The sequence below is a fragment of the Pseudomonas sp. XWY-1 genome (assembly GCF_002953115.1).
Taxonomy (GTDB): domain Bacteria; phylum Pseudomonadota; class Gammaproteobacteria; order Pseudomonadales; family Pseudomonadaceae; genus Aquipseudomonas; species Aquipseudomonas alloputida.
The window spans coordinates 227,792-458,477 of record NZ_CP026332.1 but is presented as its reverse complement, the minus strand read 5'-3'; the positions used below and the strand labels follow the sequence as shown (position 1 = coordinate 458,477).

The 230,686-nt window shown below is 61.3% G+C and carries 199 protein-coding genes, 3 tRNA genes and 3 pseudogenes (2 of these 205 cut by a window edge); 111 read left to right on the top strand and 94 right to left on the bottom strand.

Going from position 1 to position 230,686, the window contains the following annotated elements; all coding sequences use genetic code 11:
- Positions 1-2,245: the 5' portion of a PAS domain S-box protein gene (locus tag PRJ_RS02045; RefSeq protein ID WP_104960678.1), read on the bottom strand. It extends 143 nt beyond the left edge of the window; only the first 2,245 of its 2,388 coding nucleotides appear in the window; it begins with the start codon at positions 2,243-2,245; the stop codon falls past the left edge of the window.
- Positions 2,246-2,340: 95 nt separating this feature from the next.
- Between PRJ_RS02045 and PRJ_RS02040 the strand changes: the two genes are divergently transcribed.
- Positions 2,341-3,339, top strand: a complete 999-nt coding sequence (locus PRJ_RS02040; RefSeq protein WP_010951747.1) for an alpha/beta hydrolase family protein — start codon at positions 2,341-2,343, stop codon at positions 3,337-3,339.
- Positions 3,340-3,366: 27 nt separating this feature from the next.
- Here PRJ_RS02040 and PRJ_RS02035 read toward each other — a convergent pair whose 3' ends face one another.
- The 3 genes from PRJ_RS02035 to PRJ_RS02025 are packed head-to-tail and all read right to left on the bottom strand — an operon-like array spanning position 3,367 to position 5,823.
- The gene (locus tag PRJ_RS02035; protein ID WP_104960677.1) at positions 3,367-4,134 is read right to left on the bottom strand and encodes a TerB family tellurite resistance protein; all 768 of its coding nucleotides are present in this window, start codon (positions 4,132-4,134) and stop codon (positions 3,367-3,369) included.
- A 1-nt stretch (position 4,135) separates the two neighbouring features.
- Complete coding sequence (gene murU / locus PRJ_RS02030; protein ID WP_104960676.1) at positions 4,136-4,807, bottom strand: N-acetylmuramate alpha-1-phosphate uridylyltransferase MurU; 672 nt, start codon at positions 4,805-4,807, stop codon at positions 4,136-4,138.
- Positions 4,804-5,823 carry an aminoglycoside phosphotransferase family protein gene (locus PRJ_RS02025; RefSeq protein ID WP_014755129.1) on the bottom strand — a complete coding sequence of 340 codons (1,020 nt, stop codon included), beginning with the start codon at positions 5,821-5,823 and terminating at the stop codon, positions 4,804-4,806. Before PRJ_RS02025 ends, murU begins: the two co-directional genes overlap by 4 nt.
- A gap of 130 nt (positions 5,824-5,953) precedes the next feature.
- Between PRJ_RS02025 and PRJ_RS02020 the strand changes: the two genes are divergently transcribed.
- The 11 genes from PRJ_RS02020 to PRJ_RS01970 all read left to right on the top strand — a co-directional run bounded on the left by PRJ_RS02020 (position 5,954) and on the right by PRJ_RS01970 (position 19,997).
- Positions 5,954-8,761 carry an LPS-assembly protein LptD gene (locus PRJ_RS02020; protein WP_104960675.1) on the top strand — a complete coding sequence of 936 codons (2,808 nt, stop codon included), beginning with the start codon at positions 5,954-5,956 and terminating at the stop codon, positions 8,759-8,761.
- On the top strand, positions 8,742-10,061 hold the full coding sequence (gene surA, locus PRJ_RS02015) for a peptidylprolyl isomerase SurA (protein ID WP_011953306.1): 1,320 nt from the start codon (positions 8,742-8,744) through the stop codon (positions 10,059-10,061). The genes PRJ_RS02020 and surA overlap by 20 nt, the downstream gene beginning before the upstream one ends.
- Positions 10,058-11,047, top strand: coding sequence for a 4-hydroxythreonine-4-phosphate dehydrogenase PdxA (gene pdxA / locus PRJ_RS02010; protein ID WP_003255557.1), 990 nt, complete (start codon positions 10,058-10,060; stop codon positions 11,045-11,047). The genes surA and pdxA overlap by 4 nt, the downstream gene beginning before the upstream one ends.
- A complete protein-coding gene (rsmA, locus tag PRJ_RS02005; RefSeq protein WP_003255558.1) occupies positions 11,044-11,847 on the top strand; it encodes a 16S rRNA (adenine(1518)-N(6)/adenine(1519)-N(6))-dimethyltransferase RsmA in 804 nt (267 codons plus the stop codon). Before pdxA ends, rsmA begins: the two co-directional genes overlap by 4 nt.
- Before the next feature lie 197 nt (positions 11,848-12,044).
- Positions 12,045-12,425 (top strand): Co2+/Mg2+ efflux protein ApaG, encoded by a 381-nt coding sequence (apaG, locus tag PRJ_RS02000; RefSeq protein ID WP_003255559.1) that lies wholly within the window; start codon positions 12,045-12,047, stop codon positions 12,423-12,425.
- Entirely contained in the window at positions 12,425-13,291 is an 867-nt protein-coding gene (locus PRJ_RS01995; protein ID WP_004576191.1) for a symmetrical bis(5'-nucleosyl)-tetraphosphatase, read from the top strand. Before apaG ends, PRJ_RS01995 begins: the two co-directional genes overlap by 1 nt.
- A 14-nt stretch (positions 13,292-13,305) precedes the next feature.
- The gene (gene glpE, locus PRJ_RS01990) at positions 13,306-13,638 is read left to right on the top strand and encodes a thiosulfate sulfurtransferase GlpE (protein WP_010951742.1); all 333 of its coding nucleotides are present in this window, start codon (positions 13,306-13,308) and stop codon (positions 13,636-13,638) included.
- 282 nt (positions 13,639-13,920) lie between these two features.
- Positions 13,921-15,843, top strand: a complete 1,923-nt coding sequence (locus PRJ_RS01985; RefSeq protein WP_104960674.1) for a PrkA family serine protein kinase — start codon at positions 13,921-13,923, stop codon at positions 15,841-15,843.
- 155 nt (positions 15,844-15,998) lie between these two features.
- Positions 15,999-17,270, top strand: a complete 1,272-nt coding sequence (locus PRJ_RS01980; protein ID WP_003255564.1) for a YeaH/YhbH family protein — start codon at positions 15,999-16,001, stop codon at positions 17,268-17,270.
- The gene (locus PRJ_RS01975; RefSeq protein ID WP_010951740.1) at positions 17,267-18,835 is read left to right on the top strand and encodes a SpoVR family protein; all 1,569 of its coding nucleotides are present in this window, start codon (positions 17,267-17,269) and stop codon (positions 18,833-18,835) included. Before PRJ_RS01980 ends, PRJ_RS01975 begins: the two co-directional genes overlap by 4 nt.
- A 55-nt stretch (positions 18,836-18,890) precedes the next feature.
- A complete protein-coding gene (locus PRJ_RS01970; protein ID WP_104960673.1) occupies positions 18,891-19,997 on the top strand; it encodes a multifunctional CCA addition/repair protein in 1,107 nt (368 codons plus the stop codon).
- Positions 19,998-20,245: 248 nt separating this feature from the next.
- Here the strand turns inward: PRJ_RS01970 and folK are convergent, their stop codons facing one another.
- Both folK and folB read right to left on the bottom strand, forming a co-directional pair.
- Entirely contained in the window at positions 20,246-20,755 is a 510-nt protein-coding gene (gene folK / locus PRJ_RS01965; RefSeq protein WP_003255569.1) for a 2-amino-4-hydroxy-6-hydroxymethyldihydropteridine diphosphokinase, read from the bottom strand.
- Complete coding sequence (gene folB / locus PRJ_RS01960; protein ID WP_004576188.1) at positions 20,746-21,102, bottom strand: dihydroneopterin aldolase; 357 nt, start codon at positions 21,100-21,102, stop codon at positions 20,746-20,748. Before folB ends, folK begins: the two co-directional genes overlap by 10 nt.
- Before the next feature lie 74 nt (positions 21,103-21,176).
- Between folB and plsY the strand changes: the two genes are divergently transcribed.
- Positions 21,177-21,746, top strand: a complete 570-nt coding sequence (plsY, locus tag PRJ_RS01955; protein WP_010951737.1) for a glycerol-3-phosphate 1-O-acyltransferase PlsY — start codon at positions 21,177-21,179, stop codon at positions 21,744-21,746.
- Positions 21,747-21,763: 17 nt separating this feature from the next.
- On the opposite strand, the gene tsaD is transcribed toward plsY, so the two are convergent.
- Positions 21,764-22,789, bottom strand: coding sequence for a tRNA (adenosine(37)-N6)-threonylcarbamoyltransferase complex transferase subunit TsaD (gene tsaD, locus PRJ_RS01950; RefSeq protein WP_010951736.1), 1,026 nt, complete (start codon positions 22,787-22,789; stop codon positions 21,764-21,766).
- Positions 22,790-22,993: 204 nt separating this feature from the next.
- On the opposite strand from tsaD, the gene rpsU reads away from it, so the two are divergent.
- The 12 genes from rpsU (at position 22,994) to PRJ_RS29760 (ending at position 37,463) form a co-directional block, all read left to right on the top strand.
- Positions 22,994-23,209, top strand: coding sequence for a 30S ribosomal protein S21 (gene rpsU / locus PRJ_RS01945; protein WP_003255575.1), 216 nt, complete (start codon positions 22,994-22,996; stop codon positions 23,207-23,209).
- Between the two features lie 304 nt (positions 23,210-23,513).
- Complete coding sequence (gene dnaG / locus PRJ_RS01940; RefSeq protein ID WP_104960672.1) at positions 23,514-25,496, top strand: DNA primase; 1,983 nt, start codon at positions 23,514-23,516, stop codon at positions 25,494-25,496.
- Between the two features lie 67 nt (positions 25,497-25,563).
- Positions 25,564-27,414, top strand: coding sequence for an RNA polymerase sigma factor RpoD (rpoD, locus tag PRJ_RS01935; protein WP_003255578.1), 1,851 nt, complete (start codon positions 25,564-25,566; stop codon positions 27,412-27,414).
- Between the two features lie 127 nt (positions 27,415-27,541).
- On the top strand, positions 27,542-31,285 hold the full coding sequence (locus PRJ_RS01930) for a bifunctional diguanylate cyclase/phosphodiesterase (RefSeq protein WP_104960671.1): 3,744 nt from the start codon (positions 27,542-27,544) through the stop codon (positions 31,283-31,285).
- A 16-nt stretch (positions 31,286-31,301) separates the two neighbouring features.
- Positions 31,302-31,378, top strand: a tRNA-Ile gene (locus tag PRJ_RS01925).
- 126 nt (positions 31,379-31,504) lie between these two features.
- The gene (locus PRJ_RS01920; RefSeq protein ID WP_104960670.1) at positions 31,505-32,596 is read left to right on the top strand and encodes a site-specific integrase; all 1,092 of its coding nucleotides are present in this window, start codon (positions 31,505-31,507) and stop codon (positions 32,594-32,596) included.
- A gap of 207 nt (positions 32,597-32,803) precedes the next feature.
- Positions 32,804-33,022, top strand: a complete 219-nt coding sequence (locus PRJ_RS01915; RefSeq protein WP_028633554.1) for a hypothetical protein — start codon at positions 32,804-32,806, stop codon at positions 33,020-33,022.
- 916 nt (positions 33,023-33,938) lie between these two features.
- Entirely contained in the window at positions 33,939-34,181 is a 243-nt protein-coding gene (locus PRJ_RS29765; protein WP_133214206.1) for a TraK family protein, read from the top strand.
- A 303-nt stretch (positions 34,182-34,484) separates the two neighbouring features.
- A complete protein-coding gene (gene traJ, locus PRJ_RS01905; protein ID WP_104960669.1) occupies positions 34,485-34,859 on the top strand; it encodes a conjugal transfer transcriptional regulator TraJ in 375 nt (124 codons plus the stop codon).
- 37 nt (positions 34,860-34,896) lie between these two features.
- Entirely contained in the window at positions 34,897-35,652 is a 756-nt protein-coding gene (trbJ, locus tag PRJ_RS01900) for a P-type conjugative transfer protein TrbJ (RefSeq protein ID WP_104960668.1), read from the top strand.
- 202 nt (positions 35,653-35,854) lie between these two features.
- On the top strand, positions 35,855-37,234 hold the full coding sequence (gene trbL, locus PRJ_RS01895; protein ID WP_104960667.1) for a P-type conjugative transfer protein TrbL: 1,380 nt from the start codon (positions 35,855-35,857) through the stop codon (positions 37,232-37,234).
- A gap of 49 nt (positions 37,235-37,283) precedes the next feature.
- The gene (locus tag PRJ_RS29760) at positions 37,284-37,463 is read left to right on the top strand and encodes a hypothetical protein (RefSeq protein WP_158682542.1); all 180 of its coding nucleotides are present in this window, start codon (positions 37,284-37,286) and stop codon (positions 37,461-37,463) included.
- 133 nt (positions 37,464-37,596) lie between these two features.
- Here PRJ_RS29760 and PRJ_RS29755 read toward each other — a convergent pair whose 3' ends face one another.
- Positions 37,597-38,244 carry a hypothetical protein gene (locus tag PRJ_RS29755; protein ID WP_158682541.1) on the bottom strand — a complete coding sequence of 216 codons (648 nt, stop codon included), beginning with the start codon at positions 38,242-38,244 and terminating at the stop codon, positions 37,597-37,599.
- Between the two features lie 2 nt (positions 38,245-38,246).
- Positions 38,247-40,304 (bottom strand): DEAD/DEAH box helicase, encoded by a 2,058-nt coding sequence (locus PRJ_RS01885; protein WP_104960665.1) that lies wholly within the window; start codon positions 40,302-40,304, stop codon positions 38,247-38,249.
- Between the two features lie 520 nt (positions 40,305-40,824).
- On the opposite strand from PRJ_RS01885, the gene PRJ_RS01880 reads away from it, so the two are divergent.
- The gene (locus tag PRJ_RS01880) at positions 40,825-41,433 is read left to right on the top strand and encodes a sce7726 family protein (RefSeq protein WP_104960664.1); all 609 of its coding nucleotides are present in this window, start codon (positions 40,825-40,827) and stop codon (positions 41,431-41,433) included.
- Here PRJ_RS01880 and PRJ_RS01875 read toward each other — a convergent pair.
- The 3 genes from PRJ_RS01875 to PRJ_RS01865 are packed head-to-tail and all read right to left on the bottom strand — an operon-like array spanning position 41,422 to position 43,653.
- Positions 41,422-42,492, bottom strand: coding sequence for a beta family protein (locus tag PRJ_RS01875; protein ID WP_104960663.1), 1,071 nt, complete (start codon positions 42,490-42,492; stop codon positions 41,422-41,424). The genes PRJ_RS01880 and PRJ_RS01875 overlap by 12 nt on opposite strands.
- A complete protein-coding gene (locus tag PRJ_RS01870) occupies positions 42,479-43,045 on the bottom strand; it encodes an ImmA/IrrE family metallo-endopeptidase (RefSeq protein ID WP_104960662.1) in 567 nt (188 codons plus the stop codon). The genes PRJ_RS01875 and PRJ_RS01870 overlap by 14 nt, the downstream gene beginning before the upstream one ends.
- Positions 43,046-43,053: 8 nt before the next feature.
- Positions 43,054-43,653: a hypothetical protein gene (locus tag PRJ_RS01865; protein ID WP_104960661.1), complete on the bottom strand. Its 600-nt coding sequence runs from the start codon at positions 43,651-43,653 to the stop codon at positions 43,054-43,056.
- A gap of 448 nt (positions 43,654-44,101) precedes the next feature.
- On the opposite strand from PRJ_RS01865, the pseudogene PRJ_RS30255 reads away from it, so the two are divergent.
- Positions 44,102-44,221: pseudogene (locus PRJ_RS30255) on the top strand (site-specific integrase); the annotation flags it as partial.
- Between the two features lie 393 nt (positions 44,222-44,614).
- On the opposite strand, the gene PRJ_RS01860 reads toward PRJ_RS30255, so the two are convergent.
- Entirely contained in the window at positions 44,615-45,169 is a 555-nt protein-coding gene (locus PRJ_RS01860; protein WP_104960660.1) for a serine acetyltransferase, read from the bottom strand.
- A 186-nt stretch (positions 45,170-45,355) separates the two neighbouring features.
- Between PRJ_RS01860 and PRJ_RS01855 the strand changes: the two genes are divergently transcribed.
- From PRJ_RS01855 to PRJ_RS01805, 10 genes are all read left to right on the top strand, one after another.
- The gene (locus PRJ_RS01855) at positions 45,356-45,817 is read left to right on the top strand and encodes an Lrp/AsnC family transcriptional regulator (protein WP_003255583.1); all 462 of its coding nucleotides are present in this window, start codon (positions 45,356-45,358) and stop codon (positions 45,815-45,817) included.
- A 339-nt stretch (positions 45,818-46,156) separates the two neighbouring features.
- Positions 46,157-47,839, top strand: a complete 1,683-nt coding sequence (locus PRJ_RS01850; RefSeq protein ID WP_104960659.1) for an NAD(P)/FAD-dependent oxidoreductase — start codon at positions 46,157-46,159, stop codon at positions 47,837-47,839.
- 14 nt (positions 47,840-47,853) lie between these two features.
- Entirely contained in the window at positions 47,854-48,648 is a 795-nt protein-coding gene (locus PRJ_RS01845) for a carbon-nitrogen hydrolase family protein (protein WP_104960658.1), read from the top strand.
- A 140-nt stretch (positions 48,649-48,788) separates the two neighbouring features.
- A complete protein-coding gene (gene pqqF, locus PRJ_RS01840) occupies positions 48,789-51,089 on the top strand; it encodes a pyrroloquinoline quinone biosynthesis protein PqqF (protein ID WP_104960657.1) in 2,301 nt (766 codons plus the stop codon).
- Positions 51,090-51,248: 159 nt separating this feature from the next.
- Positions 51,249-51,320 (top strand): pyrroloquinoline quinone precursor peptide PqqA, encoded by a 72-nt coding sequence (pqqA, locus tag PRJ_RS01835; RefSeq protein WP_003243383.1) that lies wholly within the window; start codon positions 51,249-51,251, stop codon positions 51,318-51,320.
- Positions 51,321-51,398: 78 nt separating this feature from the next.
- Positions 51,399-52,310: a pyrroloquinoline quinone biosynthesis protein PqqB gene (gene pqqB, locus PRJ_RS01830; protein WP_010951729.1), complete on the top strand. Its 912-nt coding sequence runs from the start codon at positions 51,399-51,401 to the stop codon at positions 52,308-52,310.
- A gap of 161 nt (positions 52,311-52,471) precedes the next feature.
- Positions 52,472-53,227, top strand: a complete 756-nt coding sequence (pqqC, locus tag PRJ_RS01820; RefSeq protein ID WP_003255592.1) for a pyrroloquinoline-quinone synthase PqqC — start codon at positions 52,472-52,474, stop codon at positions 53,225-53,227.
- Positions 53,224-53,499 carry a pyrroloquinoline quinone biosynthesis peptide chaperone PqqD gene (gene pqqD / locus PRJ_RS01815; protein WP_010951728.1) on the top strand — a complete coding sequence of 92 codons (276 nt, stop codon included), beginning with the start codon at positions 53,224-53,226 and terminating at the stop codon, positions 53,497-53,499. Before pqqC ends, pqqD begins: the two co-directional genes overlap by 4 nt.
- On the top strand, positions 53,471-54,631 hold the full coding sequence (gene pqqE, locus PRJ_RS01810; RefSeq protein ID WP_014860209.1) for a pyrroloquinoline quinone biosynthesis protein PqqE: 1,161 nt from the start codon (positions 53,471-53,473) through the stop codon (positions 54,629-54,631). The genes pqqD and pqqE overlap by 29 nt, the downstream gene beginning before the upstream one ends.
- On the top strand, positions 54,597-56,420 hold the full coding sequence (locus PRJ_RS01805) for a S9 family peptidase (RefSeq protein WP_104960656.1): 1,824 nt from the start codon (positions 54,597-54,599) through the stop codon (positions 56,418-56,420). The genes pqqE and PRJ_RS01805 overlap by 35 nt, the downstream gene beginning before the upstream one ends.
- A gap of 63 nt (positions 56,421-56,483) precedes the next feature.
- Here PRJ_RS01805 and PRJ_RS01800 read toward each other — a convergent pair whose 3' ends face one another.
- Together PRJ_RS01800 and PRJ_RS01795 are read right to left on the bottom strand one after the other, a co-directional pair.
- Positions 56,484-56,642: a YqaE/Pmp3 family membrane protein gene (locus tag PRJ_RS01800; protein WP_003177654.1), complete on the bottom strand. Its 159-nt coding sequence runs from the start codon at positions 56,640-56,642 to the stop codon at positions 56,484-56,486.
- A gap of 148 nt (positions 56,643-56,790) precedes the next feature.
- On the bottom strand, positions 56,791-58,071 hold the full coding sequence (locus PRJ_RS01795) for an aspartate aminotransferase family protein (RefSeq protein WP_104960655.1): 1,281 nt from the start codon (positions 58,069-58,071) through the stop codon (positions 56,791-56,793).
- A gap of 210 nt (positions 58,072-58,281) precedes the next feature.
- On the opposite strand from PRJ_RS01795, the gene PRJ_RS01790 reads away from it, so the two are divergent.
- Entirely contained in the window at positions 58,282-59,205 is a 924-nt protein-coding gene (locus PRJ_RS01790) for a LysR family transcriptional regulator (protein ID WP_010951723.1), read from the top strand.
- 369 nt (positions 59,206-59,574) lie between these two features.
- On the opposite strand, the gene PRJ_RS01785 is transcribed toward PRJ_RS01790, so the two are convergent.
- The 9 genes from PRJ_RS01785 to bioB form a co-directional block, all read right to left on the bottom strand.
- Entirely contained in the window at positions 59,575-61,353 is a 1,779-nt protein-coding gene (locus PRJ_RS01785) for an acyl-CoA dehydrogenase C-terminal domain-containing protein (RefSeq protein ID WP_104960654.1), read from the bottom strand.
- Between the two features lie 124 nt (positions 61,354-61,477).
- On the bottom strand, positions 61,478-62,761 hold the full coding sequence (locus PRJ_RS01780) for a diguanylate cyclase (RefSeq protein ID WP_064491642.1): 1,284 nt from the start codon (positions 62,759-62,761) through the stop codon (positions 61,478-61,480).
- A 1,126-nt stretch (positions 62,762-63,887) separates the two neighbouring features.
- Positions 63,888-65,693 carry a phenylacyl-CoA dehydrogenase gene (locus PRJ_RS01775; protein WP_010951720.1) on the bottom strand — a complete coding sequence of 602 codons (1,806 nt, stop codon included), beginning with the start codon at positions 65,691-65,693 and terminating at the stop codon, positions 63,888-63,890.
- Positions 65,694-65,981: 288 nt separating this feature from the next.
- Positions 65,982-66,278, bottom strand: a complete 297-nt coding sequence (locus PRJ_RS01770; protein ID WP_104960653.1) for a pyrroloquinoline quinone biosynthesis protein PqqE — start codon at positions 66,276-66,278, stop codon at positions 65,982-65,984.
- Positions 66,279-66,490: 212 nt separating this feature from the next.
- Positions 66,491-67,171, bottom strand: a complete 681-nt coding sequence (gene bioD / locus PRJ_RS01765) for a dethiobiotin synthase (protein WP_003255605.1) — start codon at positions 67,169-67,171, stop codon at positions 66,491-66,493.
- Positions 67,172-67,181: 10 nt separating this feature from the next.
- On the bottom strand, positions 67,182-68,000 hold the full coding sequence (gene bioC, locus PRJ_RS01760) for a malonyl-ACP O-methyltransferase BioC (RefSeq protein WP_104960652.1): 819 nt from the start codon (positions 67,998-68,000) through the stop codon (positions 67,182-67,184).
- Complete coding sequence (locus tag PRJ_RS01755) at positions 67,993-68,724, bottom strand: alpha/beta fold hydrolase (protein ID WP_003255608.1); 732 nt, start codon at positions 68,722-68,724, stop codon at positions 67,993-67,995. Before PRJ_RS01755 ends, bioC begins: the two co-directional genes overlap by 8 nt.
- The gene (gene bioF, locus PRJ_RS01750; protein WP_004577120.1) at positions 68,717-69,889 is read right to left on the bottom strand and encodes an 8-amino-7-oxononanoate synthase; all 1,173 of its coding nucleotides are present in this window, start codon (positions 69,887-69,889) and stop codon (positions 68,717-68,719) included. Before bioF ends, PRJ_RS01755 begins: the two co-directional genes overlap by 8 nt.
- A 1-nt stretch (position 69,890) precedes the next feature.
- Positions 69,891-70,949: a biotin synthase BioB gene (gene bioB, locus PRJ_RS01745; protein WP_010951714.1), complete on the bottom strand. Its 1,059-nt coding sequence runs from the start codon at positions 70,947-70,949 to the stop codon at positions 69,891-69,893.
- Between the two features lie 89 nt (positions 70,950-71,038).
- On the opposite strand from bioB, the gene PRJ_RS01740 reads away from it, so the two are divergent.
- The 4 genes from PRJ_RS01740 (at position 71,039) to rarD (ending at position 74,669) form a co-directional block, all read left to right on the top strand.
- Entirely contained in the window at positions 71,039-71,770 is a 732-nt protein-coding gene (locus PRJ_RS01740; protein ID WP_104960651.1) for a ComF family protein, read from the top strand.
- A gap of 49 nt (positions 71,771-71,819) precedes the next feature.
- A complete protein-coding gene (locus tag PRJ_RS01735) occupies positions 71,820-72,584 on the top strand; it encodes a TOBE domain-containing protein (RefSeq protein ID WP_104960650.1) in 765 nt (254 codons plus the stop codon).
- Positions 72,585-72,742: 158 nt separating this feature from the next.
- Positions 72,743-73,717, top strand: coding sequence for a serine/threonine protein kinase (locus PRJ_RS01730; RefSeq protein WP_104960649.1), 975 nt, complete (start codon positions 72,743-72,745; stop codon positions 73,715-73,717).
- Between the two features lie 64 nt (positions 73,718-73,781).
- The gene (gene rarD, locus PRJ_RS01725; protein WP_010951710.1) at positions 73,782-74,669 is read left to right on the top strand and encodes an EamA family transporter RarD; all 888 of its coding nucleotides are present in this window, start codon (positions 73,782-73,784) and stop codon (positions 74,667-74,669) included.
- A gap of 328 nt (positions 74,670-74,997) precedes the next feature.
- Here rarD and PRJ_RS01720 read toward each other — a convergent pair whose 3' ends face one another.
- Positions 74,998-75,516, bottom strand: coding sequence for a glycine cleavage system protein R (locus PRJ_RS01720; RefSeq protein WP_010951709.1), 519 nt, complete (start codon positions 75,514-75,516; stop codon positions 74,998-75,000).
- 449 nt (positions 75,517-75,965) lie between these two features.
- Between PRJ_RS01720 and PRJ_RS01715 the strand changes: the two genes are divergently transcribed.
- Positions 75,966-78,143, top strand: coding sequence for a malate synthase G (locus PRJ_RS01715; RefSeq protein ID WP_104960648.1), 2,178 nt, complete (start codon positions 75,966-75,968; stop codon positions 78,141-78,143).
- Between the two features lie 44 nt (positions 78,144-78,187).
- Here PRJ_RS01715 and PRJ_RS01710 read toward each other — a convergent pair whose 3' ends face one another.
- The gene (locus tag PRJ_RS01710) at positions 78,188-78,733 is read right to left on the bottom strand and encodes a response regulator (RefSeq protein ID WP_033726058.1); all 546 of its coding nucleotides are present in this window, start codon (positions 78,731-78,733) and stop codon (positions 78,188-78,190) included.
- Between the two features lie 116 nt (positions 78,734-78,849).
- Between PRJ_RS01710 and PRJ_RS01705 the strand changes: the two genes are divergently transcribed.
- The 8 genes from PRJ_RS01705 to PRJ_RS01665 all read left to right on the top strand — a co-directional run bounded on the left by PRJ_RS01705 (position 78,850) and on the right by PRJ_RS01665 (position 90,269).
- Positions 78,850-80,787 (top strand): putative nucleotidyltransferase substrate binding domain-containing protein, encoded by a 1,938-nt coding sequence (locus tag PRJ_RS01705; protein WP_104960647.1) that lies wholly within the window; start codon positions 78,850-78,852, stop codon positions 80,785-80,787.
- Positions 80,784-81,494 (top strand): PolC-type DNA polymerase III, encoded by a 711-nt coding sequence (locus tag PRJ_RS01700; RefSeq protein ID WP_104960646.1) that lies wholly within the window; start codon positions 80,784-80,786, stop codon positions 81,492-81,494. The genes PRJ_RS01705 and PRJ_RS01700 overlap by 4 nt, the downstream gene beginning before the upstream one ends.
- A 147-nt stretch (positions 81,495-81,641) precedes the next feature.
- On the top strand, positions 81,642-82,160 hold the full coding sequence (locus PRJ_RS01695; RefSeq protein WP_010951704.1) for an RNA polymerase sigma factor: 519 nt from the start codon (positions 81,642-81,644) through the stop codon (positions 82,158-82,160).
- Positions 82,157-83,113, top strand: a complete 957-nt coding sequence (locus PRJ_RS01690) for a FecR domain-containing protein (RefSeq protein ID WP_104960645.1) — start codon at positions 82,157-82,159, stop codon at positions 83,111-83,113. Before PRJ_RS01695 ends, PRJ_RS01690 begins: the two co-directional genes overlap by 4 nt.
- Before the next feature lie 518 nt (positions 83,114-83,631).
- The gene (locus PRJ_RS01680) at positions 83,632-86,064 is read left to right on the top strand and encodes a TonB-dependent siderophore receptor (protein ID WP_104960644.1); all 2,433 of its coding nucleotides are present in this window, start codon (positions 83,632-83,634) and stop codon (positions 86,062-86,064) included.
- A 56-nt stretch (positions 86,065-86,120) separates the two neighbouring features.
- Complete coding sequence (locus PRJ_RS01675; RefSeq protein ID WP_104960643.1) at positions 86,121-87,233, top strand: PepSY domain-containing protein; 1,113 nt, start codon at positions 86,121-86,123, stop codon at positions 87,231-87,233.
- Entirely contained in the window at positions 87,230-87,415 is a 186-nt protein-coding gene (locus tag PRJ_RS01670) for a hypothetical protein (protein WP_104960642.1), read from the top strand. Before PRJ_RS01675 ends, PRJ_RS01670 begins: the two co-directional genes overlap by 4 nt.
- A gap of 67 nt (positions 87,416-87,482) precedes the next feature.
- On the top strand, positions 87,483-90,269 hold the full coding sequence (locus tag PRJ_RS01665) for a dermonecrotic toxin domain-containing protein (RefSeq protein ID WP_104960641.1): 2,787 nt from the start codon (positions 87,483-87,485) through the stop codon (positions 90,267-90,269).
- An 18-nt stretch (positions 90,270-90,287) separates the two neighbouring features.
- Here PRJ_RS01665 and PRJ_RS01660 read toward each other — a convergent pair whose 3' ends face one another.
- The 8 genes from PRJ_RS01660 to glnE form a co-directional block, all read right to left on the bottom strand.
- Complete coding sequence (locus tag PRJ_RS01660; protein WP_104960640.1) at positions 90,288-91,730, bottom strand: lipopolysaccharide kinase InaA family protein; 1,443 nt, start codon at positions 91,728-91,730, stop codon at positions 90,288-90,290.
- Positions 91,730-92,482: a lipopolysaccharide kinase InaA family protein gene (locus PRJ_RS01655; protein WP_104960639.1), complete on the bottom strand. Its 753-nt coding sequence runs from the start codon at positions 92,480-92,482 to the stop codon at positions 91,730-91,732. Before PRJ_RS01655 ends, PRJ_RS01660 begins: the two co-directional genes overlap by 1 nt.
- Entirely contained in the window at positions 92,479-93,213 is a 735-nt protein-coding gene (locus PRJ_RS01650) for a lipopolysaccharide kinase InaA family protein (protein WP_014589406.1), read from the bottom strand. The genes PRJ_RS01655 and PRJ_RS01650 overlap by 4 nt, the downstream gene beginning before the upstream one ends.
- Positions 93,213-94,019: a lipopolysaccharide core heptose(I) kinase RfaP gene (rfaP, locus tag PRJ_RS01645; RefSeq protein ID WP_010951697.1), complete on the bottom strand. Its 807-nt coding sequence runs from the start codon at positions 94,017-94,019 to the stop codon at positions 93,213-93,215. Before rfaP ends, PRJ_RS01650 begins: the two co-directional genes overlap by 1 nt.
- Positions 94,016-95,140, bottom strand: coding sequence for a glycosyltransferase family 4 protein (locus PRJ_RS01640; RefSeq protein ID WP_003255647.1), 1,125 nt, complete (start codon positions 95,138-95,140; stop codon positions 94,016-94,018). The genes rfaP and PRJ_RS01640 overlap by 4 nt, the downstream gene beginning before the upstream one ends.
- Positions 95,140-96,198 carry a lipopolysaccharide heptosyltransferase I gene (waaC, locus tag PRJ_RS01635; RefSeq protein ID WP_020193129.1) on the bottom strand — a complete coding sequence of 353 codons (1,059 nt, stop codon included), beginning with the start codon at positions 96,196-96,198 and terminating at the stop codon, positions 95,140-95,142. The genes PRJ_RS01640 and waaC overlap by 1 nt, the downstream gene beginning before the upstream one ends.
- Positions 96,199-97,248 carry a lipopolysaccharide heptosyltransferase II gene (waaF, locus tag PRJ_RS01630; protein ID WP_104960638.1) on the bottom strand — a complete coding sequence of 350 codons (1,050 nt, stop codon included), beginning with the start codon at positions 97,246-97,248 and terminating at the stop codon, positions 96,199-96,201.
- A gap of 202 nt (positions 97,249-97,450) precedes the next feature.
- Positions 97,451-100,384, bottom strand: coding sequence for a bifunctional [glutamate--ammonia ligase]-adenylyl-L-tyrosine phosphorylase/[glutamate--ammonia-ligase] adenylyltransferase (glnE, locus tag PRJ_RS01625; protein WP_010951694.1), 2,934 nt, complete (start codon positions 100,382-100,384; stop codon positions 97,451-97,453).
- A 383-nt stretch (positions 100,385-100,767) separates the two neighbouring features.
- On the opposite strand from glnE, the gene aceE reads away from it, so the two are divergent.
- The 5 genes from aceE to PRJ_RS01600 all read left to right on the top strand — a co-directional run bounded on the left by aceE (position 100,768) and on the right by PRJ_RS01600 (position 109,530).
- Positions 100,768-103,413 carry a pyruvate dehydrogenase (acetyl-transferring), homodimeric type gene (aceE, locus tag PRJ_RS01620; RefSeq protein ID WP_003255651.1) on the top strand — a complete coding sequence of 882 codons (2,646 nt, stop codon included), beginning with the start codon at positions 100,768-100,770 and terminating at the stop codon, positions 103,411-103,413.
- Positions 103,414-103,426: 13 nt separating this feature from the next.
- A complete protein-coding gene (aceF, locus tag PRJ_RS01615; protein WP_104960637.1) occupies positions 103,427-105,070 on the top strand; it encodes a dihydrolipoyllysine-residue acetyltransferase in 1,644 nt (547 codons plus the stop codon).
- A 306-nt stretch (positions 105,071-105,376) separates the two neighbouring features.
- The gene (locus tag PRJ_RS01610) at positions 105,377-108,067 is read left to right on the top strand and encodes a bifunctional diguanylate cyclase/phosphodiesterase (RefSeq protein WP_104960636.1); all 2,691 of its coding nucleotides are present in this window, start codon (positions 105,377-105,379) and stop codon (positions 108,065-108,067) included.
- A 167-nt stretch (positions 108,068-108,234) separates the two neighbouring features.
- The gene (gene msrA / locus PRJ_RS01605; RefSeq protein WP_010951691.1) at positions 108,235-108,903 is read left to right on the top strand and encodes a peptide-methionine (S)-S-oxide reductase MsrA; all 669 of its coding nucleotides are present in this window, start codon (positions 108,235-108,237) and stop codon (positions 108,901-108,903) included.
- A 3-nt stretch (positions 108,904-108,906) separates the two neighbouring features.
- Positions 108,907-109,530 carry a glutathione S-transferase gene (locus PRJ_RS01600; RefSeq protein ID WP_104960635.1) on the top strand — a complete coding sequence of 208 codons (624 nt, stop codon included), beginning with the start codon at positions 108,907-108,909 and terminating at the stop codon, positions 109,528-109,530.
- Positions 109,531-109,697: 167 nt separating this feature from the next.
- Here the strand turns inward: PRJ_RS01600 and creD are convergent, their stop codons facing one another.
- The 4 genes from creD to PRJ_RS01580 form a co-directional block, all read right to left on the bottom strand.
- Positions 109,698-111,026, bottom strand: coding sequence for a cell envelope integrity protein CreD (gene creD, locus PRJ_RS01595; protein WP_104960634.1), 1,329 nt, complete (start codon positions 111,024-111,026; stop codon positions 109,698-109,700).
- A 106-nt stretch (positions 111,027-111,132) separates the two neighbouring features.
- On the bottom strand, positions 111,133-112,569 hold the full coding sequence (creC, locus tag PRJ_RS01590) for a two-component system sensor histidine kinase CreC (RefSeq protein WP_020192503.1): 1,437 nt from the start codon (positions 112,567-112,569) through the stop codon (positions 111,133-111,135).
- Complete coding sequence (gene creB, locus PRJ_RS01585) at positions 112,569-113,249, bottom strand: two-component system response regulator CreB (protein ID WP_104960633.1); 681 nt, start codon at positions 113,247-113,249, stop codon at positions 112,569-112,571. Before creB ends, creC begins: the two co-directional genes overlap by 1 nt.
- 132 nt (positions 113,250-113,381) lie before the next feature.
- Positions 113,382-113,882, bottom strand: a complete 501-nt coding sequence (locus tag PRJ_RS01580) for an ATP-dependent zinc protease (protein WP_104960632.1) — start codon at positions 113,880-113,882, stop codon at positions 113,382-113,384.
- A 182-nt stretch (positions 113,883-114,064) separates the two neighbouring features.
- On the opposite strand from PRJ_RS01580, the gene PRJ_RS01575 reads away from it, so the two are divergent.
- Both PRJ_RS01575 and PRJ_RS01570 read left to right on the top strand, forming a co-directional pair.
- Positions 114,065-114,952: an acyltransferase gene (locus PRJ_RS01575; RefSeq protein ID WP_076402456.1), complete on the top strand. Its 888-nt coding sequence runs from the start codon at positions 114,065-114,067 to the stop codon at positions 114,950-114,952.
- A gap of 239 nt (positions 114,953-115,191) precedes the next feature.
- A complete protein-coding gene (locus PRJ_RS01570) occupies positions 115,192-116,541 on the top strand; it encodes an APC family permease (protein ID WP_104960631.1) in 1,350 nt (449 codons plus the stop codon).
- 96 nt (positions 116,542-116,637) lie between these two features.
- Here the strand turns inward: PRJ_RS01570 and PRJ_RS01565 are convergent, their stop codons facing one another.
- On the bottom strand, positions 116,638-117,213 hold the full coding sequence (locus tag PRJ_RS01565; protein ID WP_064490905.1) for a DUF2780 domain-containing protein: 576 nt from the start codon (positions 117,211-117,213) through the stop codon (positions 116,638-116,640).
- A 175-nt stretch (positions 117,214-117,388) separates the two neighbouring features.
- Between PRJ_RS01565 and PRJ_RS01560 the strand changes: the two genes are divergently transcribed.
- Entirely contained in the window at positions 117,389-118,348 is a 960-nt protein-coding gene (locus PRJ_RS01560; protein ID WP_223843568.1) for an RHS repeat-associated core domain-containing protein, read from the top strand.
- Positions 118,349-118,508: 160 nt separating this feature from the next.
- Here the strand turns inward: PRJ_RS01560 and fdhA are convergent, their stop codons facing one another.
- The 7 genes from fdhA to PRJ_RS01525 all read right to left on the bottom strand — a co-directional run bounded on the left by fdhA (position 118,509) and on the right by PRJ_RS01525 (position 127,563).
- A complete protein-coding gene (gene fdhA / locus PRJ_RS01555) occupies positions 118,509-119,708 on the bottom strand; it encodes a formaldehyde dehydrogenase, glutathione-independent (protein ID WP_011953256.1) in 1,200 nt (399 codons plus the stop codon).
- A 302-nt stretch (positions 119,709-120,010) separates the two neighbouring features.
- Positions 120,011-120,868: a formyltetrahydrofolate deformylase gene (purU, locus tag PRJ_RS01550; RefSeq protein ID WP_016714526.1), complete on the bottom strand. Its 858-nt coding sequence runs from the start codon at positions 120,866-120,868 to the stop codon at positions 120,011-120,013.
- An 11-nt stretch (positions 120,869-120,879) separates the two neighbouring features.
- Positions 120,880-121,512, bottom strand: coding sequence for a sarcosine oxidase subunit gamma (locus PRJ_RS01545; protein ID WP_003255677.1), 633 nt, complete (start codon positions 121,510-121,512; stop codon positions 120,880-120,882).
- A gap of 170 nt (positions 121,513-121,682) precedes the next feature.
- On the bottom strand, positions 121,683-124,697 hold the full coding sequence (locus PRJ_RS01540; protein ID WP_104960630.1) for a sarcosine oxidase subunit alpha: 3,015 nt from the start codon (positions 124,695-124,697) through the stop codon (positions 121,683-121,685).
- Positions 124,694-125,029, bottom strand: a complete 336-nt coding sequence (locus PRJ_RS01535) for a sarcosine oxidase subunit delta (protein ID WP_010951682.1) — start codon at positions 125,027-125,029, stop codon at positions 124,694-124,696. Before PRJ_RS01535 ends, PRJ_RS01540 begins: the two co-directional genes overlap by 4 nt.
- A gap of 14 nt (positions 125,030-125,043) precedes the next feature.
- Complete coding sequence (locus tag PRJ_RS01530; RefSeq protein WP_003255680.1) at positions 125,044-126,294, bottom strand: sarcosine oxidase subunit beta family protein; 1,251 nt, start codon at positions 126,292-126,294, stop codon at positions 125,044-125,046.
- Between the two features lie 15 nt (positions 126,295-126,309).
- Positions 126,310-127,563, bottom strand: a complete 1,254-nt coding sequence (locus PRJ_RS01525; protein WP_003255681.1) for a serine hydroxymethyltransferase — start codon at positions 127,561-127,563, stop codon at positions 126,310-126,312.
- 324 nt (positions 127,564-127,887) lie between these two features.
- On the opposite strand from PRJ_RS01525, the gene PRJ_RS01520 reads away from it, so the two are divergent.
- On the top strand, positions 127,888-128,928 hold the full coding sequence (locus tag PRJ_RS01520) for a low specificity L-threonine aldolase (RefSeq protein WP_104960629.1): 1,041 nt from the start codon (positions 127,888-127,890) through the stop codon (positions 128,926-128,928).
- Between the two features lie 34 nt (positions 128,929-128,962).
- On the opposite strand, the gene PRJ_RS30585 is transcribed toward PRJ_RS01520, so the two are convergent.
- From PRJ_RS30585 to PRJ_RS01500, 4 genes and pseudogenes are all read right to left on the bottom strand, one after another.
- Positions 128,963-129,667 carry a methyl-accepting chemotaxis protein gene (locus tag PRJ_RS30585; RefSeq protein WP_370688745.1) on the bottom strand — a complete coding sequence of 235 codons (705 nt, stop codon included), beginning with the start codon at positions 129,665-129,667 and terminating at the stop codon, positions 128,963-128,965.
- Positions 129,668-129,826: 159 nt separating this feature from the next.
- A pseudogene (gene mcpH / locus PRJ_RS30580) lies at positions 129,827-130,855 on the bottom strand (methyl-accepting chemotaxis protein McpH); the annotation flags it as partial.
- Between the two features lie 398 nt (positions 130,856-131,253).
- On the bottom strand, positions 131,254-131,556 hold the full coding sequence (locus PRJ_RS01505; RefSeq protein ID WP_003255684.1) for a cell division protein ZapA: 303 nt from the start codon (positions 131,554-131,556) through the stop codon (positions 131,254-131,256).
- Positions 131,553-131,783, bottom strand: coding sequence for a hypothetical protein (locus PRJ_RS01500; protein WP_003255686.1), 231 nt, complete (start codon positions 131,781-131,783; stop codon positions 131,553-131,555). Before PRJ_RS01500 ends, PRJ_RS01505 begins: the two co-directional genes overlap by 4 nt.
- Positions 131,784-132,049: 266 nt before the next feature.
- Here PRJ_RS01500 and PRJ_RS01495 point away from each other — a divergent pair, with 266 nt between their 5' ends.
- On the top strand, positions 132,050-133,675 hold the full coding sequence (locus tag PRJ_RS01495) for a methyl-accepting chemotaxis protein (RefSeq protein WP_003255688.1): 1,626 nt from the start codon (positions 132,050-132,052) through the stop codon (positions 133,673-133,675).
- A gap of 108 nt (positions 133,676-133,783) precedes the next feature.
- Here PRJ_RS01495 and gbcB read toward each other — a convergent pair whose 3' ends face one another.
- Entirely contained in the window at positions 133,784-134,884 is a 1,101-nt protein-coding gene (gbcB, locus tag PRJ_RS01490; RefSeq protein ID WP_014589387.1) for a glycine-betaine demethylase subunit GbcB, read from the bottom strand.
- A gap of 295 nt (positions 134,885-135,179) precedes the next feature.
- Here gbcB and gbcA point away from each other — a divergent pair, with 295 nt between their 5' ends.
- Complete coding sequence (gene gbcA / locus PRJ_RS01480) at positions 135,180-136,472, top strand: glycine-betaine demethylase subunit GbcA (protein ID WP_014589386.1); 1,293 nt, start codon at positions 135,180-135,182, stop codon at positions 136,470-136,472.
- A 43-nt stretch (positions 136,473-136,515) separates the two neighbouring features.
- Here the strand turns inward: gbcA and PRJ_RS01475 are convergent, their stop codons facing one another.
- From PRJ_RS01475 to PRJ_RS01445, 7 genes are all read right to left on the bottom strand, one after another.
- Positions 136,516-137,370 (bottom strand): RHS repeat-associated core domain-containing protein, encoded by an 855-nt coding sequence (locus tag PRJ_RS01475; protein WP_256597965.1) that lies wholly within the window; start codon positions 137,368-137,370, stop codon positions 136,516-136,518.
- 643 nt (positions 137,371-138,013) lie between these two features.
- On the bottom strand, positions 138,014-138,784 hold the full coding sequence (locus PRJ_RS01470) for an electron transfer flavoprotein subunit beta (protein WP_003255694.1): 771 nt from the start codon (positions 138,782-138,784) through the stop codon (positions 138,014-138,016).
- Between the two features lie 10 nt (positions 138,785-138,794).
- Positions 138,795-140,027 carry an electron transfer flavoprotein subunit alpha/FixB family protein gene (locus tag PRJ_RS01465; protein ID WP_104960626.1) on the bottom strand — a complete coding sequence of 411 codons (1,233 nt, stop codon included), beginning with the start codon at positions 140,025-140,027 and terminating at the stop codon, positions 138,795-138,797.
- The gene (gene dgcB, locus PRJ_RS01460) at positions 140,027-141,979 is read right to left on the bottom strand and encodes a dimethylglycine demethylation protein DgcB (RefSeq protein ID WP_104960625.1); all 1,953 of its coding nucleotides are present in this window, start codon (positions 141,977-141,979) and stop codon (positions 140,027-140,029) included. The genes PRJ_RS01465 and dgcB overlap by 1 nt, the downstream gene beginning before the upstream one ends.
- 178 nt (positions 141,980-142,157) lie before the next feature.
- Positions 142,158-144,218, bottom strand: a complete 2,061-nt coding sequence (gene dgcA / locus PRJ_RS01455) for a dimethylglycine demethylation protein DgcA (protein ID WP_003255697.1) — start codon at positions 144,216-144,218, stop codon at positions 142,158-142,160.
- 15 nt (positions 144,219-144,233) lie between these two features.
- Positions 144,234-144,764 carry a DUF5943 domain-containing protein gene (locus PRJ_RS01450; protein WP_003255698.1) on the bottom strand — a complete coding sequence of 177 codons (531 nt, stop codon included), beginning with the start codon at positions 144,762-144,764 and terminating at the stop codon, positions 144,234-144,236.
- A gap of 75 nt (positions 144,765-144,839) precedes the next feature.
- Positions 144,840-145,817, bottom strand: a complete 978-nt coding sequence (locus PRJ_RS01445) for a dipeptidase (RefSeq protein ID WP_003255700.1) — start codon at positions 145,815-145,817, stop codon at positions 144,840-144,842.
- A gap of 285 nt (positions 145,818-146,102) precedes the next feature.
- Between PRJ_RS01445 and PRJ_RS01440 the strand changes: the two genes are divergently transcribed.
- The 3 genes from PRJ_RS01440 to PRJ_RS01430 all read left to right on the top strand — a co-directional run bounded on the left by PRJ_RS01440 (position 146,103) and on the right by PRJ_RS01430 (position 148,041).
- The gene (locus tag PRJ_RS01440; protein ID WP_104960624.1) at positions 146,103-146,519 is read left to right on the top strand and encodes a lysozyme inhibitor LprI family protein; all 417 of its coding nucleotides are present in this window, start codon (positions 146,103-146,105) and stop codon (positions 146,517-146,519) included.
- Between the two features lie 138 nt (positions 146,520-146,657).
- On the top strand, positions 146,658-147,350 hold the full coding sequence (locus PRJ_RS01435; protein WP_020193117.1) for a hypothetical protein: 693 nt from the start codon (positions 146,658-146,660) through the stop codon (positions 147,348-147,350).
- Between the two features lie 73 nt (positions 147,351-147,423).
- Positions 147,424-148,041 carry a hypothetical protein gene (locus PRJ_RS01430; RefSeq protein WP_104960623.1) on the top strand — a complete coding sequence of 206 codons (618 nt, stop codon included), beginning with the start codon at positions 147,424-147,426 and terminating at the stop codon, positions 148,039-148,041.
- A gap of 3 nt (positions 148,042-148,044) precedes the next feature.
- Here the strand turns inward: PRJ_RS01430 and PRJ_RS01425 are convergent, their stop codons facing one another.
- The gene (locus PRJ_RS01425) at positions 148,045-148,992 is read right to left on the bottom strand and encodes a GlxA family transcriptional regulator (protein ID WP_011953245.1); all 948 of its coding nucleotides are present in this window, start codon (positions 148,990-148,992) and stop codon (positions 148,045-148,047) included.
- A 144-nt stretch (positions 148,993-149,136) separates the two neighbouring features.
- Between PRJ_RS01425 and choX the strand changes: the two genes are divergently transcribed.
- From choX to PRJ_RS01405, 4 genes are all read left to right on the top strand, one after another.
- Positions 149,137-150,081 carry a choline ABC transporter substrate-binding protein gene (gene choX, locus PRJ_RS01420; protein WP_014589378.1) on the top strand — a complete coding sequence of 315 codons (945 nt, stop codon included), beginning with the start codon at positions 149,137-149,139 and terminating at the stop codon, positions 150,079-150,081.
- A 123-nt stretch (positions 150,082-150,204) separates the two neighbouring features.
- Positions 150,205-151,089, top strand: a complete 885-nt coding sequence (locus tag PRJ_RS01415) for a 3-keto-5-aminohexanoate cleavage protein (protein ID WP_064490896.1) — start codon at positions 150,205-150,207, stop codon at positions 151,087-151,089.
- A 162-nt stretch (positions 151,090-151,251) separates the two neighbouring features.
- Entirely contained in the window at positions 151,252-152,217 is a 966-nt protein-coding gene (locus tag PRJ_RS01410) for an L-carnitine dehydrogenase (RefSeq protein ID WP_020193114.1), read from the top strand.
- A 10-nt stretch (positions 152,218-152,227) separates the two neighbouring features.
- Positions 152,228-152,698, top strand: a complete 471-nt coding sequence (locus PRJ_RS01405; protein ID WP_104960622.1) for a thioesterase family protein — start codon at positions 152,228-152,230, stop codon at positions 152,696-152,698.
- A gap of 99 nt (positions 152,699-152,797) precedes the next feature.
- Here the strand turns inward: PRJ_RS01405 and PRJ_RS01400 are convergent, their stop codons facing one another.
- Positions 152,798-154,378, bottom strand: coding sequence for a zinc-dependent metalloprotease family protein (locus PRJ_RS01400; RefSeq protein ID WP_104960621.1), 1,581 nt, complete (start codon positions 154,376-154,378; stop codon positions 152,798-152,800).
- Between the two features lie 338 nt (positions 154,379-154,716).
- On the opposite strand from PRJ_RS01400, the gene PRJ_RS01395 reads away from it, so the two are divergent.
- Positions 154,717-154,974 carry a hypothetical protein gene (locus PRJ_RS01395; RefSeq protein WP_003255717.1) on the top strand — a complete coding sequence of 86 codons (258 nt, stop codon included), beginning with the start codon at positions 154,717-154,719 and terminating at the stop codon, positions 154,972-154,974.
- Positions 154,975-155,092: 118 nt separating this feature from the next.
- On the opposite strand, the gene PRJ_RS01390 is transcribed toward PRJ_RS01395, so the two are convergent.
- Complete coding sequence (locus tag PRJ_RS01390) at positions 155,093-156,199, bottom strand: GlxA family transcriptional regulator (protein WP_104960620.1); 1,107 nt, start codon at positions 156,197-156,199, stop codon at positions 155,093-155,095.
- A 502-nt stretch (positions 156,200-156,701) separates the two neighbouring features.
- A complete protein-coding gene (locus PRJ_RS01385) occupies positions 156,702-158,078 on the bottom strand; it encodes an L-serine ammonia-lyase (protein ID WP_010951662.1) in 1,377 nt (458 codons plus the stop codon).
- Between the two features lie 452 nt (positions 158,079-158,530).
- Between PRJ_RS01385 and PRJ_RS01380 the strand changes: the two genes are divergently transcribed.
- The 3 genes from PRJ_RS01380 to choV all read left to right on the top strand — a co-directional run bounded on the left by PRJ_RS01380 (position 158,531) and on the right by choV (position 161,583).
- A complete protein-coding gene (locus PRJ_RS01380; RefSeq protein ID WP_104960619.1) occupies positions 158,531-159,478 on the top strand; it encodes a choline ABC transporter substrate-binding protein in 948 nt (315 codons plus the stop codon).
- An 81-nt stretch (positions 159,479-159,559) separates the two neighbouring features.
- Positions 159,560-160,408 carry a choline ABC transporter permease subunit gene (choW, locus tag PRJ_RS01375; protein ID WP_172830946.1) on the top strand — a complete coding sequence of 283 codons (849 nt, stop codon included), beginning with the start codon at positions 159,560-159,562 and terminating at the stop codon, positions 160,406-160,408.
- Positions 160,405-161,583 (top strand): choline ABC transporter ATP-binding protein, encoded by a 1,179-nt coding sequence (choV, locus tag PRJ_RS01370; protein WP_010951660.1) that lies wholly within the window; start codon positions 160,405-160,407, stop codon positions 161,581-161,583. Before choW ends, choV begins: the two co-directional genes overlap by 4 nt.
- Positions 161,584-161,756: 173 nt before the next feature.
- Here the strand turns inward: choV and hisF are convergent, their stop codons facing one another.
- From hisF to PRJ_RS01340, 6 genes are all read right to left on the bottom strand, one after another.
- On the bottom strand, positions 161,757-162,527 hold the full coding sequence (hisF, locus tag PRJ_RS01365) for an imidazole glycerol phosphate synthase subunit HisF (protein ID WP_003255729.1): 771 nt from the start codon (positions 162,525-162,527) through the stop codon (positions 161,757-161,759).
- Positions 162,528-162,537: 10 nt separating this feature from the next.
- Positions 162,538-163,275 (bottom strand): 1-(5-phosphoribosyl)-5-[(5-phosphoribosylamino)methylideneamino]imidazole-4-carboxamide isomerase, encoded by a 738-nt coding sequence (gene hisA / locus PRJ_RS01360; protein ID WP_104960618.1) that lies wholly within the window; start codon positions 163,273-163,275, stop codon positions 162,538-162,540.
- 27 nt (positions 163,276-163,302) lie between these two features.
- A complete protein-coding gene (locus tag PRJ_RS01355; protein WP_003255734.1) occupies positions 163,303-163,563 on the bottom strand; it encodes a DUF2164 domain-containing protein in 261 nt (86 codons plus the stop codon).
- On the bottom strand, positions 163,564-164,202 hold the full coding sequence (gene hisH / locus PRJ_RS01350) for an imidazole glycerol phosphate synthase subunit HisH (protein ID WP_014589369.1): 639 nt from the start codon (positions 164,200-164,202) through the stop codon (positions 163,564-163,566). It lies immediately after the preceding gene.
- On the bottom strand, positions 164,203-164,796 hold the full coding sequence (gene hisB, locus PRJ_RS01345) for an imidazoleglycerol-phosphate dehydratase HisB (RefSeq protein WP_003255736.1): 594 nt from the start codon (positions 164,794-164,796) through the stop codon (positions 164,203-164,205).
- A 188-nt stretch (positions 164,797-164,984) separates the two neighbouring features.
- On the bottom strand, positions 164,985-166,646 hold the full coding sequence (locus PRJ_RS01340) for an OFA family MFS transporter (RefSeq protein WP_064490891.1): 1,662 nt from the start codon (positions 166,644-166,646) through the stop codon (positions 164,985-164,987).
- A 268-nt stretch (positions 166,647-166,914) separates the two neighbouring features.
- Between PRJ_RS01340 and PRJ_RS01335 the strand changes: the two genes are divergently transcribed.
- From PRJ_RS01335 to PRJ_RS01320, 4 genes are all read left to right on the top strand, one after another.
- Positions 166,915-169,161: an AsmA family protein gene (locus PRJ_RS01335; protein WP_104960617.1), complete on the top strand. Its 2,247-nt coding sequence runs from the start codon at positions 166,915-166,917 to the stop codon at positions 169,159-169,161.
- A complete protein-coding gene (gene mutY, locus PRJ_RS01330; protein ID WP_010951654.1) occupies positions 169,158-170,225 on the top strand; it encodes an A/G-specific adenine glycosylase in 1,068 nt (355 codons plus the stop codon). Before PRJ_RS01335 ends, mutY begins: the two co-directional genes overlap by 4 nt.
- The gene (locus PRJ_RS01325; protein WP_003255742.1) at positions 170,222-170,494 is read left to right on the top strand and encodes an oxidative damage protection protein; all 273 of its coding nucleotides are present in this window, start codon (positions 170,222-170,224) and stop codon (positions 170,492-170,494) included. The genes mutY and PRJ_RS01325 overlap by 4 nt, the downstream gene beginning before the upstream one ends.
- Before the next feature lie 90 nt (positions 170,495-170,584).
- Positions 170,585-170,660 (top strand) — tRNA-Phe (locus PRJ_RS01320).
- Positions 170,661-170,847: 187 nt separating this feature from the next.
- On the opposite strand, the gene PRJ_RS01315 is transcribed toward PRJ_RS01320, so the two are convergent.
- Complete coding sequence (locus tag PRJ_RS01315) at positions 170,848-171,075, bottom strand: hypothetical protein (RefSeq protein ID WP_019439077.1); 228 nt, start codon at positions 171,073-171,075, stop codon at positions 170,848-170,850.
- 239 nt (positions 171,076-171,314) lie between these two features.
- Here PRJ_RS01315 and PRJ_RS01310 point away from each other — a divergent pair, with 239 nt between their 5' ends.
- A complete protein-coding gene (locus PRJ_RS01310) occupies positions 171,315-171,758 on the top strand; it encodes a hypothetical protein (protein WP_104960616.1) in 444 nt (147 codons plus the stop codon).
- A 238-nt stretch (positions 171,759-171,996) separates the two neighbouring features.
- Here the strand turns inward: PRJ_RS01310 and gabP are convergent, their stop codons facing one another.
- Positions 171,997-173,382: a GABA permease gene (gabP, locus tag PRJ_RS01305; RefSeq protein WP_020190016.1), complete on the bottom strand. Its 1,386-nt coding sequence runs from the start codon at positions 173,380-173,382 to the stop codon at positions 171,997-171,999.
- A gap of 630 nt (positions 173,383-174,012) precedes the next feature.
- Between gabP and PRJ_RS01295 the strand changes: the two genes are divergently transcribed.
- The 5 genes from PRJ_RS01295 to PRJ_RS01275 all read left to right on the top strand — a co-directional run bounded on the left by PRJ_RS01295 (position 174,013) and on the right by PRJ_RS01275 (position 178,303).
- Complete coding sequence (locus PRJ_RS01295) at positions 174,013-174,786, top strand: ABC transporter ATP-binding protein (protein ID WP_003255746.1); 774 nt, start codon at positions 174,013-174,015, stop codon at positions 174,784-174,786.
- Positions 174,787-174,797: 11 nt separating this feature from the next.
- Positions 174,798-175,550 carry an ABC transporter substrate-binding protein gene (locus PRJ_RS01290; RefSeq protein ID WP_104960615.1) on the top strand — a complete coding sequence of 251 codons (753 nt, stop codon included), beginning with the start codon at positions 174,798-174,800 and terminating at the stop codon, positions 175,548-175,550.
- Positions 175,551-175,604: 54 nt separating this feature from the next.
- Complete coding sequence (locus PRJ_RS01285) at positions 175,605-176,297, top strand: ABC transporter permease (RefSeq protein WP_003255749.1); 693 nt, start codon at positions 175,605-175,607, stop codon at positions 176,295-176,297.
- Positions 176,297-176,986, top strand: coding sequence for an ABC transporter permease (locus PRJ_RS01280; RefSeq protein ID WP_014589362.1), 690 nt, complete (start codon positions 176,297-176,299; stop codon positions 176,984-176,986). The genes PRJ_RS01285 and PRJ_RS01280 overlap by 1 nt, the downstream gene beginning before the upstream one ends.
- 111 nt (positions 176,987-177,097) lie before the next feature.
- A complete protein-coding gene (locus tag PRJ_RS01275; RefSeq protein ID WP_104960614.1) occupies positions 177,098-178,303 on the top strand; it encodes a methyltransferase in 1,206 nt (401 codons plus the stop codon).
- A 355-nt stretch (positions 178,304-178,658) separates the two neighbouring features.
- On the opposite strand, the gene PRJ_RS01270 is transcribed toward PRJ_RS01275, so the two are convergent.
- On the bottom strand, positions 178,659-178,949 hold the full coding sequence (locus PRJ_RS01270) for a DUF3077 domain-containing protein (protein WP_003255753.1): 291 nt from the start codon (positions 178,947-178,949) through the stop codon (positions 178,659-178,661).
- Between the two features lie 525 nt (positions 178,950-179,474).
- On the opposite strand from PRJ_RS01270, the gene PRJ_RS01265 reads away from it, so the two are divergent.
- The 5 genes from PRJ_RS01265 to istB all read left to right on the top strand — a co-directional run bounded on the left by PRJ_RS01265 (position 179,475) and on the right by istB (position 183,062).
- Positions 179,475-179,723 (top strand): hypothetical protein, encoded by a 249-nt coding sequence (locus PRJ_RS01265; RefSeq protein ID WP_011953231.1) that lies wholly within the window; start codon positions 179,475-179,477, stop codon positions 179,721-179,723.
- Positions 179,724-179,821: 98 nt separating this feature from the next.
- Positions 179,822-179,897: transfer RNA gene (locus PRJ_RS01260), tRNA-Thr, on the top strand.
- A 287-nt stretch (positions 179,898-180,184) separates the two neighbouring features.
- Complete coding sequence (locus tag PRJ_RS01255) at positions 180,185-180,508, top strand: helix-turn-helix domain-containing protein (RefSeq protein WP_104960613.1); 324 nt, start codon at positions 180,185-180,187, stop codon at positions 180,506-180,508.
- Positions 180,509-180,771: 263 nt separating this feature from the next.
- The gene (gene istA / locus PRJ_RS01250; protein WP_034000381.1) at positions 180,772-182,286 is read left to right on the top strand and encodes an IS21 family transposase; all 1,515 of its coding nucleotides are present in this window, start codon (positions 180,772-180,774) and stop codon (positions 182,284-182,286) included.
- Between the two features lie 20 nt (positions 182,287-182,306).
- Positions 182,307-183,062, top strand: coding sequence for an IS21-like element ISPre4 family helper ATPase IstB (gene istB, locus PRJ_RS01245; protein WP_034000379.1), 756 nt, complete (start codon positions 182,307-182,309; stop codon positions 183,060-183,062).
- 52 nt (positions 183,063-183,114) lie between these two features.
- Here istB and PRJ_RS01240 read toward each other — a convergent pair whose 3' ends face one another.
- The gene (locus PRJ_RS01240; RefSeq protein ID WP_256597903.1) at positions 183,115-183,486 is read right to left on the bottom strand and encodes a type II toxin-antitoxin system RelE/ParE family toxin; all 372 of its coding nucleotides are present in this window, start codon (positions 183,484-183,486) and stop codon (positions 183,115-183,117) included.
- A gap of 205 nt (positions 183,487-183,691) precedes the next feature.
- On the opposite strand from PRJ_RS01240, the pseudogene PRJ_RS30165 reads away from it, so the two are divergent.
- A pseudogene (locus PRJ_RS30165) lies at positions 183,692-183,878 on the top strand (integrase); the annotation flags it as partial.
- A 4-nt stretch (positions 183,879-183,882) separates the two neighbouring features.
- On the opposite strand, the gene PRJ_RS01235 reads toward PRJ_RS30165, so the two are convergent.
- Both PRJ_RS01235 and PRJ_RS01230 read right to left on the bottom strand, forming a co-directional pair.
- Complete coding sequence (locus PRJ_RS01235; protein WP_004575922.1) at positions 183,883-184,356, bottom strand: type II toxin-antitoxin system HigA family antitoxin; 474 nt, start codon at positions 184,354-184,356, stop codon at positions 183,883-183,885.
- A 41-nt stretch (positions 184,357-184,397) separates the two neighbouring features.
- Positions 184,398-184,874: a type II toxin-antitoxin system HigB family toxin gene (locus PRJ_RS01230; RefSeq protein WP_256597902.1), complete on the bottom strand. Its 477-nt coding sequence runs from the start codon at positions 184,872-184,874 to the stop codon at positions 184,398-184,400.
- A gap of 58 nt (positions 184,875-184,932) precedes the next feature.
- On the opposite strand from PRJ_RS01230, the gene PRJ_RS01225 reads away from it, so the two are divergent.
- Positions 184,933-185,139 carry a DUF3079 domain-containing protein gene (locus tag PRJ_RS01225; protein ID WP_104962845.1) on the top strand — a complete coding sequence of 69 codons (207 nt, stop codon included), beginning with the start codon at positions 184,933-184,935 and terminating at the stop codon, positions 185,137-185,139.
- Positions 185,140-185,303: 164 nt separating this feature from the next.
- Here the strand turns inward: PRJ_RS01225 and PRJ_RS01220 are convergent, their stop codons facing one another.
- Positions 185,304-187,601 carry a TonB-dependent siderophore receptor gene (locus PRJ_RS01220; protein WP_104960611.1) on the bottom strand — a complete coding sequence of 766 codons (2,298 nt, stop codon included), beginning with the start codon at positions 187,599-187,601 and terminating at the stop codon, positions 185,304-185,306.
- A 140-nt stretch (positions 187,602-187,741) separates the two neighbouring features.
- Here PRJ_RS01220 and PRJ_RS01215 point away from each other — a divergent pair, with 140 nt between their 5' ends.
- The 3 genes from PRJ_RS01215 to PRJ_RS01205 all read left to right on the top strand — a co-directional run bounded on the left by PRJ_RS01215 (position 187,742) and on the right by PRJ_RS01205 (position 191,650).
- Positions 187,742-188,461 (top strand): response regulator, encoded by a 720-nt coding sequence (locus PRJ_RS01215; protein ID WP_060545248.1) that lies wholly within the window; start codon positions 187,742-187,744, stop codon positions 188,459-188,461.
- A 1-nt stretch (position 188,462) separates the two neighbouring features.
- Entirely contained in the window at positions 188,463-189,830 is a 1,368-nt protein-coding gene (locus tag PRJ_RS01210) for an ATP-binding protein (protein ID WP_104960610.1), read from the top strand.
- Between the two features lie 149 nt (positions 189,831-189,979).
- Positions 189,980-191,650 (top strand): FMN-binding glutamate synthase family protein, encoded by a 1,671-nt coding sequence (locus PRJ_RS01205; RefSeq protein WP_104960609.1) that lies wholly within the window; start codon positions 189,980-189,982, stop codon positions 191,648-191,650.
- Positions 191,651-191,801: 151 nt separating this feature from the next.
- Here PRJ_RS01205 and PRJ_RS01200 read toward each other — a convergent pair whose 3' ends face one another.
- On the bottom strand, positions 191,802-193,121 hold the full coding sequence (locus PRJ_RS01200) for an OprD family porin (RefSeq protein WP_003255784.1): 1,320 nt from the start codon (positions 193,119-193,121) through the stop codon (positions 191,802-191,804).
- A 474-nt stretch (positions 193,122-193,595) separates the two neighbouring features.
- On the opposite strand from PRJ_RS01200, the gene PRJ_RS01195 reads away from it, so the two are divergent.
- Positions 193,596-195,665, top strand: coding sequence for a TonB-dependent siderophore receptor (locus PRJ_RS01195; protein ID WP_104960608.1), 2,070 nt, complete (start codon positions 193,596-193,598; stop codon positions 195,663-195,665).
- Between the two features lie 67 nt (positions 195,666-195,732).
- Here PRJ_RS01195 and PRJ_RS30245 read toward each other — a convergent pair whose 3' ends face one another.
- Both PRJ_RS30245 and aguA read right to left on the bottom strand, forming a co-directional pair.
- A complete protein-coding gene (locus PRJ_RS30245; protein ID WP_011953221.1) occupies positions 195,733-195,930 on the bottom strand; it encodes a hypothetical protein in 198 nt (65 codons plus the stop codon).
- Between the two features lie 192 nt (positions 195,931-196,122).
- Complete coding sequence (aguA, locus tag PRJ_RS01185; protein WP_010951636.1) at positions 196,123-197,229, bottom strand: agmatine deiminase; 1,107 nt, start codon at positions 197,227-197,229, stop codon at positions 196,123-196,125.
- A gap of 277 nt (positions 197,230-197,506) precedes the next feature.
- Between aguA and rfbC the strand changes: the two genes are divergently transcribed.
- From rfbC to PRJ_RS01165, 4 genes are read left to right on the top strand one after another with little or no spacing between them, the layout of a single operon-like run.
- Positions 197,507-198,052, top strand: a complete 546-nt coding sequence (gene rfbC / locus PRJ_RS01180; RefSeq protein ID WP_104960607.1) for a dTDP-4-dehydrorhamnose 3,5-epimerase — start codon at positions 197,507-197,509, stop codon at positions 198,050-198,052.
- 42 nt (positions 198,053-198,094) lie between these two features.
- A complete protein-coding gene (locus PRJ_RS01175) occupies positions 198,095-199,909 on the top strand; it encodes an ATP-binding protein (RefSeq protein ID WP_010951634.1) in 1,815 nt (604 codons plus the stop codon).
- Positions 199,906-201,312, top strand: coding sequence for a sigma-54 dependent transcriptional regulator (locus PRJ_RS01170; RefSeq protein ID WP_010951633.1), 1,407 nt, complete (start codon positions 199,906-199,908; stop codon positions 201,310-201,312). The genes PRJ_RS01175 and PRJ_RS01170 overlap by 4 nt, the downstream gene beginning before the upstream one ends.
- Complete coding sequence (locus tag PRJ_RS01165) at positions 201,312-201,767, top strand: YiiD C-terminal domain-containing protein (RefSeq protein ID WP_104960606.1); 456 nt, start codon at positions 201,312-201,314, stop codon at positions 201,765-201,767. The genes PRJ_RS01170 and PRJ_RS01165 overlap by 1 nt, the downstream gene beginning before the upstream one ends.
- Positions 201,768-201,927: 160 nt before the next feature.
- Here the strand turns inward: PRJ_RS01165 and cysQ are convergent, their stop codons facing one another.
- Together cysQ and nudE are read right to left on the bottom strand one after the other, a co-directional pair.
- The gene (gene cysQ / locus PRJ_RS01160) at positions 201,928-202,746 is read right to left on the bottom strand and encodes a 3'(2'),5'-bisphosphate nucleotidase CysQ (RefSeq protein ID WP_104960605.1); all 819 of its coding nucleotides are present in this window, start codon (positions 202,744-202,746) and stop codon (positions 201,928-201,930) included.
- The gene (nudE, locus tag PRJ_RS01155) at positions 202,743-203,309 is read right to left on the bottom strand and encodes an ADP compounds hydrolase NudE (protein ID WP_104960604.1); all 567 of its coding nucleotides are present in this window, start codon (positions 203,307-203,309) and stop codon (positions 202,743-202,745) included. Before nudE ends, cysQ begins: the two co-directional genes overlap by 4 nt.
- A gap of 64 nt (positions 203,310-203,373) precedes the next feature.
- Between nudE and yrfG the strand changes: the two genes are divergently transcribed.
- The gene (gene yrfG / locus PRJ_RS01150; protein ID WP_021782608.1) at positions 203,374-204,036 is read left to right on the top strand and encodes a GMP/IMP nucleotidase; all 663 of its coding nucleotides are present in this window, start codon (positions 203,374-203,376) and stop codon (positions 204,034-204,036) included.
- Between the two features lie 96 nt (positions 204,037-204,132).
- Here yrfG and lysM read toward each other — a convergent pair whose 3' ends face one another.
- Entirely contained in the window at positions 204,133-204,573 is a 441-nt protein-coding gene (gene lysM / locus PRJ_RS01145) for a peptidoglycan-binding protein LysM (RefSeq protein ID WP_010951629.1), read from the bottom strand.
- A gap of 175 nt (positions 204,574-204,748) precedes the next feature.
- On the opposite strand from lysM, the gene fdhD reads away from it, so the two are divergent.
- The 4 genes from fdhD (at position 204,749) to PRJ_RS01125 (ending at position 209,971) form a co-directional block, all read left to right on the top strand.
- The gene (gene fdhD, locus PRJ_RS01140) at positions 204,749-205,579 is read left to right on the top strand and encodes a formate dehydrogenase accessory sulfurtransferase FdhD (RefSeq protein ID WP_010951628.1); all 831 of its coding nucleotides are present in this window, start codon (positions 204,749-204,751) and stop codon (positions 205,577-205,579) included.
- A 5-nt stretch (positions 205,580-205,584) separates the two neighbouring features.
- Positions 205,585-207,930 carry an FdhF/YdeP family oxidoreductase gene (locus PRJ_RS01135; RefSeq protein WP_104960603.1) on the top strand — a complete coding sequence of 782 codons (2,346 nt, stop codon included), beginning with the start codon at positions 205,585-205,587 and terminating at the stop codon, positions 207,928-207,930.
- A gap of 197 nt (positions 207,931-208,127) precedes the next feature.
- The gene (locus tag PRJ_RS01130; RefSeq protein WP_104960602.1) at positions 208,128-208,610 is read left to right on the top strand and encodes a glycine zipper domain-containing protein; all 483 of its coding nucleotides are present in this window, start codon (positions 208,128-208,130) and stop codon (positions 208,608-208,610) included.
- 155 nt (positions 208,611-208,765) lie between these two features.
- The gene (locus PRJ_RS01125) at positions 208,766-209,971 is read left to right on the top strand and encodes an ISL3 family transposase (protein WP_104960601.1); all 1,206 of its coding nucleotides are present in this window, start codon (positions 208,766-208,768) and stop codon (positions 209,969-209,971) included.
- Positions 209,972-209,981: 10 nt separating this feature from the next.
- Here the strand turns inward: PRJ_RS01125 and PRJ_RS01120 are convergent, their stop codons facing one another.
- Positions 209,982-210,422, bottom strand: a complete 441-nt coding sequence (locus tag PRJ_RS01120) for a thioesterase family protein (protein ID WP_003255804.1) — start codon at positions 210,420-210,422, stop codon at positions 209,982-209,984.
- Positions 210,423-211,023: 601 nt separating this feature from the next.
- On the opposite strand from PRJ_RS01120, the gene PRJ_RS01110 reads away from it, so the two are divergent.
- Positions 211,024-212,334 (top strand): IS4 family transposase, encoded by a 1,311-nt coding sequence (locus PRJ_RS01110; protein WP_104960600.1) that lies wholly within the window; start codon positions 211,024-211,026, stop codon positions 212,332-212,334.
- 71 nt (positions 212,335-212,405) lie between these two features.
- On the opposite strand, the gene PRJ_RS01105 is transcribed toward PRJ_RS01110, so the two are convergent.
- Positions 212,406-213,947, bottom strand: a complete 1,542-nt coding sequence (locus PRJ_RS01105) for a phosphoenolpyruvate carboxykinase (RefSeq protein WP_003255806.1) — start codon at positions 213,945-213,947, stop codon at positions 212,406-212,408.
- Between the two features lie 179 nt (positions 213,948-214,126).
- Positions 214,127-215,026, bottom strand: coding sequence for an Hsp33 family molecular chaperone HslO (gene hslO, locus PRJ_RS01095; RefSeq protein WP_104960599.1), 900 nt, complete (start codon positions 215,024-215,026; stop codon positions 214,127-214,129).
- 120 nt (positions 215,027-215,146) lie between these two features.
- On the opposite strand from hslO, the gene PRJ_RS01090 reads away from it, so the two are divergent.
- The gene (locus tag PRJ_RS01090; protein WP_104886822.1) at positions 215,147-215,941 is read left to right on the top strand and encodes a phosphatase PAP2 family protein; all 795 of its coding nucleotides are present in this window, start codon (positions 215,147-215,149) and stop codon (positions 215,939-215,941) included.
- A 27-nt stretch (positions 215,942-215,968) separates the two neighbouring features.
- On the opposite strand, the gene PRJ_RS01085 is transcribed toward PRJ_RS01090, so the two are convergent.
- A complete protein-coding gene (locus tag PRJ_RS01085; protein WP_104960598.1) occupies positions 215,969-216,370 on the bottom strand; it encodes an RNA-binding S4 domain-containing protein in 402 nt (133 codons plus the stop codon).
- 109 nt (positions 216,371-216,479) lie between these two features.
- Here PRJ_RS01085 and PRJ_RS01080 point away from each other — a divergent pair, with 109 nt between their 5' ends.
- Together PRJ_RS01080 and rimK are read left to right on the top strand one after the other, a co-directional pair.
- Positions 216,480-216,962, top strand: a complete 483-nt coding sequence (locus PRJ_RS01080) for an ATP-dependent zinc protease (RefSeq protein WP_004576370.1) — start codon at positions 216,480-216,482, stop codon at positions 216,960-216,962.
- On the top strand, positions 216,959-217,864 hold the full coding sequence (gene rimK, locus PRJ_RS01075; protein WP_003255817.1) for a 30S ribosomal protein S6--L-glutamate ligase: 906 nt from the start codon (positions 216,959-216,961) through the stop codon (positions 217,862-217,864). Before PRJ_RS01080 ends, rimK begins: the two co-directional genes overlap by 4 nt.
- Before the next feature lie 97 nt (positions 217,865-217,961).
- Here rimK and PRJ_RS01070 read toward each other — a convergent pair whose 3' ends face one another.
- Positions 217,962-219,275: an ATP-binding protein gene (locus tag PRJ_RS01070; RefSeq protein WP_104960597.1), complete on the bottom strand. Its 1,314-nt coding sequence runs from the start codon at positions 219,273-219,275 to the stop codon at positions 217,962-217,964.
- Between the two features lie 13 nt (positions 219,276-219,288).
- A complete protein-coding gene (ompR, locus tag PRJ_RS01065) occupies positions 219,289-220,029 on the bottom strand; it encodes a two-component system response regulator OmpR (RefSeq protein ID WP_003255821.1) in 741 nt (246 codons plus the stop codon).
- 217 nt (positions 220,030-220,246) lie between these two features.
- Between ompR and PRJ_RS01060 the strand changes: the two genes are divergently transcribed.
- The 4 genes from PRJ_RS01060 to PRJ_RS01045 all read left to right on the top strand — a co-directional run bounded on the left by PRJ_RS01060 (position 220,247) and on the right by PRJ_RS01045 (position 225,317).
- The gene (locus PRJ_RS01060) at positions 220,247-222,571 is read left to right on the top strand and encodes a Tex family protein (protein ID WP_020191053.1); all 2,325 of its coding nucleotides are present in this window, start codon (positions 220,247-220,249) and stop codon (positions 222,569-222,571) included.
- Positions 222,571-222,954 (top strand): PaaI family thioesterase, encoded by a 384-nt coding sequence (locus PRJ_RS01055; RefSeq protein ID WP_003255824.1) that lies wholly within the window; start codon positions 222,571-222,573, stop codon positions 222,952-222,954. Before PRJ_RS01060 ends, PRJ_RS01055 begins: the two co-directional genes overlap by 1 nt.
- Before the next feature lie 138 nt (positions 222,955-223,092).
- Entirely contained in the window at positions 223,093-224,685 is a 1,593-nt protein-coding gene (gene gshA, locus PRJ_RS01050; protein ID WP_104960596.1) for a glutamate--cysteine ligase, read from the top strand.
- Complete coding sequence (locus tag PRJ_RS01045; RefSeq protein ID WP_104960595.1) at positions 224,685-225,317, top strand: TetR/AcrR family transcriptional regulator; 633 nt, start codon at positions 224,685-224,687, stop codon at positions 225,315-225,317. Before gshA ends, PRJ_RS01045 begins: the two co-directional genes overlap by 1 nt.
- 142 nt (positions 225,318-225,459) lie before the next feature.
- Here PRJ_RS01045 and PRJ_RS01040 read toward each other — a convergent pair whose 3' ends face one another.
- The 7 genes from PRJ_RS01040 to PRJ_RS01010 all read right to left on the bottom strand — a co-directional run.
- Complete coding sequence (locus PRJ_RS01040) at positions 225,460-225,675, bottom strand: molybdopterin-binding protein (protein WP_003255829.1); 216 nt, start codon at positions 225,673-225,675, stop codon at positions 225,460-225,462.
- A 27-nt stretch (positions 225,676-225,702) separates the two neighbouring features.
- Positions 225,703-226,515 carry an aliphatic sulfonates ABC transporter ATP-binding protein gene (gene ssuB / locus PRJ_RS01035; protein ID WP_003255830.1) on the bottom strand — a complete coding sequence of 271 codons (813 nt, stop codon included), beginning with the start codon at positions 226,513-226,515 and terminating at the stop codon, positions 225,703-225,705.
- Positions 226,512-227,309 (bottom strand): aliphatic sulfonate ABC transporter permease SsuC, encoded by a 798-nt coding sequence (gene ssuC, locus PRJ_RS01030; protein ID WP_003255831.1) that lies wholly within the window; start codon positions 227,307-227,309, stop codon positions 226,512-226,514. Before ssuC ends, ssuB begins: the two co-directional genes overlap by 4 nt.
- Before the next feature lie 10 nt (positions 227,310-227,319).
- The gene (gene ssuD, locus PRJ_RS01025) at positions 227,320-228,468 is read right to left on the bottom strand and encodes an FMNH2-dependent alkanesulfonate monooxygenase (protein WP_104960594.1); all 1,149 of its coding nucleotides are present in this window, start codon (positions 228,466-228,468) and stop codon (positions 227,320-227,322) included.
- Between the two features lie 59 nt (positions 228,469-228,527).
- The gene (locus PRJ_RS01020; RefSeq protein WP_104960593.1) at positions 228,528-229,493 is read right to left on the bottom strand and encodes a sulfonate ABC transporter substrate-binding protein; all 966 of its coding nucleotides are present in this window, start codon (positions 229,491-229,493) and stop codon (positions 228,528-228,530) included.
- 85 nt (positions 229,494-229,578) lie between these two features.
- Positions 229,579-230,172 carry an NADPH-dependent FMN reductase gene (gene ssuE / locus PRJ_RS01015; protein ID WP_003255835.1) on the bottom strand — a complete coding sequence of 198 codons (594 nt, stop codon included), beginning with the start codon at positions 230,170-230,172 and terminating at the stop codon, positions 229,579-229,581.
- Positions 230,173-230,391: 219 nt separating this feature from the next.
- Positions 230,392-230,686, bottom strand: the 3' portion of a protein-coding gene (locus PRJ_RS01010; protein WP_003255836.1) for a peroxiredoxin. Its footprint extends 344 nt past the window's final position; 295 of the gene's 639 nt are visible here — the last part of the coding sequence; its start codon lies beyond the right edge, outside the window — the gene reads right to left on this strand; its stop codon occupies positions 230,392-230,394.

Genomic DNA, 230,686 nt, shown 5'->3' with positions numbered 1-230,686 from the left:
CTTGGCCATCATCACTGACCGTCATGCGCAACTGTTCGCCCTCACGTACCAGCTCAATCTCTACGCTGTGCGCCTGGGCGTGACGCATCACATTGGTCAGCGCCTCCTGGAGGATACGAAACAGCCCGGTGGCCTTGGCATCACTCAATGCTGGCAGATTATCGGGTACTTGCACCAGACAGGGGATTTGCGTGCGTGCCTCGAAACGCCGCGCCTGCCATTCGATGGCCGAGGCGATGCCGGCATCGAGGATCGGCGGACGCAAGGCAGTGGCGACATCGCGCACCAACTGGAACAACTGGGCGATCAGGCGCTTCATGCTCGCCAGGCGATCATTCAGGCCAGGGTCCAGCTCGGCATAGGCCAGCTCGCACATCGACACTTCCAGCTTGAGCACGGTCAGCATCTGCCCCAGTTCATCATGCACTTCCCGGGCGATACGGGCTTTTTCCTCTTCACGCACGCTCTCCAGGTGGGCCGAGAGTTCGCGCAACTGCTCCTGGGACTTCGCCAGCGCCAGCTCGGCCCGCTTGCCCTGTGTGATGTCCCAGACTACACCGTCCCACACCACCTGGCCGTTGCCCAGATGCCGGGCGCTGGCCTTGATATCGGCCCAGCGCTGTTCGCCCTGCCGGGTGAGGATGCGCCCCTGCCAGGACCAGTCCTGGTCGCTGGCCAGGGCCAGGTCCTGCACCCGGTGATAATCAGCACGGTCCTCGGGGTGCACCAGGTTGCGCAGGCCCATCTGCGGGTGCTGGATCTCGCTGGGTGCATAACCCACCAAAGCCTCGCTACCTTCACTGATATAGGGGAACTCCAGATCGCCCTCGGCCGGGTCACGTTCCAGGCGAAACACCAACCCTGGTACGTTGCCAGCAATGCCCTTGAGCCGCGCCTCGCTTTCGCGAAGGGCCGCCAGGGCACGGTGGCGCTCGGTGACATCGGCGAGGTAGACCACCAGATATTCGGAATCACGAAAGCGCAGAAAGCTCAGCGACAGCTCCACGGGTAGCAAGCTTTGATCAGCCCGCCGGCATTGCGTCTCAAACTGACCGACACCCCCCGCCCCTGTCCGCGCCCCCTTCCACAGCTCTAGCCAACGGTCCATGTTCAGGCTTGGCTCGAAGTCGCTTAGCGGCCGCTCCAGCAACGCCCCTTCGCTGTAGCCCAACATGCGCTCGGCGGCATGGTTGGCGTAACGCACATGGCTGTCCCAGTTGACCCAGAGAATACCCACGGTGCTCTGATCGATGGCGAACTGGCTCAGGCGCAACGCCTCTTCGCGCACCTGGCGTTCAACAAGGCTCTCCCGCGCGGCCAACAGGCTGCGCTCCAGCTGGCGCTGCTGACGGCGTTGCCACACCAGCGTGGCCAAGGCACACAACAGCAACAGACCGAACAGCAAGGCCATGTTCTGCCAGAAGCCCGGCGACTCGCTCAGGCGCGGGTACTTCGGCTGCAACCAGCGCTGATGCAGTTGTTCCAGCTCCTTGGCCGGCACTGCCTGCAAGCCACGTTCAAGTACATCGGCCAGCAGCGGCCAGTCGCGCCGCGAACCGATACGCAACAGTTGCGGCAGGCCGATATCGCCGACCACCGCCAGCTCACCGAACTCGCTCTCGCGCGACAGGCGGCTGAGCTGCGCTTCATCCAGCACGGCGAAACTGGCCTGGCCGCCTACCACCAGTTGCAAGGCCTCACGATCGTCGGGCACCCCCTGCAGGTTGAGGTTGCCGTAGTTGCCGCGCAGGTAATCCGCCAGCGGGCTGGGCATGCGCACCGCCACGCGTTGCTCGGCTTCAAGCTTTTCCAGCTCCACGGCCATGGCCCCGGTGCGCGGCCCCACCACCAGCTGTGGCACGCGCATGTACGGGTCGCTGAATAGCCACAGGCGCAGGCTGGCCGGCGTCTGGGTAAGGCCAGGGGCGAAGTCGATTTCGCCGCTTTGCAGGGCATGTTCCAAACTGGCCTGGTCACTGAAGTTACGCCAGGTGAGGTCCAGCCGCAGCGCCTGCGCCAGGCTGTTCACCAGCTCCACATTGGCCCCGTACAGTTGCTGCAGACGCCGGTCGAACTGGGCGTAGGGCGCCTGCAACACCAGGCCGACACGCAGGCTGCGGTGGGTGTCCAGCCACTGCTGCTGGTCAGGCTCCAGCACCACAGAGGGTGGCGCCTCGGGCTTGGCCCAGGCAATCAAGGGCAGCCACAAGCAGCCGATAACCAACAGGCGACGCACTCGCTTCATCTATACGCTCGACTTGGCAAAGACGGCCATGCAGCATGGCCGTCACGGGCAAATACTATTAGGCTGCCGGTTTCATTCTGGCCTTGGGTTGACTCATGTCCACACTTTATCGCACGACGCTGGCAATGTGCTGCCTGGCCTCGGTCCTTCCACTCGGCGCCCTGGCCGCCGATGCCGAAAAACCACCTGCAAATGCCATGGCACCGGCTGCCGAGGCCCCACGCCCACCCTTGCTGGAACGCAGCCAGGAGGATGCACTGGCGCTGGAACGGCTGCTGCCCAAGGCTGAGCAGCAGACCCTGCAGGCCGGTGCCGACAGCTTCCTGGCCCTGTGGAAGCCGGCCAACGACAACGATCCGCAAGGGGCGGTGATCATTGTCCCCGGCGCAGGCGAAACGGCCGACTGGCCAAATGCAGTCGGCCCACTGCGGCAAAAATTCCCTGATATCGGCTGGCACAGCCTGAGCGTCAGCCTGCCCGACCTGCTCGCAGACAGCCCGCAAGCGCGGGTCGAAGCCACACCACCGGCAGCGCCTGCGCCAGACAAAGGCGAAAGCGCACCGGCCAAGGACGTTCCGGCCGATGCCAACGCCAACGTGGCCCAAGCCACCGCAGCCGATGCCGACACAGCAGAAAGCACCGATGCCGAACAAGCCAGCGAGCAGGCCGACCCGGCAGATGCCGAACGCATCTTCGCCCGCCTGGATGCCGCCGTGGCGTTCGCCCAACAACACAATGCCCGCAGCATCGTACTGATCGGCCATGGTAGCGGTGCATATTGGGCGGCGCGCTACCTGAGCGAGAAGCAGCCACCACAGGTACAAAAACTGGTGATGGTCGCTGCGCAGACCCCTGCACGGGTGGAGCAGGACCTGGAAAGCCTGGCCCCAACCTTGAAGGTACCCACGGCCGATATCTACTACGCCACCCGCAGCGCTGACCGCAACGCAGCCCAGCAACGGCTGCAGGCCAGCAAGCGGCAGAAGGATAGCCAGTACCGACAATTGTCATTGATTGCCATGCCAGCAAACAAAGCGGCGGAACAAGAACAATTGTTCCGCCGGGTGCGGGGGTGGATGAGCCCTCAGGGCTGAGTCAGGCTTGATCCTTGTGGCGGGGCGTCAAAGGCCGCGCCGCTTGCGGATCATGGCATAGGCCTGGTGCAACTCACGGGTACGCGCGGTTGCTTCACGCACCTGCGCCTCGCTGGCACCGGTACCTGCCAGCTTGTCCGGGTGATGCCGGCTGACAAGCCGACGATACGCCTGCTTGACCTTATCGGTGTCGGTGTCTGCGTCCACCGCCAGCAAGCGCAACGCTGCCGCGTAGGTCATGGGCACGCTTTCTGTACCCGTGGCCTTGCGCGGCTCGTACTCCAGGGACATGGCCTGCACCTGGCGTCGACTCATGCCCAGCTTCTGCCCCCAGTCCAGCAGCAACTCACGCTCCTTGTTGCCCATCTTGCCGTCAGCCCAGACCATGCGCCAGCAGGCCCGCAAGGTACCTTCCGCCGCGTGGGGCTGCTGACTGATGCGCCGCAGGTGCCCGCCAAGCCGGTCTTTGCCCGCCTTTCCACGGTTGAACGCATTGATGGCGCGCAACCGGGCTGCCTCGGCCAGGTCCAGGCGCACCATCTCCTGACGCGCCTGCTGGATATGCTGCTCGGCTACCCGGCCATCGCACTTGGCCAGGCGCCCGAGCATCACGAACAACAACTCGTCGTCGCGTAATGCGGGGCGCCCACCCAGGCGTTCGCGCATGTCTTCCCAGCCTTGCAAGCGCAGCCGGCGGTCGATGGCCTGCCCAAGCAACGCACCGAGCAAGGCACCCGGTATGCTCGCAACGGCAAAGCCGGCACCCACGCCTATCACCGTGCCTGGCCACCACATGTCAGGCGCGCTCGCCAATCAGAGACTCAGCCTCGGCCAGGCGTTCAAGCGTGCCAACATCCACCCAGTGCCCACGGTAGTGTTCGCCAGATACCTTGCCGGCCGCCATCGCCTGGCGCAGCAACGGTGCCAGCTTGAAGGCACCCGCCTGGCAACCTTCGAACAGCGCCGGGTGCAGCACGGAAATGCCGCTGAAGGTCAGCGTGCCGGGCGCGTCATCGCCGTCAACGACCTGCTCGCCCACCAGGCGGAAGTCACCACGGCCGTGATGGCCAGGGTTGTCGACCAGTACCAGGTGAGCCAGACCTTGCAGGGGAGCCTGCAATCGCGCGAAGTCGTAGTCGGTCCACACATCGCCATTCACCAGCAGGAACGGCGCATCACCCAACAAAGGCAGGGCCTTGAAGATGCCGCCGCCGGTTTCCAGCGGTTCACCTTCAGGTGAATAGCGAATGCTCAGACCGAAGCGGCTACCGTCGGCCAGATGGTCTTCGATCTGCTGGCCAAGCCAGGCATGGTTGATCACCACTTCGGTCACGCCCGCTGCCGCCAGGGCGCGCAAGTGGTACTCGATCAGCGGCTGGCCGGCGACCGGGACCAACGGTTTTGGGGTGTGCAGGGTCAGCGGGCGCATGCGCTCGCCCTTCCCCGCAGCCAGGATCATGGCCTTCATGCACGCGCTCCGGCCTGCAACTCGGCAATCAGCTCACCCAGCTCCGCCAATTCGGGCCGGCGACCGATCACTTCATTTATATAGGCGAAGAAACGCGGCACGTCGCCCAGGTAACGCGGCTTGCCGTCGCGGTGGCAGATACGGGCGAAGATGCCGATCACCTTCAGGTGCCGCTGCACGCCCATCAGGTCACTGGCGCGGTGGAAGGCTTCGAACTCGGCGTGCACCGGGATGCCAGCCGCCTGCGCCTGCTGCCAGTAGTCGCTCAGCCAACCTTCGACCCGCGCCTGCGGCCAGCTGACAAAGGCGTCCTTGAACAGGCAGGTTATGTCGTAGGTGACCGGGCCGTATACCGCATCCTGAAAGTCCAGCACACCAGGGTTGGGGGTGCTCTGCATCAGGTTGCGCGGCATGTAGTCACGGTGTACCAGCACCTTGGGCTGCGCCAGGGCGCTGTCGATCAGCAACTGGCTGACGCGCTGCCAGGTGGCCTTCTGTGCATCGGTGAAGGTCAGGCCCAGCTCACGCCCCACGTACCATTCGGGGAACAGTTCCACTTCCCGGCGCAGCAGGGCGTCGTCGTAGCTGGGCAGCGGCGCGTCCATTGGCAAACGCTGGAACTTCAGAAGGGCATCGATGGCGTCGGCGAACAGGCCATCGGCGTTGTCGGCATTGATGATGTCAAGGTATGTCTGAGTGCCCAGATCCCCAAGCAGCAAAAAGCCGCGTTCCAGGTCCTGGGCGTGGATCAGCGGCACATGTACGTCAGCGCTGGCCAGCAGGTGGTCGATGGCGACGAACGGTCGGCAGTTCTCCTGCGGGGGGGGCGCATCCATGATCACGAAACTGTGGCCAGCGCCCTGCCAACGGAAATAGCGGCGGAAGCTGGCGTCGCTGCTGGCAGCGGTCAGGCTGCCTGCAGGCACCTCGCCCCAGGCGTTGTCACGGAAAAGATCATTGAGCTGCTCATCGAGCCAGACCGTCAGTTGTTGCAGGCGTACATCGTGTTCAGGCATTGCAAGGGTCTCCGACGGCCCTAGCCGTCAAGCGGGTCATGCTTTATTATCCAGCATCTTTTTCAGACCATCGAGAGGCGTGCGGCCCCACACGCGGGCAGATGGCACGCAGGAAGCCCGGACTAATAAGATGGCATTGAAATCCCCCGCGTTTCGTAGAAAGTTTCCGTTGCTGGTAACCGGCGGTCTGCTGGCCCTGCAACCTCTGGCCACCTCATACGTAGTGGCAGCCGAACAGTTCGACTGCCAAGTGTCCGCCGCCGGTGGTTGGGACTGCAAGCCCAAAACCCCAGTCAACAACTTGCCGCCGCGCCCGGTGCACGAAGGTGCAGCCGTCAGCTCCGGCACCGAAGCGGCGGGCGAAGCCGAAACTGCGGACCGGCCCATGCTGGTCACCGAGGCCAAGGGCCGTGGCCTGAAGTCGCGCAGCGAAGACTACAGCCACCTGGACTGGGTTCCGCGTGAAAAGCTCACCGCCGCACAGCTGGCTGAAACCGGCCCGTACTGCGGTGGCGCGTATATCGAGCCGACCCGCCCGGGCATGGCCGACACCACGCCGAAGGACGAGTCGCCGACCTACATCAATGCCAAGGTATCCAAGTACCAGCAGGAGCAGCAGATCGCTACCCTCGCCGGTGACGTGGTGATGCGCCAGGGCAGCATGCAGGCCGAAGCCGACGAGGCCAACCTCTACCAGGCCGAAAACCGTGGCGAGCTCAAGGGCAACGTCAAGATCCGTGACAACGGTTCGCTGGTGGTCGGTGACGAGGCCCAGATCCAGCTCGACACTGGCGAAGCCCAGGTCGACAACGCCGAATACGTGATGCACAAGTCGCACATCCGCGGCAGTGCCCTGTACGCCAAGCGTGGCGAAAACGCCATCATCCGCCTCAAGGACGGTACGTACACCACCTGCGAACCGGGCAGCAACGCCTGGCAGCTGAAAGGCAACAACATCACCCTGAACCCGGCCACCGGTTTCGGTACTGCGACCAACGTTACACTTCGGGTCAAGGATTTCCCGGTGTTCTATACACCGTACATCTACTTCCCGATTGACGACCGTCGCCAGTCCGGTTTCCTGCCGCCGTCGTTCAGCACCAGCAGCGACACCGGCTTCATGCTGGTCACGCCGTACTACTTCAACCTGGCGCCCAACTACGACGCCACGTTGTACCCGCGTTACATGGCCAAGCGCGGCCTGCTGATGGAAGGCGAGTTCCGCTACCTGACACCTTCCAGCGAAGGCCAGTTCGGCGGCGCCTACCTGAACGACAAGAACGACGACCGCAAAGATCAGACGGATTACAAAGATCAGCGCTGGATGGTCAACTGGCAGCACAAGGGTGGCCTGGACGAACGCCTGATGACCGAGGTGGACTACACCGACATCAGCGACCCGTTCTACTTCCAGGACCTGGAATCCGACCAGATTGGCGTGGAAAGCCGCGACCTGCTGAACCAGCAGGGTGCGTTGACCTACCGAGGCGACAGCTACACCGCGCGGTTGAATGTGCATGCCTACGAGATGGCGACCATCTCGCAGATCACGCCGTATGATCGCCTGCCGCAGCTGACCCTGAACGGTACACTGCCGTTCCAGCCTGGCGGTTTGAACCTTGGGTACGAGACTGAAGCTGTTCGCTTTGATCGTGACCTGAAGGACGATTTCGTTCTGGACGAAGATGGCAATCCAGACGCCAGCGCCGGCGTACCCGGTCGTCGTCTTGACGAAAACATCTTCGGTGTAGCGCGTGCCAACGGTACCCGCCTGAACGTCGCCCCGTCCATCAGCCTGCCGATGGAGGCCAGCTACGGCTACATCACGCCGAAGCTGAAGTACATGTATACCCATTACGACCTTGACCTGGATAGCAAGGGCAAGAGCGACATTGCTGCCGCGAACGCAGACACACTGGACGTGTTCGGCGACTACAAAAGCAACCTGAACCGCGATATCCCGATTTTCAGCGTCGACAGCGGCCTGTATTTCGACCGCAACACCTCGTTGTTCGGCACCAACTACCGCCAGACCCTCGAACCGCGCATGTTCTACCTCTATGTCCCGTACAAGGACCAGATGGACATCCCGCTGTTCGACACGGGTGAAACCCTGTTCAGCTACGACTCGCTGTTCCGTGACAACCGTTTCAGTGGTACCGACCGCATCGGCGACGAGAACAAGTTGTCGCTGGGCGTGACCACCCGCTGGATCGAGGAGAACGGCTTCGAGCGCCAGAACTTCAGCATCGGCCAGGCCTACTACTTCAAGGACCGCAAGGTCCAGCTGCCAGGCATCGACTACCGCACCCGCAAGGACGCGCAGTCCGATGTATCGCCATACGCCCTGATGTACAACTACTACTTCAACCGCGACTGGCGCTTTAATTCGGACTTCAACTGGGACCCGGACAGCCGCAGCACCCGCTCGGGCAGCGCGATGTTCCACTACCAGCCTGAAGACAACCCGAACAAGATCGTCAACCTCGGTTATCGCTACCGTAACGACACCATTGCCTACGACTCGACCACGGGTACCTGGAAAGTGGGCGGCGGTGACTATGGCACCCCGGGCGATCCGAACTACATCAAGGATTACTACAAGATCCAGCAGCACGACTTCTCGGTCATCTGGCCGATCGTGCCGCAGTGGAACGTAATCGCTCGCTGGCAGCATGACTACAACCGCAACCGTACCCTGGAAGCCATGGGTGGTTTCGAATACGACAACTGCTGCTGGAAGCTGCGCCTGATCAACCGTTACTGGATCGACTACGACGATTTCAGCCAGGCCCTTCCACAGAACGAAAAAGGCGACCACGGTGTCTTCCTTCAGATCGTCCTGAAAGGCCTCGGCGGCGTAGTTGGCAACAAGGTCGAGTCTTTCCTCGACCAAGGCATTCAAGGTTACCGTGAACGTGAAGACCAAGCTTATTGATCGTCTGCGCCCAGTGTTGCTGGGCGTCGCTTTGCTGAGTGGCGCGGTGCATGCCGCGGTGCAACCTCTTGATCGCGTGGTGGCTATCGTCGACAACGACGTGGTCATGCAAAGCCAGCTGGACCAGCGTGTCCATGAGGTCCAGCAAACCATCGCCAAGCGCGGCGGCGGCGTGCCGCCGACCAGCGCCCTGGAACAGCAGGTCCTGGAACGCCTGATCGTCGAGAACCTGCAGCTGCAGATCGGCGAGCGCTCTGGCATACGCATCACCGACGAAGAGCTGAACCAGGCCATTGGCACCATTGCCCAGCGCAATGGCATGTCGCTGGACCAGTTCCGCGCGGCGCTGGCCCGTGACGGCCTGTCGTTCGACGACGCTCGCGAGCAGGTCAAGCGCGAGATGATCATCAGCCGCGTGCGCCAACGCCGCGTTGCCGAACGCATTCAGGTGTCCGAGCAGGAAGTGAAGAACTTCCTGGCCTCGGACCTGGGCAAGATGCAGATGTCGGAAGAGTACCGCCTGGCCAACATCCTCATCCCGACCCCGGAAGCCGCCAACTCGGACGATATCCAGAAGGCTGCGCGCAAGGTCGGTGACGTGTACCAGCAACTGCGCCAGGGTGCTGACTTCGGCCAGATGGCGATTGCCAACTCGGCCAGCGAAAACGCCCTGGAAGGCGGCGAGATGGGCTGGCGTAAAGCCGGTCAGCTGCCACCCGACTTCGCCAAGATGCTCAGCAGCATGCCGGTGGGCGAAATTACCCAGCCTATTCGCATCCCCAACGGCTTCATCATCCTCAAGCTCGAGGAGAAGCGTGGTGGCAGCGAGAACGTGCTGCGCGACGAAGTGCATGTACGCCACATCCTGATCAAGCCAAGCGAGATCCGCAGCGAGGCTGCCACCCAGCAACTGGCCGAGCGCCTGTACGATCGGATCAAGAACGGCGAAGACTTCGGCGAACTGGCCAAGAGCTTCTCGGAAGACCCGGGTTCGGCACTCAACGGCGGCGACCTCAACTGGGTCGATCCGAACAGCCTGGTACCGGAGTTCCGTGAACAGATGGCCAATGCCCAGCAAGGCGTAGTGACCAAACCGTTCAAGACCCAGTACGGCTGGCACGTTCTGGAAGTGCTGGGCCGCCGCGCCACCGACAGCACCGAGCAAGCTCGCGAACAGCAGGCCCTGAGCGTACTGCGCAACCGCAAGTATGACGAAGAACTGCAAACCTGGCTGCGCCAGATCCGCGACGAAGCCTACGTTGAAATCAAGCTGCCTGGCGCTGACCAGGCCGCCCAGTGAAGCCCCTGCGCTTCGCCGTCACCCCCGGCGAGCCGGCCGGCATAGGTCCCGACCTGTGCCTGCTGCTCGCCGCAGACGCCCAGCCTCACCCCCTGATCGCCATCACCAGCCGTGACCTGCTCGCCGAGCGGGCCACGCAGCTGGGGCTGGCCGTCAGCCTGCTGCCGGTAGCCCCGGGCCAATGGCCTGACCTCCCGGCACCCGCAGGTAGCCTGTACGTCTGGGATACCCCTTTGGCGGCCCCGGTGGTGCCAGGCCAGCTCGACAAGGCCAACGCAGCGTTCGTGCTGGAAACCCTGACCCGCGCCGGGCAAGGCTGCCTGGACGGGCACTTCGCCGGGATGATCACGGCCCCGGTGCACAAGGGTGTGATCAACGAAAGCGGTATCGCCTTTTCCGGGCACACCGAATTCCTTGCCGAACTGACCCGCACCGCACAAGTGGTAATGATGCTGGCCACCCGCGGCCTGCGCGTGGCCCTGGTGACCACGCACCTGCCACTGCGTGATGTTGCCGACGCTATCACTGCAGAGCGCGTCGAACGTGTAACCCGTATCCTGCATGCCGACATGCGCGACAAGTTTGGCATTGCCAACCCGCGTATCCTCGTGTGCGGCCTCAACCCGCATGCGGGCGAGGGCGGCCACCTGGGCCGCGAAGAAATCGACATCATCGAGCCGACCCTGGCCCGCCTGCGCACCGAAGGCATGGACCTGCGCGGACCGCTGCCGGCCGATACCCTGTTTACCCCCAAATATCTGGAGCACTGCGATGCGGTGCTGGCGATGTACCACGACCAGGGCCTTCCCGTACTCAAGTACAAAGGCTTCGGCGCTGCAGTGAACGTGACCCTGGGCCTGCCGATCATCCGCACGTCGGTTGACCACGGCACCGCCCTGGACCTGGCCGGCACTGGCAAAGTCGACACCGGCAGCCTGCGCGTCGCACTGGAAACCGCCTACCAGATGGCCGAGAACCGACCATGAACGAGCAATACCAACACCGGGCGCGCAAGCGCTTCGGCCAGAACTTCCTGCACGACGCCGGTATCATCGACCGCATCCTGCGTGCCATCAACGCCAAGGCCGGCGAACACCTGCTGGAAATCGGCCCGGGCCAGGGCGCCCTGACCGAAGGCCTGCTGGGCAGTGGCGCACAGCTGGACGTGGTGGAGCTGGACAAAGATCTGGTGCCGATCCTGCAGCACAAGTTCGCCGATCGCAGCAACTTCCGCCTGCACCAGGGCGACGCCCTGAAGTTCGACTTCAACCAGTTGGGCGTGCCGCCGCGCAGCCTCAAGGTGGTTGGCAACCTGCCCTACAACATCTCCACCCCGCTGATCTTCCACCTGCTCAGCCACGCCGGGCTGATCCGCGACATGCATTTCATGCTGCAAAAGGAAGTGGTCGAGCGCATGGCCGCCGGCCCTGGCGGCGGTGACTGGGGGCGCTTGTCGATCATGGTGCAGTACCACTGCCGCGTGGAGCACCTGTTCAATGTCGGCCCTGGTGCCTTCAACCCACCCCCGAAAGTGGATTCGGCGATCGTCCGCCTGGTGCCGCACGAAGTGCTGCCGTTCCCGGCCAAGGACCACCTGCTGCTGGAGCGTGTCGTTCGCGAAGCGTTCAACCAGCGCCGCAAGACCCTGCGCAACACCATGAAAGGCCTGCTGGACAGCGCCGCCATCGAGGCTGCTGGCGTTGATGGCAGCCTGCGCCCTGAACAGCTTGACCTGGCAGCCTTCGTGCGCCTGGCTGACCAACTGGCTGATCAGCAACAAGCCTGATTTAGCCCGTACCGGCCTCTTCGCGGGCCACAAGGGATCGCACAACCCTCAAATCCTGTGCGACCCCTTGTAGGAGCGGGTTTACCCGCGAAGAGGCCGGCACAGACAACACACCCCCCAAGCCCGATCACCGCTGGCCCTCCCCCCTCCCAATGGCCTAGACTGCATTATTGCGTCAGTTCGCCCAAGGCCCTTGCATGTCCGACCCCCGCTATCAAATCGACGTCAGCGTCGTGACCCGCTACCTGAAAGAACAATCCGACCCCGAAAACAGTCGCTTCGCTTTCGCCTACACCATTACCGTGCAGAACAACGGCTCGCTCAGTGCCAAGTTGCTGTCGCGCCACTGGCTGATCACCAACGGTGACGGCGAGGTAGAGGAAGTACGCGGTGCCGGCGTGGTCGGCCAGCAACCCAACATCGACCCTGGCCAGAGCCACACTTACAGCAGTGGTGCCGTCATCAGCACCCGCGTTGGCACCATGCAGGGCAGCTACCAGATGTTCGCCGAGGACGGTAAGCGCTTCGACGCCGAGATTGCCCCCTTCCGGCTGGCAGTGCCCGGAGCGCTGCACTGATGGCCACCTACGCCGTCGGAGACCTGCAGGGCTGCCTGCAGCCGCTCAAATGCCTGCTCGATCGCGTCAGTTTCAACCCCGCCGTCGACCGCCTGTGGCTGGTCGGCGACCTGGTCAACCGCGGCCCCGAGTCACTGGAAACCCTGCGCTTCCTGTACTCGATCCGTCATTCACTGGTCTGCGTGCTGGGCAACCATGACCTGCACCTGCTGGCCGCCTGGCACAACGTCGAGCGCCTCAAGAAAAGCGACACACTGCGCGAGATCATCGAAGCGCCGGACGCCGACCAGCTGTTCGACTGGCTGCGCCAGCAAAAGCTGCTGCATTACGACGAGCCTCGCGGTATCGCCCTGGTTCACGCCGGCATACCGCCACAATGGACCCTTGGCAAAGCCTTGGAACTCGCCGCCGAGGTCGAGGAAGTGCTGCGTGACGACACCCGCCTGCAGCTGTACCTCGACGGCATGTATGGCAACGAGCCGAACAAGTGGAGCAAGAACCTCGCCGGCGTCGAACGCCTGCGGGTCATCACCAACTACTTCACCCGCATGCGCTTCTGCACGGCCGATGGCAAACTCGACCTCAAGAGCAAGGAAGGCCTGGGTAGCGCGCCCAAAGGCTACAAAGCCTGGTACGCGCACAAGGACCGCCGCTCACGCCACGTGAAGATCATCTTTGGCCATTGGGCCGCTCTGCAGGGTGAGGTCACCGAACCCGACGTCATCGCCCTGGACACTGGCTGCGTATGGGGTGGCGCCATGACCCTGTACAACGTCGACAGCGGCGAATACCACCGCTGCGACTGCGCCGACGACGGCACCCTGCGCCAGCCGGCACAACCCACTACACTCAACGACCACACCTGAAGGAAGTAGTACCCATGAGCGAATTCAAGCGCATCCCTCCTGAGCAGGCCTTGGAGCTTCGCAAGAAAGAAGGTGCGGTCGTCGTCGACATTCGCGACCCGCAGGCCTTCGCCGCCGGCCACATCACCGGCGCCCGGCACCTGGATAACCACTCGGTCGCTGATTTCATCCGCAACGCCGACCTCGACGCGCCAACCCTGGTGGTCTGCTATCACGGCAATTCCAGCCAAAGTGCTGCCGCCTACCTGGTAGGCCAGGGTTTCTCCGACGTGTACAGCGTGGACGGCGGCTTCGAACTGTGGCGCGCGACCTACCCGGCCGAGACCGCCCAGGGCAACGCTGAATAATTTTTTATTTTCCCCTGCAGCCCGTGCGCCGCGCGGGCTTGCGGCTTATCTGACGAACGGTCGTTCGTAACTTCTGCCTTTCTCGCCCCTTTACCTTGCAGATAACCAACTACGCTTAAGCTCAGGCCATCCAAAAAGGGGAGAGCCGGTACACCGGCGTGCGGGTCATCGGTAGCGTTACAGGGTGTTCTGGGGGGTATACAGCAATCGGCCAACCCGGTTGCATGCCAGCATCAGCTGACTGATCCGGCGTCGTCTCCACGTATCGAGCGAGGTGACGTCATGAGTATTTTTAGCCACTTCCAACAACGTTTCGAGTCTACGCGCCAGGAAGAACTCTCGCTGCAGGAGTACCTCGAGCTGTGCAAAGAGGATCGCAGTGCCTACGCATCGGCGGCCGAACGGCTGTTGCTGGCCATCGGTGAGCCAGAGCTGATCGACACCTCTACCAACTCCAGGCTGTCGCGCATCTTCTCCAACAAGGTTATCCGCCGCTATCCGGCCTTTGCCGACTTCCATGGCATGGAAGAGTGCATCGACCAGATCGTGTCGTACTTCCGCCACGCCGCCCAAGGCCTGGAAGAGAAGAAACAGATCCTCTATCTGCTGGGCCCGGTAGGCGGCGGCAAGTCCTCGCTGGCGGAAAAACTCAAGCAACTGATGGAAAAGGTGCCCTTCTACGCGATCAAGGGCTCGCCGGTATTCGAGTCACCTCTGGGCTTGTTCAATGCCACCGAAGATGGGGCCATCCTCGAGGAAGAGTTCGGCATCCCACGGCGCTACCTCAACACCATCATGTCGCCTTGGGCCACCAAGCGCCTGCAGGAGTTTGGCGGTGACATCTCCAAGTTCAAGGTGGTGAAGCTGTACCCGTCGATTCTTAACCAGATCGCCATTGCCAAGACCGAACCCGGCGATGAAAACAACCAGGACATCTCGGCCCTGGTCGGCAAGGTCGATATCCGCAAACTTGAGGAATACCCACAGAACGACGCCGACGCCTATAGCTACTCGGGCGCGCTGTGCCGGGCCAACCAGGGCCTGATGGAATTCGTCGAAATGTTCAAGGCGCCGATCAAGGTCCTGCACCCCTTGCTCACCGCCACCCAGGAAGGCAACTACAACAGTACCGAAGGCCTTGGAGCGATCCCCTATACCGGTATTCTGCTGGCGCACTCCAACGAATCGGAGTGGCACACCTTCCGTAACAACAAGAACAACGAAGCGTTCATCGACAGGATCTATATCGTCAAGGTGCCGTACTGCCTGCGGGTCAGCGATGAAATCAAGATCTACGACAAACTGCTGATCAACAGCTCGCTATCCAAGGCCCACTGTGCGCCAGATACGCTCAAGATGCTGGCTCAGTTCACTGTGCTTTCGCGCCTGAAAGAGCCCGAGAACTCCAATATCTATTCCAAGATGCGCGTTTACGACGGGGAAAACCTCAAGGACACCGATCCAAAGGCCAAGTCGATCCAGGAATACAGGGACTCTGCGGGAGTCGACGAAGGCATGAACGGCCTGTCGACTCGCTTCGCCTTCAAGATCCTGTCCAAGGTGTTCAACTTCGACCCACACGAAATTGCCGCCAACCCGGTGCACCTGCTGTATGTCCTCGAACAGCAGATCGAACAGGAGCAATTCCCGGCTGAAGTGCGTGAACGCTATCTGCGCTACCTGAAGGAATACCTGGCTCCGCGCTACATCGAGTTTATCGGCAAGGAAATCCAGACCGCCTACCTGGAGTCCTACAGCGAATACGGCCAGAACATCTTCGACCGCTACGTGCTGTATGCAGACTTCTGGATCCAGGATCAGGAATACCGCGACCCGGAAACCGGCGAAATTCTCAACCGCATTGCGCTCAACGAGGAACTGGAGAAGATCGAGAAACCGGCTGGCATCAGCAACCCGAAAGACTTCCGCAACGAGATCGTCAACTTCGTACTGCGCGCACGCGCCAACAACAATGGCAAGAATCCAAGCTGGCTGAGTTATGAAAAGCTGCGGGTCGTGATCGAGAAGAAAATGTTCTCCAACACCGAAGACCTGCTGCCGGTCATCAGCTTCAACGCCAAGGCCAGCAAAGAGGACCAGAAGAAACACAACGACTTCGTCACCCGGATGGTGGAGCGTGGCTATACCGACAAACAGGTGCGCCTGCTGTCGGAATGGTACCTGCGGGTCAGGAAATCGCAATAAAGCGGCAAGCTACGAGCCGCAAGCTGCAAGCTGCCTGGCGTTGGCATCGCTGCCCGCGTCACAGCTTGCAGCGGCGGTGGCTGCTCTTTCTTGCAGCTTGAAGCTTGTGGCTTGCAGCTTGTGGGTTGCAGCTGCATCCAGTCACCGGAGGGACCATGAGCTACGTTATAGACCGACGCCTGAACGGCAAGAACAAGAGCACGGTCAACCGCCAGCGCTTCCTGCGGCGGTACCGCGAACATATCAAGAAGGCCGTCGAAGAGGCGGTGAGCCGCCGTTCCATCATGGATATGGAACATGGCGAGCAGATCAGTATTCCCGGGCGCGACATCGACGAACCGGTCTTGCACCATGGTCGCGGGGGCAAACAGACCATCGTGCATCCTGGCAACAAAGAATTCACTGCCGGTGAACACATCCCACGGCCGCAAGGCGGTGGAGGTGGCGGCGGTCGCGGCAAGGCCGGCAATTCCGGCGAGGGCATGGACGAGTTCGTCTTCCAGATCACCCAGGAAGAATTTCTCGAATTCATGTTCGAAGACCTTGAGCTACCCAACCTGGTCAAACGTCACCTGACGGGCGCCGATACCTTCAAGACTGTTCGCGCCGGCATCGCCAACGAAGGCAACCCGTCACGCATCAACATCGTGCGCACCCTGCGCTCGGCCCATGCCCGGCGTATCGCCCTGACCGGCAGCAGCCGCGCCCTGCTGCGCGAAGCACAAAAGGAACTCGATCGCCTGCGGGTCGAAGAGCCGGACAATTTCACCGATATCCAGGAAGTCGAACAGGAAATCGAGCGCCTGAAGGCACGTATCAACCGCCTGCCTTTCCTCGACACCTTCGACCTCAAGTACAACCTGCTGGTCAAGCAACCCAACCCCAGCTCGAAGGCAGTGATGTTCTGCCTGATGGACGTATCCGGTTCGATGACCCAGGCCACCAAGGACATCGCAAAGCGCTTCTTCATCCTGCTGTACCTGTTCCTCAAGCGTAACTACGAGCGCATCGAAGTCGTGTTCATTCGCCACCACACCAGTGCCCGGGAAGTCGATGAAGAAGAGTTCTTCTACTCGCGGGAAACCGGCGGCACCATCGTCTCCAGTGCCCTCAAGCTGATGCAGGAGATCATGGCCGAGCGTTACCCGGCCAGCGACTGGAACATCTATGCCGCGCAGGCTTCTGATGGCGACAACTGGAACGACGACTCGCCCATCTGCCGCGACATCCTCTCCAAACAGATCATGCCGCATGTGCAGTACTACACTTACGTTGAGATCACCCCCCGTGAACACCAGGCGCTGTGGTATGAATACGAGCGTATCGGAGATGCTTTCCCCGACACGTTCGCCCAGCAGCAGTTGGTATCGGCCGGCGACATCTACCCGGTCTTCCGTGAACTCTTCCAGCGCAGGTTAGCCACATGACCGCCAGAGCACAGAGACGCCAACCCATTTCCACTGGGTCCGAGTGGACGTTCGAGCTGATCCAGACCTACGACCGGGAAATCAGCCGTTTGGCCGAGCGTTACGCCCTGGACACCTACCCCAACCAGATCGAGGTCATCACTGCCGAACAGATGATGGACGCCTACGCCTCGGTCGGCATGCCGCTGGGCTACCACCACTGGTCCTACGGCAAGCAGTTCCTCAGTACGGAAAAGTCTTACAGCCGCGGCCAGATGGGCCTGGCCTACGAGATCGTGATCAACTCTGACCCCTGTATCGCCTACCTGATGGAAGAAAACACCATGTGCATGCAGGCACTGGTGATTGCGCACGCGTGCTACGGCCATAACAGTTTTTTCAAAGGCAATTACCTGTTCCGTACCTGGACTGACGCCAGTTCGATCATCGACTATCTGGTGTTCGCCAAGCAGTACATCGCCCAGTGCGAGGAGCGCCACGGTATCGATGCTGTGGAGGACTTGATCGACTCCTGCCATGCCCTGATGAACTACGGTGTCGACCGCTACAAGCGGCCTTACCCTATTTCTGCGGAAGAAGAGCGGCGCCGGCAACAGGAGCGCGAAGAGCATCTTCAGCGTCAGATCAACGACCTTTGGCGGACAATTCCGAAAAACGCCGAAAAGGGTAACGACCGCGATGAGGGGCGCTTCCCCGCCGAACCGCAGGAAAACATCCTGTATTTCATCGAGAAGAACGCCCCGCTGCTCGAACCCTGGCAGCGTGAAGTAGTGCGCATCGTGCGCAAGATCGCCCAGTACTTCTACCCGCAGCGCCAGACCCAGGTCATGAACGAAGGTTGGGCAACCTTCTGGCACTACACCCTGATGAACGACCTGTACGACGAGGGGCTGATTACCGAAGGCTTCATGATGGAGTTCTTGCAGTCGCACACCAGCGTGGTGTTCCAGCCCGGCTTCGACAGCCCGTACTACAGCGGCATCAACCCCTACGCACTGGGTTTTGCGATGTACACCGACATCCGCCGCATGTGCGAAAACCCCACCGAGGAAGATCGCCACTGGTTCCCCGAAATTGCCGGCAGCGACTGGCTTTCTACCATCAAGTTCGCCATGAGCAGCTTCAAGGACGAGAGCTTCATCCTGCAGTACCTGTCGCCCAAGGTGATGCGCGACCTCAAGCTGTTCAGCATCCTCGATGACGACCAGCGCGACGACCTGCTGGTGCCCGCCATCCATGATGAGGCCGGCTACCGGGTGATTCGTGAGCAGCTGGCAGCGCAGTACAACCTGGGCAACCGTGAACCGAACGTACAGATCTGGAGCGTCGACCGCCGCGGAGACCGCTCGCTGACACTGCGGCACCAGCAACACAACCGCAAACCGCTGGGCGACTCGACCGACGAAGTGCTCAAGCACCTGCATCGCCTGTGGGGCTTCGATATCCACCTGGAGACCGTGCAAGGCGAGCAAGTGATGAGTACTCACCACATGCCGCCGCGCGGCGAGCATAGCGAAAGCGCCGACTACGGCCGCATGGACCTGGCTGTTATCCACCACCTCTGATGCGACCCCATGACCGCCGACGGGTTATCCTGTCGGCAGTTATGGAGAGCTGCACATGCACATCTACAAAGTTGGCGGCGCCGTGCGCGACCGTTTGCTCGGCCGCCCTGTCAGCGATATCGACTGGCTGGTGGTGGGCGCCACCGTCGAAGAAATGCTAGCAAAGGGCTATCGGCCGGTGGGAGCCGATTTCCCGGTGTTCCTGCACCCGAAAACCGGTGAGGAATACGCCCTGGCGCGCACCGAGCGCAAGAGTGGGCGAGGCTACGGCGGGTTCACTTTTCACGCCAGCCCCGACGTAACCCTGGAAGAGGACCTGATCCGCCGCGACCTCACCATCAATGCGATGGCCGAGGATGAGGCGGGCACGGTCTACGACCCCTACCAAGGCAAGAACGATCTGGATCAACGCCTGCTACGCCATGTTTCCCCGGCATTCGCCGAAGATCCTTTGCGGGTGCTGCGCGTTGCACGCTTTGCTGCCCGTTACGCACCACTGGGGTTCCGGGTTGCCGATGAAACCTTGGCGCTGATGCGCCAGATCAGTGCCTCGGGCGAACTGCAGGCACTCACTGCCGAGCGCAGCTGGAAGGAAATCGAGCGCGCGCTGATGGAAGTACAACCGCAGGTATTCTTCAAGGTGCTGAGCGCGTGTGGGGCCCTGCAGGAGCTGCTGCCAGAGCTCGATGACAGCTCCCGGACATTGGCAGCGCTGGAGCAGGCAGCGGTGCACGAACAACCGCTGCACGTGCGCTGGGCCTGCCTGTTGCGGGGGTTGCCACCGACATCGATCAAAGCCGTCAACCAGCGCCTGAAGGCACCGCGAGAGTGCCAGGAACTGGCAATGCTGGCCGGGGAATGCCTGGCGCAGGGTAATCAGGCGCTCGAACTGCCTGCCACAGCACTGCTGGAGCTATTGCAGAAGTTCGATGTTTACCGACGGCCGCAGCGATTTGAGGATTTTTTGGCCGTTTGCGAGATGGCGGCGCGGGGCGATGGCGAGCAGGGTTACCCACAGGCCGATTACCTGCGAGGCGCAGCAGCGGCGGCGCGAGCGGTGGATGTGAAGCCGTTGGTGCAAGCCGGGCTGACGGGTCAGGCACTTGGCGAAGCACTCAAAGGTGAACGGCTGAAAGCGCTCGAGGCTTACCAGCGCGGTTAGACCTACCGGCCTCTTCGCGGGTAAACCCGCTCCTACGGGGGGCACACATCAGAGGTTGGGCTCAGCCCGTCGTAGGAGCGGGTTTACCCGCGAAAGGGCCGGACCTGCTGGCCAATTTCCACCCGCGGTTCACCGTCGCAGCCGCCGCAGTATTCGCGGGTAAACCCGCTCCTACAGGGGGCACACATCAGAGGTTGGGCTCAGCCCGTTGTAGGAGCGGGTTTACCCGCGAAGAGGCCGATACAGGCTCAAGCGGGCGTCAACTGCAACCCGCGCCACTCAAAGGCCACCGGGGCCAGTACCTGATCAATCTGCGCTTCCTGCCACAACTGCGCCATGCGCTTGCCCACCCCCGGATGCACCAGGTCGGGCGCCAGCAACGACAGCGGCCACAGCACAAAAGCGTTCTTCAGAATCTCGGCCCGGGGCAATACCAGCCCATCGAAGGTACCGTGCAAATCGTCATACATCAGCACGTCGATATCCAGCGGCAGCCCCTTGCGGTCAGGTGCATAGCGGCCATTGTCGGCCTCGATGAACTTCAGCCGGCGGTCCAGCTCGATCAACGGCAACGCGGTTTGCCCCGTCACCACGAAGTTGATGAACGGCCCGCTCTTGATGCCCACCGCCTGGCTTTCGAAGGCCGGCGAACAGCGCATGTCAGTCAGGATGCCAGCCAACGCATCGAGCCCGGCGCACAAATGCGCCTCACGGTCGATGTTGCTGCCCAGCCCCAGGTAAACCGTGCTCAGAGACATCCGCGCTCGATCTCCACGCCAACACCACCACGGGCCGCCGGCACCGCGCCCGGCTTGGTCAGCTTCAAGCGCACCCAGGGGATGTGGAACTCGTCCATCAAGGTTGCCACCAGGCGCTCGGCAAATGTCTCAACCAGCTCGAAACGGGCCTGTTCGGCAAACGCCTGGATGCGCGCCGACACACTGGCGTAATCCAGCGCCAGGTTCAGGTCGTCTCCGGCGGCGGCCGGGCGGTTGTCCCAGGCAAAGCTCAGGTCCAGGCGCAAGCACTGGCGAATATCCCGCTCCCAGTCATAGGCACCGATGACGGTATCGACTTCCAGGCCTTCGATGAACACTCTGTCCAAGCACTTCTCTCCACAGCACGACAAGGGCGACTGGCGCCGTTAGAATCAGGGCGTCCTCGCCCGGAATAGTTAGCATGTTTTGGTTACTGGCGTTGCTCGCCTACCTGCTCGGCTCGCTGTCCTTCGCCATTGTTCTCAGCCGCCTCTCGGGCAGCCCGGACCCGCGTTCCAGCGGCTCAGGCAATGCCGGCGCCACCAACATGCTACGCCTGGCAGGCCGTAAACTGGCGATCCTGACCCTGCTAGGCGACCTGTGCAAGGGCCTTTTGCCGGTATTGCTCGCCCGCGCTGCCGGGCTGGACCTGCACGCGCAGGCCTGGGTGGGCATATGCGCAGTGCTGGGCCACCTGTTCCCCCTGTACTTCCGTTTCAAGGGCGGCAAGGGCGTGGCGACGGCTGCCGGCATGCTCATGGCCCTGTACTTTCCGGCCGCGCTGCTGGCCATCGGCGCCTGGCTGCTGACCTTCTACCTCACGCGCACCAGCTCACTGGCCGCGCTGATTGCCACGCCACTCACCTTGCCATTGCTGGCCTGGCGCGAGCCCGAAGCCCTGCTGCCGATCAGCGTACTGACAGTGATGATCGTGTGGCGCCACCGCAACAACCTGCGCGACTTGTTTGCAGGGCGCGAACGGCACTTCTGAACCTTCGACGCGCTACCTTACAGCGGCGGCAACTGTTCCATCGGCCAGCGTGCCTGCACGCTGATCGCCAGGTCTTGCTGCTGCCCGGCCAGCAGGCGCTGGCAACCGGCGTAGGCGATCATCGCACCATTGTCGGTACAGAATTGCGGGCGCGCGTAGTACACGTTGCCCTTGATGCTACCGAGCATGTCCTCCAGAGACGCGCGCAGGGCCTTGTTGGCACTCACGCCACCCGCGATGACCAGCCGCTTGAGGCCGGTCTGCTTGAGCGCCCGCTTGCACTTGATGGTCAAAGTCTCCACCACCGCCTGCTGGAATGCCAGGGACAGGTCGCAACGGGTTTGCTCACTGTCGTCGCCAGCATTCTTGCATTGCTGCCAGGTGTTCAGGGCGAAGGTCTTGAGGCCACTGAAGCTGAATTCCAGGCCTGGCCGATCGGTCATTGGCCGCGGGAACACGAAGCGCCCAGGCACACCTTGCTCGGCCAGACGCGCGATTTCCGGACCACCCGGGTAATTGAGGCCGATCAGCTTGGCGGTCTTGTCGAACGCTTCACCGGCAGCATCGTCCAGGCTCTCGCCCAACAGTTCGTACTGACCGATGCCATCGACCCGAACCAGCTGGGTATGCCCACCGGAAACCAACAAAGCGACGAACGGAAACTCGGGCGGGTTTTCTTCCAGCATGGGTGCCAGCAAGTGACCCTCCATGTGGTGCACACCGATCGCCGGGATGTCCCAGGCAAAGGCCAGCGCCTGGGCGCAGGAAGCGCCCACCAGCAAGGCGCCGACCAGGCCGGGGCCCGCGGTGTAGGCGATGGCGTCGATTTCGGTGGCAACGCAGCCTGCCTCGTCCAGCACCTGGCGGATGAGCGGCAGCATGCGCTTGACGTGATCACGCGAGGCAAGCTCGGGCACCACGCCGCCGAAGACGCGGTGCAGGTCGATCTGGCTGAACAGTGCATCGGCCAACAAACCGCGTTCACTGTCGTATAATGCGACGCCGGTTTCGTCGCAGGATGTTTCCAATCCCAGTACTAGCATGGGCTCGTCCCTTGTGGGGGCTGAATTCGAAGCCGCGCATGATAGTCCCCGTGTCGGGTGCCGACCAGCGGTTTTCGATCAGAGGCTTTGCATTCCGGCTTGCTAAGGGTTAACATCCGCAACCCTTGAAAACCGACGTTCTCCAGCACACCTTTGTTTTGCCAGGAGCACGTCTACCCCGGTAATGAATTAAGGTAGCCCTGGATGCCAGCCGTCAAAGTTAAAGAGAACGAACCCTTCGACGTAGCTCTGCGTCGTTTCAAGCGCTCCTGCGAAAAAGCCGGTGTACTGGCTGAAGTTCGTAGCCGCGAGTTTTACGAGAAGCCGACCGCAGAGCGTAAGCGCAAAGCAGCTGCTGCTGTTAAGCGTCACGCCAAGAAAGTTCAGCGCGAACAGCGCCGCGCCGTTCGTCTGTACTAATACAGGCGTTCAACGCAAAGCTTCTGCCCTGCCCGGCTAACCCCCGGGCGATGGCAGTGGTCGTTTCAAACTTGAGCAGCTAGCTCAAGGCCCTGCACAAGCTTCATGCGAACTGCATCATGGGCAACCTGCCTGAAACGTCAGAGCTGGTCCTCCTTGCTGTATGACCAGACGTGCACGTCCGACTGACGAGCCCTTAGGGGCTGGCGACGAGCACACATTCCCTCGCACTTCCCCAAGCAGCACTCGCCCCCTTCGGCGCGTGAGCGATTAGACTTGCCAGTTGCCAGATAACGAGACTGCCATGGCCGGGCTGATTCCCCAGAGTTTCATTGACGACCTGATCAACCGCCTCGACATCGTCGACGTGGTGAGTTCGCGCGTCCAGCTGAAAAAAACCGGCAAGAACTACTCCGCCTGCTGCCCGTTCCACAAAGAAAAAACCCCGTCCTTCACGGTCAGCCCCGACAAGCAGTTCTACTACTGCTTCGGCTGTGGCGCCGGTGGCAACGCCTTGGGCTTTGTCATGGACCACGACAACCTGGACTTCCCCCAGGCCGTCGAGGAACTGGCCCGCGCCGCCGGCATGGAAGTGCCCCGCGAGCAAGGCCGCCGCGACCAGAAGCCGCGCCAGCCCACTGACTCGCCACTGTACCCGCTACTGGACGCCGCCTCGGAGTTCTACCGCCAGGCCCTGCGCAGCCACCCGTCCCGCAAGGCAGCGGTGGACTACCTCAAGGGCCGCGGCCTGTCCGGGGAAATTGCCCGCGACTTCGGCCTGGGCTTTGCCCCGCCCGGCTGGGACAACCTGCTCAAGCACCTGGGTGCCGACACCCTGCAACAGAAGGTGATGATCGATGCCGGCCTGCTGATCGAGAACGCCGAGAGCGGCAAGCGCTACGACCGCTTCCGCGACCGGGTGATGTTCCCGATACGTGACAGCCGCGGGCGCATCATCGCCTTCGGTGGCCGGGTGCTCGGCGACGACAAGCCCAAGTACCTGAACTCCCCGGAAACCCCGGTGTTCCACAAGGGGCAGGAGCTGTACGGGCTGTACGAGGCGCGCAAGCACAACCGCAACCTCGACGAGATCATCGTCGTCGAGGGCTACATGGACGTCATCGCCCTGGCCCAGCAAGGCCTGCGCAATGCCGTGGCCACCCTTGGCACCGCCACCAGCGAAGAGCACCTCAAGCGCCTGTTCCGCGTGGTGCCCAGCGTGCTGTTCTGTTTTGACGGCGACCAGGCCGGGCGCAAGGCCGCCTGGCGCGCACTGGAATCGACATTGTCGAACCTGCAGGACGGCCGTCGTGCGCGCTTCCTGTTCCTGCCCGAAGGCGAAGACCCGGACAGCCTGGTGCGCGCCGAAGGTACCGACGCCTTCATGGCCCGTATCAACCAGCATTCCCAACCGCTGGCCGACTACTTCTTCGAGCAACTTGGCGTAGAAGCCGACCCGCGCTCGCTGGAAGGCAAGGCGCATATGGCGACCTTGGCCGCACCGTTGATCGAAAAGATCCCCGGCGCCAACCTGCGTCAGCTGATGCGCAACCGCCTGAAGGAAATCACCGGCCTCGACCCGCAGCAGGTCGAGCAGCTGGCGCAACAAGCGCCGGCGACCGGCAGCATGCCGGACTACGACCCTGGCTACGACTACGACGCCATGGCCAGCTACACCCCCGACTACGGCGACATGCCGCAGCACGATTTTGCCCCCGTTCATCAGGAGCAGGCGTGGAAACCCAACAAGGGGGGCAGCAAGAAGCCGTGGAGCGACAAACCCTGGGACAAGAACCGCAAGGGCGGCAAGCCCTGGCAGCAACGCGACGAAGCACCTCCCCGCGTACCAGCACCGGTCGAGCCGCCCACCCTGGCCGCCCTGCGCACCCTGCTGCACCACCCACTGCTGGCCGGCAAGGTGGAAGATGCCAGCCACTTCGCCGACGAAGAACACCTGTACAGCCAGCTGCTGGTGGCATTGATCGAAGCCGCGCAGAAAAATCCTGGGCTAAGCTCAATGCAGTTGATCGCACGTTGGCATGGCACCGAACAGGGCCGCCTGCTACGGGCTCTGGCGGAAAAGGAATGGCTTATCGTGGCCGACAACCTTGAACAACAGTTTTTCGACACTATAACTAGCTTGTCCGCCCGCCAACGCGAGCGCAGCCTGGAACAACTGCTCAGGAAATCACGTCAAAGCGAATTGACCAGCGAGGAAAAAACCCAGCTCCTCGCCCTGCTGAGTCGAAATGTTCCCGCACAAACGCCGACCTCATCTGGCGCGTGAGGCCCATGCTCGGGTATAATCCTCGGCTTGTTTTTTGCCCGCCAAGACCTTCAGTGGATAGGGTGTTATGTCCGGAAAAGCGCAACAGCAGTCTCGTATCAAAGAGTTGATCACCCGCGGTCGTGAGCAGGGCTACCTGACTTACGCGGAGGTCAACGACCACCTGCCTGAGGATATTTCAGATCCGGAACAGGTGGAAGACATCATCCGCATGATCAACGACATGGGGATCAACGTATTCGAGAGTGCTCCGGATGCGGATGCCCTTCTGTTGGCGGAAGCCGACACCGATGAAGCCGCGGCCGAAGAAGCCGCTGCTGCGTTGGCGGCAGTTGAAACCGATATCGGCCGCACGACCGACCCGGTGCGCATGTATATGCGCGAAATGGGTACTGTCGAGCTGCTGACCCGCGAAGGCGAGATCGAAATCGCCAAGCGTATCGAGGAAGGCATTCGTGAAGTCATGGGCGCCATCGCCCACTTCCCGGGCACTGTCGACTACATTCTCGGCGAATATGACCGCGTCACCACCGAGGGTGGCCGCCTGTCGGACGTTCTCAGCGGTTACATCGACCCTGACGACAACATTGCCGCGCCAACCGAAGAAGTGCCGATCCCAGGTGCCAAGGCCGCTGCGGCGAAGGAAGAGTCCGACGACGACGAAGAAGAATCCGAAAGCGGTGACGACGAGGAAGAGGCCGAGAGCGGCCCGGATCCGGTCGTCGCAGCCCAACGCTTCGGTGCGGTATCCGATCAGCTTCAGGCAACCTCCAAGGTCCTGAAGAAAAATGGTCGTAACCACAAGGAAAGCATCGAGGCCCTGCAGGCCCTGGCTGACCTGTTCATGCCGATCAAGCTGGTACCAAAGCAGTTCGAGGTACTGGTCGAGCGTGTCCGTGACGCCCTGAACCGTCTGCGACAGCAAGAACGCGCCATCATGCAGCTGTGCGTACGTGACGCCCGCATGCCGCGAGCCGACTTCCTGCGCATGTTCCCAAGCAACGAAACCGACCAGACCTGGAGCGGTGACCTGGCCAAGCGCAACACCAAGTGGGCTGCCGCCCTGGGTGAAAAGAACGCTGCCATCGTCGCTTGCCAACAGAAGCTGATCGACCTTGAGACCGAAACCGGCCTGACCGTTGCCGAGATCAAGGAAATCAACCGTCGCATGTCGATCGGTGAAGCCAAGGCCCGCCGCGCCAAGAAAGAAATGGTCGAGGCGAACCTGCGTCTGGTGATTTCCATCGCCAAGAAGTACACCAACCGTGGCCTGCAGTTCCTCGACCTGATCCAGGAAGGCAACATCGGTCTGATGAAAGCGGTGGACAAGTTCGAATACCGTCGCGGCTACAAGTTCTCGACCTATGCCACCTGGTGGATCCGTCAGGCGATCACCCGTTCGATCGCCGACCAGGCACGCACCATCCGTATTCCGGTGCACATGATCGAGACGATCAACAAGCTCAACCGTATTTCCCGCCAGATGCTGCAGGAAATGGGTCGCGAACCGACTCCGGAAGAGCTTGGTGAGCGCATGGAAATGCCTGAGGACAAGATCCGCAAGGTATTGAAGATCGCCAAAGAGCCGATCTCCATGGAAACCCCGATCGGTGACGACGAAGATTCGCACCTGGGCGACTTCATCGAGGACTCGACCATGCAGTCCCCGATCGACGTGGCCACGGTCGAAAGCCTCAAGGAAGCCACCCGTGACGTGCTCTCGGGCCTGACTGCACGCGAAGCCAAGGTGCTGCGCATGCGTTTCGGTATCGACATGAACACCGACCACACCCTCGAAGAGGTGGGCAAGCAGTTTGACGTAACGCGTGAGCGGATCCGTCAGATCGAAGCGAAGGCGTTGCGCAAGCTGCGCCACCCGACTCGCAGCGAGCACCTACGCTCCTTCCTCGACGAGTGATGACAAAACCCCGGCCCAGGCCGGGGTTTTTCTTTAGTGGCCCGTGACATAAAGCCCGCCTTCCGTTGCACACCTGCGGCAATGCCCGTCTACACTCGACTTCAGACCACCTGAGTGCGAGGCTGCCATGTCCTTGAAGCCGGCCATTCTGTTGCTGATCCTGATTTTGTGGAACACAACGGCCGGCGCCCTGACCCTGACAGATGAGGAGAACGCCTGGCTGGCTGCCCACCCGCAGCTGAAACTGGGCGTAGACGCCTCTTGGCCACCGTTCGAGTTTCGCGACCAGGAGGGCCGGTACCAGGGATTGGCCGCCGACTACATCGCCATGATCCAGCAGCGCCTGGGCGTGACGTTCAAACCGGTCGAACCCAGCAGCTGGACCGAGGTGCTGGCGCAGGCGCGGGAAAGCCGTATCGACCTGCTGCCCGGCATCATGTCCACCCCCGAACGCCAGGGCTTCCTGGCTTTCACTCGCCCGTACCTCGACTTCCCCATTGTCATCCTCGCGCACAAAGGCGGCGCACAACCGCGCAAGCTGGCTGACCTGTACGGCCTGAAAATTGCCGTGGTCGAGAACTACGCCCCGCACGAGTTGCTGCGTACCCACCACCCGGACCTCAACCTGGTTGCCCTGCCAAACGTCAGCTCCACGCTGCAAGCCCTGGCCACCGACCAAGTGGATGCCGTGGTCGGCGACCTCGCTTCCAGTATCTGGAGCCTGCGCCAACTCAAGCTCGACGGCCTCTACGTCAGCGGCGAAACGCCCTACCGCTACCAGTTGGCGATGGCCGTTCCCCGCGACAAGAGCGTGCTGGTCGGCATTCTCGACAAAGTGATGGCCGACATGAGCAGCAGCGAAATCAGCCAGATCCAGCAACATTGGGTGGGCAATGTGGTCGACCAGCGGATGTTCTGGTCCGACCTGCTGGTGTATGGCCTGCCAACGGTGCTGCTGCTGATGGCTGTGCTGGCAGTGGTCATTCGCATCAACCGCCGGCTCAGCTCGGAAATTTCCCGGCGCATCGCCCTTGAGCAAGAACTGCGCAGCAGCGAATACCACTACCGTGGCCTGGTCGAGAGCCTGTCAGCCATCGCCTGGGAAGCCGATGCCAACGACTTCACCTACAGCTACGTTTCACCCCATGCCGAAGACCTGCTTGGCTACCCATTGAGTGACTGGCTCAGGCCCGGTTTCTGGCGCAGCATCCTGCACCCGGAGGACGCGCTCTGGGCTCAGGCCTACTGCGACAGCGAGACCGCAGCGGGGCGCGACCACAGCCTGGACTACCGGGTGATCCGGGCTGACGGTCAGCCCCTCTGGGTACGCAATATCGTCAGCATGATCGAGCACGGCCACCAGCCAGTGATGCGCGGGCTGATGATCGACATCAGCGAAACCAAGCGCACTGAGGACGCCCTGCGCCTGTCCGAACAGAAGTTCGCCTCGGTATTCCAGCAGTGCCCCGATATCTTGCTGATCGCTCGCCACAGCGATGGCTGCCTGCTGGAGGTGAACGAGGCTTTCGAAGAGCAGATCGGCCTGCCCCCAGACCAGGTCATTGGCCGCACTGCCACCGACCTTGACCTGTGGGGCGTAGAGGGCAGTGGCCCGCTCCTGCTTGAAAGGTTGCACCAAGGTGGTATCCGTAACCTGGAAATGAGCTTCCGCCGCAGCAACGGCCAACTGTTCACTGGCCTGACTTCGGCTGAAACCTTCGAACTGGACGGCACGCCCGCGCTGGTAGTGGCAGTACGCGACATCAGCCAGCTCAAGGAGACCCAGCAACAGCTGCAAACTTCGGAAGAAAAGTTCGCAAAGGCTTTCCACGCTTCGCCCGACGGCCTGCTGCTGTCGCGCCAGAGCGACGGTTTGCTGCTGGAGGTGAACGAAGGCTTCTGCCGCCTCACCGGCTACGACCTCAACCCAACCATCGACCAGACCTCGCTGGACCTGGGTATCTGGGTCGACCTCAACGAGCGCAAACGCCTGGTCGACCAGCTCAACCGTGACGGCTTCGTGCGCGACTTCACCTGTCATATCCGCCGCAGCGACGGGCAGATCCGACTGTGCGAGCTTTCCGCCCGGCCCCTGCCGATTACCGGCGTCGACTGCATGCTGACCATCGCCCGCGACATCACCGAGCGTCACCTGATGCAAGAAAAACTGCAGCTGGCCGCCACGGTGTTCGAGAACACTGCCGAAGGGGTGCTGATTACCGACATTGACCAGCGCATCAGTGCCGTCAACCGCGCCTTCAGCGAAATCACCGGCTACAGCGAGATCGAGGCCCTCGGCCAGACCCCGCGCCTGCTCGCCTCTGGCCAGCACGACAGCGCTTTCTACCTGGCCATGTGGCACCAGCTTACCGCCGAGGGCCACTGGCAGGGCGAAATCTACAACAAGCGCAAGAACGGCGAACTTTACCCCAGCTGGCTGACCATCAGCGCCGTGCGCAACAGCGACCGCGAGATCACCCACTTCGTGGCGGTTTTTGCAGACATCTCCAGCATCAAGCACGCCCAGGCCAAACTCGATTATCAGGCCCACCACGACCCGCTGACCGGCCTGCCCAATCGCACCTTGTTCGAAAACCGGCTACAGGGCGTACTCACCTGTGCGCAGGTGTCCAACCGCCAGGGCGCAGTGCTGTTCCTGGACCTCGACCGCTTCAAGCACATCAACGACAGCCTTGGCCACCCGGTCGGCGACCTGCTGCTCAAGGGCATCGCCCAGCGCCTGAAAGAGCAGGTACGCGACGTTGACACCGTAGCCCGCCTGGGTGGCGACGAATTCATCATTCTGCTGCCCGGCTTGCACAAGCCCAGTGACGCCAGCACTATCGCCAACAAACTACTGGCCTGCTTCAACGCACCGTTCCAGGCCGGCGAGCATGAGTTTTTCACCAGCGCCAGCATCGGCATCAGTCTCTACCCACAGGATGGCACCGACGTCTCCACACTCATCCGCAACGCCGACGCCGCCATGTACCGCTCCAAGGCCAAAGGCCGCAACCGCGTCGAAGCCTACACCCGCGACCTCACCGCCCAGGCCAGCGAGCGCATCGCCCTGGAGCATGAGCTGCGCCGGGCCGTCGAACGCAACGAAATGAGCCTGTGCTTCCAGCCCAAGCTCAGCCTGAAGACCCAGAGCCTGGTGGGTGCCGAAGCGCTGATCCGCTGGAGCCACCCGACCTTTGGTGAGGTACCGCCGGAACACTTCATCCACCTGGCGGAAGAGAACGGCACCATCCTGCAGCTCGGCGACTGGGTACTGGAGCAAGCCTGCCGGCAAATGCAGGCTTGGAAGCAGCACTACGAACCCTTCGGCCCGCTGTCGATCAACCTTGCCGGCGCCCAGCTGCGCCACCCACACCTGGCACGGCGCATCGAACAACTGCTCAAGCACCATCAGCTGAAGGCCGGTGACCTGCAGTTGGAAATCACCGAAAACTTCATCATGAGCCAGGCAGAAGAGGCCCTGGCCGTGCTGTACCAACTGAAGAAACTCGGCGTACAGCTGGCCATCGATGACTTCGGCACCGGCTATTCCTCGCTCAGCTACCTCAAGCGCCTGCCGCTGGACATCCTCAAGATCGACAAGTCGTTCATCCGCGGCCTGCCCGACGATCCACACGACGCCGCCATTGCCCGGGCGATCATTGCCCTGGGCCGCAGCATGCAGCTGACCATCATTGCCGAAGGCGTGGAGAACCAGGCCCAGCAACGTTTCCTGGCGGCCGAGGGCTGCGAGCAGATCCAGGGCTACATCGTCAGCCTCCCGCTACCACCAGAGGAATTCGCAGCCGCGTTTCTTCGCATAGCACTATCGGATCTTTCAGATGGCACAGGTGCGAAACCCTCGTTATAATCCGCCCACTTACTGAGGGCCTATAGCTCAGTCGGTTAGAGCAGAGGACTCATAATCCTTTGGTCCACGGTTCGAGTCCGTGTGGGCCCACCACACTCAAAGCCGCGCACTGCGCGGCTTTCGTGTTTTTGGCGGAACCACCTCAGATACAGTCCTATGGTCTAAAGGTACAAATTAGGTACAGTGCGGCTTCGCTTGCACGCCTTTGGAGTCCTTCAGATGGCTACAATCGTCAAAACCCCTGCCGGCACCTGGAAGGCCGTTATCCGCAAGACCGGATGGCCGACCAACGCCAAAACCTTCCGCACCAAACGCGACGCTGAGGATTGGTCACGACGCACCGAAGACGAGATGGTGCGCGGTGTGTACATCCAGCGCAGCGGCTCTGAGCGCATGACGCTGGAAATAGCGCTCAAGCGCTACCTGACCGACATTACACCTACAAAGAAGCCTACGACTCAACGCGGTGAGATCTCCAAGGCTAAAAAGCTAACGGAGCATCTGGGCAAGTATTCTCTCGCAGCCCTTTCCGCTGAAACCATTGCCAACTATCGCGACAAGCGCCTTAACGAGCCAGGCCGCGCAGGCACGACCAGCAACAACACCGTTCGCCTGGAGCTGGCTCTACTGAGCCACGTTTTCACGGTCGCGATCCAGGAGTGGGGGCTGGGCCTGACGTTTAACCCCGTGTTGAATATACGCAAGCCAAGCCCCGGGGAGGGTCGCAATCGTAGACTCTCGCCGGATGAGGAACGGCGGCTGTTCGCAGAGGTGAATCGGCATAGCAATCCAATGCTTGGGTGGATCGTTGGCATCGCTCTGGAAACTGGTATGCGCTCAGGTGAAATCGCGTCGCTACGCAGACCTCAGGTGGATACAGAGCGACGCATCGTAAGACTCGTTGACACGAAAAATGATGGTCAACGAACTGTGCCACTGAGCAAGCGAGCGACTGCGCTTTTCAAAGCCGCGATGATGAATCCCGCTCGCCCTAGCGATTGCAATCTGGTGTTTTTTGGTGAACCTGGGAAGGACGGGAAACGTCGCCCCTACGCGTTCACAAAAATCTGGGGGCTACTGGTCAAGAAGCTCCAGCTATCCGACTTCAGATTTCACGACTTGAGACATGAGGCGGTAAGCCGCCTTGTGGAGGGCGGTCTCTCCGACCAAGAGGTATCGAGCATCAGCGGCCACAAATCAATGCAAATGTTGAAAAGATATACGCACTTACGCTCCGAGGATCTAGTTGCCCGACTAGATAGCATGTCAAAAAGAAAGAAAAATTTAGCTAAACCCCAAAAGGTAGTTTAGCTAAAGTCCTTAGCTATTCTATCGCGACCCACAAGCTGAAAATAAATTTTAGCCGCTAAAAAAACTACAACCCTGGAAAAGTTTAACTAAACAATTAAGAGGCACTATAGCTAAACTTTTTCACTGTCAAGTAGAGTTTGAAAAAATACTTTTAAAAATCGCGTTAGGTGTCATAGGATATCCGAAATTAAGCGGAGGACACCTAACATGACCACGGAAGAATACATACGCGACTTATTCTCTGGGGCTCCACTTTTGTCCCTTGAGCAGCTTGCAGAGGTATTACATAGAAGCAAGGACGGCCTGAGAATCAGCCTGAGTGGCGATAATGAGGTATCGAGAAAATTTCTTCCTTGCAAGGTCAGAATTGGCAGAAGGATTTACTTTAGAACCGCAGATGTAGCCAAGGTTCTCGAGCAGGGCTGACGACGATGTCTATATCCCTAATTGTAAAAAGGAAGGTATCCAGTCATTTCACAATCATCCCTAACGATGTAATAAGTGACCAAAACTTGAGTTGGAAATCGTTAGGACTATTGGTGAAATTGCTTTCCCTACCCCCAGGCTATCCGTATCTGACAATGGAATCGCTAGCCAAGAAAAATGGCACTGGTGCCGCCGCAACCAGGAGCGGACTGCAAGAGCTTGAGACCGCAGGCTATTTGAGCATCGAGCGCACCCACGACTCCCGAGGTCGATTCGCAAAGACGGTGTGGCATATCTCTGACGAACCGTCTGAAAGGGCCGACTCTGCACCATATTGCGAAAACCCAAACGTGGATAAACCGAAGACGGATCAGCCGCACCCGGAGAAACAAGCACATATAAATACTAAACAAACAATAAAACCAAAAAATAAAAAAACTACTACGTCGCCCAACCCAGCCCCGGCGGCCGGGGATCCTCCGCTACGGTTGGCGGCATTGGTCTCCGCGGAAACCAGGAGCCAAATTTTCAAGGCGCTGGAGCAGGTTGCGCCCATTGACCAGCAGCGGATGCTGAACGAGCTGTCAGCTGCAATCAAAGCAGGATCGATCAAAACCACAGCGATCAGGTGGTTCCACGGAGTGATCAAGCGCTACCGAGACGGCAGTTATAACTTCAAGGACCAATCATCTTCATGGGAGCCAGCGAGTTCCGATAACGCGCCTCCAAGGACCCCGACAGCAAGTCCGAAAGAAAGCCCCTCAACTGTCAAGAACGAGAGTCGGTCTACCGTAGGAAAGGAATATTTAAAGAAGTTAAAGGTAAACAGGTCTAGCTCTGGCTTATCACCAGTTCGGATTTTGACAGTTGAGGGTCCAGAGCCTAGCTCTGAGACATAGTCGCCCAAGAGGTTGAAATGAAACCACTTACTGTACGGATCGCGGAACGAGTAGCTGCAACCTATCCGCCCTCAAGCCCTGCTACCAACTTGGCCAAGTTCATCCTGCTACGCGAGGATATTCTGCAAGCGATTGAAGGTGGTTGGTCTTTGTTAGGAATATGGACGACCTTGCATGATGAGGGATCTATCGACTTTGGCTATCAAGCGTTTCGTCGCTACGCCAAGCGATTGCTACCCGTACACTGCGGCGTTCAATAGCTATTGCAGACCGTTGCTGAGCTGAACAATCGTTGCCCAGGCGTTCAATATTCGATCAATACCATTGTTTCAGCGATCACCTCATAACTGAACGCTGTAGCAACCCTATTGTTTACCCGAGATCACTGCTGACATTCATGCCAGCCATACGAATATTCAGGGCAAGACAGGTGAAGTTAGCTAACCGACAAGTCGGCTATCTAATTTCACTCTCGCGTAATCGCGCCTTCGGCGCTCAATGCTGTCTTGCTCTGCGAGGCAGTCGCTGCCGCGACTCTGTGAACACCAAAGAGAGGTCAGACCATGAACCGCAATGAAGCTGCGAGAGATACACGTAAACACGGAAAGCATTTACGTGTGCCGGTATTACCGAGTGAGGAGCTAACCATTAAAGAAAACGCATCCAAGGCGAGCCTGACGGTCGCTGAGTACCTGCGGCGCCTGAGCCTCGGCTATGAGATTACAAGCACGCTCGACTCCCAGTACGTAGCGCAGATAGTAAAGATCAACGCTGACCAAGGCCGCCTTGGTGGGCTTCTGAAGCTATGGCTAACCGATGACGCCAAATTGACGGCCTGCGGTACTCCGCTAACACCAGGCATGGTACGAGCGCTGCTGAAACGCATTGAGGCCAATCAAGACGAGATGCTTCGCCTGGTCCAGGCACTGAAATTTTAGCGGCTAAAAAAATCGAGCCTTCGCTTCTGGAGTCCCTATGAAAAGATCGAAGAAACAGCAGTGGATTTTCGCGATAGCCAGCGCCCTGCCCTTGCACCTTGCATTCGCCGGAATCCCTGTGGTGGATGGAGTGAATCTGAGCCAGACGACTGTCAGCGCGATTCAAAATGTCGCTGCGGTGACGAAGCAGATCGAGCAGTACAAAACCCAATTGCAGCAGTACCAGATCATGCTGCGAAACTCAGCGGCTCCAGCAGACTACATCTGGAGTCAGGCCGATCAGACGATTTCTATGCTTCTCGCTGCTCAGGACACGCTCAGCTACTACAAGACCCAAGCTGGCAGTCTGGAGAAATATCTTGAGCGTTACCAGGATACGGCCCACTACGAAAGCGCACCTTGCATAGGCTCGGACGCGTGCGGTGTATCGGATCAACAAGCCATTGCACAAGCACAGAAAGAGGCCAGCTCCACAAAGAAGCGCGCGAATGATGCCCTACTGACCAGCGTCTCAAAGCAACAGGAAACATTGCGCAAAGACGCTGGTGAGCTCGTAGGCCTACAGCGACAGGCAACCAGCGCGGAAGGTCAGATGCAAGCCATCCAGGCAGCCAATCAGCTTGCTAGCGCACAGGCAAATCAGCTTCTGCAAATTCGCAGCTTGCTGATCGCTCAGCAAAACGCCCAGGCCACAAACGCTCAAATCCGTGTTGATCGCGACGCTCAACACACCGCCGCTGACAACCGAGCACTGAGTAGCCGAAACAGCCCAAGCGCTGATAAAGGCTGGTGAGGGAAAGAGCATGCACGCACAACTTAAACGGATCCTCATTCTGAGCGCGCTGCTGCTCAACGGCTGTGAGGCTCCAGAAACTCCTACCGCTATTGAGTGCGATTCATCGACGGCAGGACGGGCTACATCTCAAAAAAATAGCTACGACGCTTGCGTCCTTGGGCATAAAAACACCCAAAGCGATGATAGGAAATGGTGACCCATGAAAAGATCTTTGACCATCTACCTAGCCATGACAGCACTTTCGTTTAGCAAGACCGCCCTCGCTGGCGGGCTCGATAGCGGAAACATGCTCAATAAAATCCTCGACAGCTTCTCGACCGTTGCCACCACTTGGCAATCCGAGATCACCTCCAGCGCGTCATGGCTGTTCTGGAGCCTCGCGCTGATCAGCATGGTGTGGACTTACGGCCTCATGGCATTACGAAATGCTGATCTACAGTCATTTTTTGCCGAAACCATCCGCTTCTTCGGCACCTTGGGTTTTTTCTGGTGGCTGCTCCAAAATGGCCCAGCTATCTCAATGTCCATCATCAACACAATGCGGACGATAAGCGCCAAAGCGGCGGGGCTAGGTACCGGATTATCTCCATCAAGCATCGTGGATATCGGATTCGGCATCCTGACTAAGGTCAGCGCTTCTGCCTCGGTGTTGTCCCCAGTGGTATCAGCATTGATGCTCGCAGCAGCAATAGTGGTTCTGGTGATCTTGGCACTCATTGCCGTGAACATGCTGCTGTTGCTCGTATCAGCTTGGCTGCTTGCTTACGCGGGGATCTTCCTCCTGGGCTTCGGCGGTAGCCGATGGACGTCAGATATCGCGATTAGCTTCTACAAAACGGTACTCGGGATTGGCGTCCAGCTTTTCACCATGACATTTTTGATTGGAGTAGGTAAGTCATTCCTAGACCAGTACTACAGAGCGTTTGCGTCTGGAACCCCGGACTTGAACAGCCTGTGCGTGTTACTGGTTGCTTCAGTGATTCTGCTTTCTCTGGTCAACAAGCTACCACCGATGCTGGCTGGAATCGTAGGCACAAGTCAAACCTCCGGGATCGGTAGCTTTGGGGCCGGAGCCGCAATTGGTGCAGCTACTGTGGCTGCCTCAGCAGTCGCATCAGCAGGCACATCCGTGCTAGCAGGAGCAAAAGAAATTGCTGGCGGGAGCTCAGCTCTTTCAGCGGCCTTCAAGGCCGCTCAGGCCGGAATCGACTATACCTCCAATGACAGCGGTAATATTGATGTTGGTGGTGAACAACAATCCCAAGGCACCCCGACGCAGTCCGCCTTTGCGCAAGCTATGGGGGAGACCAATAAAGACCAGGACTCTGTCTTCCGTCGCTCTAGCGCTCTACCGATGGCTGCAAATGCAGGCTCACTCCTGGCAGCACATGCCGTCCAGGGTATTCGCGATAAGGCCAGTCTTGCGGTTGCAGATACTGTAGGAGGACGCCTAGCGGCTGCGATAGATCTGAGCAGAAGCGCAGGTGCACAATCCGACTCCGAAATGGAGGAGCAAAACGATGGTGCAGAATCAGATGAAATTGCGAGCTTTGTGAACAAAAACCAAACCGATGAATAAATAGAAGTAAAAGACCCTTATTAAACTTCAAATCTACCGGAATAACACCATGAAAAAGGAAAAAACTTATCCAGCAGTGCGGTTCATCGAGGAAGATAAAAGCCATATCTACCCAATGCCAATTTTTGTAACAAGAACCAATCTTCGATCAATTCTCCGAGAGAATGGAGTAGCAGCGCTAACAAGTCTTGATGTTCGCGCCGCCGCAACTGAACTTAAGAAACATTAAAAATTAAGTTAGCATGGCATTTATATAAACTAGAATATTCTACACAACAGAGGTGCATTGGTTGCACCATATCAAAGAAGAGCCCGAACTAAGCGGGCTCGTGTAGTCTGACCAAGCTAAAACATCTATAAAACTACCCATTCATAATTCGACACCGTGTATGCGGATCTAGAATGTCGAGCAAATGGTCATGACCAATTTTACTTGTCAGCCCTACTTTAAATGTACAGGACGGCGAATAAAAAATATCAAGATGATCTAAAGGATGAGTCACCGCATCATAATTATCTGGATCGTTATCATACCGCAGATACCCTTCCTCCAACATCATGAGACGCCTTACGACTTTCCAGACATCATCAGAAATCACTTCGACACCCTCTACATCAGAAACAGTAAAGCACGATATAACGCTATCTGCGAAATGGTAAATATCTTTATCGTCGACTAACCCATTCGAGATTGCTGTAGCAGCTCTCGACAGCATATAGCTATCAATCGCAACACCATTCATATCGAATGAGTGCGGCACCGCCGGATCTTCACTGCGCCGAATAGAAAATGGAAATAACACCGAAAATATCTTTTTCTCTGATATGAAAAAGATTCTTTGGAACTTCCCTATCGCTACCACGATATCAAAATCAGTCGAATTCTCGACCGTAAAGGTGAGCTCTGCTATCGCGTCAGCAACCCTAGTAATCAACTCGCTTTTAGTTCGACAAGGAATAAATATCCTGTCTCTTAGGAATTTTGACATTTTGTAACGGTAGACATCCATGCTCACCGCTCCGCAAATTGCCTGTTAAACTCAAGGAAAATGCGCAAGCCGGCTCGAAACTCCTCAATATCTTGCGCCGTGTATTGTTCTTCATACTGAAGACCACTTGCCATTGACACCAGCTTATTTCGAACAGAATCATGCTGAATACCTAGCTCATCTAACATTTCAACAAATGTATCCATATAAGATAGCTTGCGTGCGTTCCGCATAATTCTTGTACGAATTTTTTCTTTTTCCTCAGCAGTGGGTTCCTCAGCCACTATAATATCATATTGGCGTATGGTCTCTATCCCAGGGCAAATCTTACTCAACACTGCCTTATTTCGTTCTTCATTTACAACTAAATAGCTTTTCAAAAATGACCGCGTCAACACCATGTACAGCGAGTTACGCAAATTCAAGCTGGTGGCATTTATATCAGAAACACATATGACAAATGGAAACTCCAGCCCTTTCACATGGTTCTTATTACTGATAAATAACGAGTCAGACACAGGTGTTTTGGTCTCGTAAGCTTTATTGAGTGACCAGTTCCACCGCTCATAGATAGCTCGTTGCAGCCTGTCCGCTAACAGGGCCACAGCTTTACCGTTATTTAAAACGACAACACAAATGTCATCAGGCCGTACGCTTGGGTTCTGCTCAACAATTTCTTCCAAAATCTCCATGATATTTGTCAAAGCTCCCTTTGGAGACTCCATCACGATTTGCAGACTATCGCTGTTCTCAACATCTTCAAAACGACGTAGCGGTTTTCTGCTGAAGCTGTAAGAGTGTATGCCCCGCGTCGCAGTCATTTTCTTTTCGTACACGTATCCGCAGTGAGTCCATTCGTCATCATCGAGCCACTGAAGTTTTGTCTGCTCAAACAGTCCCATCCCAATAGCATGCGCAGCCATTAACGTTCTAGGATCCGTCCGATAGCATTTACTCAACAAATAATCACTTCCAACAGCTTGGCCTCGACTAGTATCAAAGATACTTTGGAAAATATCCCCTGCAATGTAAAGATGTTTGCCCGCCGCAAGCTCGCAAAGCTTAAAGAAACTTTCTCCGAAATCTTGACTTTCATCTATTAAAATATAGCTAAGCAATGGCGGCACGGCATCTTCTGACCCATACTTTTTTAAAATATGAGTCAATGTGAGACGAGCAGCTGCCTCTAAACTTGGGACCTGCTGAAAATTATAGAAGGGTACGTCATACTTAGCACAAATATAGGCATACATTCCTGAGCTAGCGGCACCCTCGGAACCCCAGGCGTGAGTACACCAGAGCCGTTTCTGCCATTCGATCTGCTCATCAACTTTCATGAAATTAAAGAACGCAGGAATACGGGACCTTAAGCTACTTGCCAATATTTTACTATTACATGTAAAGAAGATTGTTCCACTTGCATCTTTAACATAAATTTCTTTCAACTTATGGAGCAGCAACTCAGTTTTACCCGTCCCCGACAGGCCCTGAATTCGTATAATTTTTTTATCAGGCTTGCTGTAGATAAACCTGGTCTGATCTCGATCAAAAAGCATAATTTTTTGCTTGACTTTATCGAGATTGCTTACCGGTATGTCTGCTTTGACTTTCTCGATGTCATTAATGCTGCCAGTCAGCAACGAAATAAGCAGATCTGACTTCTTTATTTCCTGTGGATCAATTAGCGCAAATTTATCAACTAGATCCATCAGATAACCTTCTGTTAAATCTGATGGATCAACCTCCACGACCTCAACGAGATCACGCCAGGCAGAGCTACGCCCCATTATTTTGCTATATTTAAATTTCTTAGCGAATGCAATCAGGTCTTCGACAAACTCTTGCTTGAGTTCTTCAGCTAATTCATTTTGCCCGGAAAAGTCGAAGATAACTATTTTCTTTTTAGGCGACAAGTACACCAAGTAGTTATCATGGACGTACTCCTCACCTTCCTCCGAAAGCGGCTTCTGTATAACGTACGTCTGCTGCTCCCTCGCTTCCGCCATACTGCAAAATATGTCGAGAATCTGCGGGTCAATCCGCTCACTCTCAATCTGGCTGAAAAAATACGTTGATTCCATGACGCGTGAGCTCCTGCTGGTTCCTTTCCCTAGATAATGCCCCAGTATGGCCGTGACCGCCATTCCTAAAGGGTCCTGGACGCGGTCATTGGCTCACTAGGATCGTGGGGCAAAAACTACAGGCGCTCGGTAAGGGAGTAGAGGTGCGGCCTAGAACTGTGTGAATCCTGCTTGTCGCACGTCATAAATTGTCTAAGTCGGGAGTTAACTCGTAGATGCAGAAGTCAAAGATCTACGTTTACGAGAAATACAGTAAAAATCTGGTTTCGTTAGCATCCTAGAGAATACCTTGAATATCAATATGTTATCCAAACTATCGCAACATAGCCTCTACATTTTACAGAATATGCGGAGTGATTGAGACCTACGTATTTTGAACGCTAGCCATAAGCCTTTAGATGCTGAACGTCTTTAATGTTTTAGTAACTAGTGCTGACTATTCTACCTATGCTGTTGTAGAATCAGTGATTCGGCGTATGATGCTTCTGATAGCCGCGTCAATCATTTACTTGTGGGAAAAATGAAAGAAATTGATATAAAACGAGCTCTGTCCTACCACCTTCTGAAGCAAGGTACTACAGACGTTGTTTTCTTTGAATACCCATTTCACTTCGGTCGTCGACGCGCAGATATCATTTCGTCTGATGCCGGCATGATAACTGGGTACGAAATAAAATCTGTTAATGACCGAATCGACAGGCTGGGCGAACAATTAGAGTCATATACCCTACTATTCGACTATGTCTATGTCGTCTGCGATAGTAAGCATCTTTCAGCCATCCGCAAAACAATACCAAACAGGGTTGGAATTTATTTATGTGCCACTTCTGGGGTCACCAAAATTCGTCAGGCGAAGCAAATAAAAAATTTTGACAGCGTCGTAACTTTGGATGCCATGCCTATCGAAGCTCTCCGGAAAGAATTTAAATCCACCGGAAAATCAAAGTTAGAGATCTGCAAAAGCATTGCTCAGAACTATAAACGAGAGCAGATCAAGGAGACATATAGGGAATTCATACTTCATAAGTATGGAGCCCAGACCGCCCACTTAAAAAATGAAACTAGCGAACTCCTAACATTGGATGATGTATATTCTTTAAGCTTAGCACCAAACAGACTAAACTCTTAGGTCCTTTACTCGACGAATCATATAGTTGCAGGCGCGAACAGAAATCCAAAAGGATGGATTAATTCCGGAAGGGGTGCCTGCGGCGGCATTGATGATCTCACCATCGCCCCAGCTGCTATTAGATACGTAGTTCGGATCAGCTAAAACTTTTCCAGCACACCAAACATAAGAGCCCACATCACGCCGTTTTCGATAGTAATAGAATTTTGCCGAGGAACAAAAATCTACCCTAGGAACGAAGGTACCACCACGCATCTCAATTTGTTTGACATTAATTGACGCATAATCACCAAACTGCAGGCCTGGGCGATTATGCCTTAAAGATACGTAAAGTGAGTGTTCATATATTGGAAATTCACCAACATCATCTTTCCCTTCAGCAGAGACAAGATAGGGAAATGATCCAGATATACAGATCACTCGTTCTAGCCAGCTGTTAGCAGTTGGCAAAACAGAAATTATATCAAAGGCTCGTTGATAAAGATCCGTGATCGGAGCCAACCCAGAGACCTTCACTCTATCGCGAATACACCCTTCGTCTAACAGTATGTACAATCGCGTATCGCCAAGCCCCGAAATAATGGCGCCCAGTATTTCCTCATACTCTTCCTGATCCAAGTCTGCTGGCAAACGCAGAGCCATTTTCTTGTACTTATGAGTTACTGCAGCTACAAAAGCCTTCGCCTCAGACAGATCCTCGTCTAACTCGAAGTTCACATGAATCATCGGCACAATTTGATCGTTACAGTTCAAATCCAGCCAATGGCGCCAACACTCGTATCCATTTATAGGTGACAACAAGCTTTCTATCTGAGAATTTTTCTGTTTCAGATCAGTAGTCACATCCAAAATGTACGGCAGCTCACCTTGGATAGCTTTGATCTGATTAAGCCGTTTCAGAATATCGCCGAGCGAATCATTTTTCGTAATTCGAGACTTAGTGATCTCATAAACAGGAAGCATAAGTTTTCTGTAAGACACATCAATGGCGGAAATCGCTCGAAGCTCTGCATCTTTGGTTTTGAGAACGGGGAAATAAATAAAGCTAGTCCAATCCATGTCCTTTCATTCCTAAATTTTTCGCACGGACTCGCACCGCCAAAGTTGAAACCTTGAAGAAACTTGCGATATCTTCAATGCTACCAGAAAGCGCTCTTACTTTATCCCTAAAAATCGACTCCGGCATCAGAAGCTCACTCGCAAACCGGTTAGCTTCCACCTCCATCTGATTGCTCTCACCATTCCTAAAAAAGTTAAGATCCTCAAACTTAGCTTGCAAAAACCTATGCCTACAAAAATGCGCAATTTCATGCGCGATTGTGAAACGCTGCCTATTGGGATGGTGTAGCGCGTTGACCTTTACAACCCAGTCCTTACCGTTATCCGATAGAGATAGCATCCCGGAAATATCATCTTCCATTGGGATACTTATCAAACTAATACCCAGCACGCCAAGCAAAGCCTTAACATCTAAAGGGGAGGTTTGAACCCCACCTTGCTTTGCAATATCTAAAACCTGGGCAACGCTAAACCGTCCGTCTCCCGAGACAGCTTGGCCCTGTTCGAAACGCTCAGGGATTTTCGGTTTAACGCTTTTCCGGATAAAAGCCATATATGAACCTATTCAGAAATCTTAGCGCCACCTTCAACACAGCTTTCAGTTTTATCAAGTTCTGCAAGGCGGTTACTCACCTGCATTATAGCATCTTCGGACTGCTTTATTCTACTTTCATGTTCTGAAACTATAATAGCCTGAGCTGAAAGCCCATCAAACATATCACCGTATGTCGCATCTAATTTCTGAATTTCCTTTTTGGCTTTTTTCTCAATTATTCGAGTGAACTCGCCAGCTTTGGAAAACTCTTCAAAGTGAGTCTTCGACTCCCTTACAACTTCAGCCCTTGACGAGCTCCTGATAACAACGAATGCCCCACCAACAATAGCCGCGTTTAGCGCAATCAGTACGCTAATCATGGTCTGATAGAATGAAACCTGCATAGACCACAGTGAGTCCACTGTTATTAGAGATTTTTCTCTAATCATCCGTTCAATTACAATTTGCTCATAGGAGTCTAGCTCCGAGATATTTCGAGCAGGTACATATTTGAAATGGCTAATCAGAATATCGGTAATCGGTGCGAAATGCAGAAGCGCCAGCACAAACACTAAGGCGATGCAAGTAGAAAGTAGGGTGCAAGCAAGGAGATCCTTCGTTCGCAATTCCGTTCATCCTGAGTGGATGGTCCTATAAGACCGCAGCGTTGAGCGATGGCATACCAGTTCACGAATCTGTGAGCACCAGATGGCAATTTGATGCTACCTCCGCGCGCATCCACGTGTCCATCGTTCAGGTGGCACCTACCCTGTCCTCCGACCTCAGGACAGCGAGCCTGAGGAACCCACACTCGAGCATACCCCCACAGCCAGAAAAAGGTACAATCTGAGTACACACTTCAGATTTTCTAAATTACGCGCAATTACGCTTAACACCACAGTTGATGGGGCCTTCAGCTATGCCAGGTTACGTTCAGTTTCGGACGTCTTCTCTAGCCATACCTACACGCCCGGCAACTCATAATCCTTTGGTCCACGGTTCGAGTCCGTGTGGGCCCACCAGATACGACAAAGCCGCGCGATTGCGCGGCTTTTTCATGCCCGCAAGAAATAAATGGTCAGGGGCGCGTACATCCAGCGCAGCGGCGCCGAGCGCATGACCTTGGAAGTAGCGCTGAAACGGTATCTCAGCGAAATCAGCCCCACCAAGAAGCCGGTCACCCAGCACGCCGATAATCGCGGAAAGGTGCCCTATCGATACTTCAAGCCAAACACCCTAGCTTGAGGATCAGACAATGAGCCGAATAGCCGCCATTATCAGCTCACAAAATGAGCCGAATATGCTCGCTAATCGGCTCACAGATGAGCAAACCTATGAATGAACCTGGGCCTGCCCCGTGACAACGGACGCCAGGAAGCTGGCTACAGAGCCAACTGCCTCAAGCCTTTGCGTATTCGTTCGGTGCGCTCATCACTGGCGCGGCGCCTGGGGATAAACGAAGAAGGCCGCACCACTGCACGATCCCGTCCATCGGGCGATGCCATCAGCCATGGGCAACCCCATAAGAACCCTCCCAGCCTGCTCCACCACCCCCTCTGCCAACGTCCGCAAATGTACCGCTGTTGGTTAATCCCCTACCGGACGCATCTCGACCTGCCGTGGGTTGTAGAAGGTCATGCCAGGCGGAATATCCCGCGTAACCAACGACATCGCGCCAATCACCACGTCATCGCCAATGTCGATGCGATCAGCAACGATGCAACTGTTGGCGCCCATGCTCACGTTGTCACCAATGCGCAGTGCGTACTCCTGCAACCCCAGGGTCTTGATGCCGATCGAGCAGTTCTGCCGGATGAAGAAGTTGCGCCCAATGCTCACATACCGGGTAATCACCACCCCCGGCAGGTGCGCGATGCGCAGGCCGGGGGCAATCTGGGCGCCGATGTCGATGTCCACCCCATACTTGAGGTTGAGCCGCTGTTGCATGCGCCGGGCGTGACGCCGGGCAAGGCCGCCGCGGGCGTCGAGGTACTGGGCCAGGCGATAGGCGAAGAGGAAACGCAGTTTGTTGTCCTTGCGTGCGCGGCGCAGCACGTTGAACAGCAGGCTGATAGGGCGTCCGGGCCTTTTCTTGTTGGAGACTTCCAGTCGCCAGCATTCGAGCAGATGGTCGAGGTTCACGCTGAGGTTCCCGTTGGACTAGCACTTCATCATGCCGAATTAGTGCCGAAGACGCAGCCTTCAGACATACGCAGCCGTGTTCACAAAAAGTGCCAAGCCGGCGCGTCAACGGTGATCGACTGTACCTGGCCTTGCCCTGATTGGCACAGGCTGGCTAGGCTAGCGGGCCAACCGTAGAGACTCGCCATGTCGGATTCCCGCTCCATCACGCTGGATGAAATCGATCGCCAGCTGATCGCCCTGCTGCAGATCAACGCCCGCGAAAGCGTCGCCACCCTCGCCCGCCAGTTGGGCATCGCCCGCACCACCGTCAATTCGCGCCTGGAGCGGCTGGAGAAAAACAAGGTTATCTCCGGCTATGGCGTACGCCTGGGCCAGAGTGTGATAGGCGGCGGGTTGCAGGCGTATGTCGGGATCAAGGTGCAGCCGCGTTCCGGCAAGGACGTGGTGCGGCGCCTGAGTGCCATGGGCCAGGTGCAGCAGCTGTGTGCGGTAAGCGGCGAATTCGACTATGTGGCCTGGCTGCGTACGGACTCGCCCGAGCAGCTGGATCAGTTGCTCGACCAGATTGGCAGTGTCGACGGGGTGGAGAAAACCACCACGTCGATCATTCTCAGCAGCAAGGTGGACCGTGGACAGCCGCTTTGAACGGACTGGCGCTCGGGTGAGGTTAGCGGGCGTGGGTCAGTTCTAGATTTCACGGCAGGAGCCGGTTGTAGGAGCGGGTTTACCCGCGAATAGGGCAGAGAATCTACCGACGCATTCGCGGGTGAACCCGCCCCTACAAAGGGCCAGGGCGGTTTTTGAACTACCTCGACCGCCTGCCTCGTCTTAATGAACATGAACTTAATCATTACGACGAAACTAACTACATTCAGACAACACTCTGCACCTTAATAACGAACACCTCACTCCCTAAAATGACAGCCGGGCATCTCCTATACTCAGGCTCCGCTCCTCGCGCAGCCTCTCTGGCAAGGTCATTTCATGAACAAGAAGAACCGCCACCCCGCCGACGGCAAGAAGCCGATCACCATTTTCGGCCCGGACTTCCCTTTTGCTTTCGACGACTGGCTGGAACACCCGGCAGGCCTGGGCAGCATTCCGGCTGAGCGCCATGGGGAAGAGGTGGCCATTGTCGGTGCCGGTATCGCCGGCCTGGTAGCGGCCTACGAGCTGATGAAGCTGGGCCTCAAGCCGGTGGTGTACGAGGCTTCCAAGCTGGGCGGCCGGCTGCGCTCGCAAGCCTTCAATGGCACTGACGGGATCGTTGCCGAGCTGGGTGGCATGCGCTTCCCGGTGTCGTCCACCGCCTTCTACCACTACGTCGACAAGCTGGGCCTGGAAACCAAGCCCTTCCCCAACCCGCTGACCCCGGCTTCGGGCAGCACGGTGATCGACCTGGAAGGCCAGACCTACTACGCCGAGAAGCCCACCGACCTGCCACAACTGTTTCATGAGGTAGCCGACGCCTGGGCCGATGCGCTGGAGAGCGGTGCGCAGTTCGCCGATATCCAGCAGGCCATCCGCGACCGTGATGTACCGCGCCTGAAGGAACTTTGGAACAAGCTGGTGCCGCTGTGGGACGACCGCACCTTCTACGACTTCGTCGCCACCTCGCGCTCTTTTGCCAAGCTGAGCTTCCAGCACCGCGAAGTGTTCGGCCAGGTCGGTTTCGGCACCGGCGGTTGGGACTCGGACTTCCCCAACTCGATGCTGGAAATCTTCCGCGTGGTGATGACCAACTGCGACGACCACCAGCACCTGGTGATCGGGGGCGTGGAACAAGTGCCACAAGGCATCTGGCGCCACGTACCGGAACGCTGCGTGCATTGGCCAGAGGGCACCAGCCTGAGCACGCTGCATGGCGGCGCACCGCGTACCGGGGTCAAGCGCATTGCCCGCGCTGCCGATGGCCGCCTGGCGGTCACCGACAACTGGGGCGATACCCGCCACTACAGCGCAGTACTCGCCACCTGCCAGACCTGGTTGCTGACCACCCAGATCGACTGCGAAGAATCGCTGTTCTCGCAAAAGATGTGGATGGCCCTGGACCGTACCCGCTACATGCAGTCGTCGAAAACCTTCGTCATGGTCGACCGCCCGTTCTGGAAGGACAAGGACCCGGAAACCGGCCGTGACCTGCTGAGCATGACCCTCACCGATCGCCTCACCCGCGGCACTTACCTGTTCGACAACGGCAACGACAAGCCCGGGGTGATCTGCCTGTCATACTCGTGGATGAGCGACGCGCTGAAGATGCTGCCGCACCCGGTGGAGAAGCGCGTACAACTGGCCCTGGATGCGCTGAAGAAGATCTACCCGAAGACCGATATCGCCGGCCACATCATCGGCGACCCGATCACGGTTTCCTGGGAGGCCGACCCGTACTTCCTCGGCGCCTTCAAAGGCGCGCTTCCGGGCCATTACCGCTACAACCAGCGCATGTACGCGCACTTCATGCAGCAGGACATGCCGGCGGAGCAGCGCGGTATCTTCATTGCCGGTGACGACGTGTCATGGACCCCCGCCTGGGTTGAAGGCGCGGTGCAGACGTCGCTGAATGCGGTGTGGGGTATCATGAACCACTTTGGTGGCCACACCCACCCCGACAACCCCGGCCCGGGCGATGTGTTCAACGAAATCGGGCCGATCGCCCTGGCGGATTGAGACAAGGAGGCACCATGCGCATCGCTCTGTACCAGGGCGCACCCAAGCCACTGGATGTGCCCGGCAACCTGCAACGGCTGCGCCACCAGGCGCAGTTGGCAGCCGAACGCGGCGCACAGTTGCTGGTGTGCCCGGAGATGTTCCTGACCGGCTACAACATCGGCCTGGCCCAGGTCGAGCGCCTGGCCGAGGCCGCCGATGGCCCGGCAGCCATGACCGTGGTAGAGATCGCCCAGGCGCACCGCATCGCCATTGTCTATGGCTACCCGGAGCGCGGCGATGACGGGGCGATCTACAACAGTGTGCAGCTGATCGATGCGCACGGCCGCAGCCTGAGCAATTACCGCAAGACCCACCTGTTCGGTGAACTGGACCGCTCGATGTTCAGCCCTGGTGCGGACCACTTCCCGGTGGTGGAACTGGAAGGCTGGAAGGTTGGCCTGCTGATCTGCTACGACATCGAGTTCCCGGAGAACGCCCGACGCCTGGCGCTGGACGGCGCCGAGCTGATCCTGGTGCCGACGGCGAACATGACGCCGTACGACTTTACCTGCCAGGTGACCGTGAGGGCACGGGCGCAGGAAAACCAGTGCTACCTGGTATATGCCAACTACTGCGGCGCGGAAGAAGAGATCCAGTATTGCGGGCAGAGCAGCATCATCGGCCCGGATGGCAGCTTGCTGGCCATGGCTGGGCGGGATGAGTGCCAGTTGTTGGCAGAGCTCGAACATGAGCGGGTGGTACAGGGGCGCAGGGCGTTTCCCTACCTGACCGATTTGCGCCAGGAGCTGCACCTGCGTAAAGGCTGACAGGGGCCGCTATGCGGCCCATTCGCGGGCACGCCCGCTCCCACGGGATCTGCGCTGCCTTTCATACCGGCGCCATACCCGCGAAAAGGCCGGGCCTGCAAACAAATCGGTTAGCATGGAGCGCAGCCACCGGAGCCCCCATGCCTGACGCCATCCGCCAACTCACCCTCGCCAACGGCTTGCAGTTGACCCTGCGCCACGCCCCTCGCCTCAAGCGCTCGGCCGCCGCACTGCGGGTGCACGCGGGCAGCCACGACGCGCCTGCCAAATGGCCCGGTCTGGCGCACTTCCTCGAACACCTGTTCTTCCTCGGTACCCCGCGCTTCCCGCTGGAAGACGGCCTGATGCGCTACGTGCAAGCCCTGGGCGGCCAGGTCAACGCCAGCACGCGCGAACGCGCCACCGACTTTTTCTTCGAGGTGCCCCCCAACACGCTCGGTGGCGGTCTCGAGCGCCTGTGCCAAATGCTGGCAGAACCGGATCTGGGCATCGAACGCCAACGCCGTGAACGCGAAGTGATCCATGCCGAATTCATCGCCTGGTCGCGCAATCCAACGGCCCAACAGCAGTTCGCCTTGCTGCAGTCAGTGTCGGCCAAGCATCCACTGGGCGCTTTTCATGCTGGCAATCGATACACCCTGGCCTTGCACGACGCGGCTTTCCAGCAAGCGCTTGCGGGCTTTCATCAACGCTTCTACCAAGGCGGCCAGATCTGCTTGAGCCTTTGCGGTCCGCAGCCGCTGGATGAACTTGAACACCTTGCCCGGCAGCATGCCGAACTGTTCGCCGCAGGTGAGCGCGTGCCGCAAATGCCGCCGCCGCCACTGCCAGCAATGGCTAGCTCTTTGACCTTCACGCACCAAAGCCTCCCCAGCGGCGCCGAGCACGCCCTGGAACTGCTGATCGCTTACCTGGAGGACAGCCGCCCAGGTACCTGGCTGGGCACGCTGCGCGAGCGTGGCTGGCTACAACGTTTCACGGCCGAAAGGTTGTATGCGTTCGCCGGTCAGCTGCTGTGGCACCTTGACCTGAAGCTCAGTGCCGACGCTTGCCCGGACGAAGCCAGCGCCCTGCTGCAAGGTTGGTTGAGGTTCATCCGCCAGGCCGACCGCGAACAGTTGAACCACCAATTCGGCCTGTTGCAGCGCAGCCGTGCGCACAGTGCCAGCGCGCTCGAGCTGGCCCGCCGGGACAGCACAGGCCAGCCGTTCGCCAAGCTGGATGCCCAAGGGTTGCAGGCGCTTGGCGCCCTGCTGGAAAGCCTGCCTGGTAGCGACCATGGCGATTGGCAGCTTTTGCCAGTCGACCCATTGCTGAAGGCTGACCTGCCCCATGCCAAGGCGCAGCCGCTGCCGGCAGCGCTGAAGATCAGTGACCAGCTCCCGCCCGCGCGCCAATACGCTGCGCTGTACCTGCGCTGGCATGTACCTTCGCCGTTGCGCCAGCAGCTACAGCTTGTGCTGGAACTGGCCCTGGCACCGCTGCAGGAACGCTGTAACCGCGCCTCCGTGCAACTGCATTACAGCAGCGCCGGAGAATACTGGCAGTTGCACTGCGCCGGCCTGCCAGCAGCAGTGCTGCGGGCAGTGGAACAAGCCTTGGCCTTGATGCTCAAGCCACCTGCCAGTTGCTGGCTGCCCTGCACGGCGCTGCCCCCGGCCCTGATCCCCATCAGGGCCCTGCTCAAGCAACTGCCAGACGCGGTACGGGGTAGCCTGCCCGCAGCGCTGCCTGCCTGCACGCTTACCCAGCAGCAACTCGACAGCCTGTGGCTGCACACCGAGTGGCATGGCATGGCCGCAGGCTTCGAGGATACCGCGCTAAAGGCCTTGGGCACTGCGCTGCAGCAGTGCCCTGGGCAAGGCTGGCGACCTGGCCCCCTGCCAACCTGGGCAAACCACCGCTGGCAGCATGTTCAAGTGCCAGGCAGCGAACATGCCCTGCTGCTGTTCTGCCCGTTGCCTGCTGCCAAAGAGGCCGCAGGCCGCCTGTTAGCCCAATTGCTGCAAGGGCCGGTTTACCAGCGCCTGCGGGTAGACTTGCAACTCGGCTACGCGGTGTTCAGCGCCTTTCGTCAGGTCGAGGGGGTCGGTGGGCTGTTGTTTGGTGTGCAGTCCCCCCACACCGGTCAGGCACAGGTGCTCGACCACCTGCTCAGCCTGCTGCGCCATGGCGTCACCCTTGACCCGGCCGCTCGCCAGGCATTGGCTGGGCAATTCGACGAGCCCGCCATGGCCAATGCCGATGTCGCCGAATGGGCGTGGCAGACACACTTGGCCACACAAGCCGATCGGCTGGATGTGCTGCGCAGGTCTATCCTGACTACGCGGCAGACGGATCTGGACCACCTGCTGAGCGCCCTGCTCGACCCAGGTTCCGCTTGGCTATGTTTGGCCAACGCTGCCGCGCCAGACACTTCCTGGCAGGGCGAAAATCGATGATTATTACGCGAACTGCAACGGCGCTTCTCGAATAATTAACCTTCCGGTTCAAATTTTTCTTGTAAGATAGCGCAATCCCGTTTTCACGGAACTGCCAACGCATGGCGGTACCCAAGTAGTAGCTGAACAACCCAACCCTCATTCGGAAGGAGTAATTCCATGTGGACCAAACCTGCATACACTGACCTGCGTATCGGCTTCGAAGTCACCATGTACTTCGCTAACCGCTAAGCCAGGCTTAGGGTTTCACGCCTCGGCCTGCCGGGGCGTTTTCGTTTTTCAGATCCGGTTTCTGCATAGAGAGTGGCCATGTACATCCAGGTTCTCGGCTCCGCCGCCGGTGGCGGGTTCCCGCAGTGGAACTGCAACTGCGTCAACTGCAAGGGCTACCGTGATGGCACCCTGAAAGCCACGGCGCGCACCCAGTCATCCATCGCCCTGTCCGACGACGGTGTGCACTGGATATTGTGCAATGCCTCGCCCGACATCCGCGCCCAACTGCAAGCCTTTGCGCCGATGCAGCCGGCCCGGGCACTGCGCGACACCGGTATCAACGCCATCGTCCTGCTGGACAGCCAGATCGACCACACCACCGGCCTGCTCAGCCTGCGCGAAGGCTGCCCGCATCAGGTGTGGTGCACGGACATGGTCCACCAGGACCTGACCACCGGTTTCCCGCTGTTCAACATGCTCAGCCACTGGAACGGTGGCCTGCAGTGGAACCGTATCGAGCTGGAAGGCAGCTTCGTGATCGACGCCTGCCCCAACCTCAAGTTCACCCCCTTCCCCCTGCGCAGCGCCGCGCCGCCTTATTCGCCACACCGCTTCGACCCGCACCCGGGCGATAACCTGGGTTTGATGGTCGAAGACACCCGCACCGGCGGCAAGCTGTTCTACGCCCCGGGCCTGGGCCAGGTAGACGAAAAGCTGCTGGCGATGATGCACGGTGCCGACTGCCTGCTGGTCGACGGCACTCTGTGGGAAGACGACGAAATGCAGCGCCGTGGCGTGGGCACCCGCACCGGCCGCGAGATGGGTCACCTGGCCCAGAACGGCCCTGGCGGCATGCTGGAAGTGCTCGACGGCTTCCCGCGCCAGCGCAAGGTACTTATCCACATCAACAACACCAACCCGATTCTCGATGAAAACTCCCCCGAGCGCGCCGAAGTCCTGCGCCGGGGCGTCGAAGTTGCCTTCGATGGCATGAGCATCGAGTTGTAAAACAGTCTGTGAGGCGACACCAGACCCTGTGGGAGCGGGCATGCCCGCGAAAAAGCCAACACGGTCCATGGCACCGGCTTCGCCGGTGTTCGCGGGCACGCCCGCTCCCACAAGGGAGAGGGTGTGCCAGGCCAGATAATCGTTCTACAGGAGCCAGCCGAATGAGCGACGCACTGCCAATGTCCCCTGCCGAATTCGAGCAGGCCCTGCGCGCCAAGGGCGCCTATTACCACATCCATCACCCGTACCACGTGGCGATGTACCAAGGGCGCGCCACCCGCGAGCAGATTCAGGGCTGGGTGGCCAACCGCTTCTATTACCAGGTCAACATCCCGATGAAGGATGCCGCGATCCTGGCCAACTGCCCGGACCGCGAAGTGCGCCGCGAGTGGATCCAGCGCCTGCTCGACCACGATGGTGCTCCCGGCGAGGATGGCGGCATCGAAGCCTGGCTGCGCCTGGGCCAGGCTGTCGGGCTGGACCCGGACCAATTGCGCTCGCAAGAACTGGTATTGCCTGGCGTGCGCTTTGCCGTGGACGCCTACGTCAACTTCGCCCGCCGCGCCAGCTGGCAGGAAGCCGCCAGCAGCTCGCTGACCGAGCTGTTCGCCCCGCAAATCCACCAGTCACGCCTGGACAGCTGGCCGCAGCACTACCCGTGGATCGACCCCGCCGGCTATGAGTATTTCCGTACCCGCCTGGGCCAGGCGCGACGCGATGTGGAACACGGCCTGGCGATTACCCTGCAGCACTACACCACCCGTGCGGGCCAGGAGCGTATGCTGGAGATACTGCAGTTCAAGCTGGATATCCTCTGGAGTATGCTCGATGCCATGAGCATGGCCTACGAACTGAACCGCCCACCCTATCACTCCGTCACCCAGGAACGGGTGTGGCACAAGGGAATCACCCTATGAGTTTCGACCGTAACCAGGTACCCAACTGGCGCCCCGGCTACCGCTTCCAGTACGAGCCGGCGCAAAAGGGCCATGTGTTGCTGTACCCCGAAGGCATGATCAAGCTCAACGACAGCGCGAGCCTGATCGGTGGCCTGATCGACGGCCAGCGTGACGTGGCAGCGATCATCAGCGAACTCGAACAGCAATTCCCCGGTGTCCCGGAAGTGGCGGACGACATCGAGCAGTTCATGGAGGTGGCCCGTGCCGAACACTGGATCGTCCTCGCCTGAGTTGCCGCCCACGCCCGAGGTCGGCCTGCCGCTGTGGCTGCTGGCCGAACTGACCTACCGCTGCCCGCTGCAGTGCCCTTACTGCTCCAACCCGCTGGACTTCGCCGCCCAGGGCCAGGAGCTGAGCACCGAACAGTGGTTCAAGGTCATGGCTGAAGCGCGGGAAATGGGTGCCGCACAAATCGGCTTTTCCGGCGGTGAACCGCTGGTACGTCAGGACCTTGCCCAGCTGATCGCAGAGGCCCGTCGCCTGGGTTACTACACCAACCTGATCACCTCGGGCATTGGCCTGACCGAGGCGCGCATCGCCGACTTCAAGAAGGCCGGCCTGGACCATATCCAGATCAGCTTCCAGGCCAGCGACGAGCAGGTGAACAACCTGCTGGCCGGCTCGAAAAAGGCTTTTGCACAGAAGCTGGAAATGGCCCGCGCGGTGAAAGCCCATGGCTACCCGATGGTGCTCAACTTCGTCACCCATCGGCACAACATCGACAAGATCGACCGCATCATCGAGCTGTGCATTGCCCTGGAGGCCGACTTTGTCGAGCTCGCCACGTGCCAGTTCTATGGCTGGGCGCACCTCAACCGCCTGGGGCTGCTGCCAACCCGCGCGCAGCTCGAGCGGGCCGAACGTATCACCAACGAATACCGGGACAAGCTCAAGGCCGAGGGCAACCCGTGCAAGCTGATTTTCGTTACCCCTGACTACTACGAAGAGCGCCCCAAGGCCTGCATGAACGGCTGGGGCAACCTGTTCCTCACCATCACCCCGGACGGCACCGCATTGCCCTGCCACGGCGCCCGCCAGCTGCCGGTGCAGTTTCCGAATGTACGCGACCACGACTTGCACCATATCTGGTATGAATCGTTCGGTTTCAACCGTTTCCGTGGCTATGAGTGGATGCGCGAACCGTGCCGCTCCTGCGACGAGAAAGAAAAGGACTTCGGCGGCTGTCGCTGCCAGGCCTTCATGCTGACCGGTGATGCCAGCAACGCCGACCCGGTGTGCGCCAAGTCGACCGAGCACGGCATCATCCTCAAGGCCCGCGAGGAGGCAGAAACCGCCCAGCTCGCGATCGAACAGATGACCTTCCGCAATGATCGAAACTCCCGTGTCATCGCCCGCGGCTGAATTCAGCGCGGCCCAGGCGGTTGCCGCCGGCACCGACTTCGCCGAACTCAAGGTCAGTGCCGACGGGCTGTTCTGGAACGAGTTCCGCCCAGCCGATGGAGCGTGCCGTATCTGGCACTGGCTGCACTACCAGGCCCGCTGCCTGACCCCGGACGGCTTCAGCGTACGCAGCCGGGTCTATGAGTACGGCGGCGGCAGCTTCTGCCTGGGTGGCGACGGGCTGGTGTTCGTCAACGAAAAGGATCAGCAGGTCTACACCCAGCCGCTGGACGATCTGTTACCACGTGCACTGACCCAGGATGCCAGCTGCCGCTATGGCGATGTGCAGTGGCACGACGGCCACGTGCTGGCCGTCGAAGAGCGCCATGCCGAGCAGGTAAAGCACCGCCTGGTCGCTTTGGGTGACAGCAGCCGCGAGGTGCTCGCCGAGGGCGCGGACTTCTACGCCTCGCCTGCCGTCAGTGCCGATGGCCAGCGCCTGGCGTGGATCGAATGGGACCGCCCGGCGCAGCCCTGGACCGTCACCCGGTTGATGTGCCGCGTGCGCGATGCCAGCGGCCACTGGGGACCGGCGCAATGTGTAGCCGCCGCCGAAGAATCGCTGCAACAACCACGCTTCGATGCCGAAGGTCGGCTCTACTGCCTGTCCGACCGCAATGGCTTCTGGCAACCCTGGGGTGAGGTCGATGGCCAATGGCAGGCGTTGCCTGCTGCACCGGCGGACCATGCTGCTGCGCCTTGGCAATTGGGCACCTGTACCTGGCTGGCACTGGGCCCGCAAAGCTACCTGGCCAGCTGGTTCGAAGACGGCTTCGGGCAATTGGGGCTGCGTGGTGAAGATGGCCGTATGGAGCGTTTCGCCAGTGCCTACACACGCTTTCGCAGCCTGGCCATGGACAGCGAACACCTGTATGCCATTGCCGCGTCGCCCATCAGCCCACCGGCAGTCATTGCCATTGACCGCGGCAACCATGAAGTACGCGTACTGGCCGGTGGTGCCGAAATACTGCCAGCAGGGCAAATCAGCCTACCGCAGCCGATCCACTACGGCAGTGGCGGCGAGCAGGCCCATGGTTTCTTCTACCCGCCAGCGCAGCCGCAAGGCGCCGCACCGCTGGTGGTGTTCATCCACGGCGGGCCAACCTCAGCCTGCTATCCCGTGCTCGACCCGCGCATCCAGTACTGGACCCAGCGTGGCTTTGCCGTGGCCGACCTCAACTACCGGGGCAGCACCGGCTATGGTCGGGAATACCGCCAGGCACTGCACCTGCGCTGGGGCGAAAGTGACGTGGCCGATGCCTGCGCGGCGGTCGAATACCTGGCTGCTCAAGGCCTGGTCGACAAGCACAAGGCGTTTATCCGCGGTGGTAGCGCCGGTGGCTACACTACCTTGTGCGCCTTGGCGTTCCATGACGTGTTCCGCGCTGGCGCCAGCCTCTATGGGGTCAGCGACCCGCTAGCCCTGGGCCGTGCCACGCACAAGTTCGAAGGGGATTACCTGGACTGGCTGATCGGCGACCCGCAGCGGGACGCTGAACGCTATCGCCAGCGCACGCCGCTGCTGCATGCGCAGCGCATCAAGGTGCCGGTGATTTTCTTCCAGGGTGAGCTGGATGCGGTGGTAGTGCCGGAGCAGACACGCGCCATGTTGACGGCGCTACAGGCCAACGGGATCGACGCTGAAGGGCATTTTTATGCGCAGGAGCGGCACGGGTTCCGCAAGGCCGAGAACCTGGCGCATGCCTTGGAAGAAGAGTGGAAGTTCTATTGCCGGGTGTTGGCGCAGTAGTTCCAGGCGCCCCGAGCAGGAGCGACCTTGCGCTGCTCCTGCAGGGGCCAATCTCTGCCTGTATCAACGCTTGGCGATGATATACACCGCATGCACGATCCCCGGAATGTATCCCAGCAAGGTCAGCAGAATATTCAGCCAGAACGCCCCGCCAAACCCCACCTGCAGAAACACGCCCAGCGGTGGCAGAAGAATGGCGATGATGATGCGAATAAAGTCCATGCGAGTCTCTCCTGAAGGGTTACATCAAAGACTAGTTCCCAGCCGTAGAGGTTCCACAGGCAAAAAAAAAACGCCCCGGGCCGAATGAAACAGGCCAGGGGCGATGCGCAGGAACGCCAGACGGTTCGTTGAATTCTTTGGCAGGCCGCTACGCCGGCACTTCGCGACGCGCCTGCTGCCGGGCATGCAGGCGGGCGAAAGCGCGCGCCAGGCGCAGCAGCATTTCGTCGATGTTGCCTTTGCTCACAGTCAGCGCCGGTGAAAAGCGCACTACATCCACTTGCGGCGCGTTGAGCAGCAGGCCTTCGTGCAGGGCCGCGGCCACCAGTTCGCGGGCCAGGTTTTCTTTCAGTTGCAGCGCCCATAACAGCCCGTGACCGCGCACTTCACCCTGACCATAGCGCCCGGTCAGGCGGCTCAGGCCTTCACGCAGGTGACGACCGTTGTCCTGGACCTGGGCCAGAAAGCCAGGTTCCAGCACGCTGTCCAGCACCGCCAGGCCGGCGGCGCACATCAGCGCGTTGCCGTGATGGCTGCCTTCCAGCTCACCAGGCTCGGCGCAGCATGCCTTGCCCCTCGCCAACAAGGCGGCCAGCGGCACGCCGCCCCCCAGGCCCTTGCCCAAGGTGATGATGTCGGCACGCACGCCATAGAGCTCCTCGGCCAGCAGCGCACCACAGCGACCAATACCGGTCTGCACCTCATCAAGGATCAGCAGGATGCCCAGTTCGCGGCAGAGCGTTTCCACGCCCTTGAGGTATTCCTGAGTAGCGGGAATAACGCCCGCCTCACCCTGTATCGGCTCGAGCATGATTGCCACGGTGCGTGAATCCACCTCGGCGTGCAGCGCCGCCAGGTCATTGAACGGCACCTTGCTGAAACCCGGCAGGCCAGGTTCGCAGCGATTGCACGGCAACGGGTCGGACGCGGACAGCGCGCCCAGGCTACGGCCATGGCAGGCTTGGCTGGCAGTAATAATGTGGTAGGCGCCATTGCGGTGCAGCTGGCCCCACTTGCGCGCCAGCTTGATCGCCCCTTCACAGGCCTCGGCACCGCTGTTGAGCAGGTAGGCCTGGTCACTGCCGGTACTCTGACACAGCCGGTTGACCAGCCCCAGCAGGCCACGGTTGTGGAAGCCCGAGCCCGGGTTGATCAAGGCCTGAGCCTGGTTGCCCAACGCTTTGACCAGCACGCTGGGGCTGTGGCCCAAGCTGTTGACCGCACCGCCCTGAGTGAAGTCCAGGTAGGCATGCCCTTCGTTGTCCCACAACCACGAGCCCTGGCCACGCACGAATACCTGCGCTGCACGTTCGGCGCCGGGCATCAGGCGCTCAGGCGACAGCTCAGACGCGTGCGGCACGATCACCGGCGCACGCTTGGGCTCGGCGACGGCGGCAGGAGCCGAGCGGCGCAGGTTGAACAGGTTCATCAGGGCTCCAACCAATCACGGTAAAGGGCAGCCACGGTGCGGTCTTGATGCCGGCACTCGATATTTTGCCTTGCCTATCAAAAGTGTTTTTCATCCGGGGTAACAATCGACCGAATCATCGCTGTAACCCTTTGGAATACGGCGATAGACTAGGCTTCAGCAGGGTTTTCGACCATTTCGTTTTTCCAGCATTTTCGATAAGTGTTGCTTATGGATTTCCGCCAACTGCGTTATTTCGTCGCGGTGTACGAAGAAGGCCACGTAGGCCGTGCCGCCGAACGCCTGTCGCTGTCACAGCCGGCGCTTTCCCAGCAGATTCGCCAATTGGAGCACAGCCTCGACCTGAGCCTGTTCGAGCGCAGCAACAAACGCTTGCTGCCGACCCTGGCTGCCCACACCTTGTACAACCATGCCCTGCCGTTGCTCGACGGCCTGCAGCGGGCCCACGAGGCCATGCGCAACTTCAAGGGCCAGTCGCTGCGCACCTTGGCTATCGGTGTATTGCAGACCGTGCGCCCAAGCCTGATACCGCAGCTGCTTGAACGGCTGCGCAAGGCTCAACCTCACCTGGTCGTGCAGATTTACGAGTTGTCGGGGTTGGAGATCGAACGGCGCCTGCTCAACGGCAACCTGGACATCGGCATCAGCTATTTGCCGCCGCGCCAGCCAGGGCTGCATGGCCTGCTGCTGTACGAAGACGAGCTGCAACTGGTCATACCCGACACCCACCCGCTGAAGGACTTCAAGAAGGTGTCCATCCGTCAGGCCGCCGAGTTGCCCATGCTGATGCTGGGCGAGGAGTTCCAGATCCGTCAGATCTGGCAGGCGCAGCTGGCCAGTCAGGGCCGACGGCCGCAGGTGCAGGCAGAGATGAACAATATGGCAGGGATTCTCGATAGCCTCGCGCACACTGCGCTGGCGACCATTCTGCCGGGGCGCGCCAAGGAGGCCGCCGAAGATGATCAGGGGCTGCTGTGGAAGCCGTTGAGCGAGCCGCGCGTGCCGTTGAAGGTCGGCCTGGTATTTCGCGATGCCCAGCGCCAGCAGGCCTCTGTAGAGCTGCTGCGCACGTTGCTGGAGGAAGAGACGGACGCTCGCCTGATGGGAGCATCACCGCTGGATGTGCTGGCCTGAAAAACACGCACGCAAAGAAAACCCCGCCGAAGCGGGGTTTTCCAGACTGTTTCCCTGTGACATCCGTATCGCCCCGCCTTCCTGGCAGGTGGTCCTTCGTCGTCGTCCTTGATCTGTCCTTTGCGCTTCCTGCGCAACGTCCATGTGGTAAAGATTAACCGTGGATCCAATCTTAGAACAGTGGTGAAAAGTCACCACGTCGTGTAGGAAAAAGCTTACACAGGAGATTCATTGACAGATATGCGATGGCTTGGGGCCGCTTCGCGGCCCAGTCCCGACGCAAGGCCGCTCCACATATCCAAACTTAGGCGATACCTGTGGGAGCGGCCTTGCGTCGCGATTGGGCTGCGCAGCAGCCCCAAAAATCGATCAGAACTGCTCGGCTTCCAGCAGGTACAGCGACTCACTCCCCGCCTTCACCGAAGCCACCAGCGAATCCACCCGTGGCAGCAACCGCGCAAAGTAGAACCGCGCCGTACCCAGCTTGCCTGAATAGAACGGCGCATCCCCCTCGCCCGCCAGCGCCGCCCGCGCCATCAGTGCCCACATGTAGCCATAGGCAACATAGCCAAAGGCATGCAGGTACTCGACCGAAGCCGCGCCAATTTCATTCGGGTTGCCCTTGGCCTGCTGCAATACCCACTCGGTCAAACCGTCAAGCTGGTCGAGCGAAGCGCCCAGTGGCTTGGCGAATTCGTCCAGTTCGCTGCCTGCACCGGTAATGAACTGGCGAATCTCGTCAGAGAACAGCTTGTAGTATGCCCCGCCGCTGGCCACCACTTTACGCCCCATCAGGTCGAGGGCCTGGATGCCATTGGTACCCTCGTAGATCTGGGTAATGCGCACATCGCGCACCAACTGCTCCTGCCCCCACTCACGAATGTAACCATGCCCGCCGAATACCTGCTGGCCATGCACTGTGCACTCCAGGCCCAGGTCGGTGAGGAAGGCCTTGGCCACCGGTGTCAGCAGTGCCACCAGCTCTTCGCTGCGTTTGCGCACGCTGGCGTCTTCGCTGTACTTGGCACTGTCCAGTTGCATGGCCACGTAGGTGGAGAAAGCGCGGCCACCCTCGATCAGCGCCTTCATGGTCAACAGCATGCGACGCACGTCCGGGTGGACGATGATCGGGTCGGCAGCCTTGTCCTTGGCTTGTGGGCCGGTCGGGGCACGGCTTTGCAGGCGATCGCGGGCGTACTCCACGGCGTTCTGGTAGGAGCGCTCGGCCGAAGCCAGGCCTTGAATGCCGACGCCCAGGCGCTCGTAGTTCATCATGGTGAACATGGCCGCCAGGCCTTTGTTCGGCTCACCGACGATGTAGCCGACAGCTTCGTCGAAGTTCATCACACAGGTAGCCGAAGCCTGGATGCCCATTTTGTGCTCGATCGAGCCGCAAGTGGCCGGGTTCCGTGCGCCGAGGCTACCGTCTTCATTGACCAGGAATTTCGGCACCAGGAACAGCGAAATCCCTTTCGGCCCCGCCGGTGCATCCGGCAACTTGGCCAGCACCAGATGGATGATGTTCTCGGTCAGGTCGTGTTCACCACCGGTAATGAAGATCTTGGTGCCGCTGACCTTGTAGCTGCCGTCAGCCTGGGGCTCGGCCTTGGTGCGGATGATGCCCAGGTCGGTGCCGGCATGCGGCTCGGTCAGGCACATGGAGCCGGCCCAAACGCCGGCATACATGTTCGGAAGGTATTTTTCCTTCAAGGCCTCGCTGGCGTGGGCGTTGATCGACAGGCAGGCGCCGGCGGTCAGCATCGGGTACAGACCGAAGGCCAGGCTGGACGCGTTGACCATTTCCTCGACCTGGGCCGAGATGGCCTTGGGCATACCCATACCACCGAACAGCGGGTCGCCGCCCACGCCCACCCAGCCGCCTTCGGCGTAGGTGTTGTAGGCCTCGATGAAACCGGCTGGGGTGCGTACCGCGCCGTTGTCCCAATGGCAGCCCTCCTCGTCGGCGGCGCGGCTGAGAGGCGCAATGGTCCTGGCGGTGACCTTGCCGGCTTCTTCCAGCACGGCCATGGCCGTGTCGGCATCGACAACCTCGGCCAGCCCGGGCAACTGCGTCCACTGCTCGGCCACGTTGAAGACTTCATTCAGTACGAAGCGCATGTCGCGCAGCGGCGCTTTATAGTCAGCCATGACAACCTCTCGCTAGTCGGGTCGGGGCGGTCTCGGGGAACCGCGACACTGGGGTTACTGGCAGTGTAACCGAACAACTTTTGCGAGACATAGGGTCATCAATCGACTGCATAGTCTAATTCGGTCACGCCGTGCGCACTGCCCCACGCGGTGATTGTCGCCCATGCACCATGACACAATTGCGCCCCGCGCCTTTGGCACTGTAAAGCGCCTGGTCGGCGGATTTCAGCACCGCCTCGGGGTTGCGATGATCGGCCTGGCGCTCGGCCACGCCGATACTGATGGTGACCGAGACCGTGCCGCCGGCGCTGCCAGCCCGGCGCTGGCGCCCGGCGGTATCGTCCTGCGGGCGGTTGTGCTGATCGCGCAGGTGCATCACGTAATTGGCGATCACTTCACGCACGGCTTCCACATGCGGCACGCATTCCGCGGCGGTCTTGCCGGCGAACACCAGGGCGAACTCCTCCCCGCCATATCGGTAGGCACGGCCACCGCCGGTGACCTTGGACAAGCGGCTGGCGACCAACCGCAGCACCTGGTCCCCGACGTCATGGCCGTGGGTGTCGTTGAATTTCTTGAAGTGGTCGACATCGGTCATGGCGATCACATAGTTACGCCCCAGGCGCTGCATGCGCTCGTTCAGCGCACGGCGCCCCGGCAGGCCAGTCAGCTCGTCACGGAAGGCCATCTGATAAGCCTCGTGCGCCACCGCTGCGGCGATCATCAGCATTACCTGGCTGCACATGATGTTCAAGGTAAACGGCAGGATGAAGGTTTGCGGCAGCATCCAGAAAATCCCCAGCAGACCGATCAACTGCGCGGCGTGCAGCGGCCGGGGTGCACGCAGGTACTGCACCACCAGCAGAATGAACACACCCAGGAACAGTGGGTAGACCATCTGGATCAGGCTCATCCAGTGGCCATGCAAAGCCGGCCAGCGGATCTCCGCCAACCAGGTCAGCAACGCCTCGGGGTAGCTTTGCTGGAGGGCCACCGCCACACTGCCCACGGCAAACAGCACCGCACCGCGGGCGACCAGGTCCTGCAGCAGGTGCGTACGCTCCTGCCAGGCGCCATACAGCCCGAACAGCGCCGGCAGCAACAGGCAGACAAGGTGGAAGATCACCGCGGCGTCCTCACGCACGCGGCCATGGTCACGGTAGAAGTCGGTCTGGGTATCGAGCAGGAAGTAGGCGATGTACACCGTCAGCATCAGGAACAGCTCACGCTGACGGCGGTAAACCGCGCAGTAGGTGCCACCCAGCAGCAGAACCAAGGTAGGCAGGACATTGAACAGCGATGTGAAAAAGACGCTGAGGTCTCTCACATAGGCTGCGGCGAGCCCTGCCAGCAACAAGAACAGCGACGGCAGGAAGTGGCTTGCGCGAACAGCGTTAAGACGAAACAAGGGTAATCTCCAACCCGGCAGATCAATAATGGCATTGTGCCCTCACTTCATCGGCAGTGCACTGGAACAGTTGAATTTGCGGTTGGATGAACGAACTTCCCATGCACCGTGTCGCATCCTTCGCGGGTAAACCCGCTCCTACGACGGCCTGTGTTCAACCCCTGATGTGTGGCCACCACCGATCAGTGCGGTAGGAGCGGGTTTACCCGCGAATACGGTGGCGGCGGCAACGGTGAACGGCGGGTGGAGATTGGCCAGCAGGGCCGGCCTCTTCGCGGGTGAACCCGCTCCTACACGACGGCCTGTGGCCAACCCCTGATGTGTGGCCACCACCAATCTGCGTAGGAGCGGGTTTACCCGCGAATACGGTGGTGGCGGCAACGGTGAACGGCGGGTGGAGATTGGCCAGCAGGGCCGGCCTCTTCGCGGGTGAACCCGCTCCTACACGACGGCCTGTGGCCAACCCCTGATGTGTGGCCACCACCAATCTGCGTAGGAGCGGGTTTACCCGCGAATACGGTGGTGGCGGCAACGGTGAACGGCGGGTGGAGATTGGCCAGCAGGGCCGGCCTCTTCGCGGGTGAACCCGCTCCTACACGACGGCCTGTGGCCAACCCCTGATGTGTGGCCACCACCAATCTGCGTAGGAGCGGGTTTACCCGCGAATACGGTGGTGGCGGCAACGGTGAACGGCGGGTGGAGATTGGCCAGCAGGGCCGGCCTCTTCGCGGGTGAACCCGCTCCTACACGACGGCCTGTGGCCAACCCCTGATGTGTGGCCACCACCAATCTGCGTAGGAGCGGGTTTACCCGCGAATACGGTGGTGGCGGCAACGGTGAACGGCGGGTGGAGATTGGCCAGCAGGGCCGGCCTCTTCGCGGGTGAACCCGCTCCTACACGACGGCCTGTGGCCAACCCCTGATGTGTGGCCACCACCAATCTGCGTAGGAGCGGGTTTACCCGCGAATACGGTGGCGGCGGCAACGGTGAACGGCGGGTGGAGATTGGCCAGCAGGACCGGCCTCTTCGCGGGTGAACCCGCTCCTACGAGGGACCACGCTGAACCTGAAGACAAAAAAACCGCCTGCCGGTCAGGGCAGGCGGGTTTTGGCTACAGCGCCAGTATCAGTACGACAGGCCGAAGTGCTCTTCGTCCATCGCCATCAGGTTGTTGGCGCCCGACAGCATGGTCGCCACATGGGTACGGGTACGTGGCAGGATGCGCTGGAAGTAGAAGCGGGCAGTCTGCAGCTTGGCGGTGTAGAACGCCTCCTCGCTGGTACCGGCTGCCAGTTTCTCGGCGGCCAGGCGGGCGATGTCGGCCCAGAAGTAGGCCAGGCAGGCATAGCCGGAGTACATCAGGTAATCGACCGAAGCCGCACCCACTTCTTCACGGTCCTTCATGGCAGCCATGCCCACTTTCATGGTCAGCTCGCCCCACTCCTTGTTGATGGCCGCCAGCGGTTCGACGAACTCCTTGACCGCTTCGTTACCTTCCTGCGCCTGGCAGAACTTGTGCACGATCTTGGTGAAGCCCTTCAGTGCTTCGCCCTGAGTCATCAGCACTTTGCGACCGAGCAGGTCGAGGGCCTGAATACCGGTAGTGCCTTCGTACAGCATGGAGATACGGCTGTCGCGCACATTCTGCTCCATGCCCCATTCGGCGATGAAGCCATGGCCACCGTAGATCTGTACGCCGTGGTTGGCGGCTTCGAAACCGACTTCGGTCATGAATGCCTTGGCGATCGGGGTCAGGAACGCCAGCAGGGCGTCAGCCTTCTTGCGCTCTTCTTCGTCCTGGCTGTACTTGACGATGTCCACCTGCTTGGCAGTGAAGTACACCATCGCGCGGTTGCCTTCGGCGAAGGCCTTCATGGTCAGCAGCATGCGACGCACGTCCGGGTGGACGATGATCGGGTCAGCGGCCTTGTCCGGTGCTTTCGGGCCGGTCAGGGAACGCATCTGCAGGCGCTCACGGGCGTACTTCAGGCCACCCTGGAACGCCACCTCGGCGTGGGCCAGGCCTTGCAGCGCGGTACCCAGACGAGCAGTGTTCATGAAGGTGAACATGCAGTTCAGGCCTTTGTTGGCTGGGCCGATCAGGTAGCCGGTGGCAGCATCGAAGTTCATGACGCAGGTAGCGTTACCGTGGATGCCCATCTTGTGTTCGATCGAGCCGCAGCTCACGCCGTTGCGCTCGCCCACGCCGCCCTCGGCGTTGGGCAGGAACTTCGGCACGATGAACAGCGAAATCCCCTTGGTACCGGCCGGTGCGTCCGGCAGGCGGGCCAGGACGATATGGACGATGTTGTCGGCCATGTCGTGCTCACCGGCCGAAATGAAGATCTTGGTGCCCGACACTTTGTAGCTGCCGTCGGCCTGTGGCTCGGCCTTGGTGCGCAGCATGCCCAGGTCGGTGCCGCAGTGCGGTTCGGTCAGGCACATGGTGCCGGTCCACTCGCCGGACACCAGCTTGGTCAGGTAGGTGTGCTGCTGCTCGGCAGTGCCATGCGCAGAAATAGTGTTCATCGCGCCATGCGACAGGCCTGGGTACATACCCCACGACCAGTTCGAGCCACCGACCATTTCGCTCAGGGCCAGGCCCAGCGACTCTGGCAGGCCTTGGCCGCCATGCTCGACGTCATGTGCCAGGCTCGGCCAGCCGCCTTCGACGAACTGCTGGTAGGCTTCCTTGAAGCCGGTTGGGGTTTTCACCCCCGATTCGCTCCAGGTGCAGCCTTCCTGGTCACCCACGCGGTTCAGCGGCGACAACACCTGCTCACAGAACTTCGCGCCTTCTTCAAGGATCGCGTCGACCATGTCGGGCGTGGCGTCCTGGCAGCCCGGCAGGCTCTGATAGTGCGCCTCATAGCCAAGCAGCTCGTCGCGAACGAAGCGGATATCACGCAAGGGGGCTTTGTAGTCAGGCATTGCGATGAACCTCTAGGTGAGTTCTGTGGGGTGACCCGCGCTTGGCGGAAGCCGATCAAACAGTTGTTTGAAACTTACGTTTAGCTCAGCTTTCTGTCAAGGATGGACTATGGTGCCATTTACGCCACGAAAAATGGCAAATCAGTCATGCCATGGCACAAACCCTTGTAGGAGCGGGCTTGCCCGCGAAGAGGCCCGACCAGACAAAATTGTTGTCTGATCGGACGCATTCGCGGGCAAGCCCGCTCCTACAAGGGCAGGCGCTGAAATAGGGGATGACGCAAGTGTTCAGGCGTAGGTGTCGATGATCCGGCCAAGCATTTCGTCGGATGCCTTGGCGACCTTTGCGCCGAGTTCGACTTCGGTCTTGCCCACCGCCTGTTGCACGACACTGGTGGCCATGTCCATCTGCTGGCTGCGGTCGACCGCGCGCAGGCGTTCTGCCTGAAAATCGCTGGACTGGCTAGTGGCGGTACGTTCGGCAGTGGTGTTGGCGATCTGGCTGGCGGCCTGATCGACGCGGTTCTGGCCGGTCTGGATTGCGCTCAGGCCCGCGTAGTAGGCGGAGCTACCGGTGATTTCCATGTCAGGACTCCATTGACGCTGGATGACGAACAGCCCCAATTAAAACAGGCTGGGGGCAAAAAGGCCCGTTTAAATCCCTAATGGCTCAATGCCAGTTGATAGGCCTTGGGTATTCCTGTTCTGGCCGCTTCGCGGTTAAACCCGCGCCCACAACGGTATGCGTTCCCTCGTAGGAGCGGGTTTACCCGCGAAGAGGCCGGGCCTGCAACACACTAATCCAGCAGATCCAGCTGCAGATGCTCCGCCACCATGTCGGCACTGGCCTGCTTGAGCTTGGGCACCCGCCCCAGGCAAGGCGCTGGCAGGCGCTCTGCAAGGCTGGCCAGGTTCTCTTCCAGGCGTGAGGTGCGCGGCTCGATGATGTTTGCCACCCAACCCGCCAACTGCAGCCCATCACGCTCGATCGCTTCGGCGCTGAGCAAGGCATGGCTGATGCAACCCAAGCGCACGCCTACCACCAGAATCACCGGCAACCGCAGGGCAACGGCAAGGTCGGACAGGTTCTCCAGGCCCGACAGCGGTACGCGCCAGCCGCCGGCCCCCTCTATCAAGGTGAAGTCGGCATTTTGTTGCAGCACATTGCGCATCGCCGCGAGCAGTTCTGGCACAGCCAGCGTCACCCCTGCCTCGCGCGCCGCCACATGCGGGGCTATAGCAGGCTCGAAGGCAAACGGATTGACCTGCTCATAGGGCAGCTTGACCGTGCTTTCGTCGATCAGCGCCAGGGCATCGCTATTGCGCAAGCCTTTCGGCGTCATCGTGCAGCCCGAGGCCACCGGCTTGGCACCCAGCGTGCTCATGCCCTGCAAACGCGCCGCATGCAGCAGGCCGGCAGCGATGGTGGTCTTGCCGACATCGGTATCGGTACCCGCAATGAAAAAGGCCTGGCTCATCGTGCTCCCCTTACACCTGTGGCTTGCGCAACACACCATAGACCACTTGATAGGTGGCTGGCAGCCCCGCGGGCTGGCGAAATGCCTCATAGGCCTGCAACAGGCCCTGCATTCGCGCCCGGCCGGTGAGGCCGGAAGGTCGCCCAGGGTTCAGATTGTGCGCCCCCAACGCCTTCAGTTCGTGGGTCAGGCTGCGCACATCCGGGTAGTGCAGCACATGCGGGCACCGCTCCAGCTCAAGCTGTTCAAAACCGCTGGCTGCGCACAGGCGCTGATAGTCTTCGAAACGGCGGAAGCGGTTTACATGCACCAGGCCATCCACCGCCTGCCAACTGGCGCGCAGTTCGTCGAGAGTGCCCACGCACAGGCTGCTGAAGGCCAGTACACCGCCTGGGCGCAGCACCCGCTGCGCCTCGGCCAGCACACTGGCGAACTGATCGCACCACTGCACCGCCAGGCTGGAAAACACCAGGTCGACACTGGCATCGCGCAGCGGCAGACGCTCGGCGTCGCCAACCACGTGATACTGCGCTCCACCCTTTACATGACGGGCATGAAGCAACATGCCCTCGGCAATATCCACCGCCACGCCACTGGCCTGGGCGAAACGCTCAGCCAGCATGCGGCTGAAATGGCCGGTGCCGCTGCCCAGGTCCAGCCAGTGAGACGGCTTCAGGCCTGCCGGCAACTGCTCCAGCAGGCTCAGGCCTACAGCACGCTGAAGGGCCGCCACGCTGTCGTAGCTGGCCGCGGCGCGGGAGAACGAGGCCGCCACCTGGCGCTTGTCGGGCAATGCGCCGGGCAGGGTCGGACGGGAAAGGTCAGTCATCGCCACTCTCATGCAGAAAACTCTTGATGCCCGCCGCCAGCTCCTGCGGGTACTCCAGCAGGAACGCGTGGGAACTGTCTTCGACCAGGCCCACTTCTACATCGGGCAACAGCTCGCTCAACGCCTTTGCCGCCTCTGCCGGCACTAGCGCATCGCTGCCGGCGAACAGGTGCAGTTGCGGGCCACCATAGGCCTGCAAGGCTTCACGGGTGTCCAGCTTGGCCAGCACTTCAAGGCCAGTGGCCAGGTACAACGGGTCGGTATCCGGCACGCCGACACCCAGCTGACGCAACAAGGTGCGCGGCTGCAGGGCGCCGTCGCTGCACAAGGTACGGAAGCGCTTGAGGGTGACCTGGGTATGGTTGCGGCAGCCGTCGAGGAAGGTGCCGAAGGTGTCTTCGGCCATGCCATGGGGCCAATCTGGCCGGGCCAGGAAGCTGGGGTTGCTGGCCAAGGTCAGCAGCCCGCAGCAGTGGTCGCCACGCTTGTGCGCCAGCGCGCTGGCCAACATGCCACCCAGTGACCAGCCACCCAGCCAGACATTGCTGGGCAGCTTGCGGTCCAGATGGTCGATCCAGGCCTGCACATCGCTGTGGGCCAGTTCTGGCAGGGGCATCAGCTCTACCTGCAGGCGGGCGTCCTGGGCACGCAGGCTAGCGGCCAGCGGCTCCAGCGCAGCAGTTCCCAAGCCCCAGCCGGGCAATAGAACAAGTCGATTACGCATCGGCGTTCTCCAACTGTGGATAACACTCGGCCAATGCATTCAACAATAGCTGCACCTGCGCCTCGCTGTGTGCGGCGCTCAGGGTTACCCGCAGGCGTGCGCTGCCAGCCGGCACGGTGGGTGGGCGGATGGCCGTCACCAGCAAGCCGCGCTCACGCAGCAGGCGTGACAGGCGCAACGCCTGCGCACTGTCGCCGATCACGATGGGCTGGATCGGCGTCGGGCTGTCCATCAACTGCAGCCCCAGCTGCTGCGCGCCTTCTCGGAACTGGCGAATCAAGGCTGCCAGGTGCTCACGACGCCAGGTTTCGCGGCGCAGCAGCTCCAGGCTCTTGAGTGTGGCGCAGGCCAGCGCCGGTGGCTGGCTGGTGGTGTAGATATAGGGGCGGGCGAACTGTACCAGCGCCTCGATCAGCGCTTCGCTGCCAGCAACAAAAGCACCCGCGGTGCCGCAAGCCTTGCCGAGCGTGCCGATCAGCACCGGTACGTCATCCACGCCCAGGCCAAAGTGCTCGACGATGCCGCCGCCCTGTGCGCCCAAGGTGCCCAGGCCATGGGCATCGTCAACCATCAGCCAGGCTCCGCGGGCACGGGCGACATCGGCCAGCGCCGGCAGGTCGGCCAGGTCACCGTCCATGCTGAATACGCCATCGGTCACCACCAGGGTATTGCCGACTGCCTTGTCCAGGCGGCTGGCCAGGCTGGCCGGGTCGTTATGCAGGTAGCGGTTGAAGCGGGCACCACTGAGCAGCCCGCCATCCAGCAGCGAGGCATGGTTGAGGCGGTCTTGCAGTACCGTGTCGCCCTGCCCCACCAGCGCGGTGATGGCGCCCAGATTGGCCATATAGCCGGTGGAGAACAACAGGGCGCGCGGGCGGCCGGTGAGTTCAGCCAGTGCCTCTTCAACCTGATGGTGCGGGGTGCTGTGGCCAACCACCAGGTGCGAGGCACCACCACCCACACCCCAGCGCTCGGCGCCGGCCTGCCAGGCGGCGATCACCTCGGGGTGGTTGGCCAGGCCCAGGTAGTCATTGCTGCAGAAGGCCAGCAACCGCTGGCCGTCGACCACCACTTCCGGCCCTTGCGGGCTTTCCAGCAATGGCCGCTGCCGATACAGGTCTGCGGCGCGCCGTTCGGCCAGGCGCGCTGCCAGGTCGAAAGCCATATCAGGCTGTCGCGGCGTCGTAGAACATCTCGCTGCTGCGCTGCTCGACCAGCGCTTGCTCGATGGCTGCCTGGTGCACTTCGTCGGCGTGCTCTTCACGCGCTTCGGGCTTGATGCCCAGGCGTGCGAACAGCTGCATGTCCTTGTCGGCCTGGGGGTTGGCGGTGGTCAGCAGCTTTTCGCCGTAGAAGATCGAGTTGGCGCCCGCCATGAAGGCCAGGGCCTGCATCTGCTCGTTCATCTGCTCGCGGCCGGCGGACAGGCGCACGTGAGACTTGGGCATGAGGATACGGGCCACGGCCAGCATACGGATAAAGTCGAACGGGTCGACGTCCTCTTCCTCAGCCAGCGGCGTGCCGGCCACCTTGACCAGCATGTTGATCGGCACCGACTCCGGGTGTTCCGGCAGGTTGGCCAGCTGGATCAGCAGGCCGGCGCGGTCATCCAGCGATTCACCCATACCCAGAATGCCACCAGAGCAGATTTTCATCCCGGCGTCGCGCACGTAGGCCAGGGTCTGCAGGCGCTCGCTGTAGGTACGCGTGGTGATGATGCTGCCGTAGAACTCCGGCGAGGTGTCGAGGTTGTGGTTGTAGTAGTCCAGCCCAGCCTGGGCCAGGGCCTTGGTCTGCTCCTGGTCGAGTTTGCCGAGGGTCATGCAGGTTTCCAGACCCATGGCCTTGACGCCTTTGACCATCTCCAGCACGTAGGGCATGTCTTTGGCCGACGGGTGCTTCCACGCCGCCCCCATGCAGAAACGGGTAGAACCGATGGCTTTGGCGCGGGCAGCTTCTTCCAGCACCTTCTGCACTTCCATCAGCTTCTGTTTCTCCAGCCCGGTGTTGTAGTGACCGGACTGCGGACAATATTTGCAATCTTCCGGGCAGGCGCCGGTCTTGATCGACAGCAAGGTCGAAACCTGCACGCGGTTGGGGTCGAAATGCGCGCGGTGCACGGTCTGCGCCTGGAACAGCAAGTCATTGAACGGTTGCTGGAACAGCGCCTTGACCTCGGCCAGGGCCCAATCGTGACGTGTTGTTGCAGTTGTGCTGGCGCTCATCGGCGTTTCCTTGTTTAGGCTGTAGCTGGCGCCGGGACAGGAAAGCCCGCCAGCGCATCACGGATAGCTCGCATAGTCATGGAAGGCCTATGAACTGTCAACTGCAGTGGAAGCGACTGGTTTACAAGTGCTCACTTATTAATCAGACGTGCTTGTTATGCGATGAGCCTGCCGAGCAGCATTACCCGCTGTGCATCACCTGCGAACAGGCGCTGCCCTGGCTGGGTGATCAGTGCCGGCATTGCGCCCTGCCCTTGCCCATGGCCGGCTTGACCTGCGCCCCGTGTGGCCGCTGCTTGCCGGCCTTCGACCAGGTCATTGCCCTGTGGCATTTCGGCTTTCCGGTGGACACGTTGATCAGCCGTTTCAAACACAATCGCCAATGGCCTTTGGGGCGCCTGATGGCTGAGCTGCTGGGGCAGGGGCTGCAGTATCGCTATGCCGAAGGGTTGCCTCGCCCTGACCTGCTGTTGCCTGTGCCTTTGGCCAGGCGTCGACTGCGCGAGCGGGGGTTCAACCAGGCGGGGATGCTTGGGCGGTGGTTGTCGTCGCACGTCGGGGTAACCTGCAACGAGCGTTTGCTGGCCCGCACCCGCGAGACACCGGCACAGCAACATCTGGGCGCCAAGGCACGGCGGCGCAATTTGCGCCAGGCGTTCGCGGTACAGGGCGAACTGGAAGGCAAGCATGTCGCCATCGTCGATGATGTGTTGACCACCGGTGCCACTGCGCAGGCTATCGCCCAGGCACTGCGCAAGGCAGGTGCGCGGCGGGTGGATGTGTATTGCCTGGCACGTACGCCCAAACCGGGGTATGTATGACCAGGCGCGACCTGCCCATTTGTAAAGCACCCTTGTATACGGAATACCCATGTCCCTACCCCCCGTTCTCACCCAGCACATCGCCCGCCGCCCACAGCGCATCGCGCTGCTGCAGCACATTGCCGAACAAGGCTCGATCACCCGCGCCGCCAAGGCCGCGGGTATCAGCTACAAGGCGGCCTGGGATGCCATTGACGAGCTCAACAACCTGGCCAGCCAGCCCTTGGTCAAGCGCAGCACCGGTGGCCGCGGCGGTGGCGGTGCGCACTTGTCGGCGGAAGGCGAGCGGGTGTTGCGCCTGTACCAAAGGCTGCAGGCCCTACAGGCACAAATCCTTGAAGCCGCCGAAGAATCCGGCGACCTCGACCTGCTCGGGCGCCTGATGCTGCGCACCAGTGCGCGCAACCAGTTGCAGGGCCAGGTCAGCGGCCTGCGCCCTGAAGGCCGGTATGACCGCGTCAGCCTGGCATTGGGTGGCGGGCTGGAGATCGATGCACTGATCACCCACGACAGCACGGCGCGCCTGGAGCTGACACCGGGAACGATGGTGGTGGCGCTGCTAAAGGCCGGGTGGGTGCGCTTGTTGGCGGAGGGGGAAGAGGCCGAAGCGGGGAGCAATTGCCTTTGCACGAAGGTGGAGGAAGTGCTGGCAGAGGTCGATGGGCCCAGTGAAGTCAGGCTGGCGTTAGGCAACGGGCAGACCCTGTGTGCAATGGCTGATGCGCACTGGTTGGCTGCCCAGCAGGTCGTGGATGGCAGTGTGGTGCGGGTGCAGTTTCACCCGTCTTATGTGTTGATCGGGGTTCCCGCATAGTCTGGCCGCGCGGTGCGCGGTTCGCGGGCTTGCCCGCTCCCACAGGGACCGCACCACCCGATGCATCTGGGCCGTAATGTGCGGGCACGCCCGCGAAGGGGCCGGCACCGGTATAAAGCGGTACCATGTCCCCACGCCGCTTACCCTCCGGAGCCACCATGTCCCACCCCTTCGACACCCTCACCCCCGACCTGGTCCTGGACGCAGTGGAAAGCCTGGGCTTTCTCAGCGACGCTCGGGTGCTGGCGCTGAACAGCTACGAGAACCGCGTGTACCAGGTGGGCATCGAAGACGCGCAGCCGCTGATTGCCAAGTTCTACCGCCCAGGCCGCTGGAGCGATGCAGCCATCCTTGAAGAACACGCCTTCACGGCCGAACTCGCCGACTGTGAAGTCCCGGTGGTTGCGCCCCTGCAGCACGATGACCGCACCTTGTTCGAACACAAGGGCTTCCGCTTCACGCTGTTCCCCCGTCGCGGCGGCCACGCCCCCGAGCCTGGCAACCTCGACCAGTTGTATCGCCTGGGCCAGTTACTTGGCCGCCTGCATGCCGTGGGCGCCAGCAAACCGTTCAAGCACCGCGAGGCACTGGCTGTGGACAACTTTGGCCACGCCTCGCTGAACACCTTGCTGGAGGGTAATTTTGTCCCACGTGAACTGCTGCCGGCGTTCGAGTCCGTGGCCCGCGATCTGCTCAAGCGGGCGGAGGAGATCTACGCTCGCACACCACACCAGCTCATTCGCCTGCACGGCGACCTGCACCCCGGCAACCTGATGCACCGTGACGAGGTGTATCACGTGGTCGACCTCGACGATTGCCGCATGGGCCCAGCGGTGCAAGACCTGTGGATGATGCTGGCCGGCAACCGCGAGGAGCGCCTGGGGCAACTGGCCGAGCTGATCGACGGCTACAACGAGTTCCACGACTTCGACCCGCGCGAACTGGCCCTGATCGAGCCCCTGCGCGCCCTGCGCCAGCTGCACTATAGCGCCTGGCTGGCAAGGCGCTGGGACGACCCCGCGTTCCCGCCCAGCTTCCCTTGGTTCGGCCAGCCACGCTACTGGGGCGACCAGATTCTCGCCTTGCGCGAACAGATGGCTGCGCTGGATGAAGCTCCGCTGAAATTGTTCTAGAAGCACGCCCGCCTCTGTCTACAATAGGCGTCGCTTTATTTAGCAACCTAAGCAAGGATTCTGCATGCACGCCGCAAACCCGCGTCGCGGGTACATACTGGGCTTGAGCGCCTACATCATCTGGGGCCTTTTCCCCCTCTACTTCAAGGCAATCCAGAGCGTCCCGGCGGTGGAGATCATTGTCCACCGGGTGCTCTGGTCAGCACTGTTCGGCTCGCTGCTGCTACTGGTGTGGAAACACCCCGGCTGGTGGCGTGAACTGCGCAACAACCCGCGCCGGCTGGGCATCCTGGCACTGAGCGGCGCACTGATCGCCGGTAACTGGCTGACCTACGTGTGGTCGGTGAACAACGGCCGTATGCTCGAGGCCAGCCTGGGCTATTACATCAACCCGCTGATCAACGTACTGCTGGGCATGCTGATTCTTGGCGAGCGCCTGCGCCGCCTGCAATGGCTGGCGGTGGGCATGGCTGCCGTGGGTGTGGCGCAGCAGGTGTGGCAAGTGGGCAGCCTGCCGTGGGTGTCACTGGTGCTGGCGTTGAGCTTCGGCTTCTATGGGCTGATCCGTAAGCAGGCACCGGTGGCTGCGCTGCCCGGCCTGGTGGTGGAAACCTGGATGCTGGTACCGCTGGCCCTTGGCTGGCTGCTACTGCACCCGACAGCGATGAGTGCCCAGGGCGCGTTCTATACCAGCAGCGAGGCGCTGTGGCTGATGGCGGCCGGGCCGGTGACGCTGGTGCCGCTGGTATGCTTCAACGCCGCCGCACGGCACCTGCCGTACACCACGCTGGGCTTCCTGCAGTACCTGGCACCGACCTTGGTGCTGTTGCAGGCCGTAGTGCTGTTCGACGAGCATTTGTCGTCGAGCACCCTGGCGGCCTTCATGTTCATCTGGGCAGGTTTGGCGATTTACAGCGTCGATGCATGGCTGAACTTGCGCAAACGTAGCTGATCAGAAAACGATCAAAACTCTGCAGGTCATGTAGCGCCTGGCCTGCAGAGACATCTCCATAGGTTATCCACACCCTCGTCCCCGCGCTTTGTGCACAAGCTGCTGATAATTGGGCATTTTTTGAGCAAAACAGTACAAGGCACGTGATACCTGGGCTGGAGAGGTACACCCCCAGGTTATCCACAGGGCCTTCCCCGTGATATCGGGATAACCGCAGGTGGCCGCTTCGCAACACAAGGCCGCCCCACATTTGTCCGGTGTACGCAGGACCGTGTGGGAGCGGCCTTGTGTCGCGATAGGGCCGCAGAGCGGCCCCGGCAATCGCTGATCAATCCTCTGCCCGCAGCTTCAACTCCACCATCAAGTCATCCGCCAGGCTCTCCAGCCGCTGCTGCAGTTCTTCCAGCGGCAAGGTCAACGGCAACGCCAGCAATGCGTCGGCGTGGAACAACGGCTCACTGCTCATCGGCGCCGGCCGCACTTCTGTGGAAAACCGCTCGACGTTTACCTGCAGCTCAGCCAGCAAGCGGGTAATGTCCCGCACGATCCCCGGCCGGTCGTTACCCACCAGCTCCATGGCAATTGGCTTCCAGGTGCACGACGGCTCAATCCCGCTCTCGGCGATCAGCACGCGAATGTCGTACCTGGCCAGCCCCTGCAGCGAGGCCACAAGCTCGGCGTAATTCTCTGCCGGCACCGCCACCCGCAGAATGCCAGCAAACTGCCCGGCCATACGCGACATGCGGCTTTCCAGCCAGTTACCACTGTGGTCGGCGATGCACTGGGCAATACGTTCGACCTGGCCGGCCTTGTCAGGGGCAATTACAGTCAGTACAAGATGATCCACAAGCCCTTCCTCGTGTCGGACCGCGCCGGGCGGCAGAAAATCGGGGGATCGAGTCAGTATAGGCAAGGCGCGGCAACCTGCCGCAGGGCAATCTGCACAGCCAATCGTGTACTGTTTCAAGATTTATCTGGAACAATCCACCTGTTTTTTGCGAACATACCTACTCCCAGCGTGACCATACGCGACCAACGGGTCGCATAACGGCGCTTTTAGTCTGATTTTGCCCCGCCTACTGCTTCATGTAGTATCCCGTGGCGCGGACTACAAAACGTCGTTTGGATGTCTGCCAAGGCGCCTGTGAAAATACGCACACTGCCCGCCAGCCTGTCTGGCAGGCCGCACCCAGCCGCCCCCGAGCAAAACCGGGAGCATGCACTGGTGCCGTGTTTAGAGAAGCGCTACAGGCTTAATACAGAAGAGCGAAATAGCTGAGCAGAGTGAGGCAAGCAATGACTGGATACGTTCAAGTCGGTGGCCTTCAGGTCGCCAAGGTCCTGTACGACTTCGTGAACAACGAAGCCATCCCCGGGACCGGCATCGTCGCCGAGCAGTTCTGGGCGGGTGCAGAGAAGATCATCAATGACCTCGCTCCAAAGAACAAAGCCCTGCTCGCCAAGCGCGACGAGCTGCAAGCCAAGATCGACGCCTGGCACCAGGCACGCAAAGGCCAGGCCCACGACGCCGCAGCCTACAAAGCATTCCTCCAGGAAATCGGCTACCTGCTGCCACAAGCCGACGATTTCCAGGCCACCACCCAGAACGTGGACGAAGAAATCGCCCACATGGCCGGCCCGCAACTGGTGGTGCCGGTGATGAACGCCCGCTTCGCCCTGAACGCCGCCAACGCCCGCTGGGGTTCGCTGTACGACGCCCTGTACGGCACCGATGCCATCAGCGATGAAGGCGGCGCCGAAAAAGGCCAGGGTTACAACAAGGTACGCGGCGACAAGGTCATCGCCTTCGCCCGCGCCTTCCTCGACGAAGCCGCGCCACTGGCCGCCGGCTCGCACGTCGACTCCACGGGCTACCGCATCGAAGGCGGCAAGCTGGTTGTTGCCCTGAAAGGCGGCAGCAACACTGGCCTGCGCGACGATGCGCAACTGATCGGCTTCCACGGCGACGCCGCCGCGCCGACTGCCGTGTTGCTCAAGCACAACGGCCTGCACTTCGAAATCCAGGTCGATGCCAGCACCCCCGTCGGCAGCACCGACGCCGCTGGCGTCAAAGACATCCTGATGGAGTCGGCACTGACCACCATCATGGACTGCGAAGACTCGGTTGCAGCCGTAGACGCTGACGACAAAGTCATCGTCTACCGCAACTGGCTGGGCTTGATGAAAGGCGACTTGGCCGAAAGCGTGAGCAAGGGTGGCAAAACCTTCACCCGCACCATGAACCCGGACCGCGAGTACGCGGCGCCTAACGGCGGCAGCGTGACCCTGCACGGTCGTTCGTTGCTGTTCGTGCGCAACGTTGGCCACCTGATGACCAACCCGGCGATCCTCGATGCCCAAGGCAACGAAATCCCCGAAGGTATCCAGGACGGGCTGTTCACCAACCTGATCGCCCTGCACAACCTCAACGGTAACACTAGCCGCAAGAATACCCGCAGCGGCAGCGTGTACATCGTCAAGCCGAAGATGCACGGCCCTGAGGAAGTGGCCTTCGCCGCCGAGATCTTCAGCCAGGTCGAAGACCTGCTGGGCATGCCGCGCAACACAGTCAAGGTCGGCATCATGGACGAGGAACGCCGTACCACGGTCAACCTCAAATCCTGCATCAAGGCAGCCGCCGAGCGCGTGGCGTTCATCAACACCGGCTTCCTTGACCGCACTGGCGATGAAATCCACACCTCGATGGAAGCCGGCGCCGTGGTGCGCAAAGGTGCCATGAAGAACGAGAAGTGGATCGGCGCCTACGAAAACAACAACGTCGACGTTGGCCTGGCCACCGGCCTGCAAGGCCGTGCGCAGATCGGCAAAGGCATGTGGGCCATGCCTGACCTGATGGCCGCCATGCTCGAGCAGAAGATCGCCCACCCACTGGCCGGTGCCAACACCGCCTGGGTACCGTCGCCAACTGCCGCCACCCTGCACGCCCTGCACTACCACAAGGTGGACGTACAGGCGCGCCAGCGTGAACTGGCTTCACGTACCCCGGCGTCGGTGGACGACATTCTGGCCATCCCGCTGGCTGCCGACACCAACTGGTCGGCCGAAGAGATCCGCAACGAGCTGGACAACAACGCCCAGGGCATTCTCGGCTATGTGGTGCGCTGGATCGACCAGGGCGTGGGTTGCTCGAAGGTGCCGGACATCAACAACGTCGGCCTGATGGAAGACCGTGCCACCCTGCGCATCTCTGCCCAGCTGCTGGCCAACTGGCTGCGCCACGGCGTGGTCAGCCAGGAACAGGTGCTGGAAAGCCTCAAGCGCATGGCCGTGGTGGTCGATCAGCAGAACGCTGGCGACGCCCTGTACCGCCCGATGGCGCCGAACTTCGACGACAACGTGGCGTTCCAGGCGGCTGTGGAACTGGTAGTGGAAGGTGGCAAGCAACCGAACGGTTATACCGAGCCGGTACTGCACCGCCGTCGCCGCGAGTTCAAGGCGCGTAACGGGTTGTAAGTAACATCTGCGCCAGGGGGCCGTTTTGCGGCCCCCTCGGCGCATCAACCCATTTTCAGTTCTTTCCTCACCAGCTCCAACAGCTTGCCCAAATCCACCGGCTTGAGCAGGAAGTCCACCACCCCCAGGTGCATCACATCCACTGCTTCTTCCACATCGGTGTCACCCGACACCACAATGATCGACAACGCCGCCCGCTCCGACGCGCGAATTGTCCTGATCAAGTCCAATCCACTTTCAGGCTGCATGCGCAAATCGGTAATCATCAAGCCGATACGCTTCTGGTAGTGCAGGTACAACCTGGCTTCCTCGGCCCCATCCGCCCCCACCGCATCGATGCCCCGGCTTTTCAGGTACAGGATCAGCGCCTCCCGGTTAACCGCGTTGTCATCCACCACCAGCACCAACGGTCTGGCTGCCACAGGCGCACTTTGGTTTATCACGGCCAAGGCCTCGCGCTCGGCGTCGCTCAGGATGTCGGTGTGCTCGGGCATGCTTGTCTCGTCAAAATAATTCCGCTTCAGCATTAGGACCGCATTACTTGCGTAACCCGTTTCGCCTTTCGTCGGGTCTTTGACAAGGGCGCTCATAGACTTACGTCCAATGGGCACCACCCCGCCGCAAGCCGACCATGGAGGCAGAGAACAACATGGCCGGTACCTATATATAGATATATATAGTTCGGCATAGCGATACGGTCAGTTTCATGAGCAAAAAGGACGCCTACAGCCAGGCGGGCAAGACAGCGGTACTGCAAAACATCCAAGGCACATTGCAGTTCCTGCAGCGCTTTCCGCCGTTCAACCAAATGGAGCACAGCCACCTGGCCTTCTTGGTCGAGCAGTGCCAGCTGCGCTTCTACGCCTGCGGTGAAAGCATCGTCAAACCTGCCGACGGGCCGGTCGAGCACTTCTACATCGTCAAGCAGGGCCGCGTGGTTGGCGAGCGCCAGCACCTGGCCAAACCAGGCGTCGAGACCACGTTCGAGATCACCAGCGGCGAGTGCTTCCCGCTGGCAGCCCTGCTGGGTGAGCGGGCAACCCGCACCGAGCACCTGGCCGGGGAAGACACCTTCTGCCTGCAACTGAACAAGGCCGCATTCATCCGCGTGTTCTCGATGTCTGATGTGTTTCGGGATTTTGCCCTGCGCGGTGTCAGCAGCCTGCTTGATCAGGTCAATCAGCAAGTACGCCAGCGCGCTGTGGAAACCCTCGGCACCCAGTACTCGCTGAACACCCCTCTGGGTGAACTGGCCATGCGTCACCCGGTGGTGTGCAGCGCCAATACCCCCCTGCGCGAAGCCGTGCGGCTGATGCACGAGCAACAGGTGGGCAGCATCGTGGTGGTCGACCCGCAGCGCTACCCCATCGGTATCTTCACCTTGCGCGACCTGCGCCAGGTGGTGGCGACAATAGATGCAGACCTGGGCGCCGCCATCGACCGGCACATGACCGCCAAACCGTTCTACCTCCCACCCCAGGCCAGCGCCTTCGACGCCGCCATGGCAATGACCGAGCGGCATATTGCCCATGTATGCCTGGTGGAAAACCGGCGCCTGTGCGGCGTGGTTTCCGAGCGCGACCTGTTCTCCCTGCAACGGGTCGATCTGGTTCACCTGGCGCGCACCATACGCCATGCGCCACGCCTGGATACGCTGGTTTCACTGCGCGGCGAAATCAGCCAGCTTGTGGAACGCATGCTGGCCCATGGCGCATCGTCGACGCAGATCACCCAGATCATTACCTTGCTCAACGACCATACCGTGTGCCGGGTCATCGAACTGGCCCTGGCCGAACGTGGCGACCCGGGCGTGCCGTTCAGCTGGCTGTGCTTTGGCAGCGAAGGGCGACGCGAGCAGACCCTGCACACCGACCAGGACAACGGCATCCTCTTCGAAGCGGTCGACAGCGCCGAGGCCGACGCGATCCGCGCTCGCCTGCTGCCGCTGGCGCAATACATCAACCAGTGCCTGGCCCAGTGCGGTTTTACCCTGTGCATGGGTAACGTCATGGCCGGCAACCCCGAGCTGTGCCTGTCGCGCAGCGAGTGGGCGCGACGCTTTGCCGGGTTTGTTCGCGAAGCCAGCCCGGAGAACCTGCTGGGCTCGAGCATCTACTTCGACTTGCGGGTGGTGTGGGGCGACGAGCAAGGCTGCGAGCAGCTGCGCCAGGGCCTGCTGGCACAGGTAGCCGACAACCGCATCTTCCAGCGCATGATGGCTGACAACGCCCTGCGCCAACGCCCGCCGGTGGGCCGATTGCGCGAGTTCGTGCTGACACGCCAGGGCAACGACAAGGCGGCGACCCTCGACCTCAAGGTCCAGGGCCTGACGCCCTTCGTGGATGGTGCCCGTTTGCTGGCCCTGGCCAATGGCATAGCTGCCTGCAATACCCTGGAGCGCCTGCGCCAACTGGTAGCCAAGGGCGTGATCGAACCGTTGGACGGCGCCGCCTATGAAGAGGCCTACCACTTCATCCAGCAAACCCGCATGCAGCAGCACCAGCGCCAGATACGCGACAACCTGCCTTACTCCAACCGGCTCGACCCGGACAGCCTCAACCACCTGGACCGGCGCATCCTGCGCGAATCCCTGCGCCAGGCTCAGCGCCTGCAAAGCAGCCTGGCCTTGCGGTATCAGCTATGAGCCTGTTCGCCTGGCTGCGCCCAAGTGCGCCCGAGCTGGACCACGCCAAGCGCCAGCGCCTGGCCCGGTTGCCCAAGCCCGTGCCGTTGGGGGTATGTACCCTGCGCGAGCAGCGCTGGGTGGTGCTGGACCTGGAAACCAGCGGGCTCAACCCCAACCGTGATCAGGTACTGTCGATCGGGGCGGTGGCCATCGAAGACGGTGCCATCGACTTTGCCCAGCAGTTCGAACGCACATTGCACCGGCCTTTGCAGAAGACCAACGCCAGCGTACTGATCCACGGTTTGGGCCCCAGCGCCCTGGCTGCCGGTTGCGACCCGGCCGAGGCCCTGCTGGATTTGCTCGATTTCATTGGCAACAGCCCGGTGCTGGCGTTTCACGCGCCATTCGACCAGCGCATGCTGGCGCGTGCGCTGAAAGAGAGCCTGGGTTACCGCTTGCAGTCGCCATTCCTCGATATCGCCGAGCTGGCGCCGATGCTCAACCCCGACACCGTGCTGCGCGAGGCAGGGCTGGATGACTGGGTTGCACGGTTTGGCTTGCAGGTTGAAGAACGCCATCATGCCAGTGCCGATGCCCAGGTGACCGCAGAACTGGCGCTGATCCTGTTCAGCCAGGCCCGGCGCCAGCAGCTGGACAGCCCGCTGCAGCTGGAGCAACGGTTGCGCGGATGGCGACGGCGCAAGATGCAGAGTCATGGTTTGTAGGGATAGGCACTGAAAATTCCAAGGCATACCCTTCAGCCTTTTCTATGATGGCGATCCGATAAGCGTCCATTGCACCCACCCCCTCCCCTCTGCAACAATCGCGAATAATTATCGTTAGTTAATGCATTCGTTCCGGGGGGACGCTGCTTGTCTTCTGCACAAAGCCCACACGCCGATCTGGTCGGTGCGCTGTACCGCGACCACCGCGGCTGGCTGCTCGCCTGGCTGCAACGCAGCATGGCCTGCCGCCAACGTGCTGAAGACCTGAGCCAGGACACCTTCGTGCGCCTGCTTGGTCGTGAGCAACTGGACACCCCCCGCGAACCCCGCGCGTTTCTGGCCGCCGTGGCCAAGGGGCTGATGTTCGACCACTTCCGCCGCGCCGCGCTGGAACAGGCCTACCTGGCCGAGCTGGCACTGATCCCTGAAGCCGAACAGCCCTCGCCAGAAATGCAGCACCTGATCCTTGAAGACCTCAAAGCCATCGACCGCCTGCTCGGCAAGCTGTCGAGCAAGGCTCGCGCGGCGTTTCTGCACAGCCGTCTGGACGGCATGGGCCATGCCGAGATTGCCGAGCGCCTTGGCGTTTCGGTGTCGCGGGTGCGCCAGTACATCGCCCAAGGGATGCGCCAGTGCTATGTAGCCCTGTATGGGGAGCCGACGTGAGCAACGTCCCGGTTTCGTCCCGGGTCCTGGAAGCCGCGATTGCCTGGAAACTCAGCCTCGGCGACAGCAGCAGCACGCCTGATGAGCGCAATGAATTCATGCGCTGGCATGCCGCCAGCGAAGAGCACGCACGTGCCTGGCGCCAGCTCGGCGCCATGGACCAACGCGTTAGCGCGGCGGCTGGCCCGGCACGCCAGGCGCTGCTGCAATCGCGCGCCAGCCTGCGGCGACGCATTGGCAAGGTTGGCGGCGGGCTGGCCGGCACGTTTCTGCTCGGCGCGCTGCTGGCATGGGTCGGCGCCCCGTCGCTGGCACCCAGCTACTGGTTGGCCGACCAGCGCACCGCCACGGGTGAATTGCGCACCTTGCGCCTGGAAGACGGCACACTGCTGAGCCTGAACACCCACACCGCCGTGGACATCGACTACGCCGGCGCGCAACGGGTGATCGTGCTGCACCAGGGCGAAATCTCGGTCGAAACCGGCCACCAGGACCCGCGCCCGCTGCTGGTACGCACTGAGGACGGTCGCTTGCGGCCACTGGGCACGCGCTTCCTGGTGCGCCGCGAAGCCGGCGGTACGCGCCTGGAAGTGCTGCAAGCCTCGGTCGCCGCCATGCCGCATGACAGCGGCGACGAACAGGTGTTGCGCGAAGGCCAGCAGGTGTTGATGAACGCCAATGGCCTCGGCGAGGTTGGCACGGTGCCTGCCGGTGCCGATGCCTGGACCCGCGGCATGCTGGTGGTCGACAACGTACGCCTGGGCGACCTGCTCGCCACATTGGGCCAGTACCGCAGCGGCTACCTCGGGGTGGATGCCAAGGTCGCCGACCTGCGCGTGACCGGCAGCTTCCCGCTGACCAACACCGACCTGGCGCTGGCCTCGCTGGTGCCGGCGTTGCCGGTGAAGATCGAGCGGCATACGCAGTGGTGGGTGAACGTCACTTCCAAATAGGCCGGGCCTGCTGGCCAATCTCCGCTAGCCGTTCAGCGTTGCCGCCGCCACCGTATTCGCGGGTAAACCCGCTCCTACCACGGTGGTGGACACACATCGCGGTCGTCGTAGGAGCGGGTTCACCCGCGAAGAGGCCGGGCCTGCTGGCCAATCTCCACCAGTCGTTCAGCGTTGCCGCCGCCACCGTATTCGCGGGTAAACCCGCTCCTACCACGGTGGTGGACACACATCAGGGTCGTCGTAGGAGCGGGTTCACCCGCGAAGAGGCCGGGCCTGCTGGCCAATCTCCACCAGTCGTTCAGCGTTGCCGCCACCACCGTATTCGCGGGTAAACCCGCTCCTACCACGGTGGTGGGCACACATCGGGGTCGTCGTAGGAGCGGGTTTACCCGCGAAGAGGCCGGTGCTGGCAAAATACCTTTTAAATAATTCTCAATATTTTTCAGATTCACCCTGTCACTTTTCAGATCTCGCTCGGCAAGGAAGCAGCAAGCACTTACCCGTCGAGGAACCGCCGCATGTCCCGTGCCGTTGATCATATCCTGCGCCCCAGCCTGATGGCCCTGGCCATCGGCCTGGCTGCCCCGCTGACCAGCCCTGTCTTGTTCGCCGCCGAGCAATCCACGTCGCGCGCCTACAACCTGCCCAGCGCGCCACTGGCCACCACCCTCAACCAGATCGCCAGCCAGGCCGGCATTGCCTTGGCCATCGACCCGGCACTGGTCAGCGGCCGCACCTCGGCCCCGGTCAGCGGCCAATACGACGGCCTGGGCGCCCTGCAAGCCGCCCTGAGCGGTACCGGCCTGCAGTTGCAGCAGAGCACTGCGGGCAGCTACAGCCTGGTGGCCGTGCCGGATGGCACCCTGGCCTTGCCGGAAACCACCGTGAATGCCCCCAGCGCCAGCGAAAGCGCCTGGGGCCCGGTTGAAGGCTACGTGGCCAAGCGCACCGCTGCTGGCACCAAGACTGACACGGCACTTGTGGAAGTCCCCCGCTCCATCTCTGTCGCCACCCGCGAGCAAATGAAAGACCGCGGTGTACACAGCCTGGATGATGCAGTGCGCTACATGCCAGGCATCGTCTCCGCCAGCTTCGGCAGCGACACCCGTTATGACTGGATGCGCGTGCGCGGCTTCGAGCCAACGCAGTTCCTCGATGGCCTGCCGCTGCCCCGCGGCGTGTACGCCAACCCGAAAGCCGAAACCTGGAACCTCGACCGCCTCGCCCTGCTGCGCGGCCCGGCCTCTTCGATCTACGGCCAGACTCCACCTGGCGGCCTGCTGGACATGGTCAGCCGCCGCCCGCAAGCGGAAAGCGCTCACGAAATCGAGCTTCAATACGGCAGCGACAACCATCGCCAGATCAACTTCGCCAGCACCGGCAAGATCGACGATGAAGGTCGCTTTCTCTATGGCCTCAGTGGCGTTATCCGTGACAGTGGCACGCAAATTGACCACATTGACAACAAGCGCTACAACATTGCCCCAAGCCTGACCTGGAACATCGACGAAGACACGACGCTGACCTTCCTCACCCAGTTCACCCGTGACGATACCGGTGCCACCAGCCAGTTCCGGCCCATCCAGGGCACCAAGATCGACATGCCGTTCGGCAAGATCTCGCACCACAAGAACCTGGGTGACCCGGATTACGAGTTCTACGACCGCACTTACTACGCGCTGGGTTACGCCTTCGAACACCGCATCAACGACGTCTGGCAGTTCCGCCAGAACCTGCGCTACACCAAGTCGGACCTGTCGTTCCAGACCATCACCCCTGGCAGCTACAACAAGAGCTCGCCGCCGGTGCAGGACGATGGCACTGTCAGCCGCATGTCCACCAACACCGATGAAGACATCAGCCAGTTCGCGGTGGACAACAACTTCCAGGCAGACTTCGCCACCGGGGACATCGACCACACGCTGTTGATCGGCCTGGACCACCAGCGCATCAACACCAACTACCTGTCGATCTTCGACTTCAACGTGCCGGACAGCAACGTCAACAACCCGGTCTACGGGCTGCCGATCACTCGCCCTGATCGCTCGACCGCGTTTTACGACTACAACCAGAAAACCCGTCAGACCGGCCTGTATGTGCAGGACCAGATGGCGCTTGGTAACTGGCGCCTGACCCTGGGCGGTCGTGAAGACTGGGTGCACACCGGCACCAAGTTCTTCAACCAGGGCGATGCCACCAATACCCAGCGGGACAAGAAGTTCAGCGGCAACGCAGCCATCAGCTACGTGTTCGATTCGGGCTTCGTGCCGTACCTGTCCTATGCCGAGTCGTTCCAGCCGTCCAGCAATGCCAGTGTGTCGGCCTCGGACTCGTTCAAGCCCACCGAAGGCAAGCAGTGGGAGCTGGGCGTGAAGTATCAGCCGCCGGGGTCCAATACCCTGTTGTCGGCAGCCGTGTACGACCTGACTCAGAAAAACGTCTCGGTCACCAACACGGTCGGTGGTGTGACCATCACCAGCCAGACCGGTGAAGTGAAAGTCCGCGGCCTTGAGCTGGAAGCGGTTTCCGATGTGACCGACAACCTGAAGGTCATTGCCGCCTACACCCTGGCCAAGTCCGAGGTGCAGGACGGCGATTTCAAAGGTAACCGCCTGCAACTGATGCCTAACCAGCAAGCGTCCATCTGGGGCGACTACACCTGGCACTCAGGCGTACTCGACGGCTTCGGCATCGGCCTGGGCGCGCGTTATACCGGCAATACCTACGGCGACCAAGGCAATACCTACCTGGGCAAGGCCAAGGCCTACACCGTCTTCGATGGGTCGGTGCATTACGACCTGGGTCGCCTGAACGGCAGCCTGAAGGGCGCGTCGGTCGCGGTCACCGCCACCAACCTGCTGAACAAGGATTACCTCTCTACTTGTGACGCGTACTACTGCTACTACGGCGATGAGCGCAGCGTCGTCGCCAGCGCCACTTACAAGTTCTGAGTGAGCTGGGGCCGCCTTGCGGCCCCGGGTTCCAACCGACAACAATCGGTACCGTGATGAAGAGCCCCACCATCCGCCGCTGGTCCTTGATCCACACCTGGAGCAGCCTGGTCTGTACCCTGTTCCTGCTGTTGCTGGCAGTCACCGGCCTGCCGCTGATCTTCCACCACGAACTCGAACACCTGCTAGGCGACGCCCCTGAACTGCGTGAAATGCCGGCAGGCACCCCGCACCTCGACCTGCAGCAACTGGTGCTCAAGGCCGAACAACATCGCCCCGGCGAGGTCATGCAGTACTTCGGCTACGATGAAGGCGAGCCCAACGGCGTGGTCGCCATTACCGCCGCCACCGCCGGCACCGACCCCAACCTGTCGCACACCTTCATGCTCGATGCACGCACCGGCGAGGCGGTGGCCATGCCGGCCGCCAATGGTGGATTCATGATGGTGATGCTGCGCCTGCATGTGGACATGTTCGCAGGCCTGCCGGGCAAGCTGCTGCTGGCCTTCATGGGCGTATTGTTCATTGTCGCGATTGTCTCCGGCACCGTGCTCTATGCGCCGTTCATGCGCCGCCTGGAATTCGGCACCGTACGCCACAAGAAGTCCCGCCGCCTGCGCTGGCTCGACCTGCACAACCTGATCGGCGTGGTCACCCTGGCCTGGGCATTGACGGTGAGCGTGACCGGGGTAATCAGTGCCCTGTCCGACCTGGTCATCGCGACCTGGCGCAACGACAGCCTGGCTGCGATGGTTGCCCCCTACCGCGACGCCCCGCCGCTCGTCGAGCGCGCCCCAGCCACTCGCCTGCTGGAAATTGCCGAGCAGGCCGCGCCCGGCATGCGCCCGGATTTCATCGCGTTTCCAGGCACGCGTTTCTCCAGCGAGCACCACTATGCGGTGTTCATGAACGGTGCCACCCACCTGAGTTCCCACCTGTTCACGCCGGTACTGATCGATGCTCGCACCCTTGCAGTGACTGCCGTCGGCAACCGTCCCTGGTACATGGATGCCATGGGCCTGTCGCAGCCACTGCATTTCGGCGATTACGGCGGGCGACCGATGCAGATCCTCTGGGCGTTACTCGACGTGCTGACAATCATCGTGCTCGGCAGCGGCCTCTACCTGTGGTGGGGCAAGCAGCGTAACCCCAGGGACGCACGCGCATGAGCCACAGGTCGCAACCCACGGCACGCCTCTTCGCCTGGCCAGCGTTGATTGCCCTGCTTGGCTTCCTGGGCCTGTTCGCCGCACTGCTCGGCGACGGTGGCTGGGACGTTCTGGCATGGGCTGGCCTGGGCCTGCCGGCCCTGCTGAGCCTGCGCGGGCTGTTCTGGCGTCGGGGGCGCTAGCCCGCTACCACCCCGCAACCGCAGGTATTGCCAAGCATGGGGTTTTCCTCAACCAAGGAACCGCCTCATGCGCCCCCTCGAACAACTGGAACAGATCGATCGACAGATCGGTGACCTGCTCGACGGCCTTCCGACCCTCGACCCTCAATACCCCATTAACCCCGACACACGCACCTGGCTGCACGGCGAACTGGCCAGCTTCTGGACCACGGCCGATGAGCATGGTGAAACCCCCAAACAAAAGCTGCTGGCACTGCGCAAAGCGCTGATGCTGGCCGAGGTTGAACTGCGCCTGGGCGACGAGACCTTGGGCTACCGCTCAGCCGATCAACTATGGGCCTGCCTGCAACAGCCACTACCCTCCCAGCGCAGGCATATGCCCCTGGCCAAAAGGCCACAGGTCTACCGCGTTCTGCTGGAAGGCCTACGGCCCAACTGGCGCAGCTACCTGCCAGGCACACTGATCATCGTTGCCGGTACCGCCGAAGGCCCTATGCTCACGCCTCAGGATGCCGCAGGCGCTGCCTTGCTGTGCAGCCTGTCACAAGGCATAGAGGCCTTCGACTCCCTTGCCGCACTGCATTTGGAGCTTTGCGAACGCCTGGAAGCCCCCCTCCAGAGCAGACCGCTGCTGCAGCTGTACTCTGACGCGCAGGCAGACCGCGCTCGCCGGTCACAGCGCCTGCGCTATGACTGGTACGCCGACAGCCTGCTGGAGGCCCAGATCGACAGTGCGATAGAAGCCCAACGCCAACGCTTGAGTGACACCGGCTTGTGGAGCAACGCCTCACCCGACCAGCACACCCGAATACATAAAGCCCTGGCGCTATGGCACGAAGTCGGCGCCAAGCCCATCCTGCAAACACGCTACTCCCAACTGCTTGAGAAGCACCTGCCCAACTGGCTGCGCAATACATCTGCGCAAGGCCTGAGCCATATGATGCAGGCCATGCAAACGCTGGTGGCAATCGCCGAGCAGGCTGCTGCCCCGGGAGTGCTGAGCCTTGACGACTTCAAGCAACGCAATAGCCTGCTGGCCTGGGCCAACGCACGCCTTCGCGAGCGCCTGAGCCATGACCTGGGGTACGACACAGATCCTCGCGAGATCAAGATCGTGGTCGTACGCGCCCGCCGCACGGGCGCCATCATGCATCCCTTCGCCCTCTCATCCTATGTCACCTATGCAGGCATGCGACGCGTGGGCCACGAGATGGTGGAGATGGTCGAGGAAATCAACACCCTCGAAGAGATCGCCCTCAAGAACTTGCCGTGGTTCGATACCGACTACTGGCTGACTGCCCGGGTGATCCATGCCCACGGCAAAGCCATGCCCGCCGGGCTCACGCCGCAGTATGTCAAGCACATGGTCCGGGAACTGAACGTGGGTGACAGCTACGCAAAGTACCTGCACACCCAACTGATCAGTTCCAGAGCAGGCAAATGGCGCCTGACTGCGCACAGCAAGGTCAACCATGCACGCATGCACGCTGAAGCCGTGAAGGCGCGCTACGCCGGACACTTTGGCGAAGACCCTTTCGAACATGGCTACAACTGGGTGCGCGCAGTGCTGGACCAACCACACAATGCCTTGCGTGCGCCAGTAGCAGGCTACCCGGTCACTGTTCGGCAGTTGAACATCATGGGCCACACCCTGCAGGGCGTGCTTCTGCTCAACAGCCTCCCCTACAAGTCTCCGGCATGCGTACTGTACACCCCGGATGCCCCGGACCGCAGGGCCTGGCGCCGTTTTCGCACGACCCGCGAACTGCTTCGCACATTGCGCCAACAGCCCACGTTGAGAGCATACGTAGCCCAGCGCCTGCCATTGCTGCCTGCCGCCACGGTGCAGCGGCTGCTGGAGAAGGGTCGCATGAGCACACATTTGACGACACCCGAGATCCAGAACGACCTGTTCTTCGTCTACTACATGGCCGAGGCCCGGGCACTGATTGCCCAGGCCGACGCCGACAGCATGACGACCAGGGAAGTGAATACGGAATCGGTCATGGCGTTGAGCTGGCGCTTGCTGGACTTCATCAGCCTGCTGCTGCCGAACCGGGCGCTGCTGGTGCTGTCGATCGGCCGCATGGCAATCGATATCTGGGACGGCGCCGAGGCCTTCAAGCAAGAGGATGTCGAGGGGGTGATGCGGCATGCCTATCAGGCGCTTAGCCACCTCAACGATGCGGGTACCAGTTTCATGGGTTCCAGAGTGCTACGCCGATCCCTGCGCGGGATCCCCAAACCACCGCCACTGCCGCTGCCCGCACGCCTCCAGGTACAACCGGGCAGCGGCAGCCTGCGCTATCGCATAGACGGTATCTACGGTGAAGGTGTCTACGAGCAAAGCTCGGCGTTTGGTGGGCAATCGCTGTACTTCGTCAAGGACAACGACAACCGCTATTACCGGGTCAGCTTCGACGGCTACCGCTGGCGAGCCATCGACCCTGACCAGCCAGATGCCTATCTGCAGCAACCGCTCAAGCGCAAAGCCGACGGGCAGTGGGTCATCGACTCACCGGTGCTCTGGTACGACGGGCTGCCCGACCTGAAGCAATTACTGCAGGACTGCTATCTACAAACGCCTGTGGCCGGCCTGCCGGTAAACATCGAACAAGGGCTTTTTCAGGCTGACGATCAGCTGTACCTGGCGCTCGAGGACGGGCAGTTGCCTGTGCGCCGCCACCTGCTACCGGATCATTACCACTTGCAGATTGCCGTTGCCAGCAACGCCGGGGTGGTGCCGTGGGCGGTGCTGCGCCACGAAAACGGCCAGTGGCTGATACGCGTTCGCCAGGCAGGGCGCAGCAGTGACTGGCTGACACTGCCAGATCAACCACCGCCGGCCCACTGACAGCCGGAACCGGCGGCCTCAGTCGACCAGTTTCGGCAACAGCCGGTCCAGTCGCTGATGCAAGGCACTGCCATTGGGCCAGTTGCGCAGCAGCCGTGCCCGGTCACGGGCATAGGCCGGGGCGAAGCTGAGCTGGGTGGCGTGCTGGCACATGGCATCGAGGTCGATCAGCGACCACTGGCCGTTGTGCCAGAACAGGTTATGGCCTTTGAAGTCGCCGTGGCTGATGCGCTCTCGAATCAGCTGCTGCATCACGTGCACCAAAGCATCCACCTGCTCCTCGGGCGCATCGCCGCTTTCGACGTAGGGCGCGAAGCATGCCGTCAGGTCCGGGCCGTCGACATACTCGGTGACCAGGTAAGCACGGCTGCGCAGGCCCAGCACCCGCTGTTCCAGCACCGCGAGGGGGCGTGGCGTGGCGATGTCGAGGAATTCAAGGCGGTTGCCTTCAATCCAGGAATGCCAGGCCCGGCTCGGGCGCCAGAAGCGCTTGAACCAATGTGCGGTGTTCTTGATGTTGTAGCGCTTGATCACCAACTGGCGACCATTGACCTCGATGCGCGCCACGCTGGCAGCGCCACCGGTCTTGTACAAATGGCCCTTGTCGATCAGCGCATCGGCCTGCTCCAGTACAGGCTGCATGGCCTCGACCTCACTGCGGCGGATCGCCTGCAAGCCCGAGAGGGTGCGCTGGACGCTGAACAGGCTGCACTCGCGGCCAGCCTTGTCCAGATAGTCCTTCTGGCGCCAGTTGCGCACCTTGTCCACCTGTTTCTGCAGCGCTTCCAGCGGCAAGGCATGCTCGGCATTGGCCAGCAGGTAATGCACCAGCAGCTCTTCGATGAACGGCTCCAGGCGCTTGGGCAACTGGGCGAAGAACACCCCGAGGTTTTCCAGCACGCGTGGACGCGACAACTGCTGACCGGGTGTTTCCGCCCTGATGCCCGCACCGTCGATCAGGTACAGCTTGTCGGCATGGCGCAGCAGGTTGTCCAGGTGCAGGTCTTCCTGCCAAAGGCCTCGGGCGTGCATGTGCGCCACAGCCGTGAGCGCTTCGCCCAGTACCAGGTGCTGCTCGTCCGCCAGCACTGGCAGGTTTTCCACTGCGGCCCAGGCATCGGCCAGGCTTTGGGCACCGTCAAGGAACTCGAACAGCAGCCAGCCGCCCTCGCCTTCCTTGAGGCCGTCGGCCAGTAGCGTCGGTGTGGTCAGGCCTTGTTCGGCCAGCAACTTCACACCCTGCAGTTCGCGCTGGAAATGCCGCGCGGCGTTACCCCCGACCAGCAACTTCGCCAGCACCGGTGTGCCACGCCAGACACCAGCGCCCACATAACGCTGGCCCGGCAGCACGCGCAGCAGGCTGAGCAATTGCAAGTCGGCGCTGCCGGCGGCATCAACCAACGTGATACTCAGGGGCAGCGCCGGGCTGCGCCCGGCATCCTTCAGTTCAGACAAACGCATCAGCGGGCCTCTTTTTCACGACGGCGTTGCGTCAGCCGTTGCAGCCAGGTGTCGACCAGCGCGCCGTCAGCCGGCTGCCCCAGGTAGGTAGCCAGCAAAGTACGTACATCCTGCACGCGCCAGGCCTGCGCGCGGCGCAGCAGCGGTTCCAGGTCCTTGAGGCGGTCACGCATGCCGAACAGCAGCGGCCGGGTCTTTTCCAGGTCGATCAATTGCGCGTCCCAACCCTCGCGGCGTTGACGCAGGAAAATGTGCTTGGGGTAGAAGCAGCCATGCACCTGGCCGGCGCTGTGCAGGGTACGCGCCAGCTGACCGCAGGCCTGCAGGATGCCAGTGCGCTCGGCTTCACCCAACCGCGGCCACTGCGCCAGCAGGCTGTCGAGGTCGGCCCACTCGTCCAGAGCGCGGGTCATCAGGATGGCCCGGTGCTTGCCGCCCTGCTTGCGCTCGCCGTAGAACACCGCCTGCAATGCCGGAATGCGCAGCTTCTGGTAGCGACTGATGTTACGGAATTCGCGGGCGAAGGTGGGCTCGCCGAACGGCCGGTGCAAGGTACGGGTCAGGTAGTCGCTCTGGCGCTTGAGGTAGTAGCCCTTGCCTTCGAGTTCCAGACGGAAGACGCTGCTCCAGCCACCACGGCCGGTGTTGGGTTCGTCCACAGCATCAAGTTGCAGCGCCCACAGCGCCTCGAAGTTGTCCAGGCCATGGCGCTTGAGCAGCGCGAGTTCCGCGCTGGCCAGGTAATCGGTCATTCCCTTCCCTCGAAAAAGCCCAGCACCCGATGAATGCGCTTCTTGTCACGCACATTCAGGCGGTCGCGGCCACGGTATTGCAGGTAGAAGCGCAGGCGCTGGGTAGCTGACAGGTGGTATTTGGCCACTTTGTCCAGGCATGCCAGGTCCTTGATCATCCGGTGGCGCCACATGAAACCACGCCAGAAGTCGCCGGTAGGGCAGTCGATGAAGAATAGCGTGCCTTGGTCATCGACCAGCAGGTTGCGCCACTTCAGGTCGTTATGGGCAAAGCGGTGTTCGTGCATGACCCGGGTATGGCGCGCCAGTTGACGGCTGACATGGTCGACCCAGGCGCGGTCGGCCAAGCGCGCATCGTTGTGTTCGGCCAGGGCCGACAGGTCTTCGGTGCGCGGCAGTTCACGGGTGATCATCGCGCCACGGCCAAAGGCCAGGCCGTTGCGCTCCAGGCCCCAGGCCACGACTTCGGCAGTGGGGATACCCCATTTGGCGAACTGCTTGAGGTTTTGCCATTCGGCCTTGATGCGTGGCCGCCCCAGGTACCGGCGCATGTGCTTGCCGGCCCCGGTGTAGCGCTTGACGTAGTAGTTGATCCCGTCACGCTCGATGCGTACCACTTCACTGAGCGGGTCGCGGGTCAGCCGTTCGCCCTGGAGGGCGAACACCGCGTCGAGGCTGCCGAAGTCCGCCGCCAGGTGTTCGTACCCCGGCGCCAGTGTCCAACTCGCCATCAGAGTGCATCCCCATAGCGTTGCTTGCGATCGTAGAGTTTCTGGGCCTTGCGCTCCAGCCAGGCGAGCAGCGCGGCTTCGTCCTTCAGCACCTGCCGCAGCGGACGCTGGAAGTAACCACGCAGGAAGCGCAGCTTGTCGCGTTGGGTCAGGCCGATGTCCAGGGCCGAAAAGTACAGCGCAGCCAGGTCTTTGTCGCGCCAGCGGCGGCTGATTCTGGCACGGGTTTGCGCACGGTGCAGGTCGATCACCGACAGCTTGAAGTCATCCGCCGTCACCGGTCGGTCGGTGTGCAACAGGAAATGGCAGATGTAGCAATCGCGGTGGTTGACCCCGGCGCGGTGCATGCCGCCGGTCATCTTCGCCACCTCGGCGATAAGTGCACGCTTCAGGCGCGGCTCGGGCGGCTGTTTGACCCAGTCGATGCTGAAGTCTTCCAGGCTGATGGTCGGCGCCAGCTCTTCGGTGATGATGAACGAGTGCTGCGCGGCCGGGTTGCTGCCACGCTCGCCGTAGGCGACTGCGGTCATGGTCGGCACGCCCACTTCATGCAGGCGTTGGATCGCCCGCCATTCCTGGCCGGCCCCGAGCACCGGCAACTTGGCGGTGAACAGGTTCTTGAAGATCTCGCCCCAGCCGATGCCACGGTGGATCTTGACGAAAAAGCCCTCGCCAGCCACTTCGGTGCGCAGCGTGCGGCGCCCTTCCAGCTCGCGATAGACCTCGCCTTGCAGCGCCTCCACGGCGTCGAAGGCATCACGCCCGGCCCACAGGCGTTTGAAGGGTTCGGCCAATATCAGCTTCATGCGGTCTTTTGCCCCAGGATCACGTCGGCAGCATGCTGCGGCATGCTGTACAGATCGGCGCTATCAGCAAATGCCAGGCCATTGCGCGACCAGCTGGCACGCGCCTGCGGGTCTTCGAGCATGCGCTGCAGATAGCCGTTGAGCTGATCTTGTTCGAACGGCTCGTCCAGCACCAGGCCGCTGTCGGCCTCGGCAATGTAGTGGGCATAACCGCACACCTTGGACACCAGCACCGGCAAGCCGGCGACCAACGCTTCGAGCAGCACCGTACCGGTATTCTCGTTGTACGCCGGGTGAATCAGCAGGTCGGCGCCCAGCAGGAAGCGCGGGATATCGCTGCGGCCCTTGAGGAACTGCACCTGGTCGCCCAGGCCCAGGGTAGCGCTTTGCAGCTGGAATACCTTGGGGTCGTCCTGGCCGATCACCATCAGCCTGGTGCGTTTGCGCAGGGCTGACGGCAGCGCGGCCAGTGCCTTGAGGCTGCGGTCCACACCTTTGGTCTTGAAGCCTGAGCCAATCTGCACCAGCAGCAGGTCGTCATCCCCCAGGTTGAATTCCTTGCGGAACTCGGCGCGGATCTCGGCGGCATTGGCCGGCGCACGGCGATCCTGGGAAATGCCTGGCGGCAGGAGGTGGAAACGTTCTACCGGGGTGCCGTAATGCTTGATGAACAGCGGCTGCTGCACTTCGGAAATCATCAGCACTTCGGTATGGGCGTCCTTGGCAAACACCGCACGCTCGTACTCGGCAAAGTGCCGGTAGCGGCCCCAGCGGCGGTACAGCCCACCGCGCAGGGTCTGCGCCTTGTCTTCGAAGCAGCCGTCGGCGGCGTAGTACACGTCCAGCCCTGGCATCTTGTTGAAGCCGATCAGGCGATCGACCGGGCGCTTGGCCAGGTCGGCGGCCATCCAGGCGCTGAGCTTCTCGTTGCGGCGGTGGTTGAAAATCGCCTTCACCGGCGCCACCAGCACTTCGAAGCCCGGCGGAATGTCACCCTCCCAGATCAGCGTATACACACGGATCTGGTGGCCCCGCTTCTGGCATTCCAGGGCAATGCGCATGAAATCGCGCTGCAGCCCGCCGAAGGGGAAATATTTGTAAAGCACGAAAGCCAGTTGCATCAACGGACATCCTCAGCCAGCAGCAACGCGCTCAAGCGGCTCGCCACATGCTCGGGATTCAGGCGAGTGAAGCACAGCGGCCACTCGCGTTTCAGATCGAACCGGCGCAGGTCGTCGGCGCTCGGTTTGTAGGTGCACTTCTTCTGCAGGCAGGGAGCGCAAGGCCAGTCACTGGCCTGGTGAATCTGGGTCCGTCCGTAGGCGCCAGTCAGGCCCGGATTGGTAGGGCCAAACAGCGAAAGGGTGGGCACATCGAGTGCCGCCGCCAGGTGGCCAAGGCCGGTATCGACCGCCACGCAGGCCTTTGCCGCCGCCAGAACACGAGCGACGCCGGCAAGGTTCAATTTGGGGAGCACCTGGCAGTTGTTCAAGCCTTGGGCAATTCGCTCGGCCCGCGCCTTCTCAGCCGGATTACCCCAGGGCAGGCGCACTTCCAGCTTGCGCCGGCCCATGCGCTCGGCCAGTTCGCGCCAGTAGGCTTCGGGCCAGTGCTTGGTCGCCCAGGTGGTGCCATGCAGGAACACCACATAGGGTGCAGCTGGCGGCAGTTGCAGGCGGTCGAGGTCCAGGCCGTAGTTGCCGATGCCTTCTGGCAGGTCATAAGCCAGGGCCATGGCAAACAGTTGGCGCACCCGCTCCACCGCGTGCTGGCCGGTAGCGACCGACAGAGGCCGGTCGTAGAAGCGGCTGGCCCAGCCTTCGCGCGCCGAGTAGCGGTCCAGGCCGGCTACGGGTGCCTTCACGTAACGGGTCAACCAGGCCGACTTGACCAGGCCCTGGGCGTCGATCACAAGGTCATACTTGCGCTCGCGCACGCGCTGCTTGAACGCCTTCCACTCGCCACTCTTGATGGTTTGCCAGAGGTTCTTGCGCCAGCGACGGATCGCCACCGGGATGACCTGGTCGACCGCAGGGTGCCAACCGGGGATTTCGGCGAAGCCTTCTTCCACCACCCAATCGAAACGGATGCCGGGAATGGCATGGGCGGCATCGGTAAGCGCCGGCAGGGTGTGGATTACGTCCCCCAGCGACGAGGTCTTGATGATCAGTACCCGCACTTAGTCGACCTCGGCCACGGTATCGATCAGGTCCGGTCCGCTGAGGCTGTGCAGGGCGGCGATCACTTTGCCCGGTTCCAGCAGACGCAGGCAATTGTAATGGCCGAAGCGACAGGTGCGGTCAAAGCACGGGCTGCACTCGATACCGGTGCGCACCACTTCCACCTGTTCGGCCAGGGGCGGGGTGAAGCCGGGTGAAGTCGAGCCGTACACCGCCACCAATGGACGGTTCAGCGCAGCGGCCACGTGCATCAGGCCGGAGTCGTTGGACACCACGGCATGGGCGCAAGACATCAGGTCGATGGCCTCGGCCAGCGAGGTCTCACCGGCCAGGTTGTACGACTCTTCACGGAGCCCCGGAATCAGCCGGTCGCGGATCTGCTCACCGACCGGGTGATCGTTCTTCGAGCCAAACAGCCACACTTGCCAGCCTTGGCGAATCATCGCATCGGCCACAGCGGCATAGTGCTCTGCCGGCCAGCGCTTGGCTTCGCCAAACTCGGCGCCAGGGCACAGCGCCAGTACCGGACGGTCCAGTTCCAGGCCGAACTTGGCCAGGGCGGCGTCACGGCTTTGCGCTTCGATCTGCAGGTTGGGGCGGGGGTATGGCTGCGGCAGCTCGGTGTCGGGCGCATAAGCCAGGGCCATGAAGCGCTCGATCATCAGCGGGTAGCGGGCCTTGTCCAGCTTGCGCACATCGTTCAGCAGGCCGAAGCGCATTTCACCACGCCAGCCGGTGCGTTTGGGAATGCCGGCAAAAAAGGGCACCAGCGCCGACTTGAGCGAATTGGGCAGCAGGATGGCCTGGTCGTACTGGCCGGCCAGGGACTTGCCGATGCGCCGCCGCGTGGCCAGTTCCAGCGCACCGTGGCCGAGCGGGAAGCTCAAGGCCTGGCGCACTTCAGGCATGCGCTCGAGGATCGGCCGGCTCCATTCAGGGGCCAGCACGTCGATCACGCAGTCGGGGTGCTGCTGTTTCAGGCACTGGAACAGGGTCTGCGCCATCACCATGTCGCCGACCCAGCTGGGGCCAATGATCAGTATTCTCATGCTTAGTCCAGAAACGCTCGGGGAGGCTACAGGCTGCGGTACAGCCTGGCCTCCCCTCTTTATATTCAGGCTATGTGGCGGACAGTGTACCACTCACATGGCCTATTCGCGGGCAAGCCCGCTCCCACAGGGATTGCACACTGCTCAGGGCCTGTGCAGTACATGTGGGAGCGGGCTTGCCCGCGAATAAGCCAACACGGTATCAGCTTAAACCCAACTCACCCCAGATCCGCCGCACTTCACGGCGTTCATCGGCAAACTGCGCCGCATCGATCACCCCGGCCTCCTTCTGCAGGGCCTGGCGGTGGGAGGCCGAGCGGAACGCCTTGTACACTTCACGCAACAGCACCGCGTCACTGGCCGGCATCAAGTTCGCCTGCTCCAGCTCTTCCAGAATGCGGATGTTATCGGTCCATCGAAGTATGGCCGGATGGTCATGGGACCAGGCCAAAGCGGCGTATTGCACCATAAATTCGATATCGACGATACCGCCGGCATCCTGCTTGATATCGAAGGGTACACCGGCGTCGAAGGCGTTCGCCGCAGTACCGGCAGCCGTAGCCTTGGTACCGAGGTTGTCACGCATCTTGGCGCGCATTTCACTCACCTCGCCGCGCAGTTTTTCCAGGTCGCGGGCCTGGCCCAGTACCTTGGCACGCACACCTTCGAATGCCGCCCCCACCTGCTTGCAACCCACCAGCACACGGGCCCGTACCAGCGCCTGGTGTTCCCAGGTCCAGGCTTCGTTCTGCTGGTAGCGCTCGAAGGCGCCCAGCGAGCTGACCAGCAGGCCCGAGGCGCCGGACGGGCGCAGGCGCATATCCACGTCGTACAGTTGGCCCGAGTTGGTCTGGGTGGTCAGCAGGTGGATGATGCGCTGCCCCAGACGCGTGAAGAACTGCGCGCTGTCGATAGGCTTCGCACCGTCGGTTTCCGCCTGCGGATCGCCGTCATGGATGAAGACCAGGTCCAGGTCCGAACCGTGGCCTAGCTCCAGGCCGCCCATCTTGCCGTAACCGATGATGATGAAACCCGGGTCGCACAGGCTGCCGTCGCTGCGCTTGGGTTGGCCGTGGCGGGCCACGGTCTGGCGCCAGGCCAGGGCCAGCACCTGGTCGAGGATGGCTTCAGCCAGCCAGGTCAGGTAGTCGCTGACTTTCATCAACGGCAGGTTGCCGCTGATTTCCGAGGCGGCCACGCGCAGGCTGTGGGCCAGCTTGAAATGGCGCAGCGCCTCCATCTGCTGCTCCAGGTCGTCCTCGGGGATGCGAGTCAGGCGCTCGCGCAGCTCGCTGGCCAGTTCTGGCGCCAAGGGCGGGCTGAACAAGCGGCCCTCATTGAGCAGTTCGTCGAGCAGCAGCGGGTAAAGGGCAATCTGCTCGGCAATCCACGGGCTGGCGGCGCACAGCGTCAGCAAACGGCGCAAGGCACCGGGGTTTTCGGTCAGCAGTACCAGGTAGGCCGAACGCCGTGCCACAGCCTCGACCAATGGCAACACCCGCTCAAGCACCAGGTCAGGGTTGTCATGCTCCACCGCCTGGGCCAACAGCCGTGGGATGAATGCGTCAAGTCGCTCACGGCCGATGCGCTGCATCGAGCGCAACTGCGGGCTGGAACGCAGCCCGGCCAGGCGCCGCAAGGCTTCGGCGGGTTGCTTGAAGCCAGCCTCTTGCAATTGCCGGCCAGCGGCTTCTTCATCCTGCGCCTGCTCCCACAACGGCGACCACTCGCCACCCACCACCAGTTCGCCTTCGCCGTCTTCATCATCCGGGTCGGCAATGACCTGGCGGAAATGCCAGTCGATACGGCCACGCCAGTACATCAACTGGTCGTGGAAGCTCTGCCAGTCGGCAAAACCGAGCACGTAGGCCACGCGTGCCTGATCGGTCTCACCTTCCGGCAACATTTGCGTCTGGCGGTCGGCAATGGCCTGGATGGCGTGCTCGGTATAGCGCAGGAACTCATAACCCTCGCGCAACTCGGCCACCACTGCTGGCGGCAGGTAGCCTTGGCCTTCCAGGGTGGCCAGCACCTTGAGCAACGGCCGCTGCTGCAGGCTGAGGTCACGCCCGCCGTGGATCAGCTGGAAGGCTTGGGCGATGAACTCTACTTCGCGAATACCACCGGCACCCAGCTTGATGTTCTCGGCCATGCCCTTGCGCCGCACTTCCTGCTGGATCAGCTGCTTCATGGTGCGCAGCGCTTCGATTGCGGAAAAGTCCAGGTAGCGGCGGTACACGAACGGGCGCAGCATCTCCTGCAACTGCGCGCCGGCCGCCTGGTCGCCGGCCACCACCCGCGCCTTGATCATCGCGTAACGTTCCCAGTCACGGCCCTGGTCCTGGTAGTACTGCTCCAGTGCATTGAAGCTGAGCACCAGGGCACCCGCCGAACCATAGGGACGCAGGCGCATGTCAACGCGGAACACAAAGCCGTCGACGGTAACCGGGTCCAGTGCCTTGATCAGCCTTTGGCCCAGGCGCGTGAAGAACTCCTGGTTGTCCAGCGAGCGCTTCACCCCTTCGGTTTCACCTCCCTCGGGGAAACCGAAGATCAGGTCGATGTCCGACGACAGGTTAAGCTCTACCGCTCCCAGCTTGCCCATGCCCAGCACCACCATGTGCTGCGGCTGGCCGCTGCGGTTGCCGATGGGCGTGCCGAATTGCTGGCAATGGCGCGGGTACAGCCATTGGTAGGCTTCGTCGATGGCCGCATCGGCAAGGTCCGACAGGTCACGGCAGGTTTCGCCAAGTTCCGCCTGACGGGTAATGTCGCGCCAGATAATGCGCAGCTGCTGGCGGTTGCGCGCGCGGCGCAGATTGCGCGCCAGCTCGTCCTCGCTCTGTGCCGCCTGGGCTGTTGCGGCGATTTGCCCGCGCAGCTCACCCGGGGCGTAACGCCGCTCCAGCTCGCCGCTGGCCAGCAGGGCGAACAGCATCGCGGGCTCGCGCTGGGCCAAACTGAGTACGAATTCACTGGCAGCAGCCACCTGATCGAACTGCTGCCGGTGCAGCGGGCTCCAGGCCTGCAGGTCGAGTTCGGGGTGGCCGGCCACGGCATCGCTGATGAACTGCTGGTTGCGAGTGACCAGCGGCTGCAAGGTGGCAGGCAGATCGGAGGGCAAAGGTAGGCGCATGGTCTATCCTTGATCGGCGTGAAATAGAGGGGAAAAAGCGGCCAAGGGGAAGCCGGACCACGGTTGGACTGTCGTACAAAAGTTGGAAATAGCTGAAAAAAACGAAAACTTGGCAACAAACATCAAGAACCACCCGTTCGCGACACAATGCCAACCAACATGAACGTTTTTCCTCACAAGCCAAGGTGCGACCAAACGTCGCACAAATGTAGTTTTACTACTACTCGTGTCGTGTAAAAGCATGAAATGCGAAAGCAAATGTAGTAAAACTACAACGCGCCGGAAGACACCCCGGTAATCCAAGAATTCACGACGTCTGCCCATAAGGCCAGTCGCAATCTCAGGCAATCGATTCTGGTTGCCTTTCCGCCCTGGAGCAAGCCATGCAAGACCTCGATCCAATCGAAACCCAGGAATGGCTGGATGCCCTGGAGTCGGTCCTCGACAAAGAAGGCGAAGACCGCGCTCATTACCTGATGACCCGTATGGGCGAGCTGGCCACCCGTAGTGGCTCCCAGCTGCCATATGCGATCACCACGCCATACCGCAACACCATCCCTGTCACCCACGAAGCACGCATGCCTGGCGACCTGTTCATGGAACGCCGCATTCGCTCGATGGTGCGTTGGAACGCGCTGGCCATGGTCATGCGTACCAACCTGAAAGACTCGGACCTGGGCGGACACATCTCTAGCTTCGCCTCCAGTGCCACCCTGTACGACATCGGCTTCAACTACTTCTTCCAGGCCCCTACCGAAGAACACGGCGGCGACCTGGTCTTCTTCCAGGGCCACGCATCGCCAGGCGTCTACGCCCGTGCCTTCATGGAAGGCCGCATCAGCGAAGACCAGATGAACAACTTCCGTCAGGAAGTGGACGGCAACGGTCTGTCTTCGTACCCACACCCATGGTTGATGCCTGACTTCTGGCAGTTCCCGACCGTTTCGATGGGTCTGGGCCCGATCCAGGCGATCTACCAGGCACGCTTCATGAAGTACCTGGAAGCTCGTGGCTTCATCCCGGCCGGCAAGCAGAAGGTCTGGTGCTTCATGGGCGACGGTGAGTGCGACGAGCCGGAATCCCTGGGTGCAATCGCCCTGGCCGGCCGCGAGAAGCTGGACAACCTGATCTTCGTCATCAACTGCAACCTGCAGCGCCTCGACGGCCCGGTTCGCGGCAACGGCAAGATCATCCAGGAACTCGAAGGCGTGTTCCGTGGCGGTGGCTGGAACGTCAACAAAGTCGTCTGGGGCCGTTTCTGGGACCCACTGCTGGCCAAGGACACCAACGGTGCCCTGCAGCGCCGCATGGACGAAGTCATCGACGGCGAATACCAGAACTACAAAGCCAAAGACGGCGCGTACGTTCGCGAGCACTTCTTCAACACCCCGGAACTCAAGGCCATGGTCGAAGACCTGTCCGACGAAGAGATCTGGAAGCTCAACCGTGGCGGTCACGACCCGTACAAGGTCTACGCGGCGTATCACCAGGCTGTTAACCACAAAGAGCAGCCGACCGTCATCCTGGCCAAGACCATCAAGGGTTACGGCACCGGTGCTGGCGAAGCCAAGAACACCGCGCACAACACCAAGAAGGTCGACGTCGACAGCCTGCGTCACTTCCGTGACCGCTTCGACATCCCGGTCAAGGATGCCGACCTGGAGAACCTGCCGTTCTTCAAGCCGGAAGAAGGTTCTGCCGAAGCCAAGTACCTGGCCGAGCGCCGTGCTGCCCTGGGCGGTTTCGTGCCACAGCGCCGTGCCAAGAGCTTCAGCGTGCCGACCCCGCCACTGGAAACGCTGAAAGCGATCCTGGACGGCTCGGGCGACCGCGAAATCTCCACCACCATGGCCTTCGTGCGTATTCTGGCGCAGCTGGTCAAGGACAAGGACATTGGCCAGCGCATCGTCCCGATCATCCCGGACGAAGCCCGTACCTTCGGTATGGAAGGCATGTTCCGCCAGTTGGGCATCTACTCGTCGGTCGGCCAGCTCTACGAGCCAGTCGATAAAGACCAGGTGATGTTCTACCGCGAAGACAAGAAGGGCCAGATCCTCGAGGAAGGCATCAACGAAGCCGGCGCCATGTCGTCGTTCATCGCTGCCGGTACCTCGTACAGCTGCCACAACCAGCCGATGCTGCCGTTCTACATCTTCTACTCGATGTTCGGTTTCCAGCGTATTGGCGACCTGGCCTGGGCCGCTGGCGACAGCCGCACCCGTGGCTTCCTGATCGGCGGTACCGCCGGCCGTACCACCCTCAACGGTGAAGGCCTGCAGCACGAAGACGGTCACAGCCACATGATGGCGGGCACCATCCCGAACTGCCGCACCTACGATCCGACCTACGGCTACGAGCTGGCGGTGATCATCCAGGACGGCATGAAGAAGATGACCGAAGAGCAACAGGACATCTTCTACTACATCACCGTGATGAACGAATCCTACCAGCAGCCAGCCATGCCGGCCGGTGTCGAGGAAGGCATCATCAAGGGCATGTACCTGCTGGAAGAGGACACCCGCGAAGCTGCACACCACGTACAGCTGATGGGCTCCGGCACCATCCTGCGCGAAGTCCGCGAAGCCGCGAAGATCCTGCGTGAAGAGTTCAACGTCGGTGCCGACGTGTGGAGCGTCACCAGCTTCAACGAACTGCGCCGCGACGGCCTGGCCGTGGAACGCGCCAACCGCCTGAAGCCTGGCCAGAAGCCACAGCAGACCTACGTCGAGCAGTGCCTGAACGGTCGCAAAGGCCCGGTCATCGCCTCTACCGACTACATGAAGCTGTTCGCCGAGCAGATTCGTCAGTGGGTACCGAGCAAAGAGTTCAAAGTCCTGGGTACCGACGGTTACGGTCGCAGCGACAGCCGCAAGAAGCTGCGTCACTTCTTCGAAGTCGACCGCCACTTCGTGGTGCTGGCTGCCCTGGAAGCCCTGGCTGACCGTGGCGAGATCGAACCCAAGGTTGTCGCAGACGCTATCGTCAAGTTCGGTATCGACCCGGACAAGCGCAACCCACTGGACTGCTGAGGAGTATTTTTAAGTGAGCGAACTCATTCGCGTACCTGACATCGGCAGCGGTGAAGGTGAAATCATCGAGCTGTTCGTCAAGGTCGGTGATCGTATCGAGGCTGACCAGAGCCTGCTGACCCTGGAGTCCGACAAGGCCTCCATGGAAATTCCGGCGCCCAAGGCTGGCGTGATCAAGGAACTGAAGGTCAAGCTGGGCGACCGCCTGAAAGAAGGCGACGAACTGCTGGTCCTGGAAGCCGAGGGCGCCGCTGCTGCGGCCCCTGAGGCACCGGCTGCTGCCGCTGCTCCAGCTCAGGCTGCTGCGCCGGCTCCGGCCGCCGAAGCTGCCCCTGCTCCGGCAGCAGCCCCGGCTGCCGCCAGCGTGCAGGACATCCACGTGCCGGACATCGGTTCGTCGGGCAAGGCCAAGATCATCGAAGTGCTGGTCAAAGTCGGCGACACCGTCGAAGCCGACCAGTCGCTGATTACCCTGGAGTCCGACAAGGCTTCCATGGAAATCCCGTCGCCGGCCGCCGGCGTGGTCGAAGAAGTGCTGTGCAAGCTGGAAGACGAAGTCGGCACTGGCGACCTGATCTTCAAGCTGAAAGTGACGGGTGCCGCCCCGGCTGCCGCGCCGGCACCGGCTGCTGCTCCTGCACCAGCCAAGGCTGAGGCTGCTCCGGCTGCCGCACCTGCTGCTGCAGCCCCGGCTGCTGCCCCTGCACCGGCTGCTACCGCACCGGCCGCTGGCAGCAATGCCAAGGTTCACGCAGGCCCTGCTGTTCGTCAGCTGGCCCGTGAATTCGGTGTCGAGCTGGGTGCAGTTGCTGCCACCGGCCCGCACGGTCGCATCCTGAAAGAAGACGTGCAGGTCTACGTCAAGGCCATGATGCAGAAGGCCAAGGAAGCGCCGGCAGCCGCCGGTGCGACCGGTGGTGCTGGCATCCCGCCGATCCCTGCCGTGGACTTCAGCAAGTTCGGTGAAGTGGAAGAAGTGGCCCTGACCCGCCTGATGCAGGTCGGTGCTGCCAACCTGCACCGCAGCTGGCTCAACGTGCCGCACGTGACTCAGTTCGACTCTGCCGACATCACCGAGCTGGAAGCCTTCCGCGTTGCGCAGAAGGCCGTGGCCGAGAAGGCTGGGGTGAAGCTGACCGTGCTGCCACTGCTGCTCAAGGCCTGCGCCTTCCTGCTCAAGGAACTGCCGGACTTCAACAGCTCGCTGGCGCCAAGCGGCAAGGCCATCATCCGCAAGAAGTACGTGCACATCGGCTTCGCCGTGGACACCCCGGACGGCTTGCTGGTCCCTGTGATCAAGAACGTCGACCAGAAGAGCCTGCTGCAACTGGCTGCCGAAGCCGCTGCACTGGCCGAGAAGGCGCGCACCAAGAAGCTGTCGGCTGACGAGATGCAAGGCGCTTGCTTCACCATCTCCAGCCTCGGCCACATTGGCGGCACCGGCTTCACGCCGATCGTCAATGCGCCGGAAGTGGCTATCCTGGGCGTCTCCAAGGCGACCATGCAGCCAGTCTGGGATGGCAAGGCCTTCCAGCCAAAGCTGATGCTGCCGCTGTCGCTGTCCTACGATCACCGTGTGATCAACGGCGCTGCCGCCGCGCGCTTCACCAAGCGCCTGGGCGACGTGCTGGGCGATATCCGCACCATGCTGCTGTAAGCCAGCACACTGCCCCTCCTTGCGAGGGGCAGTACCCTTTTCGAGCTGCCACGCTCGTACCTCAACCCCGTCGATTGGCGGGGCTTTTTTTGCCTGGGAAAAGCTGGGAGGGCTTCGCCCTCCTTTCGCGACACAAGGCCGCAAAGCGGCCCCAAAATCTCCAGCCAAACTACAGAATCGGCCACGTCAGCCGATAACCTGTCCACAGCATCAAGCATGGCCGCTTGCCAGCCCTCGGGACATGATGCAACCTTGCCAAATCCGCCGCAGCCACAAGGCAGCGTTCCCTCTTCAAGCGAGTCTTCGATGAAAAGCCAACCCGATGCCGCCAGCCGTGTGGCGGCCGAGGTCGTGACACAGTTACCCGTGCCCTCGCGGCTCGGCATGCTGCGTTTCGAAAGGCTCAACGAAGCCACCTGGGCCATGCTCTACCTTGACCCAGCCTGTGAGCGCCAGTTCGGCCTGAAAACCGGCGAGCTGTGTGCCCTGATTGACGCGCCCTACGCCAGCCTGATGGAACCCGAAGCACGCTACCGGCTGCACGACGAGATCCAGTTGCAACTGGCACAGCGCGGCTACTACCGCGTGCGCTACACCCTGCACACACCGAGCACCTCGCTGCGCCTGCTGGAAGCGGGTGAAGCCTACAAGCAACACAACCGCCAGCTGTTGCGCGGCTACCTGAGCGTGCTCGACGACCAGCAGGAAGAGACCGGCGAAACCGGCGCCAGCGACCTGGAATCACGCAACAACCGCCTGCAGCTGGCCCTGCAGCTGAACCAGCGCACGCAGCAAGAACAGCTGGAGCACCTGGAGCGGGTGCGCGGCCAGCAGGACCTTATCCTGCGCCTCGCCCGCCATCGCTACAGCGCGGGTAACTCGCTGCTCGAAGCGGCCCAGCTGATCACCCAGAGCGCCTGCGAAATCTACAAGGTCGACTGCGCCAGCATCTGGCACCTGGAAGACCAACGCCTGGAACCGATCATCGCCTGGTACCGCGACGCACAGGAGCACCGCCAGCCCGAAGCCATCGATGCCAGCCGCTTCCCCGACTACCTGGATGCACTGCACGCAAGCCGCGCCATCGACGCTCACAACGCCGGCCACGACCCGCGCACCCGCGCCCTGGCGCAAAGCATGCGCCCGGAAAACAAGGCCATGCTCGACGCCAGCATCCGTGTCGATGGCCAGGTGATCGGCGTGTTGTGCCTGGAGCAAAGCGGCCAGCCAAGGGCCTGGCAGTCGGACGAGATTGCCTTTGCCGGTGAGCTGGCCGACCAGTTCGCCCAAGTGATCACAAACCACAAACGACGGGCCGCGGCCAGCGCCCTGCACCTGTTCCAGCGTGCGGTCGAGCAGAGCGCCAGTGCCTTCCTGCTGGTGAACCGCGACGGCCGGGTGGAGTACGTCAACCCCAGCTTCACCGCCATCACCCAGTACAGTACCGACGAAGTGCAGGGCCGCCAGCTGGGTGAGCTACCGGCACTGGAGAACCTCAGCGAACTGCTGTTCGACTCGCCGTCGAGCCTGGCCATGGGCAACAGTTGGCAGGGCGAGTTCAAGAGCCGGCGCAAAAACCTGGAGCCGTACTGGGGCCAGCTGTCGATTTCCAAGGTGTACGGTGACAACCGTGAGCTGACCCACTACATCGGCATCTACGAAGACGTCACCCAGACCAAGCTGGCCCAGCAACGCATCGAACGCCTGGCTTACACCGACAACCTCACCAACCTGGGCAACCGCCCGGCGTTCATCCGCAGCCTGGACGAGCGCTTCGCCCGCGATGGCGAAAGCTCGATGTGCCTGCTGCTGGTGGACATCGACAACTTCAAGCGCATCAACGACAGCCTTGGCCACCAGACCGGCGACAAGCTGCTGATCAGCCTGGCCAGGCGTCTGCGCAACAGCCTGCACAGCGGTGGCATCCTGGCGCGCTTTGCCAGTAACGAGTTCGCCGTGCTGCTCGACGACACCAGCCTTGAAGATGGCCAAGGCGTTGCCCAGCAGTTGTTGTGCACCCTCGACAAGCCGATGTTCGTCGACAACCAGCTGATCAACGTCACCGCCTCGGTAGGCCTGGCCTGTGCACCGTTGCACGGTGTCGACCCGGCCAGCCTGATGAAGAATGCCGGCCTTGCATTGCACAAGGCCAAGGCCAACGGTAAACACCAGGTACAGGTGTTTACCGAAGTGCTCAACGCCGAAGCCAGCTACAAGCTGTTCGTCGAGAACAACCTGCGCCGTGCCCTGACCCAGAATGAGCTGGACGTGTTCTACCAGCCCAAGCTGTGCCTGCGCAGCGGTCGCCTGCTGGGCCTGGAAGCGCTGCTGCGCTGGAACCACCCCGAACGCGGCATGATCCGCCCGGACCAGTTCATCAGCGTGGCCGAGGAAACCGGCCTGATCATCCCTATCGGCAAATGGGTGGTGCGCCAGGCGTGCTGCATGAGCCAGCAACTGCGCAAGGCCGGCCTGGGCAACCTGCATGTAGCCATCAACCTGTCGCCCAAACAGTTCTCCGACCCGGACCTGGTGGCGTCGATCAGCACCATCCTCAAGGAAGAAGCCCTGCCCCCGCACCTGCTGGAGCTGGAGCTGACCGAAGGCCTGCTGCTGGAAGCCAGCGAAGACACCCACCGCCAGCTGGACGAACTGAAGGCCCTGGGCCTGACCTTGGCCATGGACGACTTCGGCACCGGTTATTCGTCGCTGAGCTACCTGAAGAAGTTTCCGATCGACATCCTCAAGATCGATCGCAGCTTCATCAACGAAATCCCCGACAACCAGGACGACATGGAAATCACCTCGGCGGTGGTGGCCATGGCCCACAACCTGAAGCTGAAGGTGGTGGCCGAAGGAATCGAGACGCCGGAGCAGCTGGCGTTCCTGCGCCGTCACCGCTGCGACGTGGGCCAGGGTTACCTGTTCGACCGGCCGATTCCCGGGCGCGAGCTGGCCGAACGGCTGAAGCGCTATCCGCGTGGCCCGGTGGCCTGACAGCTGCGTAATCCTCGGGCACTATAGAAGCCATTCGGGCCCTTTCGCGGGCACGTCCGCTCCCACAGGAAACCACAACCTTTGGAACCTGTGCTGTACCTGTGGCAGCGGGCATGCCCGCGAAGGCCCAAACCCCTACCCCACTGAATAAACACAGAGGAACGGCCATGGTCCTGCGTTCGGAAATCCTGGTGAACAAAAACGTCATGCCCACTGCGGAACAGGCCCTGCCTGGCCGCGACACGCCAATGAGCCTGCCCGAGTTCCACTACGTCTTCAAAGACACCCCACTGCTCGGCCCGTTCTTCGAAGGCGCCATCGACTTCGCCATCTTCGGCCTGGGCTGCTTCTGGGGCGCGGAGCGCCGCTTCTGGCAGCGTGAAGGTGTGGTCAGCACCGTGGTCGGCTACGCCGGCGGCTTCACCCCGCACCCTACCTACGAAGAAGTCTGCTCGGGCCTGACCGGCCACACCGAAGTGGTGCTGGTGGTGTTCGACAAGGACAAGGTCAGCTACCGCGAACTGCTGGCAATGTTCTGGGAGCTGCACAACCCCACCCAAGGTATGCGCCAGGGCAACGACATCGGCACCCAGTACCGCTCGGCCATCTACTGCACCAGCCCGGAACAGCTGGAACAGGCCAAGGCCAGCCGCGACGCCTTCCAGGCCGAACTGAGCAAGGCCGGCTTCGGTGAGATCACCACCGAAATCGACCAGGCACCGACCGTCTATTTCGCCGAGGCCTACCACCAGCAGTATCTGGCCAAGAACCCGGACGGCTACTGCGGCATCGGCGGCACCGGCGTGTGCCTGCCACCCAGCCTGCAAGGTAACTGAAGCATGAGCACGATGACCCTGTTCCACTCGCCGTTGTCGCCTTTCGTGCGCAAGGTCATGGTGGTGTTGCACGAGACCGGCCAGCTTGAGCGTGTGCAGCTGCAGCCGGTGAACATCAGCCCGGTGAGCGGCGACCCGCAGCTTAACCTGGACAACCCGATCGGCAAGATCCCGGCCCTGCGCCTGGAAGACGGCACCGTGCTGCATGACAGCCGGGTGATTTGCGAGTACCTCGACATGCAGCACGTAGGCCTGCCGCTGCTGCCACGAGAAGGCTCGGCGCGCTGGCGGCGCATGACCTTGGTATCACAGGCCGATGCGATCATGGATGCGGCGGTGTCGAGCCGTTATGAGAGCTTCCTGCGGCCAGAAGACAAGCGCTGGGATGGCTGGCTGCAGGCGCAGGGTGACAAAATCCGCCGGAGCCTGGCCAACCTGGAGCAGGAGCACTTGCCTGAGCTGATGTCCGGCTTCGACCTGGCGGCGATTGGCGTGGCCTGTGCGCTGGGCTATCTGGATTTGCGTCAGCCCGGGTTTGGCTGGCGTGAGCACCAGCCTGGGTTGGCGGCGTGGTATGCCGAGGTGGTCAAGCGGCCATCGATGGTCGCTACAGCGCCAGTGGCATGACAGGGCCCCTTCGCGGGTGAACCCGCTCCTACAAGGTTCTCCACAGTGTTCGCTATCTGTGGTGGGCTTGTGGGAGCGGGCGTGCCCGCGAAGGCCTCACCTCGGTATCACAGGAAACAACAGCCCGATCCTGAGGGCCAACCAGCGCCCGATCTCTTTGTCCTCCCTCATGTCGCCCTCCCCACCCGTGCCCAGTCCAGCCGCCGGGTCAGCACCATGAACACCCCAAGCAAACCGAAACACAGCAACGACCCCATCAGCAGCGCATAGTCTTCGGCACTCAGCAGCCCGTAGAGCAGCGCGTACAACGCCGCCAAACCCGCTGCAAAACCCACCCCTCGCCCCAGACTGCGCAATACATGGCTCAGGTAGAAACCGATCAGCAGCACACAGGCTGAAGCCGACAGCCCATACGCCAAACCAAAGCCAATGTGCTCGGACAACGACAGCAGCAACAGATAGAAGAACGCCAGCGCCACGCCCACCAGGCTGTACTGCACCGGGTGCACACTCAGGTTCTTCATTACCTCGAACAGGAAGAAGCCGGCAAAGGTCAGGGCAATGAACAACAACGCGTATTTGATCGCCCGCTCGCTTTTCAGGTATTGGTCCACCGGGTCTATAAAACTCACGCCAAAGCTGCGCTCACTGAAATCTGTACACTGCCCGGCGTTAGCGCACTGGCGTATGGCATCCTCAAGGTTGGTGGCAAAGAACGAGGTTTGCCAATGGGCACTGAAGCCTTGAGCATCGATTTCGCGGCGGTTGGGCAAGTAGTTGCCGACGAAGCTCGGGTGTGGCCAGTTGGCGCGCATGTCCACGCTGCTGGTACGGCCCACGGGTACCACGTGCAACTGGCCGGTACCTTGCAACGCCAGGTCAAAGCCATAGCTGAACGCTCGCGCCTGTAACCCGTCCAGCCCCGGCAGGCTGGCGTGCACGCCGCCGCGCATCCAGTCGAGCTGGGTGCCGGGCTCGAACGGCACTTTTTGCTCGTCCATACTCAGCTCCAGACCACTTTCGATACCGCGGATATCACTGATGCCCACCACCAGGAACGGCTTGTCGAAGCGGTAGTCGTCAAAGTCCTTGTCGATGCCCCAATGCGCCGGGAGCTTGAAGCGGCCGCTGATACGGCCTTTGGTGTGAAACAACCGGGCCTGGTAGATGCCGCGGGCGCGCAGTTCGGTGTCCACACCCAGGTCGGCGTCGAAGGTTTCCGGCAGGAAGTACAGGTGGCCGGCGATCGTGCTGGTTTCCTGGGTACGCTCACCGTCCTTTTCGATCCAGCGGCGCTGGTACTTGCGGTACGGCACCACCAGCAACGGGCCGGTGAGTTGCTGATCGAAGCTGGTGCTCTGGGCAATATCGCGCAGCACGCCGTCGCGCATGGCCTGGCGGTCGTCGATCAGGCCGTTGATCAGCAGTAGCGGGATGAGCAACAGCAACATCAGCATGGCGATCATGCCGAGTTTGAAACCGAGGGTCTTGTTCATGTGGCCTCCTGTGGCAGTGGGCGCAGTGTCTGCGCCTTGCGTGGAGGCTTTGTGGAGCACGTGTGTGATTTACGTGTAATTGAGACTGCTGAGCAGCCCGGCTATCTCAGCTAATGCGCCGCAGCGGCAGCCACAACCGCACCCGTACCCCGCCATCGACGTTGTCCACCGCCAAGGCCCCGCCGTGCAGCTGCATCACCTCGGCCACGAAGTTCAGCCCCAGCCCGGTGCTCTTGCGCCCGCTCCCGGGCCGCGGCAGCGAGTAGAACCGCTCGCTGACCCGCCCGATGGCGTAGGCCGGTATCGCTTGCCCCTGGTTGAACAAGCTCAACGCCACGCGTTCGCCAGCGCGCTCCAGGTCGAACAGCAGCGTGCCCCCTTCCGGGGTGAAGTCCAGTGCGTTGTCGAGCAGGTTGGCCAACGCCTGGCGCATCAGAAACGGATCGCAAAGCAAACGCAAAGTGGCAGGCACCCGCTGACGTACCTGCAAACGGGCGCCTTCGATCCGCGCCGCATGGGCCAGCAGCAACTCATCGACCAACGCCGCCAGCGCCACCTGCTGCTCGTCCTCCAGCGCCTGCATCTGCTCGACCCTGGCCAGGTTGAGCAGCCGCTCGATCATCTGCTGCAAACGCTCGCTCTCGCGCTCGATATTGCCGGCAAAGCGCGCCCGCTGATCAGCGGGCATGTCCTCGCCCTGCAACAGCTCGGAGGCACCGCGGATGGCTGCCAGCGGGCTTTTCAGCTCGTGAGTCAGGGTGTGCACGTAGCGCTCGACATAGGCCTTGCCTTCCAGCTGGGTGCGCATGCGTTCCACTGCCTGTGCCAGGTTCGCCAGCTCGCCGCCCTTGTAATGCGGAAGCTCCGCACGCTCACCTTCGCTGACCGCCTGCGCATAACCTGCCAACTTGCGCAGCGAGCGCGCAAGCCACCACGACAGAGCCGCGCCGATCAGCAAGCCCAGGCCGATCAGCCCCAGCCCCAGGGTGAGCAGGCGTCGCTCGGAGCGGTCGATGTAGGGTTGCAATGAGCTATTGGGCTTGGCGACGGTGACGACGCCGATGATCTTGCCGTTGTCGATGATCGGCGCGCCAACGTGCATCACCGAGGTGCTTTCGTCGTTGGGGTCGCTGCGGGTGGAGCGGGCGCCATACTGGCCACGCAGGGTCAGCAGCACGTCATTCCACTGCGAGTAATCCTTGCCCAGGGCCTCGCCGCTGGAGTCCAGCAACACGATGCCCTTGGCGTCAGTGACGTAGATGCGGTGGCTGACCTGGTTCTTGGCCAGCCCCCAGATCTGTGCGCCCGGGCTGCGCGAGCCGTAGGCCTCGAGCACCTCGGGCAGGCGGCCCTGGTTCAGGGTGCCGGCCTTGACGTCATCCCGCAGGATTTCTGCCAGCAGATTGGCAGTGTCTACCAATGTTTCTTCGGAGGATTGGCGCACTACCGGGCGAATCTGTTCGCGTACGGTATTGAGCAAGAAGTAACCGGCCAAACCGACGAACAGGAAGTACACCAGGAAGATGCGAATACCCAAGCGCATCAGGCGTGCTCCGGGCTATAGCTGTAACCGAGGCCGCGATGGGTCTGGATCGGCTCGGCATCACCCGCTACCTGGCGCAGTTTGGCGCGCAGGCTCTTGATATGGCTGTCGATGGTGCGCTCATAGCCCACGTCGGAGGCAACGCCCAAAGCGTCGAGCAGCTGTTCGCGGCTGAACACCCGCTGCGGTTGTTCGAGCAGGCATTGCAGCAGGCGGAACTCATGCCGGGTCAGCGTGAGCGGCTGGCTGCGGTAGGTGATCTGCATGCGCAGGGTGTCGAGCTGGAACAAGGAGGTTCCGCCGACAGCCTCGGCCCTCGGGGCCATGCGTTTGAGGATCGCCCGAACGCGCGCTGCCACTTCACGAGGACTGAAAGGTTTTACCACGTAGTCGTCGGCGCCGATTTCCAGGCCTACTACGCGGTCGATTTCACCGTCCCGGGCGCTGAGAAACATCACTGGCACCTCGGTGAACCGGCGCAGCTGGCGACAGGTTTCGAAGCCGCTGATGTCGGGCAGGCCGATGTCGAGAATGACCAGGTCGGCCGGGCGCTGGCGCTGCTGGTCGAGGGCGGCACTGCCCAGGGTTACCCACTCGGTGCTGTGACCATCGGCCTGCAAGGCGTAGACCAGGGTGTCGGCGATGGCGGCTTCGTCTTCGACGATGAGGATATGGGGCATGGCGTCCGGCCTTGCGGTTTTGAAGGTTGGCACATCTCAGTGTAGGAGCGGGCTTGCCCGCGAACACCGGCGAAACCGGTGCCTGACACCACATCATGTGTGTTCGCTACATTGTATTGCGCCCGCTTCAAATCAACAGCCTGGCTTGCCAGCAGTGAACTTCTTCGCCGGGTTGACCGCCGCCTTGAACTCGCGCAGCGCCTTGGAACCCACCAGCAGCGGGTAGTTGAAGTTGCTGCGGTCCACCAGATTCACCTCGACGGTGCGCTTCACATCCCCCAGGCACAACTCCAGGTCGACCACCGGGCGCTTGGAGACCTCTGGCGCATCCCCTTCGTCCTCTTCATCGGCACGGCCCTTGATCTTGCTGATGCGCGAGACCTTGTGCTCGTACACCTTGCCGTCCGAGTCCTTGGTCGCCAGGCGGAAGCGCACCCACTCGTCGCCATCGCGGGTGAACCGCTCGATATCCTTGGCCGACAGCGACGCGGTGAAGGCGCCGGTGTCCATCTTGGCTTTCAGGGTTTCGCCCAGCTCGGGCAGGGCGATGTTCTCGTAACGGCCGTAGAGGGTGGGCTCGGCGGCCATTACCGGCAGCGCCAACAACGACAACAGGGCTAGCAGTGGTTTCACAGGCAGGCTTCCTTGAAAAGGGTCAGTGCTTAGACTGCACTGGCAAGATAGGTTCGCTTTCACAAGACTAAACAACATAACGTGAAACATTTGTTCCCGCCGCCGGGCATTGGACATTTGGCGTAGACGACCGCCCTGCTTATCATTGCCAACCGTTTATCTCCCACAACAAGAGTCTTTTTATGCGTCGCCTGCTGACCGGCATTCTCACTACCACCCTGCTGCTGCTCAATACTGTGGTATTGATCTGCCCGCTGCTGGTCTTCGCCCTGCTCAAGCTGGTGTTGCCGGGCCGTGGCCGTGACTACGCGTCCTGGGCGGTGATGTGGGTGGCCGAAACCTGGTCGGAAATCGACAAAGCCATCTTCGCCCTGTGCATCCCTACCCAGTGGGACATCCGCGGTGTGGAAAACCTGCGCAAGGACACCTCGTACCTGGCCGTGAGCAACCACCAGACCTGGGTCGACATCCCGGCGTTGATCGAAAGCCTCAACCGCCGTACACCGTTCTTCAAGTTCTTCCTGAAAAAGGAACTGATCTGGGTACCGTTGCTGGGCCTGGCCTGGTGGGGGCTGGATTACCCGTTCATGAAGCGCTACAGCAAGGCGTTTCTGGAAAAGCACCCGGAGCTCAAGGGCAAGGACCTGGAAATCACCAAGGCGGCCTGCGAGCTGTTCAAGCGCCAGCCGGTGACCGTGGTCAATTACCTGGAGGGCACCCGGTTTACCGAAGCCAAGCGCCAGGAGCAGCAGTCGCCGTATCGCTACCTGCTCAAGCCCAAGGCGGGTGGTGTAGCGTTTGTGCTCGCGGCATTGGGCGAACAGCTGGATGCCCTGCTGGATGTGACCATCGTGTACCCCGGTAATAAGGCGCCGGGGTTCTGGGACCTGCTCAATGGCAGCATTAGCCGGGTGATTATCGACATTCAGGTGCGGGAGCTGGACCCGGCGTTGTGGGCGGGGGATTACGAGAATGATCCCGAGTTTCGTCAGGCGGTGCAAGCTTGGGTGAACCAGCTGTGGGTGGCGAAGGACCAGCGGATCGAGCAGCTGCGGGCGGAGATGGGCTAACACCTCTGCCGCCTGAACTGGCCCATTCGCGGGTGAACCCGCTCCTACAACCGCTACATTCAGGCATGCGCTGCCCCTTGTAGGAGCGGGTTCACCCGCGAAGAGGCCGGACCTGCCATAGCCAGAATCCGATCAAAACCCAGGCTAATAATCAGCATAAGGATTACTTTTTTGTCTTCCCCCACCTAAGTGGATAAAAATCGACCACAGCACAACTACAAAAATGCCTGGATCGATCAATGGCCAACCCACCCAGCTCTAACCCCGCCCAGCTTCGCCGTGTTCTCGGCCTCCCCGCCCTGGTGTTCTTCGGCCTGGTGTACATGGTCCCGCTGACCATTTTCACCACCTACGGCATCGTCACCGAACTTACCGGTGGCCGCACCGCCGGCGCCTACCTGGTCACCCTGGTGGCCATGCTGTTCACCGCCGCGTCCTACAGCTTCATGGTCAAGCGCTTCCCGGTCGCGGGCTCGGCCTATTCCTACACCAACATGGCCTTCGGCCCCAATGTCGGCTTCCTGGCCGGCTGGTCGCTGTTGCTGGATTACCTGTTCCTGCCGATGATCAACTACCTGCTGATCGGCCTGTTTCTCAACATTGCGTTCCCCGCAGTGCCTGCCTGGGCCTTCGTGCTCGCATGCATCGCTTTGGTGACAGTGCTGAACGTGGTCGGTATCAACTCGGTGGCCAAGACCAGCAACCTGATCGTCGGCGCGCAGATCGTGTTCATTGGCGTGTTTGTCGCGCTGTCCTGCCAGACATTGGCTGGCCAGCCGCTCGACCTGCTGTCGCCGCTAATCGGCGATGGCAGCAAACCTGGCTTTGGCCACCTGATGGCTGGCGCAGCGGTGTTGTGCTTGTCGTTCCTGGGCTTCGACGCCGTATCGACCCTGGCCGAAGAATGCCGCGACGCACGCCGCGACGTGCCACGGGCGATCATCCTCACCACCCTGTTCGCCGGGTTGCTGTTCACCGTGCTGGCTTACGTCAGCCAGTTGGTGCTGCCAGGCAGCAGCTTCGCCAATGCCGATGCAGCGGCCAACGAAGTGATGTTCAAGGCTGGCGGGCAGTTTCTCACCAACTTCTTCACCGCTGCTTATGTGGCGGGCAGCCTGGGTTCGGCGCTGGCCTCGCAGGCCGCGGTGTCGCGCATCCTGTTCACCATGGGGCGTGACAACGTGCTGCCACGGCGCAGCTTTGGTTACCTGTCGCCGCGCTTTGGTACGCCGGTGTTCGCCATTGCGCTGGTGTCGGCGTTCTCGCTGCTGGCGCTGGTGATCGACCTTTCTACCCTCGCCTCGCTGATCAGCTTTGGTGCGCTGGTGGCGTTTTCGGCGGTGAACCTGGCGGTGGTGAAAACGCACCTGATGGATGATGCCTCGCAGCGCAACTTCAAAGGCCTGCTGAGCTATGGTCTGGTGCCGCTGGTAGGGCTGGGGTTGACCTTGTGGCTGTGGACCAGCCTGTCGGCGCTGACGCTGGTGATTGGCCTGTGCTGGTTTGCCTTGGGCCTTGCGTACCTGGCAGTTCTGACAGCGGGCTTCCGCCGCCCCGTCCGCCTGGTGGATTTCTCCGAAGCTGTCTGACCTGATGCAATTTCGCTTTTGTGGGGGCAGCCCTTTCGCGACGCAAGCCGCCCCTACAGCACTCAGCCCATGGCTTGAGGGCTGTCGCTAGAATCCTCAGACCGAAGGCTGGGCCAATGGCGCTGGGGTAGTCCACAAACTCCCCAGATTCTGCAACAACGACCCGGCAATGCCCTGCTGCCCCAGATACTGCAGAATCAGTGGCGCAAACTGCCCGATCATCCCGGTATCCATCCCCAGCGCCTTGAACGCATTGTCCAGGTCGCTACGGTTTTCCACGTTGTTGCCCAGTGCGTTGCTCAGCGCTGACTGGCTCTCGCTGTTCTTGCCGAGCAAATCCCCCAAACCACTCAACCCGCCCAGCGCATTTGCACCGGCCAGCAGGTCCAGGCCCGGCACCGCCTTGGTCAGTTGCCCATAGTCATCGCTGCTAAGGTTGTTGCGCGCCAGCCCCAGCATGGCTCCTGCTCCGCCTACCGCCTGTTCGGGGGTGATGTTCAGCTGGCTGCCCAGGGTGTTGAGCAGATTGGCCTGCGCTTCGGGTGCCTGTACCTGGCCCTGCTGTTGCTGGTTCTGCATGGCGGACACGGCGTTGGCGGCGTCGCTGAGGTTGAAGGCGAACACCGGGCTTGCAGCCAGGGTCATCAGGGTTGCCAGGGTAATTGCTTTCATCGGAAGGGACCTCGTTGGCCGGGATGGCCAAGTAAACGATTGCTTTGACTGATTGTTACAGGGTTTGTTCCGAACTGCCTGTCACCTGACAAATTTGCCAGTTGTGACCCTATGCACATTAGCGCAGATTGAGAATCTCAAATCGTCTCAGAGGCATCAGAAAATGACGAGCAACGTGAGTAACGAGACAATAGCGCCGGCGGCGTCATGTACAAATGAGCAGCCAAGAATAACGGAGGACGGGATCACATTCTTTTATAAAAATCGTAACTTAGCAAGCTTCATATCTACAAATTACAGTGGTCGGATAGTAGCAGAACAAAACATAAAACTGGCGCAATTAGATCAAGCACAGACAGCCAAAATAATGTCGGTAGATCGAGCTAACTCCGTACTCGGCATAGGCCATGGCTCGATGAAATATTCACCCTATGGCTATATTGAAAGCGACAGCCTGTCAACATTACTCGCATTCAGCGGACAGCGCTTCGATAGGGTTCTCCAAGGATATGTATTGGGCAATGGCTATCGAACATACAACCCAAGACTACGGCGATTTACTAGCCCTGACACACTTAGCCCCTTTGAGGTCGGAGGATTGAATCCTTATGCATATTGTTTGAACGACCCTATCAACAATATCGATCCATCTGGGCACAAGGCATTCAATCTATCTAAGTCATTTAAAAATCTTTTTGGACGAAAAGCCAAAAAAATTGAACGTATCAATAATTACAATAAGTCTGCCACCGACTTCAACAACGAGCGCAAAGAGATGGGACTACTCGACCCATTTGACGAAGAAGGAAATCTTGATATTTATAGATTATATAGGAATAGAAATTTAATCAATAAAATGCCTTCAAAACCCAGCCAAACACTATCAGGAAAAGATAAGGCCTATGCCGCCAAGCATGAAAAAACCCTCGAAGATATCAGTAATGACCAAATCCCCTATTTGAAGCAATCGAAAGATCTAATAAAAGAGCATTCAATCGAATTAGATAAAATTGCAAAAGATGTAGAATACTGGAAGCCTTCGCAGGGTGCGCAACAAAATAGAAACATTCGAAGCACCGCATCCACGCCAAGCCACTTTTGGTTCAACAGCAAACGAACAGATAAGTACGACTAGCAAACTCATGTCAAGCCATTATCAATGAGAGCGTGCAACACTTAAGGCAGCGGCCCTTTCGCAGCGCAAGGCTGCATCTACAGTGCGCCAGTGCGGACTTTGATCAGTTATATATAAAAAAGCCCCTCAAATTGAGGGGCTCTTGTCAGACAACTGCTTTTTACGCAGCACCCCACATCTTGTGCGGGTCGATCACAAACTTCTTAGGCACACCCGCATCAAACTCGCCATACCCTTCCGGCGCCTGATCCAGGTTGATCACCTGCACACCTACAACCTCAGCAATGTTGATGCGGTCCCACATGATCGCCTGCATCAACTGGCGGTTGTATTTCATGGTCGGGGTCTGGCCGGTGTGGAAGCTGTGCGACTTGGCCCAGCCCAGGCCAAAGCGGATGCTCAGCGCGCCGATCTTGGCAGCGGCATCCACCGCGCCTGGGTCTTCGGTTACGTACAGGCCCGGGATACCGATGTTGCCGGCCACGCGGGTCACTTGCATCAGCGAATTCAGCACGGTGGCCGGGGCCTCGTGCTTGGCACCTTCGTGGCCATGGCCACGGGCCTCGAAGCCGACGGCGTCGACAGCGCAGTCCACTTCCGGCTCGCCGAGGATGTCGACGATCTGCTCGTGCAGCGGGGTGTCCTTGGACAGGTCGACCACTTCGAAGCCTTGCGACTTGGCATGGGCTAGACGGGCCGGGTTGAGGTCACCGACGATCACGCAGGCGGCGCCCAGCAGGCGCGCCGAGGCCGCGGCGGCCAGGCCGACCGGGCCGGCACCAGCAACGTAGACAGTGCTGCCTGGGCCAACGCCAGCAGTCACGGCACCGTGGTAGCCGGTGGGCAGGATGTCGGACAGGCAGGTCAGGTCACGGATCTTTTCCATGGCCTTGTCGCGCTCAGGCAGCTTCAGCAGGTTGAAGTCGGCGTAGGGCACCAGCACGTATTCGGCCTGGCCGCCGGTCCAGTCGCCCATGTCGACGTAGCCGTAGGCACCGCCGGCACGGGCCGGGTTTACAGTGAGGCAGACACCGGTGTGCATCTCTTTGCAGGAGCGGCAGCGGCCGCAGGCGACGTTGAACGGGACTGATACCAGGTCGCCGATCTGCATGCGCTCGACGTCGCGGCCCTTCTCGACGATTTCACCGGTGATTTCGTGGCCCAGGACCAGGCCGACCTGGGCAGTGGTGCGGCCACGGACCATGTGCTGGTCAGAACCGCAGATGTTGGTGGAGACCACCTTCAGGATGACGCCGTGTTCGATTTTCTTGCCGCGCGGGTCCTGCATTTTCGGGTAGTCGATGTGTTGCACTTCGACCTTGCCGGCGCCGAGATATACCACTCCACGATTGCCAGACATTGCTTGTACCTCGCTTGATTATTATTTATGCAGCGTTGGTTGAAGCACCGCCATCCGTGGGCGGCATGTACTACTGGAATGCAGGGAATTGTGGGCCGGATGGCGCCGGACGCACTGACTGGAAGCGACAGGGAGATGCCTTTTAGCGGCAGGGGTGTCGTTGGGGAATATGGGCAAACGGAGGGGCGGCCTGTGCGGGCCTCTTCGCGGCTAAAGCCGCTCCTACGGGGGACCGCATCAACCCGAGGGCTGTGCTGTACCTGTAGGAGCGGCTTTAGCCGCGAAGAGGCCGGTACCGGTTATTACAGAACGACAGTCCGGTTGGCGTTCAGGAACACTCGCCGCTCGATGTGATAACCCACCGCCCGCGCCAGGGTCAGGCATTCGATATCCCGCCCTTTGGCAATCAGGTCTTCGGGATAGTGACTGTGATCCACCACCTCGACGCCTTGGGCAATGATCGGCCCTTCGTCCAGGTCGTTGTTGATGTAGTGCGCCGTGGCACCAACCATTTTCACGCCCTTGTTGTACGCCTGGTGATAAGGCTTGGCGCCTTTGAAACCCGGCAACAGCGAGTGGTGAATATTGATCGCCCAACCATCCAGACGGCGGCAAAGCTCAGGCGACAGCACCTGCATATAGCGGGCGAGGATAACCAGCTCGGCACCGGTCTCCTCGATCACCTGCAGCACCTTGCGCTCTTGCCCCGGCTTGTCCTTGGGGTCGAGGGCGAAGTGGTAGTAAGGGATCTTGTGCCACTGCGCCAGCGGTTCGAGATCAGGGTGGTTGGACACCACCGCGACCACATCCATGCCCAGTTGGCCAATACGCTGGCGATACAGCAGGTCATTCAGGCAATGGTCAGCCTTGGACACCATGATCACCACCTTGGGGCGGTGGTTGGGTGCGGTCAGCTCGAAAGCCATGCCGAACGCTTCGCTGCGCTCGGCGAGGCCGGCCCGGAAGCCTGCCTCGTCGAAATCGTCCGGCTGGCGGAACTCGACGCGAATGAAGAAGCGTCCCGACTGCCGGTCATCGAAGGAGTGGTGCTCCGTCACGTAGCAGCGCTGCTCGAAGAGGTAACGCGTCACCACGTCGACGGTGCCGAGCATGCTCGGGCAGTCGGCGGTGAGAATCCAGGTATCCGGTGCCCGACTCATGTTCTTGCTCCTTAGGCTTCGATGCTCAGGCCGTATTCGGCAGAAGCGTCCTGCAGCCACAGCCACCAGTAGTCGGCGAAGCTGCGGCGAATCACCAGCTCCCAGGTGTCTTCTGCAGTGCGGCGGATCACCAGTTGCGACTTGGCGAACACGGTGCCCACGGCCTTGCCCACCGGGAAGTTGTTCGGGTGAACATCATAGCTGGTGGACTTCATCAGCACGTCGCGCACGTTCGGGCCGCGCAGTTCCAGCAGGCTTTGCCCGCCACTGACATTGACGACCTGAATGTGCTGGCCTTCAAGGGCCGCACGCAGCTTTTGCTCCGCTGCCAGCTCCTGGCCGCCGGGCACGATCAGCAGCCACTCATCTGGGCCGACCCATTGCAGCGACATGTCCTTGTTGGCGACCACGGTCAGCGCCACGGGCAGCTCCAGGCCAAGGGCCTTGTGCACGCCGGCGGCGAATTCCGGGTTGTGGCCATCACCGCGCAGGGTGAGGTGGCCGAGGAACTTGCGTTCACGCAGGGTCACGCCTGCGTTCTTGCGGCCTTTGCCTACCAGGCTGGCCAGGTCGGCATGGTGCAGTGGCGACTGGGCTTTGGCCTCGGCGCCGGGGTTTTGCTGGAAGACGTTGATAGCGCTCATTTCTTACCTGCCTTGAATTCTGGATTCGACCACGATGCCTGCGGGAGACGGCCATCCTGTGGGAGCGGGCATGCCCGCGAATGCGATGTTGAATTCACCGCCCTCTTCGCGGGCACGCCCGCTCCCACAGAGACCTCATTCCACGCCTGGCACCGGTTGGACCGGGGGCCTTAGACGTTCTGCCGCTCACCCTTCGGATCGAAGAACACCGAAGACACGATTTCCGCCTCGATCACGCTGCCATCTGCCTGCGGCGAGTAGACACGCTCGCCCATGCGCTTGAGGCCGCCTTTGACCACACCCATGGCGAACGAGTAGCCCAGGGAGTTGGACGCGTAGCTGGAGGTGACGTGGCCGACCATGTCCATCGGGATCGGCTGTTTCGGGTCGAACACCAACTGGGCGCCTTCCGGCAGCCACTTGGTCGGGTCGACCGGCTTCAGGCCCACCAACTGCTTGCGGTTCTCACGTACGCAGTCTTCGCGGTTCATGCCACGCAGGCCGATCCACGAGAACGGCTTGTTGCGGCCAACGCACCAGCTCATGTTCAGGTCGTCCGGGTTCATCGAACCATCGGTGTCCTGGCCAACGATGATGAAGCCCTTTTCTGCACGCAGTACGTGCATGGTCTCGGTGCCGTACGGGGTCAGGTTGTACTTCTTGCCGGCCTCGATGATCTGTTCCAGCACGCCCATCGCGTAGTTGGCCTGCACGTTCACTTCGTATGACAGCTCGCCGGTGAACGAGATACGGAACACGCGGGCCGGCACGCCACCGACGTTGCCTTCCTTCCAGGTCATGAACGGGAAGGCTTCCTTGTCCATGTCGATGTCGGTCAGCTCGCTCAGCAGCTTGCGGCTGTTAGGGCCGGACAGGGTCATGGTGGCCCAGTGGTCGGTGACCGAAGTGAAGTACACCTTCAGCTCTGGCCATTCGGTCTGGTGATACAGCTCCATCCACTGCAGCACGCGGGCAGCGCCGCCGGTGGTGGTGGTCATGATGAAGTGGTTGTCGCCGACGCAGGCGGTTACGCCGTCGTCGAAGACCATGCCGTCTTCCTTGCACATCAGGCCGTAGCGGGCCTTGCCCACGTCGAGCTTGGTCCAGGCGTTGGTGTAGATGCGGTTGAGGAATTCGCGCGCGTCCGGGCCCTGGATGTCGATCTTGCCCAGGGTCGAGGCGTCCAGCAGGCCCACGCTGTCGCGCACGGCCTTGCATTCGCGAGTCACGGCAGCATGGATGTCTTCACCGGCTTTCGGGAAGTACCACGGGCGCTTCCACTGGCCGACGTCTTCGAACTCGGCGCCGTTCTTCACGTGCCAGGCATGCAGGGCAGTGAAGCGCACGGGCTCGAACAGGTGACCACAGTGACGGCCCGCTACCGCGCCGAAAGTGACCGGCGTGTAGTTGGGGCGGAACATGGTGGTGCCCATTTCCGGGATGGTGATGCCGATCGAACGGGCGGCGATGGCCAGGCCGTTGATGTTGCCCAATTTGCCCTGGTCGGTACCGAAGCCCAGCGCGGTGTAGCGCTTGACGTGCTCGACCGACTCGAAGCCTTCACGGGTGGCCAGCTCGATGCCGGCGGCGGTCACGTCGTTCTGCTGGTCGACGAACTGCTTCGGCCCCTTGGTGCCTTTGTCGTGTGGCACCAGGAACAGTGCCACAGTGGCCTCTTCCTTGCGCGCAACGGTTTTTGGCAGGGTGCCGACAGTGGCCTTGAAACCGGCCTCGGTGGCTGCGCGGACGCCGCCTTCGAAGCCATCGGCAATCACATCGCCCAAGGCATACACGCCGTTGATACCACCGACGCACTCACGCTTCTGCGGCGCATCGCCCGGCACGAAGCCAAGGATATCGTCACGCCATACCGGGCGACCGCCCAAGTGCGAAGCCAGGTGCACGATCGGGCTGTAACCGCCCGAGGACGCGATCAGGTCGCACTCGAGGACTTCGCCTGGGCTGGTGACTTTGTGCGCCTGCACATCGATCGCCGCCACACGGGCGCCGGTGACGTGCTTGCTGCCTTTGGCCTCGACCACGGCGCTGGAGGTGAGGATGCGAATGCCTTTGGCACGCGCTTCTTCAACCAGCGAGCCACGTGGGTTGTGGCGGGCGTCGGCGATGGCGACCACTTGCAGGCCTGCGTCGTGCCAGTCCAGCGCGGCGCGATAGGCGTGGTCGTTGTTGGTCGACAGTACCAGCTTGCGGCCCGGCGCCACGCCATAGCGGCGAACATAGGTGGAAACAGCACCGGCCAGCATGTTGCCCGGCACGTCGTTGTTGCCGTACACCAGCGGGCGCTCGTGGGCGCCGGCAGCCAGTACCACGCGCTTGGCGCGAACGCGGTGCACGCGGTGGCGAACCTGGCCAATCGGGGCGCGGTCGCCGAGGTGGTCGGTGAGGCGCTCGTGAATGGTCAGGAAGTTATGGTCGTGGTAGCCGTTGACCGTGGCACGTGGCAGCAGGGTCACTTCCGGCAGGCCTTCCAGCTCTTTGACCACGGCGTTGACCCAGTCGGCAGCAGGCTTGCCGTCGAGGGTTTCGCGGGTGTCGAGCAGGCTGCCGCCGAACTCTTCCTGCTCGTCAGCCAGGATCACGCGGGCACCGCTACGCGCAGCGGCCAGTGCGGCAGCCAGGCCAGCAGGGCCGGCGCCGACGATCAGCACGTCGCAGTGCCGGTTCATGTAGTCGTAGCTGTCAGGATCGTTCTGCAGCGGCGCACGGCCCAGGCCGGCGGCTTTACGGATGTACTTCTCGTAAGTCATCCAGAACGATTTGGGGTACATGAAGGTTTTGTAGTAGAAGCCCGGCGGCATCATGCTGCCGCCAACCTTGCCGAGGATGCCCATGACGTCGTTGTTGACGTTCGGCCAACCGTTGGTGCTGGTGGCGACAAGGCCCGCGTACAGTGCCTGTTGGGTGGCGCGCACGTTGGGGATCTGGGTAGCTTCGCTGGAGCCGATCTGCAGGATGGCGTTCGGCTCTTCGGTACCGGCGGCGATGATGCCGCGCGGGCGCGAGTACTTGAAGCTACGGCCGACAATGTCGACGCCGTTGGCCAGCAACGCGGCGGCCAGGCTGTCACCGGCATAACCCTGGTAGGTCTTGCCGTTGAAGGTGAAGTTCAGGACCTTGCTGCGGTCGATACGGCCGCCGCTGGCGAGGCGATAGGTCTGGCTCATACTTTTTCCCCTTGGCCTTTGACGGTCGACGCGGCGCTGGTGGCTTTGCCGCTGGCGGTCACTTGCGGCTTCTCGCCAATCTTGTAGGTTTCCAGAATTTCGTAGGTCACGGTGTCACGGGTGACGTTGAAGTACTGGCGGCAGCCGGCAACGTGGTCCCACAGTTCATGGTGAATACCGCGCGGGTTGTCACGGTAGAACATGTAGGTACCCCACTCCTCGTCGGAGCAGGCGTTAGGGTCCAGCGGGCGGGCGATGTGCGCCTGGCCAGAGGCGTGGAACTCTTCTTCGGAGCGCAGCTCGCCGCAGTGGGGACAGAAAATATGCAACATGACGGTGTCTCCGGTTAGTGGGCGACGGCGGCGGCGCCGTGTTCGTCGATCAGTGCGCCGTTGTAGAAACGGTCCATGGAGAACGGCGCGGCCAGTGGGTGCATTTCGCCCTTGGCCAGGCTCGCGGCGAAGACGTTGCCCGAACCCGGGGTCGCCTTGAAGCCACCAGTACCCCAACCGCAGTTGAAGAACATGTTCTTGACCGGGGTTTTGGTGATGATCGGGCAGGCGTCCGGCGAGGTGTCTACGATGCCGCCCCACTGGCGGTTCATGCGAACACGCGACAGGTTGGGGAACATCTCGACGATGGCCTGCAGGGTGTGCTCGATCACCGGGTACGAACCGCGCTGGCCGTAGCCGACCCAGCCGTCGATACCGGCACCGATCACCAGGTCGCCTTTGTCGGACTGGCTGATGTAGCCGTGTACGGCGTTGGACATGATCACGCTGTCGATGATCGGCTTGATCGGCTCGGATACCAGCGCTTGCAGCGGGTGCGATTCCAGCGGCAGGCGGAAGCCGGCCAGCTTGGCCATGTGCCCGGAGTTACCGGCGGTGACCACGCCGACGCGCTTGGCGCCGATGAAGCCTTTGTTGGTTTCCACACCGATGACCGCGCCGTTTTCCTTGCGGAAGCCGATCACTTCGGTTTGCTGGATCAGGTCGACGCCCAGGGCGTCGGCAGCGCGGGCGAAGCCCCAGGCCACGGCATCGTGACGGGCAACGCCGCCACGGCGCTGTACGGTGGCGCCGAGGATCGGGTAGCGGGTGTTCTTCGAGCAGTCCAGGTAGGGGATTTCGGCCGCAACCTGGGCAGTGTTCAGCAGCTCGCCATCCACGCCGTTGAGGCGGTTGGCGCTGACCCGACGCTCGGAGTCACGCATGTCCTGCAGGGTGTGGCACAGGTTGTAAACGCCGCGCTGGGAGAACATCACGTTGTAGTTGAGGTCCTGGGACAGGCCCTCCCACAGCTTCATGGCGTGCTCGTACAGGTGCGCCGACTCGTCCCACAGGTAGTTGGAACGCACGATGGTGGTGTTACGGGCGGTGTTGCCGCCGCCCAGGTAGCCCTTCTCGATCACGGCGACGTTGGTGATGCCGTGCTCTTTGGCCAGGTAGTAGGCCGTGGCCAGGCCATGGCCGCCACCACCGACAATGACCACGTCGTAAACCTTTTTAGGGGTTGGCGTGCGCCACATGCGCTGCCAGTTTTCGTGGTGGCTGAGGGAGTGCTTGAAAAGGCCGAAGCCCGAGTAACGTTGCATGGTGTGTGACTCCACTCAGCGGTAGACAGGGAAATCTGCGCACAGGGCCGCGACGTTCTTCGCCACATCGGCTTCGACGTCTGCGTCACCGAGGTTGTCGAGGATGTCGCAAATCCAGCCAGCCAATGCCACACACTGGGCGACCTTGAAGCCGCGGGTGGTGACGGCCGGGGTGCCGATACGCAGGCCCGAAGTGACGAACGGCGACTGCGGGTCGTTCGGCACGGCGTTCTTGTTGACGGTGATATGCGCACGACCCAGGGCGGCGTCGGCGTCTTTGCCAGTCAGGCCCTGACGGATCAGGCTGACCAGGAACAGGTGGTTGTCGGTGCCACCGGAAACCACATCGTAGCCACGGTCGATGAACACCTGGGCCATGGCCTGGGCGTTTTCGATCACTTGCTGCTGGTAGGCCTTGAATCCAGGCTCCAGCGCTTCCTTGAAGCACACCGCCTTGGCAGCGATCACGTGCATCAGCGGGCCACCCTGGGCACCCGGGAATACAGCGGCGTTCAGCTTTTTCTCGATCTCTTCGTTCGACTTGGCCAGGATCAGGCCGCCACGCGGACCGCGCAGGGTCTTGTGGGTAGTGGTGGTGACCACGTCGGCGAACGGGATCGGGTTCGGGTACAGGCCAGCGGCAACCAGGCCGGCAACGTGGGCCATGTCGACGAACAGCAGTGCGCCCACCTTGTCGGCGATGGCGCGGAAGCGTGGGAAGTCGAGGGTCTTGGAGTAGGCCGAGAAACCGGCAACGATCATTTTCGGTTTGTGCTCGACCGCCAGGCGCTCGACTTCGTCGTAGTCGATCAGGCCGGTGTTGGTGTCGATGCCGTACTGGACTGCGTTGTACAGTTTGCCCGAGGACGACACCTTGGCGCCGTGGGTCAGGTGACCGCCGTGGGCCAGGCTCATGCCCAGGATGGTGTCACCGGCTTGCAGCAGGGCCAGGTAGACCGCGCCGTTGGCCGACGAGCCGGAGTGCGGCTGGACGTTTGCGTAGTCGGCACCGAACAGCTGCTTGGCGCGCTCGATGGCCAGGGCTTCTACCTTGTCTACGTGCTCGCAGCCACCGTAGTAACGCTTGCCAGGGTAGCCTTCGGCGTACTTGTTGGTCAGGCCGCTGCCTTGGGCCTGCATGACGCGCTTGCTGGTGTAGTTCTCCGAGGCGATCAGCTCGATGTGATCTTCCTGGCGCTGTTCTTCGGCATTCATCGCCGCCAGCAGTGCATCGTCGTAACCCTGGATCTGGTCTTGCTTGCTGAACATTGTGTATCTCCCGGCAGCGATCGTTTTTTGTCGTGGGGCACTGTGGCCCTTTGTGGCGATGTTATGACTGGTGGGGTCGGGTCAGATGCCTGCGCACGCCTTGCAATGGCGCGTTTACGACATTCTCTTTGTGCCGCCCATGCGGGCCCCTTCGCGGGCGCGCCCGCTCCCACAGTGATTGGCGTTTGCAGGACCATTGTGGGAGCGGGCGCGCCCGCGAAGAGGCCGGCACAGTAATGAACAGAAATCGCTGCACGGGTTGTATAGGCAAGTGCTGAATCGATGGTTTAGAGTGCTGATCTGCGTCGTTCACAGGACCGTGCCATGACAGACAAGAGCCAACAATTCGCCAGCGACAACTATTCCGGCATCTGCCCCGAAGCCTGGGCGGCGATGGAAAAAGCCAACCGCGGCCACGACCGCGCCTACGGCGACGACCAGTGGACCGAGCGTGCATCGGAGTACTTCCGCAATCTGTTCGAAACCGACTGCGAAGTGTTCTTCGCTTTCAACGGTACCGCGGCCAACTCCCTGGCCCTGGCGTCGCTGTGCCAGAGCTACCACAGCGTGATCTGCTCCGAGACCGCCCACGTCGAAACCGACGAATGCGGTGCGCCGGAGTTTTTCTCCAACGGCTCCAAGCTGCTGACAGCGGCCAGCGTCAACGGCAAGCTGACGCCACAGTCTATTCGTGAAGTGGCGCTCAAACGCCAGGATATCCACTACCCCAAGCCGCGCGTGGTGACCATTACCCAGGCCACCGAAGTCGGCACGGTGTACCGCCCCGACGAGCTGAAGGCGATCAGCGCCACCTGCAAGGAGCTGGGCCTGAACCTGCACATGGACGGCGCACGCTTTACCAACGCCTGTGCTTTCCTGGGCTGCAGCCCGGCCGAACTGACCTGGAAGGCCGGTGTGGATGTGCTGTGCTTTGGCGGCACCAAGAACGGCATGGCGGTGGGCGAGGCAATTCTGTTCTTCAACCGTCAACTGGCCGAAGACTTCGATTATCGCTGCAAGCAGGCCGGGCAGCTGGCGTCGAAAATGCGCTTCTTGTCGGCGCCATGGGTCGGGCTGCTGGAAGGTGGCGCCTGGTTACGCCATGGCAACCACGCCAACCATTGCGCGCAGCTGCTGGCATCGTTGGTCAGTGACCTGCCGGGGGTAGAGCTGATGTTCCCGGTGGAGGCGAACGGGGTATTCCTGCAGATGCCGGAGCACGCCATCGAGGCGCTGCGGGGCAAGGGCTGGCGCTTCTATACCTTTATCGGCAGCGGTGGCGCGCGCTTCATGTGCTCGTGGGATACCGAAGAAGCGCGGGTGCGAGAGCTGGCGGCGGATATCCGCGCGATCATTGGTGGCTGAGCGAGTGCTGGGGCCGCCTTGCGGCCCCGGCGATCTAGAGCCTGAACCCACCCATCTGCCGCGCCAGGTCATCAGCCAACCCACGCAACGCCTGGCACTCCTCGCGGCACCCTTGCACCTCCGCCGCCGTCTCACGCGCCAAATCGGAAATCCCCTGCACCGTCCGGTTTATTTCCTCGGTCACAGCCGACTGCTCCTCGGTAGCCGTGGCCACCTGATGGTTCATGTCGCTGATGTGCTCTACCTGGTCGGTAATCGCGCTCAGTGATGCCCCGGTGCGCTGGCTCGATTCCACGCCACTGCCGGTCGCCTGCTGCCCTGCCTGCATTGAACTCACCGCCGAACCTGCACCTAGCTTCAGGCGCTGGATCATCTGCTGCACTTCATCGGTGGACAGTTGTGTGCGCCGGGCCAGCGTACGTACTTCATCGGCCACCACAGCGAACCCGCGCCCCATCTCCCCTGCCCGCGCGGCCTCGATGGCAGCGTTCAACGCGAGCAGGTTGGTTTGCTCGGAAATGCTGCGGATTACCGCGAGCACTTCATCGACCGAGGCGACTTCGTCGGCCAGCTGGCTAACCGCATCGGCCGCCTTGCCGATGTCGCCCGACATGCCCTCGATGCCACGAATGGATCGTTGCACCACCTCGCGGGCCTGCAACGCCTCGTCTCGTGCCGACTGCGACGCCTGGGCCGCATCGCCGGCATTGCGGGCGATGTCCTGCACGGTCAGGCCCATCTCGTGTACAGCAGTGGCGACCATTTCGGTCATCTCCTGCTGGCGCCCGGAGCGCTCGGCGGTGTTGTCCACCACCTGGGTTACCTGCTCCACGGCCCGCCGCAGCCGCTCGGAGGTATTCAACACCTCGCCGATCAGGCTGCGTTGGCTGTCCAGGAAGCGGTTGAAACCACGGGCCAGGTCACCCAGCTCATCCTGACGCGAATCGTCCAGGCGGTGGCTGAGATCACCCGCTCCACTGCCAATCTGAACCAATGCGGCGGTAACGCGGCGGATCGGCCGCACCAGGCCACGCGCCAGCAGTACCACCAACAGCAGCGACACCAACGCGACGGCGCCACCGATCAGGCTGGTCAGCCAGACGGCCTGATGCATTTGCGCGTAAATTTCCGACTCTGGCACTTCGGCCACAAGGGTCCAGTTGAGGTCGCGCAGCGGCAGGCCCAGCGCCAGGTAGCGCTCACCGTCACGGCTGAAGCGGCTGCTACGCAGGCTCTCGCCTCCGGTCATGACGCCTTTGGCTGCGTCCGCGCCAAGCTGCTCGGCAAGCTGGCGCTTGCCACTGAAGGCAGCATCGGGATGCACCTGGATCAGGCCATCGTTGCGCACCAGGAACACCTTGCCGTGCTCGCCAAAGCTGAAGTCGTGGATCAGCTTCGATAACTCGGTCATGCGCAGGCCCATGCCGGCCACACCCACCAGCTTGCCTTCCTTTTCCACGCGATAGTCGATGAACAGAGCCAGTTCGCCGGTGGCACCATCGATGTCGATGTTGATGAAGCGCTCGGCGCCGCTGTCGATGTAACCGTAAAACCACTTGTCCTTGGGGTTGCTGCGGCTGAGGGTGCGGTCCAGGCCGTTCTCGTTGTAGTAGTGGCCGGTTTCGGTCGAGGCGAACAGCGCAGTGAAGGCGTGGTTGCGCTGTTTGGCGGCGGCCAGGTATTCGATGAATTGGGGTGCCTGCGCGGGATCTTCACCGGCAGCAAGCCAGTCGCGCAGCAGGGTGTTACCGGCAATGTCCGCGGCAGCGACCAACGGTTGGCCCAGCATGCGCTCGATGTCGTTGCGGATGGCTTCGATGCTGGCTGGCAGGGCAGTGTCGACCAGGTAGCGGTCGGTGAGGCGGTTCAGCGCCACAGTGAAGATAATGACCACCACCAGGATGCTCGCCAGCAGGGCAGCGCCCATGCTGGTGATCAATTGCAACTGGATGCTCTTACGCCAGATACGCATGCCCCTACTCCCCGCACATTATTGTTTTGCGGAAAGTGTATACACTTGCGTATCCAGTTAATCCAGTGATCTGAGGCAATCAGATGCACCCTGTAGGAGCGGGTTTACCCGCGAATGCGGTGTTGAAGCCACTGACGCATTCGCGGGTGAACCCGCTCCTACGGGGGGGCGGTGTACGGGCTTATTGTTGAGCGATGGCCGCACGATGGCATCCACCGTGGCGTCGATCTGCGCTTGAGTTCGCGCAAGGGTCTGCTGATGCCTGTAGGAGCGGGTTTACCCGCGAATGCGATGTTGAAGCCACTGACGCATTCGCGGGTGAACCCGCTCCTACGGGGGGACGGTGTAAGGCCTTATTGCTCAGCGATGGTCCGCACGATGGCATCCACCGTGGCGTCGATCTGCGCTTGAGTTCGCGCAAGGGTCTGCTGATGCTCCTTCTGCAGTTCAACCTGCTTGGAGCACAGGTTAAGGGCAGCCAGCACCAGCAGTTTGTCACCGATCAAGGTCGGGTACTGACGCTTGGTCTCGTTAAGGGCTTTGTTGAGCATCCGTACCGCCTGGGCCAGGGTTTCTTCCTGGCCTTCGGGCGCCTTGATCGAATAGTCGATGCCGAGGATCGACACGACATTGATCGGCTGCTCCTGCAGTCTCATGCGCCAACAACGCCCGCGCTGGCGCGCTCGACCAGGGCCTGGATGCGTGCTGCGGTAGCGCCGTTCTTCTCTTCCTGCTCCATCAGCGACAGCTGCAGGGTTTCGTTCTCTTCCTTGGCCTGGGCCAGTTCCTGGCCAAGGGCGGTGTTCTGCTCGATGAGTTGAGCGTTTTTCTGCATCAGGTCGCTGACCAGTTGCTCGATTTGATTCAGGGAAGCTTCCAGCATGGGTCTATCTCAGGTTGTTGCGAGGGGCACACACGATAAAGAAAAGTGCGCCCTATCGCCATTAAATATCGGATTCATAAGGTGTCGAACCCGCAGATTGACAGGGTAATCGACCCCTTGTTCCGACCTGGATCAACCGCCGGTCAGGAAAAGGTCAGCGGTTGCACCATTTTCCCCGAACGCATTCAAGACTAGCCAGTCACGACCGATAGCCCGGCAAGTCATGTTTTGTCGCTCTTTCCCCACTTGCCTGGATCCTCCTCTCCATGTCCCTACGCAACATGAATATCGCCCCGCGCGCGCTTCTCGGCTTCGCGCTCATCGGCCTGCTGATGCTCGGCCTTGGTATCTTCTCCCTGGTGCAGATGGGCAACATCCGCCAGGCGGGCGTTGCCATCGAGCAAGTCAGCGTGCCCAGCATCAAGATCCTCGACGAACTCACCGCGCTGAACCTGCGCATGCGCACGCTTTCCTACCGCCTGCTGCTCAACCGCGAGCCGGCAACCCAACGCGATACCCTCGATCTGCTGGACCAGCGCAACAGCCAGATCGACCGTGCACGCCAGGCCTACCTGCCAATGATCGTCGCCGCCGACGAACAGGCAGCATTCGACCAGTACGGTCAGTTGCTCAACCAGTACCGCCAGTTGGAATCGCGCATGCGCACACTGAGCCAGGCCGACCGCCTGGATGAATTGCGTGACCTGCTCAACCGCGACCTGCTGGCCAACTCCGAGCAGATCAACAAGGTCATGGACACCTTGGTACGCATCAACACTGACCAGACTCGCGCCACCAACGAAAAAGCCGCCAACCAGTATGCCGGCGCTTTCGCTCTGGTGATCGGCCTGCTGGTTGCCGCCACCGTACTGACCTTCGCCTGTGCTTTCCTGCTGACCCGCAGTATCGTCAAGCCGATCGAAGAAGCGCTCAAATGCGCCGAGCAAGTCGCCGACGGCGACCTGACCCACGTCATCCGCGCAGAGGGCACCGACGAAGCCGCCCGGCTGTTGCGCGCCATGGCGCGCATGCAGGACAAGCTGCGCGACACCTTGCAGCAGATCGCCGGCTCCGCCACCCAGCTGGCCTCGGCGGCAGAAGAGTTGAATGCCGTCACCGACGAAAGTGCCCGTGGCCTGCAGCAGCAGAACAATGAGATTGAACAGGCCGCCACAGCAGTCACCGAAATGACCAGTGCGGTGGAAGAAGTGGCGCGCAATGCCGTGAGCACTTCAGAAGCCTCCAGTGAAGCCAGCCGCTCCACCGGTGATGGTCGTGACCTGGTGATGGAAACCGTGGGTGCGATCGAGCGCATGAGTGGTGATGTGCAGGCCACCGCCAAGCTGATTACCCACCTGGCAGAACAGTCGCGCGACATTGGCAAGGTGCTCGACGTGATCCGTGGCCTGGCCGACCAGACCAACCTGCTGGCACTCAACGCAGCCATCGAAGCCGCGCGGGCCGGTGAAGCGGGCCGTGGTTTTGCCGTGGTCGCCGATGAAGTGCGGGCATTGGCCCATCGTACCCAACAGTCGACCAGCGAAATCGAGCGCATGATCGGCAGCATCCAGGGCGGTACGGAAGAGGCGGTAGAATCGATGCGCACCAGCACCGAGCGTGCGGAGTCGACACTGAACATCGCCCGGGGCGCAGGCATGGCACTGGACACCATCGCCGGCGCGGTGGCGCAGATCAACGAACGCAACCTGGTGATTGCCAGTGCGGCGGAAGAGCAGGCCCAGGTAGCGCGGGAAGTGGACCGCAACCTAGTGAACATCAATGACCTGTCGGTGCAGAGCGCTACCGGGGCACATCAGACCAGCGCAGCGAGTGCCGAGCTGTCGCGCCTGGCGGTAGACCTCAATGGCCTGGTAGCCCGGTTCCGCACCTAGAAGCATTCGCGGGCACGCCCGCTCCCACACGGTTCACCGCAGTCCTGAAGATAGCGATGACCCTGTGGGAGCGGGCGTGCCCGCGAAGAATCCAGACTGGCCACTGGATCAGTAATCGATCCGCACATCCCCTTTCGGCACGCTGCAGCACGACAGGATGTAGCCCTCGGCTTCGTCCTCTTCGGTAATCCCGCCGTTGTGCTCCATCTCCACCTCGCCGCCCAGCTTGAGCACCTTGCAGGTGCCGCAGATGCCCATGCCGCAGGCTTTCGGGATCATCAGGCCAACCTTGGCTGCCGCCGCATGCACGGTCTCGCCCGGGGCGATGCGGATGCTCTTCTCGCTGCCGATGAACTCCACCAGATTGAGGTCGGAAACGTCCAGCTCCGGTGCATCGGCCGCCTGCTCGGCGTGCTCCACGGCATCGGCCTTGGCTTCCGCCGGCGTCGCGCCGAACGACTCCTCGTGGTAATTCGCCATGTCGAAACCGACCGCTTCGAGCAGGCGCTTGACCGCTGTCATGTACGGCGTCGGGCCGCAGCAGAACACCACGCGCTCCATGTAGTCCGGCGCGATCAGTTCCATCAGCCGCTGGTTCAGGTAACCGCGGTAACCCGCCCACGGCTCGCCCAGGCCGTGCTTTTCGCAAATGATGTGCAGGCTGAAGTTGGGGATGCGCGAAGCCATCTGCTCCAGCTCGCGGTGATAGATGATGTCCTTCGGCGAACGGGCGCTGTGCACGAACACCATGTCGACATTGGCGTTGGTGTCGTAGAACCAGCGCGCCATCGACATCACCGGGGTAATGCCCACGCCACCCGACAGGTACAGCACCTTGCCCGACGGGAAGTCGATGGCGTTGAACAGGCCCACAGGGCCGTGCACCGGCAGCTCGAGGCCTTCGTGCATGGTGTCGTGCAGGAAGTTGGAGACCAGGCCGCCCGGCACGCGCTTGACGGTGATCGAGAAGCTGTAGGGCACTGACGGCGAACTGGAGATGGTGTAGGACCGCATCACGGGCTTGCCTTCGATCTCCAGCTCCAGGGTGACGAACTGCCCTGGCTTGAAGAAGAACATGATCGGCTGGTCGGCCATGAAGCAGAAGGTGCGCACGTCCCAGGTCTCCTGGATGACCTTGACGCAGCGCACAATGTGGCGGCCGTTGGCCCAGGTCTGGGTAGTGACCGGATTGAGGAAGGTATCGGACATGTTCATCTCCAGCGGCCGACTATGGCCCTTTTCATGGCTGCGATAATGCGCAAGCTGAAGACGACGCACATTCCTGCCTGCGACATCGACGTGCTTATCGCGACCAGCCCCGTGGCACAAGGGCTGGCGCGTCGTTATTCAAATCGGCCATGTCGCCCATGGATACGGTTCGCGGCGTCTTCGGACGCACACTCCACGGCAAAAGAACTAGCTGTTTTATCTGAAGCAGCCTTGCGGCACCACAACAACGATTAGCCACCTTTTGCCGGCCGCATACGGCCCCGAGGAATACACGATGGACGTCACCGCAACCCTGAGCCTGGGCGATCCACTTGAACCTGCACGCAAGGCTACCGCCGAGATGTTGCAGACCCGCGAGCGCACCTACTCGCTGCCCCAGCCTTTCTACACCGACGAGCGTCTGTTCCAGATCGACATGCAGGAGATCTTCCATAAAGAATGGTTGATCGCCGGCATGACCTGCGAGATCCCGGCCAAGGGCAACTACATCACCCTGCAGATCGGCAAGAACCCGATCATTGTGGTGCGCGGTGCCGAAGGCAAGGTGCATGCCTTCCACAACGTCTGCCGCCACCGCGGTTCGCGCCTGTGCGTCAGCGAGAAAGGCAAGGTGGCCAAACTGGTGTGCCCATATCACCAGTGGACTTACGAGCTGGACGGCCGCCTGCTGTTCGCGGGCACCGAGATGGGTGCTGACTTCGATATGAACCAGTACGGCCTCAAGCCCGTGAACGTGAAGGTGGCCGGCGGCTACATCTTCATCAGCCTGGCGGAAAACCCGCCTGCCATCGACGAGTTCCTGGCCACGCTGGACCATTACATGGAACCGTACGACATGGAGAACACCAAGGTGGCGGTGCAAACCACCTTGATGGAAAAGGCCAACTGGAAACTGGTGCTGGAAAACAACCGCGAGTGCTACCACTGCAACGGTTCGCACCCGGAACTGCTGCAAACCCTGCTGGAGTGGGACGACACCAACGACCCGCGCGCCAGCCAGGAATTCAAGGACCATGTGGCCGCCTCCGCCGCTGCCTGGGAAGCCGAGAAGATCCCGTACCTGCACAAGAGCCACGGCCTGCGTAACCGCATCGTGCGTATGCCGCTGCTCAAGGGCACCGTGTCGATGACCATGGACGGCAAGCAGGCCTGCCAGAAGCTGATGGGTCGCATCAAGAACCCGGACCTTGGCTCGATGCGCATCCTGCACCTGCCGCACTCGTGGAACCACTGCATGGGCGACCACATGATCGTGTTCACCGTGTGGCCGATCAGCGCCCAGGAGACCATGGTCACCACCAAGTGGCTGGTGCACAAGGATGCCGTCGAAGGTGTGGACTACAACCCCGAGAACATGCGCAAGGTATGGGACGCCACCAACGACCAGGACCGCCGTCTGGCCGAAGAGAACCAGCGCGGGATCAACTCCACGGCGTACCAGCCTGGCCCGTATTCGAAGACTTACGAGTTTGGTGTGGTGAACTTCATTGACTGGTACAGCGGGCGGCTACTGAACAACCTGGGAGCAGAGCCTGCGCCGTATCTGAAGGAAGTGCAGGCGCAGTAACCCGTACCACCCACTGGCACGGCAAATTGCCGTGCCAGTTGGTTTATGGTCGCCTTATGTCCCGATTCGGAGACGGAGGCGGCGCACTGGGTTCAGTACCCCAGCGACGCCACGCATCCGCAGCTGCTCGACCTGCCGAAGCGATCCTGGCCCCTAGTGCCATGCCTCTGCCCCACACGTACGAAGCCCCTTCGACAACCATGCGCACACCGGTGACTTCATAGAATGTCTCCCAGGCTACCCTTACCCCCGACACTCCGGGCTGTCCTACCCCCCTCCACACAGCCTGTGCCGCCTCGGCGTTGGAGAACAAGCCACCGCTGATGTTCCCAATTGCGTTGCCCAGCCCCAGGCGACGGCCGTGACTGGTCAGTACATTACCAATCCACCCTTGTTCGACTCCGCTCATTGCGGTGCCTGCAACCCCCATTACTCCTGTGTAGAAAAGGCTAGTATTACCAATCCGGGATCTTAGGCTCGGCGCGGTATATTCCGGACCGGAATGCGGTCTTTGCAAGTCGGCGACCACGTTTCTGGCCGTTCGCGCGATAGCCCCGCCCAGCGTCACCGAACTTGAAAACATGCTTATGCCACTGATCGCCGGGCTAATCACGTCGACCTGGGGGCGGGCGGACCGGATGGCCGGGACGGCGCCACTGGGGTCGACCCGGTTGATCGGGTCGCCACCGCAGTAGGCATAGGCATTCAGCCCACCCTCCGAGAAAGGGCTGAGTGAGTCGGCAGAGTGAAAGCGCATCAGCACAGGGTTGTAGGTTCGCCGGCCATTGCCCAGGTGATAGCAACCCGTCAGGCGATCGACCATCTGCCCGGCGAAGGCAATATTTCTTGCACCAGCATAGGCCCCGTATGCTGAATACGACCTTGGAATCCCGCCCATGTGGGTAGGGATAACGGGTTGCAGCATGCCATGCATGATGAACGCTCAGCCGATAGTGATCGCTCATTCTACTCGCCTGAAACAGGACTGCTAACTGATAGAAATGATAGGTTCTTGGTACTTATTCACAGGTTTTGACTCAGGTGATCCTGAATTTTTACCTGCCCTCAGGGTTCAAGCGTGTGTGAGCCCCGATTGGCTGTTTTCTGATCAAAGCACTCGAAGACAGGAACGGCGGGGCCTACAGCCGGTATCAAACAGATTATCCACAGACCGGCTCACAGAGATTGTGGGAAAATCCTGGCAAAAAGCAGCATGCCCGCATCAGGCGATGCCAAGGGAAGCTGATCATTTTATGATCTAAACCGTGTAAGCGCCGTTATATAAGGCTTCCAGCCATGCACCAACAATTTATCCACACCTTGGCGAACAGATTCCGTGGGCAAAACGGAGCGTACCTGACATTCGGCCAGTTTGCTGGAATCCAGGCATGTGAGGGGGGAAGTGAATAACTTATACACAGGGGACTGGGCTATGAATTGTGTCGCAGGGGCCGCAGCGGGCCCCAGGATCTCGAGTCTGGCTCAGGATTGTCAGGGCTGCTAAGCGGCCCATCGCGTCACACAGGCCGCTCCCACGGGACTCAGCGCAATACGCCCTCTTCCACCAGCAGCTTGAGGATCGCCTCAGCGCCTTCCTGCGGCGAAACGTCCTTCAGCACCTTGCCACCACCGCCACTGGCCTTGGCCGTCGCGGCCTTCATGCGGTCGGCGCCGCTCTTGGCCTTGATCACCTTCAAACGCTTGGGCCTTGGACGGGCCGGTTGCAGCTCGGCTTCAGCCAACAGCTCATCTTCGACAATGGCCACGTTACGCGCCGCCAATACCCCCCGGCGCGCAGGCCCAAAAGCGCTCTGGCGCGGCTTGGGCGCAGCGTTATCCACAGTCGCCAGCAATGGCAGACGTACCTTCAGCCGACGCCGCTGACCACGCGGCAGGGCCTGCAATACCTGCGCGGTGCCGTTGTCGATCGACTCCACCTCAGCCAGCCCGACAATCAGCGGCCAGCCGAGCTTTTCGGCCAGCAGGAACGGCAACATGCCCGATCCCTCGCCAGTCTCGGCCTGGCTGCCGGTCAGCACCAGTTGGGCCCCGGCGTCGCGCAGATAATCGCCCAGCACGCCCAGCACATCGGCCCCGGCCGGTTGCTCCAGCACGTCGAGGTGGTCCAGGCCCATGCCCAGGTAAGCGCGCAAGGCCTCTTCCTGTGGATCGCCCGCATGCACCACCTGCAAGTTATCCCCAGCCAGCTGCAAACCCAACTCCACGGCACGGGCATCCTGCTCGGCGCGGCGGGCGCGGCCAGAGCTGGGGTGGGCACCAATGGAAACCAGGCTGATCACTTTCGTACTCATGCTCGTGCCCTTATGCCGCGTCGCGCTGGCCGCCGCTGCGGTAGTTGTCCACAGCCTCGATCAGCGCCTTGAGAATCGCCGAGCTGTCGCCAATCACCGACAGGTCAGCCCGTTTGATCATGTCGCAGCCCGGATCCATGTTGATCGCCACCACCTTGTCGCAGGCACCGATACCCTGCAGGTGCTGGATCGCACCCGAGATACCCACAGCCACGTAGACACGCGCGGTAACCCAGGTGCCGGTAGCCCCCACCTGGCGGTTGCGCGGCATGAAGCCGTCGTCCACCGCCACCCGCGAGGCACCTTCGGTAGCGCCGAGGGCTGCGGTGGCCTTGTGGTACAGGTCCCAGTCCTTGACACCGTTGCCGCCCGAGACGATGAACTCCGCTTCGGCCATGGCAATGGTGGCCGGGTCGACGGCCACCGAGCCAAGGTCTTCGATGCGCGGCAGGCTGCGTGCCACGCTTGTGGACAACTCCACCGGCAGCGCTTCGTGACGGGTTTCGCTGACCGGTTCGGCGCACTCGGCCGCCGCCAGGATCAGGCGCGGCACAGTGCGTTGCAGGTCTTGCTGGCCGGCACCGGCGCGGCCGATGCACTGGCCGTCCTTGACCTGCCATACCCGCGTTGCCGGGCGCTCGCCCAGCGCGGCGCCCAGGCGCCGACCCAGTTCGCCGCCACCGGTGCGGCTGTCAGGCAGCAGCCAGTGGCGCGGCGCGAACTGGTTATCCACAGCCCGCAGGCCTTGCACCAGTTGCTCCGGTGCATAACCTTCAAAGGCCTCGCCTTCGATAACCAGCAGGCGATCGACACCGGCTGTGGAAAAGTTGCTTTCCTTGTGCTCGTTGAACACCACGGCCAGCACCGCCCCGTCGCTGCCGGCCAGGCTGTGGGCCAGGCCAAGCAGGTCGCGGTCGTGGCTGCTCAGGCGGCCGCCGACCATGTCCGGCACGACGGCAATGTAGAACGCCGGCGCCGCCACCTGGTGCAGTGGCAACTTGACCTCGGCTGCTGCCGTGCGCCGCCCGCCCGCGCCGGTGCCCTGCTGGGCGCCGCTGCGGTCGATGCGCTTGATGCCGGCCGGGCCGACAAAGCCTGCGGCAATCGCATGTGGGTTCTTGCGGATGATGCCGTTGGGCCCCATCCAGCTGGTCTGTTGCGTCTGCATCGCGGCATGCAGCGGGTGCAGACGGTTACGGGCGATCCACTCGGCGCGTGGATCGCGGCGGATAATGTCGCTCATCAGTGCACCTCCGCAGGTTCACGTTTAGCCGTTTGCGGCTTTGGGACAGTGGATGCGTCCTCCTCGATCAGCACGTCGGCCACCAGTTCGGCCAAGTCCTTGATCTGTGGGCGCGGCTCGACCACGCCTTCAAGCATGGCGGTGCACTGCGGGCAACCCACGGCTACCAGCTCGGCCTCGGTCTCACGGATGTCGTCCATGCGCATATCGGGAATACGCTGCTTGCCAGGGATGTCAGTGATCGGCGCACCGCCACCACCACCGCAGCAACGGGAACGGAAGCCCGAGCGCTGCATCTCGCGCACCTCGATACCCAGCGCCTTGAGCACTTCGCGCGGGGCTTCGTACTCGCCGTTGTAGCGGCCCAGGTAGCACGGATCGTGGTAGGTGACGCTGCCGCCCTTGTGCTGGCCCAGGTTCAGCTTCTTGGCCGCGATCAGTTCGGCGATGTAGGTGCTGTGGTGCTGCACCTGGTAGTCACCGCCCAGGGCGCCGTATTCGTTCTTCAGCACATGGAAGCTGTGCGGATCGCAGGTGACGATACGCTGGAACTTGTACTTGGCCAGGGTCTGGATGTTGCGCTTGGCCAGTTGCTGGAAGGTTGCCTCATCGCCCAGGCGGCGCGCCACGTCGCCGCTGTCGCGCTCTTCCAGGCCGAGTACGGCGAAGTCCACGCCCGAGGCTTTCAATACTTTGACAAACGAACGCAAAGTGCGCTGGTTACGCATGTCGAAGGCACCATCACCGACCCAGAACAACACTTCGGTCGCTTTCACTTCAGACAGCAGCTGCAGGTTAAGGTCGGCAGCCCAGTTCATGCGCCCGCCGGGGGCGAAGCCGCCGGGGTTGTCGGTGGCGATCAGGTTGTCCAGCACCTCGGCGCCCTTGTTCGGGGTGGCGCCCTTTTCCAGGGTGAGGTGGCGGCGCATGTCGACGATGGCATCGACGTGCTCGATCATCATCGGGCACTCCTCGACGCAGGCACGGCAGGTGGTGCAGGACCACAGCGTCTCGGCGTCGACCAGGCCATTGACGATCGGCTGGTGTGGATTGCCGCCGTGTTCGCCGATTGGTTTGCCAGGGTATGGGCTACCGGCGAATTGCGCGTCAGTGCCACCGGCAAGGCCGATGACCATGTCCTGGATGAGTTTTTTCGGGTTCAACGGCTGGCCAGCGGCAAAGGCCGGGCACATGGCTTCACATTTACCGCACTGCACGCAGGCATCGAAGCCCAGCAGCTGGTTCCAGGTGAAGTCCACCGGCTTTTCCACGCCAAGGGGCGCGTTCGGGTCTTCCAGGTCCAGCGGCTTGAGGCCGGTGGAGCGGCCGCCGCCGAAGCGTTCGGCACGGCGGTGCCAGGCCAGGTGCAAGGCACCGGCGAAGGCGTGCTTCATCGGGCCGCCCCAGGTCATGCCAAAGAACAGCTCCGACACACCCCACAACACGCCCAGGCCCAGAACGGCGACCATCACCCAACCACCGGTGTTGGCCGGCAGGATTCCGGCGACCGGCAGGGTGGCAATGAAGAAGCTCACGGCGAACGCCAGCAAACTCTTCGGCAGGCGCATCCACGGGCCCTTGGACAGGCGAGAGGGCGGGTTGAGGCGGCGTTTGAAGACAAAGATGGCACCGGTGAACATGATCACCGTGGCGATCAGCAGTGCGTAGCCGAGGATCTTGCTCTGCAGGCCAAAACCATGCACCAGAATGGCCAGGACAGCAGACAGCACAAAGCCGCCCGCAGTGGCCACGTGGGTCTTGGACATGTATTTGTCGCGCTCAACCACGTGGTGCAGGTCCACCAAGTAGCGGCGCGGCATGGCCAGCAGGCCGCCGATCAGGTTGACCTTGGACGGCCGGCCACGGCGCCACATGCGCACCCGGCGCAAGGCACCGAGCACTGCCAGGCCAAGGGCAGCGAACAGCAGGATGGGTAGAAGGGTGTTCAACATGGGAGGCTCCCACAAACAGCTGGATTCTTGCGCCGACCAGAGGGCGAGACTGGCCCCATGTAAGAGCGGGTTCACCCGCGAATGCGTCCGGTCAGGCAACAGTGTTGTCAGTGCTGACGCATTCGCGGGTAAACCCGCTCCTACAGGGATCGCGCCCGATGGCGGCGACTGTTAACGATCAGAAGTCCTTGCACAGGCGCAAGGCGTCGTAGATCGCCGCATGCACGTTGCGCTGGGCCACGCAGTCGCCGATGCGGTACAGCAGGTAGCCTTCGCCCGGCTGGCTGAGGATCGGCTGTGGCTTGATGGCGAACAGCGCCTCCACGTCGATCTGGCCCTTGTTGCGCGAACCTTCCTTGAGCGCGTAGTACAGCTCTTCGTCAGGACGCACGCCGTTTTCAACCACGACTTGATCGACCACGCGCTCTTCCTTGGCGCCGGTGTATTCGTTCTCCAGTACCGCCACCAGCTTGTCGCCTTCGCGGTAGACCTTTTCCAGCATCATGTCGCCGGTCATAATCACTTCTTTGGGGTACATGCTGCGGTAGTAGGTGGGGAAGGTGGTACCACCCATGGCCACACCTGGCTTGATGTCGTCGGTGACGATCTCGACCTGGCTACCCTTGTCGGCGATGAAGTCGGCGACCGACATACCGGTGAATTCGCAGATGGTGTCGTACACCAGCACGTTCTTGCCCGGCGCTACCTTGCCATCGAGCACATCCCAGCTGCTGACCACCAGCCCTTCAGCGGCGCCCCAGTGCTCGTTCTGCTCCAGGAACGAGTGTCCACCTACGGCCAGCACGATGACGTCCGGGCGCAGGTCCTGGATGGCGGCCACATCAGCGGCAGTGCCCAGGCGCAAGTCGACTTTCAGGCGAGCCAGCTCAAGCTGGTACCAGCGTGTGATACCGGCAATCTGGTCACGCTGCGGGGCCTTGGCGGCAATGGTGATCTGCCCGCCAATCTGGTCCCTCTTCTCGAACAGGGTCACGTCGTGGCCGCGTTCAGCAGCCACGCGGGCCGCTTCCATGCCGGCAGGGCCTGCGCCAACCACCACCACCTTGCGCTTGACGCCGGTGGTCTTCTCGATGATGTGCGGCACACCCATGTACTCACGGGAGGTCGCGGCGTTCTGGATGCACAGCACATCCAGGCCCTGGTACTGGCGGTCGATGCAGTAGTTGGCACCGACGCACTGCTTGATCTGGTCGATCTGGCCCATCTTGATCTTGGCGATCAGGTGCGGGTCGGCCATGTGCGCACGGGTCATGCCGACCATGTCCACGTAGCCGCCTTCAAGGATGCGCGTGGCCTGGTTCGGGTCTTTGATGTTCTGCGCGTGCAGCACCGGGACCTTGACCACTTCCTTGATACCGGCCGCCAGGTGCAGGAACGGCTCCGGCGGGTAGCTCATGTTGGGGATGACGTTGGCCAGGGTGTTGTGGGTATCGCAACCCGAGCCGACCACGCCGATGAAGTCGAGCATGCCAGTGGCGTCGTAGTAGGCAGCGATCTGCTTCATGTCCTCGTGGCTGAGGCCATCAGGGTGGAACTCGTCACCGCAGATACGCATGCCCACGCAGAAGTCGTCACCCACTTCGGCGCGCACGGCTTTCAGTACTTCCAGGCCGAATTTCATGCGGCCTTCAAAGGTGCCGCCCCATTCGTCGGTACGCTTGTTGACCCGCGGGCTCCAGAACTGGTCGATCATGTGCTGGTGCACCGCCGACAATTCCACGCCGTCCAGGCCACCCTCTTTGGCGCGACGCGCAGCCTGCGCGTAGTTGCCGATTACCCGCCAGATCTCTTCCACCTCGATGGTTTTGCAGGTGGCGCGGTGTACAGGTTCGCGAATGCCCGATGGCGACATCAGCGTCGGCCAGTTGAAGCCGTCCCAACGCGAGCGACGGCCCATGTGGGTAATCTGGATCATGATCTTGGCGCCATGCTTGTGCATGGCGTCGGCAAGGTTCTGGAAGTGCGGGATGATGCGGTCGGTCGACAGGTTGACCGATGCCCACCATTCCTGCGGGCTGTCGATGGCCACCACCGACGAGCCGCCACAGATGGCCAGGCCGATGCCGCCCTTGGCCTTCTCTTCGTAGTACTTCACATAGCGGTCGGTAGTCATGCCGCCGTCAGTGGCGTAGACCTCGGCATGCGCGGTGCTGAGCACACGGTTGCGGATGGTCAGTTTGCCGATCTGGATCGGCTGGAACATTGCTTCGAATGCCATGACGCTATCTCCGGCTTACAACGGCTTTGTAACGAACAGGCCATCTTCGTGGCCTTCTTCCGACCCGCCATAGACCTGCTCGGCCACGGTGCGGATCTTGCTGCCGCGGGCAGCGAGAATCTGGTCCATCGCGCCAGCGAACCAGCCGGTGAACATGTAGTCGACCTTGCGGCCGCACTTGCCATAGACGTACACGAACGCAGAGTGCTTGAGCTTGACGCTGCAGGTACCTTTATCCAGGTCGATATCCTGGATCTCGAACAGGCCCCAGCCACGCTGGCTCAGGCGCTTCATGTAGTGCTCGAACACCGCCACGCCTTCCAGGCCATGGCACTCGGCCTCTTTTTCACACCAGTGCCAGGCAGACTTGTAGCCAGCCTTGTAGAGGATCTCGGCATAGGCGTCGGCGCCCAGCACTTCCTCGATGCCCATATGGTTATTGACGAAGAAATGCCGAGGCACATACAGCATCGGCAAGGCGTCGCTGGTCCAGACACCGGTCTCGCTGTCGACTTCGATTGGCAATTGCGGGGCGATTTTGGCCATGGAAACTCAACTCCATAAAATTTTTTGTGGGTGCCCCGGCGTTGCTGGCAGGGGCTATCAGGCTTGGAGAGCGGCTTACTCGCCCCAGACATCCTTGAGGACGTTTACCCAGTTCTCGCCCATGATCTTGCGCACCACGCGCTCGGAATGGCCGCGTTTGAGCAAGGTCTCGGTGAGGTTGGGGAATTCGCCGACGGTGCGAATGCCCAGCGGGTTGATGATCTTGCCGAAGTTGGTCAGACGGCGGGCGTAGCCCTTGTCATGGGTCAGGTATTCGAAGAAGTCCTGGCCGTGACCCTGGGTGAAGTCGGTACCGATACCGATGGCGTCTTCACCGACGATATTCATGGTGTACTCGATGGCCTCGGCGTAGTCATCGATGGTCGAGTCAATGCCTTTGGCCAGGAACGGCGCGAACATGGTGACGCCGACGAAACCGCCGTGATCGGCGATGAACTTCAGCTCTTCGTCCGACTTGTTGCGCGGGTGCTCTTTCAGGCCCGAGGGCAGGCAGTGCGAGTAGCACACCGGCTTTTTCGATTCGAGGATGACTTCTTCGGAAGTCTTGGAGCCGACGTGGGACAGGTCGCACATGATGCCGACACGGTTCATCTCGGCAACGATCTCGCGACCGAAGCCGGACAGCCCGCCGTCACGCTCGTAGCAGCCGGTGCCCACCAGGTTCTGGGTGTTGTAGCACATCTGCACGATGCCCACGCCCAGCTGCTTGAACACGTCCACATAAGCAATCTGGTCCTCGAACGCATGGGCGTTCTGGAAGCCGAAGAGGATGCCGGTCTTGCCCAGCTCCTTGGCCTTGCGGATGTCGGCGGTGGTGCGCACCGGCATCACCAGGTCGCTGTTGTCGCGGATCAGCTTCTGGCTGGACGCGATGTTGTCGACGGTAGCCTTGAACCCTTCCCAGACCGACACCGTGCAGTTGGCCGCAGTGAGACCGCCTTTGCGCATGTCTTCGAACAGCTCGCGGTTCCATTTGGCGATGATCAGGCCATCGATGACGATGCTGTCGGCGTGTAGTTCGGCTGGGCTCATCAGGCTGTCCCCTTTTATAGAGTTGGGTCGCGCCAAACCTTCTGCCGGCGCTTTGAGGCCAGCATATGCCTGTGCCCCGAGGCGCCCCGGTGCAAAAACGACAGGGGGTTTGCCGAAAGCGTCAATGCGCGACAAGAGCGCGTCTGGCGCGTGTTCCGGGGATGAGAGACAGTCTCGATAACGACATTCGCGGCCGGTACATGAACATTTGGTCAGGGAGCTACCACCTGACCTCTGGCTGAGCGAGAATCCCTGCGATTCGACAGCCTGTTGAGGAGAAAACGGATGAAATCAATGGCATGGCTGGTGCTGCTGGCCATCGTGAGCGGGGCCCAGGCCGGTGAGGAAGAAAGCACACCTTGCGACAATGTGGAGACCGACCAGCAAACCTTCGCCTGTGCAGCATTCAACAAGCAGGTCGCCGAGCGTGAGCTGCAGTCGGCCTATGACGACCTGATCGAGCGCATGCGTGATCAGTTTGGCGACGAGGCAGGCCTGATGTCGCGAATAGAGGCAGCCGAGAAAGTCTGGAGCCAACTGCGCGATGCAGACTGCAAGGTCGAAACCCATGCTGAACAACCCGGCAGCAACGCCTACCAGATCGCCTGGAACAGCTGCATTGCACAGCGCAGCGATGAGCGGGCGGAGTATTTGCGCAGCCTGGGCTCGCAAAACAGTGACGAGCCGGCACCCGAAGATTGATCAGCACGCGCGAGTGAAGGATCAACTCCAGAGGAACAACATGCCGCTGATGCCCCCTGCGTAATTGCTCGATAGTGCCCTCAGACCACGTGCTCACCATGTGTGTCTTGGAACTCACAACTATCAAGGAATTACAAAGTGGCTGACATCAAAGTTGAAATGGAAAAAATCCGCAAAGAGGGTCAAGAGCGCGTAGCCGCTACCGGCCAGACCATCTGCATCTTCGCTGACAATGTGCCTGCCAACATTGCAGAAGACATCCTGGCCGGCATGCGCTTGATGACCGAACTGGCCAACAAGAAGTTCGACAAGGAAACCCAGCAGCGCGAGTGGTACAACTTCTACAACGATGGCCTGATCAAGTTTGGCTGGACCATGACGGGCGCAGCACATGCCGAAGATGCCATTGATGAGGACAACCTGACCCTGGCAGAGCTGATCACCAAGTCCGTCACCATCAGCGTCTCCGCGGACCCTCGTCGCGCCGCCTGCGCCCGGCGTGTTCTGCAAATTGTCGTGCAGAAACCGGAAGTCAAGGCGCACCTGGAAAAGCACAGCCATAGCGAAACCGGCAAATCGAGCAACTTCGTGGTCGCCCAGTGCGAAATGACGCCACAAGGCCTGCCTGCGATGCACATGACCAGCTTCCAGGCCAGCTACGACTCGAAAGTCGAGCGTGAAGGCGCCCTGACCCGCAAGGTGGACAAAACCTCTACCCGCGTCTATCGCGCTTCGCAACAAGGCACGTTCAGCGTTCGTCACTTCGACGCTGCGCGTGACCTTGTGAATGAGAAGATCAAAGGCGACCTCGGCGCGTTTCTCGCTATCTGATTAGCGAGGCCGGGTACCAGAGCGCGCTGGTACCCGGTTCTGGTCATCTGCATCCATCGAGGAGCAATGCCACATGGACGATACGAGCCTGGACACCCGAATATTCGAGGAGCGGCTAAGCATCAAGCCTGCGCCCTGGCTGACACTCGATACATGGGAAGATTTGCAGCTATGCCTGCGTTATTCGCAAGCAGTAGCCAATGAAAAATACTCGATGGAAACCCAGCCTCAGCAATGGTTCACTGTCGCTATCGCCACCTTGCAATCATTGAAATTCACCCTGCTCGAACATACACATAAAACCATTGTGTATGAGCCGCACTTGCTTGCATTAAGCGATGTGTACAGTGGCTTTCTACCCCCACCGCGCGAAAAAGGGCCTTGGTTCAAGAGCCTCGACGAAAATGTTCAAGCCGCTCTGCAGTCGGCAGGTACGCGTACCTTCACCGTCATGAACGCCTCTTCACATCTCAGTATCGAAATGGACCATGAAGGGGACCAGGTCCCGGTTGCGATCCTGTTCTATGCCTACTGCATTACCGACCCGATCGAGCCCACCAGAAAGTTGAACCTGATATTCGATCACCTGGGTGCACGCTTCAATGCAGCGGGTTTCGCCCCGCTTCGCAAGGATCTGCAAGCAAGGAATCGCGAAAAGCTAAGGGCCATTCTCGAGCGTGAACTGGATTGAAGCTCACTTTGTACCGCTGGGCCGTCGCTCTTCCCGCGGGCACCGTCCAAACCTCAGCTTGTAGCGCCGCGTGAAATAGGATGGCAGTTCAAACCCGCACGCAAGGCTGACTTCAGTCACCGACATGTCGGTCTGGGCCAACAGCTGGCGCGCCTTGTCCAGCCGTAACCCGAGATAGAAACCGCTCGGTGTTGCATCCAGGTGCATGCGAAACAAACGCTCCAGTTGACGCCTTGTCACCTTGATCGCGGCAGCCAGTTCCAGCGTACTCAGCGGTGGCTCGATGTGTTTTTCCATTTCGCCAATGGCATGGACCAGCTTCTTGTTACTGATGCCATAACGTGCACCGATCTGCATGCGCTGGTGGTCCTGGCGCTGACGGATACGACCCAGCACGAACTGCTCGGACACCTTGACCGCCAGTTCGCTGCCGTGAGACTGGGCAATCAGGTGCAGCATCAAATCGATCGAGGCCGTTCCGCCGGCACAGGTGATGCGGCTGCGGTCAATCTCGAACAGCTCCTGGGTGGCTTGAAGGCCTGGATAGCGTTCCTTGAATGCCTCAAGCGCCTCCCAATGCAATGTCGCCCGGTAGCCCTCGAGCAGCCCTGCCTCGGCCAGCACCATCGCGCCCGTATCGATGCCACCGAGCATGACAGCTTCGTGGTTGAGCCGGCGCAACGCATGCAGCAGTTTGGGTGCGACATTGGCCAGTGGTTCGAAGCCCGCGACCACCAGCAGGATGTTGGCCGGCTCGCCCTCCCCCAAGGCGGCATCGGCATTGATCGACATGCCATTGCTCGCCAGCACCGCCTCACCGTCCAGGCTAAGCACCTGCCACCGGTACAACTGCCCCCCAAAACGATTGGCCACCCGCAGTGGCTCCACCGCCGAAATGAACCCCATGGCAGAAAAGCCGGGCACCAACAGAAAGGCAATCGTCTCCATCATCCCCTCCTCCACAGAAACTGGTCGCCCCGGTGCTAATTCCTGTCGCTAGCGTGCGCTTGGGCAAGGTACCGCCAGCGTAGCGTATTCACACGGTCCGCAGAGGCCGCCCTCAATAACAATATGCACTGCCGATGGAGAGCCACCATGCACAGCTTGATCCGCCGCAGCCTGTTGCCCCTTGCCCTGAGCAGCATCGTCGCCACCCCGCTTTTCGCCGCCGAGCCCGCCGCCTGCAAAAACGTGCGCCTTGGCGTGGTCAACTGGACCGACGTCATTGCCACCAGCGCCATGGCCCAGGTACTGCTCGACGGCCTGGGGTACCAGACCAAACAGACCAGTGCCTCGCAACAGATCATCTTCGCCGGCATACGCGACAAACGCCTGGACATGTTCCTGGGTTACTGGAACCCGATCATGACCCAGACCATTACCCCGTTCGTCGATGCCAACCAGGTCAAAGTGCTGGACAAGCCAAGCCTGGAGGACGCGCGCGCCACCTTGGCCGTGCCGAAATACCTCTACGACAAGGGCCTGAAGACCTTCGCCGACATCCACAAGTTCGAGAAGGAGCTGGGCGGCAAGATCTATGGCATCGAACCGGGTTCCGGCGCCAACACCCAGATCAAGGCAATGATCACCAAGAACCAGTTCGACCTGGGCAAGTTCCAGCTGGTCGAGTCCAGCGAGGCCGGCATGCTCGCCGCCGTCGACCGCGCGGTGCGGCGCAAGGAGGCCGTGGTGTTCTTCGGCTGGGCGCCGCATCCGATGAACGTGAACATCGACATGGCCTACCTGGGTGACAGCCAGGATGCGCTTGGGCCTGACGAAGGCCGTGCGACGGTGTGGACGGTGACGGCGCCGGACTATGCCGAACGCTGCCCCAATGCCCACCGCCTGCTGGCCAACCTGAAGTTCAGCGCCGAGGACGAGAGCCGCATGATGCAGCCACTGCTCGACCACAAGGATGCGCTGGAATCGGCCCGCCAGTGGCTCAAGGACCACCCCGAGGACAAAGCCCGCTGGCTTGAGGGTGTGACCACCTTCGATGGCAAGCCGGCTGCGGACAACCTCAAGCTTACCGCCAACTGACAGGGCCCTTTCGCGGGCACGCCCGCTCCCACAGGTACAGCGCCACACTCGGGATCACATTGATCCTGTGGGAGCGGGCATGCCCGCGAAAAAGCCAACACAGACATCACAAGGAACTGCACCATGAACCACGACGTCATCATCACCTGCGCCCTCACCGGTGCCGGCGACACCGCCTCGAAAAGCCACCTGGTCCCGGTCACCCCCAAACAGATCGCCGAATCCGCCGTAGAGGCTGCCAAGGCCGGCGCCACCGTGGTCCACTGCCACGTCCGCGACCCGCAGACCGGCCGTTTCAGCCGTGATGTAAACCTCTACCGCGAAGTCATGGAGCGTATCCGCGAAGCCGACGTGGACATCATCGTCAACCTCACCGCCGGCATGGGCGGCGACCTGGAAATCGGCCCGGGGGAAACGCCGCTGGCGTTCGGTTCGGGCACCGACCTGATCGGCCCGCTGGAGCGCCTGGCCCATGTCGAAGCACTGTTGCCGGAAATCTGCACCCTCGACTGCGGCACCCTCAACTTCGGCGATGGCAACTCGATCTACGTGTCCACCCCGGCCCAACTGCGCGCCGGCGCCAAGCGCATTACCGAACTGGGGGTGAAGGCCGAGCTGGAAATCTTCGACACCGGCCACCTGTGGTTCGCCAAGCAAATGATGAAGGAAGGCCTGCTCGAAGACCCGTTGTTCCAGCTGTGCCTGGGCATCCCGTGGGGCGCACCTGCCGACACCACCACCATGAAGGCTATGGTCGACAACCTGCCTGCCAACGTCACCTGGGCCGGCTTCGGCATCGGCCGCATGCAGATGCCCATGGCCGCGCAGGCCGTGTTGCTCGGCGGGAATGTGCGGGTGGGCCTGGAAGACAACTTGTATCTGGACCGTGGCGTGCTGGCCAGCAATGGCCAACTGGTGGAACGCGCCAGCGAGATCATCACCCGCATGGGTGGCCGCGTGCTCAGCCCGGCAGAAGGCCGGGAAAAAATGAACCTCAAGCGCCGCTGATTCAACGATCGCAAATGCGCCGAAGACCCTGTGGGAGCGGGCGTGCCCGCGAAGCAGGCAACGCGATGGATGGCACCGGCCGTACCGGTGTTCGCGGGCATGCCCGCTCCCACAGGGTTAGCCATGAACCCTGATGACTGTGTTTTACCCTGAGGACTAGCTATGCCCTTTATCACTGAAATCAAAACCTTCGCCGCCCTGGGTAGCGGCGTGATCGGCAGCGGCTGGGTCGCCCGCGCCCTGGCCCATGGCCTGGATGTGGTGGCCTGGGACCCGGCGCCCGGCGCCGAACAGGCACTGCGCAAACGTGTCGCCAACGCCTGGCCGGCACTGGAAAAACAAGGCCTGGCCCCTGGCGCATCGCAAGACCGCCTGAAGTTCGTGGCAACCATCGAGGAATGCGTGCGCAACGCCGATTTCATCCAGGAAAGCGCACCAGAGCGCCTGGACCTCAAGCTCGACCTGCACGCCAAAATCAGCGCCGCAGCCAAGCCTGACGCAATCATCGGCTCAAGCACTTCGGGCCTGTTGCCCAGCGAGTTCTACGAGTCGTCGACTCACCCTGAACGCTGCGTCGTCGGCCACCCGTTCAACCCGGTTTACCTGCTGCCGCTGGTCGAGATCGTCGGCGGTAGCCGCACCTCACCCGAGGCCATTGAAGCTGCCAAAACCATCTACACCGCACTCGGCATGCGCCCGCTGCATGTGCGCAAGGAAGTGCCAGGCTTCATCGCCGACCGCCTGCTCGAAGCGCTCTGGCGCGAGGCCTTGCACCTGGTCAACGACGGCGTTGCCACCACGGGCGAAATCGACGACGCGATTCGCTTCGGCGCAGGCTTGCGCTGGTCGTTCATGGGCACGTTTCTGACCTATACCCTGGCCGGTGGCGATGCCGGCATGCGCCACTTCATGTCACAGTTCGGCCCTGCCCTGAAGCTGCCCTGGACGTACCTGCCAGCACCGGAACTGACCGACAAGCTGATCGACGATGTGGTGAGCGGCACCTCGGAGCAACAGGGCGAGCGCAGTATCGCTGCACTGGAACGCTACCGTGACGATACCTTGTTGGCGGTGCTCGAAGCGGTGAAAACCAGCAAGGCCAGCCACGGCCTGTCATTCAGCGATTAAGGAGGCCAAGATGCCCGCTCTGATCACCTACCGCACCACGGTCCAAGAGGACTGGGTCGATTACAACGGGCACCTTCGCGATGCCTTCTACCTGCTGATCTTCAGCTACGCGACCGATGCCCTCATGGAGCGCATTGGCCTGGACGCCGATAGCCGCGGGCAAAGCGGTAATTCGCTGTTCACGCTGGAGGCGCATATCAATTATCTGCACGAGGTGAAGCTGGGCACCGAGGTGTGGGTGCAGACACAGATCCTCGGCGTTGATCGTAAGCGTCTTCATGTGTATCACAGCCTGCACCGGGCAGGGTTCGACGAGGTGCTGGCGGCGAGCGAGCAGATGTTACTGCACGTGGACCTGGCGGGGCCGCAGTCAGCGCCTTTTGGGCACGCGACTGTTTGCCAATTGAATCACTTGGTAGAGCAACAGGAGGGGACGCCGGCGCCGCAATACATCGGGCGCACCCTAAAACTTCCTTCTTGAAGGATCAGGGAGCTGGCGCCAAGGTCTCCATAGATACGAAGCACCCTGGCGCCTTCACTCGCAACTATCAGACAGAACAGAAGCGAACAACCAAAACGATCACTCGTATGACACTCTATAGACTGGCCCTATCAGCCTTCTTGTAAATTTGAACCCTTCTGGTTTCCCACCGCCAGAATGCACACTCGTGATGAGGAAGTCCCCAGAGAAGTTACTTCCCGTATAGCAGCTCTTTACCGTATACAAAATGTTGGCGAAGCATAATTTTCTCGGGATTGAGCCACTGTAAAAGTCTTTTACCTCAACCCGTACGGGATCGACATTATTATCTTTGCATTCGGTATACCATGAGAGCAGGGCTTGTTCACCCGGTTTCAAATCAATGAAGCAACCCCGGTTCGCCCCATACAACCACAAACGAACGCGATGAGCAGGGTCCGGATAAAAATTGGCAACAGTGTCCCGATTTTCATTCAAAGTCCGCGCCACATCATTTTTATCTACCGTACCCATAGGAACCCCTTGATACTGCAACCGCGGGTTTGAATGATAGGGGATGGCGCCATGCGACGTTCGCATCTGCGTATGAAAATTTGGCGATGTATGCTTGTACCCATAAGCGTAAGCGGGTATGTCCTTATCGGGAAACTCGTCACTATGCATAGCCCCCATGTTATGCCCTAATTCGTGGCCTAACGCACCAAAGCAACTAATGGACGAGAAAGCCGTCTCCCTGTACGCTGGCATCTTCGCTATACCGCAGTAAATACTATACGTAGAAAGCATAGATACCAGATCGGCGCGCACTTTTTCACGTTCGATATGAATTTTCGCCCCTAATGGTCTATCGGCTATCATATCATTAAGCTGAGTACTGGGTTCTTTGCCTGTTTCATCGTAGTCAGAGTCGTAAATATTCGACAGCTCGTACACGGCATCGACTTTACTATTAATCAAGTATTGGTTGGCGTTCTGTAACGCCTGAGCCAATTCGAGCTTGTAATTCGGAAACGTGGCCCTCGACTGCTGCGTTGTAACGAATAGCACCCTAATAGTGCTTTTTGGCGACTGAGACGTACTGAGTGACTTGGTTTTTGCCTGCGCTTGCACAGGAACAGCTATCGGCGCTGCTTCTGGTGGTAATTTAGATTCATCCACCTTGACCAAGACTTGTTGGCCTTTGCCAACCGCCGTTAACCGGTAGAGCTGCCCATCCACCCGGACATCCCCAACGACCAGGTTGCCGTCACTCACTAACGAAACCCAGTTGAGCGGATCCATATCGATTTCCGCAGGTGAGGGGTAGAGTTGTCTGCGATTGGAAGGCAAATCGCCAACCCACCCTACCATTCCCGAAGCAACACTATCGCTTCTTGACAACTTGAAACTCACCGTTCGGCCGTCAGTCAGAGGCATTGATAGCATCGCCGTATCTTTCGATACAAGCCCAGGATTGACCTGCACTTCCTTAACTTCAGCGTCTTCTGCCACACTCAACAAAAGCTTCAAATACTGGTCAGTACCCGATTGCCGCTCAAGGGCGGCGAGGTTCTGGTCTGGCTTGATCTGAAACAGCGTATCCGCCGAACTGTCGAGATAGTTTGTAGGGTCCGAAGCGGTGCATCCTCCAAAAAGAAACACAGCACCTAGCAAGCAGAATTTCAATTGTTTCCGGTTCATGTTCATGCTCCAGCTATCGGAGCTTTACTGGACCACGGGCATCGATTCCCAACAACTGACATAAATAACAGTTGCAAAAAAATAACCCCGGAAAGCCGTGAGCTACCGGGGCCAAGAGCGAGCAACATCCACTGCGTGTGAGCGAGGGTGACCAAACCCTCTGTACCGTGAATGGCTTCAGTGTGCGTGCTTGCCTGGCAGGGGATTTAGTCGTAAACGACCTGTTCTTAGCCAAAGCAGCCATGCCGACATTCTGTCCTTGCGAGGCTGTCGCGCACGTCACAGAATCGGTCGTAAATCACAGCAGCACTCTCTTAGCGATAAAAGGGACAACAGCCATGATGCATGCGGATTTGATTGATCAGGACGACCTCGCCGGCCACCTGCGCGCGCGCGGTTTCGATATTCCTGCCGGGGCCAGTGCCGAACAGGCGTGTGAAGCGGTGGTTCGTGGGCTGACCGAGCCCAATGCGCGGGCGCTGAAGGGGATGGTGGAGCAGATGTACACCGGTAGTGCGACGATCCTGCCTGCGGTGCGCCAGGCCATCGACAAGCAACTGTTGCCAGCGTTGGCGCAGTTCAACAAACGCGCGTAATTCTTTTACCCAGGCCCGGCCCCTTCGCGGAACAAGCCCGCCCCCACAGATCACCGCTGGCTCAGTTCAGCGGGTGACCTGTGGGAGCGGGCGTGCCCGCGAAGAGGCCGGCGCGGTATCAGAGCCTTACACTGGCAAATGTCGACTCATTGCGCGCCTGGCTCAGGGCCGCCATCGGCCCGCTGTGTGGCGACAGGGTCATGGCCTGCGGAATCGGCATCATGGCTACCTGCTGTGCGGTGTTGGAGCCCACACGCTCGTCACGCGGCGGAATACCGAAGTACTCGCGATAGCACTTGGAGAAGTGCGGGGTCGACACGAAGCCGCACACCGATGCCACTTCGATGATCGACATCGGCGTCTGCTTCAGCAGCTGCCGCGCCCGGATCAGGCGCAACTTCAGGTAGTAGCGCGACGGCGAGCAGTGCAGGTACTTCTGGAACAGACGCTCCAGCTGACGTCGCGAAACCGACACATAGACCGCCAGTTCGTCCAGGTCGATCGGTTCCTCAAGATTGGCCTCCATCAGCGCGACGATTTCCTGCAACTTCGGCTGGTTGGTGCCAAGCATGTGCTTGAGCGGCACACGCTGGTGGTCCTGCTCGTTGCGAATACGCTCGTAGACGAACATCTCGGAGATCGCCGCCGACAGCTCGCGGCCGTGATCACGGCTGATCAGGTGCAGCATCATGTCCAGCGGCGCGGTGCCACCGGAGCTGGTGAAGCGGTTGCGGTCAAGGGTGAACAGGCGGGTGCTCATGTTCACCCGCGGGAAGGCTTCCTGCATTGCGGCCAGGCATTCCCAGTGCACGCTGCAATCGAAGCCGTCGAGCAGGCCGGCGCAGGCCAGTGCCCAACTGCCGGTGCACACGGCGCCCAGCCTGCGCGACTGACGGGCCTGGGCTTGCAGCCAGGTGACGTGTTCACGGGTGACGGAGCGCTGGATGCCAACACCACCACAGACAATCACGGTGTCGATAGGCGGAGCATTGCTGATGGCAGCATCCGGTGTGATTTGCAGACCATCGCTGGCCCACACCTGGCCGCCATCGATGGTCAGCGTGTGCCAGCGATACAGCTCACGACCAGACAGCTGGTTGGCCATGCGCAGCGGCTCGACCGCCGATGCCAGGGAAATCAGGGTGAAATTGTCCAATAGAAGAAACCCGATGGACTGGGGTGCTGTGCGGTTCTGGGTTGGATTCCCGGAGGTGTACGACGTCATCGCGATTTCTCCTCACACAAATGCAGGGTGTGCCTCAGGCGGGCACTTACTTCTTGTTATGACCCCTCGGTCATTTTCCGGGGGTAGGCTTGCCAATCTCAACGCAAACGCCGTGCCTAAACTTGAACGGCCATCCAAAAAAACCTGAAAACGACGCCTTTATGGGGCAATTCAAGTGCTTGCATCGTGTTGGCCAGTCGTCCAGAACAGGCGAGCTAGCGCGTTGCCTGTAACGGTTGAGCAGTTTAGTGACACGCGCCGCGTGGGTTTCCCAGAAGCGACACCTTTAAGTGTCACCGACAACGCCTACACTGATCGCGACATCCGACGATCGGTAGGCGGGCCGCCCATCACCGCACCATAAAGAGGCATAGGCGGTTGTGTTGCACCTGCATCAGCCTCAAGGGCCTCTTCGCGGGCAAGCCCGCTCCTACAGGGATTTGCACAGTTCCTGTAGGAGCGGGCTTGCCCGTGAAGAGGCCCAGAAGGTCAGTTCAGGAAATCAGCACTCGATAGCGCTGACCGCCAGGCCGCCGCGCGAGGTCTCTTTGTACTTGTCGTGCATATCGGCGCCGGTATCGCGCATGGTGCGGATTACCTGGTCGAGGGAAATGAAGTGCTCACCATCGCCGCGCAACGCCATCTGCACCGCGTTGATGGCCTTCACCGCAGCAATCGCGTTGCGCTCGATGCAGGGCACTTGCACCAACCCGCCCACCGGGTCGCAGGTCAGGCCAAGGTTGTGTTCCAGGGCAATTTCAGCGGCGTTCTCAACCTGTGGCGGGGTGGCGCCGAGCACTTCGGCAAGCCCCGCTGCGGCCATCGCGCAGGCCGAGCCGACTTCCCCCTGGCAGCCCACTTCGGCACCAGAGATCGAAGCGTTCTTCTTGCACAGGATGCCCACAGCGGCGGCAGCCAGGAAGTAATCGACAACGCTGGACTCATCCACCGCATCGCTGAATCGCATGTAGTAATGCAGCACTGCCGGGATGATGCCCGCCGCGCCGTTGGTAGGCGCGGTCACCATGCGCCCACCGGCGGCGTTTTCTTCATTGACCGCCAAGGCGAACAGGTTGACCCATTCCATGGCACTCATGGTCGAGCCGATCACGTTGGGCTTGCCGATTTCCTGCAGGCTGCGGTGCAGCTTGGCGGCGCGGCGGCGCACGTTCAGCCCGCCGGGTAGCGTGCCCTCGTACTTGAGGCCGTTGTTGACGCATTCCTGCATGGCTTCCCAGAGCTTGTGCAGGCCAGCGCGGATGTCTTCCTCGCTGCGCCAGACCTTCTCGTTGGCCATCATCAATTGCGACACGCTGAGGTCGTTTTGCTTGCACAGCCGCAGCAGTTCGGCGGCGCTGTTGAAGTCGTACGGCAGCACTGTCTGGTCAGCATCCAGCACACCGCTGGCGGCTTGGGCTGCATCGACCACAAAGCCGCCGCCCACCGAGTAATAGGTGTCGCGGTGCAACTCGCCCTGCTCGCCTTCGGCAATCAGGGTCATGGCGTTGGGGTGATAGGGCAGGTTCTCGTCCAACAGCAGCATGTCGCGGGCCCAGACAAACTCGATGGGCAAGCGGCTATCCAGCTGCAGGGTGTTGGTTTCGCGCAGGTCGGCGATACGCGGCACGATCTGGGTCGGGTCAATGGCGTCAGGCCACTCGCCCATCAGGCCCATGATGGTGGCGTTGTCGGTGCCATGGCCGATACCGGTGGCCGACAGCGAGCCATACAGGCGCACTTCGATCCGTTTTACACGCTCCAGCTCACCGCGTTCTCGCAGGCCCTGAACGAACAGGGCGCCAGCACGCATGGGGCCGACGGTGTGGGAGCTGGAGGGCCCGACACCGATCTTGAACAGGTCGAACACGCTGATGGCCATTGTCGAATCACCTCTTGCTGGGCTTGTCTCTGCGCGCCATGCGCAGGGCGGGGTAGCTGCTAGTCTCAAACAGCGGGCCGCCTTGAATGCCAGCATCATCGGGCTTTTACCGCCCACCTCGCCGTCTGCAACCGACGTACTTTTGTCCAGCAGCGCCGCGCTGTTTTCAACCAGGAACTGCGCCCACCGCGCCGTTTTCCAGCGGCCTGGTGACGCAAAAATGCGCGCGAGGGGGTGGAAAAATCCATAAGCGACATCGCCCATACTGGATACGACCCGTTCCGTACTGGATACGACCCCACCAGTAGGCGATTGCCCGGCGCTGGAGGATTATCGAAAGCGACTCGTAAAGCACGGCCACGCATCCTGCCCTCTGCAGGCCTGGTCGACCGGACCCTCAGAAAGCCCGGCGACCCACGCGAACCCGAAGACAATATCTCAGGAGTCCATCCATGAAAGGTTCACCCTCGCTGTTGCTGGTTGCGTTACTGTCCGCGCCATTGCTGGCCCAAGCAGCCGAACCCGAGCAATGTCAGACTGTACGCTTCTCCGATGTCGGCTGGACCGACATCACAGTCACGACCGCGACCACCAGCGTTGTGCTCGAAGCCCTGGGTTACAAAACCCACACCACCATGATCTCGGTACCGGTGACCTACAAGTCGCTGGCCACCGGCAAGGACCTGGACGTGTTTCTCGGCAACTGGATGCCGACCATGGAGAACGACATCAAGCAGTACCGCGATGCCGGCACGGTAGAAACCGTGCGCGCCAACCTGGAAAACGCCAAGTACACCCTGGCAGTCCCCCAGGCGCTGTACGACAAGGGCCTGAAGGATTTCAGCGACATTGCCAAGTTCAAGAAGGAACTGAACGGCAAGATCTACGGCATCGAACCGGGTAACGACGGCAACCGCACCATCCAGAGCATGATCGACAAGAACGCCTTTGGCTTGAAGGACGCCGGTTTCAAGATCGTGCAGTCCAGCGAGGCGGGCATGCTGTCGCAGGTTGATCGCGCGCAGAAACGCGGCGAGGCCTTGGTGTTCCTGGGCTGGGAGCCACACCCGATGAACACCCGCTTCAAGATGCAGTACCTGACCGGCGGGGACGAATTCTTCGGCCCCGACTTCGGCAAGGCGACCGTGCTGACAAACACCCGCAAGGGATATACGCAGGAATGCAGCAACGTTGGCCAACTGCTTAAGAACCTGTCGTTCGAGCTCAAGGATGAAAGCACCATGATGGGCTATGTCCTGGACGACAAGATGAAACCCGAAGCCGCCGCCAAGAAATGGATCAAGGACAACCCAGGCAAGCTGGATGCCTGGCTGGCCGGCGTTACCACCGTGGATGGCAAACCTGGCCTGGAGGCGGTCAAGGCCAAGCTTACGCAATAACGAACTACGCAGTAGCGCTACCTCGGGGCAGGACCGTGCCTGCCCCGGGTTGATTTCAATCTATGCAGGTGGAAGCTCGCTATCATGCTTATCGATCAGAAAATACCCCTGGGCCAGTACATCGCGTCGTTCGTCGAATGGCTGACCCAGAACGGCGCGAATTACTTCGACGCCATCGCGCAAGGCCTGGAGTTCATGATCCATGGCGTCACCAGCGCCCTGACTTTCTTCAACCCGTTCGTGCTTATCGCCCTGTTCGCCGCCCTGGCGCATTTCATCCAGCGCAAGTGGGCACTGACCGCATTTGTCGCCCTGTCGTTCCTGCTGATCCTCAACCTGGGTTACTGGCAGGAAACCATGGAGACCCTGGCGCAGGTGACCTTCGCCACGGTGGTATGTGTGGTGATCGGCGTGCCACTGGGCATCCTCGCCGCGCACAAGCCGATGTTCTATACCGCCATGCGCCCGGTGCTCGACCTGATGCAGACGGTGCCCACCTTCGTCTACCTGATCCCTACCCTGACCCTGTTCGGCCTGGGCGTGGTGCCGGGGCTGATCTCCACCGTGGTGTTCGCCATTGCCGCGCCCATTCGCCTGACCTACCTGGGCATCTGCGACGTGCCGCAAGAGTTGATGGACGCCGGCAAGGCCTTTGGCTGCTCGCGTCGTCAGCTGCTTACCCGTATCGAACTGCCGCACGCGATGCCAAGCATCGCCGCCGGTGTCACTCAATGCATCATGCTGTCGCTGTCGATGGTGGTCATTGCCGCCCTGGTTGGCGCTGATGGCCTGGGCAAACCTGTGGTCAACGCACTGAACACCGCCGATATCTCCCTGGGCTTCGAAGCGGGCCTGGCGATCGTGCTGCTGGCAATCATGCTCGACCGTATCTGCAAGCAACCGGAACTGCCGGTAAGGGGTGAGGCATGAGCATCATTCGTTTCGAAGACGTCGACGTCATCTTCTCCAACAAGCCGCGCGAGGCACTGGCGCTGCTGGACCAAGGCCAGACCCGCGAGCAGATCCTCAAGCAGACCGGCCTGGTGGTGGGTGTCGAAAAGGCCAACCTCGATATCAACAAAGGCGAGATCTGCGTGCTGATGGGCTTGTCCGGCTCGGGCAAGTCGAGCCTGCTGCGCTGCATCAACGGCCTCAACACCGTCAGCCGTGGCAAGTTGTTCGTCGAGCACGAAGGCAAGCACATCGACATTGCCAACTGCTCCGCGGCCGAGCTGAAGATGATGCGCACCAAGCGCATTGCCATGGTGTTCCAGAAGTTTGCCCTGATGCCTTGGCTGACGGTGCGCGAGAACATCAGCTTCGGCCTGGAAATGCAGGGTCGCCCGGAAAAGGAACGGCGCAAGCTGGTCGACGAGAAGCTTGAGCTGGTGGGCCTGACCCAGTGGCGCAACAAGAAGCCGGATGAGCTTTCTGGCGGCATGCAGCAGCGCGTGGGCCTGGCCCGGGCGCTGGCGATGGATGCCGACATCTTGCTGATGGACGAACCGTTCTCGGCCCTGGATCCACTGATCCGCCAGGGCCTGCAAGATGAGCTGCTTGGCCTGCAGGCCAAGCTGAGCAAAACCATCGTGTTCGTCAGCCATGACCTGGACGAGGCGCTGAAACTGGGTACCCGCATTGCGATCATGAAAGACGGTCGGATCATCCAGTACAGCAAGCCGGAGGAGATCGTGCTGAACCCGGCTGACGAATACGTGCGCACCTTCGTCGCCCATACCAACCCGCTGAACGTGCTGTGCGGGCGCAGCCTGATGCGCAGCTTGGACAACTGCAAGCGGGTCAATGGCTCGGTGTGCCTGGACCCAGGTATCGATTCGTGGCTGGACCTTGGCGAAGGCGGCGCGCTCAAGCGTGCACGCCAAGGCCAGAACGGGCTGGACATGCAGAAATGGGCACCGGGGCAAGATGTGGAGCTGCTGGAGCGCAGGCCGACCGTGGTGCACGCCGACATCGGCATGCGTGAGGCACTGCAGATTCGTTATCAAACCGGCAACAAGCTGGTGCTGCAGGATAACGACAGGGTGGTGGGGATACTCGGGGATACCGAGCTTTATCACGCGCTGCTCGGCAAGAACCACGGTTGAGGCAATTGGGGCCGCTTCGCGGCCCTTCGCGGGCACGCCCGCTCCCACAGGTTTGGACTGCCCCCAAGAAGTTGGACACCAATCCAACTCTTGGGGGGCAGTCCAGGTTTGCTGAGATCTCTGTGGGAGCGGGCGTGCCCGCGAAGGGCTGCAAAGCAGCCCCGATCAATGGATCAGCGAACAACAATCCCGCGCGAAGCCATGTAAGCCTTGGCTTCAGGCACTGTGTACTCGCCAAAGTGGAAGATGCTGGCCGCCAGCACCGCGCTGGCATGCCCTTCCAGAATGCCGTCTGCCAGGTGCTGCAGGTTACCCACACCCCCCGAGGCAATCACCGGAATCCCCAGCGCATCACTGATAGCGCGGGTAACGCCCAGGTCGAAGCCGTTCTTCATGCCGTCCTGGTCCATGCTGGTCAGCAGGATCTCGCCAGCGCCCAGGCCTTCCATCTTCTTCGCCCACTCGACTGCATCCAGCCCGGTCGGCTTGCGCCCGCCGTGAGTGAAAATCTCCCAGCGCGGCGCTTCACCTGGCCCGGACACCTTCTTGGCATCGATGGCGACAACGATGCACTGCGAACCGAAACGGTCCGCCGCCTCACCGACAAACTCTGGGTTGAACACCGCGGCGGTGTTGATCGAGACCTTGTCGGCACCGGCGTTGAGCAGGTTGCGGATGTCCTGCACGGTCCGCACGCCACCCCCTACCGTCAGCGGGATGAACACCTGGCTGGCCATGCGCTCGACGGTATGCAGCGTGGTGTCGCGCCCATCGACGCTGGCGGTGATGTCGAGAAAGGTGATTTCGTCGGCACCTTGCTCGTCGTAGCGACGGGCGATTTCCACCGGGTCGCCGGCATCACGGATGTTCTCGAACTTGACGCCCTTGACCACCCGGCCGTTGTCCACGTCCAGGCAAGGGATAATGCGCTTGGCCAGTGCCATGGTTCAGTCCTCAGCCTTGGTAGTTGTCACAGAAGGCCTGGGCCTCAGCGACATCCAGGGTGCCTTCGTAGATGGCACGGCCGGTGATGGCGCCGATGATGCCCGGGGCCTTGGCGTCCAGCAGGGCCTTGATGTCACCCAGGTTGTGAATGCCGCCCGAGGCGATCACCGGAATACGGGTGGCTTCAGCCAGTGCCTTGGTGAAGGGCACGTTGCAGCCCTGCATCATGCCGTCCTTGGCGATGTCGGTGTAGACGATCGCCGAGACGCCATCGGCCTCGAAACGCTTGGACAGGTCGATGACCTGCACCGAGCTCACTTCGGCCCAACCGTCGGTGGCGACGAAACCGTCCTTGGCGTCCAGGCCGACGATGACCTTGCCCGGGAAGGCTTTGCACGCTTCAGCGACGAACTCGGGCTGCTTGACGGCCTTGGTGCCGATGATCACGTAGCTGACGCCAGCCTTGACGTAGTGTTCGATGGTTTCCAGCGAACGGATACCGCCGCCGATCTGGATCGGCAGGTTCGGGTAGCGCTTGGCGATGGCGGTAACCACTTCACCATTGACCGGCTGGCCTTCGAAGGCGCCGTTGAGGTCGACCAGGTGCAGGCGGCGGCAGCCACCTTCGACCCACTTGGCGGCCATGCTCACGGGGTCGTCGGAAAATACCGTAGAGTCTTCCATGCGGCCCTGGCGCAGGCGCACGCAAGCACCGTCCTTCAGATCGATAGCGGGGATAATCAGCATCTTGGGAACCTGTCTATTTGTTGGGTTTCAGGGCTTCTCGAGTGCCCACAGGTCGCTTTCGATGCTCTCGAACCGCTCCTTGAGGTGCAGCTGAACATCGGCAATCGCCCTGTTGTAGTAATGGGGTGCAATCTCTTTGCTGAACAGCTCGAGGACCTCGGCCACCTCGAACGACCCCAACTGCAGCTCGAAGCGGTCTTCGAGGAAGCGCTTCAAGGTGTCGAGCGCTTCGCGCTCCTGCTCGGGGGCCAGGGTGATGGTCGGGGCCTTGGTCTTCGACCTGCTCATTTACCAGCGCCCGTCCCAGGCGATGAAGTTCTGCAGCAGCTGCAGGCCATGGGTATGGCTCTTCTCCGGGTGGAACTGCACGGCAAAACGCGAACCGTCGGCCAGCGCTGCGGCAAAGTCGACGCCATAGTGACCGCGACCCACCACCTGGCCCGGCTTGCCGGCATTGATGTAGTAGCTGTGCACGAAGTAGAAACGTGCGCGGTCAGGGATGTCGTGCCACAGCGGGTGGTCGATGGTCTGGCTGACTTCGTTCCAGCCCATGTGCGGCACCTTCAGGTGCTCGCCCTCTTCTTGCAGGTCTTTGCCGAAAAAGCGCACCTGGCCAGGGAACAGGCCAATGCAGTCGACGCCGGTGTTTTCCTCACTGTGCTCGAGCAGCGCCTGCATACCGACGCAGATGCCGAGGAACGGGCGGTCCTGGCTGACTTCGCGCACCAGGCTGTCGAAGCCCAGGCGGCGGATCTCGGCCATGCAGTCGCGAATCGCGCCCACGCCCGGAAACACCACACGGTCGGCCTCGCGGATCACTGAGGCATCGCTGGTAACCAGCACTTTACCGGCACCTACGTGCTCAAGCGCCTTGGCCACCGAGTGCAGGTTACCCATGCCATAGTCGATTACGGCTACCGTTTGCATTTACAGGCACCCTTTGGTGGAAGGCATCTGCCCGGCCATACGCTCGTCGAGGGTGATGGCCATGCGCAGTGCGCGGCCGAAAGCCTTGAATACGGTTTCGATCTGGTGGTGGGTGTTGTGGCCACGCAGGTTGTCGATGTGCAGGGTTACCAGGGCGTGGTTGACGAAGCCCTGGAAAAACTCCTGGAACAGGTCGACGTCGAAGCCGCCAACGCTGGCACGGGTATACGGTACGTGCATCTGCAGGCCTGGGCGGCCAGAGAAGTCGATGACCACGCGTGACAGCGCTTCGTCCAGCGGCACGTAGGCGTGGCCGTAGCGGAAGATACCTTTCTTGTCACCGATGGCTTGGGCGAATGCCATGCCCAGGGTGATGCCGACGTCTTCGACGGTATGGTGATCGTCGATATGCGTATCACCCTTGCACTCGATATCCAGATCGATCAACCCATGGCGGGCGATCTGGTCCAGCATGTGTTCAAGGAAGGGCACACCGATATCGAATCGGGCCTTGCCACTGCCATCGAGGTTGATCGAGCACTTGACCTGGGTTTCCAGGGTATTGCGCTCGACGGAAGCCTTACGTTCAACCATCACCAGCTCCGCAAAATCATTGGGCGAAAAGGGTTTCATTATAGGCCCAGAACGCGCCAGCTTGAAACGCGGATGACATATGGCAAAGCCAGGTTTTACGCGGGCTGGATGCCGCTACAGGTCTATACAACCACAACGGCCCGCTCCTGCATCTGCGAAAGGGGCGCAACGCGCCCCCCCCCTGCTGATCAATGGAACAGCACAGCGGTCTTCTGCAAGGTCACCCAGACACCCCAGGCCAACGGCACGACCACCACCGCCCAGGCCAGCAGCACCAGTGGCAGGCTGCCTGGCGCCGCTTTCCACTCCAGCGACCGCGCCCCATCGGCGCCCTTGTCATGGCTCAACGCCCGCTCGGCCGCCAGTTCGGCATCACTCATGAAGTGCTTGTCGGCCACCGGGCGCACCAGCATGTTGCAGATAAAGCCCAGCACCAGCAGACCCGCGAGGATGTACAAGGTCATGTCATAAGCCGCCGCCCGCTCCACGCCCGCTGCCAGTTGATACTCGCGCAGGTAGGTGATCAGCACCGGCCCCAGCACCCCCGCTGCCGCCCAGGCGGTCAGCAGGCGGCCATGGATGGCACCCACCATCTGCGTGCCGAACAGGTCGGCCAGGTAGGCCGGCACTGTTGCAAAACCACCGCCATACATCGACAGGATGATGCAGAACGCTGCCACGAAAAGCGCCACGTTGCCCAGGTGACCCATGTTAGGCACCAGGCTGTACAAGCCCACGCCCAAGGCGAAGAAGGCAAAGTAGGTGTTCTTGCGGCCGATGTAATCGGAGAACGATGCCCAGAAGAACCGGCCACCAATGTTGAACAGGCTCAGCAGGCCGGTAAAGCCGGCGGCGATCGCGGCAATCTGCGCCAGCTGCGCAGTGCTCAGCTGGCTGAAGGTCAGTTCGTTGCCCAGTAATTTACCGGCGAACACTTCCTGCAGCAGCGGTGACGCCATGCCCAAAATGCCGATGCCCGCCGACACGTTCAGGCACAGCACCAGCCAGATCAGCGCGAACTGCGGGGTCTTCCAGGCCACACTGACGTGCACATGACGGTCGGTGACCATGGCGTTACCGGCATTCTTCAACGGCGCAGCCCAGCCCTCAGGCTTCCAGCCGGTCGGTGGTACGCGATACGCCAGGGCGCCAGCGGTCATGAACACAAAGTAGATTGCCGCCATGGCGACAAAACTCTGCCATACGCCAACCTCGTGCTCATTGCCAAAATGCCCCATAAGCGCGGTGGCCAGCGGCGCCCCGACCATGGCCCCGCCGCCGAAGCCCATGATCGCCATACCGGTGGCCATGCCGCGTTTGTCCGGGAACCACTTGATCAAGGTCGACACGGGTGAGATGTAGCCCAGGCCCAGACCGATACCGCCAATCACGCCCGAGCCAAGCCACATCAGCCACAGCTGATGGGTTTTCACACCTATCGCCGAAAGCAGCATGCCACCGCACCAGCACAAGGCCGACACCAGGCCAGCCTTGCGCGGGCCGGCGTGCTCCAGCCAGCCGCCCAGCACCGCCGCCGAGCAGCCGAGGAAGACGAAGAACAGGGTATAGATCCAGCTCAGCATCGAGATTGGCCAGTCGCATTCGGCGCTGAACATCCGGGCCATGAAGCCCATGTCTGCCGCACAGGCGACGGGGGCGGTGATCCCCAGGGCTTGCGACAAAGGCAGCCAGAATACCGAGAAGCCGTAGGCCATACCGATGCACAGGTGAATGGCCAGGGCAGCTGGCGGGACCAGCCAGCGGTTGAAGCCCGGGCGGGCGATTATGCGTTCCTTCGACAGGAAGCCTGGCTCACTGGCCGAGCTTCCCGTCGCGACGGTACTGGTCATGAATCTGATCCTTGTTATAGGGAGGGTGCTCGCAAAGCGGCGCAAGGGTAGCAGCATCAAGCAGCATGAAAGCAATCTGCCATCGTTCATTTTTGCCTGACTGAAACGGTCATGTTCCCGGCAAAAGCTCAATATTAGGCTGTCGAAAGCCATACTCTCTGATACAGGCGTAGGAATTTCCTACATCTCTAGTCGTACAAGCGGGGGTAACCGCGACAGCGTTATACTCTGCCGCCTGAACTCACTAACGGACTAAAAGGACTCGCCCATGAAAGCGTTCGGCAAAATCCTGGGACTGGGGCTTCTCGGGTTACTGCTGATCATCGTGGCGCTGGGCTTCGCCCTGACCCACCTCTTTGATCCCAACGACTACAAAGACGAGATTCGCCAGCTGGCACGCGACAAGGCGCACGTCGAACTGACCCTCAACGGTGACATCGGCTGGAGCCTGTTCCCGTGGCTGGGCCTGGAGCTGCACGAAGCCAGCATCGCCACCTTGAACAAACCCAAGGAACCGTTCGCTGACCTGCAGATGCTTGGCCTTTCGGTCCGTGTGCTGCCGCTGCTGCGCCGCGAAGTGCAAATGAGCGACGTACGTGTCGAGGGCCTGAACCTGACCCTGGCGCGTGACGAACAGGGCCATGGCAACTGGGAGGACATCGGCAAGCCGCTGCCCGCGCAGAATGGCGCAAGCACCGATGCATCCGCACAGGCACCTGCCGAGCAGACGCCTGCGACCACCAACAGCAACGACCGCGCCATCAAGCTGGACATCGACAGCCTGACCGTGAACAACGCCCGCGTGCAGTACACCGATGCCAAGACCGGCCACAGCTACAGCGCCGAAAGCATCCAGCTGAGCACCGGCCCGATCCATGAAGGCGCAAACATTGCGCTCAAGGCCAGCGCCTTCATCAGCGCCAGCCAACCGAGCATCAAGGCCCGTACCGAGCTGGCCGGCGAATTGCGCTTCGACCGCAAGCTCAAGCGCTACAACTTCGAAGACATGCGCCTGTCGGGCGAGACCTCGGGTGAGCCTACCGGCGGCAAGACCGTGACCTTCGCCGCCCAAGGCCAACTGCTGGTCGACCTGGCCGCCAATGTCGCCTCATGGAACGGCCTGAAAGTCTCGGCCAACCAACTGCGCGCCCTCGGTGAGCTGAATGTGCGTGATCTGGACAAAGCACCCCAGCTGAGCGGCGGCCTGTCCATCGCCCAGTTCAACCTGCGCGCCTTTCTTGAAAGCATTGGCCACCCGCTGCCGGCCACCAACGACCCGGCCGCCTTCGCCAAGCTGGAGCTGGTGACTCGCCTGCAGGGCACGCCCAGCAGCCTGGCCCTGGAAGACCTGGCAGTGAAGCTGGACGACAGCACCTTCAGCGGCCGCGTGGCCGTCGAAGATTTCGCCAAACAAGCCCTGCGCCTGCAGCTTAAGGGCGACACCTTCGACGCCGACCGCTACCTGCCGGCCAAGAGCGAAGAAGCCAAGGGCGCCACCGCTGCGCGCCAGGCCGAGGTCAAGCAACAAGAGGCCAGCGCCGTAGCCGGTGCCGGCACCACACCACTGCCCAACGCCCCAACACAAGTGGCATGGAGCGACGACAAGCTGCTGCCGGTCGACCGTCTGCGCGCCCTCGACCTGCAGGCCGACCTGGCCTTCGGCTCGTTGACCCTGGACAAGCTGCCGATCGAGGGCGCCCAGCTCAAGGCCGTTGGCCAAGGCGGCCTGCTGACCCTGCAAACCCTGCGCGGAGAGCTGTACAACGGCACCTTCGAAGCCAAGGGCACGGTCGACGTGCGCCCTGCCGTGCCACAGCTGGGTGTGAACACCAATATCCAGCGGGTGCCGGTGGAACACTTCATCAAGACCGAAGGCAAGGAACAGACGCCACCGGTCAAGGGCCTGCTGACCCTGACCAGTGATCTGACAGCCACCGGTAACAGCCAGAAAGCACTGGTCGACACCCTGAACGGCAGCGCAAACTTCGCCATCAACGATGGCGTGCTGGTCAATGCCAACCTGGAACAGCAGCTGTGCCAGGCCATCGCCACGCTCAATCGCAAGACGCTGAGCAGCGAACCACGCGGCAAGGACACCCCGTTCCAGGAGCTGCGCGGCAGCCTGGTAGTACGCAACGGCGTCGCCAGCAACCCGGACCTCAAGGCGCGCATCCCGGGTCTGACCGTCAATGGCCATGGTGACCTCGACCTGCGCGTGCTGGGCATGGACTACAACATCGGCATAGTCGTCGAAGGCGACCAGCGTGCCATGCCGGACCCGGCCTGCCAGGTCAACGAACGTTATGTGGGTGTTGAAGTCCCCCTGCGCTGCCGTGGTCCGCTGGAACTTGGCGCAAAGGCCTGCCGCCTCGACCAGAACGGCCTGGGCAAGGTTGCCGCCAAGCTGGCCGGCAACCGCCTGAAAGACAAGATCGATGAAAAACTTGACGAGAAACTTGGAGACAAAGTGAGCCCGGAACTGAAAGACGCGCTCAAGGGGCTGTTCAACCGATGAGCCCCGAGCAGTTCTCCAGCGCAGTGCTGGACTGGTATGACGAGCACGGCCGGCACGACCTGCCCTGGCAACAGGGCATCACGCCGTACCGGGTGTGGGTGTCGGAAATCATGTTGCAGCAGACCCAGGTCAGCACCGTGCTCAATTACTTCGACCGCTTCATGCAGGCCCTGCCAACCGTGCAAGCCCTGGCCGAAGCACCGGAGGACGAAGTGCTGCACCTGTGGACGGGCCTGGGCTACTACACCCGCGCACGCAACCTGCAAAAGGCCGCCAAGGTCGTCGTCGAGCAACATGGCGGCGAATTCCCGCGCAGTGTCGAGCAGCTTACCGAGCTGCCCGGCATTGGCCGCTCCACTGCCGGCGCCATCGCCAGCATCAGCATGGGCATCCGCGCGCCGATCCTCGACGGCAACGTCAAGCGCGTGCTGGCACGCTACACCGCCCAGGCCGGCTACCCTGGCGAACCCAAGGTTGCCAACCAGCTATGGGCCACCGCCGAGCGCTTTACCCCGCAACAACGCGCCAACCACTACACCCAGGCGATGATGGACATGGGCGCCACGCTGTGTACGCGCAGCAAGCCCAGTTGCCTGATCTGCCCGTTGCAGCGCGGCTGCGAAGCGCACCTGCACGGCGAAGAAACCCGCTACCCCGAGCCCAAACCGCGCAAGGCGCTGCCGCAACGGCGCACACTGATGCCACTGCTGGCCAACCACGAAGGTGCCATCCTGCTTTATCGACGCCCTTCCAGCGGCCTTTGGGGGGGCTTGTGGAGCCTGCCGGAACTGGACGACATCGCCCAGCTCGACGACTTGGCCTACCAGCACGGCCTGCGCCTGGCTGGCCGCCACGCCATGGACGGCCTGACCCATACCTTCAGCCACTTCCAGCTGGCGATCGAGCCCTGGCTCGTGCACGTCGACCCGGTCGGCGAGCACGTGGCCGAGGCCGACTGGCTCTGGTATAACCTCGCCACCCCGCCGCGCCTGGGCCTCGCCGCCCCGGTGAAAAAGCTGCTTGAACGCGCGGCCGACGAACTGATCGCAGGAGACGCCCGATGACCCGCACCGTGATGTGCCGCAAATACCAAGAAGAACTGCCAGGCCTGGAACGCCCGCCCTATCCCGGTGCCAAGGGCCAGGACATCTTCGAACACATCTCGCAGAAAGCCTGGGCCGACTGGCAGAAGCACCAGACCATGCTGATCAACGAGAAGCGCCTGAACATGATGAACGCCGAGGACCGCAAATTCCTCCAGGCTGAGATGGACAAGTTTTTCGCCGGCGAAGAATACGCCCAGGCCGAAGGCTACGTTCCACCGGCCGAATGACCCCAAAAATCGTAAGCGACGGAATTAATTTAAAATTTTTTCAAAAAGTCGTTGACGAGCGGTCCGGAAATCTATTTAATTCACCTCGTCGCCCAGATAGCTCAGTCGGTAGAGCAGAGGATTGAAAATCCTCGTGTCGGCGGTTCGACTCCGTCTCTGGGCACCACCTTCAAGCTTCTGGTGGTTGCAAAGTTACCCGAAGCGACAACAAGAAACCCGCCTAGTGCGGGTTTTTTGTTGTCTGTGATTTTTAACTTCAGGCGGCTTCGAAGAACACCAGATTTCACAACGCAACCTGAAGGCTCGCCATGCAATCGAGAAACCCGCAGCCTAAGCAGACTGCGGGCCAACCCTTACTCGTCCGACATGGAACGAAGATGATTGAATGCGTCCTCGGTCATGTGCCCCATGTAGGAGATGCTGTGCAACTGAAGGTGGCCGTGTTGCTTGCCTTTTTCGATAATGGCGGCGATGTCAGCCTTTGTAATCCTTTGCTCGTCGCAACCGGCGAAACCGGTTGGATAGTAAACCCTGCCATCGTCCGTGTAGCCGTACAGGGTGACCAGATAAAAGTGCTTCATGACTCCTCCTTTGTAGCGCAAACGTGCGCATCACTCACAGACGCCGAATTGGCGCAGTGACAGGCTGCCAGCCAGCATGGCTGGCAGCAGGAGAGAAGCTACGCAGGGCCCACGGTCCGCATAATCTGGATATGTATCCCACAGACATCTCAAGCTGCAGCGCCCAGGCGCGCTGCTTGGGTTTATCGGGCAATTGCGCTTCAATACGCGCACTTTCAGACTCACCCAAGGATTTCCCCATGGCCACCCCTACCAAGCAACAGAAACGCGCCAAGCGCGCCGCCAGCAAGGCCAAGCAGAACCGCATGGTACGCAGCGGCCAAGCGGTCAAGGCCAGTGCCGGCGACAGCGCCAGCGTCGAGCAGGTGTACAACAAGGCCATGGAGTCGGGCAGCTACGACGCGATGTTCAACAAGATGAAGGAAGCCCAGGAAGGCGGCCTGGTGCCAATGATCTCGGTGTTCCTGGTGGACCCGCTGCTCGCCCTGGTGCTCAAGGGGCACAAGGAAGAACACGCCACCGACTACATCGTGCTGGTGTTCAACGCCTACCGCAAATGGCTGGACGGCGCTGACGAAGATACCACCATGGCCTGGCTGGAGAGTGATGAGTTCCAGGACGCCTATATCGCCGCTTCCGAACTCGTGGCCAAGCAGCAGCAACAGCAGAAGCAGTTCGGCTGACAGGGCCATATAACCTGTTGCGCCCCCTGTAGGAGCGGGTTTACCCGCGAATACGATGGCGGCTGCAACGGTGATTAGCCAAGGAAATTGGCCTGCAGCCCCGGCCCTTTCGCGGGTAAACCCGCGCCTACGGGCCTGTGGTGAACCTGCGGGCTTGCCCGCGAAAGGGCCATCACAGGCCACAAAAAAAGGCCGCACCCTTCACAAGGTGCGGCCTTTTCATTTCAGCCAGCGCCGATCAGCTGTCCAGCGCCGCCCGCCCGGCAGCCTCGCGCTTGCGGTGCACCAGCAAGCCAGCCGCCACCACACCAATACTCAGCAACGCAGTCGCAATGATCTCCGCACGGTGATCCTCACGCAGCGCCATGACCACCAGAATGGCAACGATGAAGGCAATGGTCGCCCAGGTCAGGCCCGGGAACAGCCACATCTTGAAGGTGATCTTCTCGCCGCGGGCTTCACGCTGGGCGCGCATGCGCAGCTGCGAAACGGCAATCACCAGGTACACCAGCAGCGCGATGGCGCCAGAGCTGGCCAGCAGGAACTCAAACACCTGGGCCGGTGCCACGAAGTTGGCGAACACGCAAAGGAATGCCGCTGCGGTGGACAGCAGTACCGCCACGTGCGGGGTCGCCGCCTTGGTGGTGCGCTGGGCGATGGCCGGGGCGTCGCCACGCTTGCTCAGCGAGAACAACATGCGCGAAGAAGTGTACAACGCCGAGTTCAGGCAGCTGGTCACGGCAATCAGCACGACAATGTCGACGATCAGCTTGGCATTCGGCACACCGATACGGCTCAGCACGGTCTGGTAGGAGCCCGTCTCGGCCAGGGCCGGGTCGTTCCACGGCACCAGGGCCACGACCAGGAAGATCGACACCAGGTAGAACAGGCAGATCCGCCAGATTACCGAGTTGGTGGCACGGCTGATCTGCTTGCCCGGGTCCTTCGACTCAGCAGCGGCGATGGTGACGATTTCGGTACCCATGAACGAGAACATGGTGGTCAGCATGGCTGCCAGCACCGCGCCCAGGCCGTTGGGCATGAAGCCCTGGGTATCGAACAGGTGGCTGGCACCGCTCACCTGGCTGCTCGGTACAAAGCCGAACAAAGCAGCACAGCCCACGGCGATGAAGCCGATGATCGCCAGCACTTTGAGCAGGGCAAACCAGAACTCGAACTCACCGTAGTTCTTCACACTGCACAGGTTGGTAAGTGTCAGTGCCAAGGTAATGACGAGGGAGAACGCCCACAGGTCAACCGCCGGGAACCAGGCATGCAGAATGGCTGCGGCGGCGTTGGCCTCCAGCGGAATCACCAGCACCCAGAACCACCAGTACAGCCAGCCAATGGTGAAACCAGCCCAGCGCCCGATGGCGCGGTCGGCATACGTAGAGAACGAACCGGTGTCAGGCGAGGCGACTGCCATTTCACCCAACATACGCATCACCAGCACGACCAGCGTACCGGCGGCAGCGTAAGCCAGCAGCACGGCAGGGCCGGCAGCTGCGATGGCATGGCCGGAGCCTACGAACAGGCCGGCACCGATGACGCCAGCGATGGACAGCATGGTCACATGCCGTTGTTTGAGCCCCTGAGCGAGGTCATTGGAATTGTTACCGCTCATTGAAACTACCTTTGTAAGGAGTGGACCACGCCGACTGCGGGTACAGAGCGCGCCAGGGTTGACCTAGGCGTCGCTGCAATCGGCGGTTTCCAACTGGCAATAAGCGCGCCATATGACGAATGCACTCGTCAGAAAATTCTGCAGGCCTTTTAGGATGCGGCCTGGAGGGCTTTCGGCCATTGCATGACCGAAAGGGCATCAAATCAGCGGATTACTGAAATACCCACTTACAAATGCACCAAAGGTGCTCCTCGGTAACACCTGTGCACCACTGCAATGCCAAAAAGTGCAACCCATGGGTACAACCTTGTGACATCAACATGGCATTCCTGGGTGAACCCGTTTGCACTGGCAAAAGGTCGGGTTTACCCCTTCAATGGGTCAAAACAGCTTCCATGAGCCGGCCAAAGCTGGCACCATCGCGCCTTTTTTCATCAAGGCTCTGGTGCTGGGCGACACCTTCGCGGACATCTGCGCGACGTTACGCTGTAGCGATGCGACAAACTGCCCCACCAGCGCCCCCAGTCCCCGGCGACCCTGTTGGCCGTCATAATGCCGCTATGCTAGCTTGGCGCACGCCAGGAAGGCCGCCAACAGCTGGGAACGCACCCGAACACATGAGGACCGCACATGGCTCAGGCCACGCCCGCGCTGGAAATCCGCAATTTGCACAAACGCTACGGCGAGCAGGAAATTCTCAAGGGCATTTCGCTGACCGCTCGCGACGGTGACGTGATCTCCATCCTGGGGTCGTCCGGCTCCGGCAAGTCCACCCTGCTGCGCTGCATCAACCTGCTCGAGAACCCGCACCAGGGCGAAATCCTGGTCGCCGGCGAAGCCCTCAAGCTCAAGGCCGCCAAGAATGGCGACCTGATCGCAGCCGACAACCGCCAGATCAATCGCCTGCGCAGCGAAATCGGCTTTGTCTTCCAGAATTTCAACCTGTGGCCGCACATGTCGATCCTCGACAACATCATCGAGGCGCCACGCCGCGTGCTCGGCCAAAGCAAGGCCGAAGCCATCGAAGCCGCCGAAGCGCTGCTGAACAAGGTCGGCATCTACGACAAACGCCACAGCTACCCCGCCCAGCTTTCCGGTGGCCAGCAACAGCGCGCCGCCATTGCCCGTACCCTGGCCATGAAGCCCAAGGTCATCCTGTTCGACGAGCCCACTTCGGCCCTCGATCCGGAAATGGTCCAGGAAGTGCTTAACGTTATCCGCGCATTGGCCGAAGAAGGCCGTACCATGCTGCTGGTGACGCACGAGATGAGCTTTGCCCGCCATGTGTCCAGTGAAGTCGTCTTCCTGCACCAGGGCCTGGTCGAAGAGCAGGGATCGCCGCAGCAGGTCTTCGAAAACCCGACCTCGGCGCGTTGCAAGCAATTCATGTCCAGCCACCGCTAACGGAGCAATACATGCACACCTACAAGAAGTTTCTCCTGGCAGCTGCTGCCACGCTGGTTATGTCGGCAAACGCCATGGCCGCAGAAAAACTGCGCATGGGCATCGAAGCCGCCTACCCACCGTTCAACAACAAGGACGCCAGCGGTAACGTGGTTGGCTTCGACAAAGACATTGGCGACGCCCTGTGCGCCAAGATGAAAGTCGAGTGCTCGGTCGTTACCTCCGACTGGGACGGCATCATCCCGGCCCTGAACGCCAAGAAGTTCGACTTCCTGGTGTCGTCGCTGTCGATCACCGACGAACGCAAGCAGGCTGTGGACTTCACCGATCCGTACTACTCCAACAAGCTGCAGTTCATCGCGCCGAAAAACGTCGACTTCAAGACTGACAAAGAGTCGCTGAAAGGCAAGGTCATCGGCACCCAGCGCGCAACCTTGGCCGGCACCTACCTTGAAGACAACTTCAAGGACGTCGACATCAAGCTGTACGACACCCAGGAAAACGCCTACCTCGACCTGGTTTCCGGTCGTATCGACGGCATCCTGGCCGACAAGTACGTGCAGTACGAGTGGCTGAAAAGCAAAGACGGCTCGAACTTCGAGTTCAAGGGCGAGCCGGTGATGGACAGCGACAAGATCGGCATTGCCGTGCGCAAAGGTGACACCAAGCTGCGCGACGACCTGAACAAAGCCCTGGCAGAAATCAAAGCCGACGGTACGTACAAGAAAATCAACGACAAGTACTTCCCGTTCAGCATCGAATGATCCGCCCTGACCGGCGCGCCCTTGCGGCGCGCCAGTCCCTAAAATGACCTGCCCATGAATATCGACCTGCACGGATTCGGTCCGGCCATGATGGCCGGCACCCTGATGACCGTAAAACTGGCGCTTTGCGCCTTGCTGCTGGGGCTGGTCCTGGGCCTGCTCGGCGCCCTGGCCAAAACCTCACCGCTCAAGCCGCTGCAATGGCTTGGCGGCTTCTACTCGACCCTGGTTCGCGGCGTGCCCGAACTGCTGTGGGTACTGCTTATCTATTTCGGCACCGTCGGGCTCATGAACAGCCTCGGCGAAGCCCTGAACATGCCGGGCCTTGAGCTAAGCGCCTTCGCCGCGGGCGTGATCGCCCTGGGCCTGTGCTTTGGCGCCTACGCCACCGAAGTGTTCCGTGGCGCCATCCTCGCAATCCCCAAAGGCCACCGCGAAGCTGGCCTGGCGTTGGGCTTGTCCAAGGGCCGCATCCTCTCGCGGATCATCCTGCCGCAGATGTGGCGCATCGCCCTGCCCGGCCTTGGCAACCTGTTCATGATCCTGATGAAGGACACCGCCCTGGTATCGGTAATCGGCCTTGAAGAAATCATGCGTCATTCGCAGATCGGCGTGACCGTGACCAAAGAGCCGTTCACCTTCTATATGGTCGCGGCCTGCATCTACCTGGGCCTGACCGTGCTTGCCATGACCGGTATGCATTTCATGGAAAAACGCGCCGCTCGCGGCTTTGCGAGGGCTGAATAATGAATTGGGAAGTCATCTTCAAATGGCTGCCACGCCTGGCCGAGGGTGCGGTCCTGACCCTGGAGCTGGTGGCCATTGCCGTGGTTGCAGGGTTGATCCTGGCCATCCCGCTGGGCATCGCCCGTTCCTCGCGCCACTGGTACGTGCGCGCGGTGCCGTTCAGCTACATCTTCTTCTTCCGTGGCACGCCGCTGCTGGTGCAGTTGTTCCTGGTCTATTACGGCCTGGCGCAGTTCGATGCGGTGCGCTCCAGTTCGCTGTGGCCGTACCTGCGCGATCCGTTCTGGTGCACGGTGCTGACCATGACCCTGCACACCGCCGCGTACATTGCCGAGATTCTACGCGGCGCACTGCAGTCGATCCCCAAAGGTGAGATCGAAGCGGCCCGGGCGCTGGGCATGTCGCGGGGCAAGGCGCTGTTCTACATCATGCTGCCACGCGCTGCGCGCATCGGCCTGCCGGCGTACAGCAACGAAGTGATCCTGATGCTCAAGGCCAGTGCCCTGGCCAGTACCGTGACCCTGCTGGAGCTGACCGGCATGGCCCGTACCATCATCGCCCGCACCTACCTGCCGGTGGAAATCTTCTTCGCCGCAGGCGTGTTCTACCTGGTGATCTCGTTCATGCTGGTGCAAGGCTTCAAGCTGCTGGAGCGCTGGTTGCGCGTGGATGCCTGCCAAGGCCGCTGACATCTCCTAGCCTTCTTCGCGGGCACGCCCGCTCCTACAACAGGCCTATGCTGAACCTTCGTAGGAGCGGGTTTACCCGCGAATAGGCCCTCAACCCCAACACACATCCCCATGCCCAGCCCCCTCCACAGCCACCACCTAAGCACCCGCTTCCAGGCCCTCGACCAGTTCCTGATCGAGCACCAACAGCTGTGGAAACCCCGCCCCTTCACCACCCTGCAACTGCCTTGGGAAACCACCCACCCAGAGCTTGCCGGCCACCTGCGCCAATGTTCCCTGGCAGACGCCGAAGCCGACAGCGCCCCTGACCGCTTGCCTGCCCCATTCCCGCAACTGGCCGAACAAGCCCGACAGCTCGCCACGCTCGGCAGCCTTGCGCAAACCAATCTACCGCCTGCCGCCCACCGCCTGGACGTCGCTGTCCCCGGCCGCAAATGGCAGCAGATCGAAGCCTTCGCCAGCCACCTGGCCTTCCGCGAGCAGCCCCGGCACTGGCTGGACTGGTGTTCTGGCAAAGGCCACCTCGGCCGTCGCCTGCTGCAACCCGGGCAACACCTGACCTGCCTGGAGTACGACGCCGACCTGGTCGCTGCCGGTCAGGCCCTGAGTGCACACCACCACTTGCAAGCACAGCACGTACATCAGGATGTGATGGCCAGCGACAGCGCTCGCCACCTGGCTGACGATAAAAGCGTGGTTGCCCTGCATGCCTGTGGCGATCTGCATGTACGCCTGCTGCAACTGGCCAGCCAGCAAGGTTGCCGGCAACTGGCCATAGCCCCCTGCTGCTACAACCGCATCGCCGCGCAGCAATACCAGGCGTTATCCACAGCCGCGCAGGCGTCGAGCCTGCAGCTGTCGCTGGACGACCTGGGCCTGCCCTTGAGCGAAACCGTCACTGCCGGCGCCCGCGTGCGGCGCCAGCGCGACACCTCGATGGCCCGGCGCCTGGGCTTCGACCTGCTGCAACGCCAGCAGCGCCAGAGCGATGAATACCTGCCGACACCTTCCCTGCCGGTGGCCTGGCTGGAGAAGCCCTTCGAACAATACTGCCGTGACTTGGCTGAACTGAAGCAATTGCCAGTGAGCGGCGACCCGGACTGGGCAATGTTGGAAGCTGCGGGCTGGCAACGCCTGGCCGAGGTCCGCAACCTGGAGCGCGTACGCAACCTGTTCCGTCGGCCACTGGAGCTGTGGCTGGTACTCGATCGCGCCCTGTTCCTCGAAGAGCAAGGCTATGACGTGCGCCTGGGCCTGTTCTGCGATTACCCACTGACCCCGCGCAACCTGCTCATTCTTGCGGAACGCGACGGTTAGCCGCAGCACAACCTGTGGATAAGTCTGTGAACAAGCTTGTGATTACCTGTTGGATCCAAGCGCTATTTCAAGCGCTTGGCTTATTCCTGCGTGCGGCTGCAGCCCAGTAAAAACAGGCGTTTGCGCAAAGACCAGCGGCGTAGCGATCCGGCATGCCTTTCGCTCAGGTCCCAAATGCCACTTGTGCATAAACATTTCTTGTGGTTAGCGCAAGCGGCTTTTGTGGGACCGGCCTTGCGTCGCGAAAGGTCCGCAAAGCGGCCCCCGTTTTCGGCACAATCTCTGAAATCGCCGGGGCTGCTCTGCAGCCCCATTCGCGACGCAAGGCCGCTCCCACAAATGACCGCGTCAATGCCTAATGCGCCTTGCCCTTGGCAATCTCGATATCGTTCATCAGCGCCTTGGCCATGTCGCAAAGGTAATCGGCTGCACCCAGGAATTTATGGTCGTCCTCCATATCCCCCTCGCGCACCAGGTGCTTGATGTAGCCCATCAGGATCGAGACATGCTCGTAGGCCGCGTCGACGGGGACGCCGGGCTCTACGCGTAGCAGATTGAGGGATGGGTTACCGGCTGCGAGGAAGGTTTCCACGCCTGCGGTTGTGATTGGTTTGGGGCTGTTGGGATCAGAATCGATCGTTTTCACTTTTCAAACTCCCTAGTTCAAAAGGAGTTGCCGTGTTCATTCTTTCTCACGGAACAAAGGCGGCAACCGTGCACGAGGTGAGAAACCGAGTGAACGTAGGAAGCTCGGCCAGACCAAGGTCTGCCCGCGCACAGTCGCCATTACGCAGCCGATACGTTCAAAGTCGGGTTCTCACACCCGGTCGCCAGAGCGACCCGAAAACGGTATCCGTGAGCCACTTCCCCGACAACAGCGTTACTTCGGCGGCGCGCGTAGGATACTTCCGAAGCATCCAAACCCTGAAGCTTTTGACCCCATGGTTCAGAATTCCCTTACACAGATAACCCGGCTTACCCGCCCCCTTGTAGGAGCGGGTTCACCCGCGAAGAGGCCATACCAGACAACACAAGGCTAATGCTCCACCGCCGCAACGGTGTATCATCCGCCCCCCAAATCATTAAAAAGTGACGTCGCGCGCTGCCCGCCAGCCCTGCGATCTTCTGGCGTTGCGCCAGAACCGACAATGGACCACCGGACCTGAGCATCGTGACCCGAGCCAACCCCCTCGCCCTGTTGACCTTCGCCCTGGCCCTGACCGGCTGCGCCGGCGGCACCTCGCCCCACCCCAACAGCAACCTGGGCTGGAACCACCCCGGCATGCAGCTGGGCGGCGACAACGGCCTGCCCCTGCGCACAGAAGCTCCATGCCGCAAGCGCGGCTGCGACAACGACAAGCTGTTCTTCAACCCGGGTAAAAGCGAGCCTAGCGTCACCACCATGCACCGCGGCTGGTAGGAAAATTCTTCTTTTAGGCCGGTGACTTAGGTCTTTTGCGAACATTCGCAAGGAAGTGGTTTACAGGCGCCAAACGATCGCTATAATGACGCCCCATTGCCGGTATAGCTCAGATGGTAGAGCAACTGACTTGTAATCAGTAGGTCCCGGGTTCGATTCCTGGTGCCGGCACCATACGCAGTATCAAAAAAGGCTCACCGAAAGGTGGGCCTTTTTTGTTTTCCCCCCGCAGCCCCAATCCCCTGCCTTACAGATGCCCTGAAGCCACCACGATCGGTGTAGGAGCTGGCTTGCCTGCGATGGGCTGCGCAGCAGCCCCAACCACCCCAAGCAGAAGCAATTCTCTGATCACCAGCCCAGCTCAAAAACAGACACACCCTCCAACACAAACGCTTTGACTCGCCAACCAATCCCCACTACGATTTATCGCAAATTTTAGATATTTCCGCCGAGGCAAGCCAATGGCGCTTCAATTCCACGAAAGCCCTTTCCAAGCCACCCACGACGCAGATACCGCCAGCAAAATGGCCTTGAAAATGGACTTGTCCATTTTCATCACTGACTGCATCAAAAAAATGGGCCTCAAACAGCATGATGCCGCAGCCAAGCTGAACGTAACCCAATCCCGCATATCCGAGCTTGCAAATGGCAAGATCGAGAAATTCACCTTGGACGCCATGATGGATATGCTGGACAAGCTCGGCTTTCGCACAACCCTGACCCTGCCCTCGAACGATGCCGGTTCACCGCCCCAGATCGTGATCACCCAAATGCCTGGCAGCTAAACCCTGTATCCCATTTTTCTCAGTTCTTGCTTCAACTTGGGGATTCCATGCGCACTTGGACACCCAGTCCACGCTGACTTGGACACTCATTCCACGGCCACTTGGACACTCATTCCACGGCCACTTGGACACTGATTCCACAAGCACTTGGACAGTGATGTTCCACTGATCCGATCCATGCTCAGGCAGGCAGCAACGCAGGATTATTCACTACCATCGACCTCTTTTCTCGAAGCGAAGAGGTCATCGTGGAGCGTATATCCATGCGTAAAATCCGAGAGGTACTACGTCTAAAGTTCGACGCTGGCCTGTCCGTGCGCAAGATCGCCGCCAGCCTGCGCATCAGTAGCGGCAGTGCGGGCAATTACTTGCACCGTTTCAACGCTTGCGGGCTGAGTTGGCCGACATTGTTATCGGATGCCGAACTGGAGCGATGCCTGTTCCCTCCAGCACCAACAGTTCCCAGCGATCAACGTCCGATGCCTGACTGGTCTTGGGCGCATGCCGAGTTACGCCGCCCCGGCGTCACTTTGGCCCTACTCTGGCAGGAATATCGACTCGCTCACCCGCAAGGCTTCCAATACAGCTGGTTCTGCGAGCACTACCGCCTCTGGGCCGCCAAGGTCGACGTTGTCATGCGCCAGGAGCACCGTGCCGGCGAAAAGCTGTTCGTCGATTACGCCGGACAGACCGCGCCCATCATCGACCGACAGACCGGTGAAATCCGTCAGGCCCAGATCTTCGTCGCCGTCCTCGGCGCGTCCAGCTACACCTTTGCCGAGGCCACCTGGTCGCAGAAACTGCCCGACTGGCTGGGCTCGCACGCCCGCTGTTTTGCTTTTTTCGGCGGCACATCGCAGATCCTGGTGCCCGATAATCTGCGCAGTGGCGTCACCAAGGCGCATCGCTACGAGCCGGACATCAACCCCAGTTACCGCGATCTCGCCGAGCATTACGGCGTAGCCGTACTGCCCGCGCGTTCGCGTAAACCCAAGGACAAAGCCAAGGTTGAAGTGGGTGTGCAAGTGGTCGAGCGCTGGATCCTGGCAGTGCTGCGCAACCGCCAGTTCTTCTCGCTCGGAGAACTCAACACGGCAATCAGCCTGCTGCTCGAACGCCTCAATCAAAAGCCCTTCAAGAAGCTGCCCGGCTCACGCCGCTCGGCCTTCGAGACCATCGACCAACCCGCACTGCAACCGCTACCAGAACATCCGTATGTCTACGCCGAATGGAAAAAGGCGCGGGTGCACATCGACTATCACGTCGAGGTCGAGGGCCATTACTACTCGGTGCCGTACCAGCTGGTGAAGCACCAACTCGAAGTGCGGCTAACCGCTAAGACCGTCGAGTGCTTCCACGCCAACCAGCGGGTGGCCAGTCACCTGCGCTCGCTGCACAAAGGCCGCCACACCACCCAAACCGAGCACATGCCCAAGAGCCACCGGGAGCACGCCGAATGGACACCGCAACGGCTGATCCGCTGGGCCGAGCAGACCGGGCCTAACACCGCTGGCGTTATCGCCTACATCCTTGAGCGCCGAATCCATCCTCAGCACGGCTTCCGCGCCTGCCTGGGCATCCTGCGCCTGAGCAAGCAGCACGGCGAAGAGCGGCTGGAAGCCGCTTGCCAGCGAGCGCTGGCACTGGGCGCGTGCAGCTACAAAAGCCTTGAATCGATCCTGCGCCAAGGGCTGGAAAAGCTACCGCTGTCCCAGCAAAACCTGCCGCTACTGCCCGACGAACACATCAACCTGCGCGGCCCTGGCTACTACCACTGACCTGAAAAAGGAGCACCAAAATGCTGCCCAACCCGACACTCGACAAGCTGCAAACCCTGCGCCTGCACGGCATGATCAAGGCGCTGAGCGAGCAACACGCCACGCCCGATATCAATGATCTGAGCTTCGACGAACGCCTCGGCCTGATGGTCGACCGCGAGCTGACCGAACGTGAAAACACGCGTCTGAGCAGCCGCCTGAAACTGGCACGACTGCGCCATAACGCCTGCCTGGAAGACATCGATTACCGCAGCCCACGCGGCCTGGACAAGTCCCTGATCCTGCAACTGGGCAGCGGCCAATGGCTGCGCGACGGCCTGAACCTGATCATCGGCGGCCCAACGGGCGTAGGCAAAACCTGGCTCGCCTGCGCGCTGGCTCACAAGGCCTGCCGCGACGGTTACAGCGTGCGCTACCTGCGCTTGCCGCGCTTGATGGAGGAGCTGGGCCTGGCTCACGGCGACGGCCGTTTCGCCAAACTCATGGCCGGCTATGCCAAGACCGACCTGCTGATCCTGGACGACTGGGGCTTGGCGCCGTTTACCGCTGCGCAGCGGCGCGACATGCTTGAACTGCTGGACGACCGCTACGGCAACCGCTCGACGCTGGTCACCAGCCAGATGCCGGTGGACAAATGGCATGCGCTGATCGGCGACCCGACCTTGGGCGATGCGATCCTCGACCGGCTGGTGCACAACGCTTATCGGATCGAACTGAAGGGCGAATCGATGCGCAGACGCGCAACGAAATTGACGGCGACAGAGACTTCAGACTAACAATGCAAACCTGCGTCGCTGCGCTCCGACTGCCTGTCCAAGTGGACGTGGATCAGGTGTCCAAGTGAGCATGGAACGAGTGTCCAAATGATCGTGGGCTGAGTGTCCAAGTGTCGTGGAATCCGCATTCAACTCCTTCATCCGCTGTTCGGCGACCTGCCGCGTGCCGGTCGGACCTGTTGGTCGTTTTTATGAACGAATGCAACACGACGACCATGTCTGCAAATTTGGCCACATACACGCATCGGAATGCAGGGCTGCCGTTGATGATGAGCTCAATCGCACCCGCCCCTACCGACTCGGTCAACGACTTGATCGGCCGCTCTGGGTCCTGGCCATACTGGATGCGTCGCAGGTCTTTACCAAAATCGTCCTGAACGTCCTTGGGAAGGTCTTTGTATTCACGCTCAGCAGCTGCACTCACAAACGCAAACTTTTCAACGGTCTACCCACGGCGATATGCTGGATTGGGGACGGCATGGATGCCAGGAGGAGGGAATCTAGCGCAGTGGCTTGCAGTTGGCGGAATTAGAAATGTTTCGCGGTATAACCCTGAAATATCGTGTTTCTCTCGCCCGCTGAAATCAGTTCGACCTCATTTGGGGCCGGCTACATCACGTTGTACCCCGCCGCATGCAGTGGCCTTGCTTGGGCAGATCCACACGATCACTGGCAAATTCGACTTGGTGTTTGCGGGGGTTGCCGCACTCAGGACGATGGCTACGACACCAAGGCGGACATCTGCGGCCACGGGTTCCGAGCCATGGCTGCAGTGCGCTGGTCGAGTCTGGGTTGTGGTCGGAGACGGCTATCGAGCCTGTCAAACCACCCCATGCATGAAGAACTCAACCGGTACGCTGAAAAACTCAGCAAAGCCCTTTATCTGGGCAACCGTCATCTTCCGCTTGTTGTTCAGAATCTCGGATACCGCGCTCTGGGTCGCTATCGCCGACAGGTCCTTCTGCTTCACGCCCCTGTCCGACAGCAGAAAGGCCAACGCTTCGGCCTGGCTCGCGAACGGCACCAATACAGACTCACTCTCATACTCGTAGACGCGGTCCGCTACCATCTCGGCAAAGCGTGCCGCAGCGTGGCCTTCGCTGTCCGCATGGGAGTAGAGCTCGTCGATCAAGGCCATGCGTGCCTCAAGCTCGGCATCGTCCTTGATGGGGTCATGGCAGGCGGCTAGAAGCTGGGCCATGGTTGCCATCTGAGTGTTCAGGCCATCGAGCATGGGTGAAATATTAGCGATGAAGGCATCTAGTCCATTGGCTTCGATTTTATCCCGCTTCATGTTGTCACCTGTCGAATTGAAATATCGCGCGGCCCAGGTTGCTACCTGATATCGCTTCTGCACCATTTGTCGTACTCGGCGTGCGACAGAATGGCCTTGATGTAGAGAGTGCCCGTTCGCGCATTGAGCCACGCGATCAGACGGCATTCGTTTTTCTTGATATCGAACACGTAGATATCAAGCGGCCCTTTGCGGCTGACGGGCCTGAGTTTTGAGTGGGGGATGCGATCAACATTCCAGCCAGACACAGTGGCCCACGTCTGCCTCAACTGTTCAAAAGATTCAAACCGCAGCGTCGCCCTGTCGAAGGTCGTCAGCCACAGGCTTAGGGGCGCTTTCCACTGGCCGTGAACTTCAATCGCCTTGGTAACCGCCGCTTTCGTTATGACCCGCATTGTGTTGTCCCGGCGCACCAACATAGGGTGGAAAATATCTCTGATCCAGATATCTGTCAACCAGATATCTGGATGCGCGATGTACGGTGACCTGGCGATCGCCAATGGATTGATGCCCGTCAAACGACGGGCTGGGCGAGGAGTTTACGGTCAGAACAGGCAGCCCTGAGGGAGGATGAACATGGCCAAGAGATTCCCCACAAACCCTCGCCACCCCGAGCGTATCTGCTGGGGTTGCGACCTGTACTGCCCTGCCAAGGCGCTAGCCTGTGGCAATGGCGCAGACCGGACCATGCATCCGGTGGAGCTGTTTGGCGAAGATTGGAATAACTTCGAGGGCCAGTTGGAGAAGCCGGTTGATCCAGGGCAAGCGGTAGAGCCCAGGTAAGAAAGGGCCGCTTGGCGGCCCAGCGCAGGCCTTGAACCCAGCGCTGGTTCCGTGTGCGGGCGTGCCCGCGACGCTGGCGATGCGGTTGCAGGCACCGGCTGCGCCGGTGTTCGCGGGTGAACCCGCTCCTACAGGTACAGCGCCAGGCCTTGTGGAATGGCTGATCAGAACGCGGTGCTCACCGTCAACGACAGGTTACGCGGGTCACCATAAATCGCCCCGGCATAGAACCCGTACTGGCTGTAGTAGTGCTTGTCGAACAGGTTGTTGGCGTTGAGGCTGACACTGGTGTTGTCGGTGAGCTGATACTTGGCCATGGCATTCCAGATGGCATAACCGGACCAGTTCACGTCAGTGGCACCATTGCTCACACCGTTCGTGGGCTGGCCAGCCGGGCTGGAGATGGCGCGGATGTTGGTCTGCGCAGTCACGCCGGCGCCCAGGGTCAGGCGGTCGAGCGGGCCGCTCAGGCGGTAGGTGGTGGAGGCCTTGAACAGGTGCGACGGGTCGCTGCGGCCGTCGCTGTCGACGCGGCGGAAGTGCAGGTAGGTGTAGCCGGCGTAGACGTTCCAGTTGGGGGTCAGGGCGCCTGCGACTTCCAGGTCGATACCATCGGTTTCCTGCCCGGAGCCGGCCTTGTAGGCGCTGCCGCCGGTCGGGGTGGTCAGGTCGCCGTCCAACACGGCCTTGTTTTCCTGCTTGGTGCGGAAGTAGGCCGCCGAGGCGTTCAGGCGGCCATCGAACCACTCACCCTTGATACCTGTCTCGTAGCTTTGCCCACGAATCGGCTCGACCTTGCTGCCGCTGCTGGTTTCAGACGTTTGCGGTGTGAAGATATCGGTGTAGCTGGCATACACCGAGTAGTTGTCGTTGAGGTCATACACCGCGCCCAGGTAGGGGGTGACGATGCCGTTTTCTTCCTGGCTGCTGCGCTCGCCGGCCACGCTGCGGGTGACCGAGGAATAGTTGCTGGTGCGCACGCCAACGATCACCGACAACGGGTCGGTGATGCTCAGGCGGGTGGCGGCGTACATGCCCTGCAGGCGGGTGGTGGTCTTGCTGTGAAGGCCGGTGCGCGAGGCGATGAGGTCGTAGTCGTCATCCACGCCATTGTGCCAGTCGGTCACCGGGAAGCCGTTGTTGGCGCGGAACTGGCAACCCAGTGCAGGCGCGCTGGTCATGCCGTCGCCGACCATGGTGCAGGTGTACTGAGGCGACCAGCCGACGGTGCGGCTGTCGTTGTAGCCGACCATGGCCTGGTGGGTGCGGCCGAACAGCTGGAATGGGCCGGACAGGTCGATTTGCGCGGACTGCTGGGTGGTGTCGCTGGAGCTGTGCAAACCGTTCAGCACGGCGCCGCTGCCGTCCTGGTCCCAATAGCCACCATAGCTGCCGCGCCCGGCCGAGTTCACCTTGGCAAGGCCCCGATGGTTCAGGGCTTCGGTGGTGGCCTGGGCGGCTTTCAGGTCCAGGGTCCAGTCGTTGTCGAAGCGGTGCTCGAGCGAACCGAACGCAGTGCGGGTGGTGTACTCGCCAAAGCTCCAGCTGGGCACCACGTTGGTGCTGCGCGGCAAGTCGGTCTTGCTGCCGTCGCGGTACCAGATCGGGATGTTCGCGCCCCAGCCGCCACCCACGACCTTGTTGTACTCATACTGGTAACCGGCGCCGAGGGTGGTGGCGTCGTCCAGGTCGAACTCGAAATTGGCCAACGCGGCGCGGGAACGTTCGGACTGGTTGTCGCGGAACGAGTTGGCATCCTGCTGGGTCATCACGAAGCGCGAACGCAGGCGGCCATCTTCGGACAGAGGCAGGTTCAAGTCAGCACCCAGACGACGCTTGTCCCAGCTGCCATAAGTGGCATAGGCACTACCGCCGAAGGTTTTGGTGGGTGCCTTGCGGATCAGGTTGACGGTGGCCGAGGGGTCGCCGGTGCCGCCCAGCAGGCCGTTGGCGCCGCGTACGATGTCGATGCGTTCGTACAGGTCCATGTTCAGCGCATTGCCGCTGCCACTGAAATCGGAGCCGCCCTGAGTCTGCAGGCCATCGACCTTCCAGTTGCTGATCGAGTAACCACGCGCGCGGTAGTCGGTGCGCCCACCCACCTCGGACTTGTTGGCCGTTACGCCTGGGGCGGTTTCCAATGCCTGCTCGATGGTATGGATGTCGCGGTCATCCATCTGCTGGCGCGTGATGGTGGTAACCGATTGCGGTGTCTGCCGTGGCGTCAGTGCCAGGCCAGTGGAGCTGCGGGTGCTCTCGACCGTGTAGCCCAACTGACCGGCCTCGTCGGCAGGCAGTAATGCACTGTCTTCGATCTGTGTGGCGTCGAGTTCAAGGGGTTTACCGTCGGCAGCCACTGCACCACCGCTGATGGCGACGGCGACGCAGAAGGCCAGCGGCTTGAGGCAATTGCCGCTTTGACTGAAGGGGGTGAACACTGTCGTGATGCTTTGGGGATTCATTTGGGAAGGCTTCGTATTTGCAGATGATTTTTTGTTAGGATTCTAGGGATCAGCCCTCCGGGCTCCAGACCCGACATGTACGGGGATGTAATTGAACGTAACGAGCGCCAAGGGCACTCACCTAACAGGTGTTTTTCTGCATGAGCACGACCCTGCTGGTTGTCGATGATGACGACGAGATCCGCGAACTTCTTTGTGATTACCTGACCGATGCCGGCTACAACGTGCTGGCGGCAGCCGACGGTCAACAGATGCGCGACCAGCTGGCCCGGCACAAAGTGGAGCTGGTGGTGCTCGACCTGATGCTGCCGGGTGAGGACGGCCTTAGCCTGTGCAGGCAGTTGCAGGCCACACCAGGGTTGGCAGTGATCATGCTGTCAGCCAAGGGCAGCACACTGGACCGCATCATCGGCCTGGAAGTAGGCGCCGACGACTATCTGGCCAAGCCCTTCGAACCACGCGAACTGATCGCCCGGATCAAAGCCGTACTGCGTCGTCCGCAACGCCTGGGCACCTCTGCCGAAGAACCCGTGGTGGACGCCCAGCTGTTCGCAGGCTTTCGCCTGGAACACGTCAAGCGCCTGCTCACCCGCCCGGATGGCGAGACCCTGACCCTGCCGCGCTCCGACTACCGCGTGCTGCGCGAACTGCTGGAAGCCAACAACCGAGTGGTCTCCCGTGACCAACTGACCCGCAGCGCGTTCGGCCGCGATCACCTGCCCGACGACCGCTCGGTGGACATGTGTGTCAGCCGCCTGCGCCAGCAGCTGCGCCGGGCGCCGGCGGGCACCGCGCAAATCCTGACCATCCGCAACGAAGGCTACCTGCTGAGTCTCGCCCCCCTCGCGGCCGGTGCCTGACATGCGCTGGTTTCACCGGCTATGGCCTCGCACCTTGTTTGGTCAGCTGCTGCTGATCATGGTCAGTGGCACGCTGGTGATCCAGTTGATGTCGAGCAGCATCTGGTTCGATGTGCGTTTCGCTCAGGCGCTAGAGGTGCCCGTGCGACTGGTTGCTGCACGCAGCGCACCCCTGATTACCCAGGCCGACTGCCACGGCGGTACGCTGCAGGCGCCAGCCCACTACCAGCTTCACTGCGTCGAAAGCCCGCCTGCGCAAGAGCATGACGAGCGCCGCGGGCACAGGCGGGTCGAGCTGTTGTTGCAGCAGGCCCTGAAGTACGAGCTGGGGCATGCCCAGGACGTGCGCCTGATGGACGTGCAACTCACCGACGAACTGGGCCAGCCGATCGTCTGGCGCAGCCTGTTCGGCCTGCGCACGGCCCAGGCGCATATCCAGTTCGCGGTGCCGTTACCCGATGGCCACTGGCTGACCATTGCGGGCCAGGAACTTCAGGGCTGGAGCGGCGAGTCGGCCTGGGTGCTGATCAGCGATTACCTGCTGCGGGTATATGCGCTGCGCATCGTCGCGGTGCTGCTGGTGTGCCTGATTGCCGTGCGCCTGTGCCTGCGCCCGTTGCGGCGCCTGGCCGATGCCGCACGCGGCCTGGGCAGCAACCTCGAGCAGCCTCCCCTGGCGCTGGATGGCCCGGAGGAAGTGCGCCAGGCGGCGCAGGCGTTCAACGCGATGCAGCAGCGGCTGATTGCCATGGTCAACGACAAGGCCTACTTCCTGGCCGCCGTGTCTCATGACCTGCGCACCCCACTGACCCGCATGCGCCTGCGACTGGAGCGCTTACCCGATGACGAACACCGCCAGCGCCTGCAGCAGAACATCACGCAGATGGACAATATGATCGGTCAGGTTCTGGATTACCTGCGTGCCGGAGAGCAGCAGAACTTGCAGCAGGTGGACCTGGACCGGCTGGTGACGCGCCAGTGTGCGGACCTGGCGACTGACCAGGAACCACTGCCGGTGCACGGCCGGGTGAACAGCCTGCGGGGGGATGCCCTGCTGCTGCAGCGCTGCCTGCAGAACTTGTTGGTCAATGCGTTGCGTTATGCCAAGGATGTTTCTGTCACGCTGGAGCGGACCACCACAGGAGTGTTCATCCACATCGACGACCGTGGACCAGGCATTTCGCCAGCGCTGCTGCCGACCATCACCGACCCGTTCGTGCGCGGTGAGGGATCGCGTAACCAGGCATCCGGCGGATATGGGCTGGGGCTGAGCATTGCCCAGCGGATCGCCGCCAGCCATGGGGGTGAGCTGATATTGTCGAACCGTGAGAGCGGTGGATTGCGGGTCAGCATACTGCTGCCTGGCTAACGCGATCTTCTGTGGGAGCAGCCCCACACCATAGGACTGCGCAGGCCTGGGAATTCGCAATCAGGTAACAGTCTTTTACCGATTACCCAGGTTTTCCGTCCCCTGCGTTTGCCTATCCTAGGCCCGGTCATCCTGCCTGCGATGGACCCATGAAACACTCTCTTCCCAGCCGCTACGCCTGCCTCGTACTCTGCCTTGTCTTCACTTTCGCCAGCCTGCCCCTGCTGGCCCAACATGCCTGGCTGTGGCCGGTAACGCTGATCACCGCGCTGCTCAGCCTGGTCGGCCTGAATGACCTGCGTCAAAGCCACCATGCGGTGCGACGCAACTACCCGATCCTGGGCAATATCCGTTACCTGATCGAAACCATCCGCCCGGAAATCCGCCAGTACCTGATCGAAGGTGACGACGACAAGCTGCCGTTCTCCCGCTCGCAACGCTCGCTGGTCTACGCCCGCGCCAAGAACGAAAGCGCCGAGAAAGCGTTCGGCACGCTCAACGACGCCTACAAACCTGGTTTCGAATTCATCAGCCATTCCATGCTACCGGTGGCCACGCCAGACCCTGCGTCGTTCCGCATTGCCATCGGCGGGCCGCAATGCCGAATGCCCTACTCGGCCTCGATCTTCAACATCTCGGCGATGAGTTTCGGCGCCCTCAGCGCCAACGCCATCGCCGCGCTCAATCGCGGCGCGCGCATGGGCCGGTTTGCCCATGACACTGGCGAAGGCAGCATCAGCCCGTACCACCGTGAACACGGCGGCGATCTGATCTGGGAAATTGGCAGCGGCTACTTCGGCTGCCGCACCGAGGACGGTCGTTTCGATCCACAGCGCTTCGCCGAACAGGCCCGCTCAGCACAGGTGAAGATGATCGAGATCAAGCTCAGCCAGGGCGCCAAGCCTGGCCACGGCGGCATTTTACCGGGGCATAAGGTCAGCCCCGAAATTGCCGAGACCCGTGGCGTACGCGCAGGCGAGGACTGCATCTCGCCGGCGGCGCACAGCGCCTTCCGCACACCGGTCGAGCTGCTGCGGTTCGTAGCCGGCCTGCGCGAGCTTTCGGGCGGCAAGCCCGTTGGCTTCAAGTTCTGCCTGGGCCACCCTTGGGAATTCATGGGCATTGCCAAGGCCATGCTCGCCACCGGCATCACCCCTGACTTCATCGTTGTCGATGGCAAGGAAGGCGGCACCGGCGCGGCACCTCGCGAGTTCAGCGACAACATGGGCGTGCCGATGCGCGAAGGCCTGATGTTCGTGCACAACACGTTGGTCGGCCTGAACCTGCGCTCCAGCATCCGCATTGGTGCGGCGGGCAAGATCGTCAGCGCCTTCGACATTGCCAGCGTATTGGCCATCGGCGCTGACTGGGTCAATTCGGCACGCGGTTTCATGTTTGCCATTGGCTGTATTCAGTCGCAGAGCTGCCACACCAACAAGTGCCCGACCGGCGTAGCGACCCAAGACCCTCTGCGCCAGCGCGCGCTGGTGGTGCCAGACAAGGCCGAGCGGGTAGCCAGCTTCCACCGCAACACACTGCACGCACTGGCCGAGATGCTGGCTGCCGCAGGCCTGGAGCACCCTTCGGAGCTCAAGCCCAAGCACCTGGCGCGGCGCATCAGCCCCAGCGAAATCGGGTTGTTTTCGGACTTGCACACATTCCTCAAGCCGGGCGAATTACTCAGTGGCTCGATCGAAAGCGAGTTTTATGCGCGGATGTGGCGGATGGCGCGTAGCGACAGCTTTGCACCGGAGACGGGGCATACTGAAACACGAACTGTGGCGTCAAGACTGCGCCACGAAGAGACTGAACCTGCATGACAAACATGACTGGGGCTGCCCTGCAGCCCTTCGCGGGCGTGCCCGCTCCCACAATTTGCAGCGCCATCGAAGGCGGCGCTTTACCTGTGGGAGCGGGCAAGCCCGCGAAGGGCCGCAGCGCGGCCCCAGCTTTCATGCAAAGAACTGCGGATCAGAAGATGCTGATCGGGTACTCGACGAATACGCGGACTTCGTTGCCGTCGTCGTTGTAACCGTTCTGCTGCACGGCGTTGTTGGTACGCAAGAACGAGCTACGCAGCTTGATCGACAGGTCCTTGGCCGGGCCGTCCTGCACCACGTAACGGATCTGGTTGAAGATTTCGCGCTCTTTACCTTCGCCGAAGCCTTGCGGGTTGGCGACGTTGCGGGTGTTGATGTTGTCACCCACCACGTAAGCCAGCTTGTAGGTCAGGCCCGGAATGCCGTAGGCACCGAAGTCCAGGCCGTAGCCCAGCTGCCAGGAGCGCTCGTCTTCGGCGTTGAAGTCGGACCAGTACGAGTTGGCCAGGTAGATGGTGGAACCACCGTCACCCACGCCGCCAGCGTTCTGGTAGAAGCCGTAGTTGTAGCCCGTGCTGCCAGTGCTGCGCTGGTGAGCGAGGGTGAACGAGTGCGCACCGTACGCGTAGGTGGCTGCAAGGCTCCAGATGGTGTTGGAGTCGCCGTTCAGGCCTGCGGCTTTTACGTACTTGTTGTTGATGTCCGACTTGTAGCCGTTGAAGTCCAGGGTCAGGGACTGGTCGCTGGCGATCGGGAAGACGTAGTTCAAGCCCAGGTAGTGCTTCTTCATCACATCTTCGTTGTCGGCGGTGTACAGCGAAGCGGTGAAGTTGTCGGTGAACTTGTAGCTGCCACCTAAGACGTTGATCGACTTCAGGCCACCACCATCACGGCGCTCGGCGCTCTTGCGCGCTTCCTGGGTGAAGCGGCCGGCGTTCAGTTCCAGGCCCTGGATCTCTTTGGAGGTGATCAGGGTGCCGGTGAAGCTTTCTGGCAGCAGACGTGCATCGTCGTACTGCAGCACTGGCAGTGCTGGCATCTGGTCACCGTACTTCAGCACGGTGTTGGAAATGCGGAATTTCACAGCAGCACCACCACGCGCCAGGTTGTGCGGCGAGCTGGCGTTGCCTTCGGCATTGGTGGTTTCGTGCGGTTTGAAGAAGTCGACGCCGCCACCACCGTTGTGGCCTTTGCCGCCATCCAGGCGCACGGCGTACAGGCCGAATGCGTCAACACCGACGCCAACGGTGCCTTGGGTGAAACCGGAGGAGAAGTTGGCGATGAACGCCTGGCCCCATTCGATCTGGTCGTCGGTGCCATGCTTCTTGTCACGGTTGATGTAGGCGTTGCGCAGAAGGACGTTGGCGTGACTGTCCTCGATGAAGCCCTTGCTGTCAGCCTGGTCATTGGCCTGAGCCTGGGTCGCGGCGATCATCGCCAGGGCGACCAGGCTGATCCTGGTTTTCAACATGTTGTTTTCCTTATTTCTTAATCAAAAACGCACTGCAATATGACGCCAGGAACCAACGCCCCTTCGTAGGTTCGACGCTATGCGGATCCAGCCGGGTGGGCCGACCGGTAATTTCACGGCGGCCCTTGGCAGCAGCTTGGCCAATACCATGGCCAGCAGGCGTTGGCCGAATCCTAGCCGTGTGCGATTACAAATGTCAAAAAGTCGTGAAATGCAGGTTGATATAACCAAAATTACCGGCCTGTCTGGTGCATTTCCATGCAGGTTTGCGCTATCAGCGGGCAATTTATCTTGTGTAGGAAATTGCCTTTTGATCGAACGGACAATTTCCTGGGAGCAGGCAGAGCGTGGCCGCAGAGGCTGTTACAAACGGACACATATGTAAAGACAAGCCTTTACAAATACCCAAGCAGGAGTAAATAGCAAGCATTACCATTCGCACTTAATTTTCAACTGTCCGGTTTGAATGTGCCCATGCTTGTACCCTGCCGTCTTTCACCCCTGACGCTTGGCCTGTCGCTGCTGTTCAGCGCCAGCCTGGCCAGTGCCGCCACCACCACACTGCCGGAGTCGTCGGTTACCGCCGACAGCGAACGCGAGAAGGACAACCCGCGGGTCAAGGAGGTGAGCACCGCAACCCGCACCTCAACGCCCGTGCGTTATGTGCCGCAGGCCATCGATACGGTGAAAACCGCCAATGTGCTGGATTACGGCAGCAACACGCTGGGCAAGGCGCTGGAGGGTATCCCCAACGTCAGCAGCGGCGCCGACACCCGTTTTGACAGCGTACGCATCCGCGGCTTCGAGGCCAGCAACGACTTCTACCTGGACGGTATCCGCGACGACAGCCAGTACATCCGCGACCTGCACAACATCGAGCGGGTCGAAGTGCTGAAGGGGCCTGCAGCGGTACTGTATGGCCGTGGCAGCCAGGGCGGCATCGTCAACAGGGTCAGCAAGGCACCGGAGCCGGGTCGCCGCTCGACCATCGAAGCGCAGGCCGGCAGCGAAGACCTGCGCAGCCTGTATGCCGACCTCAGCGCCGACCCCAGCGACACGGTCAGCCTGCGCCTGAACATGGGCAACCAGGACAACAACAGCTTCCGCGATGGTATCGACGGCAGCCGCCAACTGTTCGCCCCGTCGATCAGCTGGCAGATCACCCCCGACCTGAACTGGCTGGTGCAGTACGAATACAGCCGCTACAACCGCACACCAGACCGGGGCATCCCGAGTGTCAACGGCCGCCCGGCAGACGTCAGCCGCAGCGCCACCTACGGCGACAATCGCGACTACATTGACGACCGCGCCCAGTCGCTGCGCTCGCGCCTGAACTACCAGTTGAACGAAACCTGGCAGCTGCGCCACACCCTGGGCCTGTTCAAACTCGACAGCGAGTTCGACAACACCTATGTCACGGGCTACAACGCCGGCACCAATACCTTGACCCGCCAACGCTGGCAGCAGGACCTGAACACCCGCAACCTGTTCAACAACCTGGAGGCCGAGGGCGACTTCGACACCTTGGGCCTTGAACACAAGCTGCTGCTGGGCCTGGAGTTCGGCAACCAGCGGCGCGATCCGCTGCTATACAGCGCCGGCAGCCAGAGCCTGCCAGGCCTGGGCAAACCCAGCCAGCCGCACAATGGTACGTTGGCGGTATCGAGCAACAACCACACCGTGGTCGACAGCCGCGGGGTTTATCTGCAGGACCAGATTCGCCTGAACGATCAGTGGCAGGTTCTCGCCGGCGTGCGCTTTGACCAGTTCGAAGTGGAAACCACCAACAAGGATGGCTTGCGCGAACCGCAGGACAGCAACAGCACCAGCCCACGCCTGGGCGTGGTCTACACGCCATGGCGCGACCATTCGTTCTACGCCTCGTGGAGCAAGACTTTCTCACCGGTGGGTGGCGGCTTGATCGGCATCACCCCAGGGGCACAGGGCAACACCAATAAAACCGACCCGGAAGAGATCCGGCAGAAAGAAATAGGCGTAAAGAGCGACTGGTTGGATCAGCGCCTGACCACCACCCTGGCCATCTACGAGCTGGAACTTTACAACCGCCGCACCCGCGACCCAAACGACCCGAACATCATCTTGCTCAGCGGCATGCAGCGTTCGCGCGGCATCGAACTGACGGCCACCGGCAACATCGTCGGCAACTGGTATGTACGCGGCGGCATTGGCCTGCAGGATGCGATCATCGTCAAGGACAATAACGGCCAGGAAGGCAACCGCATCAATGACGTGGCCAAGCGCAATGGCAGCCTGTTCGTGACCTGGAAGCCAGAATTGGGGTGGTACGCCGAAACCGGGCTGACACTGGTGGGCGAGCGTTATGCGGACAACCAGAACACCACGGTATTACCAGGGTATGGCCGTTGGGATGCACTGGCGGGGTATCGGACCCATGACTGGGATGTGCGGGCGGCATTGAGCAACATTGCTGACAAGACCTACTACAGCTCGGCGACCAGTGCGGCGCAGATCCAGGTGGGCGATCCGCGTAGCCTTGTGGTGACGGGTAGCTACAGTTTCTGATTTTAAGTTGCCTGTACCTGCCTCTTCGCGAGCATGCCCGCGAAGAGGCAGGTACAGGTGCAATAGATCAGTGCCACACCGCCATCAGCGCCTGCATCTCTGCTTCGCTGATCAACCCTTGGGGGTATCGCCCGGCAAGCAGACGTCGTGGGTCGGTCGTCCTGACCCTGATGCTTCCATGGTGTTTCAACCGCTTCGCCAAAAGCCTGAGCGATTGGCGATCAACTGCCGATGGGCGCAATGCCGACTCACTTGCTGCGTTCATGTCCACACGTACTCCCTGGCCCGTGAGCGGCTAATTTACGTAGGTATTGTTACAGATCAGAGGCGCGGCCTGACCGTGCCATCTCGCTATCTGCTTGAAAAACAATACAAAACGTATGCCAGCTCGGCCTCCGGGCGTCGCCCGCGCAAAAAAGAGGCCCGTCACATGACGGGCCTCTCATTCATTACGGGCTCAGCGCTTGACCGGCGCCGGCTGCTGTTGGGTCAGGCAGTGAATGTTGCCGCCACCCAAGAGCAGCTCGCGGCCCGGGATCATCACCACCTCATGGTCGGGGAAGATCCTTGCCAGGATCGCTCTGGCTTCAGCATCTGCCGGGTCGTCGAAGCTTGGGGCAATGATGCCACCGTTGACGATCAGGAAGTTCACGTACGAACCCGCCAGGCGCACCGACGGGTCACGCTCCTGGCTGCCGGCGACCTGGTCGACACCGGCGCATTCTTCGGCAGTGGCGAACAGCGGGCCCGGGATCGGCATCTTGTGCACGATGAACTCGCGGCCCTTGGCGTCGCGGGTGTTCTTCAGCACATCCATGGCCGCGTGGCAGCGCGCATAGTTGGGGTCGTTGGAATCATCGGTCCAGGCCAGTAACACTTCACCCGGGCGCACGTAACAGCAGAAGTTGTCGACGTGGCCGTCAGTTTCGTCGTTGTACAGGCCATCGGGCAGCCATACCACGGTGTCGACCGCCAAGTGATCACGCAGCACCGCTTCGATCTGCTCGCGGCTCAGGTGCGGGTTGCGGTTGCGGTTGAGCAGGCATTCCTCAGTGGTGATCACGGTGCCTTCACCGTCTACGTGGATCGAACCACCTTCCAGCACAAAGCCTTCGGTCTGGTAGCGCTGGCAGCGCTCCATTTCCAGCACCTTGGCGGCCAGTTCCTCGTCGCGGTTCCAGGGTGCGTACAGGCCGCCATCGAAGCCGCCCCAGGCGTTGAAGCCCCAATCTACACCGCGCACTTCGCCATGGTCGTTGATGACGAAGGTAGGGCCGGTGTCACGCACCCAGGCATCGTCGTTGCTGATTTCAACCACACGAATGTTCGGCTGGTCGAGCTGGCGCCGGGCGTTCTCGTACTGGCCGGCGGAGACCGCGACGGTTACAGGTTCGAAACGGGCAATGGCCTTGGCCAGGGTTACGTGGGCAGCCTGCGCCGGCTTGCCGCCCAGACGCCAGTTGTCCGGGCGCTCCGGCCAGACCATCCATACCTGAGTTTGTGGGGCCCACTCGGCGGGCATGTGGAAACCATCGGCACGGGGCGTGGAGTTGAGGGTTTTCATGGGTGACCTCTGTGATGGCCCTGAGCCGGGTATGCTGGGGCGTTTGTCAATTTATAACCGATATATATCGATATTTGAAGCCTGAAAATCGAAGAATTCCGCGCCATTCGGCGAATTTAAATCGATAACAATCGACACATGTCAGCACTGGTCTGGTGAAAGGAACGGCCTGCTGTCTACCATAGCCACACCTTATGCATCCTGTTACAGCTACGCGCGGAAATTTCCGGCAAGGCCGACTAGGGTCAATACTTGAACGACGGGCCAGCGAGCCGCTATGAACATCATCCCTACAGCAATCCCTGAAGTACTGATCATCGAGCCGAAGGTGTTCGCTGACAGCCGTGGTTTTTTCTTCGAGGCATTCAACGCCCGTGAGTTCTCAGAGCAAACCGGCGTGAACGTGGCGTTCGTCCAGGACAACCACTCGCGCTCCATCAAGGGCGTGCTGCGTGGGCTGCACTACCAGGTGGCAAACACCCAGGGCAAGCTGGTGCGCGTGGTGCACGGGGAAATCCGCGATATCGCCGTGGACGTGCGCAAAAGCTCGCCAACATTCGGTAAATGGGTCGCGGTGCACCTGTCAGCCGACAACCATCGCCAGCTGTGGATTCCGCCTGGCTTCGCCCACGGTTTTGCGGTGATGAGTGAATCGGCCGAGTTCCTCTACAAGACCACCGACTACTACAACCCTGGCGCCGACCGCTGTATCCGCTGGGACGACCCGCAACTGGCCATCGACTGGGGGCTGCAGCAGCCACCGCTGTTATCGGACAAGGACAAGGTGGGCTTGCCATTGGCAGAGGCGGAAGTGCTGCCTTAACTAGCGCATAATTGCGTCAGACTTTTCTGGCGCATTTACCTGATGATTGCAAAGCCCACGCCCCCACGCCGTCCCCGCTGGCGCAGCCTGGCCCTACTGGCGCTGATCTTGGCCCCATTACTATGGCCACTGCATCACTTGGCCGAACGCTATTACCAGGAAGAACTGGCCTCGCAGAACCGCCAGACCCTCGACCTGTATGTCGCCAACCTGCTCGGCACCCTGCACCGTTACGAGACCTTGCCGCAAATTCTCGGCGACTTGCCGGCGCTGCGTGGCGTGCTGGCCGACCCTTTCCGCCTGGAAGCGGTGACCAACGCCAACCGCCTGCTCAAGGACATCGTGCAGAAGACCGGTGCCGAGGTGATGTACCTGATGGACGTCAGCGGCAACACCTTGGCCGCCTCGAACTGGGACAAGCACGACAGCTTCGTTGGCCGAAACTTCGCCTTCCGCCCTTACTTCAACGAAGCCATGGCCGGCCACCTTGGCCGCTTCTTCGGCCAGGGCACCACCTCGGCCAAGCGCGGCTACTTCTTTGCCGCGGCCGTGCGCGACCGCGAGCGGATCGTCGGCGTGCTGGTGGTCAAAGTCGATCTCGACCACACCGAAACCCTGTGGGGCCGTACGCCCGAGCAGCTGTTGCTGACCGATCACAATGGCGTGGTCATCCTGACTTCGCGGCCCGACTGGCGCTTCCGTGCTACCCGCACGCTGACCGACGCCGAGCGCCAGGCCATCATCGCCATCCAGCCCTATCCGACCCAGGCCCCACAGCCGCTGGTTCTCAACCCGCAGGCCTGGATCACCCAGACCCGCGACATCAAGGAAACTGGTTGGCAAGTCAGCATCCTCGCCCCGCGCACGCTGGTTGATCGCTCGGTGCAGACGGTAATGGCCATCGGTGCCGGTACGCTGCTGGTACTGATGTTGCTGGCAGGCCTGGTGATGCAACGGCGGCGCCATTACATCGACCGCATCGACTTCGAAGCCCGTGGCCGCCAGGAACTGGAAAAGCGCGTGGCCGAACGTACCGCCGACCTTGAAGGCCTGAACACCCGCCTGAAAAATGCCGTGCTGGAGCGCGAAAACGCTCAGCAGGAGGCAGTGCGCGCACAGGACGAACTGGTGCAGGCCGGCAAGCTGTCGGTGCTCGGCACCATGTCGGCCAGTATCAGCCATGAGTTGAACCAGCCCCTGGCCGCCATCCGCAGCTACGCAGAAAACGCCGAGATCCTGCTCGACCACCAACGTACCGAAGACGCCCGCGGCAACCTCAAGCTGATCGGCGAGCTGACCGGGCGCATGGCCTCGATCATTGCCCACCTGCGTGCCTTTGCCCGTCGTGACCGTCATGCCCCGGAGAGCGTGGCCCTGCAGCCGGCCCTGGACGATGCTCTGGCGCTGCTGGCCAAGCGCCGCCGGGCGATGGCCGTAGAGCTGATCCGCGACCTGCCGGAAGCCACCTTGTGGGTACAGGCCGGCGAAACCCGCCTGCGCCAAGTGCTAGGCAACCTGCTGGCCAATGCCCTCGACGCCCTGACCGAAAAAGCCAACCCGCGCCGCCTGTGGCTAAGTGCCGAGCAGCGTGATGACTGCGTCTACCTGTACATCCGTGACAACGGCCCCGGCTTCAGCCGCCAGGCCCTGGAGCACGCCAAGGAGCCGTTCTTCACCACCAAGACCCGCACCCAGGGCCTGGGCCTGGGGCTGGCCATCTGTGAAAGCCTGATGCGCGCCCTGGGCGGTGAACTGCTGCTGGCCAACCACCCGGAAGGTGGCGCAATGCTGACCCTCCAGCTGCGTGTGGCCGCGTCTGGCGCTACTTTGCCCAATTCGGAGGACCCCTCGGCATGACCACCGAGACACTGATCGACAGCCGAGCCCAGGTCATCCTGGTGGACGATGACCCCCACCTGCGCCAAGCCTTGAGCCAGACCCTGGACCTGGCCGGGCTCAAGGTAGTCGCCCTGGCCGAAGCCCAAGGCCTGGCCGAGCGTATCGAGGCCGACTGGCCCGGCGTGGTGGTCAGCGACATCCGCATGCCGGGCATCGATGGCCTGCAGTTGCTGGAACAACTGCACGGCCGCGACAGCGAACTGCCGGTGCTGCTGATTACCGGCCATGGCGATGTGCCGCTGGCGGTGCAGGCGATGCGCGCCGGGGCTTATGACTTCCTGGAAAAACCCTTTGCCACAGACGCCCTGCTCGACAGCGTGCGCCGCGCCCTGGCTTTGCGCCGGCTGGTGCTGGACAACCGTAGCCTGCGTCTGGCACTGAGCGACCGCCAGCAGCTGGCAACCCGTCTGGTCGGCCATTCACCGGCCATGCTGCGCCTGCGCGAGCAGATCGGCGCCTTGGCCGGCACCCGCGCCGACGTGTTGATTCTGGGCGAAACCGGCGCTGGCAAAGAGGTGGTGGCCCGCGCGCTGCACGACCTGTCCAGCCGCAGCGAAGGGCCGTTCGTGGCGATCAACGCCGGCGCGCTGGCCGAATCGGTGGTCGAAAGCGAACTGTTCGGCCACGAGCCCGGTGCGTTCACCGGCGCGCAGAAACGCCGTATCGGCAAGTTCGAATTTGCCAACGGCGGCACGCTGTTCCTCGACGAAATCGAGAGCATGAGCCTGGATGTACAGGTGAAGTTGCTGCGCATGCTGCAGGAGCGAGTGGTCGAACGCCTGGGCGGCAACCAGTTGATCCCGCTGGACATCCGCATCATAGCCGCGACCAAGGAAGACCTGCGTCAGTCTGCCGACCAAGGGCGTTTCCGCGCAGACCTGTATTACCGCCTGAACGTGGCGCCGCTGCGTATTCCGCCACTGCGTGAACGCGGCGACGACATATTGGTGTTGTTCCAGCATTTCGCCGATGCTGCCAGCCAACGTCATGGCCTGTCGCCGCATGCGCTGCAACCCGCGCAACGCGCCCTGCTGCTGCGTCATGACTGGCCAGGCAACGTCCGCGAGCTACAGAACGCCGCCGAGCGTTTCGCCCTTGGCCTGGAGCTGGCACTGGATGGCCAGGCACCCTCGGCAGCAGCCCCGGCAGCGCCCATGCTCAGCGGCAACCTCAGCGAACAGGTCGAGCAATTCGAACGTTCGCTGATCGCCGCCGAACTGGCCCAGCCACACGGCTCCATGCGGAGCCTGGCCGAAGCACTGGGTATCCCCCGCAAAACCTTGCACGACAAGCTGCGCAAGCATGGCTTGAACTTCGACGGCGGCAGCGGCGGGCATGACGATCAAGAGGACAACCGTTAATGAGCACCGATAGCCAGTACCTGCAGTCCGTACTGCACAGCGACATCCCCCTGACCCGCGAAATGGGCCTGGAAGTGATCGATTGGCAGCAGCACACCCTGCGCCTGCAACTGCCGCTGGCGGCAAACGTCAACCACAAAAGCACCATGTTCGGCGGCAGCCTGTACTGCGCAGCAGTGCTGGTGGGTTGGGGCTGGCTGCACCTGCGCCTGCGTGAACTGGGGATCGATGACGGGCATATCGTCATCCAGGAAGGGCAGATCAGCTACCCGTTGCCAGTGACCGGCACGGCGGTGGCGCGTTGTGCAGCGCCCGACGAAAAGACCTGGGAGCGATTCCTGGCCATGTACCAGCGCCGTGGGCGGGCGCGGTTGACGTTGGAGACCACGGTGAGCAATGACGGCAGTGACGAGCCAGCGGTGAGGTTCAGCGGCCAGTACGTCTTGCACCGCTAGCCCAGCAGCCGCTGAAAGCAACCGCGCTGCACAAAACCCAAAGGCTGGCGCAAAACCTGTGGGAGCGGGCAGGCCCGCGAACACCGGCGAAGCCGGTGCCATTCACCGCGGTGCCTGCTTCGCGGGCTCGCCCGCTCCCACAGGGTAGGGTGATACTCCGTCAAATCAGGTTCAGGAAGGCCTGGCGCCATGCAGCATTGGCGGGCAATGCCAGGAAGTACGGGTTAAGCAACGACTCGCGCGGCGGATACCGGAATGGCAAGCCATCCAGCCCGATCACCTCGCCGCAGGCCCCTTCCACCACGCCCTGCGCCGCTGCAGTATCCCACTGCGAAGTCGGCGCCAGGCGCGGATAGCAGTCTGCGCTGCCCTCAGCCAGCAGGCAGAACTTCAACGAACTGCCGATATTGGCCAGCTCCAGCTCTCCCACCGCAGCCCCAAGGCCGGCCAACAGCGCTTCCTGCTCCGGGCTGGAATGCCGACGGCTGGCAACCACGGTAAAACGCTCGCCCTGCGCGGGTTCGTTGCGTACTTGGATCAGCTGGGCTGCCTCGCCGGCATCTGCACGCCAGGCCCCCATCCCGCGCCCACCGAAGTAGCAGCGTCCATTGGTCGGCATCGACACCACGCCAAACACCACGTCGCCGTTCTCGATCAGGGCGATGTTGACCGTGAACTCTTCGCTGCCGGCAATGAACTCCTTGGTGCCGTCCAACGGGTCGACCAGCCACCAGCGGCTCCAGCTTTGCCGCTCGGCCAGCGAAATATTGCAGTCCTCTTCGGACAGCACCGGAATCTGCGGCGCCAGCGCCAGCAGGCCATCGGCAATTACCCGGTGCGCCGCCAGGTCGGCGGCGGTAACCGGCGAATCGTCGGCCTTGTTGGTCACCGCAACATCGGCGCGCCAGAATGGCAGGATCGCCTCGCCTGCCGTCAGCGCCAGCTTGACCACTTCGTGCATCAGTTGCAGGTCGTTCATAGCTCCAGCAACCCCCGCTGAATCAGCAGGTCACGGGCCAGGTACAGCGCCGCCAGGGCGCGGCCCTCGGTGAACTGCGGATGCATGGCCAAGGCCGACAACTCACGCAGGTTGACCTTGTCGACCCGCATCGGCTCGGGCTCGTCGCCTTCCAGGCGCTCTTCGTACAGGTCGCTGGCCAGCACCACCTGAATCTTCTGACTCATGTAGCCCGGCGACAGCGACAGTTCCGTCAGGTGCTCCAGCTGGTGTGCGCCAAAACCGGCTTCTTCCTTGAGCTCCCGGTCGGCTGCCGCCAGCACGTCTTCGCCCGGCTCGATCAAGCCCTTGGGCAACGACAGCTCGTATTCATCGGTGCCACCGCAGTACTCCTCCACCAGCACGGCGTGCTCGGCATCGAGCATGGCCACGATCATCACCGCGCCGTAGCCATTACCCCGGCCCACCAGACGCTCATAGGTGCGCTCGGCGCCATTGCTGAAGCGCAGCTGTACGGCTTCGACGCGGAACAGGCGGCTACTGGCGACAATTTCGCGGCTGAGTACGGTGGGTTTCTGGCGCATGGGGCGGCTCCTTGGCGTGAACGGGTTACTATACCGTGGCTTGCCGACTGATCGAGAGTTTCCCATGCCTGTTCTTCCCTGGTCTGCCATCGATACCGTCCTGCTGGACATGGATGGCACCCTGCTCGACCTGCATTACGACAACCGCTTCTGGCTGGACCACCTGCCCCAGCGCTATGCCGAGCTGCACGGTGTAAGCCGGGCCATGGCCGAAATGGAGCTGCAACCGCTGTTCGAACGCAATGCCGGCACATTGAACTGGTACTGCCTGGACTTCTGGAGCCGCGAGCTACGCCTGCCCATTCGCGAGCTGAAGCGGGAAATTGCCGACCTGATTGCCCTGCGCCCGGATGCCGATACCTTCCTGGCGGCGATTCGCCAGGCCGGCAAGCGTGTCGTGATGATCACCAATGCCCACCGTGACTCGCTGTCGCTGAAGCTGGAACGGGTGGAGCTGGCGCCGTACTTCGAGCGACTGATCAGCTCGCACGACTATGGCTACCCGAAGGAAAGCCCGCAGTTCTGGGATGCCCTGCAGGCGGATATCGGCTTCGAACCGGAACGCAGCCTGTTCATCGATGACACGCTGGCGATTCTGCGCAGTGCACGGCGGTTTGGTGTGGGGCACTTGCTGGCGGTGCGCCAGCCGGATAGCCAGGCACAACCACGCGATACCGAAGAGTTTGCAGCGGTCGAGGATTACCGGGCGTTACTGGAAGGCCTGTAAGGCCCCATTCGCGGGCATGCCCGCTCCCACTCAGTGCTGGCGCTGTACCTGTGGGAGCGGGCGCGCCCGCGAAGAGGCCGGTACAGACTTCAGCGATCAGTCAGGAATACGCAGCACCTGCCCCGGATAGATCTTGTCCGGGTGCTTGAGCATCGGCTTGTTGGCCTCGAAAATCTTGTTGTACTGATTGGCATTGCCATACACGACCATGGCAATGGCTGAAAGTGTGTCGCCCGATTTAACTGTGACGAACCTTGCCGCCTGGACTACCGGCCCGGTCACGGTGATCTGGTCCTCGACACTGGCCACGCCGCTGATGTTGCCCGCCGCCAGGATGATCTTCTCCTTCTCTTCCTGGCTGGCCACTTCACCCTTGAGGATGATCTTGTCTCCTTCTACAGTGGCGGTGATGTTAGGGTTGCCCAGGCCAACAGCTTCCACGTGTTTCTTAAGCTGCTCCTCGGCATTGGCGTTGCCAGGGGTCAGCAGGTCGATCAACTTCTCGCCGGCTTCCTTCACGAAACTGAACAGGCTCATTGCGCTCTCCTTGTTGACGAAACCTTGGACACAGGAGTCTAGGTCAGCTTTACCACTTCCGCCCTGCGCTACCAATCGACGCGGTCTATCAAGGCATAGACCCTAGCGATTAGACGCCGCCGGCCCACGCGCCTAGGCTTGTGCTATCAGAAAGCCGCCGGTATTCAGCGCCCCGATGAACAGCAAGCCTCCGGTCTGCGCGGCCTCATCGCCCTTGTCCATGCCCGCCGCCAGCAACACCTACGATTACGTCCAGCTCAGCGACGCCAAACGCGACAGCACCCCGCTGGCCGAGGAAGTGGCCCTGGCCATTGTCTATAACGGCCTCAACCAGGCAGTGATGCTGGTCAGCCCTACCGATCTGGAAGACTTCGCCGTCGGTTTCAGCGTCGGCAGCGGCATTGTCGAAGGCACCGCAGAAATCTACGACCTCAAGCTCTCCGGCAGCGGCTCGGCACTGTACGCCGACCTGGAAATCTCCAGCCGGGCGTTCTGGAACCTGAAAAACCAGCGCCGCCAACTGGCCGGCACCAGTGGTTGCGGCCTGTGTGGGGTCGAGGCCCTGGAGCAGGCACTACCGGATCTGGCCGTGTTGCCGGGTGCGCCCCTGCCCCCGGCCCAGTGGCTGGTCGGCCTGCGCGAGCGCATCGACGCCTTCCAGCCACTGGGCCAGCATTGCGGTGCCGTGCATGCAGCATTGTTCATGGACCGCCAAGGCGAACTGCTGCTTGGCCGCGAAGACATCGGCCGGCACAACGCCCTCGACAAACTGATCGGCGCGCTGCTGCGACAACGCATCGACACCCAGGGTGGCCTGGCCATCGTCACCAGCCGCTGCAGCCTGGAGCTGATCCAGAAAGTACTGCGTGCCGGCATCCAGACCCTGGTCAGCCTGTCGGCGCCCACCGGCCTTGCCCTGCAATGGGCGCGCAAGCACAACCTCAACCTTATCCACTTGCCCAAGCACAGCGCACCGCGGGTCTACAGCCCAGCGGCGGAGTCGTAACAGTCGTGACCTCGTACCAACAACTTCCGGACAACACCCCAACCTCCCCCCCTCGCTACAAGCCCTACCACGGCCCCGCCGGCGGTTGGGGCGCACTGCGTAGCGTGGCCAAGGCCTGGGTCGGCAGCGATAATGCGCTGAAGAACATTCGCGCCCTGCTCAAGACCAACCAGAACGGCGGTTTCGACTGCCCCGGCTGCGCCTGGGGGGACTCGCCGGAAAGCGGCATGGTCAAGTTCTGCGAGAACGGCGCCAAGGCGGTGAACTGGGAAGCTACCAAGCGCCGTGTCGATGCGGCCTTCTTCGCCCGTTACAGCGTCACCTCGCTGCTGCAACAAAGCGACTACTGGCTGGAGTACCAAGGGCGTCTGACCGAACCGATGGTCTATGACGCTCCCAGCGACCGTTACCTGCCGATCAGCTGGGATGCCGCCTTCGCCCTGATCGCCCGCGAACTGAACAAGCTGACCAACCCTGACCAGGCCGAATTCTATACCTCGGGACGTGCCAGCAACGAAGCGGCGTACCTGTACCAACTGTTCGTGCGCGCCTACGGCACCAACAACTTCCCTGACTGCTCGAACATGTGCCATGAGGCCAGCGGCGTGGCATTGGGGCAAAGCGTCGGGGTCGGCAAAGGTACAGTCACCTTCGACGACTTCGAGCACGCCGACGCCATTTTTGTCTGGGGCCAGAACCCCGGCACCAATCACCCGCGCATGCTCGACCCACTGCGTGATGCGGTAAAGCGTGGCGCCCAGGTGGTGTGCATCAACCCGCTCAAGGAGCGTGGTCTGGAGCGCTTCCAGCACCCCCAGAACCCACTGGAAATGCTGACCAACAGTGACCGCCCGACCAACACCGCCTTCTTCCGCCCGGCCCTGGGTGGCGACATGGCGATGCTGCGCGGCATGGCCAAGTTCGTCCTGCAATGGGAACGCGAAGCCCAGGCCAACGGCGAACCGGCCGTGTTCGACCACGCCTTCATCGCCGAACATGGCCATGGCGTCGATGAGTACCTGGCTGTGGTGGACGCCACGCCGTGGTCGCACATCCAGGCACAGTCCGGCCTGACCTTGGCCGATATCGAACTGGCCGCGCGCATGTACTGCCGGGGCAAGCGGGTGATCATGTGCTGGGCGATGGGCATCACCCAACACCGTCATTCGGTGCCGACCATTCAGGAAATCGTCAACCTGCAGATGCTGCGAGGCAACATCGGCGCGCCCGGGGCCGGCCTGTGCCCGGTGCGTGGCCACAGCAACGTGCAGGGTGACCGCACCATGGGCATCAACGAGCGCCCGCCAGAGGCGCTGCTGGATGCCATCGAAAAGCGCTTTGGCTTCCCTGTGCCACGGCGCAATGGCCATAACACCGTCGAAGCCATTCACGCGATGCTCGATGGCCGGGCCAAGGTTTTCATCGGCTTGGGCGGCAACTTCGCCCAAGCCACACCCGACACCGAGCGTACCGCCCAGGCGCTGCGCAACTGCGAGCTGACCGTGCACATCAGCACCAAGCTCAACCGTAGCCACCTGGTCCATGGCAAGCAGGCACTGGTCCTGCCGTGCCTGGGCCGCACCGACATCGACCTGCAGGCCGAAGGACCGCAGGCAGTCACGGTTGAAGACTCGTTCAGCATGGTCCACGCCTCCAACGGCCAGCTCAAGCCGCTATCGACGCAAATGCGCTCAGAGCCTGCGGTGATCGCCGGCATCGCCGCCGCCACGCTGGGCAAGCAACCGGTGGACTGGCACTGGCTGGTGGCCGACTACGACCGCATCCGCGACCTGATCGGCGACACCATTGCCGGTTTCAGCGGCTTCAACCAGCGCCTGCGTAATCCGGGTGGCTTCCATCTGGGCAACAGCGCGGCCAGCCGCGAATGGGCGACCAGCACCGGCCGCGCCAACTTCAAGGCCAACCTGCTGCCCGACACGCTGCTTGACGAACGCGTACGCGCCAGCGGCCAGTTGCCAGACTTAATCATGCAATCGATGCGCTCGCACGATCAGTACAACACCACTATCTACGGCCTGGACGACCGCTACCGCGGTGTGCGCGGCCAGCGCGAGGTGCTGTTCGCCAACGAAGCCGACATCATCCGCCTGGGCTTCCAGCCGGGGCAGAAGGTCGACATCGTTTCGTTGTGGGGGGATGAGCATGAGCGCCGGGTGCAAGGCTTTACCCTGCTGGCCTTCGACATACCTGCCGGGCAGGCGGCGGCGTATTACCCGGAGGTGAACCCGCTGGTGCCGCTGGAGAGCATTGGCGTTGGTAGCCATACGCCGACATCGAAGTTCATTGCCATCAAGCTGGAGCGTGCGAGCGAGGACAGGCGTATCCTGTAAAAACGACAAAAGCCCTGTTCCGTGGCGGCTCAGGGCTTTGTCATAAAGGTCTCAGACAGCCTAAAAACGATAAAGTTTCATAGTAAATACAGCAAGTTAGAGAATTGTGTACAACTCGTGTTACTCGTCGGATTTCCGTTGCCAGCCACGCCTCTTAGCCTCAAATTCGCCCTCGTCATCCCTATGAGGCTCTCTTGATGAAGAAGTACTCCTCGATTCTGTTGTTGTCTTTCAGCTTGCTCAGCGGCGTTGCCATGGCAGGCGGCACCACCGAGGCCGGCATTGGCGGCGCACTGGGTGGGGTACTGGGCTCTGTCGTGGGCAACTCCATCGGTGGCAGCACCGGCGGCGCCATTGGTGCCGGTCTGGGCGGTGCGGCAGGTGGCGCTCTGGGCGCAGACAAACGCCAGCGTGGTGAAGCCGCTATCGGCGGCGCGCTGGGCGCCGCAGGTGGTAACGTGGTCGGTCGCTCCGTGGGCGGCACCACGGGTAGCTACATTGGCGCGGCAGCCGGCGGTGGTGCCGGTGGTGCGCTGGGTAACTACCTGGGCAAAGAGGCCGACAAAGACGATTACCGCGATGGCCGCCGCTATCGTCGCGGTTACGACGACGACCGTCGTCACTGGGACCGTGGCCGCCACTACGGCCACCGCAAGCACAAGCGCCACTGGCGCGACTAACGCCTGAGGGCCCTGCCCCCGGCAACAAAAGCCCCGCCCCTGCCAGCGGGGCTTTTTTATGGTTCTTCACGGAATCCCGGGAAAGACAGAAACAAGAACGCCGGTTTGATGGATGATGTTCGTGCGAGCAAACACATCAACAAACCGGCGTTCTTGTGCACGATATTAATACGTTTCTGCCCTTTTGGGAGGGCTTTTCTGTCATTGCCATCAGGCCTGACGGCGACGATCTGCTGATCGACCTGATTCCGCAGCCCACTAGGTTCCCCACCTGCAGCGGCTGCCATCAGCCCAGCACCGCCATCCACGAATACTGCCAGCGTTCGATCCGTGATCTCCCCATTCTTGGCCATGCGGTACGGTTGAATGTGGAACTGCGGCGCGTTGGGTGTCGCGCATGCGGCAAGCGGATGGAGTCAGTCAGCTGGCTTGATCGCTATTCGCGTATGACCCAGCGCTTGGCCGAGGCCGTGATCCAGGCTTGCCAGCGGCTGCCTACCCTGCACGTCGCTGAGCTGTTTGACTTGCATTGGGACAGTGTGCGCTTGCTGGAGCGACGAGCTCTACAAGCCGCTCTAGAGAAGCTACCAAAGGCCCAGCCCAGGCGCCTGGTGATGGACGAGTTCGCCCTGTTCAAAGGCCATCGCTACGCCAGCGTGGTGCTGGACGCCGATACCCGCCGGGTTCTGTGGATTGGCGAAGGACGTAGCAGAGCGGCTGTCAGGCCCTTCTTTGAGGAGTTGGGGCCAGAAGGCTGTGCGCGGATCGAAGCAGTGGCGATGGACATGAACACCGCATTTGACCTGGAGGTACGCCAACACTGCCCTCAGGCACGCGTGGTCTACGACCTGTTTCATGTAGTCGCCAAGTATGGGCGCGAGGTGATTGACCGGGTACGGGTCGACGAAGCCAACCGTCTGCGCCATGACAAACCCGCGCGCAGGGTGATCAAGCAAGCACGCTGGCTACTGCTGCGTAATCCGGAAAATCTCAAGCGAAAAGATCAACAGGTGCACCTGAGGGATCTGCTGTCGGCTAACCAATCGCTGATGACGGTTTATCTGATGAAAGCAGAGTTAAAAGCGCTGTGGTCGCCCACCACCGCCTGGGGTTGGCGATCAGCCTGGAAGCAGTGGCTGCGTCTGGCTGATGAAAGCGCGATACCGGCACTGAAGCAGTTTGCTAAACGCCTGAAGGGATACTGGCGCGGCATCTTGAGCAGGGTGCGATGGCCGATGCATACGGGCCAGCTGGAAGGCATCAACAACCGGATCAAGGTGATCAAGCGGATGGCTTACGGTTACCGGGACAGCGAATTCTTTTTCATGAAGATCAAGAATGACTTTCCCGGCAATCCGTGAAGAACCTTTTTTATGCCTGCCGCTCCAGCACGAGGCCGGACAGAATCACCTGCAGCGCCTCTGGCAACGCCACAGGCCGGCCACTGTCGCGCTCGATGAACACCTGCACTACCGTGCCTGCTGCGCACGCCTCCGGTTCGCCCGGGCGATACAGCGCCAGCCGGTACTCTACCGTGCTGCCCGCCAGTCGCGTCACTCCCAACCCCACCTCCAACAAATCCGGGAAGCCCGGTAGCGCGTAGAAATCCGCAGCCGAACTGACCACGAAGGCGGCCAGTTCACCGTGCCGCAGGTCCAGTTCGGCCTGCTCGACGAGAAACGCCTGGATCGCGGTTTCAAAAAAACCGTGCACCGTTGCACCGGCGATGTGGCCGTTCAGGTCGTTGTCCTGGGGGCGGGTAAGGATCGGGTGGAAGTGGGAGAAGGCAGTGCGCTGAGGGGCTTCGGTCATCTGGCTGGCTCTTGTCTTCGCAATGGATGCTGACAGTGAAACAGAAAAACCAGAATTTCGCTGCCTATGCGGGCCCCTTCGCGGGCAAGCCCGCTCCTGCAACGGCCTGCGCCCACCACCGATGGTGTGTAGGCGCGGGTTTACCCGCGAATACGATGGCGGCTGCGACGGTGAAGCACGGGTGGAAATTGGTCAGCAGGTCCGGCCCTTTCGCGGGTAAACCCGCTCCTACAACAGCCTGCGCCCACCACCGAGTGTAGGAGCGGGTTTACCCGCGAATACGATGGCGGCTGCGACGGTGAACCACGGGTGGAAATTGGCCAGCAGGTCCGGCCCTTTCGCGGGTAAACCCGCTCCTACACGACGGCCTGCGCCTACCACCGATCAGTGTGTAGGAGCGGGTTTACCCGCGAATACGATGGCGGCTGCGACGGTGAACCACGGGTGGAAATTGGTCAGCAGGTCCGGCCCTTTCGCGGGAAAGCCCGAACCCACAAAAAAGCCGCCCCTGGGGGTAATGCCAGTCAGTTAAGACTGACGCATTGACCTTTAGCCCATAGGCCGCAAAATCCGATGCTTGGAAACGAGCATCGGATTTTTTATGCGCCTGTCAAAAGCCCTGTCCCTCACTCATGAAATGGCATCGCGGCCACATGCCCTCGAAGGGCTTGGAGCCTTGCTTGATCCAGACATTGTGAAACAGGCCTTCGAAACGGCAGGTGTCTCGACTATACGTAAGCGCCGGTTGCCGTTGGAAAGCCTGGTCTGGTGCATCATCGGCATGGCGTTGTTCCGCCGGATGTCGGCTTGGGATGTCGTGAATCACATGGACATCATGCTGCCGGGCAAGCGACCGCTGGTGGCGCCCAGCGCTGTTGTTCAGGGACGGCAACGGCTGGGTAGCGAAGCGGTTCGCGAGGTGTTTTCGCTCACCCAGCAGCGATGGCATGCAGAAGTCCAACACCCTCAATGGTTGGGGTTAACACTTTTGGGTGTGGATGGCGTCGTCTGGAATACCCCCGACACCGCAGAAAATCGGGCGTGCTACGGCGGCGCGACCAATCAGCATGGCGATGGCAGTTACCCTCAAGTCCGAATGGTCTGCCAGATGGAACTGACTAGCCATCTGCTGATAAGCAGTACTTTCGAGAGCTATCACAGTAGCGAAATGAAGCTGGCCGAACAGTTGATCGCTACCACGCCTGATCACTCGCTGACCCTGTTCGATAAAGGTTTCTACTCGTTGGGTTTGCTGCATCACTGGCAATCACAAGGCGAGCAGCGTCATTGGCTTATTCCTTTGAAGAAGGGTAGCCAGTACGAAGTCGAGCACAAGCTTGGGCGCAACGATGCCGTAGTCATTCTGCGCACCTCGCCACAAGCCCGTAAGCAATGGCCCGGCCTGCCGCTGGAGACTCGAGCACGGCTGTTAAGCAAGACGATTAAAGGCAAGGTGGTGAGCGTACTGACCTCAATGGTCGATCCGCTGCGTTTCCCGGGTGATGAGATCGTCGACCTTTACAGTCAGCGTTGGGAAATCGAACTGGGATATCGAGAGATCAAGCAAGGGCTTTTAGGTGGTGAATATACGCTGAGAAGCAAGACGCCGGAGATGATTGCGCAAGAGCTATGGGGCGTACTGCTGGGCTACAACCTGTTGCGTTATCAGATGGTGCAAATGTCTCGACAGTGCCCTGGTGTGTACCCATGCGAGATGAGTTTTACTGCCTGTAGCTGGGCAATACTGGGCTTGCTGCATGGCACATCCTTGAACCACCCCGGAAATTTGCCGGGATTTTTGTCGGATCTGCAGGCTTCGGCGGCACAATATGTCTTGCCACATCGACGGCCTGACCGATGGTTTCCGCGAACGGTGAAGCAACGTCCAGCGAAGTACCCCACCCGAAAATGAAAAATGCCAGTCAGCTTAACTGACTGGCATTAGCCCCTGGGGGCGGCTTTCTCGTTGCGGCTGAGCTCGGCTTACAGCTGCGGGCCAGCGGCCTTGATGGCGTCGGAAACTTCGAACTTCTTGAAGTTTTCGATGAACAGCTTGGCCAGACCTTTGGCAGCCTCGTCGTAGGCCGCTTTGTCAGCCCAGTTGGTGCGCGGGTTGAGCAGTTCGGTTTCAACGCCCGGAACGGCCTTCGGCACGTCCAGGTTGATGATGTCCAGGTGCTCGGTTTCGGCACCGACCAGTGCGCCGCTCTGGATTGCAGCGATCACGGCACGGGTGGTGGGGATGCTGAAGCGCTTGCCAACGCCGTAGCCACCACCGGTCCAGCCGGTGTTGACCAGGTAGACCTTGGAGTTGAAGCCGTTGATACGCTTGATCAGCAGCTCGGCGTACTCGCCAGCCGGACGCGGGAAGAACGGTGCGCCGAAGCAGGTGGAGAAGGTCGACTTGATGCCGCCGCCCGAACCCATTTCAGTGGAACCGACCAGCGCGGTGTAACCGGACAGGAAGTGGTAGGCCGCCTGCTCGTTGTTCAGGATCGAAACCGGAGGCAGAACACCTGTCAGGTCGCAGGTGAGGAAGATCACTGCGTTAGGCTCGCCGCCCAGGTTCGCTTCCGAACGCTTGGCAACGTGCTCCAACGGATAGGCCGCACGGCTGTTCTGAGTCAGGCTGACATCGGTGTAGTCGGCGTGCTTGTTGGCGTCGAGAACGACGTTTTCCAGTACTGCGCCGTGCTTGATGGCTTTCCAGATGACCGGCTCGTTCTTCTCGGACAGGTCGATGCACTTGGCGTAGCAGCCGCCTTCCATGTTGAAGACAACGCCTTCGCCCCAACCGTGCTCGTCGTCACCGATCAGGTAACGGCTTTCGTCAGCCGAAAGGGTAGTCTTGCCAGTGCCGGACAGGCCGAAGAACAAGGTCACATCGCCTTCTTCGCCGATGTTGGCCGCGCAGTGCATAGGCAGTACGTCGGCAGCCGGCAGCAGGAAGTTCTGCACCGAGAACATGGCTTTCTTCATTTCGCCGGCGTAGCGCATGCCAGCGATCAGCACTTTCTTCTGGGCGAAGTTGATGATCACGCAACCGTCGGAGTTGGTGCCGTCACGCTCAGGCTCGCACACGAAGTTGGCGACGTTGAGGATCTGCCACTGGTCGCGGCCAGCCGGGTTGAACTGCTCCGGGTTGATGAACAGGCAACGACCGAACAGGTTCTGCCAGGCAGTCTGGGTGGTCATCTTCACCGGCAGGTAGTGCTCGGCTGCGGCCCCTACGTGAACATAGGAAACGAAGTGATCCTGGGCGTTGTTGAACGCCTCGACGCGAGCCCACAGGGCATCGAACTTGTCGGCCGGGAACTTGCGGTTGATCGGGCCCCAGGAAATGGCGTCCTGGGTGGAAGGTTCTTCGACGATGAAACGGTCAGCCGGCGAACGGCCGGTACGGTGACCAGTCTCCACGACCAGTGCGCCAGTATCGGCTAGTACGCCTTCACCGCGTTGCAGCGCTTCTTTTACCAGCTCATCGACGCTCAGGTCGGTGTACACGGTGTTGTTGGCTTGCGTCATGAGATACCCCATCCGGCCCGAGGCCGAGTGCTCCAAACGTTTTGTAGTTGTCTTGAAAAAACTACTACAGCGAAAAAAGTGGCCGGATTATGCCAGAAACGCCCAAAAAAAGTAGGCCCCTCCTGTCAGAACTGCGCTTTTGCGCAATTCGACAGGAGATTATCCTGTGATTTAACGTTTCAGTGACGAGTTTCTGAGGCCACGTCAGTACCGCCACCCGCAAACAATTGCGCCACATCGCTGGCATCGAAGAAGTAGCGCTCGTTGCAGAACTGGCAATCGATCTCTACCGTCCCGCCACATTCGTCCACCAGCGCCTTGGCGTCGTGCTCGCCCAGACTGACCAGCGCATTGCCGGAGCGTTCCCGCGAACAGCTGCAATTGAAGCGCAGTGGCTGGATATCGAACAGGCGCACGGCGTCTTCGTGATACAGGCGGTGCAGCAGGGTTTCGTTGCCCTCTGTCCACTCTTCAGGCTTGAGCGTCTTGGCCAGGGCGACCACATGCTGCCAGCTGTCTTCGCGCTCTTCATCATCCGGCTGGCGATCACGCGGCAGTTGCTGCAGCAATAGCCCACGGGCCTTGCCGCCTTCGGCATTGAGCCAGAAACGGGTATTGAGCTGCTGCGACTGGACGAAGTAGTTGGTGAAACATTCAGACAGGTTGACGCCATCGAGGTCGACGGTCCCCTGGTAGCGCTGGCCCTTGACCGGGTCGATGGTCAGGGTCAGGTGGCCGTCGGGCATCAGCTGCGACAGGGTGGCACCAGCCGGAATCTGGTCCGCTTCGTAGCGGGCCATGCCACGAATCTCGCGCTCACTGGAACATTCCACCATCAGCAGCGGAATCGGCCCGGCCGAACGCGCCTGCAGAATCAGCAGGCCATCGAACTTCATCGCACCCACCAGCAAGGCGGTGGCGGCCATCAACTCGCCGAGCAGCACCTTGACCGGCTGGGGGTACTCATGACGCGCCAACACCGCGGCGTAGCTGTCATCGAGAGACACCCACTCGCCGCGCACATCGCGCTCGTCGAAGATGAAACGTTGGGTGAAATCGGTATCAGGCAAATCGCTCATAGGTTTCGGCTATCTAAAAAATGATGACAAAATGGTTACAAGGGTTGTCGAAAACCGGCGAGAACCCGTGACAGAGCGCTCACAAGGCGCTCCGATTCCTGTTTGCAATAGAGGTATTTTATGGACAATCGACCACTGTTCCAAGCAAGGTGGTCCTGGGGGCCATTGGCAGCCTGTACGCTGCTTCCCATCGCTCTACTGTGTTTCTGGTTATGGCCTTTTGGCCAGATCCTGTGCCTGACTTTCGACGAGTGGCTGTTCCGCAGCCTGAACGCGCCGCTGGCCGATAGCACCACCTGGCGCTACATCTGGACCATCGGCAGCCTACGCCCGTTCGACATCGTCGTCGGCCTGATCCTGCTGGCAGTGCTCATTCGTGGTGACTGGGTGTTCAAGGCTGCTCAGGTTCGCCAGGCATTTTTCGGCTTTCTGGTCACGCTACTCCTCTTAGTGGTGATTCGCGCGCTGTTTTCCAAGTGGGTGGATGCAGCCGGGTGGCAACACAAGAGTCCATCGATGATCTTCGACGACGTCGTGCACCTGAGTGACTATTACCCGAACCTGGAGGCTGCCTGGGAACTCAAGGACCGCTCCAGCAAGAGTTTTCCGGGTGATCACGCCTCGGTGCTGTTGATCTGGGCGCTGTTCATGAGCGTGTTCAGCCGCGGCCTTGCGCAATACCTGGTGGTCTGGGGGCTCGCAGCGCTGTTCATGCTGCCGCGCCTGGTGGCCGGAGCCCACTGGGGGCAGGACGACTACATCGGCGGCTTGCTGATGGCCGTACTGGCGCTGGGCTGGAGCTACTACACGCCGCTGGCGGCCAAAGGCAGCGAGGCGTTGATGCGCTGGACAGCGCCGTTGTTCAAGCTGCTGTCCACGTTACCGTTGGTCGGACGAATGGCGGTGTTGCGCTAGATTTTTGGGGCTGCGCTGCAGCCCCATTCAATCGTAACTTCCATGCAGCTGGTGAATCTGCCGCCGCTGCTTCTTGGTCGGCCGGCCATCGGTGGTCACGCCCATGGCCCCGGCCTTACGCATCTCAGCCGCCTGTACACGGCGACGCACACTTTCTTCGGTTTCCTCGTACAACGCCTGCGCCTCTGGGGCACCACGACGCACCACCGACAGCGCCTTCACCACCACCGTGCGCTCATCGAAGCCGGTACGCAGCACGAACTCGTCGCCCACCCGCGGCTCCTTGCCCGGCTTGCAACGCTCGCCCCGGCAATGCACCTTGCCACTCTCGATCGCCGCCTTGGCCAGCGCTCGCGTCTTGTAGAAGCGCGCCGCCCACAGCCATTTGTCCAGGCGAACCTTGTCGTCGTCTTCGGCTTTTTGTGCCATCCCGTTACCTCGGATTCTGTCTTTCATCGAACTGTACTACCTTCACATACGGATGCAAAAAGTCCCCGCCGTGCTTAAAGTTCACCACCTCATTCGCAGGGTGCGCTTCGTGAAGACATTTGACCATTTGACTGTGATCGGCCTGCGCGAGTGGGTCGCCCTGCCTGACCTCGGCGTGGCCGGGCTGCGCGCCAAGATCGACACCGGTGCCAGCACGTCGAGCCTGCATGCCACCGAGGTGGAACCCTTCGAGCGCGACGGCCAGCCCTGGGTTCGCTTCACTGCGCACCTGGGCTCGGTGGTGCAGTTGCGCCACCGCCGCTGCGAGGCACCGTTGGTGACGATGAAAACCATCAAGAGCTCCAACGGCCACGCCCAGACCCGCTACGTCATCCGCACGTCACTGGCGCTGGGTGATGGTGTGTGGGAGGTGGAGTTCACCCTGGCCTGCCGCAAGAACATGCGCTACCGCCTGTTGCTTGGCTCCAAGGCCCTGATACACGGCCAGCTGGTAGTGAACCCAGGCCTGAAATACGTACAAGACAAACCGGCCTTCCCGGCCACCCTTTCCCCTGTCACAGGTGCTGCATGAAGATCGCTGTGCTGTCGCGCAATCCGCGTCTGTATTCCACCCGCCGCCTGGTCGAAGCCGGTACCCAGCGTGGCCACGAAATGGTGGTGATCGATACCCTGCGGGCCTACATGAACATTGCCAGCCACAAGCCGCAGATCCACTACCGCGGCAAGCCGCTGGAAGGCTTCGATGCAGTGATCCCGCGCATAGGTGCTTCGGTTACGTTCTATGGCTGCGCGGTGCTGCGCCAATTCGAAATGATGGGCGTATACCCGCTCAACGAGTCGGTAGCCATTGCCCGCTCGCGCGACAAGCTGCGCTCGTTGCAACTGTTGTCGCGGCGCGGCATAGGCCTGCCGATCACCGGTTTCGCCCACTCGCCGGACGATATCCCCGACCTGATCCAGATGGTCAACGGTGCCCCGCTGGTGATCAAGGTACTGGAAGGCACCCAGGGCATTGGCGTGGTGCTGTGCGAAACGCCCCAGGCGGCCGAGTCGGTGATCGAAGCGTTCATGGGCCTCAAGCAGAACATCATGGTGCAGGAGTACATCAAGGAGGCCGGTGGCGCAGATATCCGGTGCTTCGTGGTAGGCGACAAAGTGATTGCTTCGATGAAGCGTCAGGCCAAACCAGGCGAGTTCCGCTCCAACCTGCACCGGGGTGGCGTCGCCAGCCTGATAAAAATCACCCCTGAAGAGCGCATCACCGCCATTCGGGCGGCCAAGGTGATGGGGTTGAGCGTGGCGGGTGTGGATATCCTGCGCTCCAACCACGGGCCGTTGGTGATGGAGGTAAACTCGTCGCCAGGGCTGGAGGGCATCGAAGTCACCACCGGCAAGAACGTCGCCGGGATGATCATCGAGCATCTGGAGAAGAATGGCGGGCCCAATCAGACCCGGACCAAGGGCAAAGGCTGATTCAAGCCTGTACCCGCCGCTTCGCGGCCAAGCCGCTGCCACAGGTACTGCGCAATCCCTGTAGGTGCGGCTTTAGCCGTGAAGAGGCCAGTGAGCCTCACACAGCATTACGCGGCAGCAGCAGCCCCAGCGGTAACCTGACCCGCGCCTCGATCCCGCCGCCAGACCGGTTACGCAACTCCACGTTCCCGCCATGTTGCGCAGCAATCCGCTTGACGATCGCCAGCCCCAGCCCGGTGCCCTTGCCGCCCCGTGCCCGGTCACCGCGAATGAACGGGTTGAAGATGGTTTCCAGCTCCGACTCGTCAATACCGGTGCCCCGGTCCAGCACACTGAGCACCACATACGGCGCACTCTCGTCACCTGACACATAGGCAGCCACCTCGACCCCCTTGCCAGCATGGTGCAGGGCGTTGCCGATCAGGTTACCCAGCATGCGCTTGAGCGAAACCCGGCGCAGCGGGAACGGTGGAATCGGCTCCAGACACAGGCGCACACGCTCTACCGGCTGGTTGTACGGAGCCACCACCTCACGCACCAGGTCAGCAAGGTCGACCTCTTCCACCGGCTCGTCACGGCCATCGCGGATGAAGGCCAGGAACTGATCGAGAATCGCGTCCATGTCCTCGATATCGCGAACCATGTCATCGCTCAGCTCGTTGTCGCTGTTCAGCAAGGACAGCGACAGACGCAGACGCGTCAGTGGCGTGCGCAAGTCGTGGGAAACCCCGGCCAGCATCAACTCACGCTCGCGCCCGGCCTGCTCGACATCCTCGGCCATCTGGTTGAACGCCTTGTACACCTCGGTCATCTCGCTGGGGGTATCGCTGATCGGCAGGCGCACACTGCGCCCCTGGCCAAGCTGGCGGGCGGCGAACACCAAGCGTTTGAGCGGCTGGTTGAGCTGACGCACAAAAATCCACGCCGAGGCGGTGGACAACAAGCCAATGGCCAGGAACCAGCCCAGCACGTTCCAGATCTTCTGCCCACGCAATGGATGCGGGTACAGCGGCACTTTCAGCCAACCCGGACCCAGGCTTGGCGCATTGACCCACAACGCGGGCGGTGCATGGATGCGCAGGCGCACTTCGGTGTCGTCACCCAGTTCGGCCTGCATCTGCCGTTGGTAGATTTCACTGTAGGGCCAATGCTGCTCGCCTTCGGGCACACCCGAGCCGGTCACCCGGATAAGACCTGCCGCCTCGGCGATCTTGTCGCGGTCTTCTTCGTCGGCGGCCCAATAGGCGCGCAAGGTCAGCGCCACACCATGGCTGTACTGACGGTCGACCAGCACGTCCTCGTTCATCAGCAGGTAGACCAGGGTCAGCGCCTTGGAGAACAGAACGACGATCAACACCAGCCACAGGGTGCGGGCGAAGAAACTTTGCGGAAACCAGAGCGGTGTTTTCATCGACGTCCAGGCATCATTTTCCGGCGTTTCCGTCCGGTACGAACACGTAGCCCACGCCCCAGACGGTCTGGATGTAACGCGGCTTGGACGGGTCCGGCTCGATCATGCGACGCAGGCGCGAAATCTGCACGTCGATGGAGCGCTCCAGCGCATCCCATTCGCGGCCGCGCGCCAGGTTCATCAGCTTGTCGCGGGTCAACGGCTCGCGGGCGTGCATCACCAGAGCCTTGAGCACAGCGAACTCGCCGGTGGTGAGCATGTGCACTTCGTTGCCACGCTTGAGCTCGCGGGTGGCCAGCGACAGCTCATAGTCGCCGAAGGTGACCGACTCGTCCTCGCTGCCCGGCGCTCCCGGCACGCTCGGAGCCTGGCGACGCAGCACCGCCTTGACCCGGGCCATCAGTTCGTCCGGGTTGAACGGCTTGCCCAGGTAGTCGTCGGCGCCCAGCTCCAGGCCCTTGATGCGGCTGAGCTCGTCGCCCTTGGCGGTCAGCATGATGATCGGGATCTGGTTGTTCTGCTGGCGCAGGCGCTTGCAGGCGGACAGGCCATCCTCGCCTGGCAGCATCAGGTCGAGCACCACCAGGTTGAACACCTCGCGCTGCAGCAGGCGATCCATCTGCTCGGTGTTGGGCACCGCACGGGCACGGTAGCCTTTGCTGGTGAAGAAACGTTCCAGCAGGCTGCTAAGCCCCGGATCGTCGTCGACGATGAGAATCTTGTCACCTTCAGCGGTGTTTGGCGTGCCGGTCATGAATAACTCCTCTGATATCGCCGCGCATTATGGCGTAGCCATTGCTGCACGTTGCGTGAGCATTGTTAGCAGATTTTTCCCCCGGCGCCAGTTCTGGCTGGCCGGGCGCCATCACCGCAAGCCGTTTGCGATGGGTATAATGCGCGGCTTTCATCCAGCGCCGCCGGGCAAAAAGCCCACAGGCGACCCCCGTATTCACAAATGTCAGGTGGTTTACATGGACAGCATCAACAGCCGTATCGCCGAGGAACTGGGCGTACGCCCGCAGCAGGTCGAGGCGGCCGTGAGCCTGTTGGACGAAGGCTCGACCGTGCCCTTCATCGCCCGCTATCGCAAGGAAGTGACCGGTAGCCTTGACGACACTCAGTTGCGCCACCTGGAAGAGCGCCTGCGCTACTTGCGCGAACTCGACGAGCGCCGCGCCAGCATCCTTTCCAGCATCGAGGAACAGGGCAAGCTGACCCCGGAACTGGCCCGCGAGATCAAGCTGGCCGACACCAAGACCCGCCTCGAAGACCTGTACCTGCCGTACAAGCAGAAGCGCCGCACCAAGGGCCAGATCGCCCTGGAAGCCGGCCTTGGCGAACTGGCCGATGGCCTGTTCAACGACCCGACCCTGGTCCCGGAAAGCGAAGCCGCACGCTTCGTCAACGCCGAAAAGGGCGTGGCCGACGTCAAGGCCGCGCTGGAAGGCGCCAAGTACATCCTGATGGAGCGCTTTGCCGAAGACGCCGCCCTGCTCGACAAGCTGCGCAGCTACCTCAAGCAGGAAGCCGTGCTCAGCGCCCGCGTCGTGGCCGGCAAGGAAGAAGAAGGCGCCAAGTTCCGCGACTATTTCGCTCATGACGAGCTGCTGCGCACGGCGCCATCGCACCGGGCCCTGGCGATCTTCCGCGGGCGCAACGAAGGCGTGTTGAGCGTCTCGCTGAAGGTCGGCGAAGAGCTGCCCGGCACCCTGCACCCGTGCGAGCTGATGATCGGCAACCACGTCGGCATCGAGAACCGCAGCCGGCCGGCCGACAAGTGGCTGGGTGAAGTGGTGCGCTGGACCTGGAAGGTCAAGCTGTACACCCACCTGGAAACCGACCTGTTCGGCGAGCTGCGCGACAGTGCCGAAGGCGAGGCGATCAACGTGTTCGCCCACAACCTGCACGATCTGCTGCTGGCCGCCCCGGCCGGCCCGCGCGCCACCCTGGGCTTCGACCCGGGCCTGCGCACCGGCTGCAAGATCGCCGTGGTCGACGCAACCGGCAAGCTGCTGGACCACACCACGGTCTACCCGCACGCGCCGAAGAACGACTGGGACCGCACCATTTCCATCATGGCCGCACTGTGCGCCAAACACTCGGTGGAGCTGATCGCCATCGGCAACGGCACCGCCAGCCGCGAAAGCGACAAGCTGGTGACCGAGTTGGTCAAGAAATATCCCGCCCTGAAAATCACCAAGATCATGGTTTCCGAAGCCGGTGCGTCGGTGTACTCGGCATCGGAACTGGCCGCCCGCGAGTTCCCGGACCTGGACGTGTCGATCCGCGGCGCCGTGTCGATCGCCCGCCGCCTGCAGGATCCGCTGGCCGAACTGGTGAAGATCGATCCGAAATCCATCGGTGTCGGCCAGTACCAGCACGACGTGTCCCAACTGAAACTGGCACGTGGCCTGGACGCGGTAGTCGAGGACTGTGTGAACGCCGTGGGCGTGGACGTGAACACCGCTTCGGTGGCGCTGCTGACGCGCATCTCCGGCCTCAATGCCACACTGGCACAGAACATCGTCGCCCACCGCGATGCCAATGGTCCGTTTGCTACCCGGGCAGCGCTGAAAAAGGTCAGCCGCCTGGGTGAGAAAACCTTCGAGCAGGCCGCCGGCTTCCTGCGCGTGATGAACGGAGACAACCCGCTGGACGCCTCTGCGGTACACCCTGAGGCCTACCCGCTGGTGCAGCGCATTGCTGCCGATACCGACCGCGACATCCGCTCGCTGATTGGTGACAGCAGCTTCCTCAAGCGCCTGGACCCGAAAAAGTTCACCGATGAAACCTTCGGCCTGCCAACCGTCACCGACATCCTGCAAGAGCTGGACAAGCCCGGCCGCGACCCACGTCCGGAGTTCAAGACCGCCACCTTCCAGGAAGGCGTCGAAGACCTCAAGGACCTGGAACCGGGCATGATCCTCGAAGGCGTGGTGACCAACGTTACCAACTTCGGTGCCTTCGTCGACATCGGCGTGCACCAGGACGGCCTGGTGCATATCTCGGCACTGTCGGAGAAGTTCGTCAAAGACCCGCGTGAGGCGGTCAAGGCCGGCGATGTGGTCAAGGTCAAGGTCATGGAAGTGGACATCCCGCGCAAACGCGTCGGCCTGTCCATGCGCATGAGCGACACCCCGGGCGAGAAGGTCGAAGGCAACCGTGGTGGTAATCGTGGCAATGGCGGCAATCGCCAGCCGCAGGCACCACGTCAGCGCGAAACCGCCACCGCAGCCCCGGCCAACAACGCCATGGCCGCCCTGTTCGCCAATGCCAAGCAACTGAAGAAGAAGTAATGGACGTACCTCGCGAATACGTCGAAAGCGCCTTCAGCCAGCTGCTGGGCTGCCGCCTGCAACACCTGGACACCGGTGTTGCCGAGGTAGCCCTGGCGCTCGAGCCACAGTTGCGCAACCGTGGCCAGAAGCTGCACGGCGGGGCGATCTTCAGCCTGGTGGACATCGCCATGGGCCTGGCTTGCTCGGCCAGCCATGGCTTTGACCAGCAAAGCGTCACCATTGAGTGCAAGATCAACTACATGCGTGCCGTCAGCGACGGCGAAGTGCTGTGCACCGCCCGTGTGCTGCACGCCGGGCGGCGCACCCTGGTGGTCGACGCCGACGTAGTTCAGGGCGACAAGCTGGTGGCCAAAGCGCAAGGAACCTTCGCGGTTCTCTAGCTCACCAAGCAGTATCTGCGGTATTTTCAGCAGTGCGCTGGCACTGCTGGAACCGCGTAAACCAGGCGACAACGCCAGTTCCTTTCTTCCTACCCTTGTAGACCGTTATCTCTACCCCCATATTGGGGCGACTGACGCGTGAAGGAATACATCTTGAGCGAACTCCTCAACCGCCGCCTGAGCCTGCTCGGCGCCAATCTCCCCCTGCTCAAGCAGTGCCTGCACGGTATTGAGCGCGAATGCCTGCGCGTGACCGATGAAGGTCGCCTGGCCCAGACCCCGCATCCGGAAGCACTGGGATCGGCGCTGACCAACGAGCAGATCACCACCGATTATTCCGAGTCGCTGCTGGAGTTCATCACCCCAGCGCTGGCCGACCCGGCCAAGGTGCTCGAAAGCCTCGAAGAGACCCACCGTTTCGTCTACAGCAAGCTGGGCGACGAATACCTGTGGAGCCCGTCGATGCCGTGCACGCTGCCGGCCGAGGAGGATATCCCGATCGCCGAGTACGGCAGCTCGAACATCGGCAAGCTCAAACACGTCTACCGCAAGGGCCTGGCCCTGCGCTACGGCCGCACCATGCAGTGCATCGCCGGTATTCATTACAATTTCTCGCTGCCCGAAGCGCTTTGGCCACTGCTGCGCGAAGCCGAAGGTAGCACGGAAAATGACCGCGACTACCAGTCGTCGGCCTACATCGCGCTGATTCGTAACTTCCGCCGCTACAGCTGGCTGCTGATGTACCTGTTCGGCGCCTCGCCGGCCCTGGACAAAGGCTTCCTGCGTGGCCGCCCGCACCAGCTCGAAGAGCTGGATGCCGAAACCCTGTTCCTGCCTTATGCCACCAGCCTGCGCATGAGCGACCTGGGTTACCAGAGCAACGCCCAGGCTGGTCTTACGCCCTGCTACAACAACCTGGCCAGCTACACCGACAGCCTGCGCAAGGCCGTTGGCACGCCCTACCCGCCTTACGTTGAAATCGGCACGCATGTGGATGGTGAGTGGGTTCAGCTGAACACCAACATTCTGCAGATCGAAAACGAGTACTACTCGAACATCCGCCCCAAGCGCGTCACCTACACCGGCGAGCGGCCGATCCAGGCCCTGACCTCGCGGGGTGTGCAGTATGTGGAAGTGCGCTGCCTGGACATCAACCCGTTCCTGCCGGTCGGTATCGACCTGACCGAGGCGCGCTTCCTCGACGCATTCCTGCTGTTCTGCGCGCTGGAAGAAAGCCCGCAACTGGACAACGGTGAGTGCGGCCAGTGCACCAGCAACTTCCTGACCGTGGTCAAGGAAGGCCGTCGTCCGGGCCTGGAGTTGCACCGCAATGGCCAGCCGATCAGCCTGAAAGACTGGGCCAGCGAGCTGATCGAGCGTATCCGCCAATTGGCCAATCTGCTCGACCAGGCGCAAGGCTCTGATGAGCACGCCAAGGCCCTGGATGCGCAGCAGGCCAAGGTCGACGACACCTCGCTGACCCCGTCGGCCCAGGTGCTGGCACGCATGACCGAGCATGACGAAAGCTTCGTCCAGTTCTCGATGCGCCAGAGCCGTGTGCACGCCGAGACTTTCCGCGAGCAACCGCTGAGCAACGAAAAGCAGCAAGCATTCGAGACGCTGGCCCGCGAATCGCTCGCCAGGCAGTCCGAGCTGGAGCAAGACGAAGTCGGTGACTTCGACCTGTTCGTCGGCGCCTACCAGGCCAGCATCCTGGCAATCAGCAGTTGATGAGCCGCACCACCACCCCGCGCAAACCGCGCGCCAGCAGCCAGGCCAGGATCGAGGCGATCCTGGCGGCTGCGCGTGAGCTGTTGGCCGAACAAGGGGTGGCAGCTCTTTCTATCTACAGCGTGGCCGAGCGGGCGCAGATTCCGCCTTCGTCGGTGTATCACTTCTTCGCCAGCGTGCCCGCCTTGCTGGAGGCACTTACTGCAGATGTGCACCGGGCGTTTCGCGAAGCCCTGAGCGCTCCGATCGACAGCAGCACGTTCAGCACCTGGCACGAACTGTCACGGCTGATCGAACAACGCATGCTTGATATCTATCACGAGGATGCCGCGGCGCGGCAGTTGATCCTGGCGCAGCATGGCCTGAGCGAGGTAGTGCAGGCCGACCGGCAGCACGACATGGAACTGGGCGACTTGATGCACAAGTTGTTCGACCAGCATTTTCACCTGCCGGTGATGCCACCGGATGTGGATGTGTTTGCCCTGGCCATGGAGTTGAGCGACCGGGTGTATGCACGGTCGGTGCAGCTGCACGAGGCGATCACCCCGCGCATGGCCGAGGAAGGCAAGCGGGTGTTCGAAGCGTATCTGGGGTTGTATCTGCCGCCGTTTCTGGCCAAGCGTTCCAGCTGAGAAATCTGGGGCCGCTTGGCGGCCCTTCGCGGGCAAGCCCGCTCCCACAGAGCCCGCGCGCACCCTGGAGCTTGCGAAGTACCTGTGGGAGCGGGCGTGCCCGCGAAGGGCTGCAAAGCAGCCCCAATATCGACCCGCCGCATCACAGCTTGGCGATAGACACTTCGGTCGACTTCACAAAGGCAATCACTTCACTGCCCACCTGCAACTCCAGCTCCCGCACGGAACGGGTGGTAATCACCGAAGTGACGATACCCGAAGCCGTCTGCACGTCGATTTCCGACAGTACCGGGCCTTCGAGGATTTCTTTCACAGTACCTTTGAACTGGTTGCGAACGTTGATGGCTTTGATAGTCATGGTTTGTTTCCTTTTGGCTTCTGGGATTCAATGCGCCCAGCGCAGTTGCGTGGGCAGAGGGGCTACAGGATCCGGCTCGGGCGCAGTGCCCGGGGTGGACAGAACACGGTTGAGCACTTCGCTTTCCAGCGCGGCCAGACGGTGCGAACCACGCGCCCGGGGCCGTGCCAGGTCAACAGTGAGGTCGAGCCCGACCTCGCCGTCCTCGATCAGGATCACCCGGTCAGCCACGGCAACCGCCTCGCTGACGTCGTGGGTCACCAGCAGCACAGTGAAGCCGTGCTGACGCCACAGGCGTTCGATCAGTTGCTGCATCTCGATGCGGGTCAATGCATCCAGCGCCCCCAGTGGCTCGTCCAGCAGCAGCAGGCGGGGTTGGTGAATCAAGGCTCGGGCCAAAGCCACGCGCTGCTTCTGGCCTCCCGAGAGCGCTGCCGGCCATTCGTTGGCGCGGTCGGCCAGGCCAACCGCATCCAAGGCCTCCAGCGCACGCTGACGCCAGTCGCCAGACAGCCCAAGGCCAACGTTGTCTATCACCTTCTTCCACGGCAGCAGCCGCGCGTCCTGGAACATCAGGCGGGTTTCTTCACGGGCCTCTTCCAGCGGCGCGGCACCCGCCAGTAGTTGCCCGGCGGTGGGCTGGTCCAGCCCGGCCAGCAGCCGCAGCAAAGTGCTCTTGCCGCAGCCGCTGCGGCCGACAATGGCCACGAACTGGCCGGCCGGAATGTGCAGGTCGATACCCTTCAGAACTTCGCGTTGGCCAAAAGTCTTGCGCAGGCCCTTGGAGGCCAGCGGGGTGCCACGCAGCAGGCGTGGCGGCTGTTCCTTGAGCACGGTCATGCGCCCTCCTTCCTGGCAACTTGATAGGCCGGGTGCCAGCGCAGCCACACACGCTCCAGGCCTCGGGCCGCAAGGTCGGCAAGCTTGCCGAGCACGGCATACAGGACGATGGCCAGCACTACCACGTCGGTCTGAAGAAATTCGCGAGCATTCATTGCCAGGTAACCGATGCCGGCGTTGGCCGAAATGGTTTCGGCAACAATCAGCGTCAGCCACATGAAGCCAAGGGCGAAACGCACACCCACCAGGATCGAAGGCAGCGCCCCCGGCAAGATCACCTGGCGGAACAGGCCGAAGCCGGACAAGCCGTAACTGCGCGCCATTTCCACCAACGCTGGGTCAACGTTACGGATGCCGTGGTAGGTGTTCAGGTAGATCGGGAACAACGTGCCCAGCGCGACCAGAAAGATCTTTGCCGATTCGTCGATACCGAACCACAGAATCACCAGCGGGATCAGCGCGAGGTGCGGCACGTTGCGGATCATCTGTACCGAGCTGTCGAGCAGGCGCTCGCCCCAGTTCGACAAGCCGGTGATGAAGCCCAGTACCAGGCCGATGCTGCCGCCGATGACAAAGCCCAGGCCTGCACGCCAGCCGCTGATGGCCAGGTGGGTCCAGATTTCGCCGCTGCGTACCAGCTCGACGCCAGCGCTTACCACTGCGCTAGGTGCCGGCAGGATACGCGTCGACAGCCAGCCCGCGCTGACGGCCAGTTGCCATATGGCCAACAGCAGCACCGGCAGCGCCCACGGCGCCAAGCGCTGGGTCAGATTGGAAGAAGTTGCACGACTCATGGCCAGGCCCTCAGCTCTGCGACACAGATTTGGGCAGGATGTCGTTGGCCACCATTTCGCCGAACGGGCTTACATAACCACCGGTTTTCGGCTGCTCTGGGCGCTGCACATCCAGGTGCGGGAACAGCAGCTCCGCCACGCGGTAAGACTCTTCCAGGTGTGGATAACCCGAGAAGATGAAGGTATCGATGCCCAAGTCGGCATATTCCTTGACCCGTGCTGCCACGGTCGGGCCGTCGCCCACCAGCGCGGTACCCGCGCCGCCCCGTACCAGGCCAACACCTGCCCACAGGTTGGGGCTGACTTCCAGGTTGTCGCGGTTGCCGCCATGCAGGGCGGCCATGCGTTGCTGGCCCACCGAGTCGAAACGCGCCAGCGAGACCTGGGCGCGGGAGATGGTGTCATCGTCCAGGTGCGAGATCAGGCGCTCGGCGGCGGCCCAAGCCTCTTCGTTGGTTTCCCGCACGATCACGTGCAGGCGGATACCGAAGCGTACTTCGCGCCCTTGAGCAGCCGCTTTTTCGCGCACCTGTGCGATCTTCTCGGCAACGGCTGCCGGTGGCTCGCCCCAGGTCAGGTACAGCTCGACCTGTTCGGCCGCCAGGTCCTGGGCGGCCTCGGACGAGCCGCCGAAATACAGCGGTGGCCGTGGTTGCTGAATCGGTGGGTAGAGCAGCTTGGCGCCCTTTACCTGGATGTGCTTACCGTCGTAATCGACGTTTTCGCCTTCCAGCACCTTGCGCCAGATACGGGTGAACTCGACCGAAGCTTCGTAGCGCTCCTGGTGGTTCAGGTACAGGCCGTCACCCGCCAGCTCGTCCGGATCACCACCGGTCACCAGGTTGAATAGCGCACGGCCATTGGACAAGCGATCGAGGGTGGCCGCCTGGCGTGCTGCCACGGTCGGCGAAATGATGCCCGGGCGCAGGGCTACGAGGAACTTCAGGCGCTGGGTCACGGGGATCAGCGACGCGGCCACCAGCCAGGAGTCCTCGCAGGAACGCCCGGTCGGGATCAGCACCCCACCAAAACCAAGGCGGTCGGCGGCCTGCGCGATCTGCTGCAGGTAACCGTGGTCGACCGCACGTGCGCCTTCGGAAGTGCCCAGGTACTTGCCGTCACCGTGGGTTGGGAGGAACCAGAAAATGTTAAGGCTCATTGGAGTCGTCTCCTCAAGGGTGGCTCTAGCCGGAGCGGCGCCCCGGCACTGGCAGTCAATCAACGCGCGCTAGCGACTTTGGCAGGGGGTGTCCAGATCACGTCCTTGATGCTCAGCGGCTTGGGTATCAGCTTGAGCGCCTGGAAGGTGTCGGCGATCTTCTGTTGCGCGGCCACCACCTCTGGGGTCAGCGGCGCAGCGCCGTAGCCTTGGCGTTTGACAGAGGTCAGGGTGATGCCGGCAGGCAGGCCGAGCAGCGGGGCAACCTGGTCGGTCACCTCTTGCGGGTTGGCCTGGGACCATTCACCCACGGCGCGCACTTCCTCGATCACGGTGTTGATCACCGCTGGGTGCTGTGTCGCATAGTTGCGGGTGGCGAGGTAGAACTGGTGGTTGTCGACCAGGCCCTTGCCGTCACGCAGGGTGCGCGCTTGCAGCTGCTGCTCGGCGGCGGCCTGGTACGGGTCCCAGATCACCCAGGCATCCACGCTGCCGCGCTCGAAGGCGGCGCGGGCGTCGGCCGGCGGCAGGTAGACAGGCTGGATGTCGTTGTACTTGAGGCCGGCGTCTTCCAGGGCGCGGACCAGCAGGTAGTGCACGTTGGAGCCTTTGTTGAGGACGACCTTTTTACCCTTGAGGTCCTTCACCGACTGGATCGGCGAGCCCTTGGGCACCAGGATCGCTTCGCTGTGCGGCGCTGGCGGCTCGTAGGCCACGTAGAGCAGGTCGGCTCCGGCGGCCTGAGCGAACACAGGCGGGGTCTCGCCGGTGACACCAAAATCGATGGAACCGACGTTCAGCCCTTCAAGCAGCTGCGGGCCGCCGGGGAATTCGGTCCATTGCACCTGTACTCCCTGCTCGGCCAGGCGCTTCTCCAGCGTGCCCTTGGCCTTGAGCAGCACCAAGGTGCCGTATTTCTGGTAACCGATACGCAGGCTCTCGGCCTGGGCTTGGGTAATGGCGCCGAAGGACACAGCCGCCGCAAACAGGGCGACCAGACCACGACGCAAGAAGACTGTGCGCATGGCGCTCTCCTGTGCGAATGGGGTTCGGGTTGCACCTGCTTGCCTCGTTAACGGGCGAGTAAGGTGGTGAAGCGGGTAATGCCGTTCAGATGCTCCAGCGAGCGCTGATCAGACGTTCGTTCAGTACGCCGGGGGCCACGGGGCGCGGCCGACGGGCCAGGGCAACGTGGAAGGTTTCCAGCGAGTCGTGCAGGCGTTCTTCCAGCGCCTGTACCAACTGCGCGGGCTTTGTGCCTTCTGCGTAAGCCACCTGGCTGTCGTCGGCAAAGATCCCTTGCAGGGTCTCTTGTGCCTTGAGTGCCGACAGCACCGGCTTCAATGCGTAATCCACCGCCAGCATGTGGGCGATGCTGCCGCCAGTGGCGATGGGCAACACGATCTTGTGAGCCAGGGCGCGCTCGGGCAGCAGGTCAAGCAAGGTTTTCAGGGCACCGGAAAACGAAGCCTTGTACACCGGGGTGGAGACGATCAGGCCATCGGCCTGGGCCACCAGCTGTTGAAAGTGTTGCACATGCGGGCTGTCGAAACGGGCATGCAGCAGGTCTTCGGCGGGGAAGTCACGCACCTGGAACGTCACCACTTCAACGCCGCGATCCTGCAGCCACTGGCGCGAACGCTCGAGCAGCACGCCGGAGCGTGAACGGAGACTTGGGCTACCACCGATTGAGACGACCAGCATTGCTGCGCTTCCTTGTGTTCTGTTGGAGGTGACATTAACAGCTGCTACATATATCTAGAAATCATATTTTTTCATTTGTTTATTCCATTATTGTCTTTATCCACGAGAGCCTCTTCGCGGGCGCGCCCGCTCCCACAGGTTTTTTGCAGGCATAAAAAAGGGCCGTCGAAACGGCCCGAAAATCCCTGCTTGGCTAAGAGCAATGCAACGAGGAATCCATTAACGATTGGGTTGAGGGGTCAGGCGCAGATAGGGTTTGACCGCCCGGTAACCTTTGGGGAAGCGCTGCTTGATCTCCTCCTCATCCTTGAGCGAAGGCACGATCACCACTTCGTCGCCGTCCTGCCAGTTACCGGGTGTGGCGACCTTGTGGTTGTCGGTCAGCTGCAGCGAGTCGATCACCCGCAGAATTTCGTTGAAGTTGCGCCCGGTACTGGCCGGGTAGGTGATGGTCAGGCGCACCTTTTTATTCGGGTCGATGATGAACAGCGAGCGCACGGTCAGGGTGTCGCTG

Coding starts and splice junctions, on each gene's coding strand:
- PRJ_RS01540 (WP_104960630.1), bottom strand. CDS start 124,697: ATGAGCCAGACCTATCGCCTCGCCAGCGGCGGCCGTATCGACCGCAGC.
- hslO (WP_104960599.1), bottom strand. CDS start 215,026: ATGAGCGATTTGCCTGATACCGATTTCACCCAACGTTTCATCTTCGAC.
- choX (WP_014589378.1), top strand. CDS start 149,137: ATGCACAGCTTGATCCGCCGCAGCCTGTTGCCCCTTGCCCTGAGCAGC.
- msrA (WP_010951691.1), top strand. CDS start 108,235: ATGGTCCTGCGTTCGGAAATCCTGGTGAACAAAAACGTCATGCCCACT.
- PRJ_RS01335 (WP_104960617.1), top strand. CDS start 166,915: ATGAAAGCGTTCGGCAAAATCCTGGGACTGGGGCTTCTCGGGTTACTG.
- apaG (WP_003255559.1), top strand. CDS start 12,045: ATGTCCGACCCCCGCTATCAAATCGACGTCAGCGTCGTGACCCGCTAC.
- PRJ_RS01915 (WP_028633554.1), top strand. CDS start 32,804: ATGACCACGGAAGAATACATACGCGACTTATTCTCTGGGGCTCCACTT.
- trbL (WP_104960667.1), top strand. CDS start 35,855: ATGAAAAGATCTTTGACCATCTACCTAGCCATGACAGCACTTTCGTTT.
- PRJ_RS01215 (WP_060545248.1), top strand. CDS start 187,742: ATGAGCACGACCCTGCTGGTTGTCGATGATGACGACGAGATCCGCGAA.
- PRJ_RS01130 (WP_104960602.1), top strand. CDS start 208,128: ATGAAGAAGTACTCCTCGATTCTGTTGTTGTCTTTCAGCTTGCTCAGC.
- folK (WP_003255569.1), bottom strand. CDS start 20,755: ATGTCTCTGAGCACGGTTTACCTGGGGCTGGGCAGCAACATCGACCGT.
- PRJ_RS01110 (WP_104960600.1), top strand. CDS start 211,024: ATGCGCCTGTCAAAAGCCCTGTCCCTCACTCATGAAATGGCATCGCGG.
- hisA (WP_104960618.1), bottom strand. CDS start 163,275: ATGCTGATTATCCCCGCTATCGATCTGAAGGACGGTGCTTGCGTGCGC.
- PRJ_RS01195 (WP_104960608.1), top strand. CDS start 193,596: ATGCTTGTACCCTGCCGTCTTTCACCCCTGACGCTTGGCCTGTCGCTG.
- PRJ_RS30585 (WP_370688745.1), bottom strand. CDS start 129,667: ATGGGCCTGACCGTGCAGGACATCGCCCGCAATGCCGGCGATGCGGCC.
- PRJ_RS01660 (WP_104960640.1), bottom strand. CDS start 91,730: ATGCGTTTGTCTGAACTGAAGGATGCCGGGCGCAGCCCGGCGCTGCCC.
- PRJ_RS01280 (WP_014589362.1), top strand. CDS start 176,297: ATGAATTGGGAAGTCATCTTCAAATGGCTGCCACGCCTGGCCGAGGGT.
- PRJ_RS29765 (WP_133214206.1), top strand. CDS start 33,939: ATGAAACCACTTACTGTACGGATCGCGGAACGAGTAGCTGCAACCTAT.
- PRJ_RS01200 (WP_003255784.1), bottom strand. CDS start 193,121: ATGTTGAAAACCAGGATCAGCCTGGTCGCCCTGGCGATGATCGCCGCG.
- pqqB (WP_010951729.1), top strand. CDS start 51,399: ATGTACATCCAGGTTCTCGGCTCCGCCGCCGGTGGCGGGTTCCCGCAG.
- PRJ_RS01705 (WP_104960647.1), top strand. CDS start 78,850: ATGAGCAAAAAGGACGCCTACAGCCAGGCGGGCAAGACAGCGGTACTG.
- PRJ_RS01020 (WP_104960593.1), bottom strand. CDS start 229,493: ATGCGCACAGTCTTCTTGCGTCGTGGTCTGGTCGCCCTGTTTGCGGCG.
- PRJ_RS01800 (WP_003177654.1), bottom strand. CDS start 56,642: ATGGACTTTATTCGCATCATCATCGCCATTCTTCTGCCACCGCTGGGC.
- PRJ_RS01415 (WP_064490896.1), top strand. CDS start 150,205: ATGAACCACGACGTCATCATCACCTGCGCCCTCACCGGTGCCGGCGAC.
- gabP (WP_020190016.1), bottom strand. CDS start 173,382: ATGAGCGGTAACAATTCCAATGACCTCGCTCAGGGGCTCAAACAACGG.
- PRJ_RS01165 (WP_104960606.1), top strand. CDS start 201,312: ATGAGCACCGATAGCCAGTACCTGCAGTCCGTACTGCACAGCGACATC.
- PRJ_RS01520 (WP_104960629.1), top strand. CDS start 127,888: ATGACAGACAAGAGCCAACAATTCGCCAGCGACAACTATTCCGGCATC.
- PRJ_RS01175 (WP_010951634.1), top strand. CDS start 198,095: ATGATTGCAAAGCCCACGCCCCCACGCCGTCCCCGCTGGCGCAGCCTG.
- PRJ_RS01930 (WP_104960671.1), top strand. CDS start 27,542: ATGTCCTTGAAGCCGGCCATTCTGTTGCTGATCCTGATTTTGTGGAAC.
- PRJ_RS01390 (WP_104960620.1), bottom strand. CDS start 156,199: ATGACGTCGTACACCTCCGGGAATCCAACCCAGAACCGCACAGCACCC.
- rimK (WP_003255817.1), top strand. CDS start 216,959: ATGAAGATCGCTGTGCTGTCGCGCAATCCGCGTCTGTATTCCACCCGC.
- PRJ_RS01575 (WP_076402456.1), top strand. CDS start 114,065: ATGCGTCGCCTGCTGACCGGCATTCTCACTACCACCCTGCTGCTGCTC.
- PRJ_RS01775 (WP_010951720.1), bottom strand. CDS start 65,693: ATGCCTGACTACAAAGCCCCCTTGCGTGATATCCGCTTCGTTCGCGAC.
- aguA (WP_010951636.1), bottom strand. CDS start 197,229: ATGAAAACCCTCAACTCCACGCCCCGTGCCGATGGTTTCCACATGCCC.
- dgcB (WP_104960625.1), bottom strand. CDS start 141,979: ATGTTGAACACCCTTCTACCCATCCTGCTGTTCGCTGCCCTTGGCCTG.
- pqqF (WP_104960657.1), top strand. CDS start 48,789: ATGCCTGACGCCATCCGCCAACTCACCCTCGCCAACGGCTTGCAGTTG.
- PRJ_RS01980 (WP_003255564.1), top strand. CDS start 15,999: ATGAGCTACGTTATAGACCGACGCCTGAACGGCAAGAACAAGAGCACG.
- PRJ_RS01465 (WP_104960626.1), bottom strand. CDS start 140,027: ATGAGCGACATTATCCGCCGCGATCCACGCGCCGAGTGGATCGCCCGT.
- PRJ_RS01495 (WP_003255688.1), top strand. CDS start 132,050: ATGTCCCTACGCAACATGAATATCGCCCCGCGCGCGCTTCTCGGCTTC.
- PRJ_RS01545 (WP_003255677.1), bottom strand. CDS start 121,512: ATGAGCGCTATCAACGTCTTCCAGCAAAACCCCGGCGCCGAGGCCAAA.
- PRJ_RS01090 (WP_104886822.1), top strand. CDS start 215,147: ATGGACAATCGACCACTGTTCCAAGCAAGGTGGTCCTGGGGGCCATTG.
- PRJ_RS01275 (WP_104960614.1), top strand. CDS start 177,098: ATGCCCAGCCCCCTCCACAGCCACCACCTAAGCACCCGCTTCCAGGCC.
- PRJ_RS01475 (WP_256597965.1), bottom strand. CDS start 137,370: ATGGGCGGGATTCCAAGGTCGTATTCAGCATACGGGGCCTATGCTGGT.
- PRJ_RS01805 (WP_104960656.1), top strand. CDS start 54,597: ATGATCGAAACTCCCGTGTCATCGCCCGCGGCTGAATTCAGCGCGGCC.
- ssuC (WP_003255831.1), bottom strand. CDS start 227,309: ATGAGTCGTGCAACTTCTTCCAATCTGACCCAGCGCTTGGCGCCGTGG.
- PRJ_RS01650 (WP_014589406.1), bottom strand. CDS start 93,213: ATGGCGAGTTGGACACTGGCGCCGGGGTACGAACACCTGGCGGCGGAC.
- ssuE (WP_003255835.1), bottom strand. CDS start 230,172: ATGCTGGTCGTCTCAATCGGTGGTAGCCCAAGTCTCCGTTCACGCTCC.
- tsaD (WP_010951736.1), bottom strand. CDS start 22,789: ATGCTAGTACTGGGATTGGAAACATCCTGCGACGAAACCGGCGTCGCA.
- PRJ_RS01970 (WP_104960673.1), top strand. CDS start 18,891: ATGCACATCTACAAAGTTGGCGGCGCCGTGCGCGACCGTTTGCTCGGC.
- PRJ_RS01730 (WP_104960649.1), top strand. CDS start 72,743: ATGTCCCACCCCTTCGACACCCTCACCCCCGACCTGGTCCTGGACGCA.
- bioC (WP_104960652.1), bottom strand. CDS start 68,000: ATGACTGACCTTTCCCGTCCGACCCTGCCCGGCGCATTGCCCGACAAG.
- rfaP (WP_010951697.1), bottom strand. CDS start 94,019: ATGAAGCTGATATTGGCCGAACCCTTCAAACGCCTGTGGGCCGGGCGT.
- PRJ_RS01565 (WP_064490905.1), bottom strand. CDS start 117,213: ATGAAAGCAATTACCCTGGCAACCCTGATGACCCTGGCTGCAAGCCCG.
- PRJ_RS01325 (WP_003255742.1), top strand. CDS start 170,222: ATGACCCGCACCGTGATGTGCCGCAAATACCAAGAAGAACTGCCAGGC.
- trbJ (WP_104960668.1), top strand. CDS start 34,897: ATGAAAAGATCGAAGAAACAGCAGTGGATTTTCGCGATAGCCAGCGCC.
- PRJ_RS02040 (WP_010951747.1), top strand. CDS start 2,341: ATGTCCACACTTTATCGCACGACGCTGGCAATGTGCTGCCTGGCCTCG.
- PRJ_RS01410 (WP_020193114.1), top strand. CDS start 151,252: ATGCCCTTTATCACTGAAATCAAAACCTTCGCCGCCCTGGGTAGCGGC.
- ssuD (WP_104960594.1), bottom strand. CDS start 228,468: ATGAGCCTTAACATTTTCTGGTTCCTCCCAACCCACGGTGACGGCAAG.
- bioB (WP_010951714.1), bottom strand. CDS start 70,949: ATGAGCGCCAGCACAACTGCAACAACACGTCACGATTGGGCCCTGGCC.
- PRJ_RS01105 (WP_003255806.1), bottom strand. CDS start 213,947: ATGACGCAAGCCAACAACACCGTGTACACCGACCTGAGCGTCGATGAG.
- PRJ_RS01120 (WP_003255804.1), bottom strand. CDS start 210,422: ATGACCGAAGCCCCTCAGCGCACTGCCTTCTCCCACTTCCACCCGATC.
- hisF (WP_003255729.1), bottom strand. CDS start 162,527: ATGGCACTGGCCAAGCGCATTATCCCTTGCCTGGACGTGGACAACGGC.
- PRJ_RS01425 (WP_011953245.1), bottom strand. CDS start 148,992: ATGATGGAGACGATTGCCTTTCTGTTGGTGCCCGGCTTTTCTGCCATG.
- PRJ_RS01600 (WP_104960635.1), top strand. CDS start 108,907: ATGAGCACGATGACCCTGTTCCACTCGCCGTTGTCGCCTTTCGTGCGC.
- PRJ_RS01255 (WP_104960613.1), top strand. CDS start 180,185: ATGGCGCTTCAATTCCACGAAAGCCCTTTCCAAGCCACCCACGACGCA.
- PRJ_RS01070 (WP_104960597.1), bottom strand. CDS start 219,275: ATGAAAACACCGCTCTGGTTTCCGCAAAGTTTCTTCGCCCGCACCCTG.
- PRJ_RS01870 (WP_104960662.1), bottom strand. CDS start 43,045: ATGGCTTTTATCCGGAAAAGCGTTAAACCGAAAATCCCTGAGCGTTTC.
- traJ (WP_104960669.1), top strand. CDS start 34,485: ATGAACCGCAATGAAGCTGCGAGAGATACACGTAAACACGGAAAGCAT.
- PRJ_RS01235 (WP_004575922.1), bottom strand. CDS start 184,356: ATGAAGCGGGATAAAATCGAAGCCAATGGACTAGATGCCTTCATCGCT.
- PRJ_RS01170 (WP_010951633.1), top strand. CDS start 199,906: ATGACCACCGAGACACTGATCGACAGCCGAGCCCAGGTCATCCTGGTG.
- PRJ_RS01995 (WP_004576191.1), top strand. CDS start 12,425: ATGGCCACCTACGCCGTCGGAGACCTGCAGGGCTGCCTGCAGCCGCTC.
- purU (WP_016714526.1), bottom strand. CDS start 120,868: ATGAGTCGGGCACCGGATACCTGGATTCTCACCGCCGACTGCCCGAGC.
- PRJ_RS01850 (WP_104960659.1), top strand. CDS start 46,157: ATGAACAAGAAGAACCGCCACCCCGCCGACGGCAAGAAGCCGATCACC.
- PRJ_RS01880 (WP_104960664.1), top strand. CDS start 40,825: ATGAAAGAAATTGATATAAAACGAGCTCTGTCCTACCACCTTCTGAAG.
- PRJ_RS01400 (WP_104960621.1), bottom strand. CDS start 154,378: ATGAACCGGAAACAATTGAAATTCTGCTTGCTAGGTGCTGTGTTTCTT.
- PRJ_RS02020 (WP_104960675.1), top strand. CDS start 5,954: ATGGCATTGAAATCCCCCGCGTTTCGTAGAAAGTTTCCGTTGCTGGTA.
- dnaG (WP_104960672.1), top strand. CDS start 23,514: ATGGCCGGGCTGATTCCCCAGAGTTTCATTGACGACCTGATCAACCGC.
- rpsU (WP_003255575.1), top strand. CDS start 22,994: ATGCCAGCCGTCAAAGTTAAAGAGAACGAACCCTTCGACGTAGCTCTG.
- PRJ_RS01640 (WP_003255647.1), bottom strand. CDS start 95,140: ATGCAACTGGCTTTCGTGCTTTACAAATATTTCCCCTTCGGCGGGCTG.
- plsY (WP_010951737.1), top strand. CDS start 21,177: ATGTTTTGGTTACTGGCGTTGCTCGCCTACCTGCTCGGCTCGCTGTCC.
- rfbC (WP_104960607.1), top strand. CDS start 197,507: ATGAACATCATCCCTACAGCAATCCCTGAAGTACTGATCATCGAGCCG.
- hisH (WP_014589369.1), bottom strand. CDS start 164,202: ATGCAAACGGTAGCCGTAATCGACTATGGCATGGGTAACCTGCACTCG.
- pqqC (WP_003255592.1), top strand. CDS start 52,472: ATGAGCGACGCACTGCCAATGTCCCCTGCCGAATTCGAGCAGGCCCTG.
- murU (WP_104960676.1), bottom strand. CDS start 4,807: ATGAAGGCCATGATCCTGGCTGCGGGGAAGGGCGAGCGCATGCGCCCG.
- nudE (WP_104960604.1), bottom strand. CDS start 203,309: ATGCGCCAGAAACCCACCGTACTCAGCCGCGAAATTGTCGCCAGTAGC.
- PRJ_RS01700 (WP_104960646.1), top strand. CDS start 80,784: ATGAGCCTGTTCGCCTGGCTGCGCCCAAGTGCGCCCGAGCTGGACCAC.
- PRJ_RS01755 (WP_003255608.1), bottom strand. CDS start 68,724: ATGCGTAATCGACTTGTTCTATTGCCCGGCTGGGGCTTGGGAACTGCT.
- PRJ_RS01310 (WP_104960616.1), top strand. CDS start 171,315: ATGGCCACCCCTACCAAGCAACAGAAACGCGCCAAGCGCGCCGCCAGC.
- PRJ_RS01040 (WP_003255829.1), bottom strand. CDS start 225,675: ATGACTATCAAAGCCATCAACGTTCGCAACCAGTTCAAAGGTACTGTG.
- hisB (WP_003255736.1), bottom strand. CDS start 164,796: ATGGTTGAACGTAAGGCTTCCGTCGAGCGCAATACCCTGGAAACCCAG.
- aceE (WP_003255651.1), top strand. CDS start 100,768: ATGCAAGACCTCGATCCAATCGAAACCCAGGAATGGCTGGATGCCCTG.
- PRJ_RS01570 (WP_104960631.1), top strand. CDS start 115,192: ATGGCCAACCCACCCAGCTCTAACCCCGCCCAGCTTCGCCGTGTTCTC.
- lysM (WP_010951629.1), bottom strand. CDS start 204,573: ATGAGCCTGTTCAGTTTCGTGAAGGAAGCCGGCGAGAAGTTGATCGAC.
- PRJ_RS01530 (WP_003255680.1), bottom strand. CDS start 126,294: ATGCAACGTTACTCGGGCTTCGGCCTTTTCAAGCACTCCCTCAGCCAC.
- mutY (WP_010951654.1), top strand. CDS start 169,158: ATGAGCCCCGAGCAGTTCTCCAGCGCAGTGCTGGACTGGTATGACGAG.
- PRJ_RS02025 (WP_014755129.1), bottom strand. CDS start 5,823: ATGCCTGAACACGATGTACGCCTGCAACAACTGACGGTCTGGCTCGAT.
- ompR (WP_003255821.1), bottom strand. CDS start 220,029: ATGACCGGCACGCCAAACACCGCTGAAGGTGACAAGATTCTCATCGTC.
- PRJ_RS01785 (WP_104960654.1), bottom strand. CDS start 61,353: ATGGCTGACTATAAAGCGCCGCTGCGCGACATGCGCTTCGTACTGAAT.
- cysQ (WP_104960605.1), bottom strand. CDS start 202,746: ATGAACGACCTGCAACTGATGCACGAAGTGGTCAAGCTGGCGCTGACG.
- creD (WP_104960634.1), bottom strand. CDS start 111,026: ATGAACAAGACCCTCGGTTTCAAACTCGGCATGATCGCCATGCTGATG.
- dgcA (WP_003255697.1), bottom strand. CDS start 144,218: ATGGCATTCGAAGCAATGTTCCAGCCGATCCAGATCGGCAAACTGACC.
- waaF (WP_104960638.1), bottom strand. CDS start 97,248: ATGAGAATACTGATCATTGGCCCCAGCTGGGTCGGCGACATGGTGATG.
- PRJ_RS01845 (WP_104960658.1), top strand. CDS start 47,854: ATGCGCATCGCTCTGTACCAGGGCGCACCCAAGCCACTGGATGTGCCC.
- PRJ_RS02035 (WP_104960677.1), bottom strand. CDS start 4,134: ATGTGGTGGCCAGGCACGGTGATAGGCGTGGGTGCCGGCTTTGCCGTT.
- creC (WP_020192503.1), bottom strand. CDS start 112,569: ATGCGCTTGGGTATTCGCATCTTCCTGGTGTACTTCCTGTTCGTCGGT.
- PRJ_RS30245 (WP_011953221.1), bottom strand. CDS start 195,930: ATGAACGCAGCAAGTGAGTCGGCATTGCGCCCATCGGCAGTTGATCGC.
- PRJ_RS01055 (WP_003255824.1), top strand. CDS start 222,571: ATGGACGTACCTCGCGAATACGTCGAAAGCGCCTTCAGCCAGCTGCTG.
- PRJ_RS01795 (WP_104960655.1), bottom strand. CDS start 58,071: ATGAACCTGTTCAACCTGCGCCGCTCGGCTCCTGCCGCCGTCGCCGAG.
- PRJ_RS01385 (WP_010951662.1), bottom strand. CDS start 158,078: ATGGCCATCAGCGTGTTCGACCTGTTCAAGATCGGTGTCGGGCCCTCC.
- PRJ_RS01060 (WP_020191053.1), top strand. CDS start 220,247: ATGGACAGCATCAACAGCCGTATCGCCGAGGAACTGGGCGTACGCCCG.
- PRJ_RS01525 (WP_003255681.1), bottom strand. CDS start 127,563: ATGTTCAGCAAGCAAGACCAGATCCAGGGTTACGACGATGCACTGCTG.
- glpE (WP_010951742.1), top strand. CDS start 13,306: ATGAGCGAATTCAAGCGCATCCCTCCTGAGCAGGCCTTGGAGCTTCGC.
- bioF (WP_004577120.1), bottom strand. CDS start 69,889: ATGGCTTTCGACCTGGCAGCGCGCCTGGCCGAACGGCGCGCCGCAGAC.
- PRJ_RS01290 (WP_104960615.1), top strand. CDS start 174,798: ATGCACACCTACAAGAAGTTTCTCCTGGCAGCTGCTGCCACGCTGGTT.
- PRJ_RS01770 (WP_104960653.1), bottom strand. CDS start 66,278: ATGGAAATCACCGGTAGCTCCGCCTACTACGCGGGCCTGAGCGCAATC.
- PRJ_RS01875 (WP_104960663.1), bottom strand. CDS start 42,492: ATGGATTGGACTAGCTTTATTTATTTCCCCGTTCTCAAAACCAAAGAT.
- istA (WP_034000381.1), top strand. CDS start 180,772: ATGCGTAAAATCCGAGAGGTACTACGTCTAAAGTTCGACGCTGGCCTG.
- fdhA (WP_011953256.1), bottom strand. CDS start 119,708: ATGTCTGGCAATCGTGGAGTGGTATATCTCGGCGCCGGCAAGGTCGAA.
- yrfG (WP_021782608.1), top strand. CDS start 203,374: ATGCCTGTTCTTCCCTGGTCTGCCATCGATACCGTCCTGCTGGACATG.
- PRJ_RS01505 (WP_003255684.1), bottom strand. CDS start 131,556: ATGAGACTGCAGGAGCAGCCGATCAATGTCGTGTCGATCCTCGGCATC.
- PRJ_RS01665 (WP_104960641.1), top strand. CDS start 87,483: ATGCGCCCCCTCGAACAACTGGAACAGATCGATCGACAGATCGGTGAC.
- pqqD (WP_010951728.1), top strand. CDS start 53,224: ATGAGTTTCGACCGTAACCAGGTACCCAACTGGCGCCCCGGCTACCGC.
- rarD (WP_010951710.1), top strand. CDS start 73,782: ATGCACGCCGCAAACCCGCGTCGCGGGTACATACTGGGCTTGAGCGCC.
- PRJ_RS01985 (WP_104960674.1), top strand. CDS start 13,921: ATGAGTATTTTTAGCCACTTCCAACAACGTTTCGAGTCTACGCGCCAG.
- PRJ_RS01210 (WP_104960610.1), top strand. CDS start 188,463: ATGCGCTGGTTTCACCGGCTATGGCCTCGCACCTTGTTTGGTCAGCTG.
- istB (WP_034000379.1), top strand. CDS start 182,307: ATGCTGCCCAACCCGACACTCGACAAGCTGCAAACCCTGCGCCTGCAC.
- PRJ_RS01920 (WP_104960670.1), top strand. CDS start 31,505: ATGGCTACAATCGTCAAAACCCCTGCCGGCACCTGGAAGGCCGTTATC.
- PRJ_RS01670 (WP_104960642.1), top strand. CDS start 87,230: ATGAGCCACAGGTCGCAACCCACGGCACGCCTCTTCGCCTGGCCAGCG.
- PRJ_RS01340 (WP_064490891.1), bottom strand. CDS start 166,646: ATGACCAGTACCGTCGCGACGGGAAGCTCGGCCAGTGAGCCAGGCTTC.
- PRJ_RS01975 (WP_010951740.1), top strand. CDS start 17,267: ATGACCGCCAGAGCACAGAGACGCCAACCCATTTCCACTGGGTCCGAG.
- PRJ_RS01675 (WP_104960643.1), top strand. CDS start 86,121: ATGAAGAGCCCCACCATCCGCCGCTGGTCCTTGATCCACACCTGGAGC.
- PRJ_RS01740 (WP_104960651.1), top strand. CDS start 71,039: ATGAACTGTCAACTGCAGTGGAAGCGACTGGTTTACAAGTGCTCACTT.
- PRJ_RS01225 (WP_104962845.1), top strand. CDS start 184,933: ATGGCCAAGAGATTCCCCACAAACCCTCGCCACCCCGAGCGTATCTGC.
- gbcB (WP_014589387.1), bottom strand. CDS start 134,884: ATGTCCGATACCTTCCTCAATCCGGTCACTACCCAGACCTGGGCCAAC.
- PRJ_RS01285 (WP_003255749.1), top strand. CDS start 175,605: ATGAATATCGACCTGCACGGATTCGGTCCGGCCATGATGGCCGGCACC.
- PRJ_RS01655 (WP_104960639.1), bottom strand. CDS start 92,482: ATGACCGATTACCTGGCCAGCGCGGAACTCGCGCTGCTCAAGCGCCAT.
- PRJ_RS01355 (WP_003255734.1), bottom strand. CDS start 163,563: ATGAGCAGGTCGAAGACCAAGGCCCCGACCATCACCCTGGCCCCCGAG.
- PRJ_RS29760 (WP_158682542.1), top strand. CDS start 37,284: ATGAAAAAGGAAAAAACTTATCCAGCAGTGCGGTTCATCGAGGAAGAT.
- PRJ_RS29755 (WP_158682541.1), bottom strand. CDS start 38,244: ATGGATGTCTACCGTTACAAAATGTCAAAATTCCTAAGAGACAGGATA.
- choV (WP_010951660.1), top strand. CDS start 160,405: ATGAGCATCATTCGTTTCGAAGACGTCGACGTCATCTTCTCCAACAAG.
- PRJ_RS01430 (WP_104960623.1), top strand. CDS start 147,424: ATGGACGATACGAGCCTGGACACCCGAATATTCGAGGAGCGGCTAAGC.
- rpoD (WP_003255578.1), top strand. CDS start 25,564: ATGTCCGGAAAAGCGCAACAGCAGTCTCGTATCAAAGAGTTGATCACC.
- PRJ_RS01885 (WP_104960665.1), bottom strand. CDS start 40,304: ATGGAATCAACGTATTTTTTCAGCCAGATTGAGAGTGAGCGGATTGAC.
- PRJ_RS01610 (WP_104960636.1), top strand. CDS start 105,377: ATGAAAAGCCAACCCGATGCCGCCAGCCGTGTGGCGGCCGAGGTCGTG.
- PRJ_RS01855 (WP_003255583.1), top strand. CDS start 45,356: ATGTCGGATTCCCGCTCCATCACGCTGGATGAAATCGATCGCCAGCTG.
- PRJ_RS01680 (WP_104960644.1), top strand. CDS start 83,632: ATGTCCCGTGCCGTTGATCATATCCTGCGCCCCAGCCTGATGGCCCTG.
- PRJ_RS01220 (WP_104960611.1), bottom strand. CDS start 187,601: ATGAATCCCCAAAGCATCACGACAGTGTTCACCCCCTTCAGTCAAAGC.
- creB (WP_104960633.1), bottom strand. CDS start 113,249: ATGCCCCATATCCTCATCGTCGAAGACGAAGCCGCCATCGCCGACACC.
- PRJ_RS01380 (WP_104960619.1), top strand. CDS start 158,531: ATGAAAGGTTCACCCTCGCTGTTGCTGGTTGCGTTACTGTCCGCGCCA.
- glnE (WP_010951694.1), bottom strand. CDS start 100,384: ATGCGCCTACCTTTGCCCTCCGATCTGCCTGCCACCTTGCAGCCGCTG.
- PRJ_RS01295 (WP_003255746.1), top strand. CDS start 174,013: ATGGCTCAGGCCACGCCCGCGCTGGAAATCCGCAATTTGCACAAACGC.
- rsmA (WP_003255558.1), top strand. CDS start 11,044: ATGAACGAGCAATACCAACACCGGGCGCGCAAGCGCTTCGGCCAGAAC.
- PRJ_RS01450 (WP_003255698.1), bottom strand. CDS start 144,764: ATGGCCAAAATCGCCCCGCAATTGCCAATCGAAGTCGACAGCGAGACC.
- PRJ_RS01445 (WP_003255700.1), bottom strand. CDS start 145,817: ATGAGCCCAGCCGAACTACACGCCGACAGCATCGTCATCGATGGCCTG.
- gbcA (WP_014589386.1), top strand. CDS start 135,180: ATGGACGTCACCGCAACCCTGAGCCTGGGCGATCCACTTGAACCTGCA.
- PRJ_RS01790 (WP_010951723.1), top strand. CDS start 58,282: ATGGATTTCCGCCAACTGCGTTATTTCGTCGCGGTGTACGAAGAAGGC.
- fdhD (WP_010951628.1), top strand. CDS start 204,749: ATGAACAGCAAGCCTCCGGTCTGCGCGGCCTCATCGCCCTTGTCCATG.
- PRJ_RS01535 (WP_010951682.1), bottom strand. CDS start 125,029: ATGTTGCATATTTTCTGTCCCCACTGCGGCGAGCTGCGCTCCGAAGAA.
- bioD (WP_003255605.1), bottom strand. CDS start 67,171: ATGAGCCAGGCCTTTTTCATTGCGGGTACCGATACCGATGTCGGCAAG.
- PRJ_RS01395 (WP_003255717.1), top strand. CDS start 154,717: ATGATGCATGCGGATTTGATTGATCAGGACGACCTCGCCGGCCACCTG.
- PRJ_RS01440 (WP_104960624.1), top strand. CDS start 146,103: ATGAAATCAATGGCATGGCTGGTGCTGCTGGCCATCGTGAGCGGGGCC.
- PRJ_RS01500 (WP_003255686.1), bottom strand. CDS start 131,783: ATGCTGGAAGCTTCCCTGAATCAAATCGAGCAACTGGTCAGCGACCTG.
- PRJ_RS01205 (WP_104960609.1), top strand. CDS start 189,980: ATGAAACACTCTCTTCCCAGCCGCTACGCCTGCCTCGTACTCTGCCTT.
- PRJ_RS01735 (WP_104960650.1), top strand. CDS start 71,820: ATGTCCCTACCCCCCGTTCTCACCCAGCACATCGCCCGCCGCCCACAG.
- PRJ_RS01470 (WP_003255694.1), bottom strand. CDS start 138,784: ATGAGTACGAAAGTGATCAGCCTGGTTTCCATTGGTGCCCACCCCAGC.
- PRJ_RS01085 (WP_104960598.1), bottom strand. CDS start 216,370: ATGGCACAAAAAGCCGAAGACGACGACAAGGTTCGCCTGGACAAATGG.
- PRJ_RS01315 (WP_019439077.1), bottom strand. CDS start 171,075: ATGAAGCACTTTTATCTGGTCACCCTGTACGGCTACACGGACGATGGC.
- PRJ_RS01045 (WP_104960595.1), top strand. CDS start 224,685: ATGAGCCGCACCACCACCCCGCGCAAACCGCGCGCCAGCAGCCAGGCC.
- PRJ_RS01715 (WP_104960648.1), top strand. CDS start 75,966: ATGACTGGATACGTTCAAGTCGGTGGCCTTCAGGTCGCCAAGGTCCTG.
- PRJ_RS01710 (WP_033726058.1), bottom strand. CDS start 78,733: ATGAGCGCCCTTGTCAAAGACCCGACGAAAGGCGAAACGGGTTACGCA.
- ssuB (WP_003255830.1), bottom strand. CDS start 226,515: ATGACCGTGCTCAAGGAACAGCCGCCACGCCTGCTGCGTGGCACCCCG.
- PRJ_RS01405 (WP_104960622.1), top strand. CDS start 152,228: ATGCCCGCTCTGATCACCTACCGCACCACGGTCCAAGAGGACTGGGTC.